The sequence below is a fragment of the Stenotrophomonas sp. FBCC-B152 genome, from assembly GCF_059134105.1.
The window spans coordinates 3,350,738-3,580,627 of sequence record NZ_CP101442.1; the positions used below are offsets into that span (position 1 = coordinate 3,350,738).

Below are 229,890 nucleotides of genomic sequence, written 5' to 3' on the forward strand. Positions count from 1 at the left end.
CATCGTCATGGTCACCCACGACCCGGAACTGGCCGCACGTGCCCAGCGCAACGTGCACATCGTCGATGGCCAGGCCACCGACCTGGTGCGCGAACCGGTGCTGGCCACCCCGCGCGTTGCCGTCGCCACGCTCAACGACTGAGGCCCGCCACCATGCTCGCCTACTATTTCCGACTGGCCCTGCGCAGCTTCCGGCGCAACAAGGTGCTGACCGCGCTGATGGTGATCGCCATCGCGCTGGGCATCGGCGCCTCCATGACCACCCTGACCGTGTTCCATGTACTGTCGGGCGACCCGATCCCGCAGAAGAGCGACCGCCTGTTCAACGTGCAGGTCGATCCGCGCCCGATGATCGGCTACCAGCCCAGCGAAGAGCCGGAAGAACAGGTCACCCGCTTCGATGGCGAAACCCTGCTGCGCGAAAAGAAGGCCAAGCACCAGGTGCTGATGACCGGCGGTGGGGTCACGATTGAGCCGGACAACAGCACGCTGCGCCCGTTCGACACCGACGCGCGCTACACCTCCACCGACTTCTTCACCATGTTCGATGCACCGTTCAAGTACGGCCAGGGCTGGAAAGCCGACCAGGACGAAGGCCGTGGCCGCGTGGCGGTGATCTCCAAGGCGCTGAACGAAAAACTGTTCAATGGCCAGAACAGCGTGGGCAAGCCACTGCGCATGGATGGGCACACCTTCAACATCGTGGGCGTGCTGGACGAATGGAATCCCAACCCGCACTTCTACGACCTGGAAACCGGCCGCTACGGCGACAGCGAAGACATCTTCGTGCCGGTGTTCACCGCCCTGGACCTGAAGTTCGGCCGCAACGGCAACATGAACTGCTGGGACAACGCCAACGGCGAGGAAACCGCGCTCAACGCACCGTGCGTGTGGATGCAGTACTGGGTGGAACTGGCCTCGCCGGCCGATGCCGCCGACTACCGCGCCTACCTGGAGAACTATTCGGCGCAGCAGAAGGCCGCCGGTCGCTTCCAGCGCCCGTCCAACGTGCGCCTGCGCAACGTGATGGAGTGGCTGGACTTCAAGCAGGTGGTGCCCAGCGATGTGCGCCTGCAGCTGTGGCTGGCCTTGGGCTTCCTGGCGGTGTGCCTGATCAACACGGTGGGCCTGCTGCTGGCCAAGTTCCTGCGCCGCAGCGGCGAAATCGGCGTGCGCCGTGCCCTGGGCGCCAGCCGCGGGCAGATCTTCCTGCAGTCGCTGGTTGAAGCGGGCACCGTCGGCCTGGCCGGTGGCGTTCTGGGCCTTGGCCTGGCCCTGCTGGGGCTGTATGCGGTGCGCCAGCAGCCGGTGGACTACGCCAAGCTGGCCACGCTGGACGGCAAGATGCTGCTGCTCACCTTCGGCCTGACCCTGGCCGCCAGCCTGTTGGCCGGTTTCCTGCCGGCGCTGCGCGCCATGCAGGTCACCCCCGCCATCCAACTCAAATCGCAGTAAGGATCCGGAGCACATCATGGATATCCGACCCATCCTGAGCACGCTGCGCCGGCACAAGACCGCCGCCGCCCTCATCGTGCTGGAGATCGCGCTCACCTGCGCCATCGTCTGCAACGCGCTGTTCCTGATCGGCCAGCGCCTGGAAAAGATCAACCAGCCCAGCGGCATTGCCGAACAGGAGCTGCTGGAAGTGCGCTTGGGCGGCATCGGCAAGCAGGTCAACGCCACCGCGCGTACCCGTGAGGACCTGGCCGCGCTGCGTTCCATTCCCGGGGTCAAGAACGCAGTGGCGATCAACCAGCTGCCGTTCCGGCGCAACTCCTGGAACACCAGCCTGTCGCTGATCCCCGACCAGGAACGCCCCAACTTCAACGCCGCGCAGTACTTCTCCATGGAAGGTACGCTGGATACCATGGGCCTGCAGCTGGTGGCCGGCCGCGACTTCGAGGGCGACGAGTTCGCCAACCTGGAAGACGTGGAGAAAGACGCCACCATCGAGCAACGCGGTTCGGCGGTGATCCTGAGCAGCAAGGCCGCCACCAAGTTGTTCCCGGATGGCCAGGCCATCGGCAAGACGATCTACAGCGGGCGCATGCCGCTGCGCATCGTGGGCGTGGTGAAGGAACTGGCGCGCCCGGTGACGGTGGAGTCCGACACCGGCTATTCGATGATCCTGCCGGTGCGGGTCAACTACGATATGGGCACGTACCTGATCCGGGTAACCGACGCGGCGCGCCGCCAGGAAGTGCTCACCGCCGCCGTGGCCGCGCTGGAGAAGGTGGACAGCAGCCGCATGGTGCGTGCCAAGCTCACCTACGAAGAACAGCGCACCAAGTACTTCCAGAACGACCGCGCCATGGTCGGCCTGCTGATCACGGTGTGCGTGGCGCTGCTGGTGGTCACCGCGCTGGGCATCGTGGGCCTGGCCAGCTTCTGGGTGCAGCAGCGTACCAAGCAGATCGGCATCCGCCGTGCGCTGGGCGCCACCCGCGGCCAGATCCTGCGCTACTTCCAGACCGAGAACTTCCTGCTGGCTACGGTGGGTATCGTGCTGGGCATGCTGCTGGCGTACTCGATCAACCTGTGGCTGATGGGTGCCTACGAGCTGCCGCGCATGCCGATCACCTACCTGCCGATCGGCGCGGTGCTGCTGTGGCTGCTGGGCCAGGTGGCGGTGTTCGGCCCGGCCCATCGCGCGGCCGCGGTGCCGCCGGCCGTTGCGACCCGGAGTGCATGACATGACGAGCCCTTCGATCCGCATCGCGCTCGCTGCACTGCTGCTGGTCAGCACCACGGCCTGCGCCGAAAGCACCCGCACCGAATCGTCCAGCATGGACTGGCGCCAGGATGGCGCGCGGCTGACCATCGAGTCCGGGCAGGGCACGGTCAGCATCACCGCCGCCACGCCGGTCGGCCGCTTCGGCGTGCAGGCCGGTGACGAGGTACTGCGCGTGGACGGCGTGCCCGTGCACAAGGTGGGCGAGCTGACCGACGCGCTGTCGGCCAGCGACAAGGCCAGCGTACCGGTCACGGTACGCCGCGCCGGGCGCGACCAGGTGGTCAGCGTGCCCACGGCGGCATGGCGCGCGGTGCAACCGCCGCCGCCGCCGCGGCCCCCGGCGCCACCGTCCCCGCCGGACCGCCCGTAAGCCGTTTCCGGGCCCACCCTGCCGGTGGGCCCGGCGCTCGGGTACTCTCTGCCTACTTTCCGGTCCTTCGTTGCCGCATGCCTTCGATCCTGATCATTGACGACAATGCCAGCGTGGCGACCGCGCTGGAGGTGCTGTTCTCGCTGCACGACATCGACGCCGTGCACGCGCTGTCGCCAGACGAAGGGTTGGCGCTGCTGGAGCAGCAGCCGGTGGACCTGATCATCCAGGACATGAATTTCACCGAGGACACCACCTCCGGTGAGGAAGGCGAGGCGCTGTTCCAGCAGATCCGCGCCCGCCACCCGGACCTGCCGGTGATCCTGCTCACCGCCTGGACCCACCTGAGCAGCGCGGTGGACCTGGTCAAGGCCGGCGCCGCCGATTACCTGGCCAAGCCGTGGGATGACCGCAAGCTGCTGACCACGGTCAACAACCTGCTGGAGCTGTCTGAAACCCGGCGTGAGCTCGACCGCCGCCGTGCACGAGAACAGCGTGACCGCAGCGCGCTGGAAGCGCGCTATGACCTGCGCGGCGCGGTGGTGGCCGACCCGGCCAGCGAACGCGTGGTGAACCTGGCCTGCCAGGTCGCACGCTCGGAGCTGCCGGTGCTGATCACCGGGCCCAATGGCGCAGGCAAAGAGAAGATCGCCGAGATCATCCAGGCCAACTCGCTGGTGGCCAAGGGCGCGTTCGTGGCGCTGAACTGCGGCGCCATTCCGTCCGAGCTGATCGAGGCCGAACTGTTCGGTACCGAGGCCGGCGCCTACACCGGCGCCAACAAGGCGCGCGAAGGCAAGTTCGAGGCCGCCGATGGCGGCACGCTGTTCCTCGACGAGATCGGCAACCTGTCGCTGGGCGGCCAGATGAAGCTGCTGCGCGTGCTGGAAACCGGGCGTTTCGAGCGCCTGGGCTCCAACCGTGAGCGCCAGGTGAAGGTGCGTGTGATCAGCGCGACCAACGCCGACCTGCCGGCGATGATCCGCGATGGCCAGTTCCGCGAAGATCTCTACTACCGCCTCAACACCGTTGAGCTGGCATTGCCGCCGTTGGCCGAGCGCCCGGGCGACATCCTGCCGTTGGCCGAACGTTTCCTGGGCGATGGCAAGCCCCTCTCCAATGCCGCGGCCAGCGCGTTGCAGCGGCATGCGTGGCCGGGCAACGTGCGCGAGCTGCGCAACGTGATCCAGCGCGCCGGCCTGCTTGCGCAGGGGCCGCGCATTGAAGTGGGCGACCTGAACCTGCCGCGCGCCGCCGCCGCGCCGCGTGCGGCCACGCCGACGGCCGATCCGGACCGCAGCCGGATCGAATCGGCGCTCTCACACAGCCACGGCATCATCGCCCAGGCTGCAGCCGAACTCGGCCTGAGCCGTCAGGCGCTTTACCGCCGCATGGACCGCTACGGTATTCCGCGCGAATGAAGCGCACGTCGTTCACCTTCCGCCTGTTCCTGCGCCTGCTGCCGGTGCTGGCGCTGGCTGCGGCCGGGCCGTGGCTGCTGGCGTACTGGATGGACCGCGGCTGGCTGGTGACGCTGGTGTCGACCGTGGCACTGCTGGTGCTGATGTGGTGGACGTTGCGCCGCGCCACCGCACCGGTGCGCTCGCTGCTGCGGGCGCTGTCGGGCACCACCAGCAGCTACCGCGATGGCGAATACAACTTCAGCGTGTATTGGCCGGGCAACGATGAGCTGGGCGACCTGGTGCAGGCGCACCGCGAGCTGGGCGATGTGCTGCGCGAACAGCGACAGGGGCTGGTGCAGCGCGAACTGCTGCTGGACACCATGGTGCAGAACACGCCGGTATCGATGCTGCTGCTGGCCAACGGCGGCGACGGCGTGCAGCGCGTGATGTTCTCCAACCTGGCCGCGCGCAAGCTTCTGCACAACGGCTGGAAGCTGGAAGGCCAGGCCATGCAGAACGTGCTGGAGACCATGCCGGTGGAGCTGCGCGATGCCATCGAGCGCGGCGGCGACAGCCTGTTCGCGGTGCGCGGCCCGGGGGACGTGGATGACGAGGCCGATGAGGATGACGAGCAGGTCTACCACCTATCGCGGCGCAGCTTCCATCTCAACGGCCGCCCGCACGATCTGCTGCTGATCCGCCTGCTCACCGCCGAGCTGCGGCGGCAGGAAGTGCAGACCTGGAAGAAGGTGATCCGGGTGATCAGCCACGAACTCAACAACTCGCTGGCGCCGATTGCATCGTTGGCCCACTCGGGCGGCGAGCTGGTCCGGCGCGGCAAGACCGAGCGCCTGGAAGAGGTGTTCGCCACCATCGAGGACCGTTCACGGCATCTGGAAGGCTTCATCCGCGGCTACGCGCGCTTTGCCAAGCTGCCGCAGCCGCAGCTGCAGAACGTGCAGTGGAAACAGTTCCTGGCCGGTTTGCAGCTGCAGATTCCGTTCCGCATGGACGAGATTCCCGACGACCTGCAGGGTCGGGTGGACATCGCCCAGCTCGGCCAAGCATTGCTGAACCTGCTCAAGAACGCGCATGAGGCGTGCAGCGAAGCCGAGCCGCCCAACGATGACGTGGAGCTGCGCCTGACCCGGCTGCCGCAGTGGCTGCGTATCGAGGTGCTGGATCGCGGCAAGGGCATGAACGAGGCGGTGCTGCAGAACGCGTTGATGCCGTTCTATTCCACCAAGCGCAATGGCACCGGGCTGGGCCTGGCGCTCACCCGCGAAATCGTCGAAGCCCACGGTGGCCGCGTGTCGCTGCAGAACCGCCGCGAGGGCGGGTTGTGCGTGTCCATCTTCCTGCCGGCGTAAAGCGTACCCACCAACGGTGGGTACCTACCGTTTGGTTGGGCGGTGCCAGCCTTCAATGGTCTGTTGGCGGGCGCGTGCGACGGTCAATTCACCTTCGGGTGCGTTGCGGGTGATCACCGAGCCGGCCGCGATGGTTGCGCCCTGCCCGATCGTCACCGGGGCCACCAGCGAGCTGTTGGAGCCGATGAAGGCGTTGTCGCCAATGGTGGTCTGCGACTTGTTCACGCCGTCGTAGTTGCAGGTGATGGTGCCGGCGCCGATGTTGACCTTGCTGCCGATCACCGCATCGCCCAGGTAGGTGAGGTGGTTGGCCTTGCTGCCCGCGCCCACGTGGACCTTCTTGGTTTCCACGAAGTTGCCCACGTGCGCGCCTTCGGCCAGCACGGTGCCCGGGCGCAGCCGCGCGAACGGGCCGATGTCGGCCGCGCCTTCGCTCACCACGCCGTCCAGGTCGCAATGCGGCTTGACCACGGTGCCGGCGGCCAGCTTGACGTCCTTGAGCCGGGTGAAGGGGCCGATGCTGACCCCGTCGCCCAGTTCAACGGTGCCTTCCAGGATCACGTTGACGTCGATCTGCACATCGCGGCCCACCGTGACCGTGCCCCGGATATCCAGGCGCGCCGGGTCGATCACGCGCGCGCCCTGCGTGCACAACGCGCGCACCTCGCGCAGCTGCCAGGCACGTTCCAGCTGCGAGAGCTGCCAGGGATCGTTGGCGCCCTCGGCTTCCTGGGCATCGGCAACGAAGGCCATGTCGGCCGGGGTGTAGTCCGCCGCTGCCGAGGCGAACACGTCGGTCAGGTAGTACTCGCCCTGCGCATTGCTGTTGGAGAGCTGCGACAGCCAAGTGCGCAGCGCGGTGGAGTCAGCGGTGATGATGCCGGTGTTGATGGTGCGGATCGCCAGCTGTTCGTCGTTGGCGTCCTTCTGTTCGACGATGGCGCCGACCTTGCCTTCGGCGTTGCGCACGATCCGGCCATAGCCGGTCGGGTTGAGCATGTCGGCCACCAGCACGGCCAGGCGGCCCGGCTGGGCCAGCAGGTGGCGCAGGGTATCGACCCGGATCAGCGGCACATCCCCATACAGCACCAGCACCGTGGCGGCATCGGGCACCTGCGGCATGGCCTGCTGCACGGCGTGGCCGGTGCCCAGCTGCTGGGTCTGTTCGGCCCACTGCAGGTCCGGCTGGTCGGCAAAGGCGGCACGCACCGCCTCACCGCCGTGGCCGTACACCACGTGGATGGCGTCGGGGCGCAGCTGGCGCGCGGTATCGATCACGTGCGCCAGCATCGGGCGGCCGGCAATCGGCTGCAGCACCTTGGGCAGGTCGGACTTCATGCGCTTGCCAGCGCCGGCGGCGAGGATGATGACGTGCAGGGCTTGGGTCATGGGGCGGGAACGTGATCGGAGGTGTTGGCTGCGATTCTAGAACGCCGGCCGTCAACGTGCCGCCTTTCCGGGGCCCGAAAACAACAACGCCGGCAGAAGCCGGCGTTGTCGCATGCAGCGGTAAGCGCTGGAACTCAGTGCTTGAGGGTCTTGCGCAGGCGCTCGAGCGCCTGCAGCTGGACCACGGCTTCGGCCAGCTTCTGCTGGGCTTCGGCCACTTCCATCGCTTCGCCGCGGTTGGCCAGGATGCGCTCGGCTTCTTCCTTGGCCTTGCGGACCGAGGATTCGTCGATGTCCTGTGCGCGGATCGCGGTGTCGGCCAGCACGGTCACGACCTGCGGCTGCACCTCGAGGATGCCGCCGGAGATGGCGAAGTCGAGCTGTTCGCCGGTGGTCAGGGTGACCACCACCTTGCCCGGCTTGAGCCGGGTGATCAGCGGGGCGTGCTTGGGCGCGATGCCCAGTTCGCCAAGCTCACCCGTAGCCACGACCAGAGTCGCTTCACCACGGAAGATTTCCTGCTCGGCGCTGACGATGTCGCAACGGATGGTGCTCATGATCAGGCCTTCTCAGCCATCTTCTTGGCCTTCTCGACCGCTTCTTCGATGCTGCCGACCATGTAGAACGCCTGCTCCGGCAGGTGGTCGTATTCGCCGTCGACGATGGCCTTGAAGCCGCGGATGGTGTCCTTCAGCGACACGTACTTGCCCGGGGAGCCGGTGAAGACTTCGGCCACGTGGAACGGCTGGCTGAAGAAGCGCTCGATCTTGCGGGCGCGCGACACGGCCTGCTTGTCTTCTTCGGACAGTTCGTCCATGCCCAGGATGGCGATGATGTCCTTCAGTTCCTTGTACTTCTGCAGGGTCTGCTGGACGCGCTGGGCGGTGTCGTAATGTTCGTGGCCGATGACCAGCGGGTCCATCTGGCGGCTGGTCGAATCCAGCGGATCCACCGCCGGGTAGATACCCAGCGAGGCGATCGAACGCGACAGGGTCACGGTCGAATCCAGGTGGGCGAAGGTGGTCGCCGGGGACGGGTCGGTCAAGTCATCGGCCGGCACGTAGACGGCCTGGATCGAGGTGATCGAGCCGTTCTTGGTCGAGGTGATGCGCTCCTGCAGGACGCCCATTTCCTCGGCCAGGGTCGGCTGGTAACCCACGGCCGACGGCATGCGGCCCAGCAGTGCCGACACTTCGGTACCGGCCAGGGTGTAGCGGTAGATGTTGTCGACGAACAGCAGCACGTCCTTGCCCTTGCCGTTTTCGTCCTTCTCGTCGCGGAAGTACTCGGCCATGGTCAGGCCGGTCAGCGCGACGCGCAGGCGGTTGCCCGGCGGCTCGTTCATCTGGCCGTACACCATCGCGACCTTGTCCAGGACGTTGGAGTCCTTCATCTCGTGGTAGAAGTCGTTGCCCTCACGGGTACGCTCACCCACGCCGGCGAACACGGACAGGCCGCTGTGCGCCTTGGCGATGTTGTTGATCAGTTCCATCATGTTGACGGTCTTGCCGACGCCGGCGCCGCCGAACAGGCCGACCTTGCCGCCCTTGGCGAACGGGCACATCAGGTCGATGACCTTGATGCCGGTTTCCAGCAGCTCGGTAGCTGGGGACTGGTCTTCGTACGACGGCGCTTCACGGTGGATTTCCCAGCTGTCGCTGGCGGTCACCGGACCGGCTTCGTCGATCGGACGGCCCAGCACGTCCATGATGCGGCCCAGGGTGCCTGCACCGACCGGCACCGAGATGGCGCGTTCGGTGTTGGTGGCCACCAGGTTGCGCTTCAGGCCGTCGGTGGAGCCCAGCGCGATGCAACGGACCACGCCGTCGCCGAGCTGCTGCTGCACTTCCAGCGTGATTTCGGTGTTGTCCACCTTCAGCGCGTGGTACACCTTCGGCACCGACTCGCGGGGGAATTCCACGTCGACGACGGCGCCGATGATCTGAACGATCTTGCCCTGACTCATTGCTGCATCCTCTAATTTAAATGCTTTGACTGCGCGCGTCAGACTGCTGCCGCGCCGCCGACGATTTCCGAAATTTCCTGGGTGATCGCTGCCTGGCGGGCCTTGTTGTAGACCAGCTGCAGGGTTCCGATCAGCTTGTTGGCGTTGTCACTGGCCGACTTCATCGCGACCATGCGGGCTGCATGCTCGGACGCGACGTTTTCCAGCACTGCCTGGTACACCAGCGATTCGACGTAACGCGTCATCACGTGCTCCAGCACGGTCGCGGCGTCGGGTTCGTACAGGTAATCCCAGTCGTGGTGTGCAACCTGCTTCTCGGCCGCCGGCAACGGCAGCAGCTGGTCGAAGCTGGCCTTCTGCGTCATCGTGTTGATGAAGCGGTTGTAGACCAGGTACACGCGGTCGACCTTGCCTTCGGTGAAGGCATCGAGCATGACCTTGATGACACCGATCAGCTGTTCCAGGTGCGGCACGTCGCCCATGTGGGTGACGCTGCCGACCATGTTGACCTTGACGCGGCGGAAGAAGGTGGACGCCTTCTGGCCGATGGTCACCAGGTCGATCTCGGCGCCCTTGTCCTGCCACTCGCGCACGTCGCCGAGCATCTTGCGGAACAGGTTGTTGTTCAGGCCGCCGGCCAGGCCGCGGTCGGAAGAGACCACGATGTAGCCCACGCGCTTCACTTCGTCGCGCTGGACCAGGAACGGATGCTGGTAATCGGTGCTGGCCTGGGCCAGGTGGCCGATCACCTGCTTCATCGCCTGCGCATACGGACGCGACGTCTTCATCCGCTCCTGCGCCTTGCGGATTTTGGAGGCCGAGACCATTTCAAGCGCGCGGGTCACCTTGCGGGTGTTCTGCACGCTCTTGATCTTGGTTTTGATTTCGCGTCCGCTTGCCATCTCTTATTCCCGTAGAGCGGGGCCATGCCCCGCTTTGTCGTTTGCGCAGCGGGGAAACACTCCCCGCCCCACGAAGCGGCTTACCAGCTGCCGGTGGTCTTGAACTCGGAGATGCCCTTCTTGAAGGCCGCTTCGATGTCGTTGTCCCAACCGCCGGTGGCGTTGACCTTGCCGACCAGTTCGCCCTGGGTGTTGGCGAAGTGGGCGTGCAGGCCTTCTTCGAAGGCCAGCAGCTTGTTGACCGGCACGTCGTCGAGGTAACCCTCGTTGACGGCGTAGATCGACAGCGCCTGGTTGGCGATCGACATCGGGGCGTACTGCTTCTGCTTCATCAGCTCGGTCACGCGCTGACCGCGCTCAAGCTGCTTGCGGGTGGCTTCGTCCAGGTCCGAGGCGAACTGCGCGAACGCAGCCAGCTCACGGTACTGGGCCAGCGAGATGCGGATGCCGCCCGACAGCTTCTTGATGATCTTGGTCTGGGCTGCACCACCGACGCGCGACACCGAGATACCGGCGTTCACGGCCGGGCGGATGCCCGAGTTGAACAGGTCGGTTTCCAGGAAGATCTGGCCGTCGGTGATCGAGATCACGTTGGTCGGCACGAACGCGGACACGTCGCCCGCCTGGGTTTCGATGATCGGCAGCGCGGTGAGCGAACCGGTCTGGCCCTTGACGGCACCGTTGGTGAACTTCTCCACGTACTCTTCCGAGACGCGGGCGGCGCGCTCAAGCAGGCGCGAGTGCAGGTAGAACACGTCACCCGGGTAGGCTTCACGGCCCGGCGGGCGCTTCAGCAGCAGCGAGATCTGGCGGTAGGCCACGGCCTGCTTGGACAGGTCGTCGTACACGATCAGGGCATCCTGGCCGCGGTCCATGAAGTACTCACCCATGGTGCAGCCCGAGTAGGCGCTGATGTACTGCATGGCAGCCGATTCGGACGCGGTGGCAGCCACGACCACGGTGTGGGCCAGGGCGCCGTTCTCTTCCAGCTTGCGCACGATGTTGGCCACGGTCGAGGCCTTCTGGCCGATCGCGACGTACACGCACTTGATGCCGGTGTCCTTCTGGTTGATCACCGCATCGATGGCCAGGGCGGTCTTGCCGGTCTGGCGGTCACCGATGACCAGCTCGCGCTGGCCGCGGCCGATCGGGATCATGGAGTCGACGGACTTGTAACCGGTCTGCACCGGCTGGTCGACCGACTTGCGCCAGATCACGCCCGGGGCAACGCGCTCCACCGGCGCGGTGGCCTGTGCAGCGATCGGACCCTTGCCGTCGATCGGCTCGCCGAGGGCGTTGACCACGCGGCCCAGCAGTTCCGGACCGACCGGCACTTCCAGGATGCGGCCGGTGGTCTTGGCCACGTCGCCTTCGCGCAGGTGCTCATAGCCACCCAGGACCACGGCGCCGACCGAGTCGCGCTCCAGGTTGAGGGCCAGGGCGAAGGTGTTGTTCGGCAGTTCGATCATTTCGCCCTGCATCACGTCGGCCAGGCCGAAGATGCGCACGATGCCGTCGGACACGCTGGTCACGGTGCCTTCGTTGCGCGATTCCGCGGCCAGCTTGACCTTCTCGATGCGGTTCTTGATCAGTTCGCTGATTTCGGAGGGGTTGAGCGTGGTTGCCATCGTCAAGTCCTAGTGCCGGCGATGTCGCCGGACGTTAAATGAATTCAGTTAGCGAGCGCGGTCTGCAGGCGCGACAGCTTGCCCTTGAGCGAGCCATCGATCACCACGTCGCCAGCGTCGATCACCGCACCGCCGATCAGCGACGCATCGATGGCGGTGGTGACGTCGACCTCTTGGCCGAAGCGCTTGCGCAGCGCGGCCTTGATGGCGTCCAGCTCAGCGGTGGACAGCTCGGCGGCCGAGGTCACCGTGGCTTTCACCACGTGTTCGGCTTCAGCGCGGAGCTGGTCGTACATGCCTGCGATTTCCGGCAGCAGCGGCAGACGGTGCGCATCGGCCAGGATGGCCAGGAAGCGACCGAACGACTCGCCTGCCGTTTCCGGGGCCAGCAACGCGACGGCATCGTCACGGCCCAGCTCCGGGTTCGACAGCAGGGCCGACACGCGCGGATCGGCGGCTACGTGGGCGGAGAACGCAAGCGCGTCCGACCACGGCGCGAACGTGCCTTCGTCGCGCGCGGTCGCGAACGCGGCGCGGGCATACGGGCGTGCAAGCGTGAGGGCCTGGCTCATCGATCAGATCTCCGAGGCCAGCTCGTCGAGCAGCGCCTTGTGGGCGTTGGCGTCGATTTCGCGCTTGAGCAGCTTTTCGGCACCGGTCACGGCCAGCACGGACACCTGCTTGCGCAGATCCTCGCGGGCACGGTTGGCGGCCAGTTCGATCTCGGCGTGGGCCAGTTCTTTCTGGCGGTTCGCTTCGACGATGGCTTCATTCTTGGCAGCATCAACGATCTGGTTGGCGCGGGCATGGGCCTGGTCGATGATCTCGTTGGCCTTGGTGCGCGCATCCTTTAGTGCTTCGTTGACCTTTTCCTGCGCCTGGGCCAGATCCTTCTGGCTGCGGTCGGCAGCAGCGAGCCCTTCAGCGATCTTCTGCTGGCGCTCTTCGATGGCGTTCATCAGCGGCGGCCAGATCTTGGTCGCGATGATCCAGATCAGACCGGCGAACGCCAGTGCCTGGGCAACGAGGGTAAAACCGATTTCCATGGGGTTCGCTCAATCTGGGGTGATGGGGTGGAGGCGCCGCAGGAGCGGCGCATCCGTTCCTTCATCCGCGATCAGGCGCTCAAGGCGCCTGATCGTTTCGCTTTCGCTGGATCAGCCGGCAACCGGCGGCAGGCGGGTCACGAACTCAGCGATGGTCGGGTTGGCGAAGGCCAGCAGCAGGCCGACGGCGACCGAGATGATGAACGCGGCGTCGATCAGGCCGGCGGTGATGAACATGCGGACCTGCAGCACCGGGATCAGTTCCGGCTGGCGGGCAGCCGATTCCAGGAACTTACCGGCCATGATGGCCAGACCGAGACCGGCACCCAGCGCGGCCAGGCCGATCATGATGCCGACGGCGAGGACGGTGGAGCTCTGGACTTGGGCGAGGTTGGTCAGGACGGCAAAGTACATGGGTTATCTCCGGAAACTTAAGTAGCTAAGGGTAATGAAACGGATGAAGGGTGAAGCGGAAACTCAGTGAGCGTCTTCCGACAGGCTCAGGTACACGATGGACAGCATCATGAAAATGAAGGCCTGCAGCGGAATCACCAGCAGGTGGAACAGCATCCAGCCAAGGCCGAAGGCACCGCCTGCGATGGCGCCCATGATGCCGGCACTGCCCAGCACCCAGATCAGCAGGAACACGATTTCGCCGCCGAACATGTTGCCGAACAGTCGCATCGCCAGCGAGATCGGCTTGCTCAGCCACTCGACGATGTTGAGGATCAGGTTGAACGGCATCATCCACTTGCCGAACGGCGCGGTCAGGAATTCCTTGGTGAAGCCACCCAGGCCCTTGGCACGCAGCGCGAAGAACAGCATCAGGAAGAACACGCTGATCGACATGCCCAGGGTGGCATTGACGTCGGCGGTCGGCACCGGCTTCCAGTACGGAATACCCAGCGCTTCCAGCGGCAGGGCGATGAAGTCGGCCGGGATCATCTTGATGAGGTTCATCAGGAGGATCCAGAAGAAGATCGTGATCGCGATCGGGGTCACCAGCTTGCTGGTGCCGTGGTAGGTGTCCTTGGCCTGGCGGTCAACGAACTCCAGGCAGATTTCCACGAACGCCTGCCACTTGCCCGGCACGCCGGCGGTGGCCTTGCGGGTGGCCATCCAGAAGCCAAACACCATCAACAAACCCATCAGGACCGAAGTCACAATGGTGTCGACGTGAATTGCCCAGAAACCACCTTCCTGCATGTGGAACGTCAGGTTGTGCAGGTGATGTTGGATGTAGGAGGTGGGTGTAAGCGCCTCGCCTGCCATGTGTCCGGAACCTTGAGTTAAATAAATTGGATCAGCGCCTGGCCAGAGCCAGGACCTGGAACATCAGTCCGACGGCGATTCCGGCCAGCAGCGCCAATGCAGGCAGCTTGAAGACCACGAAACCCACCGCCAGGACACCGAATACGAGCGCCCACTTTGCCACTACCGCCAGGATCAGCCGCGACATCGCTGAACCTGCCGCCTGCACCCCGCCCCCCAGCGCCATCCGCGCCGCGACCCAGCCACCTGCCGATACCGCGATGCCCGAGGCCAGCGCGCCAAGCGCGTACTTCGGGCCTGCCAGCAGCAGGAGCACCAGGGCCAGGACAGCCACTGCGGCCAGCGGATACACCGCTGCGCGCAGCATCAGTCGCCGACCCGCGTCAACGGAGTTCAGCACACGTATGTCCTGCATGGTTGTGGGAGGGGTGACCGGGGCTGGAACTGCCTATGCCCCGTCGAGCCGCCAAATTATAGCAACGGGACAATTTGCGAGACAACCTGCGCCTGTTCATCCCGGGCGTCGCAAGTTGCTGCATCGCCACAGATTTTGGCCCGGAAGGGGTCCCGATCCCACCAGTGGCGGCCCCAATTCATGTCGCGCCGCACCATATTGAACTTTGGTCGCGGGGCCCGGTCATAGGCGTGGGCCTGCCAATTCGATCCTCGTCGACGCCCCTGAAGCAGGCCGGTACCGGGCGGCCCCGAGCTCTCTCCGGGGCCGCCTTTTTCCGGCTCGCACCGCAGTGCCGCCGCAACGTGATCGGGCGCACTGTTCGGCCACCTGTCGTATGAACGGTACACACGACGTCCACCATACGTTCACGAATGGTGGACGCGACGGTGCGGCACAGTGATTCCACTTCATTGAATCACTGCAAGGACACCCACGATGCGTCTGCTTCCCCTGCTCGCCCTGCCGCTGGCCATGGCCGCGCTCACCCACGCCACGTCCGCAAGCGCCGCCGAGGGCGACGACCGCTTCGCGCTGCGCCTGGGTGCGATGAACATCGATTCGGACAACACCATTCGCGGCAACACCACGGTGCTCGGCCAGGACGTGGGCTTCTCGGAAGACTTCAAGCTGGGTGGCAAGGAGTGGGAGCCGCGCATCGACGGCCTGTTCCGCATCAGCGACCGCCAGCGCCTGATCTTCAACTACTTCAAGTACGACAAGGACCGCCGCGAGACGCTCGATGACGGCATCAGCTTCGGCGGTGAAACCGTGCCGGCCGGCAGCTTCGTCAAGGGCGAACTGAAGTACCAGGTGGCCAGCCTGGTGTATGACTACTCGGTGGTGGACACCGAGAAGTTCGACCTGGGCCTGCAGCTGGGTGCGGAGTACGCCAAGGTGAGCACCAAGGCCTATGCCGACCTGGGCACCGTGTACGAAGGCCAGTTCCTGGACGAGAAGGCCGACGGCGTGGCGCCGGTGGTGGGCGCCCGCTTCACCGTGACCCCGTCCGAGAAGTGGATGATCACCGCGCAGGGCCAGTACCTCAACACCAAGTGGGGCAACTTCGATGACTACGACGGCGACCTGACCCGCGCCAACGTGATCGTGGACTACAAGTTCACCGATAATTTCGGCATCTTCGCCGGCTACGACTGGTTCAAGCTGGACGTCGACCAGACCGGCAGCGATGGCACCATCGGCCTGAAGCAGGAGTTCAAGGGCCCGGTTGCAGGCATCAGCGTCATGTTCTGATCCAACCGTTGGTTGGTGTGTTACCGCACAAAAAACCCGGCGTTGGCCGGGTTTTTTGTTTGGATCATTTTTTCTTCGGAATGTACAGATCGGTGATGGTGCCGTCGTAGATTTCCGCGGCCATCGCCACCGATTCGCTCAGCGTCGGGTGGGCGTGGATGGTGTGGCCGATGTCTTCGGCTTCGGCGCCCATCTCGATCGCCAGGCCGATCTCGGCCAGCAGGTCACCGGCATGCACGCCGACGATCGCGCCGCCGATGATGCGGTGGGTTTCTTCATCGAAGATCAGCTTGGTGAAGCCTTCGGTGCGGCCGATGCCGATCGCGCGGCCGCTGGCGGCCCACGGGAACTTGGCCACGCCCACCTTCAGGCCCTGCGCCTTGGCTTCGGTTTCGGTCACGCCGACCCAGGCGATTTCCGGGTTGGTGTAGGCCACCGACGGAATCACCCGCGCCACCCACTCCTTCTTCTCGCCGGAGGCCACTTCGGCGGCCAGCTTGCCCTCGTGCGTGGCCTTGTGGGCCAGCATCGGGTTGCCGACGATATCGCCGATGGCGAAGATGTGCGGCACGTTGGTGCGCATCTGGCGGTCCACCGGAATGAAGCCACGCTCTGTGACGCCCACGCCGGCCTTGTCGGCACCGATCTTCTTTCCGTTCGGCGAGCGGCCCACGGCCACCAGCACGCGGTCGAAGGTGCCCTGCTCCAGGCCCGGCTTCTCGCCTTCGGCAGCGGCTTCGAAGGTCACGGTGATGCCCTTCTTGTCCGCGCTCACGCCGGAGGCCTTGGTCTTCAGGTGGACCTCGACGCCCTGCTTCTTCAGGCGGTCAGCCAGCGGCTTGACCAGGTCCTTGTCGGCACCGGGCATCAGCTGGTCCATGAACTCCACCACGGTCACCTTGCTGCCCAGCGCCGCGTACACGGTCGCCATTTCCAGGCCGATGATGCCGCCACCGACCACCAGCAGCGAGCCGGGAATGTCGGCCAGTTCCAGCGCGTCGGTCGAATCCATCACGCGCGGGTCGTCCCACGGGAAGTTCGGCAGCTTCACCGCCTGCGAACCGGCAGCGATGATGCACTGCTGGAAGCGCAGCAGCTGGGTCTTGCCGTCGTCGCCGACGATTTCCAGCTCATTGGCCGAGACGAAGGTGGCCACGCCCTGCACGGTGCGTACCTTGCGCTGCTTGGCCATGCCGGCCAGGCCCTTGGTCAGCTGGGTGACCACCTTTTCCTTGTAGCCGCGCAGCTTGTCCAGGGTGATCTTGGGCGCGCTGAATTCCACGCCGAAATCGCCCGCGTGGGCCACTTCATCGATCACTGCGGCCGCATGCAGCAGCGCCTTGGAGGGAATGCAGCCCACGTTGAGGCACACGCCGCCGAGGCTGGCGTAGCGCTCGATCAGTACGGTATCCACGCCCAGGTCGGCCGAGCGGAACGCGGCGGTGTAACCGCCCGGGCCCGCGCCCAGCACCACCATCTGGCATTCGATGTCAGCGGGCTTGCCCGACGACAGCGCCGGCTGCGGCGCGGCCGGCTCGGCCGGGGCGCGGTGCGACGGGGTCACCGGCGGCTTGCTGGCCGGTGCGGCGGCCTTGGGCGCTTCAGCCGCAGGCGCGGCCGGTGCGGCAGCGGCGCCTTCGGCGTCCAGCACCACCACCACGTCGTCCTCGGACAGCGTATCGCCGAGCTTGACCTTGATTTCCTTGACCACGCCGGCCGCCGAGGACGGCATCTCCAGGGTGGCCTTGTCCGATTCCAGCGTGACCAGGCCCTGGTCCTTCTTCACCGTGTCGCCCACGGCGACCAGCAGTTCGATCACCGGCACCGCGCTGTAATCGCCGATGTCGGGAACCTTGATTTCAATAGCGGCCATTGTTCTTCTCCTGGGTCTCAGCCGGCGTTGCCGGCGAGCAGTTGCTGCAGCTCGTCGAGCGACTCGTCCAGATCCTGCCAGCGACGGTCGAGCTTCTTTTCCTTGGTGTCGCTGGCTTCGATCAGCAGCGCCACCTGTTTCATCATCAGCTTGCCGGCGCCGCACTCCCAGCGCGGACCGCTGTAGCGTTCGCCAGCCACCTGGAAGGACAGCACCTCACCGTCGGTCACCGGCGCCTTGCGCCCGGCGGGCACGCCCGACACCAGCGCGGCCTGCCAGCTGCGCAGCAGGCGCTGGGCCAGCGCGGCGGGGATGGCGACCTGGTACTGGTCCGGCTCCTGGTCCACGCGCAGCTCCACGCCACCACCGCGTGCACTGTTGTTCCAGTTGTACACGCGCTTGTCGGCCTTGCTGTAACGCAGGGTCCACGCCTGGTCCTGGGTGCCGGGCAGCAGCGACACGCCGGTTTCCACCCCGCCCTTGGGCAGGATGGTCAGCGCCAGCGAGGGCTGCACCTTGCCATCGAACAGGGTTTCCACGGCCTGGCCGTAGTTGCCCACGGCCGGCGGCCAGCCGTGGCCCAGATCGGTCGTGCACGCGGCAGACGCGCCGGGTGCGACGACCAACGCGGCCAATGCCACCGCAATGCCCGCCAGGCGCTGCCTCACAGCAGCACGCGCCGCATGTCGGCCAGCACCTGCGACAGGTACGTGGTGAAGCGCGCGGCCAGCGCACCGTCGATGACGCGGTGGTCGTAGCTCAGCGACAGCGGCAGCATCAGCTTCGGGGCGAATTCCTTGCCGTTCCAGACCGGCTGGATCGAGGACTTGGACACGCCCAGGATGGCCACTTCCGGCGCATTGACGATCGGGGTGAACGCGGTGCCGCCGATGCCGCCCAGCGAGCTGATCGAGAAGCAGCCGCCGCTCATGTCGGCCGGGCCCAGCTTGCCGTCGCGCGCCTTCTTGGCCAGCTCGCCGGTTTCCTGCGCGATCTGCACCACGCCCTTCTTGTCGACGTCGCGGATCACCGGAACGACCAGGCCGTTCGGGGTGTCAGCGGCGAAGCCGATGTTGAAGTACTTCTTCAGGGTGAGGTTTTCACCGGCCGCATCCAGCGATGCGTTGAATTCCGGGAACTGCTTGAGCGCCGCGGCGCTGGCCTTGATCAGGAAGGCGAGCATGGTCAGCTTGATGCCGGCCTTCTCGTTTTCCTTGTTGAGCGCCACGCGCAGGCCTTCCAGGTCGGTGATGTCGGCCTGCTCGAACTGGGTGACGTGCGGGATCATGGCCCAGTTGCGCGCCAGGTTGGCACCGGAAATCTTCTTGATGCGCGACAGCGGCTGGGTTTCCACCTCGCCGAACTTGCTGAAGTCGACCTTCGGCCACGGCAGCAGGTTGAGCCCACCACCGGCGGCGACCGTGCCACCGGCAGCGGCGGTGCCACCGCCGGTCAGCGCCGACTTGACGAACTTCTGCACGTCGGCCTTGGTGATGCGGCCGCCCTTCTCGGTGCCGGTCAGCTGGTTGAGGTCCACGCCCAGCTCGCGGGCGAACACGCGCACCGCCGGGGTGGCGTACGGCACCTTGGACGGCAGCACGCTGTCGGCGTTGAACTGCACCGGCGGGCTGCTCGGGGCGCCGGCCGAGGGGGCGCTGGCGATCTCGCGCGCCGCCAGCTTGTCCGGCTGCGCCGGCACGGCGACCGGTTCCACTTTGGTGCCGGTTTCAGCAGCGGCCGGGGCCGCGGCAGCAGCGGCCTGGGTCGGGGCCGGTGCGGCAGCACCGTCGGCCTCGATGATGGCCACTACCTTGCCCTGCGACAGGGTGTCGCCGACCTTGACCTTGATTTCCTTGACCACGCCGGCGACCGAGGACGGCACTTCCATCGTGGCCTTGTCCGACTCGAGCGTGACCAGGCCCTGGTCCTTCTTGACCGTATCGCCGACGGCGACCAGCACTTCGATGACCGGGATGTCGGTGTAATCGCCGATGTCCGGCACCAGCGCTTCCACCGGGCCACCACCGGCAGCAGCCGGTGCAGCGGCGGGCGCGCTCTGGGTGGCCGGCGCCGGGGCGGCGGCCGCAGCCGCCTTGGCCGGGGCGGGTGCCGGCGCAGCGGCCGGGGCCGGCGCGGCGGCAGCGTCGGCCACTTCGATCAGCGCCACGACCTTGCCCTCGGACAGGTTGTCGCCGACCTTGACCTTGATTTCCTTGACCACGCCGGCGACCGAGGACGGCACTTCCATCGTGGCCTTGTCCGACTCGAGCGTGACCAGGCCCTGGTCCTTCTTGACGGTGTCACCAACGGCGACAAGCACCTCGATTACCGGGATATCGCTGTAGTCACCGATATCGGGGACAAGTGCTTCCTTGATTTCGGCCATGGGGATAACTCCGGCAATCTGGTGTAGGGAATCGCCTATTGTGGGGGCATGAGGCGTCAGCGCCAACCAGCTTGGGCAATTTTCAATGCCTCTGTCCCGGGACAGCCTGTTGCAGCAGGGATGGGCACTGCCGCGAGGGGTGTTCCAGTCGGTACCGTATTGTCCCGCCGAGATCCGGCTCAGCCGGCCAGGACATCGGCCACGGGCTGCCACGCCACCTGCAGGCGCGGCAGCGGCCATGCCGCATTCGCCGGGCTGGTCGAGGGCAGCGACCACACTGGCAGCGACCTCGCACGCTCGCCCAGCACGGGCACGATGTAACGCAGGAAGGCCGCATGTGCGGTGCCGCCATTGCATGCCACGGCCACCAGCGCCGGCAACCGCACGATCAGTTCGGCCACGGCATTGGGCACTTCGCTGCCGCGCACGATGGCCGTGTCCAGGCTGCCACGCCGCTCGCACTGCCCGATCACATCCCACAGCCCCACACCCGCCGATTGCAGCGCCTGCAGCCGATCAAGGTAGACAAGGCCTGCATCGATCCCGGTCAGCGCCGACATCAACGGCCAGAACCGATTGCGCGGATGCGCGTAGTACTGCGCCGCATGCAGCGATGCAACGCCCGGCATCGACCCCAGCACCAGGACGCGGCAATCCGCCGCAACCTGCGCAGGCAGGCCGATGCACAGCGTTGGAATCGTCACAGTGTCTCCAGATGCATGAATGTCGCGCATAGCATGATCGCGCGCCAGCGCAACGATTTCGCGCTGCTGGCTGAACAGAACAAACTAAATTTTAACGTGCGTCGGATTCGATTCATGTTGCGGGGACTACGTTTGCCTCGCCCCGATGCAACGAGGGCCCAGAACAAAAAAACACTGAGGAGATTCCCCCATGCGCTCCATCCGCACCCTGACCTTGGCTACCCTGACTGCCCTTGCCTTCGCACCTGCCGCCTTCGCGCAGGACAGCACCACCGACACCGCGTCGGGCAAGCATTTCGCCGTTGTCGGCGGCGTTGCATTGCTGCAGCCGAAGAACGATCCGCTGGAAGGCATCGACAAGGTCGATGGCGGCCCGGCGCCGACGCTGAGCTTCAGCTACTACATCAACGACAATTGGGCCGTGGAACTGTGGGGCGCAGCTGACAAGTTCGATCACCGCGTGCGCGGCGCCAACAATGCCAAGCTGGGCACGGTTGAGCAGCAGCCGATCGCGCTGAGCGGCCAGTACCACTTCGGCCAGGCCGACAACGTGTTCCGTCCGTTCGTGGGCGTGGGTTACTACGAGTCGAACTTCAGCAACGAGAAGCTGGCCAGCGACGCCGGTCATATCGGGCTGGAAACCGCCAAGGGCGCCATCGGCACCGTCGGCGTGGACATGAACATCAACAGCACCTGGTTCGCCCGCGCCGATGCCCGCTACATGCATTCGCGCCCGGACCTGACCGTCAACGGCCGCAGCACCGGCGACGAAGCCAAGCTGGATCCGTGGACCGTGGGCTTTGGTATCGGCGCGCGCTTCTAAGCGCTTCCGCTCCACGTAGCAATGCAACGGGCCCCTCGCGGGCCCGTTGTCGTTTCTGGATCCTTTTTTTTAATCGGTCGCCCTACCAACGGTAGGGCGCTACCGCCTTCATTCTTTCTTGCTCCGGTGACACCAATACTGTTCACCAGCGCGAGGGGGAAGCCTATGGATGACATGCTGGATGTCCTGGTCGTCGGCGGTGGGATCAACGGGGTGGCCATTGCCCGCGATGCGGCCGGGCGCGGCTGGTCGGTGTGCCTGTGCGAGCAGGACGACCTGGCCGCGCATACCTCCAGTGCCAGCACCAAACTGATCCATGGCGGGCTCCGCTACCTGCAGTACGGGCAGTTCGCGCTGGTGCGCAAGGCGCTGCGCGAACGCAGTGTGCTGCACCGGCTGGCGCCCCATCTGGTCACTCCCACCACGTTCGTAGTACCGCATGCACGCCACCTGCGCCCCGCGTGGATGCTGCGCGCCGGCCTCTGGCTGTACGACCACCTGATCGATGCGGGTACGGCGTTTCCTCGCTCCCGACGGCTGGACCTGCGCGGGGACCCGCTCGGCGCCGTGCTGCAGCCCCGCTACCGTGCGGCCTTCAGCTACAGCGATGCACGCGTGGATGATGCGCGGCTGGTGGTGATCACCGCGATGGATGCGCGCGAGCGGGGTGCCGACATCCGCACCCGCACCCGCTGCGAACAGCTGATCCGCCACCGCGACCACTGGCTGGCCGTATTGCGCCGGGCCGATGGCCAGGTGCAGCGCCTGCGGGTGCGCTCGGTGGTCAACGCCACCGGCCCTTGGGCAGGCAACCTGCTGGAACGTGCCGGACTGGATGCGCCGATCGGGCTGCGCCTGGTCCAGGGCAGCCATATCGTGGTGCCGCGCCTGCATGCGCAGGACAGCGCGCTGCTGTTGCAGCAGCCCGACCAGCGCGTGGTGTTCGTGATTCCTTTCGAACAGGATTACAGCCTGATCGGCACTACCGACCTGGACTACGACGGTGACCCGGCCCGCGTGCAGGCCGCACCCGCCGAGGTGACCTACCTGTGCGCGGCCGTCAACGCATGGCTGCGTACCGCTGTGCAGCCGGAGAACGTGGTGTGGCAGTACAGCGGCGTGCGCCCTCTGCTGGCCGACCACCACCACGATGCCGCCAAGGTCAGCCGCGACTACCGGCTCCATCTCGATACGCAGCAGGCCGTCATGCTGAGCGTGCTGGGCGGCAAGCTCACCACCTGCCGCACCCTGGCCGAAGAAGCCGTGGACCAGCTGGGTGCGGCGCTGGGCCGCAGCGAACCGGCATGGACCGCCAGCGGCCCTGCCCTGCCCGGTGGCGACGGCGGCAGCGTGGAAGCGCTGCTGGCCGCGCTGCAGGCAGCGTATCCGCAGCAGCCGGAAGCGCTGCTGCGGGATCTGGCGCGCCGCCACGGTTCGCGCGCCCGCGCGGTGCTGGGCGAGGCCCGCTCGCCGGCGGAGCTGGGCCGGCATTTCGGCGCGGGGCTGTATGAGCGTGAAGTGGACTACCTGATCGAGCAGGAATGGGCCGTCGAGCTGGACGACCTGCTATGGCGGCGGACGCATCTCGGGCTGCGCCTGGACGCCGCGCAGCGGGCCGCGCTTGCGGCGTTCCTGCAGCAGCGGCACGCGGCAATCGCGTAGCGTTACCATCGCCAGTGCATCGTGCCGGCCGCACCCCAGGATCCACCATGGACAAACGCTACGTACTCGCCATCGACCAGGGCACCACCAGCTCGCGCGCAATGCTGTTCGACCGCGCCGGGCACGTCGCCGGGGTGGCGCAGCGCGAGTTCGGGCAGATCTTCCCGCAACCCGGCTGGGTGGAACACGATCCGCGCGAGATCCTGACCAGCGTCTACACCACCCTGACCGAACTGCTCAACCGCGAGCAGGTCGACCCGCGCCAGATCGCGGCGATCGGCATCACCAACCAGCGCGAAACGACGGTGGTCTGGGACAAAGCCACCGGCCAGCCCATCCACAATGCAATCGTCTGGCAGTCCCGGCAGAGCAACGACATCTGCGAACGACTCAAGGCCGAGGGCCACGAGCCGCTGATCCGCGAGCGCACCGGCCTGCTGGTGGATGCCTACTTTTCGGCGACCAAGATCCGCTGGATCCTGGACCACGTGGAAGGCGCGCAGGCCCGCGCCGAGCGCGGCGATCTGCTGTTCGGCACCATCGACAGCTGGCTGGTGTGGAACCTCACCGGCGGCGCGGTGCACGTCACCGACTACAGCAATGCAGCCCGCACGCTGCTGTTCAACATCCACACCCTGGCCTGGGATGACGAACTGCTCGCCCTGCTGGACATCCCGCGCGCGATGCTGCCGGAGGTGCGCGGCTCCAGCGAGGTGTATGGCACCACCCGTTCGCAGTTCTTCTTCGACCAGCACATCCCCATCGCCGGGATCGCCGGGGACCAGCAGGCCGCGCTGTTCGGCCAGGCCTGCTTCGAACCGGGCATGGTCAAGAACACCTACGGCACCGGCTGTTTCATGCTGATGCACACCGGCACCCGCGCGGTGGCCTCCAGCAACGGGCTGCTCACCACGCTGGCCTGGGGCATCGACGGGCAGGTGGAATATGCCCTGGAAGGGTCGATCTTCGTGGCCGGCTCCGTCGTGCAGTGGCTGCGCGACGGGCTGCGCATGTTCGGCAAGTCCAGCGACTGCCAGGCCTATGCCGAACGCGCGGCCGACAACGGCGGGGTGTACATGGTGCCGGCGTTCGTGGGCCTGGGCGCGCCGTATTGGCGCAGCGATGTGCGCGGAGCGGTGTTCGGCCTGAGCCGGGGCACCACCAAGGAACACTTCATCCGTGCGGCGGTGGAATCGATGGCCTACCAGACCCGCGACGTGCTGGCCGCGATGCAGGCCGATGCGGGGATTGAGCTGAAGGAACTGCGCGCCGATGGGGGCGCGATCGCCAATGACTTCATGGCGCAGTTCCAGAGCGACCTGCTGTGCGTGCCCGTGCTGCGCCCGCAGGTGGCCGAAACCACTGCGCTGGGCGCGGCCTACCTGGCCGGCCTGGCCACAGGGTTCTGGAGCAGCCGCGCCGAGATTGCCGAGCAGTGGGCGGTGGATCGCCGGTTCGTGCCGCAGATGGCCGCGGCCGAACGCGAAGCGCTGTACGCCGGATGGGTACAGGCGGTGGAAGCCACGATGGGGTTCCGCGTCCCGCGGTAGGAGCCGACCGTTGGTCGGCTCGTGCCCGATCAGAACGCAGGCAGCACCGCGCCCTTGTATTTCTCGGCAATGAAGGCCTTCACTTCCGGGCTGGTCAGCGCCTTGGCCAGCTGCTGCACGCGCGGGTCATCCTTGTTGTCCGGGCGGGCCACCAGGAAGTTCACGTACGGTGAATCCTTGCTTTCAATGGCCAGTGCGTCCTGGGTCGGGTTGAGGCCCGCGTCCAGCGCGTAGTTGGTGTTGATCAGGGCCAGGTCCACCTGGTCGAGCACGCGCGGCAGCATCGCCGAATCCAGTTCGCGGAACTTGAGCTGCTTCGGGTTGGCGATGATGTCGCGCTGCGTAGCCAATGCGTTGCTCGGGTCCTTGAGCGTGATCACGCCGGCCTTGTGCAGCAGGATCAGCGCGCGGCTGTTGTTGCTCGGGTCGTTGGGAATCACCACGTCGGCACCCACCGGCAGGTCGGCAAGCGACTTGAAGCGGCGCGAGTAGGCGCCGAACGGCTCGATGTGCACGCCGATGACCTTGGTCAGGTCGGTCTTGCGGTCGCGGTTGTAGGCGTCCAGGTACGGCTCGGTCTGGAAGTAGTTCACGTCCACCTGTTTCTGCACCAGCTGGTCGTTGGGCTGCACGTAGTCGTTGAAGACCTTCACGTCCAGCTCCAGGCCTTCCTTCTGCAGGATCGGCTTGACCACCGCCAGGATCTCGGCGTGCGGCACCGCGGTGGCCGCGACCACCAGCTTGCTGGAATCGGCGGAGGGCTTGCCGCAGGCGGCCAGGGCCAGCGTGGCGGCCAGCAGCGGGAGCAACAGGGTCTTCTTCATGGGGGCGGAATCCGGGGGGCTGCGTAGCAGCCAACCATACCGCAGCTACGGCTGACGGGGTACCAGCCAGGTCATTCCAATATGGAATGCCGGTAGAGCCACGCCCTGCGTGGCTGGAACCGCACTCGCCACGCAGGGCGTGGCTCTACTCGTAGTTGCTCAGCGCCATCATCAGCAGCGCCTTGGCCTGCTCGCGCAGCACGGTCGGTTCGATGATTTCCGCATCCGAACCGTAGTGCAGCACGTCCATCAGCAGCTCGCGCGAGACGCTGTAGGGCACCTTCAGCTCGTAGCGGCCGTCGGGCAGGAACCGGCCCTGCTGCTTGGAATGCCAATGCTCGTCGGCCACCCAGCGCGCGGCCTTGGCGCTGAAGACGATGGTGGCCCAGCCCTTGGGCGGGCCGGAGAAGATGCCGTAGCTGGCGCCCAGCTGCTCGTCCAGCTCGGTGTCGTCCACGTCACGCGCGACCGTGTCGACCACGCGGGCCTTGTAGATGCGGTCCACGGCGAAGCTGCGCAGGCCCTCGCGGCCGTGGTCCCAGGCATCCAGGTACCAGTTGTCGCGATAGTGGGTCATGCGCTGCGGCGACACGGTGCGTTTGGTCGCCTCGTCGGTGGAACGGGCGCGGTATTCAAACGCCAGCTGCTTGCGCTCCAGCACCGCCGAGGCCACCGCACGGAAGCTCGCCTCATCGAACTTGCGGCCGCGGTGCGGGATCACCCGCACCCGGTCCACCGGCCAGGTCGACACGCCAGCCTGCGCGGCCAGCAGCCCTTCGATGCGCTGCTGCAGCGGTGCCAGCACCGACGACAACACGCCGCCGCCGGTACGCGCCAGCAGGTGCTGCGAGGCCAGCAGGGCGTGCAGTTCTTCCGAGCTGAGCCACAGCCCGGGCAGCTCGAACCGCTCGCTCTCGTTGTCTTGGTAGCGGAAGCCGGCCTCGCCATCGCCTTCGACCGGCGCCATCAGCGCATCGCGCAGGAAGGCCAGGTCGCGATATACGGTGGCGCGCGAACATGCCAGTTTTTCCTGCAGGGTCGCCACCGTGACCGGATAGCGGGCGGACTTCAGCAGACGATGCAGGGCGTTGATGCGTTCATATCGGTCCATGACCCGATTATGTCCGAGTCGCCGCCGTTGTGGCGGCCCGGATCCGAACTTCGGCTATCGTTGGGGCCCCCTGCCCGCCCGAACCCCGCCATGCGCCTGCTGCCTGCCGTTGCCGTGCTGACCCTGCTGCTGACTGCCTGCGGGCAGGCGCCTGCACCCGCCGCTCCTGCTGCCGCCGTGCCGCCACCGGTACCGGTGGCCAGCGATCCCGCGCAGGCGGTGCTGACCGCCAGCCAGCGATTCGGGCAACTGCGCAGCTTCCACGCCAGCCTACGCATGCAGGGGCCGCGCACGCTGGACGCCAGCATGGAATTCGTGGCGCCGGACCGCTACCGGCTGCAGACCGACGAGGGCGTGCAGACCATCATCGGCGACACGTTCTTCCTGCAGCGCGCCGGCGAAGTGCGCCAGGTACCGGTGCCGCCGGGCCTGCTGGCGCAATGGCGCAGCCCGCTGCCGGCCGACGCCACCGCTGCCGAACTGCAGGTCGAGGCGCTGGGCGAGGAACGCGTGGCCGGGCAGCCCGCCCGCCGCTACCGCGTGCGCCATGCCAGCGCCGCACCGGACGGAATGCTTTACTGGATCAACGCGGCGGGCCTTCCGGTGCGGATCGAACGCCAGGGCCAGACCCAGGGCAAGCCCTTCAAGGTCACGGTGGATTACAGCCGTTTCGACGACCCGACACTGCAGATCGCGGTGCCCTGAACAGGCGACAAGTCCAAACCTCTCCTAAAGCACGGGCGGGAAAAGGAAAAACCGCGTGAAGGCATCAAGTATCATCACGCGTTGCTCCTCCCCCCAGTTGATCCGGAGAACCGTTGATGTCCCTGCGCGTGACGTTGCTTGCTTCCCTGCTGCTCAGTGCCCCGGCCGCCTTTGCCCAGGACACCACCGACCTGGCCGCGATGACCTCACCCTGGAGCGGCAGCGGCGGTGAACTCGGCTTTGCCTCCGCACGGGGCAACAGCAACACCGAAAGCGCCAACGGCCGCCTGCGCCTGCGCTATACCGATGACGACTGGGTGCACAGCATGGACCTGTTCGGCCTGCGTTCGCGTTCGGAATACACCGAAACCGCCGACGACGGCACCATCACCAAGCGCAGCAACACCACCGCCAACCGCTACACCGGCAGCGCCGGCAGCGCGCTGCAGCTGGGCGAACACCGCCAGATCACCGCCACGGTGCGTTACGAGCGCGACGACTTCGCCACCTACGACCGCCAGAGCTCGTTCGGCCTGGGTTACGGCACCCGGCTGGTGGAAGGCGACCGCTTCTACATGGATGCGCAGATCGGCCCCGGTGTGCGCCGCACGCACAACACCGAAGACGACGAAACCCGTACCGGCCTGATCGGCCGTGGGCTGTTCGACGTGAAGTATTCGCTGACCCCCAATACCGACCTGATCAACACCCTGCTGGTGGAATCGGGCTCTTACAACACCTTCGGCCAGAACGATTTCGGCGTGTCGGTGAGCATGAACGAGCACCTGGCGCTGAAGGCCGCCTGGCAGGCGCGTTACAACAGCGACGTGGCCGAAGACAAGCGCAAGACCGACACCCTGACCACGATGAACGTCGTCTATAAATTCAAATGATGCCCGCGGTGCGTACCGACCAACGGTCGGTACCTACCGGCAACGCTCGTGGTAGGTGCCGACCGTTGGTCGGCACGCTTCAAACGGCCAGCAGTTCGCCTGCGCCGCCATCCAGCAGGCCCTGGGCCACCGCTTTCCCGAGCGCATCCGGGTCATTGCCCGGGCCGCGCGCTTCGGCGCGGATCAGGCGGCCGTCGGCCACGCCGCCGACCAGGCCCTGCAGGAACAGGCTGTCACCTTCCCACTGCGCGTAGCCGGCCACCGGCACGTGGCAGCTGCCGTGCAGCGCGCGGTTCATGGCGCGCTCGGCTTCCACGCAGGCGCGCGTGCGGGCATCGTCGAGCGGGGCGAACAACGCCATCACCCGCGCATCGTCGCCGTTGCATTCCACTGTGACCGCGCCCTGCGCCGGCGCCGGCAACCAGTCCGGTGCCGCCAACCGCGCGACAATGCGGCCGCCCAACCCCAGCCGTTCCAGGCCGGCCACGGCCAGCACGATGGCGTCGTAGCCGCCGTTGTCGAGCTTGGCCAGCCGCGTGTTGACGTTGCCGCGCAGGTCCAGCAGTTCCAGGTCCGGGCGCAGCGCGCGCAGCTGGGCCTGGCGGCGCAGCGAGGAGGTGCCCACGCGCGCGCCGATCGGCAGCGCGTCCACTGAGGCGTACAGGTTGGAAATGAACCCGTCGGCCGGGTCGTGCCGGGGCAGCATCGCCGGCAGCGCGAACGGCGCGTCCAGCTCCATCGGTACGTCCTTGAGCGAGTGCACCGCGCAGTCCGCATCGCCGCGCAGCATGGCCAGTTCCAGTTCCTTGAGGAACAGGCCCTTGCCGCCGATCGCGGCGAGCGAGCGGTCCAGCACTTCGTCGCCGCGGGTGCTCATCGGCACCAGCACCACGTCCAGCCCGGGGTGGGCCAGGCGCAGGCGGTCGGCAACGTGTTCGCTCTGCCACAGGGCAAGCGGGCTCTTTCGGGTGGCGATGCGCAGGGTGGTCATGGCCCCATTATCGCCGCCGGAAGGCGTATCGACCAACGGTCGATACCTACCGCGGTGTCGCACCCGTTCGCCGGTACATTGCCAACCGGTAGGTCACGACCGTTGGTCGTGACTGCATCACAGATGTTTCAGATCCTGTTTGAGGCTCGCCACGCAGCGCCGGCTGACCTCCAGGGGGGCCTTGCCATGGCGCAGCACGGCCTGGACCTGGCCTGCGCCATTTCGTCGCAGCTCCACCAGTTCGTGGCGGGCCACCAGGCAGTTGCGGTGGATGCGCACGAAGCGGCTGGCAAATTCCTCTTCCAGCGACTTCAGCGATTCTTCGATGAGGTCCTCGCCACGTGCGTGGTGCACCACCACGTACTTTTCCTCGGCCTGCAGGTAGTGGATGTCGTCGATCGGGATCAGCCGCAGGCTGCCGCGCAGGCGCGCGCACAACAGCGTGCGTGCCTGCTGGCTGGGCACGCTGGGCTGCCCGTTGCGGCCAGCCAGGAAGGTCCGCGCGCGTTCCAGCGCTGCGACCAGCCGTTCGCTGCGCACCGGCTTCATCAGGTAATCGATCGCCGCCGCCTCGAACGCCGACAGCGCGTGCGCATCGTAGGCCGTGCAGAACACCACCGCCGGGCGCGGGTCGAACGTGGCCAGGTGGCGCGCGGCCTCCAGGCCATCCAGCCCGGGCATGGCGATATCCAAGAGCACCAGGTCCGGCTGCAGCTCGGCGCAGGCATGCAGCGCCTGCTCGCCATTCTCTGCTTCGGCCACCACCTCGACCCCCGGCTGTTCGGCCAGCAGGCTGCGCAGGCGCTCGCGGGCGAGCGGCTCGTCGTCGGCGATGACAACTCTCAAGCAGGCTTCCTCACTGAACAGGCACGAAGATGTCGCAGGCATAGTAGCCGTCGTTCCATGCTCCCGTCATCCGTGCCCCTGGGCCGAACCGCCAGGCCAGGCGGTGCGCGATGTTGCGCTGCGCATGCCCGGCGCCCTGCATCAGCGGCAGCGCACGCGCGTCCGGATCGGGCGCGGGGTTCCGGATGCGGATGTGCAGCTGCGCGCCTTCGCGGGTCAACGCAATGACGATGGTGCCGCCGCCCGGCAGTCGGGAGACGCCATGCAGCACCGCGTTTTCCACCAACGGCTGCAGCACCAGGCGGGGCATCGGCAGGGTCCATGGCAGGCCGTCTTCGCGTTGCCATTCCACCTGCAGGCGTTCGCCCAGCCGCAGCGATTCGATCGACAGGTAGGCTTCGGCCAGTTCGCACTCGGCCTGCAGGGTGGAGTCGCCCTCGCCCGCGCCCAGTGCGGCACGGAACAGGTCGGACAGGTCCAGCACCGCGCGCTCGGCCACTTCCGGATCGCGCCGGACCAGGCTGGCGATGAGGTTCATGCTGTTGAACAGGAAATGCGGGCGGATCCGCGCCTGCAGCGCATCGGCCTGCGCGCGCGCGTTGGCCACGGTCTGCGCGCTCCAGCGATCACTCACGTAGAAGTAGCGCAGGGCCAGCGCCACGATCAGCGCGGTGACCGTGGCGCAGCCCAGGGTGAACCGCCAGAAGCCGACGTCCCCGGCGAAACCCCGCGCATCCAGCACCGCATAGAGCGCGTGCACGATGCCGGTGCAGGCAGCAGCGATCAGGGCGGCCATGGCCACTGCCACCGCCGAACCCAACGCTTCCGGGAGGCGCGACAGGGTCGCCCGCGCCGCGCACAGGCTCACCGTGACCGCCAACGCCAGCCACAACGCCAGGCCGCTGGCCGACAGGAAATCCGGCACGCTCCATTGCCGGCTGCCATCCGGCGCCAGCGCCACCACCACCACCACCAGCTCTGCCAGGCCAAGCATCGCGCCCAGCCGCGGCAGGCGGCACAGCTCGGGCAACCACAGCTGCTGGCGCGGGTCGTTCATGGCTCAGGCCGTGGCGAAGCGCGCGTCCAGCCAGTCACCCAGCGCCTGCAGCTCTTCGGCGCAGACCTGGTGGGCCATGGAATAGGAATGCCACTGCAGCGGGAAGCCGGCTGCCGTGAGCCGCTGGGCGGTGTCGGCGGCGATCACCTGCGGGATCACCGGATCCTGCGCGCCATGGGCCATGAACACCGGCGGGCGGGCGCCGTTCGGAATGGCGGCGTTGATGGCGGCTTCCGGATCCGGCAGGTAGGTGGAAAGCGCGATCAGACCGGCGATGGCACGGGTCGAGCGCAATGCAGCGCTGAGGATGATCGCCCCGCCCTGCGAGAAACCCGCGAGCAGGATGCGCTCGACCGGAATGCCGCGCGCGACCTCCGCATCGATCAGGGCATCCAGCGCCTGTACCGAGGCATCCACACCGGAAGCATCGGCGCGCGAACGGAAGTCCATGCTGACGATGTCATACCAGGCGCGCATGGGCACGCCGTTGTTGATGGTGATCGGCTGCACCGGGGCGTGCGGAAACACGAAGCGGATCGCCGGCCAGTGCGGACGCAGCAGCTCAGGCACGATCGGGGCGAAATCGTGGCCATCGGCGCCCAGGCCATGCAGCCAGAGCACGGCCCATTGCGGGTTGGCGGCGGTTTCGTTGACTACGGTTTCCAGCGTGCGCGACATCTGATGGCTCCAGTACGTTCTGGAACCATTATGGGGGTAGACGGTCTGCGGCAGCCACGCAGGGCGTGGCTCTACGCCGTGATGCGATTGCGGTGCCGGTCAGTGGCCGGTGCGCTGGGCGGCGGCGCGGCGCAGTTCGGCGGCGCGCTGCAGGATGGTGGGCGGGGTGGTTTCTTCGGGGATTTCCATCAGGCGCAGGCGGTGCAGCAGGTCGCCGGCCCGGCGCCCGGAGGTCAACGCGACCACCGGAATGGCCAGCACCATGCCCACCACCACCGGTGCCATCCAGGCCGCCAGCGCCGGCGATACCGCATAGGCCAGCACGCCCATGAACAACCCGAACACGCTGAGGCCACCGTAGCCCTTGATCAGTGCCGGCCAGGAAATGCCGCCGTCGTCGCGCTGCTGTGCATCCCAGCCCGAATCCTTGCCGGCCAGCACTTCGGCCACGCCGCGCGACTGCACGTACATCACCACCGGTGCCATCAGGGCCGCCAGCACGGTTTCCAGCAGCATCGACACGAACGCGCGGATGCCACCGCCGCAGCCGCGTCGCTCGGCAGGATCAATCAACATCGCGATGTAGCCCAGCACCTTGGGCAGCAGCAGCACCGCCATGGTGATGGCGAACATGCGGATCACCTGGGTTTCATCCTGCTGGCGCCAGTACAGGCCCGGCGACATGTGCAGCACTTCGCTGAAATCGATGCCGCCCTGGAACAGCGGGATGGCGATGCCGATCAGCATCAGCATTGCCCACATCGGCGCGGTGAAGTAATGGCCGATGCCGATCATCATGTGCATGCGGCTGACCCAGTGCAGGCCACGCGAACCCACTACCTTGGCGTGTTGCAGGTTGCCCTGGCACCAGCGGCGGTCGCGCACCAGCATGTCGGTCAGGGTCGGCGGACCTTCTTCATAGCTGCCCTTGAGGTAGGGCACCATGTGGGTGGCCCAGCCACCGCGACGCATCAGCGCCGCTTCGACGAAATCGTGGCTCAGCACGTGGCCACCAAACGGCTGCCGGCCCGGCAACGGCGGCAGGCCGGCATTGTCGGCGAAGGCTTCGGTGCGGATCACCGCGTTGTGGCCCCAGTAATTGCTTTCCGCGCCGTGCCACCACGCCACGCCGCGCCCGATCACCGGGCCGTACACGCGCCCGCCAAACTGCTGCATGCGCGCGAACAGGGTGCGCCCACCGATCACCGCCGGCAGGGTCTGGATCAGGCCCACGTCCGGGTTGTGTTCCATGCCGGCCACCAGGCGCACGATGGTGTCGCCGGTCATCAGGCTGTCGGCGTCCAGGATCAGCATCTGCGGGTAACCGCCGCCAAAGCGGCGCACCCAGTCGGCAATGTTGCCGGCCTTGCGCCCGCTGTTGTCGCCACGGCGCCGGTAGAACAGCCGCTCATGCCCGCCCACCGCATCGCACAGCTCGGCGAACGCCTGCTCCTCGGCTACGCCGATGTCTTCGCGCCGGGTGTCGCTGAGCACGAAGAAATCGAACTGCTCCAGTTGTCCGGTACTGGCCACCGACTCATAGATGGCCTGCAGGCCGGCCAGCAGGCGGCGCGGGTCTTCGTTGTAGGTGGGCATCAGCAGCGCGGTGCGCGTATGCACCTGCGGCAGCGGCTGGTCCGGGTCGATGCCCAGCTTGTAGCCGCGGTCGAACACGGCGGTCAGGAACCCGGCCAGGGCGCCGGCGAAGGACAGCGCGATCCAGGCAAACAGCGCCACGAACAGCACCAGCAGGCAGCCTTCCAGCACGGTGATGCCGTTGGTGGCCAACACCTTCCACATCATGTGGGTGGCCGCCACGGTCATGGCCGCGGTGCCGCCGAAGATATAGAAGCGGCGCAGCGCGATCATGCGCGGCGCGGTGCGCTGGCGCGGGGTGAGCAGGCGGCCCTCGGTGAAGGTCTGTTCGGGCATGCCCATCGGCGTTTCAACGGGCAGCACCGGGCGGCCGGCGTCGATCACGGCGTTGACGGTCTGCACACTCATGCGTGGCTACCCTGCGTGCGCTTCCATCCAGTGCTGCTGTGTCCTGCAGCGGCGTGGCCGTGGCCGGCGCCCTGCTGATGTCTGTGACTACCGGAACCCACGAACTCTCCAACGGCACTGAGGCGAAAAATGCGGCTCAGCATAGGGGGCCAAATGTAAGCCGGGCGCGAAGGGGCTTTCGGGGCATTTCCCCCCATTCAGCAAAGCCGGGCCGGCCTCGGGACGGGCAGATTGCGACAAATGGCCGCAGGCCTTGTGCCGTAAGGGTTTCCCTATTCAGGATGTAGGCAAACCCCCTACGCAGCGGCCGTTGGGACCTGCCCCGCAGCCGGACGCCGGACAGACGTGCCCGGCCCGGAACTGCGCAGGGCAATCACGCTCAAGGCGGATGACAGAGGCCGCGACGCGCCGGGGCGCCCGGCGGCGGCGGGCGGGTACGCCGATGCGACTCAGGCCGGCGTGGCTTCCACGGCCACATCGCTCTCCACCGGCAGCCGCGCCAGCGCACGCGAACCGACGTGGGAAAACTGCAGCTGTGCCAGCAGATGCTGCGCCTGGGTGGCAACCGGGCACGGCAGGATGCGCGGGCCGGCTTCAGGACGCTCAGGGGACATCACAACACTCGACATGGTCTGACTCTCGATCCATTCCAATACACCGCGCGGCTCCCATGCCGCGAGGAATGCGAACCCTATATGAAATTGTGGACGAATGTGTGACGTCGCCCACGCAGGGGTGCACAAGCACGTTCTTGCGTCAGAAAACTGGCGTTACTCGATAGTCAGCGACTATCATGTAACCGTTTTCAACATTACAAAGTGGATATGGATTCCAACATCGCGTCACCCTTCAGCCCCAAGTGGCAGTTCCGTTTTGACTTCTTCAACGCCCACGGCGCGCCGAACTCGCCCGCCTTCAAGGCCGCCTACAAGGCGCTGCCGTTCGGGCAGAAGATCAAGGTCAACTTCAACTTCTTTGCCCTGTTCTTCGGCTGCATCTACCTCTTCATCCTGGGCATGTGGCGCAAGGCCCTGACCATCCTCGGCCTGACCCTGGTGCTCGGCGTGGTGCTGGCGTTCCTGCCCGACCCGATCGGCCGTGGCATCGCCATTGCGTGGTCGCTGTTCATCGCGCTCACCACCAACTACAACTACTACCTGGAAAAGGTGAAGGGCGACACCAGCTGGAACCCCTTCAAGGGCATGCGCTGGTAAATCCCCCAGCTCGGATCAGCTGAAAAGCCCGGTCGATTGACCGGGCTTTTTTTTGCTCAGAAGGTTTCCCATTCGGTCTCGACGGCTGCCGCCGCTGCACGCACCGGGGTCCGTTTCGGGCCGACGGCCTTGCGCGGTGCCGCAGGCGCTACGACCGGCGCAGCAGCGCCCGTACGGAAGATCGCCACCGCCGTGCCCAGGTGCTGGGCCTGCTCTTCCATCGCCCGCGCCGCTGCGGTGGCTTCTTCCACCAGCGCCGCATTCTGCTGGGTGGTTTCATCCATCTGGGTGATGGTCTGGTTGACCTGTTCGATGCCGGCGGACTGTTCCTTCGAGGCGGCGGAAATCTCGGCCATGATGTCGTTGACCCGGCGCACGCCGGTAACGATCTCTTCCATGGTGCGCCCGGCGGTCTGCACCAGCGCCGAGCCTTCGGCGACCTGCTCCACCGAATCGTCGATCAGCTGCTTGATCTCCTTGGCCGCACCCGCCGAGCGCTGCGCCAGCGCGCGTACTTCCGAAGCCACCACCGCAAAGCCGCGGCCCTGCTCACCGGCGCGTGCCGCTTCCACCGCGGCATTGAGCGCCAGGATGTTGGTCTGGAAGGCGATGCCATCGATGACCGAGATGATCTCGGCGATGCGCTTGGACGCGGCTTCGATCCCGGCCATGGTGGTCACCACCTGGCCCACCACCTGCCCGCCCTGTTCGGCCACGGTGGCAGCACCGGCCGCCAGCTGGTTGGCCTGCACGGCATGGTCGGCGTTCTGGCGCACGGTGGAGGTCAGTTCCTCCATCGAAGCGGCGGTTTCCTCCAGGCTCGCGGCCTGCTGTTCGGTACGGCGCGACAGATCGCTGTTGCCCGACGCGATTTCGCCCGCCGCCAGGTTGATGCTGTCGGTCGCCTGCTGGATACGCCCGACGATGTCGGTCAGCTGGGTCACGGTGGTATCGGCATCGTCGCGCATCTGCGCGAACACGCCATGGAACTGGCCATGCATGCGGGCGGTGAGGTCGCCGGCGGCGATCGCGCGCAGCAGCGCGGAGATCTGCTGCAGGTTGTCGTCGCTCACCTGCATCATGGTGTTGAGGTTTTCGACCATGGCGCGGAAGTCGTGGTCGAAGCGCACGCCGTCGCCGCGCTGGCTGAAATCGCCGCGCGCGGCGGCACCGGCCAGGTCACGGATCTGGGTATTGATCGCGCGCAGGTTGGCCTTGGTGGTGTCCATCGCATCGGTGAACACGGCCTGGTCACCGGGCAGGCGGTCCATGTCCTGCGACAGGTCGCCCACGGCATAGCGCTGCATCACGTCGACAAGGCGACGGGTGACGGCAATGTTCGCCCCTACCAGCTGGTTGGTGTCTTCCACCATGCGCCCGTACTCGCCCGGGAATGCCTGCGCATCCATCCGGTAGCCGAGTTCGCCTGCTTCATGGCGCTGCGCCATCTCGCCCTGCGCGGCCATCACCGCACGCAGCTGGCCGCGCATGCGCTGCATGGACTCCAGCAGGCGCCCCACTTCGTCGTCGCGCGGCGGCGGCAGCGGGGTGTCCAGGCGGCCTTCGGCCACGTCCGCTGACAACCGCACGGCATCAGCAAGCGGGCGGATCGCCTGGCGGCGCAGCAGCACGTACACACTGCCGCTGAGCACCAGCGCCGCGCCCAGGCCAACGCCGAGGATGATCCACAGCAGCGAGCGCGCCTGTTCGGTGATCAGCGCATACGGCACGATCACGCCCAGCGCGAACCGCTCTTCGCTGCCACCGATGCGCAGCGGCACATACGCCTTCACGTTGCCTGCCGCATCCGGGGTGAACGCCTCGAAACGCTGGTCACGAGCCACGGCTGCAAGGACCTGCGCAGTGACGGCATCGTCGCGGCGCTGGCCGATCTGCTTGGCATCCTGCGCGGCCAGCACGATGCCGCCGGGCGAAATCAGTTCGACGTGGCCCTGCTCCATCGGGCGCAACGCCGCCAGACGCTCCTGCAGTGCAGCCAGGCCGACGTCCACGGTCACCGCGCCCAGGAACTGGCCGTTGTCGAGCACCGGGGTCGACAGCGTGGTCATCAGCACCTGCTTGCCGCCGATCTCATAACGGTACGGCTCGCTCACGGCCTGCCGCTTGAGCTCACGCGGGCGCAGGTACCAGTCGCCATCGCCGGGGACGTCATAGCCCTTGAGTACGTCCTGCACCGGCGCGCCGTCCTGCCAGGCCCAATAGCTCATGAAGCGACCGGTGGCGTCGTGGGCCTCGGCATCGACGAAGTCGGCGTCCCTGCCATCGAAGGCCTGCGGTTCCCACAGCGTGCCCATGCCCACCCATTCCGGGTGCGACTGCAGCTGCTGCTGCAGCACCTGTGCGGCGGTCGCGCGTGACAGGCCGCTGGCGCGGTGCTGCACCACCAGGCTGTCGGCCAGTGCCTGGCTGGTGGAAAACGCGGCCGCCAGGTCGGCACCGACCCGGCGCGATTCGGCCTCGGCCTGGCTTTCCATGGTCCGCCGCGAGGATTCGAGCAGCGCCTGGCTGGCTTCGCGGTAACTGAGGGCGGCGGTCACCCCGAAGCAGAGCATGGCAATCAGCGCGGTACCCAGCATCAGCCGGTTGGCGATGCTGCCGGGGCGCTTGGAAGCGGACGAGCGGGACGTGGACATGGGGGTGTTCCAGGCAGGAGTACAGAACAGCGCGCGCCCGTGGGCACCGCTACTACGTCACGCAGTCCATTGCGGCCCGTCCTGCACGGTGCAACGCACATGCAGGTCGGGTCATACGCTGGTAACGGCCCTGTGCTGGAGATGTTGAGCGCTGAATCCTGACCGGGTTCAGTGAGGCGGACGGCCACCCAGCCGCTCAACCAACGTCTGGCTGGCGGTGTTGAGTCCGATCACCTCGACCTGCGCCCCATGCCCGCGCAGTTTGCGGGTGACCCTGTCCAGTGCGCCAACCGCACTCAGGTCCCAGAAGTGGGCCTGGCTGAGGTCGATCAGCACCCGCGCCGGCACCTGCTGGAAATCAAAGCTCTCGCCGAACTGCCCCGCCGAAGCGAAGAACACCTGCCCGGTGGCCGTGTAGGTGCGCACCCCGTTGGCATCGGTGTGGTCGGTGACGACCAGCAGCCGACCCACCTTGCGTGCGAAGAACAGCGCCGACAGCAGCACCCCGGTCAGAACGCCCTTGGCCAGGTCGTGGGTAGCCACGGTCACCACCACGGTGGCCACCATCACCACCGAGGAGCTCATGGGGTGCACGCGGAACTCGGCAAAGGAACGCCAGTGGAAGGTCCCGATGCTGACCATGATCATCACCGCCACCAACGCGGCCATGGGGATCTGCCGCACCCACTCGTGCCCGTACACCACCAGCAGCAACAGCAGCACGCCTGCCACCAGGCAGGACAACCGGCCACGTCCGCCGGAAGACACATTGATGACCGACTGCCCGATCATCGCGCAGCCGCCCATGCCGCCGAACAGGCCGGCGGTGATGTTGGCCAGGCCCTGGCCGGCGCATTCGCGGTTGCGCTGGCTCGGGGTGTCGGTCATGTCCTCGACGATCTGCGCGGTCATCATCGACTCCAGCAGGCCCACCACCGCGAGGGTTGCCGAGACCGGCAGCAGCAGCGCCAGCGTGTCCCACGTCATCGGCACATCCGGGAACAGGAACGTGGGCAGGCTGTCGGGCAGTGCGCCCATGTCGCCCACGGTACGCACCTCCCAGTGCAGCCCGATCGACAGCGCGGTCAGCACCACGATGGCCACCAGCGGTGACGGCACCGCACGGGTCAACCGCGGCAACAGGTAGATGATGGCCAGCCCCGCCGCACACACCGCCCACACCTGCCACGAGCGCCCGATCAACTCGGGCATCTGCGCCAGGAAAATGAGGATGGCCAGTGCGTTGACGAAGCCGGTGATCACCGAACGCGACACGAACCGCATCAGCGCGCCCAGCTTCAGTGCGCCGGCGATGATCTGCAGCACGCCGGCCAGGATCGTCGCGGCGAGCAGGTACTGCAGGCCGTGGTCCTTCACCAGGTCCACCATCACCAGCGCCATCGCGCCGGTGGCCGCCGAGATCATGCCCGGCCGGCCGCCTGCGATGGCGGTGACCACGGCGATGCAGAACGACGCATACAGGCCCACCTTGGGGTCCACGCCGGCAATGATCGAGAAGGCAATGGCTTCAGGAATGAGCGCCAAGGCGACCACGGTGCCCGAAAGCAGGTCGCCACGGATATTGCCAAGCCACTGCTGGCGCGGGGAATAGGAGACAGGCATGGGGGGCCAGGCGGCAGAACGGCGCGCAGGATACCATCGACCCTCCATCGAGCAGCGGGAAGGCATCCATGTACGGTCTGATCGGAAAGATGAACATCGCTCCCGGCGAGCGCGACGCGGTCATCGCGATGCTGCTGGAGGGCACCCAGGCCATGCCGGGGTGCCGGAGCTACGTGGTGGCAAAGGATCCCGCCAATGCCGACGCAATCTGGATCACTGAAGTCTGGGACACCGCTGAACTCCACCACGCCTCGCTGGCGCTGCCGGGCGTACAGCAGGCCATTGCCCGGGCGCGCCCGCATATCACCGGCTTCGGCGAACGGTTTGAAACCGAACCGGTGGGTGGTTACTGACGAGGGCCGAACATCGCGCCAACGCTGTGCAGCAACTCGTGCACGCTGAACGGTTTGGGCAGCAGCGACATGCCCTCGCCCAGGAACTCGTTTCGCACGGCGGCACTTTCCGTATAGCCGGTGATGAACAGCACCGGCAAGGTCGGGCGCAACGCGCGCGCGGCATCGGCCAGGTCGCGACCGTTCATGCCGGGCAGGCCGACGTCGGACAACAACAGGTCCACGGCACGCGCTGAATGCAGCTCCAGCAGCGCCTGCTGCGCGTTGGTTGCTTCCACGACCTGGTAGCCGACCTCGACCAGCATTTCGCGCACCATCATCCGTACCGAATCGGTGTCGTCCACCAGCAGGATGCGTTCGGCATGGCCGCGCTGCACCTGCACCTGCGCCGTGGACGCTGACTCCAGTTCGACCTGTTGCTGGCCCTCGGGCAACAGCAGTTCGATCTCGGCACCTTCCCCCTGCTCACTGGCAATACGGGCGCTGCCGCCGGACTGGCGCGCGAAGCCGTAGGTCATCGACAGGCCCAGACCGGTGCCTTCGCCCTGCGGCTTGGTGGTGAAGAACGGTTCGAATACCTTGTTGATCAGGTCCAGCGGAATGCCGGCGCCGTTGTCGATCACTTTGACGCTGATGTAGTTGCCCGCCGACAGCTCATGGTCGCGCTCGATCTTCGCGCGGCCCGCGCGGATGCGGATCAGGCCCTGGCCGGCCAGCGCATCGCGCGCGTTGATGACCAGGTTGAGCATGACATTCTCGAACTGGTTGGGATCGGCCATGGCCACCAGCGGTTCGGCGCCCAGCTCCAGTTCCAGTTCAATGTTCTCGCCGATCGAGCGCCGCAGCATGTCTTCCAGCGAGCGCACGCGGGCGACCACATCGAAGGTCTGCGGATCCAGCGGCTGCTTGCGGGCAAAGGCCAGCATGCGCTGGGTCAGCGCCGCGGCGCGGTGCGCCGAGGCGGTGGCGATGTCGACGTAACGGCTGGCCTTGTCCCACTTGCCGCTGCTGGCGGCCATCTCGATCATGTCCAGGCCGGAGATGATGGTGGTCAGCAGGTTGTTGAAATCGTGCGCGATACCGCCGGTCAGCTGGCCCAGCGAATCCATCTTCTGGGCCTGCATCAGCTCCATTTCGGTGCGCTCGCGCTCGGCGATCTGGAACGCCAGCTCGCTGTTGGCGCTTTCCAGTTCCTGGCGCTGCTCCAGTTCGCGCACGTGGCGCTCGGTGATGTCTTCGACCAGCACCAGGCCAAGGCCAGGAGCGCTGTAAGGCGTCATCCGCCATTCGGTCATGCGCCGGCTGCCCTGCACCTGCAGGGCGAAGGTGCCCTGCCAGCGCTCGCCTTCGTCCAGCGCCACCTTCAACGCGCTCATCGGCCCGAACTGGTGGTCCAGCAATGCCTCGATCCGGCCCGGCCCCAGATCCTCTCCCAGCAGGCGCTTGAAGGCATCGTTGGCTTCGTGCACCTGCAGCTGTGCATCCAGCACGCTGATCGGTGCGTTGATCTGGCGGAAGATCTCGCCGAAGCGCGCTTCGGCATCGCGCAAGGCGTCTTCGGCCCGGCGCGCGCGCAACAGGCTGCGCAGCGTGGCCAGCAGCACGTCCGGATCCACCGGGTGCACCAGGTAGGCGTCGGCACCGGCGTTGAGGCCGGTGATGAGGTCGCCGGTGGCGATCGAGGCGGCCGAGACATGCACGACGGGCAGCAACTGCATGCGCGGGTCTTCGCGCAGCTGGCGGACGACATCGAAACCGCTCATGTCCGGCAGGTTGACGTCCAGCACCAGCGCACCGAAATCCTGTTCTTTGAGCTGGGCCAGGCCGTCGGTGCCGGTACCGGCTTCCTCCACGCGGAACCCGTGGTGTTCCAGCACCCGGCGCACCGAATAGCGGGTGGCCGCGTTGTCGTCGACGATCAGGATCCGGTCACGCGTCGGCATCAGCAGTCTCCGCGGCAGCCAGCTTCAGCGGCAGCCTCACATGGAACTCCGAACCAACGCCCAGTTCGCTGGTCACCCCCACCTCGCCGCCCAGCAGTTCGGCAAAGCGCTTGCACAGCGACAAGCCCAGGCCGGTGCCGCGCAGCCGCTTCTGCAGCGGCGTGTCGACCTGCACGAAATCCTCGAACAGGGTGGGCAGCAGGTCCTGCGGAATGCCGATGCCCGTATCGCGCACGCTGAAGCACACCGAATCCTCGTCGACCAGCTTGGCCGACACCACCACCTGGCCGTTCGGCGTGAACTTGAGCGCGTTGGAAATGAAGTTGCGCAGGATCTGCGCCAGCTTCTTGTCATCGGTGTAGAGCAGGGGCAACGCCGGCGGATCTTCGAACACCAGGTCGACGCGGTTCTCTTCGATGAGGGGCCGGAACATGCCGCGCAGCGCCGCGAACAGGTCCATCAGGTCGAACCAGGCCGGCGAAATGGTGATCCGGCCCGCTTCGATCTTGGCCAGGTCCAGCAGGTCGTCGACCATTTCGCGCAGCTCGGCCGCCGAGCCGCTGATGAAGCGCACCTGCCGGCGCTGCTCGTCGGTCAGCGGGCCGTCGATGCCGTCTTCAAGCAGCCGGGTCATGCTCAGGATCGAGCCCAGCGGCGTGCGGAACTCATGGCTCATGTAAGACAGGAACCGGCTCTTGAGCTCGGAGACCTCGCGCAGCTGCTCGGCCTGCTGGTCCAGTTCGGCGTACAGGGCCAGCACGCCCTGGTTGGTTTCCTCCAGCTCCGCGCGCAGGGCGTCTGCCTGCGTGCGCAGCTGGACGATTTCCTGTTCGGGGGATAGCGCGTTCAATGCAGGTCTCCGAGCCGCAGGGCGATGATGCCGGTGTCGTCGCGGCCACGATCGAAATCGCGCTGCAGCACCGCCACTATAAGCGCCGGGTGGCGATGGAACAGGCCGGGGTAGTCGCGCAGGCTCCAGCGCGCCTGCAATCCATCAGTGTGCATGAGCAGCAGCGTGCCTGCCGGCGCGTGAAAATGGAATGGTTGCGCCTTGCGGAACTGCACCCCGACGATGCCGGGGTGGGAGGCCATGCCGCGCGTCGTGGTCGCCTCATGCAGGCCCGCTGAAATGTTGCCGATGCCGGCGAACTGGACCGCGCCGCTGGCGACGTCCACGCTGGCAACCGCCGCGGCCCCGCCCCGGGTACCGGCCATGCCGGCGTGCATCGCCGCGATCAGGTCCGCCGGTGCAGCCGCGCCGCGCGCGGCCACGGCCGCCACGCCGGCCTGGGCGGCATCGGCCGCCGACAGCCCGTGCCCCAAGCCATCGATCAGCGTCACGGCCACCGACTGGGGGTCGGCACGCAGGTGCCAGGCGTCGCCGCAGGCCACTTCATGGCGCATGGCCAGGCGCAGCGCACCGTAGGGCACGTCCACGTTGCGGGCAACGCGGCTTGCGTAGATACGCGCGACCACCACGCAGCCCTTGCCGTCGGACCAGGCATCGAGCACGGTGGCCTGGCGCTGGATCGCGCCGAGGCCCAGGCCCTGGGTTCCGCCCGTCGAATAGCCGTCAGGCAGCGACTGCGCCAGCGAGAAGCCCGGCCCGGCATCGAGCGTGCACAGTTCGATGCCCTCACCGCCGCGACCACATACCACCGAGAGGTACATGCGCCCGCCGCGTCCGTGCTTGATCACGTTGGTGGCCAGCTCCGTGGCGGCCAACGCCACCCGGCCGGCATCCATTTCATCGAAGCCGATGCCATCGGCCATGGCCAGCGCTTCGCGACGCGCCTGCCCTACCTGCGAGACCTCTTCCACAACCACGACCCGGGTAACGCGGCCAGAGAAATTCAGATCCATTTGGTGATGGCAACCCGGGTGCCCTTGCCAGGCTCACTCTCCAGTTCGAACTGGTCCACCAGCCGGCGCGAGCCGGACAGGCCCAGCCCCATGCCGCTGCCCGAGGTCCAGCCATCGGTCAGGGCCTGGGCGATGTCGGGGATGCCGGGGCCGTTGTCGGAGAACACCAGGCGTAGCCCGCGGCGCAGGCCGCTGTCCACCACCTCCCATTCCATGCTGCCACCGCCGCCATAGATCACGGCGTTGCGGGCCAGCTCGCTGGCGGCGGTGACCAGCTTGGTCTGGTCGATGAGCCGCATCTTGCATGCCACGGCGGCCTGGCGGGCGGCCTGGCGGGCCAGCACCACGTCCTGCTCGACGCGGATCGGCAAGGATCCACTGACGGCAATCATGGCGTCTCGTCGTCCGGCTGCTGCTGCAGGTCCATGCGCAGCAGTTCCATGCCACGTTCGACATTCAGCGCGGTGCGCACGCCGGTCAGGGTCAGGCCCAGCTCCACCAGCGTGATCGCCACGGCCGGCTGCATGCCCACCACCACCGTGGTGGCATCCATGATCCGGGCCAGCGAAGAGATGGTGGAAATCATCCGGCCAATGAACGAATCGACGATATCCAGCGCGGAAATGTCGATCAGTACGCCGCGTGCAGAGGTCTTCTGGATGCGCTCGGTCAGGTCGTCCTGCAGGGTCAGCGCAAGCTGGTCATGCATGTCGACCTGGATGGTCACCAGCAGCAGATCGCCCATCTGCAGGATCGGGATGCGGTCCATTTCAGCGGGCTGCCTTGGTCACCGTCTGGCCAGTGCGCTTGAGCGCCAGCGCCAATGCGTCGGCCAGGTTGGCCTTGGTGACGATGCCCTGCAGGTCCAGGCCCAGGTGCACGATGGTCTGCGCGATCTGCGGCCGCACGCCACTGATGATCGCGTCGGCGCCCATCAGGCGGATGGCGGTGACGGTCTTGAGCAGGTGCTGGGCCACCAGGGTGTCCACGGTAGGCACGCCGGTGATGTCGATGATCGCGATTTCCGAACCGGTGTCGACGATCCGCTGCAGCAGCGATTCCATCACCACCTGGGTCCGCTGCGAATCGAGCGTACCGATCATCGGCAGGGCCAGCACGCCTTCCCACAGCTTCACCACCGGGGTGGACAGCTCCAGCATTTCTTCCTGCTGGCGCTGGATCACGTCCTCGCGGGTCTTCTGGTAAGCCTTGACGCTGTGCAGGCCGAGCCCGTCGATCAGCTCGGAAATCGCCCACAACTGATCACCGACCGCCTTGGGGTCGTCGGCGAAGTTCTGCTGGACCAGCTCGAACAGCGGCCGCTTGAGCGAGAACAGGAAGCTGGCGGTTTCCGAGGAGCTGAAGCCCTTGAGCACGCGGTCGCGCGACAGCTGTTCCAGGAACTGGCGGATGTCCTGCCATTCGCTGCCGGCCACGCCGGTGCCGGTGGTGGACAGGGCCGCCTGGAACAGGCGCCAGAATTCGCGTACCTGGGCGTCCACCTCACGCGCGCTCAAGCGGCCATCCTGGCCCTGGCCGGAGGCGGCCAACTGGTCGACCCACTGCGCCACCACGGTGTCCTGGTGGGTACGAAGAAGATCGATGGTGCGCTGTTGCATGGCCGCCATGGGGAAATTCCTAGGTAGGAAGGTGGGAAAGCCCCGACACGCGACGCGCCGGGGCTTGGAATGGGCCTGAGCTTAAATGAATTCAGCTTCTAAGGAACATACGACAACGGATGGCGCGTGAAGCCTGCGTGCACAAGCCTGAATAATTCAGAATTCAGGCATCAGCGATGCGCCGCCCATCACCTCGCACTCCAGTGCGAGAAGGAATCCACTGAAGCCGTGCGGTGCACGCGCTGAACGCCGCGCACTGGTCGCCACGGCCGGCTGGGCCAGCCACGCGATGTGGGCGCCGTTGCTGGCCAGCGCCTCGACAAGGGCAACATCCTCGCCCGTACGCAGGGCCGGAAATCCACCCGCCGCAAGATAAGCCGTGGCGCTCATGCCCAGGTTTGCGCCGTGGACATGCCGGTGCCCGTCCTGCGCTACTTCCCGCTCGGAGAACGCCTTGCGGACCCGTTCCGGGTAGTCGAGCCAATCCACCACCTCGACCACGCCGCAGAAGGCATCGGCGCCACACCGGCTCTGGCGCCACAGCCAATCCGATGGCACAGCCGTATCAGCGTCGGTACTGGCGATCCAGCGCGCGCCCTGCGCCAGCGCCTGGCGGGCCGCCGCGGCCCGCGCCATTCCCACGCAGTGCGCATCCACCGCCACGGTGCTGGCCCCATGCTCGGCGCAGACCGCGGCGGTGGCATCGCTGCAGGCATCCAGTGCCACCACCACCAGCACCGGCTCACGCTCCAGGCCGGGATGCGCGGCCGCCAGCGCGATGGAGGCCAGGCAGCGCCCAATGGACTGGGCTTCATCATGGGCAGGCACGATCACGCCGATCATCGCAGGCCTTCCCAGCGGGCGACGCTGGTGGGCTCGCGACTCCATGCCTGCATCAACAGGTCGGCGTCCTGGTAACAGAACGCCTCATCCAGGCCACGACCGAACGCGCGGTGCACCTGCTGGGCCGAGCTCAGCGCTTCATCGAACGGATGCACCCAGTGGCACGCCAGCAGCAGGCCGTCGTGGCTAAGGCTGCCACGCAGCTTTGCGGCCATCGCCACCACGTCCTGCGGTGCCAGGTAATAGCCGACCTCGCTGACCACGATCAGGTCGAAGCGCTCGTCGGGCCATTGTTCCGGATGGCGGGCCTGTTCCAGCCGCACGTTGGGAAGGTGCCGGGTCGAGGCAGCAGCGTCCTGCAGTGCGGCCTCACTGAGGTCGGTCGCCAGCAACCCGTCGCAGCGGGTGGCCAACTCTGCGCTCAGCACGCCATTGGAACACCCCAGCTCCCAGGCGCTGCGATAGCGCGCCCGGGGCAGGCACGCCAGCGTGAGCGCGCGCTTGCGCGCCTCATACCATCGGTTGCGGTACTGGAACGGATCGGGCTGCTGGTAGATCTGGTCGAAGTAGGCACGGGTATTCATCCGATCAGGACCTCAAAGCCGCGCCGGAAGCGGGCGAGCACGTGCTCGGGAAGTATTGGCTCGCGGCCCAGCGCTTCCGCTTCGCCGGTCTGGGTGGCGAAGGCCGCCATGGCCTGCTGCTTGCGCGCCTGGGCAGCCGGGCACAGGGCGATACGCTGCGCATTCGTCCACGGCCCGGCCGCTGCTGCTGCATCCAGCCAATGCCAGGCCCAGACGGGATACTGCAGGGATCGGACGCCGCAGCTGGCTGCTGCCGCCCGCGCAGCCCGCCCCGCCGCCTCGTGGTCCGGATGCGCATCGTGCAGCCACGGCGCCAGCACGATGTCACCGGGGGACAAGCGGGTGGACAGATACAGGGCCAGATCGGCTTCATACCGCGCCACTTTCCCGTCCGGGAGACCCAGCGAGGTGACGTGCGTGGCGTCCATGCCCAGTGCCTGCATGGCCAGGACCAGCTCGCGGCGTCGCGCATCGCGCAGGCGCGCCGGCGTCCAGTGGGGGTGATCGGGATAGCACGCCTCGCCGTCCGTCACCGACACCACCTGGACCGCGCAACCCTGTGCCGCTGCCGCCTGCATCAGGCCGCCACAGCCAAGCACCTCATCGTCGGGATGCGGTGACACCACGAGCAGCCGGCGGGCGCCCAGCAGCACGGTGTCCGCTTCCACCAATGGCAATGCGTCCAACCATGCACAGCGCTCCCACGCCGACTCCAGCGTGCCCTGCCCTTCGATCCGCACCGCTACAGCGTCCACGGCTGCTCCTGTCGCTGGATCGCCCGGCCCAGTTCGGCCCAGTCGCGGTCGGCGTGGCTCTGCCGGATGAACACGGTGAGATCGGCCCAGCGCCGCGCATGCTCCGGATCCAGGCACATCGGCGCCGGTCCCAGCGCGCGGCCTACGGCATCAAGCACCTGCACACAGCTGCGCTCGACCACGCTGCGTACCCGGATCACATCGGACTGATGGGGCTGCGCGGGCATCGCATCGATCCACGCGGCCAGCTCGCGCAGCAGTGCTGCCGAGGACTGCAGGGCCATGTCGACCTGGCCCAGCAGCGCCGCTGCCTGTGGGTCCCCTTCCACGCGAGGCGAGCGCTGCAGGGGTGACGCCAGTGCCACGGCTGCGCCATACCAGCACGCCGCGATGCCGGCACCGCCATGCCAGAAACCGGGCCGGGCTAGGTAGGCACCCTTGGGGCCCACGGCCTCGGCGTGCACGCGGTCGAACTGCACGGTGCCACTCGGAATGCCTGCCATGCCGGTGGCATGCCAGCTCTGCGGCTGCAGCAGGATGCCGGGTGCATCGGTGCGCAGGCAGACCAGGCGCGAGCCCTCCCCACAGCGCGCGCTGACCAGCGCGACATCCACCAGCCCTGCGCCGGAGCACCAGGGTTTGGCGCCACTGACCGTGCTGGTCTCTTCGTCATACCGCAGCGTGGCCTGCGGGCCCTCGGCTGCCCACACCGCTGCCAGGCGGCCTTCGGCCAGGGAAGGGGCATGCAGGTCGGCCAGGATCGCCTGCGCGTCATAGTGCGCTTCCATCACCTTGGCCACGCACAGGTCGCGCCCGGCAATCGCGGCCAGCGCGCGCCAACGCTCCAGGGTGTGGCCCCGGCCGGGCAGCGGCAATGAAGGTTGGCGGGCAAGCACCTCGCGCGCGGCCGCTTCAAGCGCCGGTGCGGCATGTTCGGAAATCTGGTCCATGCGCAAGGGATAACCCGCCCCCCGTGGCTGGGTGGTGAGCCCGGCGTGTGGATGCCGTGCACCCCGACGCGGACGCCGCGCTCACCTGCACGACTTCACGCTGTTGGCATCCCAGGGCGCACGAGCAACGCACATGTCTCGTCACGGGGATGAGGGGAGTGATATGCGAAGCTATGGGCGTTAGCACGCATCCCTTGGGGATTGAACGAATGTCGTCCTGGAACTCGAAACAAAACGCCTTGGATCTCAACAGCTGTGCCAGAGAGCCGATACGTACTCCAGGAGCCATCCAACCCTACGGCCTGATCCTCGTGCTCGACCCCCGGACGCTGACCGTCAAAGAACGCGCCGTGGCTCGCGCGGATCTGATCGAGACACTGGGCGACCCGTTGGGTCAAAGCATCGATACGCTGCTCGGCGGCGCCCTGGCGAGCTGCCGCCCGGCACTGGAAGCACTCGCACCCGGCGCCACGCAGTTCCTCGGCGCGCATCCGGTTGGCGGCCATGCGGGACATCACACCCTGGCCCACCGGCTGGGCGACGATCTGATCGTGGAGCTCGAAGAACCCGTGCCGGGCGAACCGGGTTCGCTGGAAGATCTGTACCCTGCCATTCGTGCCTTCATGGGTGTGATCGAGCGGGTACCCAGCACCCGCGAACTGTGCGAGCTGGCGGCCGTGCAGATCCGCCAGCTCACAGGCTTCGACCGCACCCTGGTCTACCAGTTCGACAAAGAGTGGAATGGCGCGGTGGTGGCCGAGGACGGCAATGGCGTGCTGCCGAGCTACCTGGACCTGCGCTTCCCCGAGTCGGACATCCCCGCCCAGGCCCGCGAGCTGTACCGCCAGAACCGGGTACGGCTGATCGCCGACAGCGACTACCAATCGGTGCCGCTGGTCCGCACGGCCGACACCGCCGCCGTGCCGCCGACCGACCTGAGCCCGGCCATGCTGCGCAGCGTCTCGCCGGTGCATCTGCAGTACATGCGCAACATGGGCACCGGCGCCTCGATGTCGGTCTCGCTGCTGCGCGAAGGCGAACTGTGGGGCCTCATTTCCTGCCACAACGAAGCGCCCAAGCGGGTGCCGTACCACGTGCGCACCGCCTGCGAGTTCATCGGGCAGATCCTGTCCCTGCAGATTTCGCTGAAGGAACGCGCGGCGATGGTCGAAGAGCGCATCGCGCGCCGCGCCATCCAGGTGCGCCTGCTCGGACGCATGGCCGGCGACCAGGATTTCATGGCCGCACTGGGTCGCGACCAGCAGAACCTGCTGGCCCTGACACAATCCGCTGGCGCGGCGATCGTGCACCGGGGCGAATGCATCCTGCATGGCGAGTGCCCCCGCCAGGAGCAGGTGATGCAACTGGTGCAGTGGCTGACCGCCCAGCAGGACGACGGCGACCTGATCTGCACCGATCGCCTGGCGCTGGACTGGGATGCCGCCGATGCATTCGCGGACGTGGCCAGCGGCGTGCTCGCCATTTCCATTTCGCAGATCCACGACAGCTACGTGTTGTGGTTCCGGCCGGAGGTGGTGCGCACGGTGCGATGGGGCGGCGATCCGCGCAAGGAGGACACCGGCCTGCCGCTGTCGCCGCGCACCTCGTTCGAAGGCTGGAAGGAAACGGTGCGCAGGCAGTCGCTGCCGTGGAACGACGTGGACCGCGATGCAGCGCTGGAACTGCGCACCGCCATCGTCGACATCGTGCTGCGCAAGGCCGAGGAAATGGCCGCCCTCAATGAGCAGCTGCTGCGAAGCAACAAGGAACTTGAAGCGTTCTCCTATTCGGTCAGCCACGACCTGCGCGCACCGTTCCGCCACATCGTGGGCTACTCGGAACTGCTGTGGGCGGCAGCGGGCGAAAGACTAAACGATTCAGAAAAGAGATACCTCGATACCATCGTCGAGTCCGCACAATCTGCCGGAACACTGGTGGACGACCTGCTCAGCTTCTCGCAGATGGGCAGGTCCACGATGGGTCAGATCTCGATGGACATGACGGCGCTGGTACAGGATGTACGACACAAACTGGACATGGAGTACGAAGGCCGATCCATCACCTGGATCGTGCCCAACCTGCCGCGCGTGCAGGCCGACCCCGGCATGCTGCGGCTGGTCTGGCAGAACCTGCTGTCCAACGCGATCAAGTTCACCCGCGACACCGCCCACCCTGCCATCGAAGTGGGCCACTACCGCACCGACACCGAGCACGTGTTCTTCGTCCAGGACAATGGCTGCGGTTTCGACATGCGCTACGTGGACAAGCTGTTCGGCGTGTTCCAGCGCCTGCATCATTCCGACGAGTACGAAGGCACCGGCATCGGCCTGGCCAACGTACACCGCATCATCACCCGCCACGGTGGCAGGACGTGGGCCGAAGGCCAGTTGGGAGTGGGCGCCAAATTCTTCTTCACCATTCCCTTTGCTACTGGAGACAAAGTATGAGAGACCTGCGGCCGATTCTGCTCGTGGAGGACAATCCGAAGGACGCTGAGCTGACGCTGGCTGCACTTGCGCGCTGCCAGCTTCTGAACGAAGTCACCCATGTGCGGGACGGTGTGGAAGCGCTGCAGTACCTGCGCAGCGAAGGCCGCTACGAGGGCGCAATGCACGGCGGCCCGGTGGTGGTCCTGCTTGACCTGAAACTGCCCAAGCTCAACGGACTGGAAGTACTGAAGGAAATCCGCACCGACGCGGCGCTCAGCAGCACCCCGGTGGTGATGCTGACCTCTTCGCGCGAAGAGCAGGACCTGATCCGCAGCTACGAGCTGGGTGTGAACGCATTCGTGGTCAAGCCGGTGGACTTCAAGGAGTTCCTCGAAGCGATCCAGGGCCTGGGCATGTTCTGGGGCATCACCAACCAGCCGCCGCCGCACGGCACGCTGTTTGGTGCCAAGAGCCGCAAAGATGGCTGACGATCTGCCCGCGACACCGATCCGCATCCTGATGGTGGAGGACAACGCGCTCGATGCGGAGCTGATCACGCTGCAGCTGCGCCGCGCCGGCCTGCCGTTCACGGTCGAGCGCACCTGGTCCGACCAGGGCATGCGTGATGCGCTGGCGTCGCACGACTTCGATGTGATCCTGGCCGACCATGTGCTGCCCGGCTTCAGCGGTGACCTGGCGCTGGAGTTGGCCGGTGCCCTGGCGCCAGAGGCGCCCTTCATCTTCGTCTCCGGCACGCTCAGCGAAGAGCTGGCCGTCGAGGCGTTGAAGCGCGGCGCCCGTGACTACGTGGTCAAGTCGCGGCTGCAACGCCTGCCCGATGCGATCCTGCGCGCGATCAATGAAGCCCAGGAGCGGCGCCGGTTGCTGCAGGTCGAAAGCGCGTTGCGCGAAAGCCACCAGCGCCTGCGCCTGATCACCGATTCATTGCCGGCGCTGATCGCCTACCTCGACCGCGACCATCATTACCGCTTCGCCAACCAGGCCTATATGGAATGGCATGGCCTGGACCCTGAGGCGATGGTTGGCAGGCATGCACGCGAGATGGTCGGCGACGAAGGGTTCGCCGGCCTGCAGGAACACCTGGACAAGGTGCTGCGGGGCGAGCGGGTCAGTTTTGAAACCCTTGCCCACCGCCGCGTCGGTCCCCCGCGCCATGCGCAGGTGGACTTCGTTCCCGAGCTGGACGCCGACGGCGGGGTGCTGGGCTACTACGCCATGGCCCGTGACATCAGCGAGCTCAAGCAGGTCCAGGCGCTGCTGACGGCCAGCAATGAATCGCTGGAGCGCCAGGTCAGCGAACGCACCTCTGCCCTGCACCGCAGTGAAAGCCGCCTGCAGGCGCTGTTCGAATCCAGCTTCCAGCACCAGAACCTGCTGACCCTGGATGGGCACATCATCGATACCAACTCCGCCTCGCTGGCCGCGATCCTGGCCACCAAGGAGGACGTTCGCGGTGCGCTGTACTGCGAGTCGGCCTGGTTTGCCGATACCGAGGGCGTGCCGGCTGTTGTCTGCCAGGCCGTGCTTGAGGCTGCCGCGGGCAATGCCTCGCGGCATGAGCTGGACCTGCTGCTGCCCACCGGCAAGCGCACGTTCGAGTTCTCGTTCCGCCCGCTGCTGGACCACCAGGGCACCATCACCGCCGTGGTTTCCGAGGCGGTGGAGACCACCGCGCGCCGCCAGGCCGAAGAGGCACTGCGGCAGAGCCAGAAGATCGAGGCGGTGGGCCAGCTCACCGGCGGCATCGCGCATGACTTCAACAACATCCTGACCGTGATCGCCGGCAACGTGGAGTACGCCAAGCTGCTCACCGAGCGCCTCGGTGATGTAGCGGATGGCTCCACGCGCGCATTGGACAACGCGTTGAAGGGCGTGATGCGCGCGGCCAACGTGACCCAGCGGCTGCTCGCCTTCTCGCGCCGGCAGCCCCTGCGCAGCATGCCGGTCGACCTCAACGCACAGGTGCGTGACATGGAAGACATGCTGCACCGTTCGCTGGGCGAGCTGGTGCAGCTGGAAATCGTGCACCACCCGGACATCTGGTGCGTGGAAGTGGACCCCAGCCAGCTTGAAGCCTCCGTACTCAACCTGGCGGTCAACGCCCGCGATGCCATGCCGGAGGGCGGGCGCCTGGTGATCGAGGTGGACAACGCCCATCTGGACGATGACTTCACCGCGCAGAATCCCGATGTGCCGCCGGGCCATTACGCGATGCTGCGGGTCAAGGACACCGGCCACGGCATGTCCGCCGAGACGCTGACCCGCGTGTTCGAACCGTTCTTCACCACCAAGGAAGTGGGGCGCGGCACCGGGCTGGGCCTGTCCATGGTGTACGGCTTCGTCAAACAGTCCGGCGGCCACGTGTTGGTGGATTCCGCGCCCGGTGCGGGTACGTCCATCACCCTGCTGTTCCCGCGTTCGGCAGCCGAGCTGCCGCAGGCTGGCCAGACCGAGCACCGGGGCCTGGGCGGTTACGAGATGCAGGAGGAAGCTACGGTGCTGGTGGCCGAGGACAACGACGACGTGCGCGCGTATACCGTGGACACCCTGCGGCAGCTGGGTTACCGCGTGCTTGAAGCGCACGACGGCGCCTCGGCCATGCGCCTGCTTGAACGCACCGACGTCGACGTGGACCTGCTGTTCTCGGACATCGTGATGCCCGGCATGTCCGGTTGGGAACTGGCCAAGCGCGCGCTGGCGCACAAGCCGGCGCTGCGGGTGCTGTTCACCTCCGGCTACCCGCGTGACATCGACGCCAGCGGCGCGGTGGGTCGCAGCATCGCCATCCTGGGCAAGCCGTTCACCCGCAGCGACCTGGCGCGCTCGATCCGCGGATCGCTGCAGGACGAATGACACGAGACCGTTCCCATGACGCCGCTCGACAAACCCCTGCGCCGCGAAGTCCAGATAGGCGATGAGTCCTACACCCTGACCCTCGACCCCGAGGGTCTGAAGCTGGTGCGTAAAGGCCACCGGAAGGGCCTGGATCTGCGCTGGGAAGACTTGGTCAGCGGCGATGCGGCCCTCGCGGCCGCCCTGCAGGCGTCGCTGGAAGTGCCCTGAATCCAGCGGGCTGAATCGCCACCTCCGGCCAGAATCGTGCCACTGGTCTCATTTCGTTTGAGATCACACTCACACTTTGCCCTGTTTTGCCTCCCTAACGAGGGGCGAAAGCGGGCGCCGCATGCCTCACGTGTCTTGAACGAATGAGGTCAAAACGAAAGATACGTTGCAGTACTGTTTACGTTCTGTTAATTATTTGTGCAGCGCACCAGCCCTCTGGCACGCAAGGAGAACCAACCGGATGAGCACGTAACGAGAACGACCCAACCACAACCAGACTGCAAGGTGCATGCATGAACGACCGCATTGGCAAGTGTGTTCACGCTCCGAAAGCAATTTCGCCATTGGCATCTTCAGTAAAGGCGGCATTGGCCGCCGCGCTGCTGCTCACCAGTTCCGTCGCGGTGGCACAGAACAGCGACAATGCTTCGACCAACCCGGAAACCGCCACCCTCGACACGGTTTCAGTACTGGGCAGCCGCACCAAGCCCCGCACCGTTTCCTCGTCCGCAGTACCCATCGACATCATCAGCGGCGAAGAATTCCGCAACCAGGGCGCCACCGATGCGCTCGACCAGCTCAAAGTGCTGGTCCCCTCGTTCAACGTCAGCACCATCCCCATCGATGACGCGGCCAGCCTGATCCGCCCGGCCAACCTGCGCGGCCTGCCGCCGGACAACACCCTGCTGCTGGTCAACGGCAAGCGCTTCCACCGCGCGGCAGTCATCACCTTCCTGGGCCACGGCCTGTCCGATGGCGCACAGGGTCCCGATCTTTCCGTCTTCCCCTCGCTGGCGCTGGAACAGGTGGACGTGCTGCGCGACGGCGCCGCCGCCCAGTACGGTTCGGATGCCATTGCCGGCGTGATCAACTTCGGCCTGAAGAAGCTGCGCGAAGGCGGCACCGCCGAGGTGTTCACCGGCCAGTACTACAAGGGCGACGGGCTGACCACGCAGTACTCCGCGCAGATCGGCCTGCCGCTCACCGAGCGCGGCTTTGCCACCCTCACCGCCGAATGGCGCAAGGCCGAGGACACCTCGCGCAGCGTGCAGCGCGACGACGCGGCCGCGGCCATCGCCGCCGGCTACCCCGGCGTGGGCGACCCGGCGCAGGTGTGGGGCTCGCCCAAGGTCGACGACGACCTGAAGCTGGTCGCCAACCTTGGCCTCACCACCGACGCGGTGGACTTCTACCTGTTCGGCAACTACGCCAAGCGCGACGTCGACGGCGGCTTCTACTTCCGCGACCCCACCGCACGTTCGGGCGTGTACTCCAACGACGGTGGCGAAACGCTGCTCGTGGGCAACCTCACCGGCGCGGGTGCCTGCCCCACCATCGCGCTGCGCGATGGCGCCGGCAACCTGCTGCCCTACAGCGGCGTGAGCGCTGCCGTGGCCGCGCTGCCGGCCAACTGCTACACCTTCCTGTCCAGCCTGCCCGGCGGCTTCACCCCGCGCTTTGGCGGCAAGCTGGAAGACAGCTCGATCTTCGCCGGTGCCAAGGGCAACCTGGGCGAGTGGTACTGGGACGTGAGCGGTTCCTGGGGCCGCAACGATATCGAGTTCATCATCTACAACACGGTCAACGCTTCACTCGGACCGGACCAGCCTGAGGGGCTGTACTTCCGCCCCGGCGGCAACACCCAGACCGAGAAGAGCTTCAACGTCGATGTGACGCGGGATATCGCCGCCAGCTTCACCACCCAGCCGCTGCGCCTGGCGGCCGGTGCCGAGTGGCGCGAAGAAAGCTTCAAGATCAGCCCCGGCGATGGCCCCTCCACCGCCATCGGGCCGCTCACCGAGCAGGGGTTCGCACTGGGCTCCAACGGCTTCAACGGCTTCAGCACGCGCACCGCCGGCACGTTCGACCGCCGCAACTGGGCCGCCTATGCCGATCTGGAAGCGCAGGTCACCGAACGCCTGCTGTTGGCCGGCGCACTGCGCTTTGAAGACTACGATTCCTTCGGCAGCACCACCAATGGCAAGGTCACCGCACGCTTCGACTTCAATGAGCACTTCGCACTGCGCGGCGCGTACAACACCGGTTTCCGTGCGCCCACGCCTGGCCAGGCCAACATCAGCCAGATCAGCACCGTGTTCGGCGGTACCGCGCTGGAAGATATCGCCACCCTGCCGCCGACCAATCCCATCGCGCAGCTCAAGGGCGCAAAGCCACTGACGCCCGAAGAATCCAAGAACCTTTCACTGGGTGCGGTGTGGACCGAGGGCGACTGGCTGCTCACCCTGGATGGCTACCAGATCAAGGTGGAAGACCGCATCGCGCTGAGTACCAGTTTCGCGGTGACCCCGGAAGAACGCGCGGCACTGGTGGCCGGTGGCAACCCGGAAGCGGCCTCGATCTCGCAGGTGACCTACTTCGGCAACGCGTTCGACACCACCACCACCGGCGTGGACCTGGTGACCAGCTACAAAAGCGATCACTTCGGTGGCACCACCACCTACTCGCTGGCGGCCAACTGGAACAAGACCGAGGTAGACCGCTTCAACCCGGACTTCATCGACGAAGCCCGCGTGTACAAGCTGGAGAAATCACTGCCCAAGACCAAGGGCTATTTCAGCGTCCACCACCAGCGGCAGATCTTCAACGCCAACCTGCGCTTCAACTACTACAGCTCCTGGTATGAAGACCACCTGGACAGCGGCGTGATCTCGGCTGCGGACGGCGGCCTACCGATCTACGGCGGCAGCGCCTTGATCGTGGACGCCGAAGTGGGCTGGAAGTTCGACTCGGGCCTGTACTTCAGCCTGGGCGCGCAGAACCTGTTCGACCGCACCCCGGCCAAGAACCCGTGGTCCGGCGTGGCCGGCGCGGAGTACCCGGTGCATTCGCCGTATGGCTTCAACGGCGGGTTCTATTACGCGCGGGTGGGTTGGAAGTTCTGATCCAAGGGCCACCCCGCCGTTGCCGGCGGGGTGGCGAAGGCGCAGTGGAACCGTACAGGAGGCAAGCATTTTTCAGGATTCGCTTACTTCTGAGGCTGCCTGAGCTTTCGCAGGAAGTAGCGCGCTGGCAGATGCCGCAGCCAGCGCGGCTGCAGCCAATACAGACGCGGTGCCCAGCGACGAAAGCGCTGCCAGCGCTTCTCGTCTGCCGGCGTCCATGGCAATGCGAACATCTGCCTCAGATGCGGCGGCAGCAACGCCCGCGTCACGAACGCCTGCAGCGGCAGCGCAGGACGCAGGTACCACGGGGCGCCGTTGCCCAGCACGGCATGCAGGTAGGTGCGCACTTCCCCGTCCACGCGCAAGGCTGATTGGCGGCTCTCCCACCAGGCATCGAAGGCATCGGCCGTGGGCGGCCACTGCTCGTCTGCCACCTGCAGGGTGCGCCCAAACGTCCACGCCTCGCGATACAGCGGTTCGCGGCTGCTTCCAGGCACCGGGCCAACGAACAGTTCGTACATCTCCAGCCCACCGCGGTAGAGCGTCGCCGCAACCCACAACTGCAGGTCGCGGTCGAATGCGCTGTAGCCCTCGCCCTGCACGGGCACGTGCGCGCGATTGACATGGCGGGCAATGGTGGCCCGGTCCTCTTCGGTCCCCAACGACACCGCGTAGATGTAGCTCATGGTGGCCCGCAGCCGTGAGAACGGCCGCCTCAATGTCTGACTGTGGCGGGCCACGCCGCGTCCTACGCCGGGGTCGGCAAGCTGCCACGCGACCGCCGCGCCTGCACCGAAGAAGATGTAGGACTCGATGTTGATATCGGCCAGGCGGACAGGTGTGGGATTGGGCATGGGCCCAGTCTAGACACACGCGTGTGGGCTCGCCGTCACCCGTAACGCCCCGCATTGCTGCCTGATCGGCAACAGCGTGAGCCCTTGCGCGGATCTACTGGCCGCGCGCGCCCTTCCCTAGGCTGATCCTGCACGGCGCCCCTGCCGTGGATCCCGCCAAGGAGATTTCCTCATGTTCAGCCTGGAAAACACCGTAGCCCCGCCCCCGCCCGCGCTCGACGAGCTGGTCCCCTCGCGTTACGCGCTCAAGGTGGGCGATATCGACGTGCTGGTGGTCAGCGATGGCGTGCTGCCGTTGCCCACCCAGATGCTCGGCCACAACGTCTCCGCCGCCGAGCGCGCGCCATGGTTCAAAGAAATGTACCTGCCGTCGGATGCGCTGGACTGGGCATTGAACGTGATGGTGGTACGCAGCGGGGACCGGAACATCCTGATCGACGCCGGGCTGGGCATGGACCCTGACCTGAACCTGCCGCGCGCCGGCCAGCTGATCCGCCGCCTGGGCGCTTCCGGCATCGACCTTGGCGAGATCACCGACGTGGTGATCACCCACCTGCACATGGACCACATCGGTGGCCTGCTGGTGGACGGCGTGAAGGAGCAATTGCACCCGGAGCTGCGCATCCATGTGGCCGCCGCCGAAGTGGACTTCTGGAAGGCGCCCGACTTCACCCGCACCAACATGCCGCCGGGATTTCCGGATGCGCTGCGCGCCACCGCTACCCACTTCCTGGCCGAGTACGGCAGCTACGTGCGCACCTTTGACGAGGTGCACGAGATTGCACCCGGCGTCACTGCGCACCGCACCGGCGGCCACACACCCGGCCACAGCGTGGTGCGCCTGAAATCGAATGGCGAGGCACTGACCTTTGCCGGTGACGCCATCTTCGCGGTCGGTTTCGAGCAGCCGAACTGGCACAACGGGTTCGAACACGATCCGGAAGGCGCCGCGCAGGTGCGCATCACCCTGCTCAACGAACTGGCCGGTACCGGCGAAATGCTGGTGGCCACCCACCTGCCCTTCCCTTCGGTGGGCCGCGTCTCGGCCGATGGCGACGTCTTCCGCTGGGTGCCGGTGTTCTGGGACTTCTGAGCCCGCCTGTCACATCCCCTTCCCTCTGCAGGAGATCACCCGATGAACACGCTTACCCGCACCCTGGCCACCACCGCATTGGCCATTGCCGTCCAGGCAGGTACCGCGGCGCACGCCGCTGGGCCGGTGAACCCGGCCGCTGTCACCGCCATTGCCCACACCCCCAGCACCATCACCACCGCCGATGGCGTTCAGCTGTATTACAAGGACTGGGGCCCGAAGGATGGCCCAGTGGTGACCTTCAGCCACGGCTGGCCACTGGATTCGGACAGCTGGGATGCACAGATGATGTTCCTGGCCAACCACGGCTACCGCGTGGTGGCGCATGACCGCCGCGGCCATGGCCGTTCCAGCCAGCCTTGGGACGGCAACGACATGGATCACTATGCCGACGACCTGGCCACGGTGATCAACACGCTGGACCTGAAAGACATCACGGTGGTCGGCTTCTCGACCGGTGGCGGTGAAGTGGCACGTTACATCGGCCGACATGGCACCGGCCGGGTCAAGAAAGCCGTGTTGATCAGCGCGGTGCCGCCCTTCATGCTCAAGACCGCCGACAACCCCGGCGGCGTCCCGGTCGAGGTCTTTGACGGCCTGCGCAAGGGCCAGCTTGAAAACCGCGCGCAGTTGTTCAGCGACGTGGCAAGCGGTCCGTTCTATGGCTACAACCGCCCCGGCGCCAAGCCCAACCAAGCGCTGATCGACTCCTGGCGTGCGCAGGGCATGCTGGGCGGCATCAAGAACACGTATGACTCGGTCGCCGCGTTCTCGGCCACCGACTTCCGCGAGGACCTGAAGCGGTTCAACGTCCCGACGCTGATCATCCACGGCGATGACGACCAGGTCGTGCCGATCGATGTCGGCGGCCGCATGTCGGCCAAGCAGATCAAAGGCGCCAAGCTGATCGTGTACCCGGGCGCGCCGCATGGGCTGACCGAGACGCACAAGGACCGGGTCAACCAGGATCTGCTGGCGTTCCTGCAGCAGAAGTGACTCCGCGCCGGACCGTTGGTCCGGCGTCAGCTACCGGGGCGGCGCTGCATCGCCGCCTCGTCCCTCATCAGCTCCTCGCGCTGTGCCTTGTGCCACGCCTCGCCAGCAGCGCGTGCCTTCGCATCCTCCTCGCGGTTGTGGCGATCGATTTCCTGGTACTCCGCCCACAGCGCCGGCGTTATCGTCTTGAGCTGGTTGTCGGGTCGAAGGGTTATCGATGCCTGCGGGGCCAAAGACACGGAAAAGTTGTCGAACAGCCACTGCTGCCGCGCTTGCGCCGATGCATTGAGCAGCTCGGGTTCGGCAAACTTCGCCATGGGCAACGCCTGCTCGGCAAGCGTCTGCCCAGAGGAGATCCCGGCGAGCTTGACGATCAGGCGCTCACGGTCCTTCTGCTCCTGATACAGCGCAACGACATCACCCTCGATCCACAGCGGATACCAGTACCCCGCCAGTGGATGAACCTGAAAGGGCTGTTCGCGGATCAGCAGCAGATTGCTGGATTCATCGAACAGCACCCGCCACCCGGGGGGCGCTGTTCGTGTTCCGCAGTCAATGCTGCCCTTGCTGATCGTCTCCAACGCGGCCACCGCGCCCTTTACGGCAAGCCGTGTTGACCAGCACTGCCGTCCGTCCCGGGTCATGGAGGCCAGCAAGACAGAGTTCGGGCCGAGGGCAATGGCCTCGGTATGCACGATTGTTTCGTTGGCGGCATCCGGGTCGCGCAACAGGGTGGCAAAGCCGGTGTCGGAGAGCTTTTCGCCGTCAAGGTAGAGAACGTAGGTAGTGTGGCGCCGATACGCGCTGATGTTGATGTCCAACGTACTTTCGGTCACCGCCACCACCTTCAGCCGCCCCGATGAAAACACCTGCTCCCGACTGGTTCTTCCACATCCGGTGAGAAGGAGCGAGGCAACCGCAAGCAGCGCAACCGAGCGTGAGGGAAAGGCGCGTCTGGTGCTCATGGCACTCCGGTGCTGGCTGCAAGGGTTGGCTCGTCACTGCCCAGATCGCGATCCAGCAGGCAGTCAATGAAGGCACGAAGCGCGGGAAGAAGATAGCGCCTGCTGGAGTAGTAAAGGAACAGGCCGGGCACGGTCGGCGACCAGTCGGCGAGTACGCGCTTCAGCCGCCCCTCCTGCAGGGCTTCTGCGATGCCGTCGTCGTTGTAGGCATACAGGATGCCCAGCCCCTGCAGCGCGGCGGGCACGATGATGTCCTGGTGGTTGGAGATCACCGTACCCTCGCCGAAGTACTCGACGGCCTTTCCCTTCTTCCGGAACTCCCAGCCGGCCAGCTTTCCACTGCCCGGGAAGCGCCAGTTGATGCAGGCGTGCTGGCTCAGGTCCGCAGGGGTTCCGGGTTCACCGAACCTTGCAAGATAGTCGGGCGATGCCACCGCCAGCAGTTCGATGTCCGGGGTGAGCCGCACCGCCACCATGTCCTTCTGCAGGCGGCCGCCCACGCGGATGCCCGCGTCGAATCCCTCACCGGCGATGTCGCTCAGACCGTCGTCGATCACGATGTCGAGCACCACCTCGGGATGCGCCTGCGCGAATCGGCCGAGGCGCGGTGCGATGACCTTCTTCGCCGCCATGCTCAGCGTGTTGATCCGCAGCGTGCCCGCCGCACGCGCATTGGCGCCTACCGCCTGCGCAACAGCGTCGTCCATGTCACGCAGCATGGGGGCGATGCGCTCATGCAGGCGGCGCCCGGGTTCGGTGGGCGACACGCTGCGGGTGGTGCGGTTCAACAACCGAACGCCCAAGCGCGCTTCGAGCTGGCGGATGACCTGGCTGAGCGCGGACGGCGACAGGCCCAAGTGATCGGCCGCGCGGGCGAAGCTGGACCTTTCCACCACGGCCACGAAGGCCTTGAGTTCCGCAAATTCAGAGCCGCGCATTATGCACCGTTCTCTTCATGGCCTGATTCGATCATAGGCGATTCTCTTCGCTATGAGGTCGGCGCAATCTTGCTCCACACCCACTGGAGCGCTGCCATGAAAGACCTGAACCTGCCCGAGCCGATAGCCGCCTACTTCCAAGCCGACAGCCAGGGCGCGGCGGCCGTGGCCCGCTGCTTTACCCGCGACGGAGTGGTCCTGGACGAGGGCCATGCCCATGCCGGCGCTGCCGCCATCGAGGCATGGAAGACTGATGCCTCCACCCGCTACAGCTACACCGCCACGCCGCATACGCTGGAACACCTTGGCCGCAGCTACCGGGTCACCAGCACCGTGTCAGGCAATTTCCCTGGTAGCCCGCTGGACCTGCGCTACGCCTTCACCCTGGAGCGCGGGAAGATCGCCCGGCTGGAGATCGGGGCATGACCTTCGATCTGGAACTGACCGGGAAGCGCGTGCTGGTGACCGGCGGCACGCGCGGGCTGGGCGCGGCGGTGGTCGAGCTGCTGGCGGGGCTGGGTGCACGTGTGGTGGCAACAGCGCGCACCTCGCCGCACGCCCCCATCGAAGGTGTGCACTACATGGAAGCAGATCTTGCCAGCCCCGAAGGCGCGCGCCGGGCCGGCGAGGCAACGCTGCATCACCTCGGCGGCATCGACGTGCTGATCAACGTGGTGGGCGGCTCATCAGCACCTGCCGGCGGGTTTGCCACGCTGGACGATGCCGAGTGGGCCCGAGCGCTCGACCTCAACCTGATGCCTGCCGTGCGGCTGGATCGCGCACTGCTGCCGGCGATGATCGCGCAGGGGTCCGGCGTGATCCTGCATGTCACCTCGATCCAGCGCAGCCTGCCGCTGCCCGAGGCGACCACCGCCTATGCCGCCGCGAAGGCCGCCTTGTCTACTTACAGCAAGGCACTCTCCAAGGAAGTCACGCCGAAGGGCGTGCGGGTGGTGCGGGTCGCGCCGGGCTGGATTGAAACCGAAGCCTCCGTCGCCTTCGTCGAACGTATCGCGGCCGAAGCACAGACCGATTACGAAGGCGGCAGGAAGCGGGTCATGGACGGCCTGGGCGGCATCCCGCTCGGACGACCGGCGCAGCCGGGCGAAGTGGCCGACCTCATCGCGTTCCTGGTCTCTCCACGGGCGGCCTCCATTTCGGGCACGGAGTACACCATCGACGGCGGGACGGTGCCGACGGTATGAGATACACAGGTCCGGCCGATTTGGACGCCTGATCAAGTTATCAGGACTTTATGCGACCGATCGTTCGGCATTGATGGGCAAAGTACCCCTGCCGGCCAACGCCGCCCCCGCAATCCCACCGTCCCGAGGAGTCGTCCATGTTCAAGCTCATCCCTGCAGTGTTCGCGGTCGCCCTGGCGGCCGCCCTCTCCCCCGCCCAGGCCAGCGATGCCGTTCGCGGCCAACCGGTGCACAACGTCGTGCTGGTGCATGGCGCCTTCGCCGACGGCAGCGGCTGGCGCGGGGTGTATGACGACCTCACCGCGCGTGGCTATCACGTGTCGATCGTGCAGAACCCGCTGACCTCGCTCGCGGACGACGTGAAGGCCACCCAGCGCGTGCTGGATCGCCAGGATGGGCCGGCCATCCTGGTCGGGCATTCGTGGGGCGGCACGGTGATCACCGAGGCGGGTGTACACGACAAGGTGGCCGGACTGGTCTACGTGTCGGCGCTGGCGCCGGATGCGGGCGAGACCACGGCGCAGCTCTATACCGGCTTTGCGCCCACGCCTGAGTTCGTGATCGAGACTGGAAGCGACGGTTTTGGTTTCATCAAGCCCGACAAGTTCAAGGCTGGGTTTGCGCATGACACCACCGACGCGGATGCGGCATTCCTGCGCGATTCGCAGGTGCCGATCAACATGTCGGCGTTTGGCACCACCCTGACACACGCAGCCTGGCGCACCAAGCCGAGCTGGGCGGTGATCGCCACTGAAGACAAAGCGTTTGATCAGGCGATGCTGATCCACATGGCCGAACGCATCAAGGCGCGCATCACCAAGGTGCCGGCCAGCCATGCGGTCTTCATGACCCGGCCGAAGGTGGTGGCCGATACGATTGATCGTGCAGCCAAGGAAGCCGGGAAGAAGAACAAGTAAGCCGGTCACGACCATCGGTTGTGAGGCACCGGTAGCGCCGGACCGTTGGTCCGGCGTTCGACGCCGATGCACTTCTCTACAATCTGCAGGTAACCGGTAGCGGTCACAGAACCGCCTGCATCAACGGTGATACGTTCCTCCGTCCACGCCACAGGCAGACCGGCCTTGGTGGCCTCATGCCTTCGATAGGCACTCAACGGATGAGCGGACACACACACCTGCCATGGGCGATATGACGCAGTTCCGGATTACCTACGACGGCCCCGCGCTGGCCACGCATGAGATGGATGCCAAGGAACTGGCACCTGCGCTCATGGCCATGGCCGACCTCCTCGAATCAAGCGTGCGCGCACTCCACGGGGATCGCGCCAAGGCGCAGATCTACGTAAAAGGCTCGTTCAAGACCGGCAGCTTCAATGTCGACTTCACGACAGCGCTCAACTTCCTGAAGGCCGCAAAGGACATCTTCTCCGGCGATGGCATGGGTGCCATCGCGAATGCGACAGCGGTGCTTACCGCGCTGGGCCTTACCGCCAGGGCCGGGTACAAAGGCCTTGCCCAGGTCCTCGCGTGGCTTAGAGGCCGCAGCGTGACGCATGTTCAGATGAAAGAGGATGGAAACGTCACGCTCTTCTCGGAGTCGGACACGCTGGACATCGAATCCGAGGTACTGGTGCTACTGAGCGACGTCTCCGTGCGCCAGGCGTTCGACCGGGTGCTTGCCCCGTTGGATCGAGAAGGTATCGACACGTTTTCTGCAGGCGATCAATCCTCCTTCGCGTTGATCATCCGGGGGGATGAACGCCACTTCTTTTCCACACCGGCTGATCAAGACATACCTCTTCTCGATGACACCAGGAAGATGGCGCTCTCGATTGTGTCGCTCGCCTTCAAAGACGAAAACAAGTGGCGGCTCTCGGATGGCAACGCCACGATCAACGCCAGAATCTCCGACGCTGAGTTCCTGCTGGGCGTGAACGCCAACACGATCTCCTTCAGCAAGGGAGATGTCCTGATCTGCGAGGTGCGAGTCACCCAGTGGCAAACCCGATCGGGGGCAAAGACTGACTACGACGTGGTCAAGGTGGTCGACCATCTACGTGCAGCCAGGCAGATCGCCTTCCCAGGCATGCGCCGGCCGCTCCCACCCGCCAACACGCCCCGGTAGAGCCGGACCGTTGGTCCGGCTGAAGCCAGCCGGCCTTCCGCTTGGCGGCGCGGGATTCTAGCTCGGCTTCTTCGGCGCATCCCGCCGGAACAGCTCCCACTCATCGATCCGGTCGCCGTTCGGCAAGTGGCAGATACCCCGCTCGTTGCCATCCCGGTCCTTCTCGATCATGACCTTGCCACCGCGCTTTACACAGTACTCGGACGCCGGGTTTGCCATGCCAACAGGAACGCCATTCTCGCGTGCCTCCTGATTCTGCTGGGAACACCCCGCCGCTCCGGCTACCGCGATGGCGGCAACGAACACGGCAACGTTGATGCGAAGCATGAGCCTTCTCCGGGACTGCCCTATTGGACCAGGGCAGTGTGGAACCGGACTTGTGAACGTCCTGTAGCAGCAACACCGGTAGCGCCGGACCGTTGGTCCGGCGACTCTCGACGCAGCCCGCAGCCGCTAGTGCACCACCGCAGCCGCCTTGGTGGCCTCCGTGACAGCCGCAGGCGTTAGAGACGCGTTAGAGACATCCACGACCGAGATCAACGCCAGCAGGTTCCTGATGGTCAGGTCTTCCACGGTTCCCGGGCAGTGCTCCAGGATGTCGATCAGTGCCAGCAGCTCCACGATGCGCAGATCATAGATGCGCAGCAGCTCGCGGATGACCCGGAACAGATCCCTCCTGGATACATCGTCTACGCCGATCAACCGGTTGACCAAGGTACCCGGTGCGTGAGGGTGTGCGCTGCGTGTGGCGTGAATGGCACCAATGACATCGCTGAGCGTGAGCGACTCGAACGGCGTGTCGTTGGCAGTCAGATGCTCTTCAAGCGTGAGCCAGATGGAGCTCCCCCACTCCAGGGTATCGGCGATCTGGCCGAAGTAGTGGGTGAAGTCGACGGCTGTGCGCGTAGGCGCGGTCAGGTTTTCGGATGACATGGCTGGGTTCCTTACTTGAGCCTTGGAATCCGCCACCTTGCTGCAAATCGAGGTGGCGGGCGGTACACGGTTTGCAGACCGGAGTAAGGCAACCGGCAGGCCTTGCGACCTCCGTGCACCGCCCGCCATAGAGCTAGCGAGAACACGCCCATCGTCGATGCAACGGGCCAAAAAAGAAAGCGCCGTGCATCGGACGATGGGCGCTGGTGCGCCTTACAACAGTTCGGGCTGCAAATCCCGGTCGCCGATTTTGCGGCGACGATGGGATGCTCCGCCTTGGGAAAGCGGCTCGTCAACGCACAAGACTTCAATCTGTGCGCGGAGTATCAAACGCGCTCAGGAACCGTGAACCGCGTATCGCCACCCCTGGCCTATCGCGACATGTCATGCGTAAGCAATAGAAAAGGCCGCCCATTGGGCGACCTTTCAGCTTGCGGCACTCAGTGCCAGTAACCGTTGGCGAATCATGTACAGGACGACGCAGGTCTTGCCGTAGCTACTTCCGGTGCAAACAATCCCTGTTATGGTCCCACTGGTGGGCCCGGAATAAACCATAGCCGCACCAAGTCCGGCCATATGGGTTGCCATGACAGAGAGATTCTCGCCGCCATAGTCTGTCCACTTCCCTTCTACCTGTTGAATGTCGCCGGGCGAGTTGACCCTGCTGATCGAGGAAGCCGCGCCCCTGTTCGCGGCCAGACCGCAGGAGGCAGATACGCAGTTCACCGCGCTGCCTGCTGGCCTGCCCGCGCGCCGCCGGCGTGGCAGCAGGCGCTAGCCTCGCAGGACGTGGGACTGGCTTCCGATGCCTGGCTGGCGTGCCCGCAAACTGGACCGTATTGGCGCTTGGCTCAGCGGCGACGCCGTGGCCCTGCAGACTGACCTTCGTGCCGCTGACGCCGCGACCCGGGGTGAACGCAAACAGCGCCAGTTCATTGCCCGCGAGGCGGTCGATCCGCTTTATGTTGCCCATCACGTCGTAGACGTAGCGGGCCGCCTCACCGGCATCGTTGCTTACGGCGATGACGCGGCCGTTGGCGTCGTAGACGTAGCTGGTGGCAAAGCGCGGGACGTCAGCAGCGTCAGTACACGAAAAGCCAGATCGCAACGCGTTGCAGAATGTAAGAACGCGTGTCATCGCCGACGCCTCCACCCTGGACAGCGCCAACTCCGCCCTCCACCTGTGCTTCCATAACAGCTCACTCCTATGCGTCGGGCCTCGCGACCGTTCCTTTGACCAGCAGACTCTGCATGCCGCGGCCGGACCATTGCGGACCTACGGCTCAACCTCCATTTGCCGCCTTACCTCACGAATGAGCTGCTGTGCAGCTGCATTGGCTTTACTTGCATCGGATCGCCTGGCCGCCTCCAAGGCATCAAGCAGCATTGCATGTCGCTTCGCTGCATCGCTCTCCCGCCTTGCCGCCAAGACAGTACTTGATGCGTAGAAGTACAGCTCGTTCGAATCACCGAGCTCGCGAGCGGTTGCCTTCCATTTCTCGGCAAGTTCGTCGCTCCCCGAGAGCGCCTCATAGTGCGCGATCAATCGCCTCACGGATTCGAGATCGCCCTTCTTCGCGGCCGCCTCCACCAATGTACGCTCCTTTTCCGGAATCATGTGCGCATCGCTTGGACTCATGATCTCACTATCGTCGGGGACGCCTCGCTCGCCTTCACAGCCAGCTAGGGCGAATGCAACAGCTATGAGCAACACCACGGGCATTACTAGTTTCATCTTGGCACCGGCGATTGCGGGTAGAAGGGAGAATAGTGACCAGGATTGGACCTGTCAGGATCTCGCCCGTTACCCCCCCACTCTAGGCATGGCCCCTGTAACGCCCTTCCGAGTGAACCAGACCTGTGCATTGGGTACGTACACCGTCACCCCAAGCTCATTTGCAAGCTTCTGCGCAAACCCATCTCGCTTCTTGCCCGTATTGCAGGATTTCAGCCAGATCGGTTGGCCGTTCCAATTTCCCCTTCTTATCATTTCTGCGGCAATGGCAGCATTAGTTGGCCGCAGCCGGCAGAATTACCATTCTCGGCCCATAAGTGATTGAATCCCTTGAGGGCGGCGAGCTTCTCGAGCCTGAAACCGGCCAACTTGTGCCTTAGGCTGCAGTACAAGTTGGCCAAAACGGCCAACTTATGCTTTCGCCCACACATGCGATGCGCCTGATCTGACTGGTGGGCCCAGAAGGATTCGAACCTTCAACCAAAGGATTATGAGTCCTCTGCTCTAACCGTTGAGCTATAGGCCCTTCGCGGTTGCACAGTGTAGTGGAGGGGAAGCGGGGCGTGCTACTGGCCCCCACGGGGAGATCGCCTCAACCGAAGCGCTGCGCCAGTGCCTTGACTCGCTGGGCGTTGTGAGCGGCCAGTTCGCGCAGGGCATTTGAGCGAATCGTCGGGGAGGCCGCAACGCTCTGCCAGTAATGCGCCGCGAGCGGGGCCGCCCATTGCAGGTGGGCTAACTGGCCCGCGCGCTCTGGCGCAATAGACCCTAATAGCGCGGCAGGGCGGAGAACACCGGTGCGGGATGGGGCCAGCGACATGGGCAGCATGTCGTAGATTGGCACTATTGATAGCGGGCCTTGATCCGCAAGATGAAATCCCAGGTTGCCTTGGTGCATGTCGCTGTTGCCGATCAGGCGCCCGAAGGCATGGAGCTGCGCCATTCGGATTGCGGTTTCTGGCGTTATCCAGCCCAATGCTTGGAGCTGCTCGCCGACGGTGCCCCAGTCTGCCGTTACGTCGCCCACGAAGGCGGAAGACAGCGACATCAGCGAAACGAAGCCTAGCCGGCCCAGCAGGTTTGGGGTGCGGTCGAAGCGCTGCACCTCCAGGAAGGTGTACTCGTTGGTCTGGATAAGCTCCGAAGCGGCAGCTTGAATGCCTGCTTCTCGGAGGGATTGCAGGGCCAGGTGTTCGCATACGAGCAGGTCCGCCCAGCGTTCGGCCCCCTTCCCGTCAGCGGCCCGGGCGAACTTGACCAGTACGGCGTGGCGTTGGCCGTCAGCCTCGACTGTGGCCGTGAACTTGGGCTGCTCGCCGCCGGGGCCGAGGCACGCCAAGGTACCTGCCATCACGGCAGACGCCCGCTCGGGATAGGCGCGCTGGCGCGCCGCAGCGTGCACGAGGTTGGGCGGAGCCTCTCGAGACATCAGCGCCGCCTGCAAGGCGGTTTCGCCGGGGACGATGTCGCCCTGCCCTGTGCCTCCGGTATGGGACAGCATTCTGAGTAGAGATCGTGGCTGGGAGCAGTCCGGGTCCAGTGGCAGCCCAAATTCGTGGCCCTGGTGCCTTGCGTAGGCCCTGCCCAGATAGCCCTGTGGGCGGAGGTCGTCCAAGTACCACGGGAGGCCGGGGAAGGCGCCCGGGTCGCCGCCATCGGGTGGGCAGGTGAGATTCGGGCGGTTTGCGTTGACGTGGACCTGGAAGGTATCGCCCGGTTGCGGGACGGCGTGTCCAAGTTGTTCCACGGTGCCGTCCGGGCGCAGTCGGAACAGTGGGTATTCGGCGTCGTCTGGGCGGAAGAGCGTCATTGCCGCAGCGTCGTGGACGCGGGGCCCGTACGGCCATTCAATTCGTTGCATCAGTGCGCCGCGACGGAGAGGTCAGTGGCGCAGGCAGCACGATTGGCGGTGCGGATGCGTGCGGTCTTCGGTTGGGGTCATGCGTTACCGTGCCGATGGGCGAGGTCGGCGGTCGTTTGGGAACCGACCCTACCCCCGCGTGCCCGCGTCCGGGGCGTCGCGCCGGCGCGATGCGGGAAGCCCGTTCTGTCCATCGGTAGCGGCAGCCCATGAAAAAACCCCGCCGAAGCGGGGTTTTTTCATTTACGCGACTGCCTGGAGATCAATCGATGTCCAGGAAGCTGCGCAGCTGCTCGGAGCGGCTCGGGTGGCGCAGCTTGCGCAGCGCCTTGGCTTCGATCTGGCGGATGCGCTCGCGGGTGACGTCGAACTGCTTGCCCACTTCCTCGAGGGTGTGGTCGGTGTTCATGTCGATGCCGAAGCGCATGCGCAGCACCTTGGCTTCCCTCGGGGTGAGGCCAGCCAGCACGTCACGCACGGTTTCCGACAGGTTGATGTTGGTGGTGTTCTCGATCGGGGACTCCACGTTGGTGTCCTCGATGAAGTCGCCCAGATGGGAATCCTCGTCGTCGCCGATCGGGGTTTCCATCGAGATCGGCTCCTTGGCGATCTTCATCACCTTGCGGATCTTGTCTTCCGGCATGTCCATTTCCTTGGCCAGCTCCTCCGGCGTGGCCTCGCGGCCGTACTGCTGGAGCATCTGGCGGGAAATGCGGTTCAACTTGTTGATCGTTTCGATCATGTGCACCGGAATACGGATGGTGCGCGCCTGGTCGGCGATCGAACGGGTGATGGCCTGGCGGATCCACCAGGTCGCATACGTGGAGAACTTGTAACCGCGGCGGTATTCGAACTTGTCCACGGCCTTCATCAGGCCGATGTTGCCTTCCTGGATCAGGTCGAGGAACTGCAGGCCGCGGTTGGTGTACTTCTTGGCGATGGAGATCACCAGGCGCAGGTTGGCTTCGACCATTTCCTTCTTGGCCTTGCGCGCCTTGGCTTCGCCGTAGGCCATGGCCCGGCTGATTTCCTTCAGCTCTTCCAGCTCCAGCGAGGTGTTCTTCTCGATGTCGATGGTGGACTGCTGTTCGGCAATGATCTGGTCCTTGACGTCACGCAGCGCCGACGACCACTTCTGCTTGCGCTTCAGTGCGTCTTCCACCCATTCCAGGTTGGTCTGGTTGCCTTCCCACGAACGGATGAAATCCTTGCGCGGCATGCGGGCGGTCACGGTGGCCAGGTTCAGCACGCGGCGCTCGTGGCCCTTGATGTCGGCCATCACGTCGCGCAGCTGCTTGACCAGCACGTCGGTCAGCGGCAACGGCAGCTTCAGGGTGACGAACACGGCAGCCATGTCGTCGCGCAGCTTGGTCAGCGGCTTGCGGTCGGCCTTGGTCGCGGCCTTCTTGAAGGCAGCGTAGGCGGCAGCCAGCTCGCCCATGCGGCGGGCAACTTCTTCCGGGTCCGGACCGGTCGGGCCGGCTTCTTCTTCAACGTCGTCGCCGTCGTCTTCGTCTTCGTCGGCATCGGCATCAGCGTCGTCGCTGGTGTCTTCAGCCACGACCGGGGCCGGCACTTCTTCCACCAGGTCGTTGAAGCCGACGATCACTTCGGCCAGGCGCTTCTTGCCTTCCTTGTGCGCTTCGTAATCGGCCAGCAGCGATTCCACCGACACCGGGAAGGTGCCGAGTGCCGCCTGGACCTGGCCCAGGCCTTCTTCGATGCGCTTGGCGATGGCGATTTCGCCTTCGCGGGTCAGCAGCTCCACGGTACCCATTTCGCGCATGTACATGCGCACCGGGTCGGTGGTGCGGCCACCTTCGGTGTCGAGTGCGCTCAGTGCGGCGGCAGCTTCTTCGGCCGCGGTGTCATCGACTTCGCGGTTACCGGTGTTGCCGTCGTTGAGCAGCAGGGTTTCGGCATCGGGCGCCACTTCATGGACATCAATGCCCATGCCGTTGATCATGCCGATGATGTCTTCGATCTGCTCCGGGTCGACAATGTCGTCGGGCAGGTGGTCATTGACTTCGGCGTAGGTCAGGTAGCCCTGTTCCAGGCCCTTGCTGATCAGAAGCTTGATGTCGTTTTGCTGGGCAGGACGTTCGTTGGCCATGTAGTGCTCGCGCCACCGGCAGGGATAGGGAATAGAACCTAGCATTATACCAGCCCAGCGCCCCTCGGGCCCGGGCGGTGGTCCCGGGGTCAGGGTCTGAGCAGGAAGGTCACCGGACCATCGTTGATCAGGCTGACAACCATATGGGCGCCAAACTGACCGGTTTCCACCCCTGAAACGTGTTTTTGACGACAGATCTCCACCAATCTGTTGAATCCACGTTCAGCCTCGTCAGGCGGCGCGGCGGTACTGAAGCCCGGCCGCATCCCGCTGGCCGTGTCTGCCGCGAGGGTGAACTGGCTCACCAGCAGCAGGCCGCCCCCTGTCTCCCCCAGGGATCGGTTCATTTTCCCGCTCTCATCTGCAAACACACGGTAACCAAGCAGGCGATCGGCCATCCTCCGGATCTGGGCCTCGGTATCGCCCGGCTCCATGCCCACCAAGGCCAGCAGGCCCGGGCCGATCTGGCCGACCACGGCCTGGTCCACGCTGACGCTGGCCTGGGTAACGCGCTGGATGAGGACGAGCATTGGAGGCATTCCGGAGTGAACAAGCGCCCTACCTTAGGGGTTGGGCGCGCGCACCGGCTAGACTTTGCCCCGATGAAACCGCAAACCACCGCCCGCCTGGCCTACCGCGCCGCTGCCTTGTTCACCCGCCTGCCCTGGTCCTGGCTGCGCGGCTTCGCCCATGGCCTGGCCTGGCTGTGGATGGCCCTGAACGCCCGCGAGAGCCGGGTGACCCGGCGCAACCTGGAGCTGGCCTACCCCGAGCTGTCGGCCGAGGACCGCGCCACCCTCCACAAGGCGGTGCTGCGCTCGACCGCGCTGCAGGCGGTGGAAACCCTGCGCATGTGGACCCGGCCGCGCGACCAGAACCTGGCCCTGCTCACCGAACGCCGTGGCGAGGCGCTGTACGACGCGGCCCTGGCCAGCGGCAAGGGCGTGATCGTGGCCGCCCCGCACTACGGCAACTGGGAGCTGCTCAACCAGTGGCTGGCCTCGCGCGGGCCGATCGCCATCGTCTACAAGGCACCCGAGGAAGCGGTGGGCGATGAATTCCTGCAGCTGGTCCGGGGCGGCAGCAACGTGCAGCAGGTCCGGGCCGAAGGGCCCGCGGTGCGCCAGCTGTTCAAGGTACTCAAGGATGGCGGCGCCACCGGCATCCTGCCGGACCAGCAGCCCAAGGCCGGCGATGGCGTGTTCGCCCCGTTCTTCGGGGTGGAAGCGCTGACCATGACCCTGGTCAACCGGCTGGCCGAGCGCACCGGGGCCACCGTGCTGTACGGGTGGTGCGAACGCACCGGGCCGGGCATGCAGTTCGCCCTGCACATCACGCCGGCTGACGCCGCGGTGGCCGATCCTGACCCGCGCACGGCCGCCAGTGCGCTCAATGCCGGGATCGAGGCGATTGCCCGCCGCGATCCGGCCCAGTACCAGTGGACCTACAAGCGTTACACGCTGCGCCCGCCGCACAGCGACGAAGTGGACCCGTACGCCACCGAGAAACATCCGCACTGAGCGCGACGCTGCGTCGCACCGGCCACGATTGAATCGGCGCCTTCCGACCCCACTGTGAAACCACGATGTCCCCCACGGCCCCTGCCATGTCCCCAGTTGCTTCTTCCCCGTTCGGCGATCCGGCCGCGATCCGCTGCGAGCGCGCGGTGGCCGAACTGCGTGCCGGCCGCCCGGTGGTGATCGATGACGGCCACGGCCAGCGCCTGGCCTTCATCGCCCTGGACAGCAGTACGCGCAGCAGCTACACCGCCTTTGCCGGGGTGGCCGCCGGGCAGCATTACCTGTTCCTGACCGCCACCCGCGCGCGGGTGCTGGGCGTGGCCGCCGAAGACGGCGCACGCGTCCCGCTGGCCGGGATCGATTTCGATGCCCTGCCTTCGCTGAGCTACCTGCGCGATGCCGAGCCGATGCCGGCTGGCTGGACCGCCGGGCAGGCACTGGATGAGGGCGCGGTGGAAATCGCGCGGCTGGGCCTGCTGCTGCCGGCCATGGTCGGGGTGCTGCTGGCCCCGGGCGATGCCCGCTTCGACAGCTGCGCGCAGGTGTCGCTGTGCGACCTGGCCCAGGGCGCCGAACAGGCCGCCCATGCCTATGAACTGGTGGCGCGCTCGCCGGTGCCGCTGCGCGAGGTGGGCATGACCGAATTTGCGGTGTTCCGCGGCGGCGTGGCCCAGCGCGACCAGGTGGCGATCATCGTGGGCAACCCCGACCTTGCCGGGGTGGTGCCGGTGCGCGTGCATTCCTCGTGCCTGACCGGCGACCTGTTCGGCTCGCTCAAGTGCGACTGCGGCGACCAGCTGCGGCGCGGGCTGCGCAAGCTGAAGGAACTGGGCGGCGGCGTGCTGCTGTACCTGGACCAGGAAGGGCGCGGCACCGGCATTGCCGCCAAGATGCGCGCCTACGGCTACCAGCACGATGGGCTGGACACGATCGATGCCGATGCGCAGCTGGGCTTCGGTGCCGACGAGCGCCGTTATGGCAGCGCGGTGGCGATGCTGCAGGGCCTGGGCGTACAGCGCGTGCAGCTGCTGAGCAACAACCCGACCAAGGCCCAGCGCCTGCGCCATGCGGGGATCGAGGTGGTGGACTGCGTGCCGGTGACCGGCGACATCACCGCCGAGAACGAGCACTACCTGCGCACGAAGGCCGAACGCGCCGGCCACCTGCTGGACGTGGACGCGCTGATCCAGGCCGCGCAATAGCGCGCGCCAACCTGCTACCGTCTGCGCGACGGGCGCAGCCGACCTGACGTGGACGCCCGGCATGTTTCCTCCTGCCGAGCGCCTGCCTTGTCCGATCCGTCCCCTGCCCCGTTGCCGACCCCGCCACCGCTGCCCGACCAGGGCACGTGGCAGCCGCTGCCGCTGCGCGCGGCCACCATCGCCGGCGTGGCCGGTGCCATCACCGGAGCGATTCTCATCGGCGGCGTGCTCGGCACGCTGTGGGTGGTGTTCGACATGCCGATGCGCTGGGTTGGCGCGGCGGCGATGCTGCTGCCCGGCGCGTTGATTGGCGGCTTCTTCGGCTTCCGCCGGCAACGCCGCACCTGGTGGCGGCTGGATGCGCAGGGGCTGGGCGTGCGCCGCGACCTGATGTGGCAGCTGGAAACCCGGGTACCGCTGTCGCGCGTGCAGCACCTGGACCTGCGCCGTGGCCCCATCGAGCGCACCGCGCAGCTGTCCACCCTGGTGGTGCATACCGCCGGCAGCCGCTTCAGTGCGGTGTCGCTGGGGGGGCTGGACCAGGCCGACGCCGAGCGCCTGCGCGATGCGCTGGGCCACCAGCTGGACCAGGACGACGACGCCCTGTGAGCACGCCCCTGGCTGACGACGACGCCCCCGACCAGCGCCTGCACCCGTGGTCGTGGCTGTTCGTGCTGCTGATGCAGCTGCGCCAGTTCCTGCTGCCGCTGGTGGCGCTGGTGGTGTTCAGCGGCCGTGGCGACAGCGACACCGAGGACATGTGGTCCAACCTGGCCGCGCTGGTGGTGATCGTGGTGCTGGTGGCGGTGTCCATCCTGCAGTACCTCACCTTCCATTACCGGATCGGGCGCGATGCGATCAGCGTGCGCAGCGGGGTGATTTCGCGCAACCGCCGCGAGATTCCCTTCGCACGCATCCACAACGTGGTGGTGCACCAGAACCCGCTGCACCGGCTGTTCGGGGTGGCCGAGCTGCGCCTGGAATCGGCCGGCGGCACGCGTCCGGAAGCGGAAATGCGCGTGCTGAAGCTGACCCAGGCGCTGGCGCTGGAGCAGCTGGTGCGCCAACGCGGGCAGCAGCAGGTGGCCAGCGGCGAAGCGTCGGCCGCGGAAACCACCGACGCGCCGGCCGAAGATGTACTGCTGCAGCTGGGTACGGCGGATGTGGTGCGCGTCGGGCTGCTGTCCAATCGCGGCTGGGTGGTGGTGCTGGCCGCGATCGGTGCGGCGTACCAGCTGTTCCCGCGCGGCGCGGTCGACGACGCCATTGAACACGGCGGCCGCCAGGCGTTCGGCTATGCCAGCACCCTGCACCCGGCGACCTGGGTCTGGGTGGTGGCGACGCTGGTGATGGTGGTCGGATTCTGGGTCCTGCTGCGGGTGTTCTCGGTGGCATTGGCGCTGCTGCGCTATCACGGCTTCCGGCTGACCGAACACGAGCGCCGCCTCACCGTGGCCAGCGGGCTGCTCACGCGCATGCGCACCAGCGTGGCGCGCCGGCGGATCCAGGCCTGGACCCTGCGCGAAACCGCGCTGCAGCGCTGGTTCAAGCGACGCCACCTGCGCATCGATATCGCCGCGGGTGTTTCAACCGATGGCGAACGCCGCGACCTGCGGGAGCTGGCGCCGCTGGCAACGCCCGAGGCGTGCAACGCGCTGGTGCAGCACCTGCTGCCGCAACTGCAGTGGCCACCGGCGCAGTGGCGGCACGTGCCGCAGCGTGGCTGGTGGCGGTTGTGCCTGCGGGCGCTGGTCGTCGTCCCGCTGCTTGCGGTGGGTGCGGTGTGGGAGGTGGGGCCGTGGGGCGCACTGGTGCTGGCCTGGCTGCCGTGGTCGGCGCTGCGCGCGTACCTCACGGTGGCGCGCATGGGGTACCACCTGGATGCGCGCTACGTGGCCGTGCGCGGCGGCTGGTGGCAGCGCTGGTGGCGGTTTGCCGAGCTGGACAAGCTGCAGGCGCTGCGCCTGGACCGGTCGCCGCTGGACCGGTGGCTGGGAACGTCCAGTGTGTGGCTGGATACCGCGGGGGCCAGCGGCAGCATCGCGCTGTGCCTGCGGTATCTGCCGGAGGCCGAGGCCCGGGCGGTGTTCGAGCAGCTCAATGCTGCGTTGGGAAAGCGTCGGCTTCGGTGGTGATACGGGGCGCCGTAGGGCGGGTTACGTGCGCAGGGTCATGGCTTTGACACGCATGGCGGGTTACGTGCGCAGGGTCATGGCTTTGACACGCATGGCGTGTCACTACGATCCTTGGTCGCTCGGGATGGGGGTCGAACGGTGATGTCAGGTCGCTAGCGTCGCGTAGCGACACGCCACGCGTGTCCCCCTTGGTGCCGGAAATCTCTACCGCCGTGACGGGCCCCAATAACCAAGGTCCTTGCGGATCTGCAGGCCGCGTGTCCACGCGCCGAAGGGCTTGCGCTTCAGGGTGCCCATCTCGCCGGCCAGGAAATCCTCGGTGGCGGCGATGACGCGCTCGCTGGAACGCCCATCACGCCACGGGTGGATGTCATCGGCATAACGGCGGATCTCCGTCATCAACGCCGGCTCCGGGTGCAGCGCGCGTGCCAGCATCGCCGGCAGCTGGGCCGGATCGTCGAAGTCGATCATGTGCGGCTGCGGCACGCGGTTGCGGAAGGTCACCACCGGTTTGTGCTGCACCACGAACTCGGACACGATCGACGACGTATCCGACACCAGCACGTCGGCGGCGCGCTGCGCGGCCACCACCTGCTCCGGTTCGATGAAGGCGGCGTTGGTACCGGCCAGCGCGCGGTAGCGGGCGAACAGCTCCGGCGGGCATTTGGGATGCAGGGTCAGCAGCCAGTAGTGCTCGCCCCGGGCGATGTCGGCGGCGATCTGCCCGTAAAGGTGCGGCGCCGCGCTCAGGCGCTCGGTGAAGGTCGAGCCGAACAGGATCACCGGCCGCCCCTGCGCCGGCGCGCGCAGCGCCGCGCTGGCGCCGCCGTCGTCCAGGAACAGCGGGTCCAGCTTGGGCCAGCCGGTTTCGGCCACGGCGAAGTGGCCCTCGCGCGCAGCCAGCTCGCGGAACGGGGTGGTGGTGGCCGGGCCCTGCGTGCAGTACAGGTCGAACAGCCCGCGCACGCGGAAGTGGCCACGGGCGCTGTCGCGCTTCTGCACGTTGAAGCCATGGAAGACCTGCACCTTGGCCCCGGCGATGAACGGCGGCACCCAGTTGGCCGCGCTGAACACCGCGCGCGGGCGCAGCGCCAGCGCCTGCTGCAGGCCGACGTTGGGCACGCCCGGCAGGCTGGCCCCGGCCGCCCCGTCGGCGAACCACGCCGACACCGATTGACCGGAAGCGTGCAACGCCCGGGCCAACGGGGCGAGAATAGGCAGCGCATAGCGCTCCGTCGCAAACAGCAGGTACTCGGCCATCATGTCCTCCACGACCGCTCCCGTTGAACGGCCTCGCATCTCGGCCTGCATTATCGCGTTCAATGAAGCCGACCGCATCGGCGATTGCCTGGCGTCGCTGGCCTTCTGCGATGAGGTGATCGTCGTGGACTCGTATTCCACCGATGCGACCGTCGCCATCGCCACCGCCGCCGGGGCAACGGCGCTGCAACGGCCGTTCGATGGCTTCCGCAGCCAGAAGGCGTTCTGCGTGGCGCAGGCCACCCACGACTGGGTGCTGTGCCTGGACGCCGACGAGCGCATCAGCGATGCCCTGCGCGCGGCCATCCAGGCCGCCCAGGCCGGTGGCTTTGCCGGCCACCACGGCTACCGGTTCGCCCGCCTGTCCGAGTATTTCGGCAGGTTCCTGCGCCACGGCAATGCGTACCCGGACCGGGTGCTGCGGCTGTTCGACCGCCGCCACGGCGGCTGGCGCGGCAACCGCGAGATCCACGAAGCCGCCAGTGTCGACGGCAGCGTGGGCACCCTGCGCGGCGATCTCATCCACTACCCCTATCGTTCGCTGGAGCAGCAGCTGGCCAAGACCCAGCGCTATGCGCGGATGATGGCCGAGCACGAGTTCGCCCGCGGCAAGCGGGCCACGCTGGCCAAGCTGGTGCTGGCCCCGGCGTGGCGGTTCTGGCGGGGGCTGCTGCTGCGCGGCGGGTTCCGCGATGGCTGGCATGGGCTGGTGTATGCCTACGTGCGCGCCAACTACGTGCGCCAGAAGACCATCATGCTGTGGATGCTGCAGCACGGGCAGCCGGTCAGCGACCCGCCCCGGCGCGGCGACGCCCCCTGACATTCACCCAAGGCCTCCATGAAGATCCTGTATACCAACTTCCACGCCGGTGACGGCGGTGGGCACACCACGTACCTGGCCTCGCTGGCCCGGGCGCTGTCGCCGCGCCACCAGCTGTTCATGGCCGCCCCGGCCGGCAGCCGCGTGCTGCGCGTGGTGCGCCAGGAGCGCATTGCCGAACCGGTGGAGATCGCCTTCAGCAGCGGCCTGGCCACGCTGGGGCGGCAATGGGCGGACCTGCGCACCCTGCGCGGGCTGATCCGCGAGCACGCCATCGATATCGTGCACGCCAACGGCGCGCGCGATCATCGCGTGGCGATGGAGGCAGTGGCGGGGTTGCCGAAGCGGCCCAAGCTGGTGTTCACCAAGCACAACAGCAAATCGAGCAACACCTTCGGCAATACCGTACGCGCGCGCTGGGGCACCGACCGGGTGATCGCCGTGTCCGAACACACCCGGCAGATGCTGCTGGACAGCCCTTACCGGCGCTGTCCGATCGATGTGGTGCGCAATGGCGTGGACCTGCAGCGGTTCTCGCCGGTCCCGCCTGCCGAGGGCGCCGCGCTGCGCGCGCGCTGGACGCGCGATCCCGACGCGCTGGTCCTGGTAAGCAATGCCGGCACCGATAACCACAAGGGCTGGATCGACCTGGCCCGCGCCATCGCCACCCTGCCCGGGCCGCTGCGCGGCAAGGTGCACATGGCCGTGGCCGGGCGTGAGCCGGACCCGCGCCTGGTCGCCGAGGTGGAACAGCTCGGCATGGTCGGGCAGGTGCATTTTGCCGGGCTGCTGGAAGACATCCGCCCGTTCGTGGCCAGCGGCGATGCGGGCTTCGTGTTGTCCTACGACGTGGAAACCATCTCGTTCGCCTGCCGCGAAATGATGGCGATGGGCAAGCCGGTGATGGTCAGCGATTACGCCGGTTTGCCTGAGAACATCACGCATGGGCACAACGGCTGGATCGTGCCGGTGCGGAACGTGGCGGCCATCGCCGCGCAGGTGGTGGCGCTCTACGAGCAGCGGGGCGAGCTGGCCCGGATCGGGCAGGCCGCGCGCGCGCATGCGGCCGAGGCGTTCGGGTTGGAGACCTTCAGTGGCTTGACTGAGGCTTCTTACGAAGCGGTGTTGCGCGGGGGTTGAGCGTCGCCGCGCAGGCGCAGGGGGTCGGACAGCGCCAGGAAGAAGGCGATCCAGGTGGCGTAGAACGAGGCAGTGCGCATGTCGCGGAACATCATTTCGGTGAGGCCGAACACCGCAAAGCCCACGCAGATCATCAGGCCCGCACCCGCGAACAGGCGGGTTGGCCGGTCAGTCACGCCCAGCCGCAGGCGCTTGGCGAACACCCAGCCCGGCGCGATGTACAGCAGCACCAGGCCCAATCCGCCCAGCACGCCATAGGTGGCCAGGAAGTACAGCAGGTCGTTGTGGGTTTCACCGAAGTCGCGCGCCACCGTGGGGGTGACCTGCTTGGCCTCGGCCAGCTGCGCCAGCTCTTCGCGGAAGCGGTCGCCGCCGCCGATGCCGAACACCGGCTCGCTGCGGATCATGTGCCCGGCCGCGCTCCACAGCTGCAGGCGGATGCACACCGACGTATCGGACAGGTGCGCCACCTGGCACTGGTCGAACTCGCTCACCCCAAGGTGGATGCGCTCACGCATGGAGGCGTCGCTGGCCACGATGATGCCGGCCACGCCCAGCAGCAGTGCGGCCGCCAGGACCTTGAAACGATTCATGCGCCGCCCCTGGACCAGCAGGGCGATGAACAGGAAGAACGGAATGGCCAGCAGCCCGCCACGGGTCTGGGTGGCCAGGAAGGCCCCGATGCCGGCGATGCCGGTGACCAGCTTCAGCGCGAACTCGGTGCGGCGGAAGCGGGTGATGCGCAGGCCCAGCAGCAGGAAGGAAATAACGGAGAACAGCAGGGTCAGGTCGCCGTAGGTGACCGCATTGAACTGCCGGGTCTGCGGTCGCGCCCCGGTGCTCAGCACCAGCCAGGCCACGTTGATCACCGCATACCAGATGCCGCCGAGCAGGCCGAACGTCGCATGCGCCAGGATGTGGCGCGGCATGCGCAGCAGCGCGGCCAGGATCAGGCCCACGGTCACCAGGCGCACGGCCTTCTCGACCTCCGACCCTTTCCAGATGCCATGCACGCCCAGGCTGACCAGCACACCCACCAGCATCACCGCCATGCCCAGCACCATCCACAGGTACTCGCGGCGGTTGTCGCACCAGGTACTGCCCACGGCAGGGCGGCGCACCCAGGCCAGGGTGATGAAGCTGAGCAGCACCAACCCGTAATAGCCCGCGCTGCCGCCATCCATCGTCGACATCAACAGCACCGGCGAAAGACCAAGCGCCACCGTGAATACCCATGCCAGGACAGGGTTGACGCCGGCAGGACGGGAAAGCGCGTGGGTCACGTTCAATGCGGTTCGGGCGGAGCGGTCGGCATTGTCGCTGATCGGTCGGGAATGATCCATGAGCGTGCGGCTAGTCTTCGCCGTCTTCCTTGCCCTGCTCCAGGCGGATCCGGGCCAGGTCCACGGCGCTGGGCTGGCAGGGCCCGACAAAGGCATGGGCCGGCACCAGCCACCAGCCACGCCGGTTGGCCACGCCTACCCGCTCGGCCTGTGACCGGTCCACGCAATCCAGCAGTGCCGCTTGCTGTACCAGCAGCCAGCGCTGCCCGGGCGCCTGCGCTTGCCACGCCCTGCCGTCCTGCAGCTGGTGGTACCAGCGTCGCTTGAAGCCAAAGGTGCGTACAGGGCGGTCGGACATGAGCAGGTTCTGCTCTTTCCAGCCGACCAGGCCCAGTTCCGCATCAGGGCCGATCCGTTCGCCCGCCTGGCGCATCAGACCGCGCGCGGAACTGGAATCATTGAACAGCGGGTAGCCCACCAGGCCGTAGGCCACCCAGGCCATGGCCAGGATCGAGATCACCGCCAGGTGGAATCGGCGCCGCCCACTGAAGACCAGGCTGACCACGCCCCAGCTGCCCAGGGCGATGCCGACCCAGCCCAGCGCGGCGGTCACCGAGGCATCGATGCCACGTTCGAGGATGAGCTTGCGTTCGAAGCCGGGCTCGCCACCCAGCATCGCCACGCCCACGCCCAGCAGCGCCACCGTCAGCAGCGCGGCGAACCCGCCCAGGACCCATTGCACGTCACGCCGGCGCAGCAGCCCCGGCAGCAACGGCGCCAGCGCCAGGCAGAACATCGGCAGCGCCGGCAGGATGTAGACATCGCGCTTGCCATGCGGAATGGAGAAGAACAGCACGATCAGCAGCCACCAGCCCAGCAGCAGCAGGTAGCGCGGGTCACGCCGGCGCAGGCGCCGCCACCAGGCCGGAATCGCCCACGGCACCAGCAGGAACGCCGGAATCCACATCGAGGGCATGGTGGCCAGGAAGTACCACCACGGCTGGTGGTGGTCCCAGGACTGCGCGTAGCGCTTGGCGGTCTGCCGGAACAGGATGTCGTCCATGTAGGCGCGGTACTCGGCCGCGCCGCTGGCGGTCGCGGCCAGCACCATCGGCACCAGCCACAGCGCAATGGCGGCCAGGAAGGCCAGCGGCCCCACCCAGAACCGCCCGTCGCGCAGGTCCAAGCGTACCCGCGGCCAGCCCATGGCCACGGCGGCCAGCGCCGGCACCAGCATCAGCAGCGCCAGCACGCCCACGCCCTTGGTGATCACCCCCAGCCCGGCGGCGAACCAGCCCAGCCACCACCAGCGCCAGGCCGGCCCGCACAGCAGGTGGCGCAGCAGGCCGTAGTTGGCCAGGGTGATGAAGAACACCACCAGCGGGTCGATCTGGGCCTTCTTGGCCTGGAAGGTGAAGTGCACGGCGAACAGCAGCGCCCAGGCGGCATACAGGCCGACCTTGCGGGTCCACAGCCGGCGGCCCAGGTCGTACACGAGGGCCAGCGTACCCAGCGCGGCCAACAGGGTGGGCAGCAGGAACGCGACCCGCCAGTCGCGCAGCACGGTGTACAGCGCGGCCTGCAGCCACATCAACATCGGCGGCTTGTCCGAGTACAGCTCGGTACCCCGGTGCGGGAACAGCCAGTCCCCGCTCAGCACCATCTGCTTGGCCACCAGCGCAAAGCGCGGCTCGTCCGAGGGCCACGGGTCGCGCATGCCCAGCCCCGCCCCCAGCACCAGCAGGGCCATCAGGGCAAGCAACCAGAACTCCCGGGATTCGCGTGTTTTCAGCATGGGCGCGATTCTAACGGTGCCGTATTACCCCTTCTTTAGCAGACGCGCGTAGAAGAAGCCGTCAGCACCGTGTTCGCCGGGCAGGCGCTGGCGCCCGGCCCAGGAATCGTGACCGTAAGCGTCACCCAGTGGCAGGAATCCCGCGCCGCGGGTGCGCTGCAGGAAGGCTTCGATCTGGAACTGGTTTTCGTCGCGCAGGATCGAGCATGTCGCGTACAGCAGGGTGCCGCCCGGGGCGAGCATGCCGAAGCAGGCATCCAGCAGGCGCGCCTGCAGCGCGACCAGCGCCGGGATGTCGGTGGCGCGGCGGTGCAGCAGCACGTCCGGCTGGCGGCGGATGATGCCGGTGGCCGAACACGGGGCATCCAGCAGGATCACGTCGAACGGCTGCCCGTCCCACCAGCTGGCCGGGTCGGTGGCATCGGCGGCGCGTACCTGGGCGTGTTCGCCCACGCCGGTGCGCGCGAAGGTTTCGCTGATGCGCTTGAGCCGGCGTGCATCGATGTCCAGCGCCAGCAGGCGCAGGCTGGGGTCGCGCTCGAGCAGGTGCGCCGACTTGCCGCCCGGGGCGGCGCAGGCATCGAGCACGCGCGCGCCCTTGGGCACGGCCAGCGCGTCGGCTACCTGCTGCGCCGACAGGTCCTGCACCGACAGCGCGCCATCGGCAAAGCCTGGCAATGCCGAAACGGCCACCGGAACCGGCAGGCGGATCGCATCGCTGCCCAGCTCACTGGCCTCGGCGGCGATGCCGGCCGCTTCCAGCTGCTCCAGCATCGCCTCGCGGCTGCCATGCTGGCGGTTGACCCGCAACCACAGCGGGGCCGGCTGCAGGCTGGCAGTGAAGATGTCGTCGGCCTGCTCGGGCCAGTCCTGTTCGATCTGCTCGGCCATCCACTGCGGGAAGGCCTCGCGCGCCGGCAGCGGCGGAATGCCATCGCGCTGGGCGCGGCGCAGCAGGGCATTGACCATCCCGGCCTGGCGCTCCTTGCCCAGCGCGCGGGCGGCGTCGACCGTGGCCGAGAGTGCGGCATGTGCGGGCAGCTCGAGCGCATCGAGCTGGGCGAAGCCAACCAGCAGCAGCGCGCGCAGTTCGTCCTCGCGCACGCCCAGCGGGCGTTGCATCCATGCCGCCAGCGCGGCGTCATAGGCGGTGCGCCGACGCAGCACGGCAAAGCACAGGGCTTCGAGCAGGGCGCGGTCGCGGCTGTCGTCCAGGCTGGGCAGCGCGGTGGCCAGTTCGGCCTTGAGCGAGCGGCCACGGCCGATCACCTGGGCCAGCACGCGGGCGGCGAGCACGCGGGTGGGTACGCCCGGGGCCAGGCCGGACAGCGCGGGGGACGGTGTGTTCTGGCGGGGCTGGGCCATCTCAGCTGCCCACGGCCAGGTCGCGGCGGGCATTGAGATAGTCGGCGGCAGTGATCGCCTTGCCCCCCTCCCGCTGCAGTACGCGCAGGCGCAGGGCGCCCTGGCCACAGGCGATGTCGATGCCGTCGCGGCCGGCCCCCAGCAGGGTGCCCGGGGCCTTGCCCTGGTTGTCGGCCAGCGCCACCGCGCCGTGGATGCGCACGCGCTCGCCGGCCAGCTGGGCTTCGGCAATCGGCCACGGGTTGAAGGCACGCACGGTGCGCTCCAGCACCTGCGCATCCTGCGACCAGTCCAGCCGCGCTTCGGCCTTGTCCAGCTTGTGCGCGTAGGTCACGCCTTGTTCCGGCTGCGGCTGGGCGATCGGCTTGAGGCCGGCGCGCAGCAGGCCCAGGCCGTCGGACAGCACCTGCGCGCCCAGTTCGGCCAGGCGGTCGTGCAGCGAACCGCCCAGTTCACCGGCCTGGATCGGGGTGTGCTGGCGCAGCAGCACCGGGCCGGTGTCCAGCCCGGCTTCCATCTGCATCAGGCACACGCCGGTTTCGGTATCGCCGGCCTGGATGGCGCGCTGGATCGGCGCGGCACCGCGCCAGCGCGGCAGCAGCGAGGCATGCACGTTCCAGCAGCCGTGGGTCGGTATGGCCAGCACCGCCTTGGGCAGGATCAACCCGTAGGCCACCACCACCAGCAGGTCCGGCTGCAGGTCGCGCAGCTGCTGCTGGGCCTCGGCGGTCTTGAGCGATTCGGGCTGGAACACCGGAATGCCGCGGGCGATCGCCTCCAGCTTCACCGGCGAGGGCATCAGCCCACGGCCACGGCCGGCCGGGCGGTCCGGCTGGGTGTACACGCCCACCACCTCTTGGTGGCGCGCGGCGGCACGCAGCGAGGCGACGGCGAACTCAGGCGTTCCGGCAAAGACAATCTTCATGGCGTTCCCACTTGCAGAAAGAAAAACGGCGCCGGGGCACGGCGCCGAACAACCGGTCGGGCGGCGTGGCCAGGTCAGGCAACGTGCTTGCGCGACTTGGCCAGCTTCTTGCGGACCATCTCGCGCTTGAGCGGAGACAGGTAATCAATGAACAGCTTGCCGTCCAGGTGGTCCATCTCGTGCTGCACGCACACGGCCAGCAGGCCGTCGGTGGTCAGCTCCTGGGCCACGCCCTGGCGGTCCAGGAAGCGCACGGTGATGGTGTCGGCGCGGGTCACGTCGGCAAAGATGCCGGGCACCGACAGGCAGCCTTCCTGGTAGACCTGGCCGCCTTCGCTGGCCACGATCTCCGGGTTGATGAACACCCGGGGGGTGTCCTTCTCTTCGCTGACGTCGATGACCATGAAGCGCTTGTGGACGTCCACCTGGGACGCGGCCAGGCCGATGCCGGGGGCCTCGTACATGGTCTGGAACATGTTGTCGATCAGTTCCTGGAAGGCCGGGGTGGTCACTTCGGCGGCGTCGATCAGCGCAGCCTTGGTGCGCAGGCGCGGGTCCGGGAACTCGAGAATGGGCAGGATAGCCATGGCAAATACCGTTTGGGGGCGCCCTGAAAGCGGCGTACGTCGCAATTCTATCGCCAACGCTTGCCTTGCGCCCCGGTTTCTGGACTATAGTGCTCGAACCTGTTGGGGAATCAGGCACCACACCTATGTTTGAAAGAACTCGTACGGTCGTCGCCGTCGCGATGCTGACCGTCGCTACCTATGCTACCGCCGTTGAAGTGAATGGCGGGCACCCGGAAACCTACGTCGTCCAGAAGGGCGATACCTTGTGGGACATTTCCGCGCGCTTCCTTAAAAAGCCGTGGTTGTGGCCGGAAATCTGGCAAGCCAACCCGCAGGTCAAGAACCCGCACCTCATCTATCCAGGTGACGTGCTGAGCCTGGCCTACCTGGACCGCGTCGTGGCCCAGCCCGGCCCGCGCCAGGAAGCGCCGATCAATGCGATCCCGCTCAGCCAGGTCGAACCCTTCCTGAAGCAGCTCAGCGTGGTGGACGAGATCGACTCGTTGCCCTACGTGGTTGCCCTGGAAGACAACCGCCTGCGCGCCACCACCGGCCAGACCGCCTATGTGCGGGGACTGGAAGGGGCACAGGTGGGCCAGCGCTGGGCCGTAGTCCGACCGACCGTGCGCTATTCGCTGCCCAAGCCGACCGAGGACCTGACCGCCAACGGGGATGTCACCCCGGGCAGCGGCAACCTCTGGAAGAACTTCGTGGCCGCGCCGAGCAAGCGCAACGAGATGCTGGGCTACGAGCTGGCCCAGCTGAACGTGGGCACGGTGGTGAAGCTGCCGGACGGCAAGTCGGAAGTGACCTCCATCACGCTGCAGGGCCGGACCGACGGGCGTGAAGTGCGCGCCGGCGACCGCCTGGTGCCGGTGGAAGCCACCCCGTACGACCTGCAGTTCTTCCCGCACGCCATCGCTACCCAGACCGAAGGCCTGGACATCCGCGTGCTGGCGGTCACCGACATGTACCTGGCCGGCGGCCCGCGCGATGTCATCGCGATCTCGGCCGGCAGCGCCGACGGCATCGACAACGGGACCGTGGTCTCGCTGTGGCGCCAGGGGCGGCATGTGGCGCATCGCATGAAGTACCCGGGCTCCTCGCGCATGGACGACTCGCTCACCACCGGTGCCGGGCGCGTCTCCCTGCCCGACGAGTACGCTGCCCACGCGATGGTGTTCCGCACCTTCGACAAGGTCAGCTATGCGCTGGTGATGCAGGGCGTGAAGCCGGTCCTGGTCGGCTATTCGGCCAAGCACCCCGACGCGCAATAACCGCGGGAAAACCTGACGCAACAACACGACGGCGCCCCAGGGCGCCGTCGTCGTGTGCGGGCTAGCCTGAGCGGATGCCCGATGACCTGCACTGCTCCACCGAGGCGCTGCTGCGCCTGGTCCTGGCCGGTGGCGCCCCGGCACCCCGCCGCGCCCTGCTGGCCCGCTTCGCCGACCCCGCCCAGGCCCTGCGCGCCGGCCCTGCCGCATGGCGTGCCGCCGGCTGCAGCCCGGAACAGCGGGCCCTGCTGGCGCTGCCCGACCGCGATGCGCTCGCCCGTGGCCTGCACTGGCTGTCGCTGCCCGGCCGGCACCTGCTGTCGATCGAAACCGAGGACTACCCCACCCTGCTGCGCCCGCTGGATCCGGCGCCGCTGGCCCTGTTCGTGCACGGCGACCCGGCCGCGCTCTGGCACCCCGGGGTGGCCGTGGTCGGCAGCCGCACCCCGTCGCCCACCGGGGCCGAGCTGGCCGCCGAGTTCGCCGGCGCGCTGGCCCGCAGCGGCCTGGGCGTGGTCAGCGGGCTGGCCGCCGGGGTCGATGCGCGGGCCCACCAGGCCGCGCTGGAGGTTCCCGGCGGGCGCACCGTGGCGGTGGTGGCCACCGGGCTGGACCTGACCTACCCGCCCCGGCACGAGGCACTGCAGGCGCGCATCGCCGAGCGCGGCGCGGTGGTCAGCGAGTATCCGCCGGGCACGGCGGCGCGCCCGGGCCAGTTCCCGGCCCGCAACCGGATCGTGGCCGGGCTGACCCTGGGCACGCTGGTGATCGAGGCGGCCGCCCGCTCCGGGGCCCTGATCACCGCGCGCCTGGCCGCGGAGATCGGGCGTGAGGTGTTCGCCCTGCCCGGCTCGGTGCGCAACCCGCGTGCCCGCGGTTGCCACCGGCTGATCCGCGATGGCGCCCAGCTGGTGGAGACCCCGGCCGAGGTTGTCGCCGGGCTGACCGGGGCGGCGGCCAGCCTGGGCCGGGCCTTGCGTTGGCGCCTGGACGCCCCCACTGAACAGGCACGGTCAGCGCCTGGCAGCGCTTCCCCCTTCCCCCTCCCCGACTACCAGCGCTTGTGGAACGTGCTGGATGAAAACCCAACGGGTATGGATTCATTGATCCAGCGCAGCGGATTGACGGCGGACCAGCTGTCGGCCATGCTGCTGATCATGGAACTGGATGGAAAGGTGGTCGCCAACCATGGCCGCTACTGTCGAAAACCCTAGTTTCTTCACCTCCACAGCGTCGTTGACGCAGGCCGAGGGGCAATGAAAGAGAGCATTCTGGATGTCCTGCTGTACCTGTTCGAACACTATTTCAGCGAAGACGCGGACCTCATCCGCGACCGCGACTCCCTCCAGAACGGCCTGATACAGGCCGGCTTCAGCCCCACGGAAATCAATAAGGCCTTCGATTGGCTGGACGCCCTGGCCGAGCAGCGCCCGGCCGTGACCCTGGCCCGCGTCGATGGCCCCGTGCGCATTTTCCATGGCCCGGAGCTGGACAAGCTCGATGTGGAAGGCCGCGGCTTCCTGATGTTCCTGGAACAGCACGGCATCCTGGACGCCAACCAGCGCGAGCTGGTGCTGGACCGTGCCATGGCCCTGGACCAGGACGAGCTGGACCTGGACGACCTCAAGTGGGTGGTGCTGATGGTGCTGTTCAACCAGCCCGGCGCCGAGGCGGCCTACGCCTGGATGGAAACCCAGATGTTCGTGGACGAGCCGGAACCCCTTCACTGACCGTACACTGGATGCTTCGCGCATTCAGGGGAATGGAAAGTGAGCCAGTGGTTCTATGCAGAAGGGAATCGTCAGCAGCGGGGTCCGCTGACATCTGAAGAGTTGATCGCGCTGTACCAGTCCAGCCGCATCGCGCTGGATACCCTGGTATGGCGCGACGGGCTGGCCCAATGGCAGCCCCTGCGCAGCGTTTCCGACGAGATCGGCCTGGTCATCGCACCGCCGCCGGCGGTGGAACCGGGCATCCCGCTGGACGGCCCGCAGCTGGAGCCGGTGGCACCCAGCCCGCCGCGGATTCCCGGGTTCGACACCCCGGCGCCCCGCCCTGCCGCGCCCGGATACGCCACGCCCGGACAGGCATCGGCGCCGAGCTACCCACGCGCCGCGCCGCCGCCGAAGAAGACCTCCGGTTGCCTGATCATCGGGCTGGTCGTCGGCCTTGTGTTCCTGGTGGTGATCGCCATCCTTGCCGCGATCGCGATTCCTGCCTACAACGATTACCAGCACCGTGCCCGGGTGGCCAATGCGGTGGGCATCGTGTCGCAGCTGAAGAACCAGGTGACCGAGTTCGCCATGAACACCGAGCGCTGCCCGGTCAACGGCGACGATGGCTTCCAGAGCCCGACCTCGTACGCGGGCGACTACGTGGGTGCGGTGCGTATCGGCCGCATCGGCGACGACAAGTGCGGCATCGAAATGGAGTTCGCCGTGCCGGGCAAGCGCGCACTCGATGGCAAAATGCTGTGGTTCGAATACGACATGCAGAGCCAGGCGTGGACCTGCAGCAGCGATCTGGACACCAAGTATCTCCCCGCGCAGTGCCGCGGTTGAGCAGCACTTCAATTATGGATGAGAGGGGAAGCACGCAATGACTGAGTGGTACTACGCAGACGGCCAGGACCGCCAGGGTCCGTTGCTGGTCGAAGACCTGCGCCAGCGTTTCCAGCGCGGTGAAATCAGCCTCACCACCCTGGTGTGGCGCGAAGGCTACCCGCAGTGGAAGCCGGTGTCCGAAGCCGTCGAGGAGCTGCAGCTGCAGAACCTGACCAGCGCCGCCAGCAACCTGGGCAGCGGCATCGACCTGCGCGGGGATTACACGGCGATCGACAACGGCACCGCGCCGCTGCCCGGCACCGGCGGCGGCACCTATTCGCCGTATACCGCGCCTGCGGCCACCGGCGGCTACGGCGCGGCCGTGGTGGGCGGTGGCGAGGTGGTCTACGCCGGGTTCTGGAAGCGCTACGCGGCGTACTTCCTGGACTCGTTCGTGGTGGGCATCATCAACCTCCCGGTCAGCGTGGTGTTCAACCTGATCGGCGCATCCAGCGGCAACGAAAGCCTGGCCCTGGCGATGAGCATGGTGGCCATGCTGGGCGGTTTCGTCATCGGCATCGGTTACTACGCCGGCTTCCACGCCTCGCGTGGCGGCGCCACCCTGGGCAAGATGGCCGTGGGCATCAAGGTGGTGCGCAGCGATGGCGAGCGGATCACCTTCATGCGCGGCGTGGGCCGCTACTTCGGCTTCATCCTGAGCAGCCTGACCCTGATGATCGGCTTCATCATGGCCGCCTTCACCCAACGCAAGCAGGCGCTGCACGACATGCTGTGCGACACGCTGGTGGTGGACAAGTGGGCCTTCACCGAGAACGCCGAGTTCCAGGAGCGCGGGCTGGGCACGGTCACCATCGTGATCCTGGTCATCAGCGGCATCATGGCGGTGGCGATGATCGGCCTGCTGATCCTCGGTTTCGGGGCCCTTGCCGCGTCCATGTCCTGAGCGGCCCTCACACCCGGCCGCTTGACACAGGCGGCTCCGGCGTGATTCCTCTAGCAGGCGCAAAACCTGAACGCCCGGCGCATACCCGGGCGTTCAGCATATGGAATTCGACGGCTGCCCTTCACTAATGCGGCCATTTGCTCCACCCTAGCGCCCTCTCCCGGGCTGCTGCCCACAGAAATCAACGACATGCCCAAGCACCTGCTCATCGTCGAATCGCCCGCCAAGGCCAAGACGATCAACAAATACCTCGGCAAGGACTTCACCGTCCTGGCCTCGTATGGGCATGTGCGCGACCTGGTCCCCAAGGAAGGTGCGGTCGACCCCGACAACAACTTCGCGATGCGCTACGACCTGATCGAGAAGAACGAGAAGCACGTCGATGCGATCGCCAAGGCCGCCAAGGGCGCCGACGACATCTTCCTGGCGACCGATCCGGATCGCGAGGGTGAGGCCATCAGCTGGCACATCGCCGAAATCCTGAAGGAACGCGGGCTGGTCAAGGACAAGCCGATGCAGCGGGTGGTCTTCACCGAGATCACCCCGCGCGCGATCAAGGAGGCCATGAGCCAGCCGCGCGCCATCGCCAGCGACCTGGTCGATGCCCAGCAGGCGCGCCGCGCGCTGGATTACCTGGTCGGCTTCAACCTGTCCCCGGTGCTGTGGCGCAAGGTCCAGCGCGGCCTGTCCGCCGGCCGCGTGCAGAGCCCGGCGCTGCGCATGATCGTCGAGCGCGAGGAAGAGATCGAAGCCTTCATCGCCCGCGAGTACTGGAGCATCGATGCCGCCTGCGCGCACCCCTCGCAGCCATTCAATGCCCGCCTGATCAAGCTGGACGGCCAGAAGTTCGAGCAGTTCACCGTGACCGACGGCGACACCGCCGAGGCTGCGCGCCTGCGCATCCAGCAGGCCGCGCAGGGCAACCTGCACGTCACCGACGTGGCCAGCAAGGAGCGCAAGCGCCGCCCGGCTGCCCCATTCACCACCTCCACGCTGCAGCAGGAGGCCTCGCGCAAGCTGGGCTTCACCACCCGCAAGACCATGCAGGTGGCGCAGAAGCTGTACGAAGGCGTGGCGATCGGCGACGAAGGCACCGTGGGCCTGATCTCGTACATGCGTACCGACTCGGTCAACCTGTCCCAGGACGCGCTGGCCGAAATCCGCGACGTGATCGCCCGTGATTACGGCATTGCCGCCCTGCCGGACAAGCCCAACACCTACCAGACCAAGTCCAAGAACGCCCAGGAAGCGCACGAAGCGGTGCGCCCCACTGCCGCGCTGCGCACCCCGGCATCGGTGGCGCGCTACCTCACCGACGACGAGCGCAAGCTGTACGAGCTGATCTGGAAGCGTGCGGTGGCCAGCCAGATGATTCCGGCCACGCTCAACACCGTCAGCGTGGACCTGTCGGCCGGTAGCGAACACGTGTTCCGCGCCAGCGGCACCACCGTGGTGGTGCCCGGCTTCCTGGCCGTGTACGAGGAAGGCAAGGACAACAAGAGCGCCGAGGATGACGACGAAGGCCGCAAGCTGCCGGCGATGAAGCCCGGCGACCGCGTGCCGCTGGAACGCATCCTGGCCGAACAGCACTTCACCCAGCCGCCGCCGCGCTTCACCGAAGCGGCGCTGGTCAAGGCGCTGGAAGAATATGGCATCGGCCGTCCGTCGACCTATTCGTCGATCATCCAGACCCTGCTGTTCCGCAAGTACGTGGAAATGGAAGGCCGCAGCTTCCGCCCCTCCGACGTGGGCCGTGCGGTCTCCAAGTTCCTGTCCAGCCACTTCACCCAGTACGTGGACTACGACTTCACCGCCAAGCTCGAAGACGAGCTCGATGCGGTGTCGCGTGGCGAGGAAGACTGGATTCCGTTGATGGCCCGCTTCTGGGAACCCTTCAACCAGCTGGTGGAAGAGAAGAAGGAATCGGTCGACCGCGCCGAGGCCAGTGGCGCGCGCGAGCTCGGCACCGACCCCAAGACCGGCAAGCCGGTCAGCGTGCGGCTGGGCCGTTTCGGGCCCTACGCGGCCATCGGCAGCACCGCCGAGGACGCCGAGGACAAGCCCAAGTTCGCCTCGCTGCGCCCGGGCCAGTCGATGCACACCATCAACCTGGAAGACGCGCTGGAGCTGTTCCTGATGCCGCGCGCGCTGGGTGAGGACAAGGGCGAGGACGTCAGCGTGGGCATCGGCCGCTTCGGCCCGTTCGCCAAGCGCGGCAGCACCTACGCCTCGCTGAAGAAGGAAGACGACCCCTACACCATCGATCTGGCCCGTGCGGTGTTCCTGATCGAAGAGAAGGAAGAGATCGCCCGCAACCGGATCATCAAGGAATTCGACGGCAGCGAGATCCAGGTACTGAACGGCCGTTTCGGCCCGTACCTGAGCGACGGCAAGATGAACGGCAAGATCCCGAAGGATCGCGAGCCGGCGTCGTTGACCCTGGCCGAAGTGCAGCAGCTGATGGAAGAAACCGGCAAGCCGGTGCGCAAGGGCTTCGGCAAGAAGGCCGCCAAGAAGGTCGTGGCCAAAAAAGCGCCGGCAAAGAAGGCGGCGGTGAAGAAGGAGCCGGCGGCGAAAAAGGCGGCCGTGAAAAAGGCAGCCGCGAAGAAAGCGCCTGCCAAGAAGGCCGCGGCCAAAAAAGCAGCGACCAAAAAGACCGCCGCAAAGAAAGCCGTCAAGAAGGCCTGAGGCTGGTAGCGCCCGACCGTGGGTCGGGCGACAACACGGCGCACTGGAACGTTCGTCACCATGAATGAACTCACCGTCGACTCTGCCTCTGCCGCGCTGCGCGCCGGCGGCGTCATTGCCTACCCCACCGAAGCGGTCTGGGGCCTGGGCTGCGACCCGGCCAACGAAGCAGCCGTCATGAAGCTGCTGAAGCTCAAGCAGCGCCCGGTCGAGAAGGGCATGATCCTGGTCGCGGCCGACCTGGCCCAGCTGGAAGGCTGGGTCCGTGTCGACGCACTGCCTGCCGAGAGCAGGGCCGAGGTACTGGCCAGCTGGCCCGGCGCCCACACCTGGATCCTGCCCGCCGGGCCTCGCGCGCCGCGCTGGATCACGGGGGAACACTCGGGCATCGCCGTTCGGATCAGCGCCCACCCGCTGGTGGCGGCGCTGTGCCGTGCGTGGGGCGGGCCGCTGGTGTCCACCAGCGCCAACCTGGCCGGCCAGCCACCAGCGCGCAGCCGCGCCGGACTGGACCCGGACCTGCTGCGCGACCTGGATGGCCTGGTTGACGGCGCCACCGGTGGCCTGGACCAGCCCACGCCGATCCGCGACGCCCTCACCGGCCAGGTGCTGCGTACCTGAGCCGCATGGCGTTCTTTGCGCCTGCACAGGCAAGGCCGCACACTGCGGCCATGCGCCCACACCCTGCCCTCCCGCTGTCCCTGTTGCTGCTGTGCAGCGCCCCGCTGGCGGCGCAGGACAGCAGCGTGCGTGTCTACCGCTGCGTAGGCAGCAACGGGGCGGTATCGCTGCAGGACGCCCCGTGCCGCGACGGCCGCCAGGAAGTGCGCGAGATGCAGCGCCCACGCGATCCGGCGCCGCGCGTGGTGCGCAGCGATCGTGCCCCCGCCACGCCGGCGCCGGCAGCGCCGGAACGCGAGGTGCGCTATGTGCAGGTGCAGCCGCCACAGCCGATGTACGAATGCATCCGCGACGATGGCAGCCGCTATACCAGCGAAACCAGCGAGGGCAATCCGCGCTGGGTACCGGTGTGGACCAGCGCCTGGATTCCCGGACGCCGGCCCGGCGGCATCCATCCCGGCCCTGGTCCCGGGCCGGGACCGGGCCCGGGACCCCGTCCGCTGCCCCCGATCGCGCCGATGGGCAGCGGCTCGGTCACCTCCAGTGGCGGCTCGCTGACGGTCTCCGGCGGCGGCTCACGGGTCGGCGGCAGTCTTTCGGTCGGCAGCGGCAGTACCCAGTGGCACAGCGAAGGGTCGGCCTATCCGGGTACGTACCAGGACGTGGTGGTTCCGGCCGGCAACGTGCTGGTGCGCGACCAGTGCCACCCGTTACCCGCCAGCGAAGTGTGTTCGATCCTGCGGGACCGGCGCTGGGAGCTGGTGCGGCGCTACAACAGTGCGCTGCAGGGCGAGCGCGACGCGATCAGCCGCGAGCAGCGCGGCGTGGATGCGCGCCTGGACCGGGACTGCCGGTAGGGCGCGGCAACCGGTGCGTTGTATCCTGCGCCGATGAAACCGTATTGGCTCCTGTTGCTGTGCGTGGCGTCGTCGGCGATGGCCGATGAGCCGATCGTGTTCCGCTGTACCGATGCCGACGACAACGTGACCGTGCAGGGCAAGCCCTGCCCGGCCGGCAGCCACCAGGTGATCCAGCGCATGAACGCCGCGCCGTCGCGCGCGGAGGTGTCCGTGTCGACCCAGCCTACGCCCGCGGCGCCTGCCGCGCCGGCGGTCGCGCCGTTGTCTCCGGCACCGATGCCGCCGCAGGTACCCGGCAAGGCGCAGCCGATGGAGCGCATGATTTCAGAGGCGTACGAAGTCCCCCGGGGCACCGCGATCCTGGACAGCGCCAACCTGCCCAAGCCCGGCGACGAGCTGCCCGGCGACGGCCCCGCGAAACCGCCGCTGCCGCCGATCTACCAGTGCCAGGGCCAGGACGGCGGGCGCTACCTGCACGAGCTTGAGCCGGCGCCACCGACCTGCGTGCTGCTGTCGGTCACCGCGCTGGGCGGCAACACACCGGTCAACGCCGCCAGCTGCGAAGTGATCCGCGACACCTGCGAACCGCTGCCGGAGGACCAGCGTTGCAACGCATGGCAGCAGCGTTTCCGCGATGCACGCGGGCGCGAGCGCTTCGCCTCACCAGGCACTGCCGCCGCAGCCGCGGACGAGCGCCAACGGCTCGAAAGCGTGCTGTCGGAAAGCAACTGCGCAGTTCCCCGGTAGGTACCGACCGTTGGTCGGTACGCCTCAGAACCCGTAACGCAGGAATCCGCCGTCCACGGCAATGCATTCGCCGGTGACGTAGCTGGCAGCGGGCAGGCACAGGAACCCGACGGCGGCGGCCACTTCCTCAGGCTCGCCGATGCGCCGCATCGGGGTGCGGTCGATCACCTGTTCGTAGTAATCCGGGTCCGCCAGCGGGCCGGAGGTGCGGCGGGTGCGGATGTACCACGGCGCCACCGCGTTGACGCGGATGCCGTCTTCGGCCCACTCCACCGCCAGGTTGCGGGTCATCTGGTGCATCGCCGCCTTGGTCATGCCGTACACCGCGCCGCTGCGCACGTGGGTGAGCCCGGAGACACTGCCGACATTGACGATGGCCGAGGCGGCATGCCGTGCCAGCAACGGGTGCGCATAACGCGACAATTCGAACGCCGAAAACAGGTTCGTCTCGAAGATGCCGCGCCACTCGTCTTCGGTGTATTCGGTGGCCGGCTTGGTGATGTTGCCGCCGGCATTGTTGATCAGCAGGTGCAGGCCGTCGCTGTGATCTTCCACCCAATCCAGGATCTCGCGCCGATCCTCATCGTCGGAAACATCGGCGGACAGGCCGTGGATCTCACGGTCGGGGTAGGCGTCGGCCAGCTCGTCGCGGGCCATTTCCAGCGCGTCGGCATCGCGGCCGACAATGAGCAGGTCCGCACCAAAGCCGAGCAGTTCGCGCGCGATCGCCAGGCCGATGCCGGCACTGGCACCGGTGATCAATGCGGTCTGTCCATCCAGTCGCCAACGATGCGCACTCACCTGCTTCTCCTGCCTTGGGCCACTGCCCCTCATGGTTTGAGGCAGGATAGCCCGCATGCCGGTGCGCTGCACCCCATCACACACGGGCTGGCACAGCGGTGCGACACTTCGCTTCCCTGGGTTCGCGCGCGAGGTTGCCATGTTGATCCGTATCGCCCTTCCGCTGGCCGGCCTGCTCGCCCTGAGCGGCTGCAACCGCCCGGTGCCACCCGACCCGGACAAGCGACCGGAGCCCCAGGCCACCGCACTGCGCGACGCCATGCAGCAGCCGCTGGACAAGGCCAAGGCCGCGCGCGAAACGCTGGAAAAAGCACCGGACACCAGCGCCGCCGACGAGGTCGAAGCGGGCCGGTAAAAATCAGGAAACCCGGCCAAGGCCGGGTTTCTTGTTGAAGCGCGTCACCACCAACGGTGGTGACCTACCGGGACAATTGCATCGGGTAGATCACGACCGTTGGTCGTGATCCGCTATCAGAAGCCGCAGAAGCAGTACGCCAGCGCCTTCACCGGGGCGCTGCCGCGCGGGTCGCGGGCGGCGTCTTCGACGAAGCGCAGCTGGGTGTCCACTTCCGGCATCGAACGGGCCAGCATCATCCGCGCCACGCCCGATTCGCCCAGCATCCAGGCACCGGCATGGCTGCCGGCGAAGCCACTGAGGAACTGCGCGAACGGGGTGGCCGGCTTTTCGATGTAGCGCACGCGCACCTTGTCCGGGCCGCCCAGCTTGGCGCGGTTGGAGGCATCTGCAATGGCCGCCTTCAGGCCACCGAAGGCATCAACCAGGCCGCGTTCCTTGGCCTGCGCACCGCTCCACACCCGGCCGCGGGCGACTTCGTCCACCGCTTCCACCGGCTTGCTGCGTGCATCGGCCACCTTGCCGGTGAAATCGGCGTAGCCCTTGTTGATCACCGACTGGATCACCTGGCCCACGGCCGGGTCCATCGGGCGGGTGATGTCGAAGGCACCGGCGAAGCGGGTGGTGCCCACGCCGTCGGTGTGCACGCCGATCTTGTCCAGCGAACGCGACAGGTTCGGGATCATGCCGAAGATGCCGATCGAACCGGTGATCGTCGACGGATCGGCATAGATGCGGTCGGCATTCATGCTGATCCAGTAGCCACCCGATGCAGCCAGGTCGCCCATCGACACCACCACCGGCTTGCCGGCCGCCTTCAGCGCCACCACTTCACGGCGGATCTGCTCGGAAGCGAACACTTCACCACCGGGCGAATCCACGCGCAGCACCACGGCCTTCACGTTGTCGTCGTCGCGCGCTTCGCGCAGCAGCGCCGAGGTCGACTCACCGCCCACGCGGCCGGCCGGCAGGTCGCCACCGGCGATCTCACCGGACGCTACCACCACCGCCACCTGCGGACGCGAATCCACCGGCGAACGGCGGGTGTCGAGCTGCGTGAGGTACTCATCGAGGTTGATGCTGCGGAAGCCGCCATCGGCATCTTCATCGGCCACGCCACGGTCGGCCAGCAGGTCTTCGACTTCCTCGCGGGTCTTCAGGCCATCCACCAGCTTCTGCTGCAGGGCGAACTTGGCCAGGTCGCCACCGGCGGCGGCAATGCCTTCGGGCATGGTGTCGATGCCGGCGGCCAGCTGCGCGGCGTCCAGCTTGCGCGCCGTGGCGATGTCGGCCAGGTAGCGCTGCCACACGTCGTTCATCCAGAACAGGTCGGCTTCCTTGGCCTGCGGCGACGCCGCGTCCAGCACGTAGGGTTCGGCGGCGGACTTGTATTCGCCCACCTTGAACAGGTGCACGTCCACGCCCAGCTTGTCCTGCAGGCCGGTGCGGAAGTACTGGCGGTAACGGCCGAGGCCTTCCAGCACCACCCCGCCCATCGGGTCGAGGTAGATCTCCTTGGCCTGCGCGGCCAGCAGGTACTGCCACTGGCTCATGTTGTCGCTGTACGCCACGATGTCCTTGCCCGACGCGCGCAGTTCCTGCAGCGAGGCGGCCACTTCACGCATCGAGGCGAAACCGCTCGGCTGCAGCTTGTCCAGCTGCAGCACCACGCGTTCGATCTTCTTGTCCTCACGCGCGGCATCCAGCGCACGCACCAGGTCGCGCAGCTGCACTTCCTCGGCGCTGTTGTCGCCAATGGCCTTGGCGAGCGCACGGCTGACCGGATCGGCACTGAACTGTTCGACCAGGCGGCCTTCCGGCGCGATCACCAGCGTGGTGCGGTCCTGCAGGGTGCGGCCACTGCTGGCGCCCTTGCCCATCGCGAAGACGAACAGGACCAGGATCAGCAGCAACAGGCCGAAGAACAGCAGGTTGAGGATCAGCCTGCGGGTAAAGTTCATCACATCCCACAGCCCGATGAAGAAGCTGGCGACGGGATTGCGACGCACGGGTTGGTTCATGGGGAAAACTCCAGTTGGCTTCTTGCCGTGGTACCAGCATAGCCCGTGCCGGACAGCCCGGCATCGGACACAAGTAAGGGGGCCGTCAGGCCGGCAGGTTCAGGTCATTGCCGACACGGCGGCTGCTCACGCGCAGCCGCCACGCCATCAGGATCGCCGCCGCGGTCAGGCCCAGGATCAGGCCCAGCCACATGCCCTGCGGGCCCATGCCCAGGCCCAGGCCAAGCCCGGCGCCGAGCGGCATGCCCAGCCCCCAGTACGAGAACATGGCGATGAACATCGGCACGCGGGTGTCCTTCAGGCCGCGCAGCGCACCCGCCGACAGCACCTGGATGCCATCCGGGAACTGGAACGCGGCCGCATACAGCAGCAGGGTGGAGGCCAGCGCGGCCACGCCCATGTCGGCGGTGTACACCCCGACGATGGCGTCGTGCCCGAACAGCAGCACCAACGCCGACATCGTCTGGGTACCCAGGATGATGAGCAGGCCGGCGATGGCCGCGCGGCGCACGCCCAGCCCATTGCCGCTGCCCACCGCATGGCCCACGCGCACGGTGGTGGCTTCGGCCACGCCCATCGGGATCATGAAGCACAGCTGGGCCACGTTGATGGCGATCTGGTGCGAGGCCGCCTCGGTGGCGCCCAGGCGGCCGATCAGCAGGGCGGTGACGATGAACAGCCCGCCTTCCATCAGCACCGTGATGCCGATCGGCAGGCCGGTGCGCAGCAGGTCCCAGATCGCCGCCCAGCGCGGCAGCTCCAGGTGCGAGAACAGTTCCAGGTGGGCGAACCGCCTGGTCTTCCAGAGGTAGCCGGCAAAGCACAGCGCCTGGATCCACATCATGGTGGCCGAGGCGATGCCCAGCCCTTCGGCGCCCATTTCCGGGAAGCCCAGCTTGCCGTAACACAGCACGTAGCCCAGCGGCGCCAGCACCAGCAGGCCGCCGAAACCGAGCAGCATGGTCGGCAGCGTCCAGTGCATGCCTTCGCTGAGGTAGCGCATGCAGAAGTACAGGGTCAGCGCCGGGCCACCCCAGCGCACCGCGTGCAGGAACGCGGTCGCGCCCGGCACGATGTCCGGGGCGATGCCGAAGGCGGGCAGCAGCGGCGGCACCACCGTGAGGAAGGTGAACATGATCAGGCCCAGGCCCAACGCCAGCCACAGCGCCTGGCGGAACAGCGGGCCGATCTCGCGCTCGCGGCCAGCGCCGTGCAGCTGCGACACCGAGGCGGTGAGCGAGATCAACGTGCCGATCGGGATCAGCATCGGCAGCCACAGCAGGGCGGTGCCGATGGTGACCGCCGCCAGCGTCTGGGTACCGTGGTGCCCGGCGATGACGTTGTCGACGAAGGAAATCAGGCCAGTGGAGATGTGGCCAAGGACCAGCGGCAGCGCAAGCAGGCCGGTGGCGCGCACTTCCCGGGAGAGGCGCGGCGTGGAGGTAGCGATGGACATGGGATCACAGACGGCAACTACGGCAGCGCGCGGAGGGCACAGGCACCGGGTTGCGGCCGGTCATCTTACGCTCAACGCACCAGGTTTTCCTTCAACCAGGCATCGCGCGCGGCCGGCGCCAGCCCCAGGAACTGGTCGCGCACCTGGTCGCGCTCCTGCGGCGGGGTGCGCTGGGCAATCAGGGTGAGCTGGGCCAGCTGGCCTTCGTTGAGCTGGCGCAGCGCGGCCAGCGCCGGCTCGCGCTGGTCGGCGGGCAGGTAGCCGAACAGGCCCTGCAGCTTGGGGAAATGCTGGCCCAGCTGCGGGCCCAGCAGCCAGCCATCGCGGAAGCGCTGGTCCTGTTCGTCGAAGCGGGCCCGCAGCGCCTGCTGCTGGGCGGCGGGCATCGCGGCGATGCGGCCGGCCGCCTCGCGGATGCGGGCGCGTTCGGATGCGGGCAGTGCCTGCCATTGCGCATAGCGGCTGCGCAGTTCGCGCAGCTGGGCTGGATCCAGCGCGGCCGGGGTGGCGGGAATGGCGGGTGTCGTGACCGGCACAGGCGTGGCGGCCGGCAGGGGCAGCGGCTGTGGCGCGGCATGCGCACCGGCGGCCAGGCCCACGGCGAGCAGCAGGATGGACTTATTCATCAGCGGCAGCCGTCTCCAGGCCGGCGGTGGCAGGTTCGGGGCGGCTGGGCTGCGGCTGCGATTCGTCCACCGGGACCGGCCCACCCGCGGCGGCCCACGCATACAGGTCGGCGTCGCGGGCCAGCATCAGGTCCGGGTCGGCCAGCATGGCCGCGTCGCTGGCGGCGTGGGCCGGATCGGCCGGTGCCGTCACCGGCAGGTCTTCGGCCGCCAGCGGCTCGACCCGCACCGGGTCGCTGATGGACACCGCGCCGTCGGGCACGCTGGCCTCCGGGGCGAGTGCCGGGCTGCGGTGCTTCCACCACGCCGCACCGCCCAGCAGCACGGCGGTGGTGACCAGCAGGATCAACAGGCCACGCCACAGCGGCCGGCGATTGTGACGGCGGGCCGCTGTGCGCCGGGGCGCCGCATCGGCCGGTGCGGGCGCGCGCCAGGAGGCTGGCCCCTTGCCCGGCGCGGGTGCCGGTGCGGGCTGGTGCAGCTGCTGCAGCCGGCTGGCCGGCAACTCGCGCAGGCGCTGCTGCACCTGTTCGGCCAGGGCACGCCAGCCTGCCGCGTCGGGGTGGCCCTGCGCATCGCGCGGGCAGGCCTGTGCCAGCGCCTGCTGGTAGTCGGCCACCGGCATGTCCAGGATCTGCGCGGCGGCCGCCTCGTCCAGCCCGCCGCCTACCCGCAGCAGCAGCGCCAGGCGTGCCGGCGGCGCCAGGCTGGGCAGGTGCGCCAGGCCGGGGGCCCACTGGCCGCCGGGCGCCGGCATGCGGATCGGGGTGCGGTGGGCGAGCAGGATCCAGAACCGGTCCGGCCACTGCGCCATCGGCACATCGCTGGCGATGCCGGCGAAGGCGCGCATCACCGCCACCAGGGCCTGCTCGGCGACGGTCGAGTCGCCGCACTGCAGTTCGGCAACCACCAGGGCGCGGCGTTCGACGCCTCGCAGGAATGCGGACAGCGCACCCGCTGCAGTAGAGGAAACAGGGGCGTTCACAGCCGTCATAGCAACTCCATCAAGTGCCGAAATGATAGCGAGTGCGCCCGCGCAGGGGGATGCCGATACAGGCCATGTGCGACGACCGCAGTGCTGCAGAACGCTTGACAGCGGCGCAGGTTGTGCACAGCACCAACAAAATCGGCAGAAAACCGGCAGGTGAAGCCGGCGTCACCCATGTGTCAGCTGTGTTTCACAGCCATCTTATTGATTTATATGAATTTTGTTGTGTGGCTATTTTTTGACCAACCCAAGCTTCACTGCGGAACTCCCTGACAAACAGCTCGGAGTTCGACACTCGCACACAGACTTATCCACAGAAGATGTGGATAAGACCGAATCTCCAATAGCCACGGATATTTAGCTCCTATTTAGGTTCCACGACGCCAGCCGGCGCTCGGTTTCGAGCGCTGAACAGGGCCGGTCCCGGCCGCTACACTGGCGCGATGCTGCCCCCCTATCCAGCCCCCCTGCTGACCCTGGAAAGCGCTCCGGCGCCCCTGCCGGATGCTCCCTCCCTCCAGGTCGCCCTGCCGCTGCCGTTGCCGCAGTGGTTCGACTACGCCCCGCCGCCGGGCGCGCCACCTGGGCCCGGCATGGTCGGGCGACGCCTGCGGGTGCCGTTCGGCTCGCGCGAGCTGGTGGGTGTGGTGGCCGGGATCGGCACGGTGGCCGACGGCAACGCGCTGCGTGCTGCCGTGGAATGGCTGGACCCGGCGCCGCTGCTGGGCGGCGAGCTGTGGACCTCGCTGCAGTGGCTGGCACGCTATACCCATGCGCCGCTGGGCGAGGTGGTCAGCACCGCCCTGCCCGCGCCGCTGCGCCGTGGCGAGCCGGTGCCCGACACCCATCGCTGGGGCTGGCAGCTCACGGCGGAAGGGATCGAACAACGCACCAAGCTGCGCGCCGGCACCCGTCCGCACCGCCTGGCCGAACAGCTGGCCGGCGGCAGCGTGGACGAGGACCTGCTGGACGAGGCGATGGACGACTGGCGCAGCGCGGCGCGCTCGCTGGCCAAGCGTGGCCTGGTAGAGCGCATCGCGCTGGAACACACCCCGGCGCCGCCGGCCCTCCGGCCGGGCCCGACCCCGAATGCGGAGCAGGCCAATGCCATCGCCGCGATCACCGCCCACGCACGGTTCGGCGCGTTCCTGCTCGACGGGGTGACTGGCAGCGGCAAGACCGAGGTGTACCTGCAGGCCATCGTGGACTGCCTGGCCCGCGGCCGCCAGGCGCTGGTGCTGGTGCCCGAGATCGGGCTGACCCCGCAGACGCTGGCGCGCTTCCGCAGCCGCCTGGGCATCGCGGTGCATGTGCTGCATTCGGGCTTGAACGACAACGAGCGCGCGCGGGTATGGGCCGCCGCCGCGCGCGGCGAGGCACAGGTGATCGTGGGCACGCGCTCGGCGGTGTTCACCCCGTTGCCCAACGCCGGGCTGATCGTGGTCGATGAAGAGCACGACGGCAGCTACAAGCAGCAGGACGGGATCCGATACCACGCCCGCGATTTCGCGCTGGTGCGGGCCAAGGCACTGGACGTGCCGGTGGTGCTGGGCAGCGCCACGCCGTCGCTGGAATCGCTGCATAACGCCCACGCCGGCCGCTACACCCACCTGCGCCTGAAACAGCGCGCGGGCGAGGCGCGCCCGCCGCGGGTGCGGGTGCTGGATGTGCGCAAGCGCCCGCTGAAAGACGGCTTGTCGGCCGAAGTGATGGAAGGCATCGGCCAGCACCTGGCGGCCGGCCACCAGGTGCTGGTGTTCAAGAACCGCCGCGGTTACGCGCCGGTGCTGCTGTGCCACGACTGCGGCTGGACCGCGCCCTGCAAACGCTGCGATGCGCCGATGACGGTGCACGCCGGCGGCCGCCGCCTGCAGTGCCACCACTGCGGCGCGCGCCAACCGGCCCCGCTGGCCTGCCCCGACTGCGCCAGCCTGGCGCTGCAGCCACAGGGCATCGGCACCGAGCGCCTTGAAGAACACCTGGTGGAAGCCTTCGCCGATTTCCCGGTGATCCGCATTGATCGCGGTACGACCAGTCGCCGCGACGCACTGGAAACCCAGCTGGCCACGCTGGGTGACCGTGCCGGCATCCTCGTCGGCACGCAGATCCTGGCCAAGGGCCACGACCTGCCGAAGCTGACCCTGGTGGTGGTGGTGGGCATCGACGAGGGCCTGTTCTCCGCCGATTTCCGCGCCAGCGAGAAACTGGCCCAGCAGCTGATCCAGGTGGCCGGCCGCGCGGGGCGCGCCACTGATGCCGGCGAAGTCTGGCTGCAGACCCATCACCCCGGGCACCCGTTGCTGGAAACGCTGGTCAACGGCGGCTACCACGCCTTCGCCGACGCCGAGCTGCAGCAGCGTGAAGCGGCCGGCTTCCCGCCGTTCGCGCACCTGGCGCTGATGCGCGCCGAGGCGCAGCAGGTGGAGCACGCCAACGCCATGCTGATGGCGGTCCGCGAGCTGATCGCGCACGAGTGCCCGGTGGAACGCTTCGGCCCGATGCCGGCACCGATGCCGCGCCGCGCTGGTTACCAGCGCACGCAGCTGCTGCTTTCAGCACCCTCGCGGCGGCCGCTGCATGCGCTGCTGGATCAGATCATGACCCAGGTGTATGGCTTGCCGCAGGCTCGCAAGGTGCGCTGGTCGTTGGACGTCGATCCCACCGACCTGTATTGAAAGTGTGCGGACCCACGGTCCGCACCTACCGTCCGTTACCTCAGGTCAACGGCGTCATGACCGCTTTGACGTACGCCGGGCGCTGCTGCAGGCGCTGGTACCACGCTTCCAGGTGCGGCAACGACGGCCGCTGGATCGGCAGCTCGAACCACGCATAGACCAGCGCGCCCAGCGGAATGTCGCCCATCGCGAACTGATCGCCCGACAGCCACGGTTGCTGCGCCAGAGTGGCATCCGCCATGCCCAGCAACTCGCCGGCACGGGTGATCGCGGCATTGATGCGGGCCTCGTCGCGGTCGGCCGGGGCGGTGCGCATGATCCCCCAGATCAGATCGGTGTACAGCGGCGCCATGCGCGAGGTGCTCCAGTCCATCCACTTCTCGGCCTGGGCGCGCGCCATCGCATCTTCGGGGTACAGCGTACCGAGCGCGTAGCGCGCGCTCAGGTAGCGCACGATGGTGTTGGATTCCCACAGCGGCAGGCCATGGTCTTCGATCACCGGCACCAGGCCGTTGGGGTTCATGCCCACGTATTCCGGCGACTGGGTGCCACCGAAGGGGCCGCCCACTTCGATGGACTCGTACGGCAGGCCGATTTCCTCCGCGCACCACAGCACCTTGCGCACGTTGCTGGAATTGCGGCGGCCCCAGATCTTCAGCATGTTGGTATTCCCGGTTGTCGATATGCGCCGATACGATACGCCGATCAACGCACCGGTGTTACCGCGCCTTCTTCGGAAGTGCGCGCACGTAGGTGGATTTTCCGTCCTTCTTCATTTCAAAAGGCCGGTGGCCGCGAGCAGTTCACTGAGCTTGTTGTAGCCGTAATTGCGCGAATCGAAAGAGGCCTGGTTGCCGATCTGGCTGCCCACCGGGCCCAGGTGCGACCAGCCGTCTTCGGCTTCGGCAGACGTCACTGCACGGCGCAGCATCTGTACCAGCCGGGTATCGCTGCGCAGCTCGGGGCCGGTCTTGCGCGGACGGGTTTCCTCGGCGCCCTGCTCCACTTCCGCGTCCACCGCGTGGCTCTGGCCCAGCGCTTCCAGGTAGGTGAATTTGGAACAGGCGTTGACGAACGGCTCCGGCGTTTTCTTCTCGCCGAACCCATACACCTTGACCCCGTCGGTCAGCAGGCGCATCACCAGCGGGGTGAAGTCGGCGTCGCTGGACACGATCGCAAACCCGTCGAGGTTGCGCGCGTACAGCATGTCCATCGCATCGATCACCATCGCCATGTCCGAGGCGTTCTTGCCGCGGCTGTAGGCGAACTGCTGGATGGGGCGGATCGCGTACTCGTGCAGCACGCCCTCCCAGCCCTTCAGGCGTGGACTCTTCCAGTTGCCATAGGCGCGGCGCACGTTGGCCACGCCGTAGCGCGCCACTTCGGCCAGCACCACATCGATCTTCGAAGACGGCGCGTTGTCGGCATCGATCAGCAGGGCGATGCGCTTTTCCGGTTCGGTCATCTCAACCTCCAGGCAAGGAACGGATCGGCCGCCGGCAGGCGCGACGGCTGCTGAACCCAGTATCTGCCATCCACGTGAATATCGCGCGTCACGTGCGAACATGCAGTGCTTCGCTTCGACCCCCGCCAAGGAGTCATTGCATGACCCGCGATTCCCTGCCCCATCTGGTCATCATCGGTGGCGGCTTCGCCGGCCTCTGGGCCACCCGCGCGCTCGCCAGCGCGCGCATCCGCATCACCCTGGTAGACCGTCGCAACCACCACCTGTTCCAGCCGCTGCTGTACCAGGTCGCCACCGCCGGCCTGTCCGCGCCCGACATCGCCGCGCCGCTGCGCCACATCCTGGGCGACCAGCGCAATGTTGAAGTGCGGCTGGGCGAGGTGACCTCCATCGACAAGGCCAGCCGCCAGATCACCCTCGCCGATGGCAGCCAGCTCGGCTACGACACCCTGATGCTGTGCACCGGCGCTACCCACGCGTATTTCGGGCACGACGAGTGGGCGGCCGACGCGCCTGGCCTGAAGACCCTGGACGATGCCATCGCCCTGCGCCGCAAGCTGCTGCTGGCCTTCGAACGCGCCGAGGCCGAGCCGGATCCGGCACGCAAGGCAGCCTGGCTCAGCTTCGCGGTGGTCGGCGGCGGCCCCACCGGGGTGGAACTGGCCGGCACGTTGGCCGAGATCGCGCGGCACACGCTGCGCAACGAGTTCCGCCATATCGATCCGGCCAGCGCCAAAGTGCGGCTGGTCGAAGCCGGGCCGCGGGTGCTGTCCAGCTTCCCCGAGGTGCTGTCGCTGAAAGCGCGGCGCCAGTTGGAGAAGCTCGGGGTGGAAGTGCTGACCGGTACGGCGGTGAGCAACATCAACGGCGAGGGCTTCCAGCTCGGCGAGCAGTTCGTTGCCGCGCGCACGGTGGTGTGGGCCGCGGGCGTGGCCGCATCGCCGCTGGCGCGGACGCTGGAGGTGCCGTTGGACCGCGCCGGACGCGTGCCGGTGCAGCCCGACCTGACCCTGGCCGGGCACCCGGAGATCTTCGTCGCCGGCGACCTGGCCGCGCTGCAGCAGGCCGATGGCCGGCCGGTGCCGGGCGTTGCCCCGGCCGCCAAGCAGATGGGCAAGCATGTGGCCGCGACCGTCCGTGCGCGGCTGGATGGCAAGCCGGCACCCGGGCCGTTCAAGTACCAGGACTTCGGCAACCTGGCCACGATCGGGCGCATGGCCGCCATCGTGCACCTGGGCCGGCTGCAGTTGTCAGGTGTGCTCGCCTGGTGGTTCTGGCTCGCCGCGCACGTGTTCTTCCTGATCGGGTTCCGCAACCGGATCGTGGTGCTGCTCAACTGGGCGGTGGCATATTGGAGCTACCAGCGCAGCGCGCGGATCATCTTCGGTGATGACCGCGAGGACCGGCGGCCGAAGCCGTCCGATCAGGGATCGTTGCCGGGCGCGAGGTGAACGTCCCAGGTGCACAGGAAATCCGGATCGCTGATGGTCAGTGCCATCGAGCGCAGGGTGTAGTCGCCAGGAGCGGCCGGCGTGTAGTGGTCCAGCGTGGGCGGCAGGAACAGCTCCTCGCCGTCCACTGCGCTGGCCAGTACCACTCCCTCGTCGTCATTGATGCGCAGCACGTGCCCGGCCATCTGGCGGTGCTCCAGGGCGTTGCCTTGGGCGTCAAGGTAGGTCATGCCGGCGAGCACGGTCTTGCCGATCATTGCACGCGCCTTGGCGGGGTCGATTCCGGTCATGTTTCGGCACTCCGTTGCTGCAGCCAGGCCAGCTTGCGTGCGCGCGGCTGGCGCTTGAGCTCGCATTCTGCCTTGGAAGCTGCCGAGCGGTCGGGATACGCGCGCATCGCCAGCAGCTTCACCGGCGGGTTGGCGCGGGTGTAGCGCGCCCCCTTGCCGCACAGGTGGGCCTGGAAGCGCGCGTCCACGTCGTTGCTGATGCCGGCGTAATAGCTGCCGTTGCGGCATTCCAGCAGGTAGACGTACCAGGGGGTGGGTTCAGCGGGCATACCGGGATTATCCACCGGCAGGGGTGCGCTGGCTGCTAGAATCCGCCGCGGACGCAGGGGAGAGGCGCGTTTCCGTCCCCGCCCGCCCCTCCGGAGCCGCTGCATGTTGCTGTCCATCATCTATCTCATCGCCATTTCCGCTGAAGCCATGACCGGCGCGCTGTCTGCCGGCCGGCGGCGGATGGACCTGTTCGGCGTGGTCATCATCGCCTGCGTCACCGCGCTGGGCGGCGGTTCGCTGCGCGATATCGTGCTTGGCCACTACCCGCTGGGCTGGGTCAAGCACCCCGAGTACCTGGGCTTCACCGTCTGTGCGGCGCTGATCGCCACCTGGGTGGCGCGCTGGATGCACCACTTCCGCCGCACCTTCCTGGTGCTCGATGGCCTGGGCCTGATCTGCTTCACCCTGATCGGCTGCGCGGTGGCGCGCGACGGCGGCCACGCGGTGCCGATCGTGCTGATCGCCGGCATGCTTACCGGCGCCTTCGGCGGCGTACTGCGCGACGTGCTGTGCAACGAGGTGCCGCTGATCTTCCAGAAGGAGCTGTACGCGGTGATCACCCTGCTCACCGGCGCGGCATGGCTGGGCCTGCTCGAACTGGGCGTGTCACTCAACGCCGCCACGCTGTGGTGCCTGGGCGGCGGCTTCGCGTTCCGCCTGCTGGCCATCCACTTCAAGTGGGAAATGCCGAAGTTCGTGTACCGCGACGAGGTGCATTAGCACGTGAGAGGCAGCATCAACGTGAGCGGGTGAATCGGTGAAACGATGAAACCGTGCTTGAGATAGAACGCCTTGGCCGGCTCATCGATAGCATGGCAGAGCAACGCGCGTGCTCCGACCTGACCGCACGCCTGCAGCGAACGTAGCACCGCATCCTTCAACAAGCCTTGGCCAATGCCCTGCCCCGCCCTGTCGGCGTGTACCGCCAACCGCCCCAGCACGATGACCGGAATGGGATCGGGCATGTTGCGGCGGATTCGTCCGGGCACGGCTTCATGCGCTATCGAACCGGCTGAGAGCGCGTAGTAACCGACAACGCGACGCTGCTCGTCGCAGGCCACGAAGCATCTGGATGCGCCGGATGCCTGGTTTTGGCGTGCGCGTTCAAGCAGCCATTTCGCCAGGGCTGGGGCGCTGCAGCGGAAGTCATCCAACAGATGCTCCGCGTGCAGCGGGGTTGGAGCGGAGAGCCACAAGGGCTCAGCGTTCCCAAGGCGCCGGCGTGCTCAACAAGCGGCGCAGCGCCGGGTTGTCCTCCAGCGGCGCGTCCAGCAGCGCATTGAAGCGCTGCAGCTGCCCAGCATTCAAGGTGAACTGCGTCTGGTCGGCCAGCACCTCGCGCGCCCTGTCGCACGCGGCATCCAGGATGAACTCGGTGCGATTCACGCCACTGATTGCTACGGCTCGATCGATCAGATCCTGCTTATCGGCAGGGGCCCGGAAATTGATGACTTTGCTTGCGGTTCCCATGGGAAGCACCCGCACGTTGCTGGACTGTGCATACATTGTACATACACCCTGTAGGACCCTCAAGTGAGGCCTGCAGTCTGCGGCCCCAGGCGCGCAGTATCCAATTGATTATGTTTAACAAAACCAGACTTCCGGTAGAGCGGATCTTTCGTGGAGCCGGCCGGCGGCCGGCTCCCTGCGGGTCAAGCCGCCTCGGCCAGACGCCGCGCGCGCCGCGCACGCACGGCCTCGGCCAGCGCTTCCAGCACCTGCAGCGAACTCTCCCAGCCGATGCAGCCATCGGTGATGCTCTGGCCGTAGACCAGCGGCTGGCCTTCCACCAGTTCCTGGCGGCCGGCCACCAGGTGGCTTTCCACCATCACGCCCACGATGCGTTCTTCGCCTGCCGCCAGCTGTGCGTTGATGTCGGCGATCACCTTCGGCTGGTTCTCCGGATTCTTGCTGCTGTTGGCGTGGCTGGCATCAATCATCAACCGCGCCGGCAGCTGCGCCTTGGCCAGGGTCTGGCTGGCGGCATCCACGCTGGCGGCATCGAAGTTGGGCACCTTGCCGCCGCGCAGGATCACGTGGCAATCCGGGTTGCCGGCGGTGGCGACGATGGCCGTATCACCCTGCTTGGTCACTGACAGGAAGTGGTGCGGATTGGACGCGGCACCCACCGCGTCGGCAGCGATCTTGATGTTGCCGTCGGTACCGTTCTTGAAGCCGACCGGGCACGACAGCCCCGAGGCCAGCTCGCGGTGCACCTGGCTTTCGGTGGTGCGCGCGCCAATGGCGCCCCAGGCAACCAGGTCGGCGATGTACTGCGGCGAGATCACATCCAGGAACTCCACGCCGGCCGGCAGGCCCAGCTTGTTGATGTCGCGCAGCAGGCCGCGCGCAACGCGCAGGCCCTTGTTGATCTGGAAGCTGCCATCCAGGTCCGGGTCGTTGATCAGGCCCTTCCAGCCCACCGTGGTGCGCGGCTTCTCGAAGTAGACGCGCATGACGATTTCCAGTTCGCCCGCGTAGGCATCGCGCAGCGGCTTGAGGCGTTGTGCGTATTCGATCGCGGCGACCGGGTCATGGATCGAGCACGGGCCGATCACCACCGCCAGGCGGTCGTCGCGGCCGTGCAGGATCTCGTGCAGTGCAGCGCGCGAGGCGCTCACCGTGGAGGACGCTTCCTCATCGCAGGGCAGCATCGCCAGCAGCTGGGCGGGCGGGGTCAACGGTTCGATCTTGCGGATGCGCAGGTCGTCGGTATGGGGGGGCATGGGGGTGTCCTCTGGAAGGTGGGGGTCCCCAGCGCGGCGGCAACAAAAAAGCCGCCAGGTGCGCTGGCGGCTTTCGGGAATGCGTCTGAAGGTTTCTTCAGGGTGAACGCATGCCTTCCTCCGCCGGTGGCTTCGGAAAGTAATACCAAAAGTAGGAATTGGCGTGGCGTGCGTTCATTGGGGACTATAGATAGCACAGCTCTTGTGCGACGCAAAATGTTTCATTCGCAACTGCGACCGCCGCCGCCCAACAAAAAACCCCGCCTTTCGGCGGGGTTCTTTTTTTACGGCACGACAGGATGTCGCGTGTGCGGGGACCTTAGAAGTCCATGCCGCCCATGCCACCCATGCCGCCCATGCCGCCGCCTGCTGCACCGGCGCCGTCATCCTTCTTCGGCGCTTCCGCCACCATGGCTTCGGTGGTGATCATCAGGCCGGCGATCGAGGCGGCGTTCTGCAGGGCAGAACGGGTCACCTTGGTCGGATCCAGGATGCCGAAGGCCAGCATGTCGCCGAACTCGCCGGTGGCGGCGTTGTAGCCGTAGCTGCCGGTGCCTTCCTTGACCTTGTTGACGATCACGGACGGCTCTTCGCCGGCGTTGGCGACGATTTCACGCAGCGGGGCTTCCATCGCGCGCAGGGCGATCTGGATGCCGTGGTTCTGGTCTTCGTTGGCACCCTTCAGGCCGGACAGCGCGGTGACCGCACGGACCAGGGCAACACCGCCACCCGGCACCACGCCTTCTTCGACCGCTGCACGGGTAGCGTGCAGGGCGTCGTCGACGCGGTCCTTCTTTTCCTTCATTTCGATTTCGGTCGACGCGCCGACCTTGATCACGGCAACGCCGCCGGCCAGCTTGGCCACGCGTTCCTGCAGCTTCTCGCGGTCGTAATCGGACGAGGTGTCTTCGATCTGGGTCTTGATGCGGGCCACGCGCGCTTCCACGGCAGCCTTGTCGCCCTGGCCGTCGACGATGGTGGTGTTCTCCTTGGAAACCTGCACCTTCTTGGCGCGGCCGAGGTCGGCGATGGTCGCCTTCTCCAGCGACAGGCCGATCTCTTCGGAGATCACGGTGCCGCCGGTCAGGGTGGCCATGTCTTCCAGCATCGCCTTGCGACGGTCGCCGAAGCCCGGGGCCTTGACGGCCACGACCTTGACGATGCCACGGATGGTGTTGACCACCAGGGTGGCCAGCGCTTCGCCTTCGACTTCTTCGGCAACGATCAGCAGCGGCTTGCCGGCCTTGGCGACGCCTTCCAGCACCGGCAGCAGGTCACGGACGTTGGAGATCTTCTTGTCGTGCAGCAGGATGTACGGGTCGTCCAGGTCGGCGGTCTGCGCCTGCTGGTTGTTGATGAAGTACGGGGACAGGTAGCCGCGGTCGAACTGCATGCCCTTGACCACGTCCAGCTCGTTTTCCAGGCCCGAGCCTTCCTCAACGGTGATCACGCCTTCCTTGCCGACTTCACGCATCGCTTCGGCGATGATGTTGCCGATCGACTCGTCCGAGTTGGCCGAGATCGTACCGACCTGGGCAATGGCCTTGTCATCAGCGGTGGGCTTGGAGATGTTCTTCAGCTCGGCGACGGCGGCCACCACGGCCTTGTCGATACCGCGCTTGAGGTCCATCGGGTTCATGCCGGCAGCCACGGCCTTGGCGCCTTCGCGGATCAGGGCCTGGGCGAGCACGGTGGCGGTGGTGGTGCCGTCGCCGGCGTCGTCGTTGGTACGCGACGCGACTTCCTTCACCATCTGCGCGCCCATGTTCTCGAACTTGTCAGCCAGTTCGATTTCCTTGGCGACGGACACGCCGTCCTTGGTGATGGTCGGTGCGCCGAAGCTCTTTTCGAGCACGACGTTGCGGCCCTTCGGGCCCAGGGTGGCCTTGACGGCATTGGCGAGAACGTTGACGCCGCGCACCATGCGGGCGCGGGCGTCTTCACCGAAACGAATTTCCTTGGCAGCCATTGCGATTACCTTTTATGTGGCGCCGGGCGTTGCCCGGCTGCATTGATTGGGGACACGTAAGACCAGGCAAAGCCCGGCGGCGCAAACTCAGCCGATGACGGCGAGGATGTCGTCTTCGCGCAGGACCTTGTATTCCACGCCTTCGCTCTTGTAGGTGCTGCCGGCGTACTGGCCGTAGATCACCTTGTCGCCGACCTTCAGCGACGGCGCGCGCACGCTGCCGTTGTCCAGCGGCTTGCCCGGGCCCACGGCCACGACTTCACCCTTGGTCGACTTTTCCTTGGCCGAGTCCGGGATCACGATGCCGCCGGCGGAAACTTCGTCGGCTTCGATCGGCTTGACCACGACGCGGTCGTGAAGCGGCTTGATGTTCATGCGTGCCTCTTAAGTTGTTGATTGGTTTGAAAAAGTCTGGCGATGTTAGCACTCGCCCCAGGCGACTGCCAGCACCGCTCGCGAAAAAACCCGCCAGTGCGGGACAGGGCAGAGATGGTGCTGCCCCGGGCCCTTTCAAGGGGGCACCGCTGAATTTCCCCATGCCGCCATTTTCTTGACGCACGTCCCAATGCGGAGTGCCGAAGACGACAAATCGATAGATGTGTCATATGGATTAGCTAGATTCGGCCGGCAAAACCCAATCACAAGGAGCCGTAGATGAGGTTGCTCACACCGCTGTCCCTGGGGTGCCTGTTGGCGCTGGCCGCTGGTTCCGCCCAGGCGGACGTATTCATCAATGAACTGCACTACGACGACAGCACCCCGGCCGGGGATGTCGGCGAAGCCATCGAGGTCGTCGCCACCGGCGGCGAGGACCTCAGTACCTACCGGCTGTACCTGTACAACGGCAGCACCCCGTCGGCCGCCACGGTCTATGCCAACAATGCCGTGCCGGCCGGTACCGCCGCCGGCTGCGGCAAGGCCAGCATCGCCACCGTCACCTACCCCACCAATGGCCTGCAGAACGGCTCCAACGACGGCATCGCGCTGGTCGATGCCAGCGGCAAGGTGGTCCAGTTCATCAGTTACGAAGGCACCATCACCGCGTCCGGCGGCCCGGCCGCCGGGCTGACCAGCCAGAACATCCCGGTCAGCGAGAGCAACAGCACCGCCCCGGGCACCTCCCTGCAGCTCACCGGCAGCGGCAGCCAGTACACCCACTTCACCTGGGCCGGATCGGCCGCGCAGACCTTCGGTGCCTGCAACACCGGCCAGACCTTCAGCGGCGGTGGCAGCACCGGCCCCAACACGCCCCCGTCGGTGAGCACCACCACCCCGGAACAGGGCGCGACCAGCTTCCCGGCCGCCGCCGACCTGGCCGTGACCTTCAGTGAAAGCGTCACCGTCAGCGCCGGCGCCTTCACCCTCAGCTGCGGCCAGTCCGGCGCGGTACCGCTGACCCACGCCAGCAGCGGCACCCGCTTCACGCTGTCCACCAACACCGCGCTGGTGGCCGGCGAAGCCTGCCGCTTCGACATCCGCGCCGCCCGCATCAAGGACGCGCAGGGCGCACGCCCGGCCGCCGATACCCGCATCGCCTTCACCGTGGCCAGCGGCGGTACCGACCCCGGCCCCGATCCGGACCCGGGCAGCTACTACTCCAAGGTCAACACCTCCAGCCCCAGCCAGCTGCGCTGCTCGCTGCACGCCACCATCAAGGGCCACACCTCCTACCCGTACAGCGGCTCGGGCACCAGCACCTGGACCATCCTGGAAATCGCCGACGAGGATCCGAACAACAGCGGCCGGATCCTGGACGCGTACCGCAACCGCAGCTACGCCAAGGTCAGCGACCGGGCCGGCACCGGCAGCGGGCTGACCTACAACCGCGAGCACACCTGGCCCAATTCGCTGGGCTTTGCCAGCACCACCGGCGACAAGGGCCTGCCGTACGCGCCCTACACCGATACCCACATGCTGTACCTGACCGATGCGCAGTGGAACGCGGACCGCGGCAACAAGCCGTTTGCCAAGTGCGACAGCAACTGCGGCGAGCGCGCCACCGAGGCCAACAATGGCACCGGCGGCGGCAGTGGCGGCTACCCGGGCAATTCCAACTGGGTGCGCACCCCCGACGGCAATGGCGGCACCTTCGAGGTCTGGGGCCACCGCAAGGGCGACATGGCGCGTGCGGTGATGTACATGGCGATCCGTTATGAGGGCGGCAAGGATGCGGCCACCGGCCAGTCCGAACCGGACCTGGAGCTGACCGACGACCGCAGCAAAATCGTGAAGACCTCGGCGTCACCGGCTTACATGGGCCTGCTCTCGACCCTGATCGACTGGCACCTGTCCGACCCGCCGGATGCGGCCGAACGCGCCCGCAATGAAGTGATCTACAGCTTCCAGGGCAACCGCAATCCGTTCATCGACCACCCGGAATGGGGCACGCCCGCCCTGTTCACGTCGGCCAAGCCGGCGACCTGCGACCTGGCGAACTGATCACTACCCGGCCGGTTCCTTTTTGGGACCGGCCGGCATCGTCAGGCCGCGATCTCTATACTCGGCGGTCATGTCGACCCCCGATCCCGTATTCATTCTTCTGACCACCTGCCCTGATGCGGCTACCGCCGCGCGGATCGCGCACGCACTGGTGGAAGAACGCCTGGCCGCCTGCGTCACCCGGCTGGACGGGGCGCATTCGACCTACCGCTGGCACGGTGAGGTCACCGAGGACCACGAGGTCCAACTGCTGATCAAGACCACCGGCAACCGCCTGGATGCGGCCATCGCGCGCGTGCAGGTACTGCACCCGTATGAACTCCCCGAGTGCATCGCGGTCGAAACCCGCGCCGGCCTGCCGGCGTACCTGGATTGGATTCGGGCCCAGACCCGAGAGGAAACTGATTGATGACGCTGTTTCGTCGTGTTGCCGCGCTGTGCGCGCTGTTCGTGGTGTCCCTGCCGGCGCTGGCCGTCAGCGAGAAAGACCTGCTGCCGGTGGACGAAGCCTTCGGGCTGAGCGCGCAGGCGCGCGACCGCGACCGCATCGAGGTGAGCTGGAAGATCGCACCGGGCTACTACCTCTACCGCCACCGCACCACGGTCAAGAGCGACGCCGGCTTCAGTGCCGAGGCGCTGCAGATGCCGGCCGGCAAGAAGCACCACGACGACTTCTTCGGCGAGGTGGAAACCTACCGCGAGCGGCTGACCGCGGTACTGCCGGGCAAGGCCGCCGACGGTACCGATACGGTGACGCTGGAAGTGCGCTACCAGGGCTGCGCCGATGCCGGCGTGTGCTACCCGCCGCAGAAGCGCAGCGTGCAGGTCAAGCTGCCGGGTGGCAGCGCCCGCGCCGACAGCGCCGTGACCCCGGCCTTGGGCGGCGCCGCGTCGCCGTTCAACACCCCGCTGGCCGGTGGCAGCGCCGCCGGTGGCCTGCGCCTGCCCGGTGCGGCCAGCACCCAGTCGCTGCCGCTGCCGTCCGAGCGCGCCTTCGGCTTCGAAGCCATCGTCGGCGATGGCAACACCGTGCTGCTGCGCTTCAGCCCGGCGCCGGGCTACTACCTCTACCGCGACCGCACCTCGCTGAAGCTGGAAGGTGCCCCGGGCATCCGCGCGGACAAGCCGCTGTGGCCGGCCGCCAAGTCGCACCGCGACGAACACTTCGGCGATGTGTCGGTGTACTTCGACCAGGTCGACGTGAAGCTGCCGCTGCGCCGCAGCGTGGCCGATGCCGCCGATGCCACGCTGGTGATCACCTTCCAGGGCTGCCAGACCGATGGCATCTGCTACCCGCCGATGACCCGGCGGGTGAAGCTGGCGCTGCCGGCCGGCAAGGTCAACGCCAGCGCGGATGAAGAAGCACGCCGCAGCGAAGTGATCGCGCCGCTGGTGTCGCGCGAGAAGCGCGCGCAGGCGCGCGAGGCTACCGGCATGGCGACCCAGCCGATGCTGATCCGCCCGAACGAACCGGCCCTGGAGCTGCCCGCCGACGGCACGCCGGACGCCAGCGCCGACAACGACCAGCGCACGCGTCCTCCGGGTGCCAGCGGCAGTGCCGCGCCGGTCACCCTGGTCACCGCATTGCTGCTGGCACTGGTCGGCGGCCTGATCCTCAACCTGATGCCGTGCGTGCTGCCGATCCTGTCGCTGAAGGTGCTGGGCGTGGCGCAGAGCGGTGAAAGCCGCCAGCGCGCGCGCAGCCATGCGCTTTGGTACACCGCCGGCGTGCTGGTGGCGTTCGCCGCGATCGGCGCGCTGGTGCTGGCGCTACGCGCCGCCGGGCAGGCCGCAGGCTGGGGCTTCCAGCTGCAGCACCCGTGGTTCATCGCCGCGTTGGTGTACCTGATGTTCACCGTGGGCCTGAGCCTGTCCGGGGTGTTCACCCTGGGCGGCAGCCTGGGCGGCGTGGGCCAGTCGCTGGCCTCGCGCAGCGGGCCGATGGGCGATTTCTTCACCGGCGTGCTCGCCTGCGTGGTGGCCAGCCCGTGCGTGGCACCGTTCATGGGGGCGCCGCTGGCCTATGCCTTCACCGCACCGGCGGTGCCGGCGATGCTGGTGTTCCTGATGCTGGGCCTGGGCCTGGCGCTGCCGTTCCTGCTGATCGGCTTCGTGCCCTCGCTGGCCAAGCGCCTGCCGCGCCCGGGTGCGTGGATGGAAACCCTGAAGCAGGTGCTGGCCTTCCCGATGTATGCCACCGCGCTGTGGCTGCTGTGGGTGCTGGGCAAGCAGCGTGGCGTGGATGCGATGGCGCTGGTGCTGGCCGGGCTGGTGGTGCTGGGCCTTGCGCTGTGGTGGTTCGAACGCAGCCGCTGGCGCAGCCAGCGCGTCGGCGCCGCCTTGGCGCTGGTGCTCCTGCTGGGCGCGCTGGTGCCGGTGTGGGGCGTGACCCGCATCGCTGCACCGGCCAAGGCCGCGCTGGCGGCCGCCGACAACGTGGTGGCCTATTCGCCGCAGATGCTCGACCGGCTGCGCCAGGACAACCGCGTGGTGTTCGTCAACATGACCGCCGATTGGTGCGTGACCTGCAAGGCCAACGAACGCGCGGTGCTGGGCACCCATGGTTTCGAGGAAACCCTGCGCCGTACCAACGCGGTGTACATGCGCGGTGATTACACCAACGTGGACCCGGAGATCACCGCGTTCCTGGAAGAGCACAAGGCCGTGGGCGTGCCGCTGTACGTGGTGTACGGCCCCGGCGCACCACCGACCGTGCTGCCCACCGTGCTGACCCAGGCACTGGTGGAAGAAGCGCTGCTGCGCACCGCGCGATGAGCACCCCGCCGCCCCGCACATCGTTGATGGTGGTGGCGGCGCTGGCGGCGGCGCTGGGATTGGGTACCGGCGTGTACTACGTCGGGCGTGCGCCACAGGAACCCAGGTTTGCCGCCGTGGATCGGCCGGCCGCCGTGCCGGCCCGGCCCGGCGATCCGATGCCGGCCATCACCCTGCCGGACGTGGAGGGCACGCCGGTGGACTTCGACCGCTTCGGTGGCCGCCCCCTGTTGATCAACGTGTGGGCGAGCTGGTGTGGCCCGTGCGTGGAAGAGATGCCGATGCTGGCCGCATTCGCCGCCGCACAGCCGGCCGATGGCGTGCAGGTGGTGGGGTTGGCCATCGATACGCCGGACGGCGTACGCGATTTTCTTGACCGCGTGCCGGTGAAGTACCCGATCGTGATCGAGCAGCCTGCACCGGATGACGCCAGCGTGCGCCTGGGCAATGCGCAGGGGTTGCTGCCCTACACAGTGCTGGTGGGCGCCGACGGGAAGATCGTCAGGCAGAAGCTGGGGCCGTTCGCCGAGGGAGAAGTTGAACGGTGGGTGGGCAGTACCGACCAACGGTCGGTACCTACCGCCGGGGCGCCTGCGCGGTAGGTGCCTACCGTTGGTAGGCACGGATGCCCGGTCAGGCGAAGAATCGCCGCAGGTACGTCGCCGTCTTACCGTCTTTCGAACGGCTCACCTGCTCCGGCGTGCCCGTGGCCACGATCTGCCCGCCCTGCTCGCCCGCCCCGGGCCCCACATCGATCACCCAGTCGGCATCGGCCACCACGCGCAGGTCGTGCTCGACCACCACCACGGTGTTGCCCGCATCCACCAGCCCATGCAGCTGCGCCATCAGCTTGTCCACGTCGGCCGGGTGCAGGCCGGTGGTGGGCTCGTCGAGCACGTACAGGCTGTTGCCGTGCTGGCTGCGCTGCAGCTCGGTGGCCAGTTTGATGCGCTGCGCCTCGCCACCAGACAGTTCCGTGGCCGGCTGGCCCAGCCGCAGGTAGCCCAGCCCGATGTCGCGCAGCAGCTGCAGCGGGCGCTGCACCACCGCTTCGTCGGCAAAGAATGCCAGCGCCTCTTCCACCGTCATCGCCAATACCTGCGCGATGCTGCGGCCGTTCCATTCCACTTCCAGTGTCTTGGCGTTGTAGCGCTGGCCATGGCAGGTCGGGCATGGCGCGTACACGCTGGGCATGAACAACAGCTCCACGTGCACGAAGCCTTCGCCTTCGCAGGTTTCGCAGCGGCCCTGCGCCACGTTGAAGGAGAAACGGCTGGCGCTGTAGCGCCGTGCCTTGGCCATGCGGGTGCCGGCGAACAGCTTGCGCACGTGGTCGAACAGGCCGGTATAGGTGGCCAGGTTGGAACGTGGCGTGCGCCCGATCGGCTTCTGGTCCACGTTCACCAGGCGCTTGATTGCCGTGTGACCGGCATGCAGGCGGCCACGGGTGCGCTCGATCCGGTTGGGCTGTGGCAGCTCATCGTCCGCCTCGGGTGCAACCGGCTCATGGCCCAGGTACTCACCCACCAGCTCCACCAGCGCCTGGCTGACCAGGCTGGACTTGCCCGAGCCGGAGACACCGGTAACCGCGCAGAACGTGCCCAGTGGGAAGCGCGCATCCAGCCCATGCAGGTTGTTGCGGTGGATGCCGCGCAGCTCCAGCCAGCCGGCAGGCGTGCGTGGGCTGCGGGTGGCGCGGTCGTGATTGCCGAACAGGTAGGGTGCAGTGGCCGAGGCGGCGACGCCGCGCAGCCCCTCGGGCTCACCGCTGTACAGCACCTGCCCACCGTGCTGGCCGGCACCGGGACCGACATCCACCAGCCAGTCGGCGCGGCGCAGCATCTCCAGATCGTGCTCCACCACGAACAGCGTGTTGCCGCCCGCCTTGAGCTGGTCCAAGGCGTCGTACAGGGCCTCGCCATCGGCCGGATGCAGACCGGCAGTGGGCTCATCCAGCACGTACACCACGCCGAACAGGCTGGAGCGGATCTGGGTGGCCAGGCGCAGCCGCTGCAGCTCACCCGGCGACAGCGTCGGGGTGGCGCGGTCCATCGACAGGTAGCCCAACCCCAGCGCTTCGAGGGTGCCGATGCGTTCCACCAGATCGTGGGCGATGCGCTGGGCGGCGATGCGCTTCTCCTCTGACAGGTCCGGGGTGCGGCGCACGTCACTGCTGCCACCGTGCAGCAGCCCGCCCTTCGCCACGCGCTGCTGTTCGGCCTTGCGGCCGGCGGCGCGGCTGCGCGTTGCACCTTTCGCAGGTGCATCGAAGCGGCCCTCCGCCGCCGGCCGCAGCGCCTCGGCCATGGCCGCCAGCGACAGCCGGGACAGCGCGCCGATGTCCATGCCGGCGAAGGTCACCGACAACGCGGCGCGCTTGAGCCGCTTGCCGTCGCAGACCGGACAGACCGTACCCACCATGTAGCGCGCCACGCGCTTCTTCATCATGGCGCTCTGGGTGGTGGCGAAGGTATGCAGCACATAACGGCGCGCCCCGCTGAAGGTGCCCATGTAGCTGGGCTCTTCCTTGCGGCGCAGCGCGGCACGGGTCTCGGCCGGGGTGAAGCCGGCATACACTGGCGCCACCGGCTGTTCCTCGGTGAACAGGATCCAGTCGCGCTGCTTCTTCGGCAGGTCGCGCCAGGGAATGTCCACGTCGTAGCCCAGCGTCACCAGGATGTCGCGCTGGTTCTGGCCGTGCCACGCCGGCGGCCACGCGGCGATGGCGCGCTCGCGGATGCTCAGCGAGGGGTCGGGCACCATCGACTGTTCGGTCACTTCATACACGTGGCCCAGGCCATGGCAGTTCGGGCAGGCGCCCTGCGGTGTGTTCGGCGAGAAGTCTTCGGCGTACAGCATCGGCTGTTTGGCTGGATACGTACCTGCGCGCGAATACAGCATGCGCAGCAGGCTGGACAGCGTGGTCACGCTGCCCACGCTGGATCGCACGCTCGCGGTGCCGCGCTGCTGCTGCAGCGCCACCGCCGGCGGCAGGCCTTCGATGGCATCCACGTCGGGCACGCCCACCTGGTCGATCAGGCGGCGCGCGTACGGCGACAACGACTCCAGGTAACGGCGCTGCGCTTCGGCGTACAGCGTACCGAACGCCAGCGAGGACTTGCCGGAACCGGAGATGCCGGAGAACACCACCAGCGCGTCGCGCGGGATGTCCACGTCGACGTTCTTCAGGTTGTGTTCGCGCGCGCCGCGAACGCGGACAAATGCGTTACCCGTGTGGGCGGGGGACGGTGCTTTTCGACGTGTGCTCATGGGGAGAAGCATACCGTCGGTGGCGCTGCCCGTTGGGCGGCCCACGTAGACACCGCAATCACGAACCTATCACGCGACAACCGGACGAGTCCCGCGCACAGCAGCAGGCCGCGCCAGCACGAACGCCGCCACCGCTTGGGACAACAGCGCCGCCTGCCGCTGCATCGCCTGCGCGGACGCCGAGGCCTCTTCCACCATCGCCGCGTTCTGCTGCGTGCTGCCATCCATCTGCAGCAGTGTCCTGCCTACCTGCTCGATCCCCATGTTCTGCTGCTGCGAGGCCGCCGAGATGCTCGCGGTGATCGCGGTGACCTGCTCCACGCTGCCGACGATACGGCGCATGGTGGCGCCCGCCTCACCTACCTGGCGGGTACCGGCGTTGACCGTCTCCACCGAGGTCTCGATCAGCTGCTTGATCTGGCGCGCTGCATCGGCGCTGCGCTGGGCCAGCAGGCGTACTTCGCCCGCTACCACCGCGAAGCTCCGGCCCTGCTCGCCGGCCCGTGCGGCTTCCACCGCAGCGTTGAGGGCAAGGATGTTGGTCTGGAAGGCGATGCCGTCGATCACCCCGGTGATGTCGCCGATGTGCCGCGAGGAGCCTGCGATGTCGTGCATCGTGGACACCACCTGTGCCACCGCGTTGCCGCCCTGCGCGGCAATGGCGGCGGCATCCATCGCCAGCAGGTTGGCCTGCTGCGCCGACTCCGCGTTCTCGCGCACGGTGGCAGTGAGTTCCTCCATGGAGGACGCGGTTTCTTCAAGATGCGCCGCCTGGCGTTCCGTGCGTTCGGCAAGGTCACGGTTACCGGCCACGATCTCGCCAGCTGCGCCGTTGATCGCCGACGTGGCGTGCTGGATGCGCGCCACGATGTCGGCCAGCTGCGCCACGCTGGCGTTGGCATCGTCGCGCATCTGCGCGAACACGCCCTGGTACTCGCCCTGCATGCGCACGCCCAGGTCGCCATGCGCCAGCCCGGACAGCAGCGCCTGCAGCCCGGCCAGGTTGCCCTGGAAGGTATCCAGCAGGCGGTTGATGCTGACCGCCAGGGTCAGCACGAAGCCCTGCTTGTCGTTCACCGCGATGCGCGCCTGCAGCTGGCCCTGCGCGGCGGCGTCCACCAGCGCGGCCACTTCGGTTTCGACCGTGGTTTCCAGCGCGCGGCTGCGCCATTCCACCGCAGCTCCCAGCAGCTGGCCGTGGTCAAGGATGGGGTTGATGACCAGCTGGTAGCGGATTCCGCCCTGCTCGATTTCGTGCGTGCTGGCATCGCCGCGCTGCAGCTGCCCGGCGACGACCGCAAACACCGGATGCAGCCCTTGCGCCGGTTGGCCCTGCCACTGCCCGGGCGCGCAGCCCAGCGCACTGCACAGCGCATGGTTGAGGAAGCCGATGCGGCCATCCGGCTCCAGCACCATCAAGCCGGTCTGGGCACTGTCCAGTGCCTGGCGCGCACGGGTGTTATCGCGCGCGGCGGCCCGCTCTGCCTCGATCCGGCCGCGCAGTCGTTCCTGCATATGTCGCAGGCGTTGCGCCAGCTGGCCGAATTCATCGTGCGGGTTATGCACGACCAGCACCGTATCCAGCCGGTCCTCGGCGATGTCCTCGGCGAAGCGCAACGTGTTGGCGATCGGCCGCTGCACCGCCTGCAGGGTCAGCAGCAGCGTGGCGATGAGCAACGCGGCCACCAGCAGCAGCGTGACCGCGAACACCACCGTCATCGCCCTTGCCTGTGCCTGCAGCCGCCCACGCGCGGCCTCCAGCGCCGTTGCCTGCGCACGCTGCACCTGCTCAAGCGACGGCGCGATCTGTGCAGCGGTATCGGCCAGCGACTGCGCTTCCACATCCAGCCCCACCCGCGCGGCAGTGTAGCCAAGCAGTGCGCCCTGGTAGCTGTCCATCGCGGCGCGAAGCGTGTCCTGTGCGGCCACCGGCACGCCCGGCGCCGCCAGCGCCAGTTCGAACGGCAGCTTGGCTTCGCTGGCGCGGTCGGCATGGGTCGAGTCGCCGGTGAGCAGCAGCAGCGCTTCCTGCCGGCGGATGGCCTGCCACTGGGCCTCCAGTGCGGGCCGTTGCAGGGCGGCCAGCTCGGCCTCCATCGCAGTGGCGACGGCCTCCAGCTGCGCGCGCAACCCGGCCTCGCCCCGTCCCATTTCATCCACACGTGCGTTCAGCGCGTTGATGCCCTCGGCAAACTCGCCGATGCGGGAGGCGAGCGCCTTCAGTGAAGCCGCATTGCCGTTGGCGGCCGCGGCGCGCTGCAGTGCCTCCAGCGACACCTGCAGGCGCTGGCGCGCCTGCTGCAGTGCCTCGCGGTCGGCGTCGTCGAAGCTCGCCGCGTAGCGGGTCTGCAGGCGACGGGCATCGGCCACCTGGGTGCCCAGCAGCGCCATCAGGCTGGTCGCCTGCTGATGGGTGGCGAAGGTGTCGGCGGCGCGTTCGCTGTTGTACCTTGTCCAGGCGTAGACGGCGGCCACCAGCAGCAGGCCCGCTGCGCAGGCCGCCAGGCTGATTTTCAACTTGCGCGCCACGCTGAGCCGGCGCAGGGGTTCAGCCCGGCGGGCAAGGGACGACAGCACACGGCGGGGGATGGCCGACATGACGCACTCCAGGCAGAAGGACGCATCGGTATCGGCCGCATTCGCCTGGACTTTAGGGCGGGATCCATCTGCATCCCGCCCTGTCCGCGCAGTGCCTACGTTGTAGCGGGCGTTGAAGACCGCACGATGACGGTCGGCTACATCACGATGGGGCTGGCCGGGGCCTGCGGCGCCGGAATGTCGCGCTCATCCAGCAGCAGGCGCAGGTCCAGCTCGATGGAGGTGCACAGCTGCGAGATCGGAATGTCGTTGGCCCCGCCCTCGAACGGATTGGCGCTGCTTTCGCCGACCTGGTCCAGCGCGGCATACATCCACGACACCAGCACGCTCAGCGGAATCGCCAGCCACACCATGTGCCCGGCCATCGCCCCGCCCACCGTATCGTTCATGGGGGCCAGCAGGTCGATCATGCCCAGCGGCAGCAGCAGGCACAGGATGCGCACGAAGATCACGTTGATCACCGCGTACTGGCGCGGATAGGGGTAGTTCTTCAGCCGTTCGCTGCGCGCCTGCTGGTCGTGCAGGTCGCGCAGCACGCGCTGCAGCTCGGCGAAGCTGGCCTGCGGTATATCGCCGGCATCCAGCAGCTGGCGCAGCGATGCGCCCTGCAGCGACAGTACTTCGGTGGCCTTGCCGCCAGCGCCCAGGATGCGCGAGCGCTCTTCGGGGGTGACGTACTTGATCAGCTCGGCATCCAGCGTGCGCACCTTTTCCGGCACGTCATAGCGCTTGCGGTACTCAACGTTGGGCGCCAGCTGCACGGTCTCCCAGGGCTTGGTTTCGCGCATCTGGTAGCGCAGCGCGGTCAGCCACGCCAGGTGCCGGTACACCAGCCGCCGGGTGTGTTCGGGATGGGCCACGTAGTCACGGCTCATCGTGCCCCACAGGCGGCTCGCCGCCGTAATGGAGGCCCATACCTGCTGCGCTTCCCACAACCGGTTGTAGGTCTGGGTGTTCTTGAAGCCGGCAATCAGCGCCACGCTGGTGCCCAGCATGAAGATCACGTTCCAAGGCACCGCCAGCCAGTGCAGCCCGCCAAGCTGGTACAGCGCCACCAGCGCCACATCCAGCAGGATCAACAGGTACAGCGGGCGGCGGGTCCACAGCAGGAATTCGGTGAAGGTGTAGGAGCGGCCAGCGTGCATGAGGGTGTTCTCCAGCAGGGGGAAACGCCGCTCAGGGCGCGGCGGTAGGCACCACGCTCACCACGTGGGTGATGCCGTTGCGGAACATCTTTGCGTAGGGGCAGACACGTTCGGTGTTGCGCACCAGCTCGGCGGCCACGCCCGCCTCCAACCCGGGCAGGTATGCTTCCACCTCGGCCGACAGCAGGTACAGGCCGTCGATGGGATCGCGCGAGAAGGTCACCGCCACCTCGATGCAGGCATCCACCAGCACCAGCCCGGCACGGCTGGCCAGCAGGTTCATCGCGCCGTGGAAGCAGGCCGCATAGCCTGCGGCCAACAGCTGCTCGGGGTTGCTGCCGCCCCCTGGTCCGCCCAGCGAGGGAGGCAGGCGCAGCTCGAGCGCCAACGCGCCATCGTCGGAGACGACCACGCCCGAAGCGCGTCCGTGACCCGTCTCCCCGCCGCTCACCCGCACGCGGCCGGTGTAGAGCGGGCGCACCTCGTCGCCACGGTACTTGTCGAGAACGGCGGGCGACGGCGGCTTCAGGTCGGACATGACGTTTCCACGAGGTGCGGGCGGACGGGCAATCAGTTGCTGCGGACCAACCCGGATGACTGCAGCCAGCCATCGAAGCCCTGCCGGCCCAACCACGCCTGTCCCACCGGCACCAGCGTGTCGTCCTGCAGCTGCGCGCCGAAGTACGGTGCCTGTGCATCGCCCACCACCCGGCGCGGGTCCTGGGTGCGGTCCAGGAAGCGCTGCGCCAGCTCGTCCATCGGTGCGCGCTCGGGGCCGGCGATTTCCACCACGCCGTTGGCCGGCGGCTGCAGTGCCACGGCCGCTACGGCCTCGGCCACATCCTCGGCCGAGATCGGCTGCACCAGCGCGGTGGGCAGGCGCAGCGCGTCGCCGGCGGACTGGATGATGCCCGGCAGGAATTCGAAGAACTGGGTGGAATGGATGATCGTGTAGGCGATGCCCGCCTCACGGATCAGCGTCTCCTGCGCGATCTTGCCGCGGAAGTAGCCACTGGCCGCCAGCTTGTCGGTGCCCACGACCGAGAGGGCAACATGATGGCGTACGCCAGCGTTCGCTTCAGCGGCCAGGATGTTGCGCCCGGCGGTCTGGAAGAAGGCCAGCACCGCGGCATCTTCGAACGACGGCGAGTTGGCCAGGTCGATGACCACGTCGGTACCGGCCATGGCCGCGTCCAGGCCGTCGCCGCTGATGATGTCGATGCCGGTGGACGGCGCGGCAACGACGATGTCGTGGCCGGCCGCGCGCAGGCGGTCGACGACCTTGCTGCCGATGCGGCCGGTGCCGCCGATGACCAGGATCTTCATGTTGTTGCTCCAGGAGGGGAAGGAGGACCCCGGGGGGCCGGGGCATGTGACGATGCTAGGCAGGCCGCTGCGGCGGCAGTAGGTCCGCGCGCGGACGCGCACTGTTGCCTGTCAGGCACCAATGGCGTTCATTGCCACGCGCCGGCGTCGATGTCGCGCGCCGGCGCACTGGCCTGCTGCACGCTTTCCCAATGGGTCACCACGTCCAGATCGAGCGCACGCACCTCGCTGGTGATGAAGTCGATGAACGCGCGGATGCGCTTGGGCAGCTGGCGGCGGCTGAGGTAGCACAGGTAGTGCCCGCGGTCGTCGGCGGCGTACTGGTCCAGGCAGCTGACGGCCAGACCGGCATCCAGCGCGGCGCGCACCTGGTAGTTCGGCAGCTGGGCCAGGCCCTGCCCCTGCAGGACCGCCTGCAGCGCTAGGTCTGCGTCGTTGAACACCAGCGCCGACGCAGGTGCCAGGCTCAGCGGTCGTCCTTCCACGCGGAACTCCCACGGCTGCAGCCGGCCGTTGGCCTGGCGCTGGCTGATGCAGGCATGCGCGGGCAGTTCGCCCACCGTGGTCGGCAGGCCGTGCCGCACCGCGTAGTCCGGTGCGGCGCAGACCAGCAGCTGCATGGGAATCAGGTGCTTGGCGATGACCTCGCTGTCTTCCAGCACGCCATCACGGAAGGCCACATCGATCCGGTCGGCGGCCAAGTCCAGGGGGCGCTCCTCCAGCTGCAGTTCGAGCGTGACGTCCGGGAAATGGGCCCGGAATGCCGACAGCAACGGCGCGATCACCTTGCGCCCGAAGCCATGCGTGGCACTGACCCGCAGGTGCCCACGGGGCGGCCCGTCGCGCAGGTCGCGCATCTCCTCCAGGGCCTGCAGGATGCGGTCCACGCCCGGCCGGCAGCCATCATGGAACAGCTCGCCTTCGCGGGTGAGCGAGGTCGAGCGGGTGGTGCGCAGGAACAGCCGCACGCCCAGCTGTCCCTCCAGTTTCTGCACGCTGCGGCTGACCGCCGAGCGGCCGATGCCGAGCCGGTCGGCCGCGCGCGAGAAGCTGCCTTCGTGGGCCACGGCAATGAACGCCATCACCCCGGCGTAGCTGGCCGAAAAGCCGGTGGTGAGCGGGTCGACACCGTCGTCTACGGTGGCCGGATCAGTCAAGGACATGCGGGCGGCGCTCCAAGGTGGCGCGCATGCGCGCGCAGGCAGGCGTGGGCCGCTTCCAGCCGTTGCCTGCATTCAGCAGCAGGCAACCCCAGCAACGGCATGAGCTCCTCGATCGACGCACCCGCCACGTCATGCAGCAACAGCAGCAGGCGGGCATCGGCAGGCAACGCCTCCAGCGCAGACAGGAACGTCGTCCACACCTGGTCGGCGGGACGTGGCAGGCCTGCGGCATCGGCAGTGGATGAGGTGCTCATGCAAGGCAGACGGACCAGCGCAGCGCGCTGTGACAGGTCCCTGCCAACCCGCGTGCGGTGCAGTGTCCTGCTCACGGCACTGTCCCTGCGGCGCGTGCTCGTGTTGAATGCCGCCATGGATACCTCCCTCGACCGCTTCACCCAGCTGCGCCCGCGCGTGCTCGGCGTGGCCTACCGCATGCTGGGCTCCATGGCGGAGGCCGAAGATGTCGCGCAGGAGGTGTGGCTGCGCTGGAACGGCACCGACCGCGACGCCATCGAGAACCTTGAAGCCTGGCTGGTCGCCACCACCACCCGTATCGCCATCGACGAGCTGCGCATGGCCCGCCGCAGCCGCGAGCACTACGTGGGCATCTGGCTGCCCGAACCGGTGTTGACCGACGATGCCAGCACGCCCGAGCACCTGCACGAAGCGGCCAGCGATCTCTCCGTGGCGTTCCTTGCCGTACTGGAACGGCTGGCGCCCGAAGCACGCGCCGCGTTCCTGCTGCACGATGTGTTCGACCGCGACTATCCGGAAATTTCCAGCATCCTGGGCAAGAGCGAAGCCGCCTGCCGGCAGATCGTGCACCGCGCCCGCACCCGCCTGCGCGAAGAACGCCCGTTGCATGCGGTGCCGCACCGCACCCACCAGCAACTGCTGCAGGCCTTTACCGATGCGCTGGACAAGGGCGACCTGAAGTCGATGATCGCGCTGATGGATACCTCCGCGCAGCTGATCGGCGACGGGGGCGGCTTCGTCAGCAGCTTCCCCAAGCCGATGCTTGGTGGCGCGCGTATTGCCCAGCTGTTGTTCGCACCCACCCTGCGGCGTCGCGCCGAGCTGCGCATGGTGCCCGCGTTCATCAACGGACGTATGGGGGTGCTGCGTTACTTTGGCGGGCACCTGGATTCGGCGATGTCGTTCGATACCGATGGTGAGCGCATCACCCAGATCCTGGTGCAGCGCAATCCGAACAAGCTGGCGCGGATCGTGGCCGCACAACAGCCGGCGCTGCGCTGATGACCCTGCCGCCGTCGCGCTGGCGCACGCTGCCGCGCAGCTTCTACCGCCGCCATCCGACCGAGGTCGCGCCGGAGCTGCTCAACAAGCTGCTGGTGCGCGACGACGGCCGCGCCGGCCGCATCGTGGAAGTCGAGGCCTATGCCGGTGACCAGGACCCGGCCGCGCATTCGTTCCGGGGCATGACCCCGCGTACGGCCACCATGTTTGGCGAATGCGGCCATCTCTATGTCTACTTCACCTACGGCATGCACTGGGGCAGCAACGCGGTCTGCGGTGAGGTCGGCCAGGGCTGGGGCGTGCTGTTGCGGGCATTGGAACCTGTGCAGGGATTGGAATTGATCCGTGAGGCGCGGCCCGCCATCTGCCGCGACCGTGAGCTGGCCAGCGGCCCCGGGCGGCTGTCGCAGGCGATGGGTATCACCAAGGCGCTGGATGGTGCGGACCTGGTCAGCAATGATCGCGGCATCCGCATCGTGTCGGACGGTACGCCGCCACCGGATGATCCGGTGGCCGGGCCCCGGATCGGCATCAGCCGCGCCGTGGAGTTCCCGTGGCGCTGGCATGTGCGCGGGCATGCGCACGTGTCCGGTCCACGTTCAAAGGCGTAACGACCAACGGTCGTTACCTACCGGGGTAGCGCACGACCGTTGGTCGTGCCGTGCGCCTTCAGCAGCGGCAACGGATCATATGCCCCGTCGGCGCCGTAGATCCCCCAATGCAGGTGCGGCGGCGTACCGGCGGCATTGCCACTGTCACCGACGTAACCCAGCACGGTGCCTTCGCTGACCACCTCGCCTTCGGCCAGCCCCTCGCGCCACTCCTCAAGATGCGCGTAGTAGTAGCGCTCGCGCGCCGGCCCCACCACCCAGACCTGGCGACCGCCCAGCCCGCTGTCGCGCACCGCCACCACCACGCCTGGTGCTGCGCTGCGCACCGGGGTGCCGCGCTTGGCGAAGATATCCACCCCGGCATGGGTACGATCGCGCCCGCGCGGCGCGCCGAACGTGTCGGCGATGCGCCGTGCCGCCACGCCTTCCACCGGCACCGGCAAGGTGGTGGGCGCCGGCATGCGCGCCAGTTCCCACAGGGCGCGCGGTGCCTTCAGCCATTCGCTGTTCCACACTGCCAGCAGCGCTATGCCCAGCAGCACCGGCACTGCCAACCAGATGAGCCAGCGGCGGAGGGCGAACGCTCGCGAACGCGGGCTGTCGGGCGCCGTAGCGGCGGTGTCGAAGTCGGGGCCTGATGGTGAATTCATGATCCCAGCATCGCAGACGGCATGTACACGGCACCTGTACGCACAGGCATGACGGCACTGGACACCTACGGGCCCGCCGCACGCAACGGGATCCGCAGCACGCTGTCAGGGTGCCAGTCGATCCGCAGCGGCTCGCCGGCATCGGCCGCCGATTCATCGCTGACATCGCCCCCGGTGCCGTGGTTGACCTGGTGCTGGGCATCCTTGAGCACATCGACGATCACCAGCAGCCTGCTGCCGGCTGCCATCCGCCGCGCGGTCATGCGCGTGCGCTGCAGCGGCAGGCGGGTCCAGGTGCCGGGCTGGAGCAGGTGGCGGGTGGTCTGGTCGGCGGCATAGCTGGCCCGGCCCACGTAGTAGGACAGCTGCATCACCTTTCCGTTCAGCATCAGTTCGTACAGGCTCACGGTCAGGTCGACATCGCGCTTGTTGATACGCACCTTCAGCTCGCCCGTGAAGCTGCCCACCACGTCCATCGGGTGGGCAAAGGGCGTGCTGACGAATGACAGCCCGCCATCGTCCGGCAGACCGTCGCGCACGATCGGATAGGGATAGTAGGAGTGCCGCTGGCTGCTGCGGTCGGCGAAATCGACGGTCTGGCTCAGCACGGCGTCCGTTTTCGGCGCCGTCCCGCTGAGCCGGTGCTGGCCGCCATCGCGCTCGCTGGACAGATGAAAGGTGCGATAGCTACCCGCAGCGGCGTCCAGTGAATTGGCATGCTCCCAGCGGTTGGCGCCCATCAGCTCGTAGTTGACCCGCCCCGCCAGCAGCGGCGGCAGCGGCGCGCCGCGCAGGACGTGGTCGAACCACTGGAAGGTGATGGCCTCGGTATCGAACTGCGCAGCCGGGTCCACGGTGTACCCGCGCAGCTCCATTGCCTTGACCAGGGCCTGCGTGCCGAAGTGGTCGTACGGTCCGATCAGCAGCCGATGGTCGGCGCCGGGAAGATGCCGGTAGTGCTGCTTGAAGTACTCCAGCGCGGAGATCTGGCCATCATCGTAGTAGCCGGTGATCGACAATACCGGGAAGGTAATGCGTGTGTAGTCTTCTTCCCACGGCACCATGGCCTGCCAGTAGTGGTCGTAAGCCGGGTGCGCCAGCCAGCGCTGCAGCCACGGGTTGGGGGTGCCATCGACCTGGTCAATCTGCCGGTATGGGCGACCGGAGCGATACCAGTCCTCGGTCAACGCATCCCAGCGCGCGCGTTGGTTATAGGTGTCGTTGTCCAGCAGCCGGGTGTTGGCCACGTAGAACGGCCAGGCATAGTTAGCCGACAGGAATACGTTGTTCTCCATGGGCAGGCCCAACCCGGGAATGGCCGCCACATAGGGCGCAATCGCCTTCAGCGCCGGGTGCGCGTGTCCGGCAGCCGCCCATGCCGCGAAGCCACTGTAACTGCCGCCGTACATCACCACTCGACCATCGTTCCACGGCTGCCGGCTGATCCAGTCGATGGCCGCGTTGCCATCTTCGCCCTCGCGCTCATACGGGGCCACTTCGCCGGTGCCCAGGCGCTTGCCGCGCGCATCCACCACCACGCCCACATAGCCACGCGCGGCCGCCATCGCGGCCTGGCTTTGATTACGCGGCGGGTCGGTGTAGATGGTGAACAGCATCGCGGCGGGCAGCGGGGCGCGTGCGCCGCGCGGACGGGCGACGTGTGCCGAAAGCACCACCCCATCCTTGGCCGGGATCAACACGTCATCACTGATCTCGAAACGTTTTTCCTGGTCTTCGCGGATAAGTGCGGGTGCCAGTGCCACGGCGGGAATGAAGGCCTGCACGAAGGCCGCCTGGCGGACCAGATCGAGCGCCACATCGCGTGGCAGCGCGGATGTCCCTGCGTTTGCCGCCACCGCTTCGTTCAGCCCGGACTGCGCCGAAGGCAGGTTGGTGACGAACCAGTAGTGCGTGCGTACGGCGGCAAGATCATCGAGCGCGGCGAAGTGCTCGCGGAAGGCGCGGGCATATGCGGTGTCGGCGGGACCCTCCACGTTCGCTCGCGACCGCGCCAACAACAGGTACGGGGTCCAGCGTTGAGCGCGCCCCTCTTCCCCTCCTTCGGTCAACGACTGGCGCAGGCGTTCGATGGCGGTGGCGGCCTCTGCGTCGCGGCCCGCGACCAGCAGCAACTGGCTGCGCTGCGGCTCGTCGAATCCGGCTGCGGTCGGCTGGTCCAGCAGGTCGGACGCCAGCGCCTTCAGCGCTCCATCGCGCTGCGCAGGTGTGGCATCGGCAGCCAGCGACCATGGCACGGCCAGCTCATCGGCAACCGCTGCCAAAGGCAACAATGCGATCAACAGGAGCAGGAGCAGCCGGACCCTGGCCGGGCGACGGCGAACGACAACGTGCGGATCACGTGCAAGCACGGAGCAGTCCTTGCAAAGCGGCAGGTGGGGCGCAGCATACCCTTCCCTCCCGCCATGACATACTCCACGGGCAACCGGCGCGTTGTCGCCGCTCCCTGCCAAGGCCGCGCATGTCCGCAACCGCTACCTGTCCCCGCTGCACCACGCAGTTCGACGGCCGCAAGGCCCTGCTGGGCGGCGGCATTCCTGCCTTCTACTCACCCTTTGCCAAGCGCGATGTCGCCCTGCGGGTACGCTGCCCCCACTGTCGCCACGAATTCGCCACCCCGGACGTGCGGCTGCTCGGCGGCCGGCTGTCGCTCAACGGCTACCGGGTGGTAGCCGTTGGCCTGCTGGTGGTCTGCGTGCTGCTGGTGATCTACCTGCCGCCGCGCTGAGCGGCCGGGTTACTGCACCGGCACCGCTTCCGGGAAGGACCAGCGCCCGTCGAGAATCTCGGCGCGTGGCCGGTACAACCGGACCATGTAGTTCCAGCCGGGTGTAGTGGGCAAGCAGTTGGGCACCTGGCCATCGCAGCCACCGAACTGGATGTCCACGGCGCCGTCTGCATTTTTCTTTGCCGTCAGATTGTTGAGCGAATAGGCGTTCTGCGCGTTCTTGTCGTAGTAGCCCTTGGCGTTGTAAAGGCTCACCGACCAGAACCCGTCCACCGGGACATCGGCGACATGCAGTCGGTACACCGTCTTTCCATCGTTGTTGGTCGGCGTCACGTTGAGGTAGATCGCTTCGCTGTCCGGGTTGCCACCCCACGCCGTCGCTGCGCCGATTAACCGGCGTACCGGATCAGCCGTTTCGCGCGTGCCGAACATGCGGCGCGCATCCGGCAACGTTGAGCCCAAGGTCACCAGTGCGTCGCGCACCTTGTCCTGGCTCACCGTGTCCCACTTGGGAATCTCGAAGCTGCCCGGCGCCGCCTGCTGGACCTTGATCGCATCCTGCAGGGCATGAACCTTGGCTACGTCCTCCGGATTGTTGGGATCCACCAGCGTGCGGAAGCCAACGACCACATAGCGGGTACCGTCCTTGCCGCGGCTCAGCGTGTAGGCGCCGGGCTTGTAGTTCACCTGGGTGGTGTACTGGTCCTCGTCGATCACCTGCATGGACATGAAGCGATCACCGGCATCCGGGAGGGTGATGGTGACCGGTCCGGCATCCAGGTCGAACACCGCGCTGGAGTACAGGGTGTCCCGGTTCAACCTCACCACGGTCTGGTTGTCGATCGATGCCGGTTCGCGATGGTGGAATATCTTGCCGAGCCCACCTTCCTTCACCAGGGAGGCAAAGTACCGGTCCGATTCGGCGCGCACGAAGTTGTCGGCGGTGACGGGCACGCTTCCTGGCTCGGGCGCGGTCGCCACGCGCGCCGGGGTTTGCGCCGGCGCGGTCGGGGCAGGCGCAGGAGCAGGCGTTTCCGCAACGGTGGGGGAAGCCGCTTCGGGCTCACGTCGGCAGGCGGATAAAGCCACGGTCACCGCCAGGGCCACGGCGGCCAGGGCAAGGCGGTTATGTCGCAGGATGGCGTTGCTCACGGCAGGATCTCCAACCACGGGTGTTGGAGCGTAGCAATGGCCGTCCTGACCCAAAACCGTACTTCTACTGCGTCCCGAGACCGGAGTTGATGAAGATGGCGGCTACGAGGCTTTCCGCAGTGTTGACACGATGAAGCAGACCATCAGGGCATCCCCCGTCTGCACACACCCATGAGCCCTCCCGTTTCATCATCCACAAGCAAGGTCATCCTGGTGGTCGAGGATGAAATCGAACTCTCACGATTGTTCATCGAAGTATTGAGCGGCGCCGGCTACACCGTGGTGCCTGCCTACTCGGTCACCGATGCCCTGTTCGCCTTGGCTGACCAGCCCTTCGATGCCGCCATTCTGGATGTTGAACTGCGCGACGGTGCGGTGTTCCCGGTAGCTGATCGGCTTGCGCGACTCGGTACGCCGTACCTGTTCGCATCGGCCGTGTACCTGCAGGCCATTCCGAGCGCGCACAAGGGCATCCCCTTTGTGTCCAAGCCTTTCGAGATTGATCAGCTTCTTTCCCACGTGGACCGGGCCATCAGGACAGGCAAGGCCGCATAAAACCCGCGTCGCGCAAGGCACTAGACGACCGGTCTAATCGGGTATAGAGTGCGTTCCATGAGCCCGCCCCCAGCCACTGACACCCTCGATGTCCGCGACAAGATCCTGGCCACCGGCCAGCGGATCATGGGCGGCAAGGGCTTCTCAGCGGTAGGCCTCAATGAGGTGCTCTCCGCTGCCGGCGTGCCGAAAGGTTCGTTCTATCACTACTTTGGTTCCAAGGAAGCCTTCGGCGAGGCGTTGCTGGAAGACTATTTCTCGGCCTACCTGGCCGATATGGATCGCATCTTCAGCCAACCCCGCAAGAGCCGCGCACAGCAGCTGGACGCCTATTTCAAGGCATGGATGGACAACCAGTCCTTCGAGGATTGCCAGGGCAAATGCCTGGCGGTGAAGCTTGGCGCTGAAGTGGCCGATCTTTCCCAGAGCATGCGGGCGACGCTGCAGCGCGGTACCGCCGGCATCATCGGCCGCTTGGCGCAGGTGCTGGACGCAGGCGTCCAGGAAGGCTCGCTCGCGTTCTCCGGCACCCCGCAGGCCGTGGCGCAGAGTCTCTACGAGCTGTGGCTGGGCGCCAGCCTGATGGTGAAGATCGTCCGCAAGCGCCAGCCGTTCGACAACGCATTGCGCACCACCCACTCCCTGATCCGCCCCGCCGCCTGACCCGTAGCGGGGAATGCCTCACGCCCCCTTGGGGTTTTTTTCACGCCGGCCTTCTAGACGACCGGTCTACTGTACCCCACCACTTACCCAGGAGCACCCCAATGAATGTACTGATCGTCCTGACATCACACGATGAACTCGGCTCGACCGGCCGCAAGACCGGCTTCTGGCTGGAAGAGCTGGCCGCGCCCTATTACGCCTTCCAGGATGCCGGCGCGAAGATCACCCTGGCCTCGCCGAAGGGCGGGCAGCCGCCGCTGGATCCGAAAAGCAACGAACCGGATTTCCAGACCGATCTCACCCGCCGCTTCGAGGCCGATGCCGCCGCCACCGCGCAGCTGGCCACTACCGTGCGGCTCGACACCGTCTCACAGGCCGACTTCGATACCGTGTTCTACCCCGGTGGCCACGGCCCGCTGTGGGACCTGGCCGAAGACCGCCACTCCATCGCGTTGATCGAGTCCTTCATTGCCGCCAACAAGCCGGTCGCGCTGGTCTGCCACGCACCGGGCGTGCTGCGCCACGTCAAGGCCGCTGACGGCAAGCCGCTGGTGGAAGGCAGGAAAGTGACCGGCTTCACCAACAGCGAAGAAGCCGGGGTCGGTCTCACCGACGTGGTGCCGTTCCTGGTCGAAGACACCCTCAAGGCGCTGGGCGGCGATTACTCGAAAGGCCCGGACTGGGGCTCGTACGTGGTCAGTGATGGCCTGCTGATCACCGGACAGAATCCGGCTTCGTCCGGCGAAACCGCGACAACCCTTCTGCAGCAACTGCCCCGGTAGGATCGGCTCCCAAACGACCGCCGATAGCCTCTCAACGCCCGGTGACGCATGAAACGCGGCGAAGCAGCGCTTCGCCGCATCCGGCGTCCAGCAGTCAGCCCGTTGCACCCACGATTTCGCCATCTTCCTTGGTAAACGGCGTCGCGATCGGCGGCAGGATCACCAGGACCACTTCCGACGGCCGGCACATGCGGGTACCAAGATCGGTCTGCACCAACGGCCGCTGGATCAGGATGGGGTGCGCCAGCATCGCATCCAGCAGCGCATCGTCGCTGAGCGAGGCATCATCCAGGCCCAGTTCCAGATACGGCTTCTCCTTGGAACGGATGGCGCCGCGCACGCTCAAACCGGCCGCGGCGATGAGCTCGACCAGGCGTTCGCGGGTCGGCGGCGTGAGTAGATACTCGATCACCTCCGGCTCGATCCCGGCATGCCGGATCAACGCCAGCGTGTTGCGCGAGGTCCCGCACCTGGGGTTGTGATAGATGACAGCGTTCATGCACTTTCCTCATTCAAAACGGATTCAACGACGCCGGCCGCGGCCGCCAGCGCGGCCGCCTCGACGGCGCCCTTGCGCTCGCTGTAGCGATCCACCAGGTAGTCACTGCGGCCGCGTACCAGCAGGGTGAATTTGACCAGCTCTTCCATCACATCCACAACGCGGTCGTAATAGGCCGACGGCTTCATTCGTCCGTCCTCGTCGAACTCCTGCCACGCCTTGGCCACTGAAGACTGGTTGGGAATGGTCACCATGCGCATCCAACGGCCCAGAACGCGCAGCGCATTGACCACGTTGAATGACTGCGAACCACCGCAGACCTGCATCACGGCGAGCGTTCGCCCCTGGGTGGGGCGCACGCTGCCCTCTTCCAGCGGCAGCCAGTCGATCTGGTTCTTGAACACCGCCGTCAGCGTTCCGTGCCGTTCCGGACTGATCCATACATGGCCCTCCGACCACAGCGAGGCCTGGCGCAGTTCCTGCACTTTGGGATGGGTGGCCGGAACGGCATCAAGCATCGGCAGTTCGTGCGGATCAAACAGCCGTGTGTCTGCACCGAGATGTTCCAGCAACCGCTGCGCCTCCAGCGCCAGCTTGCGGCTGAACGATTGCGGCCGCAGCGACCCATACAGGATGAGGATGCGCGGGCGGTGCGGCGGTGCGGTTCCCGCTTCAAGCGCGGCGACCGAAGGAATGTCCAACGCGCCCGGGACCAGATTGGGGAAGTTTTCCACGGCTTGTCCTGCCTCACTATTTCCATTATTCTAGAATTATGGAACATAAGCGCGCAACCACTGCCTTGGCGGCCCTGAGCCATGCCACCCGCCTCTCCATTTTCCGCCTGCTGGTGCAGGCCGGCAGCAACGGCAAGCTGGCCGGCGATATCGCACAGGCGTTGAACCTGCCTGGCGCCACCCTGTCCTTCCATTTGAAGGCACTGTCGGCAGCCAAACTGGTCACCGCCGAGCAACGCGGCCGGGCCATCTGCTACCGGGCCAACTTCCAGGCGATGGGCGCGCTGGTCGCCTACCTCACCGAAAACTGCTGCGCCGACGATCAGCCCGTTGATCGGCCCGGCTGCTGCTGAACGGCCTGGCGTCGAACATGGCCAACGAACCGGTCCGCCTGTCTTTCCTAGATCGTTATCTCACGCTGTGGATATTCGCCGCGATGGCGATCGGCGTGTGCCTGGGGGCGCTGTTCGATGGCATCCCTTCTGCGCTCAACAGCCTTTCGGCAGGCACGACCAACGTTCCGATTGCCATCGGCCTGATCCTGATGATGTACCCGCCGCTGGCCAAGGTGAAGTACGAAGCGCTGCCAGATGTGTTTGCCGACAAACGCGTGCTGGCACTGTCGCTGGTGCAGAACTGGATCGTGGGGCCGTTCCTGATGTTCGGCCTGGCCGTACTGTTCCTGCGCGACTCCCCCGAGTACATGACCGGCCTGATCCTGATCGGGTTGGCGCGCTGCATCGCCATGGTGCTGGTCTGGAACCAGTTGGCCCGGGGCGACAGCCAGTACGTGGCCGGGCTGGTGGCCTTCAACTCGATCTTCCAGATCGCGCTGTTCAGCGTGTACGCCTGGTTCTTCCTGTCATGGCTGCCACCCGTGTTCGGCCTGCAGGGCAGCGTCATCGACGTCAGCATGTGGACCATTGCCGAGGCGGTACTGATCTACCTGGGCATTCCGTTCCTGGCTGGCTATCTCACGCGGCGCTGGTTGAAAGCGGCCAAGGGCACACAGTGGTATGAGCAGCGCTTCCTGCCCGCGATCAGTCCGATCACCCTGGTTGCGCTGCTGCTGACCATCGTAGCGATGTTCAGTCTGAAAGGCGGCGAGCTGCTGCGCCTTCCGCTGGATGCGGTACGCATCGCCATCCCGCTCACGCTGTACTTCATCATCCAGTTCGTCGTCAGCTTCTTCATGGGCAGGCTTATTGCCAGGGACTATCCCAGAACCACGGCGATTGCCTTCACCGCCGCCGGCAACAATTTCGAGCTGGCCATTGCAGTGGCCATCGCCGCGTTCGGGCTGGCCTCGCCAGTGGCGTTCGCTGCCGTGATTGGCCCGCTGGTGGAAGTACCCGTGCTGGTGCTGCTGGTGCAGGTGGCGCTGCGGCTTGGCCGTCGTTACTTCGCCACGGACGGGCTCACCGGCGTAGCCGCGTCCAGCAAGTGAAAGCAATCTACGTCGGCGCTTGGTCAAAGCACTCGATCAACAACTCGGTCAGCGCCCGCACCTTCAATGACGGATGCGGGCCCGGCGGCCGGATGACGTAGATCCCGGCCGGTGGCGGTCGATGGCGCGGCATCACGTGCACCAGCGCGCCCGAATCCAGATGCTCCCGGGTCAGCCCGTCGGGTAGCCACGCGATGCCCAGCCCTGACAGCGCCGCTGCCAGCAGCGCTGTTCCGTTGTCGGCCTTGAAGCGCCCCCGCGGGTGCACGGTCACCACTGCATCGCCATCCAGGAACTGCCACGGCTCGGTGCCTTGCATCAGCGCCTCGTGCGCCCCGAGCTCGTCAGGCGTCCCGGGTGACCCGTGCGCGTTGACGTAGTCAGGGCTGGCCACCAGCCGCCCGTACAGCGGTCCCACGCAGCGCGCGACCAGGTTGGAATCCGGCAGGTAACCCACGCGCACGGCGCAATCGAAGCCCTCTGCCACCATATCCACGAAGCGGTCGCTGTAAGCCGCATGCACATGCAGCTGCGGATGACGCCGCGCCAGTTCGGCAAACACCGACGCGAAATGGGTAGGCCCGAACGTCAGCGGCGCGGCAATGCGCAGGCGGCCACGCAACTCGCCCGTGGGCAGGATCGCTTCCCGGGCCGCATCCATCTCCGCACACGCGCGCGCGGCGTGCTCGCGGAACATGGCGCCGGCTTCGGTGAGCGCCGCCCCACGCGTGGTGCGGGCGAGCAGCTGCACCCCCAGCTCCGCCTCCAGCCGCGCCAGCCGGCGGCTGACGATCGACTTGGCCACGCCCAGCCGACGCGCCGCCGGTGACACACCACCCGCGTCGGCCACGTCCACGAACGTCCGCAGATCTTCTATGTCCACCCTGCCCTCCCTGAGTCGCCCCACAGCCTGACACAGCGGGCGCCCATTCAGCGTTCCGGTTTCTGCGACACAGCTGGGCGCCGCATGCTGCTACCGCCGTGCAACCGGCGATGACAAGGTTTGGGTTCGCCCTACCCCAACCCACCCAGGATGATTCCATGACACTCCGTAACGGCCTTGACTCACTGCTTCGCCCCGAAGATTCCGTGCTCGTGCTCATCGACCACCAGCCTTACCAGCTGGCCAACCTCAACAGCCACGACCCGCAGGCGGTGGTGAACAACGCCACCGCGCTGGCCAAGACTGCCAAGGCGTTTGGTGTGCCCACCATTCTCACCAGCGTCATCGCCGAACGCGGCGGCCTGATCTTCCCGCACATTACCGATGTGTTCCCCGGCCAGGAGGTGATCGACCGCACCTTCATCAACACCTGGGAAGACCGCAAGGTGGTGGACCTGGTCAAGGCCACCGGCCGCAGGCAGCTGGTCATCGCCGGCCTGTGGACCGAAATCTGCGTGGCCATGCCGGTCATCCAGGCCCTGGGCGAAGGCTGGGACGTCACCGTCATCACCGATGCCTGCGGTGCGGTGTCGGTGGAAGCGCATCAGGTCGCCATCCAGCGCATGATCGCCGCCGGCGCCAACGTGATGACCTGGATCGCGCTGGCCGGCGAATGGCAGCGCGACTGGGCGCGCCTGGAGCACGTGGCCGAAGTAACCGACGTCTTCAAGCAGCACGCCGCCGGCAGCGGCATCGCTTACCTGTGGGAGCAGCAGCTGCTCAACACCCCGGTACCTGCCGCCACCGCCTGATCAGCAAAGCGGGAAGCGGGATGGCCTCATACCAGTGTATGAGGCCATCGAACCGGTGGACGGTCGGGCGCATACCCGGAGATAGCTGTGGTCCGGTACGCCCGCGTGGATAGTGGAGCTGCACCCGTTGCAGCCCCTTCCCACAGGAACGCCACCATGTCCGACATCATCATCACCGACCGCCAGCTTTCCTCCTCCGCCTACAGCGCCGTCATCAACGCGCCCATCGAACAGGTGGACATCGCCGACTGGCTGTTCAACCTCCCCGAAGCCGAGTACCAGCGGTGCTGCCCGCCCGACCATATCTCCGCCGGAAGCACCACCACCGACGATGGCCGGCGCATGTCGATCAACGTCGAGATGATCGGCAAGACCCTGATGGTGCAGCACTACGTGGCCGAGATCGCCACGCCCAGCCTGTGTCGCATGGTGTCCACCTCCGATGCGTTCACGCCCAACGGCCGCACCCGCGTGCAGGTGATCTGGACGCTGAGCGTGAAGAAGATCGACGAGAACACCTGCGAATACACCAACAGCGTGGTCGCGCACCCCACCCAGGCGTTCCTGGATTTCATCGCCGAGCACGGCACGCCGTTCGAGCAAGCGGCCGAAGCACGCCAGCGCGATGGCGGCGACCACAACGGCCGCGAAACGCCGCTGTTTGCCGCCAGCATCGAGCGGCGGGCGCTGGGCCTGGCCACCGCCAGGGCGGCCTGAGCGGGCCTGGCCAGCGCATGGGTGCCATTGCAGCAGCACGGATGCCAGAATGGCCTCCGCGCTGCCGAGTGATTCGATGGATCGACCATGCTGAGCCAGCACCTGTTGTTCTTCTTTGCCATGCTCGGTGCCTTCAATGGCATCGGGCTGGCATCGTTCCTGTGGTGGCGGGCGCGGGGCGAGGCGCCGATGCGCTGGCTCTCGCTGCTGATCCTGGCGGTGGGCGTGCGCACCGGCAAATCGGTGGCATTCTATTTCTGGCCGGATATTCCGCGCATCGTGCTGCAGTTCGGCCTGGCCGCCTGCTTCTTCATCGGCCCGTGCCTGTTCTTCCTGGTCCGCGCGTGCCAGCGCGATGCACCGGGGCTGAGTCGTCTTGACCGCTGGCATGTCACCGCACTGCTGGTGCTCGCAGTCGGGGTGAACCTGTTCCTGCCCTACACCGGCCATCCGGCGCTGTGGCGGCACGTGCTCACCCCCGGCATCAACTACGCCTGGCTGGGCTACCTGCTGTTGACCACGGCCCTGCTGTACCGCCATCGCACCCGGCTGGCGGGCGCCCCCACCGGCCGGCTGCTGCTCGGTGCGCTGGTCGGGGTATGGATCATCTGGACCGCTTACTACACCGCCGGCTACACCTCCTACATCGTGGGTGCGCTGTCCTTCACCTTCGTGCTTGCGCTCAGCGTGGTGGTGTACCTGCGCCAGCGCACCGGCCAGGCCCCGGTGGAGCCCTACCAGGACCGCCGCATCGCCGCGCCGGAGGCGGCGACCCAGCTGCAGGCCCTGGCCGCGCTGATGGAGAAGGAGAGGCTGCACCTGGACCCCAGCCTGACCCTGCCCCGGCTGGCCCGCCGGCTGGGCATGCCCCAGACCCGGCTGTCGCAGCTGCTCAACGACAACAACCAGACCTCGTTCAAGCAGTACCTGGCACAGCTGCGGGTGCTTGAAGCCAAGGCACTGCTGCGCCAGCTGCCGGCCAAGCCGCTGGAGCTGGTGGCCGAACAGGCCGGCTTCCAGTCGATGTCCACCTTCCACAGCGCCTTCAAGAAGCACGAGGGGATCACGCCGGCGGCGTTCCGCGCGGCCGCAACCGTCTCCTGAAATGGATTCCAGTACTCCGGGAAATGGTTTCAAGATATTGATCTGAAAGCGATTGGCTAGCGTAGCGGCTCCTCCCTGCGAGCCACCGCTCATGCCCACGTCCCGCTACCTCCTCTCCCTGCTGCTCCTGCTGTTCTGCAACCTCACCGGCGGGGTCTGCCTGGCCGACGCGTCCTCCGAACCGCGCGGCGCCGATCAACAGCGCGTCCTGTTCATCGTGTCCAGCAGCAAGGTCCACGGGACCTCCACCCTGCCCGCCAGCGTCAGCTTCGGCGAGGTCGTGCACGCCTGGGATACGTTCCATGCCGCCGGCTATGCCGTGGACTTCGTCTCGCCCGACGGCGGCGAAGTGCCGATCCTGGACGCCTACGTCGGCGACGAGGTGGAAGCACGCCTGGAGGACGCACGCATCATGACCGGCCTGCGCAACACCGCCACCCCGGCCCAGATCGATCCCGCCCGCTACCGTGCCGTGTACTACGTCGGTGGCAGCAATGCCATGTACGGCGTGCCGGAGAACACCGCCCTGCAGCGCATCGCCCTGCACGTGTATGAGCGCAACGGGGGGGTGGTGTCGGCGGTCTGCCACGGCACGGCCGGCATCGTGAACCTCACCCTGGCCGGCGGCCAGAACCTGCTGGCCGGCAAGCGCGTCACCGGGTTCCCCGAGCAGCATGAGCAGCAGGACGCCGCCTACTTCCAGCAGTTCCCGTTCCTGATGGGCCAGACCGTCAAAGCGCGCGGCGGCCTGTTCAGTGCCATCGACAGCGAGGCGCCCTACATCCAGACCGACGGCCGCGTGGTCACGGGCCAGAACTACGCCTCCGCGAAGCCCGTGGCCGAAGCCGTGGTCGAGGTCCTGCGGATGCAGGGGAAAACGACCATGGCGCAGACCACAGACCGTGAGGCGGTCGACCAGGTCATGCAGACCATGATGCGCGGCTTCGAAGCCGGCGACCCGACGTTGATCCTGCAGGTGCTGAACAAGGATGGCGTGGTGGTGGGCTATTCGCCCGTCACCAAGGCCCTGTCCCAGATAAGCGCCGAAGAGTGGGCCAAGGGCTTCCCCGGCAAACCCGCAGACGACGAGGACAAGCGCCACCGCCGTTACGAGATCCTGGACGTAACCGAAACCGGCGCGCAGGTGAAGGTGATGCTCGACTATCCGCGCTGGGATGGCGTGGACTACCTCGCGCTGGCGAAGATCGACGGCAAGTGGATGATCATCAGCAAATCGTGGAGCGGCAAGAGCAAGCCGGCGGCTCAATAACGCAATTCTCCACGTCAGCGCCTGTCTCCCGTTGTGCGCCGCCAGACGGCGCCCAACGGGAGGCAGGGCCTATTTCCGCACTTACCCGGACCGCATTCGGAATTCGGGCTCATCAACAACGTACCTCGTCCACACATCTACTCCGATCACGCCTGTCAGCTGGGAAATGATCTGCCGGGTACGCTCGCGTAGCGCTCTCACCTGCTGAACGAGTTCGTCGCGCGGGACCGAGATGCACACGTGCGTCTCATCGCTGTCAGGATCGCACTGGCGGAGGAACAATGCGTCGTCTTGGACAGAAGTGTCTGACTGCCAGCCCTGATCCATATCGCTGTCCACGAGCCCTGACTCGGTGTCCACCAACGCCGCCAGGTAGCAATCGATCTCCTGGAAACTGTCGTACCAGGGAAACTCGACGCGCACGCCGCGCTCCTCGTTCCAAAGCCAGAGGCGCAACCAGAAGTGGTGCCGTATGGAATTGAACGCCAGGCCATGGCGCTGTGCTGCACCAATCACCTGCGCGTAGTAGGCGGCAAGCTCCTGCTCATTGCCGATTGCCTCAGTGGTACGTACCAGCTGGGTTACCACACGCGGAATTTCTGGAAGAGTCAGCGGTTCTGACAGCCTCTCGAAATCGGCAATGTCGGTAACGCGATCAGGACCGTAGTAAAGGCTCTCTTTGAGCAGAAAGCAGATTTCCGCCCTGAGCGAGGGAATGCGTGTTGCTGTCGAGAACCAGGATTCCATTTTTTCCCCCATGCAGGCACCACAACTACTCATTCACACTAGAACGATCCGCAATCCAGCAGCATGCCGCACTAGCGTACGAGAACTGCATGCCCATCGCCACGCGCATAGCGCGCGGGTGACACGCCAGTATGCCTGGCAAATGCCACACCGAACGTCACCGCGCTCGCGTAGCCCACGCGCTCCGCTACCTGTTGAAGGCCCAACTCACGATCACGCAACAGCCGCTTCGCCAGCGCCATGCGCCAGGTCAGCAGGTATTCCATGGGGGCCATGCCCACCACCTTGGTGAAGCGGGCCGAGAACGCCGAGCGCGACAGCACTGCTTCGGCAGCCAGCGTCACTACGCTCCACGCGTGCGCGGGTCGCGCATGCACCGCACGCAGTGCAGCAGCAAGGCGCTCGTCGGCCAGTCCGCGCACCAGGCCTGCGCCTTCTGCCGGGCCTGAGCGGCTGCGCAGCGCTTCGATCAGCAGCACCTCCAGCAGGCGCTCCAGCACTACCTCGCGCGCCGGCCGGCGCGCGCGTGCCTCCTCGCCCACCATCTGCACCAACGTGGCCAGCCGCTCCTCGCCGCGCACATGGACCAGGTCGGGCAGCAGCGAGACCAGCAGCGCGGCGTCGGGCGAGGCGAAGCTGCAGTGGCCGAGCTGCACCCGCAGGTTTACCGGGCCGTCCAGGTTGCCGATCCGGAAATGATCTTCGCCAATGCGGGTGGGAATGCTGGGCTCGATGTCCTGCGGTGCACCGGCGCTGGCGTTCTCCAGCATCTGCACGGCGGGTACCAGTACGAAATCCCCCGCCAGCAGGGTGAGCGGTGGCCGCCCATCAATCGAGAACTCGCACGTGCCTTCCAGCACCGCTGCGTAGAACGGATCGCCCTGCCCTTCGCGGCGGATGCGCCAATGGCCGGAGCCTTCCACCCGCTTGGAGAAGCGCGCGGTGGGCTGCAGCAGGGTGACGACCTCGGACAGGGGATCGGTCACGACAGGACGCTCGGTGAGGAAATATGGACGTTGGAGTGTAGCGCGTCCTGCGCCGTCGTCCGACCATGGTCCCTCGTTCTTCGATGAAGGTTCAACGATGTCGACTGTGATGATCACCGGCTGTTCCTCCGGCTTTGGCCTGGAGACGGCCCAGCTGTTCCTGGCCCGGGGCTGGAATGTAGTGGCGACCATGCGCACGCCGCAGGCCGACCTGCTGCCCGCCTCGGACCGCCTGCGCGTGCTGGCACTGGATGTCACCGATCCGGACAGCATCGCCGCTGCGGTTGCGCAAGCCGGGCCCATTGATGCGCTGGTCAACAACGCCGGCTTCGGCGCCCCGGTTCCAGTCGAGCTGACCCCCATGGAAACCGCGCGGGCGTTGTTCGACACCAACACGCTGGGCACGCTGGCCGTCACCCAGGCGGTGCTGCCGCAACTGCGCGAACGCGGCGCGGGCGTGATCGTCAACGTGACCTCCACGGTGACCATCAAGGCGCTGCCGCTCGTAGGCGTGTACACCGCCAGCAAGGCCGCAGTGAATGCCTTCACCGAATCGCTTGCCCTCGAGGTGGAGCCGTTCGGCGTGCGGGTGCGGTTGGTGCTGCCCGGTCGCTCGCCCACCACCCGGTTCGGCGCGAATGCAGGCATCCATCTGGGCGGCGTGGACCACCCAGCGTATGGCCCGTTGGTGGCCGGCGTGATTGCCAGCTTCCGCGACAGCAGCGGGCCGATTACCCACGCATCGGACGTCGCCGACGCCGTATGGCGCGCAGTAACCGACCCTGCCGCACCGATGCGCATTGCCGCAGGCGCGGACGCGGAAGCGTGGATGGCGGCGCTGGATCCGGCCGCGCGACCTGTCGCCAGCTGAACCTGCCGCAGTCGAAACGACCGTCAGTAGACGGTCGTATTGTGCAGCGTCACCTTCTCGCCCTCGCGCTCCAATGCATCCTGCGCGAACTGCTCCGCATCCAGGGCGACGATACGGCAGCCCTCCAGGTCCGGTTTGAGGTTGACCACGTCCCCGCTCAGCTGGAGAAACGTCGGCAGGCGAACGGGGCGGGCGTTCTTGGCATAGAAATCGGCCTGATGGCCGCGCAGTACCACGGCATGCCCGCCGAGCTCGCCGGCTTCCTTCTGCAGCTTTGCGAACGCCTTCCTGTAGCTCACCGGCGAGGGGTTCATGCCGGTGCGCTGGTTGGGCTCCTTGCTGCCCAGCTCTACAGTGACCCGGCCGAACCGCTCCGCCACGCAGGTGGGCGGCACCGACTTGAGCAGCTCCACCGGCTCCGGCGGGCGGGCGTGGGCTGCACCGGCAGCCATCAGGCACAACACCAGCACTGCACTCCGTTGCATGGGTGGCTCTCCTCGGGTTTCAGCCGACCATAGCGCACGGTTCAGCGGCGGTCGAGATGCGACATCCCCTGCGCGCCAAGCGGTGTGCCGCAAATTCAAACACACGATTGAAACGCGCGTAACTTCGCCGAACTGGACACGATCCACCGGTTCCGCCAGACTCCGCCCTTTCCTATTCCTCGGCACCCATGGCGAAACTGCTGGTCCTGCATGGCCCCAACCTCAACCTGCTCGGTACGCGCGAGCCGGGCGTGTATGGGCACACCACGCTGGCGCAGATCGACCAGGCCCTGCTGGCCCAGGCGCAGGGCGCCGGGCACGTGGTGGAAAGCCTGCAGTCCAACGCCGAGCACGTGCTGGTGGACCGGGTACAGGCTGCCCGTACCGACGGTACCACCTTCATCCTGATCAATCCGGCCGCGTTCACCCACACCTCGGTCGCCCTGCGCGATGCGCTGGCGGCGGTGGATGTGCCGTTCATCGAGATCCACCTGTCCAACCCGCACGCCCGCGAACCGTTCCGCCAGCACAGCTACTTCAGCGACAAGGCGGTCGGCGTGATCTGCGGCTTTGGCGCCGACAGCTACCGCTACGCGATGGACGCGGCGCTGGTGCGGCTGGCCGCCGCCTGACACCCCATTGACCCGAGCGCTCCGCGCTTCCCACCACACTGACATCAAACACCAGAGGCCCCTATGGATCTCCGCAAAATCAAGAAGCTGATCGACCTGTTGGAAGAGTCGAACCTCGCCGAAATCGAAATCAAGGAAGGCGAAGAATCCGTCCGCCTGTCGCGCGCCCCGGTGTCGGGTTACGGCATGGTGCAGGCCCAGCCGCAGATGATGATGGCCCCGGCCCCGGCCCAGCCGGCCGCCCAGGCGATGCCGATGCAGTCGCCGACCGAAGCCTCCACCGGCGGTACCGCCAAGCCGGGCCCGGCGCTGCCGGACGGCCACGTGCTGCGCTCGCCGATGGTCGGCACGTTCTACACCTCGTCCGCACCGGACAAGCCGGCCTTCGTCACCATCGGCCAGCAGGTCAAGGCTGGCGAAACGCTGGCGATCATCGAAGCGATGAAGATGTTCAACCCGATCGAAGCCGATGCTTCCGGCACCATCGTGGCCATCCTGGCTGAAAACGGCCTTCCGGTCGAATTTGACCAGCCGCTGTTCGTGATCGGCTAAGGATCCGTCCATGCTCGACAAAGTCGTTATTGCCAACCGAGGGGAGATCGCGCTGCGCATCCTGCGCGCGTGCCATACCCTGGGCATCCGCACGGTGGCCGTGCATTCCACGGTCGACCGCAACCTCAAGCACGTGGCCATGGCCGACGAGTCGGTCTGCATTGGTCCGGCGCCGTCGCCGCAGAGCTACCTCAACATTCCGGCACTGATCGCCGCGGCGGAAGTCACCGATGCCCAGGCCATCCACCCGGGTTACGGCTTCCTGTCGGAGAACGCTGACTTCGCCGAGCGCGTGGAAGAATCCGGCTTCATCTTCATCGGCCCCAAGGCCGACACTATCCGCATGATGGGTGACAAGGTCGAAGCGATCCGCGCGATGAAGGCCGCCGGCGTGCCGTGCGTGCCCGGTTCGGGCGGCCCGCTGGGCGAAGACATCGTGGCCAACACCAAGATCGCCCGTGAGATCGGCTACCCGGTCATCATCAAGGCGGCCGGTGGCGGCGGCGGGCGCGGCATGCGCGTGGTGCATGCCGAGGCCTCGCTGAAGACCTCCATTGAAACCACCAAGAGCGAGGCCAAGGCCGCGTTCGGCAATGGCGAGGTCTACATGGAGAAGTTCCTGGAGAATCCGCGCCACGTGGAAATCCAGGTGCTGGCCGATGGCCAGGGCAACGCCATCCACCTGGGTGAACGCGACTGTTCCATGCAGCGCCGCCACCAGAAGGTGGTGGAAGAAGCGCCGGCACCGGGCATCAGCGCCGAACAGCGCGAAGAGATCGGCAAGGTCTGCACCGAAGCGTGCGTGCGCATCGGTTACCGCGGCGCGGGCACCTTCGAGTTCCTCTACGAAGACGGCCGCTTCTACTTCATCGAAATGAACACCCGCATCCAGGTAGAGCACCCGGTAACCGAAATGGTGACCGGTATCGACCTGGTGGTGGAGCAGCTGAAGATCGCCGCCGGCCACAAGCTCAGCATCAAGCAGAGCGATGTGGTGCTCACCGGCCATGCGATCGAATGCCGCATCAACGCCGAAGATGCCGAAACCTTCGTGCCGAGCCCGGGCCAGATCACCGCGTTCCACCCCCCGGGTGGTCCGGGTGTACGCGTGGATACGCACATCTACGCCGGCTACCGCGTGCCGTCGAACTACGACTCGATGATCGGCAAGCTGATCGTGCACGGGCCGGATCGTGAAACCGCCATCGCGCGCATGCGCGTGGCGCTGAGCGAGATGGTGGTGGACGGAATCAAGACCAACGTGGCGCTGCAGCAGCGCATCATGCGTGACAAGGGCTTCCAGGCCGGTGGGCAGAACATCCACTACCTGGAGAAGCGCCTGGCCGAGCGCAAGAACAAGTCGATTGCATTGACCTGATCCTGCTGGTGGTGGGTTGAACGGAAAGGCGGGCATTGCCCGCCTTTCTGCTTTCCGCGTTTTTCAATCCCGCAAGGGGATGGCCAGCAGGGGTTGGGCGCCGAGGGTCCCCATGGCCTGCCGTCCCGCGCCCAGTTCTTCCAGGTGCAGCTCACCGGGTGCCTTGGCGACGACCTTGAAAAGAACGTTGTTGCCGATCATCACCTGCGCTTCGTCCTGCAGCGAGAGCAGCCCGGTGGGATGGGCATGCTGGCGCATGGCGAGGGTCACCAGGATGGTGGCCCCCTGCACGCTGTTGCTGCTGGCTGCAGCGGCGGCATGCACGGCACGCCCGCGGTCGCCGCTGGCCACCAGGAACGTGCGGCTGTACAGCGTCTGCCCTTCCTGCAGGCCGGCAAACTGCGCGGCATCCAGCGCCAACGCGGTGTACACCCGGCCGGCATGCGGCGGAATGCGCGCCAGGGCGCGGTTGATGCGCGCCACCGCCTGCTCCGAATCGCGGAACACCGGCTGCAGGCTGCCGTACTGCAGGAAATCGTCCATGGAGCGGCGCCGCCAGGTGAGGTAGCTGCGGAGGGCGGCGCGCTGCAGCTGGCTCAACCGCAGCCGCGCGTTCTGCGCCACCGCACTTTCATACACCTGCGCCGCTTCCAGGCTGGGCATGCCGCGATATTCCACGTTGAACTCGGCCTGGGTCATGAAGCGGTGCTCCTGTGCCGGAATGGCCTGGCGCATGTCGACGATGTGCTGGGCCGGGTGACCACGGCGGTGCAGGCGGCCGGCTCCGGCGCCGCGCGGCAGGTACACCGAAATGCGCTGGGTGTGTTCGTCCACCTGGCGCAGGCGTACCCGGAAGTAGCGCTCGTTGAACTGCAGGTAGTGGCGCAGGCGGTTGCCCTGGCGGCTCATGTACCAGCCCGGCCGGCTCACATCGGCGACGATCCCGCGCCGCCGCGCCTGATGAGCGTTGAGCGCCTGCCCGTGGTGCGTCTGGAGCGTGGCCGATAGTTCCGCCGAGAATTCGGGTGCCAGCGTGGCACAGGCCTCGCCCGGTGCCCGCCGGCAGCGCAGCGTGCGCACCGGTCGTGGTGCGGCCTCGCGCAGCTGATAGATGCCGTCGCGCTTGACCAGTTCCAGGTGGCCGATACGCAGGCCCAGCGAATCATCCAGCGTTGCGGGATAGTAACGGCCATCAACGCACACGGCATTGCCCGCGCGATCGCCGGCGAGGTTCTGGTAATAGAGGATGCCGTCCGGCCCCATCAGATCCAGGCGCAGGCGTACGTGGTCCAGGGGCGCCTGCCCGGCGACCTGCAATGCCACGTCGTCGAACAGCGGGATGGAACTGTCTGCGCGTGTGACCCGGGGTACCACCGCCTGCACGGCCGGGGCACGTACCCAGCCCCACGTTGCCGTATCGAACCGCACGGGAACGTTGCCGGTGTCGGTCCGCACCTGCAGCCCGCCCTCGCTGATGGACAGCGCGCGATCGGCGCCCTCGAAACGTACCTGGATGTGTCCGTCGTGGAGTTCGGCGGTACTTTGACTGATCGCCATGCCCCGGCGCAGCGGTTCAACGTGCGACGTTTCGCCCTCGCCGGAGCCCTGTGCCGCGCCCACCCGCCCTTCATCCGCCTCGCGCACCACCGCCGCGCCGGACTCGATCCCCCGCACGCCATCCAGCGCCATCACCACGTTGGCCAGCTCGGCGCGGTCCAGCGGGCGGCGTTCCAGCGCGTCAGCGCCGAGGTCGAGTACGGCAGCCACCTCCTGCATGCCGAACACGCCACGAGCGCCCAGCAGCGCGGTCTCGGCGATGGTGCTCACTGCATCGCCTACCTGCAGCAGGGCACGCACGCCGGTGCTCAAGGGCGGCGCGCAGCGCACGCCCCGGTGGCGCTCCCAGGTGGTGCGCGCATCGGTGAACACCTCCGTCACCGGGCTGCGCAGCAACCCGGCCACACCATGCAGAACGCCGGGCAGGCTGGGCGAGATGGGCACCGGAATACAATCTGGCGTCAATGGCGCACCTTCGCGCACCACAGAGGGTCGCGACGTCGCGATCGGCATGGCCGCTGCGTTCGTCACCATCAGCAGTGCCGCCAGGCCTTGCACGGGCGTCTCCACCCGGCGGATAACGGTGGTGTCCAGCGGGCGGGGCGAAACGGCGCTGACGGGGGCGCGGGCATGGAAGCGACCGGCGGCATGCCGATGGTCGGCTGCGGTGGTTGGCATGGGGGACCCAGTGAGAATGGCGAGCCCGATGAGATCGAAGCCGCGCCGTCCTGTCCAAGCGAAGTTCCCTACCGGGATCGCGTCTGCGATAGACGCAATTGATCGATGAAGCGCGACTCAGGCCAGCGTCTTCAGGAACCGGCTGACTTCATCGGCAGCAGCCTGCGGACGCGCCTGCAGCAACAGGTGCGGACCCTCCATCCAGCGCACGACCGGGGCTGCCAGGACGCGGGAAAGGTGCCGCTGGCAGTAGCCCGGCAGCAGCCGGTCGTTGCGCGCGTGCAGGCACATGGTCGGCACGCCGAGCCGCGCGGCATGGATGCTGCGATCCACCCCGATGGCGGCCACCGCGCGCGTGCGCAGCACGGTGTCGTCCACCTTCGCCAAGGCCGACGCCAGCGCATTGCGCAGCGCGGGCGTGCTCCAGCGCCCCAACAGCCACCAGGACAGCAACGGCATCGGCAGCAGCCGCACCGGTGCGCGGTACAGCAGCGACTGCACCGCGCGCAGTGAGCGCCACGGCGAACGCGCGAAGGTGGTTGAAAGGATCAATCCGCGCAGCAGCGGCGGGGGTTGCGCGGCAATGGCCAGCGCCAGCGGGCCGGAGAACGACTCACCCAGCAGCACATAAGGGAGGGTGGTTGGCAGCGCCTGCCGCACGAACGCGTCGAGCGCGGCGTAATCGAGCGCGCGGTCGACCGGATAGGCAATGACGGTGGTGGCGATGCCCTGTGCGTGCAGGGCGGCGCAGAACGCCGCGTGCTGCGTACCGGTGGCATCCAGCCCCGGCAGGATCACCAGATGCGGCAGGCCCGGCGCCAGGGTGCCAGGCGCCTGCATCAACGGCGGGTGTCGGCTGCCGTGATCTGGGTGTCCTTGACCGGCGCCACGCCCAGCGACGAGGTCGGGTCGACGATCACCATGGTTTCGGTCGAGCCGTCCGGCCAGACCACCTGGAAGGTGCTGCCCGCCGGCAACGAGGCGAACGGCATGCCGCTCTGCGCGCGGTACACCGCGGCCACCTGGCTGGCACCGGCGCGGCGCACGTCTTCCTGCGCCTTCACCGAGGTCAGGGTCACCTTCGACAACTTCCGATAGCGGTCATCGTAGGTGTCGATCATCACCAGGCCAACGGCACCGGCCGAATACGCCACGAACAACGCCACCCAGAACCAGAATTTGGCGCCATGCACGAATCGACGATAATTCATGACCGTTTGCTCCGCTTGATCAACTGCTCAACCAACGTTTTCATTTTCCCCGCACCTTGCCGCGAAACCGCAGCGTCATACACGAAAGTGGCGAAGTCCTGCCCACCGTCCTGCGAACAGATCCCTCCGTTCGCGCAGAAATTGTTCATCAACACACTGTCTGGCCCGCACGCCATGCCCAGTTCGCACGCGGCCAGCCGCCAGGCCAGTTCGCTGAACTGGTCGCCCGCCACCAGGCCCTGCAGCGCGCCATCCCCGCTGGCGCGCTGGCCCATGGCGGTGGAAATGGCCATGTACGCCTCGGGATCGCGCGAGTCCATCACCCGCTCCACCAGGTCGCGGCGATATTCGGGGCTGTCCTTGAGCGGCTGGCCGTCGGCGAACAGCGCCGCTTCGGCGGCCAGGTTGCCGGCGCGTGCGGCCAGCACCCGCTGGGAAACAATCAACGAACGGCCCAGGCCGTCGCTGGAAACGAAACCGGCGCAGCGCCGCGCCACGCGCTCGCGCGCCTGCACCATCGGCGAAGATGCGTTCATGCCCAGCCCGGTGAGCACGTTGTTGTCGAGCTGGTAACCACCCGGGTCCATCGCATAGATGGCGCAGTAGTCGTACACCCGGCTGACCATCCAGCCCGCTTCGGCATTGCCATTGGCGGCCTGCAGGCGCAGGCGCTGGGCATAGGCGAACAGGTCGGTGTCGCCTTCGATATCGGCGCGGATGTCCAGCGGCAGACCCGACGGCACTGCGGTGCTGCGCTCATTGGCCAGCAACTGGCGGGCCAGCTGCTGTGCCTGCAGCGGCGCGGCCGAACCCGCCCCGACCTGCAGTTCACTCACTGCCGCCGGTGCATGGTCGGCCTGCAGCGCACGACCGCCCGCGCGGTAGCCCACCACCCCCAGCAATGCCAGGGCCGGTACCACCAGCAGCCAGGTTTTGAGCGTGGGCGCGAGGGCCATTCAGCGGAACCGGTTCGATAGAGTCAGGCAGCAGGATGCGGAGTTTAGCAATGGCGTAACCTGTTGTCTTAACGCGCCATCGCGTCGCTTCTCACCGACTTATGAGACGGGCGCCGCCGTGACCGCCCGCAATCGTCTAGCATTCACCGTTTTCCGCAGGTCCTTACCGCCCATGCCGTTCCTGGAACTCACCCTCCACTGCACCGAAGCCACCCAGCCGCGCTATGAAAATGCGCTGGACGACGTGGGCGCGCTGGCGGTGACCCTGCTCGACGCCGATGCCGATACGAGCAACGAGCGCGCCATCCTGGAACCGGGCGTGGGCGAAACCCCGTTGTGGAACGACCTGGTGCTGAGCGCCCTGTTCCCCGCCGATACCAATGCGCTGGCGCTGCTGGCCGCACTGGAGGCCTTCGACCCGGGCCTGGAATGGAGCACTACGAGCTTCCGCGCGGTGCAGGACGAGGATTGGGAACGCGCCTGGCTGGACCAGTTCCAGCCGATGGCGTTCGGCGACCGCACCTGGATAGTGCCGTGGAACCACGAATTGCCCGAAGCCGCCCAGGCCGCCGATGCCGCCGTGGTGCGGCTGGACCCGGGCCTGGCGTTTGGTTCGGGTACCCACCCGACCACCGCGCTGTGCCTGCGCTGGCTGGATGGGCTGGCCACCGAAGGCGCGCTGGCCGGGCAGACCGTGCTGGATTTCGGCTGTGGCTCGGGCATCCTGGCGCTGGCCGCGCTCAAGCTTGGCGCGGCCAGGGCGGTGGGCGTGGACAACGACCCGCAGGCGGTACTCGCCACGGGCGACAACGCCGAGCGCAACGCGCTGCAGGACCGCATGCAGGTGTACCTGCCGGCCGACGAACCGCAGGCCACCTACCCGGTGGTGGTGGCCAACATCCTGGCCTCGGCGCTCGATGCGCTGGCCGAAGTGCTGGCCACGCGCGTGGCGCCGGGCGGCCGCATTGCGCTGTCGGGCATCCTGCACGGCCAGGAAGACGAACTGGTGGTGCGTTACGCGGCCTGGTTCGAACAGCTTGAAGTCGCACGCGACGACGACTGGATGCGCATCACCGGCGTGCGCCGTGCTTGAATGACGCGATGACCGAACCGACCCCGCCACCGCGACGTCCCCTGGCCACGTTCCTGCGTGCGTCCACCGAGCCCACGCCCGAGGCGGTCGACGAGGTCGCCCCGGACAGCGAGGTGGACAACAACGAGGACAATCCCGGTGTTGCCGAGGCGTACGTGGAGGACATCGAGCAGACCGAAGCGGACACCGACCCCGCTCCGGTCGCAGTGGTCGAGGCCATCGAGCCCAACGTTGCTGCCTCGCCCGCGCCCAGTTTCATGCGCGCACCCGAACGCGCGCCGCCCACGCCGCGTTGGCAGTGGGCGCTGGTGGGCGGCCTGGTCGTGCTGCTGTCGCTGCAGATCGCCGTTGCCGACCGCGCGCGCCTGGCCGCCGATGCCGGCAGCCGGCCGTGGATAGCGGGGCTGTGCAGCGTGCTGCGCTGCAGCCTGCCGGCCTGGCAGGAACCGGCCGCCTTCAGCATGATCAGCCGCGATGTGCGGCCGGTGCCGGGTCAGCCGGGCGCGCTGCAGGTGCAGGCCAGCTTCCGCAACGATGCCCGCTGGGCACAGGCGTGGCCATCGCTGCGGCTGTCGCTGTCCGACGCCGATGGCCGCGTGATCGGTACCCGCGTGTTCGCGCCGCGCGACTACCTGGACCCTACGGCCGATGCCGCGTCCGTACTGGAACCGGGCCAGAGCGCGCAGATTGCGTTCCGGGTCCGCGAACCCGCGGCGTCCACCGTCGCATTCACCTTCGAGTTCCTGTAACCCGGCGTCCTGCCAACGAGCGTGGCGGCCTGGCCACGCACGCGCTAGACTGACCCCCTCCAAATTTTCCGCCAGGGTTGTGGTCCGCCCTGGCTTCGCACCGGGATCCTTCTTGAACGCTGTCCTTTCTCGTCCTGACAATAGTCGTGGCGCGCCGAAGCCGCCGCTGCGCGAACACGTCGCCCAGTCGGTCCGGCGTTACCTGCGCGACCTGGACGGCTGCGATGCGGATGACGTGTACGAGATCGTCCTGCGTGAAATGGAAATCCCGCTGTTCGTGGAAGTCCTCAACCACTGCGAAGGCAACCAGAGCCGTGCGGCGTCGATGCTGGGCATCCACCGCGCCACCCTGCGCAAGAAGCTGAAAGAGTACGGCATCGCCACCTGATGCCCCGGTGGGGGTGCGGGACGGCCTACAATATGGGCCCGCTCCGCTTCGATCTCCTGCCCCCATGAGTTCCGATCTGCTGCCCGTGCGCCGGGCCCTGCTTTCCGTTTCCGACAAGACCGGTCTGATCGACCTGGCCCGCGCCCTCGCTGCGCGCAACGTCGAGCTGCTCTCCACTGGTGGAACCGCCAAGGCAATCCGCGACGCCGGCCTGCCGGTCAAGGACGTGGCCGATGTCACCGGCTTCCCGGAAATGATGGATGGCCGGGTCAAGACCCTGCACCCGCTGGTGCACGGTGGCCTGCTGGGCCGCGCCGGCCAGGATGAGGCGGTGATGGCCGAACATGGCATCGCCGCGATCGACCTGCTGGTGCTGAACCTGTATCCGTTCGAGCGCGTCACCGCCGATGCGGACTGCACGCTGGCCGATGCAGTGGAAAACATCGATATCGGCGGCCCGGCCATGCTGCGTTCGGCGGCCAAGAACTTCGCCCGTGTTGCGGTGGCCACCGATCCGTCGCAGTACGCCGAGCTGCTGGCCGAACTGGATGCCAATGATGGCAAGCTGTCGGCCGCCAAGCGCTTCGCACTGTCGGTGGCCGCGTTCAACCGCGTCGCGCAGTACGACGCGGCGATCAGCAACTACCTGTCGGCGGTGACCGCCACCGATGCGGCCGTGCCGCTGCGCACCGAGTTCCCGGCGCAGATGAATTCCAGCTTCGTGAAGGTCATGGACCTGCGCTACGGCGAGAACCCGCACCAGGCCGGCGCGTTCTACCGCGACCTGTCGCCGGTGGCCGGCACGCTGGCCACGTTCCAGCAGTTGCAGGGCAAGGAACTGAGCTACAACAACCTGGCCGATGCCGATGCCGCATGGGAGTGCGTGCGCCAGTTCGACGCGCCGGCCTGCGTGATCGTCAAGCACGCCAACCCGTGCGGCGTGGCCGTGGGCGCCGGCAACGGCGATGCCTACGAACTGGCCTACGCCACCGACCCGACCAGCGCCTTCGGCGGCATCATCGCCTTCAACAAGCCGTTGGACGCCGCCACCGCCAAGGTGATCCTGGACCGCCAGTTCGTGGAAGTGCTGATCGCCCCGGATTACGAGCCGGCCGCGCTGGAGTACGCCACGAAGAAGGCGAACGTGCGCGTGCTGCGCATTCCGCACGGCGAAGGCCGCAATAACTACGACACCAAGCGCATTGGTTCGGGCCTGCTGGTGCAGAGCGCGGACAACCGTGGCATGCGCCGTGACGAGCTGACCGTGGTCAGCAAACTGGCACCCACCGAGAAGCAGTTCACCGACCTGCTGTTCGCCTGGAGCGTGGCCAAGTTCGTGAAGTCCAACGCGATCGTCTACGCCAAGGACAACCGCACCATCGGTGTCGGCGCCGGCCAGATGAGCCGCGTGTACTCGGCCCGCATCGCCGGCATCAAGGCGGCCGACGCGAACCTGGTGGTCGAAGGTTCGGTGATGGCGTCCGACGCGTTCTTCCCGTTCCGCGACGGCATCGACGCTGCCGCGGCCGCCGGGATCAAGGCGGTGATCCAGCCGGGTGGTTCGATGCGCGACGCGGAAGTGATTGCCGCGGCCGACGAGCACGGCGTGGCGATGGTGTTTACCGGCGTGCGTCACTTCCGCCACTGATTGTTCAGCGTAAGGTGGGGCCGACCACGCGTCGGCGCCCGCCGGCAGGTTTGGACCGAAGCTGGAGGTGATCGCATGACCGACAACCATGGCGAGCTGATTCTGTACCGCACCGATGACGGTCGGACGGAAGTTCATCTGCGCGCCGCGGACGGGACGGTTTGGCTGACACAGGCTGAAATGGCCCAGTTGTTTCAGACCACCCCTCAGAACATCACCCAGCACATCCAATCAGTCTACGATGACGGTGAGATTGAGGAGTCGGCAACGTGTAAGGATTACTTACAAGTTCGCCGGGAAGGGAGCCGCGAGGTGCGCCGCACGGTAAAGACCTACCAGCTTGAGCTGATCATGGCCGTTGGTTTCCGCGTGCGGTCACCACGGGGGGCGCAGTTTCGTCGCTGGGCAGCAGAAGCCCTGTCTCAGTACCTCGTCAAAGGCTTCCTGCTCAACGACGAGCGGCTCAAGGACGCCGAGCGCGCGGACTACTTCAAAGAGCTGCTGCGCCGCATCCGCGACATCCGCAGTTCGGAGAAGAGGTTCTACCAGACGCTGCGTGATCTGTTCAAAGCCAGCAGCAGCGATTACGACGGCACGGCAGCAACCGCCAGGACGTTCTTCGCGACCATCCAGAACAAACTTGTCTACGCCGTTACCGGCAGCACCGCTGCGCAGCTTATTGTCGAGCGTGCCAATCCCGACGTGGCGCATATGGGCCTGACGAACTGGTCGGGCGACAAGCCCCGCAAGTCCGATGCGGTCGTGTCTAAGAACTACCTGGTGCAGGCGGAACTCGATCAGCTGAACCGGCTGGTCACCATGTTCCTCGACTTCGCAGAAGACCGTGCCGAGCGTCGCATCGAAATGCGGATGGACGACTGGATCACGCAGACCGACCGTTTCCTCAACTTCAATGAACGCGCTGTACTCAACGGTTCGGGCCGCATCTCAAATCAGCAGATGGAATTGATCATCGCGGAGCGCTACGCGGCATTCGACGCGGAGCGCCGCGCAGCGGACAGGATCACATCAGAGCGCGAGGCCGAGGTCGACGTGCAGCAGTTGCACGCCGAAGCCAAGCGCCTCGGCTCAGCCGTCAATTCGGACTGACCGCTTAAACCCCTACATTCTTACTGTTACCTCCAGGAACACCTCAATGAAGATCCTCGTCATCGGCTCCGGCGGCCGTGAACATGCCCTGGCCTGGAAGCTGGCCCAGTCGTCCCGTGTCACCGAGGTGCTGGTTGCGCCAGGCAATGCCGGCACCGCCACCGAGGCCGGCTGCCGCAACGTGCCGGTCAAGGTCACCGACCTGGACGGGCTGCTGGCGCTGGTGCAGGCCGAAGGCGTCGAGCTGACCGTGGTCGGCCCGGAAGTGCCGCTGGTGGCTGGCGTGGTGGACCGGTTCCGCGCTGCTGGCCACCGCATCTTCGGGCCCACCGCTGCGGCCGCCCAGCTGGAGGGCAGCAAGGCCTACGCCAAGGATTTCCTGGCCCGGCACAACATCCCCACCGCGTTCTATGCCGTGCACACCGAGGTGGATGCGGCGCTGGCCTACATCCGCGAGAAGGGCGCACCGATCGTGGTCAAGGCCGATGGCCTGGCTGCGGGCAAGGGCGTCATCGTGGCGATGACGCAGGCCGAAGCCGAAGACGCGGTGCGCGACATGCTGTCGGGCAATGCGTTCGGCGATGCCGGCGCGCGCGTGGTGATCGAGGAGTTCCTCGATGGCGAGGAAGCCAGTTTCATCTCGATGGTCGATGGCACCACGGCACTGCCGATGGCCACCTCGCAGGACCACAAGCGCGTGGGCGATGGCGATACCGGCCCGAACACCGGCGGCATGGGCGCCTACTCGCCCGCGCCAGTGGTCACCGATGAAGTGCATGCACGGGTGATGCGCGAGGTGGTGAATCCCACCGTGCAGGGCATGATTGCCGACGGCATCCCGTTCACCGGCTTCCTCTATGCCGGGCTGATGATCGATGCCAGCGGCGCGCCGAAGGTGATCGAGTTCAACGTGCGCTTCGGCGATCCGGAAACCCAGCCGGTGATGCTGCGCCTGCAGTCGGACCTGGTGGAGCTGGTGGAAGCGGCGATCGATGCACGCCTGGATGCGGTGCAGGCACAGTGGGATCCGCGTCCTTCCCTGGGCGTGGTGATGGCGGCCTCGCCGTACCCGGAGGCGCCGATCACCGGTGACGTCATCCACGGACTCGACCAGGTGCCGTCTACGGCCAAGGTGTTCCACGCCGGCACCACGCTGGATGCACAGGGCCACGTGCTCAGCGCCGGCGGCCGCGTGCTGTGCGTGGCCGCATTGGGCGACAGCGTGGGCGATGCGCAGGCAAATGCGTATGCCGGCGTGGCGAAGGTGTCGTGGGACCACGAGTTCCACCGCAACGACATCGGCTGGCGCGCGATCGCGCGCGAGAACGCGTAATCCACCCAACAAAAAACCCGGCGCTGCCGGGTTTTCTGTGTACTGCGTTGGACGCCGCGTTATGCGGTGAACAGCGCCTTCATCTTCTTCAGCGCGTTCGCCTCGACCTGGCGGATGCGTTCGGCGGACACGCCGTACTCATCAGCCAGTTCCTGCAGCGTGACCTTGCTGTCGGCGTCCAGCCAGCGGCGACGGATGATGTCGCGCGAGCGGGCGTCGAGCTCGGCCAGGCCTTCGCGCAGCAGCTGCAGCTGGTTGTCTTCGCTGTCGGCACGCTCATAGGCCATCGACGGATCTTCGTCGTTGGCGACCAGGAACGCAGCCGGCGACGGCGGCGCATGCTCGTTGTCGTCATCGCTGGGCGCATCGAAACCAATGTCGCGACCGGACAGGCGCGATTCCATTTCCAGCACTTCGCGTTCGGACACGTTGAGATCCTTGGCGACGGCGGTGACTTCTGCCGCATTCAACCAGCCCAGGCGGGTCTTGGACTTGCGCAGGTTGAAGAACAGCTTGCGCTGCGCCTTGGTGGTGGCGACCTTGACGATGCGCCAGTTCTTCAGGATGAACTCGTGCATTTCGGCACGGATCCAGTGCACCGCGAACGACACCAGGCGAACGCCCATGTCCGGGTCGAAGCGCTTCACCGCCTTCATCAGGCCGATGTTGCCTTCCTGGATCAGGTCGCCCAGCTGCAGGCCGTAGCCATTGTAGCCACGGGCCACGTGCACCACGAAACGCAGGTGGGAATGGACCAGCTCGCGCGCGGCGTCCAGGTCCTGCTCGTCGCGGAAGCGGCGGGCCAGGTCCTGCTCGTCATCGACCGTCAGCACCGGGATCTGGTGCACGGCGCCGATGTAGGCGTCCAGCGAACCGAGCGCACTGGGAATCGGAAGATTGTTTGCCACAAGGGCAGTAGACATGTTCTGGCTCATAGGGGTCATCTTATCAGTCCCGTATTTGGACTGCTGACGGTTCAAAAAGTTCCAGCGTTCCGTGGGTGAAACGCTGACGAAGTTCAGGCCCCTAACGTACCGCGAAATGGTGACAGTGGCGAGTGGGTGGCTGTTGAGCCTATCCACTTGATAATCAAGGACATACGCTCAAAAACGTCATCACCACGTCGTTTTGGGCGGGACAATCCCACCAAAAGACACCCATTCAGGATGAAAACGTTGCCATGCATTCAGCGCTGCCGTCCCCGAACGCCTGAACGGCCGCCCAAAAGCGGTGCTCCGGGGCTCAATAATAGCCAGACAAATTCAAGAAGAACCCCTTCGCCTCATACCGCAGCTCGGTCAGGTCATCACTGAACTCGGTGAAGTTGTACCCCGCCCCGATCTTGAAGTTCTGGCCCACCTGGCGGTCCACGCCCACCAGCCAGCCTTTCTTGTCGCCGCCCTCGCGCACATCCAGCCAGCGGTACTCGCCCATGGCTTCCCACTGCGCGAACAACCGGTAGCGCAGCTGCAGGGCCGAGAAGTTGACCCGGCTGTCCAGCCACTCGCCCTCGCCGCGCCCGGTGCGGTAATCGCCCCAGCGCCCGGCCAGCTTGCCGGCCACCTCCCAGCGGTCGCTGACCTGCATCACGCCCTCGAACGAGACGATCTGCGACTTCTGGTCGTACACGTTGCCCCCCACCTGGCCCAGCGACGCCACGTCATAGAGATAGGTGTACTTGCCGAACGCCGCCCAGCGTGTGTTGTCGTGCGGGCGCCAGGCGAAGCCCAGGTTGGATTCCACCAGCTTGGCGTCGGCCAGCGGGTTGCGCCTGTCGTCGGTGTCGGCGTAGTTGGCGCGCAACGCGATGCGCCAGTCTTCGTTGATCTTGTACAGCAGCCGGTTGGTGGTCACCCACTGGCGGCGGTCTTCGGCGCCTTCATCGCGGCGGTATTCCAGCTTGCTGGTCCACTGCGTGTTGGCATCGGTACGGCCGCCGTTGACGCTGTACGCGCGGCGGTCGACCCGCCCGGTGGTGGCGTCCAGCTCGCCATCCATCACGCTGAAGCCCAGCGTCCAGCCTTGTGCCGGGTAGAAGTCCATGCCGAAGGTGTGCACCAGCCCGGCGCTGTCGTCGCGGCGGTCCTTCAGGTACTGGCTTTCGTTGAACACGTTGACCTGGTTGCTCAGGCGCCAGCGCTGGCCCAGCGTCCAGCCCGACTGCAGCCCGGTGTCGTACAGCGGGTCGGTGGTGGTGCGGTCGGTGCTGTAGCTGTAGTTGCCGTAGAAGCTGTGCTCGGGCGTCATCCAGTATTCGCCCTCGAGCTTGGCCCCATCGCCGCGGCTGCCACTGCTCACCTCCGCGCCGAGGCTGGAGCGGTTGCCGAACAGGTAGCGTGCACCCAGCGTGGCCAGGTCGTTCTTCTCGTAAGCGCCGCCGTCGTCATCCACGGTCAGCTGCCCTACCCCGTACAGCTCCCACTTGGCACCGAAGCGCTGCCGGTAGCTCAGCGCCGCCAGCGTGCCGTCCACATCGGTACCGGCGTTTTCCTCGCGTACCCGGCGCAGTTCGGCACCGAGCTGGCCATCGTTGCCCAGCCGCCAGTCCATCGTGAGCTGCGACTGCTCCACGGCGACTTCACCGCGTTCGGCGCGGCTGTGCCGGCCGTACAGGCTCAGGTTGTCGGTGAAGTAGCCCAGGAACTCCGCGCCGTACTCTTCCAGTGCCAGCCCGCTGTCCATGCGCGAGACCGAGAAACCGGCATCCACGTCGCGCCACCAGGCCCCCATGCTCCAGTCCTGCCTGGTCCAGCCCAGCTCGCGCAGGTTGGCGCGCGCTTCCACCGCGCGGGCATCGCCCTTGCGGTCGGCGCTGACCGGATTGCGCTGGATGAAGCTCAGGCCGCCGTTATCCGAATAGAAGATCGGCGCAGCGGTGGCTTCGGTACGGGTCTGCTCCAGCTTGAGGTACGTGCCACGCCCGGCCTGCAGGGTGAGGTCGGCGCCCATCAGGCTGTAGTCGTCGCCACTGCGGTTTTCATCGACGTAGGTACCGCCGATCGCCACATGGTCGCCCAGCCACTGCTTGCCGCGCAGGCCGGCACTGACATCGTCGGTGCTGAAGCCCACTGGGATGTACTCGTAGTCCACCAGCAGCAGCTGGTCGTAGCCGTCCAGCGGGGTGTCGCGGGTCAGCGTGCGCACGTTCTCGCGGGTGATCTGCGACAGCGCGCGGGTCAGGAACAGGCGGCCCTGGATTTCGTTGATCTCGTAATCCACGCCGCGCTGCAGGTTGGTGCGCACCTCGGTGCGGCCGGTGGTGCGGTCGCGCACTTCCAGCACCACCTGCTCCGAGCCGGGCAGCAGGTCGGTGTGGCGCAGGTAGTACAGGCTGCCGCCGGTGCCGAGGAATTCGCTGTGCCCCAGCGCGGACTGCGCTTCGGAACCGAACGCCTTCAACAGCGAACGCGGATCGCCCAGCGGCGTGGTCGCGCGCGAGCGCCAGCTCACCGCCGCGCCGTACAACGACCGCACGTATTGGCCGTACTCGGTACCGGTGAAGCCGGTGGCGAAGTTGCCCCACAGCGCCTGGTTCTGGTCCCAGTCCACGCGTACGTACAACTTGCCCTGCGTATCGACGTCGCGATAGGTGGTGGAGTCGTCGCCATACACCGGGTAGTACTGGTCCGGGTCCAGGCGGCGGAACACATCGCGTGCATCGGCATCCAGGAAGCCGTCGAACAGCCGCTTCAGTTCGCGGTCGTAGGTGTCGGCCTGCGCGGTGACCAGGTATTTGCCGCGCAGCTTGCTCTTCAGGTAGAACGCCAGCCGGCCTTCGCTGAGGAAGCTGTCGTCCTGGTCGCGGTCGGCGGCAAGGGGGTCGAGGTTGCCGCTGGCGGTGTTGCGCGACAACGTCACGTCAGCCAGTGCCACCAGGAACCGGTAGCTGCCGGTGACCTCCACGTCCAGCGTGCGGGTCAGGGTTGGCGCATCCATGGCCTCCACCTGCACGGTGTAGCGGTGCTGGCCGATTGGTTCCAGGAACTCGGCGGCGAACTTCTGCTCCAGGTCCACCGGGAAGCTCTGGCCGTTGATCAGCACCCGTGCGTTGGGGCTCAGTCCACGCCCGTAGATGCGCACCCGCGAGCCGTAGATCGGGATGTTCTGCTGGCGCAGCGCGTTCTGGCCATAGATGGCATTGCTGAGCTGCTGGGCCTGCGCATCGTCGCCATCCAGTACCCGGCCCAGGGTGCGCTGCACGTTGTCGCGGACCAGCTGGGTGCCACGCTCGTAATCGGTGGGCAGTACCAGCTGGAAGCGCTGGGCATTGGTTTCATCGAACGAACCGTCGCGGCCATAGGCGCGGGCGATGTACTGCAGGTCATCGCCGACGCGCAGGTTCAGGTTTTCCGGCAACTGGCCGTCCCATTCGGTGTTGCCCACGTAGTCGACCGGCATCTCGATGCGCGCCAGCGGCGTGACCAGGTCGGTGTCGCTGCCGCGATAGATCACCACTTCCAGCCGTTCGATGAACGAGGCGTAGTTGTTGTAGCCATGGAAGCGCAGCGGCTTGGTCAGGCGTCCGTTCTCGAACGGGGCCATCGAACCGGTCTGCACGTTGAGCACCGGCGCCGACAGTGCCGGGTCTTCGGTGGCCCACACCACCGCGCCGTCAGGCAGCTCGGTGGCCGAGGCGCCATTGGGCGCCGGCACGAACGCGCCGGGCGCCGTCGGATCGGACGGCGCATCCGCCGCCGGGTGCACCTGCAGCAGCAGGTCGTTGCCCTGGCGGCAGCCATCCACGCCGCACAGCGTGGTGGGCACCTCCGGCACGGGTTGCGGGGCCTGCGCGTGGCTGGTCGGCAGCCACAGCACCAGCAGGAGCACCAGGGGGCTGAGTGAGGTCTTGTTGATCATGGGCATCTCCTCAGCGATCCGCACGGGTGGCGGGGCGGGCCGGCGCAGTGGGCTGCACCTGGACCTGCACACGGGCGGCAACGTCGGCCGGAAGGCGTGGCAGCAATGCCTGCCGCAACGCATCGGCACGCTGTGCGGCCAGTTCGGGCGTGGCCTGCCCCACGGCCACGTTGAGCTGCCCACCGCCCTGCGCCTGCAGCGTGCGGGCGGCGTGCGCCAGCACCGCTTCAGCCGCCGGGCCGAGCGTGGCCTGGCCGGGTACGAACAGCCCCTCGCCCACCTCCAGTACCGATCGCGGTGGTCCCGCCTCCATGCGCCCCTGTGGCAAGGCGACACCGAAGTCGAAGCGCACCGGCAGCCCCGGGGTGATCCGCCGCACGAGCGGGTTGCGGGTGGTGAAGCGTGCCTCGGCCGGCAGGGTGCTCGGGTCGACCTTGAGGATGAAGTTGCGCCCGCGCGCCTGGCCGCCGTTGATGCCAACCAGGTGGTAGCGGCCGTAGGCGTCGGTTTCGATCACCAGGCCTTCCACCGACACCACGCGCACGCCGGGGATGCCGCGCTCGCCGGCATCCTGCACGCCGTTGCCGTTGTGGTCGTCAAACACACTGCCGATCACCAGGCTCTCATCCAGCAGCGGATCGCCGATCACCTCCACGTCGGCCGAGGCCACGTTGCTGATGGTGGTGCCCAGCACGTCTGCTGCGGTGATGCGGTTGGTGTGCACACCCAGCCCGACACCCGCCCCCACCCGCAGGTAGTACACGAGCGTCGCCGAGCCACCTGCCGGGATATCCAGGCCATCGATCTGCAGCGGTGCCACGCCGCTGGCACGTGCGGCGTTGTCGGCATCGTGGGCCTCGAAGCCACCCGGGATGAAGGTGAAGCCACTCGGCAGGGTATCGAGCAGGGTCACGCCCAGCGCGTCGAAGTCGCCCATGTTCTCCACGGTGACCACGTAGCGCACCACGTCGCCCACCTGCACGCTGCGCTGGGTGGCCTGCTTGGTCAGGCGCAGCACCACCGGATCGGCGGTGACCACCACGTTGACCCGACCTTCCACGCACACCGGGGTGGGCACGGAGTTGTCGCAGATGGTGTAGCTGAAGTTGTCCAGGCCGCTGTAGCCGACGAAGGCGGTGTAGATGCAATCGCCGTTGGCACAGGTTGCGCGGCCGTTGACTGCGGCACGTGCCAGGCGCATGGAGGCTGCATTGATGCGCGCGCCGCTGGTGGTGAGGTTGTCCAGCAGCGGCACCGTGGTGGTGGTGCCGCTGAGCACGGTGATGTTCTCGTCCACCACGTCCACGTCGTTGAGCTCTACCTGCACGGTGACGGTGGCGCTGCTGCAGTCCGGCGGCGAAGCCTGGTTGCACACGGTGTAGGTGAAGGTGTCCGGGCCGCTGTAGTTGGGGGCCGGGGTGTAGCGCACGATGCCTCCGGCCAGGACCACGGCGGTGCCCGACGCAGGTGCAGTGGTGATGGTCACGGCCACTGTCTGCGGATCCAGCGGCGCACCGTTGACCAGGTCGTTGGCCAGCACCGGCACGTCGATCTGCCCGTCCTGCGGCGTCGTGGCCTGGTCGGGGTTGGCCACCGGTACAGCCAGCGGCGCCGCCGCCAGCGTGACCGACACCGTGCCGGTCGCGCAGACGGTGGGCTGCGCCACCAGGCAGATCTGGTAGGTGGTGGTGTAGGTGGTACCGGGCGTGCCGGCCGCCACGTTCACGCTGCCGTTGGGCTGGATGGTCAGCGCGGCGGTATTGACCGGGGTCAGCACGACGGTCGCCGGATCCAGCGGCGCGCCGTTCAAGCTGTCGTTTGTCAGCACATTGATCACGGCGCTGGCACCGGCCGCCGGCACATCGACCACGCTGTCGTCGGCCGCCACCAGCACGGCGGGGTTGGCGAGTGTGACCGAGACCGTGCCGATATCGCACACCGCCGGTTGTGCCACCAGGCAGATCTGGTAGGTGGTGGTGTAGGTGCTGCCCGGGGTACCGGCCGCCACATTGACACTGCCATTGGGCTGGATGGTCAGCACTGCGGTGTTGACCGGGGTCAGCACCACCGTGGCCGGATCGAGCGCGGCGCTGTTGTAGGTGTCGTTGGCCAGCACGTTGGCCACACCGGTGGCACCGGAGGCCGGTACGTTGGCCACCGTGTCATCCACTGCGTCCAGCAGGCCGGGCGTGGCGGCCAGGGTGACCGACACCGTGCCGATGTCGCACACCGTCGGCTGTGCCACCAGGCAGATGCGGTAAGTGGTGGTGTAGGTGACGCCGGGCGTACCTGCTGCCACGTCCAGGCTGCCGTTGGGCTGGATGGTCAGCGCCGTGGTGTTGTTCGGGGTCAGCACCACCGTGGCCGGATCGAGCGCGGTGCCATTGAAGGTGTCGTTGGCGAACACGTTGAGCAGGCCCAGCGCGCCGGTGGCCGGCACGTTGGTGGCGGTGTCGTCCACGGCATCCAGCAGCGCCGCCGTGACCGTCACGCTGACTGTGGCGGTATCGCACACGTTGAGGTTCGGCGCGGGCAGGCACACCTGGTAGGTGAAGCTGTCGGTACCGGTGAAGCCGGCAGTGGGCGTGTAGCTGATGGTGTTGTCGCCGTTGACCACGGCGGTGCCATTGGTGGGCGGCACCGACACGGTGAACACCGGACCCAGCGGCAAGGTGTCGTTGGCCGCCACGTTGAGCACGGTGGTGCCGCTGCCGGCGGGCAGGGTGTCATCGGCCGCGTTGGGACGCACCGCGACCAGCGCCGTGGCCTGCGCGCAGTTGGCCGGCTGTGCGTTCTCGCACACCTGGTAGGTGAGCGTGGTGGCGGCGGGCGTGGTGCCCGGCGCAACCGTGACCACCCCGTTGGCGGCCATGCTGTAGCCCGGCACCGCGCTGACCAGCGACGCGGTCACCGGCGTGGTGCCCGGCACGATCGGCGCACCGTTGAAGGTGTCGTTGAGCAGCACGCTGGCGGTGCTGCCCCCGGTCGGCGCGACCGGCACCCCGCTGAAGTCATCGCCCACCGCAACCAGCGCGCTTGCGGTCACTGTCAGGCTGACGGTGGCGGTGTCGCACACCCCCGCGCCGGGGGCCGGCAGGCACACCTGGTAGGTGAAGCTGTCCGCGCCGGTGAAGGGTCCGGTCGGGGTGTAGCTGATGGTGCCATCGCCATTGACCACGACGGTGCCGTTGGCCGGTGCCACCGACACGGTGATGGTGGGGTTGGTCGGCAGCGTGTCATTGGCGGTGACGTTGAGCACGGTGGTGGTGCCCGCCGTGGCCGACAGGGTGTCATCGGCCGCGACCGGGCTGACCGCAACCACGGCGGTGCCCTGCGCGCAGTTGGTGGGCACCGCGTTTTCGCACGCCTGGTAGCTGAGCGTCACCGCCGCCGGGGTGGTGCCTGCGGCGACGCTGACCACGCCGTTGGTTGCCATGCTGTAGCCGGTGGCGGGGTTGACCAGCGACGCCGTCACCGACGTGGTGCCGGGCACGATCGGCGCGCCATTGAACGTGTCGTTGAGCAGCACGCTGGCGGTGCTGCCACCGGTGGCCGGCGCGATCGGGGTGCCGGTGAAGTCATCATTCACCACCGTCACCGAGGTGGCGGCCACGGTGAGCGCGACAGTGGCGGTGTCGCAGACCCCGGCAGCGGGCGCCGGCAGGCAGGCCTGGTAGGTGAAGGTGTCCGGACCGGTGAAACCGGCGTTGGGCGTGTAGCTGATGGTGCCATCGCCGTTCACCGTCGCGGTGCCATTGGCCGGTGCAACCGACACGGTGATGGTGGGGTTGGTGGGCAGCGTGTCGTTGACGGTGACGTTGAGCACCGTGGTGGTGCCGGCAGCGGCGTTGAGGGTGTCATCCACCACCACCGGGCTGACCGCCACTACGGCGGTGGATTGCGCGCAGTTGGTGGGCACGGCGATTTCGCACACCTGGTAGCTGAGCGTGACGGCGGCCGGCGTGGTGCCGGGCGCAACCGTGACCACGCCGTTGGGCGCCATGCTGTAGCCGGTCACCGGGGTGACCAGCGAGGCGGTGACCTGGGTGGTGCCGGGCACGATCGGCGCACCGTTGAAGGTGTCGTTGAGCAGCACGCTGGCAGTGCTGCCACCGGCGGCCGGTGCGATGGGCGTGGCGGTGAAGTCATCGGCCACGGCGCTGAGCGTGGTGGCACTCACCGTGATGCTGACGGTAGCGGTATCGCAGACCGTTGCACCCGGCGCGGGCAGGCACAGCTGGTAGGTGAAGCTGTCGGAGCCGGTGAAACCAGCGGTGGGCGTGTAGCTGATGGTGCCGTCGCCGTTGACCACGGCGGTGCCGCTGGTTGGCGGGCTCGGGATCGTGACCACCGGGTTGAGCGGTGCGGCGTCATTGGCCAGCACGTTGAGCACGGTGGTGGTACCAGCGGTGGCGGGCAGCGCATCGGCCACGGCATCCGGGCTCACGGCCACCACCACGGACGCGCCGGCGCAGTTGGTCGGCACCGCGTTCTCGCACACCTGGTAATTCAGCGTGACTGCCGCAGGGGTCGTGCCCGGGGCTACGCTGACCACGCCATTGGCAGCCATGGTGTAACCGGCCACGCTGGTGAGCAGCGAGGCAGTCACCGGGGTGGTGCCCGGCACGATCGGCGCGCCGTTGAAGGTGTCGTTCAGCAGCACGCTGGCGGTGCTGCCACCGGCCGCCGGTGCGATGGGCGTGGCGGTGAAGTCATCGGCCACGGCGGTAAGCGTGGTGGCACTCACCGTGATGCTGACGGTAGCGGTGTCGCAGACCGTTGCGCCCGGCGCGGGCAGGCACAGCTGGTAGGTGAACGTGTCGGTACCGGTGAACGGCCCGGTGGGCGTGTAGCTGATGCTGCCGTCGCCGTTGACCACGGCGGTGCCGCTGGTCGGCGGGGTCGGGATCGTGACGACCGGGTTCAGCGGTGCGGCATCGTTGGCCAGCACGTTGAGCACGGTGGTGGTGCCGGCGGCGGCGGGCAGCGTATCGGCCACCGCGTCCGGGCTCACGGCCACCACGACGGCGGCGCTGGCGCAGTTGCTGGGTACCGCGTTCTCGCATACCTGGTAGTTCAGCGTGACCGCTGCCGGCGTGGTGCCCGGGGCCACGGTGACAACACCGTTGGCGGCCATGGTGTAGCCGGTGGCAGTGGTGAGCAGCGAGGCGGTCACCGGGGTGGTGCCCGGCACGATCGGCGCGCCGTTGAACGTGTCATTGAGCAGTACGCTGGCGGTGCTGCCACCGGCCGCCGGAGCGATGGGCGTACCAGTAAAGTCGTCGTTCACTGCCACCAGGCCGGTGACGCTGACGGTGACCGCAACCGAAGCGGTATCGCACACGGCGGCGCCCGGCGCCGGGAGGCACACCTGGTAGGTGAAGCTGTCCGCGCCGGTGAAACCGGCAGTCGGCGTGTACGTGATGGTGCCGTCGCCATTGACCACGGCGGTGCCGTTGGTCGGTGCAACCGATACGGTGATGGTCGGATTGGCCGGCAACGTGTCGTTGGCGGTGACGTTGAGCACCGTGGCGACGCCCGCAGCCGCCGGCAGGGCGTCGTCCACCGCGACCGGACTCACTGCGACCACGGCGGCAGCGGCCGCGCAATTGGCCGGGACGGCGGTTTCGCAGACCTGGTAGTTCAGCGTGACCGCAGCGGGCGTGGTGCCCGGTGCCACGCTGATCACCCCGTTGGCGGCCATGCTGTAGCCGGGTTCCACGGTCAGCAGCGTGGCGGTCACCGGCGTGGTGCCGGGCACGATCGCCACCCCATTGAAGGTGTCGTTGAGCAGCACGCTGGCGGTGCTGCCGCCAGCGGCAGGTGCGATCGGCGTGGTGGTGAAATCATCGGGCGCGGCGGTGAGGGTGGTCACACCGACGGTGACGGCCACGGTCGCGGTATCGCAGACAGCCGCGGCCGGTGCCGGCAGGCATACCTGGTAGGTGAAGCTGTCGGCGCCGGTGAAGCCGGCGTTGGGCGTGTAGCTGATGGTGCCGTCGCCGTTGACCAGCGCCGCACCGTTGGCCGGCGCGGCCGGAACGGTGACGGTCGGGGCCAGCGGCGCGGTGTCGTTGGCCAGCACGTTGAGCACGGTGGTGGTGCCGGCGGTGGCCGGCAGGGCGTCATCCACCGCCTCCGGGCTGACTGCTACCAGGGCAGTGGCGCCAGCACAGTTGGTGGGTACGGTGTTTTCACACACCTGGTAGTTCAGCGTGACCGCAGCCGGCGTCGTACCCGGCGCCACGGTGATCACGCCATTGGCGGCCATGCTGTAGCCGGTGACCGGGGAAGACAGCGAGGCAGTGACGGCGGTGGTACCCGGAATGATCGGCGCGCCACTGAAAGTGTCGTTGAGCAGCACGCTGGTGGTGCTGCCGCCGGTGGCCGGCGCGATCGGCGTTGCCGTGAAGTCATCGGCCACGGCGGTGAGCGTGGTCGCACTGACGGTGACGCTGACGGTGGCGGTATCGCAGACAGTGCCGCCTGGTGCGGGCAGGCACACCTGGTAGGTGAAGCTGTCCGTACCGACGAAGGCGCCCGTCGGCGTGTAGCTGATGCTGCCGTCGCCATTGGCCACGGCGGTGCCATTGGTCGGGGCACCCGGAATTGTCACCAGCGGGTTGAGCGGCGCGGCGTCATTGGCCAGCACGTTGAGCAGGGTGGTGGTGCCGGCGGTGGCCGGCAGGTTGTCGTCGGCCGCATCCGGGCTGACCGCCACCACCGCAGTGGCGGCAGCGCAGTTGGTCGGCAATGCGGTCTCGCACACCTGGTAGCTCAACGTGACCGCGGCAGGCGTGGTGCCCGGCGCCACGCTGACCACGCCGTCGGCGGCCATCGTGTACCCGGTCACGGGGCTGAGCAGCGTGGCGACCACGGGGGTGGTGCCGGGCACGATCAGGCTGCCGTTGAAGGTGTCATTGAGCAGCACGCTGGCGGTGCTGCCACCGGCCGCCGGTGCGATGGGCGTGCCGGTGAAGTTGTCGTTGACTGCGGCGAGCGTGGTGGCGGTCACGTTGAGCGCTACCGTGGCGGTATCGCACACGGCGCCGTGTGGCGCCGGCAGGCACAGCTGGTAGGTGAGCGTATCCGGGCCGACGAACGGACCGGTGGGCGTGTAGCTCAGGGAGCCATCGCCATTGACCACGGCGGTGCCGCCGAGCGGTTGTACGGTCACGCTGACCACCGGCGCAAGCGGGGCCACGTCATTGGCCAGCACGTTGAGCACGGTGGTGGCGCCAGCAGTGGCCGGCAGCGTGTCATTGACGGCATCCGGGCTCATCACCACCACGGCGGTCGCCGTGGCGCAGTTACTGGGCAGCGCGGTTTCGCAGACCTGGTAGTTCAGGGCCACGGACCCCGGCAGCGTACCGGCGGCAACCGAGATCACGCCGTTGGCGGCCATGCTGTAGCCCGATACCAGGGTGGCCAGCGATGCAGTCACCGGGGTGGTGCCAGGCACGATGGTCGCGCCGTTGAACGTGTCGTTGAGCAGCACGCTGGGCGTGCTGCCGCCACTGGGCGGAATCGGGCTGGCGCTGTAGTCGTCGTTCACTGCCACCAGTGCGGCGGCGGCGATGTTGATCGCCACCTGCGCGGTATCGCAGGTGGTGCCATCCGGCGCGGGCAGGCACACCTGGTAGGTGAGCGTGTCGGCCCCGCTCTGGCCCGCCGTGGCGGTGTACTGCAGGGTGCCGTCCGCCGCCAGCACGGCGGTGCCCTTGGTCGGGGCAACGGTGACGGTGAAGGTCGCACCGGCCGGCACGTTGTCGTTGGCGGCCAGGTTGAAGCTGCCCGGCTGGGTGCCGGTGACCGTTGCGGTGTCGTCCTGCGCATCCGGTGCGATCAGCACCTGTGCTGCGGCGGTGTCGCAGTTGCTGGTCGAGCCCAGTTCGCACAGCTCGTAGGTGAGCGTGGTGGCGCCGGCCGGGGCGAACCCGGACACGGTGATGATGCCGGTCGCATCCATGCTGAAACCGGCCGGTGCGCCCACGAGGTTCACGGTGACCTGCAGCGGGTTCGCTGCGGCGCCGTTGAAGGTGTCGTTGCCGAGCACGCTTGGCGTGGTGCCGCCGGCACCCGGGGCAAACACCGGCGCGCGGAAGTTGTCGTCCACCGCATCCAGCGTGTTGGCGATGACGGTGATGTTCACCGTGCCGGTAGCGCAGGTGCCGGCATCCGGTGCCGGCAGGCAGACCTGGTACTGCAGGGTCTGCGGCCCAGCGCCGGCGGGCGTGTAGCTGAAGCTGCCGTTTGCCTGCAGGGTGAAGGTGCCCGCGGCCGGCGGCGTGAGCACGCTGTAGGTGGCGCCGGCCGGCGCGTTGTCGTTGATGCTGACATCGCCCACCAGCGGCTGGCCAGCCGACGTGGTGTAGGTGTCGTCGGCGGCAGCGGGGGCGATCAGCAGCGCGACCGCAGCGGTGTCGCAGTTGCTGGTGGTGCCGGCTTCGCACAGCTCGTAGGTGATGCTCACCGCACCGGCGGCGGCACCGGCCGGGACGTTGATCACCCCGGCGCTGGTGATGGTGTAGCCCGGCGGTGCCGTGCCGGTCAGGCTCAGGGTGACCTGCGCAGCGGCCGCGGGCGCGCCGTTGTACAGGTCATTGCCCAGTACCGACGGCGTGCTGCCGCCGGTCACCGGCGAGATCGCGGGCGAGGTGAACGGATCATCCACTGCATCCACGGTGTTGGCGGCGATGACGAAGGCCGCCGTGGTGGTCGCACACACGCCGCTGTTCGGCGCCGGCAGGCACACCTGGTAGGTGATCGTGTCGCTGCCGGTGCTGCCCGGTGCCGAGGTGTAGGTGAAGCTGCCGTCGGCGTTGAAGACCAGCGTGCCCAGCGTCGGCTGGCTCAGCGCGGCGAACACCGCGCCGACCGGCGGCGCATCATTGGTGCCTACGTTGCCGGTAGCCGCCTGGCCCGACTGCACGGGGTAACTGTCGGGCTGCGCGGCCGGGCTGACCAGCACCTGCACGTTGGCGGTGCTGCAATTGGCCGGCACCGCGTTCTCGCACAGCTGGTAGCTCAGCGCGGTGGCGCCGGCCGGAACACCGGCCGTTACGGTGATCACACCGGAGACCGCATCCAGGCTGAAACCGGTCACGGCGCCCTGCAGGGTGGCGGTGACGGTACCCGGGGTAACCACGACGCCATTGAGGGTATCGTTGCCGAGCACGCTCGGCGTGCTGCCACCGGTAAGGGCCGACACCGGGGTCGGGAACAGATCGTCGTTGGCCAGCAGCGCGTTGGCACCCAGCGTGACGGTGACGACCGCGGTATCGCAGACCGCGCCATTCGGCGCCGGCAGGCAGACCTGGTAGCCGAACGTATCGGTGCCACTGGCGCCGGCATTGGGCGTGTAGGTGAACGCGCCATCGCCGTTGAGGATGACCGTGCCCTGGGTGGCGGCCGCACCGGCCGGGGTGAAGGCGGAGCCGGCCGGTGTGTTGTCATTGCCGGCCACACTGCCCGACACCGGCTGCCCGGCGCCGGGCGTGGTGATGGCATCGTCCAGCGCGTTCGGGCCCACCACCACCTGCACCGCGGCGGTATCGCACAACGTGGGCGCGGCGGTGACGCAGATGCGGTACGCCAGGCTGACCGGACCGGCCACGGCATTGGCCGGCACGCTGATCGCGCCGGCGGCGTTGATCGTGTAACCGGCGGGCGCAGTGATCAGGGTGGTGGTCAGGTTGGCCGGCACAACCGCCGCGCCATTGAACGTGTCATTGGTGAGCACGCTTGCCGTAGTGCCGCCCGCCGCAGCCGGAATGGACGCCGCGCTGAAGTCGTCGTTGACCGCGTCGATCACGTTCGCGGTGAGGTTGACGGTGACCGTCGCGGTATCGCACACGGCGCCATTGGGCGCCGGCAGGCACAGCTGGTAACTGAAGGTATCGGTACCGGTGGCACCGGCGTTGGCGGTGTAGGTGAAGGCACCGGTCGATTGCAGCGTCAGCGTGCCCTGGGTCGGGGCCGTTCCGGTCTGGGTGAAGGTGGAACCGGCAACCGCATTGTCATTGGCGCCCACGTTGCCGTTCACCGCCTGCCCGGCCTGCACCGCCACGCTGTCGTCCACCGCGTTGGGGCTGACGATCAAGGCCACGTTGGCGCTGGCACAGTTGCTGGGGGACGCCGCTTCGCAGATCTGGTACGTCAGCGTGACCGGACCCGCCGCAGCGGTGGCCGGCACGCTGATGGTGCCGTTGGCGTTGATGGCATAGCCGGCCGGCGCGGTGGTGAGCGTGGCCACCACGGCGGCGTCGGCGAAGGCCGCGCCGTTGAGGGTGTCGTTGGCGAACACACGCGGCGTGGTGCCACCGGCGCCCGGCGCAATCGGCGTGGCGGTGTAGTTGTCGTTGTTGGCAATGATCGCCGCCGCCTGCACGGTGATCGTGGGCGTGGTGGAGGTGTTGTCGCCCGGCGTGGGATCAGTGGTGCCCGGCGGCGGCGTGATGGTGGCGCTGTTGGCCGAGATCGTGGCCGGGGTGACGGTGGGCGCGGTACCACTGACCAGCACCACCAGCACTTCGCCCACGCCGACATTGACCCCGACATTGACGCTGTCGGTGCCCGACGCGGCGGAACAGGAGGTTGCGGCCGATACCGGCGCGCAGGTCCAGGTAACGCCGGTGAGCTGGGTCGGCACCGAATCAGTCAACGTTGCACCCACGGCCTGCGACGGTCCCGCGTTGCGCACTTCGATGCGGTACTGCACCGCGCCGCCGACTGGGACCGGCACGGCCGAGGTGATGGTCTTGACCACGCTCAACTGCGCCGTAGCCGCCAGGGTGTTGCTGTCGCTGCTGCTGTTGTTGCCGGGGGTGGGATCGGAGATGTCGGCCGGGGCGGCGACCGTGGCGGTGTTGACCAGCGGGTTGCGGTACGCCTGCGCGTGCACGCCGGCGGTGGCCAGGGCCATCAGCAGTACACCGGCCAAGGGCAGCGCGCGGGCGCGCAGGCGGCTGGCGGTGGGCTGGGAAAGGAAGCGGCGGGCGCTGGCGGTCGGCATGCAGTGATCCTCGAAAGCATCGCGCAGGGACCTCCCCGCGCGCTGCGTGTTGCGTCGTTGCTGCCGAAGCGCCACCGCCACGGTGGCGCTCCGGGTGGGTACGACTAGTACGCGGCGGGGTCGGCGCTGAAGCGGACCGGCACGGTGATCGTGGCCTGCCCGCCATTGATCAGATCGACCCCAAGGCTGACGCTGTTACCGCCGGCCGCACCGCCACTGGCGGCACTGCAGACGCTGCCTGCCGACGCAGCACAGCTCCACGGCGCGCTCAGCGTGGCGCCCGCCGGCAGCGTGTCGGTCACCTGCGCAGCGGTGACCGGATCCGGCCCGGCATTGCTGACGGTGATGACGTAGCTGGCCGTGCCGCCCGGCGTGTAGGTACCGCTGCCATCGGACTTGGTGATCGATAGATCCGCCTGGCGTGTTCGATTGGTGATGCGGCAGACCACGTTCAGTGGCTGCGCGGACAACGCAGGCGAGGTGAAATTGAAGTTCTGCCCGGTGCCGCTGGTCAGCGTGGTGCCGGCTTGGTCCTTGCACTCCCAGGTGCTGGCATAGCGCGCCAGCACGGTGGCGGTGCCGGCGGTTTCGGCCAGCGTGTAGACCGTGCCCGGTGTGGTCACCACCGCCGTAGTGGCGCCGTTGTTGCCCACGTTGGCCGCGCTGGCCAGGACCGTGGCGCCCTGCGCGACACTGAGGTTGAACACCCCGGTATCGGTGGTGGGCGCCAGCGTCTTGACCAGCTGTACGGTCGCCGCGCAGCTCTGCGAAATGCTTTCCACCGTGAACACCGCTTGGCCGATGCGGATGCCGAGCAGGCCCAGCAGGTTGTCCACTACCCCGCCCAGCACTGCAGCCAGGACCGGCGCGACCACCGCATTGACCACGACCCTGAGCGGCTGCAGCAGCGTGCTGACCAGCGCATTGACGATGGTGTTCACCGGCAGCGGCAGCACGATGAGGCTGTTGACCAGGCGCACCACCGGCGTGCCGCTGGTGATCTGCAGTTCCAGCGAGTTGACCAGCGAGGTGACCAGTGAGGTGGCCGTGACCGTGCCGCTGGTCAGCGTGCGGGTCTGTGGATAGGGCCCGTTGAAGACGACAGACTGTGTCGACGGCGTTCCGGTGGCAACGGCACGCACCGATACCGTCAGTGGCACATCGACATCGGCCACCTTCAGGCCAGCGAGCAGGTTGACCCCCACCGTGACGGCCAGCGAGGTGGCATTGATCGGGGTAACACTGGCCGGGGTCAGCACGGCGGTGCGGTTGAAGAACACGGCATCGCTGATCGTGCCGATGTACAGGTTGACCAGGCCGGGCCGTGCCTGCAGGGTCACCGCGTTGCTGGCCAGGTTGACCGCGTTGATGGTGCCTTCGGCACGGGCGATGTCGGCATACACCGACAGGTGCAGCAGCGAGGCGGTGATGTTGGTGCCGGCCAGCGAGACCAGGCCGCCGACGTTGAGCCCGTTCAACGCCGACACCAGGGGCGCGATGTTGAGCCCCTGGACGACGTCGAAATCGAACTTGAGGCGGATCGCGGCGCTGTGGAAGCCGGTGCCCACCGGGCCGCAGTTGTACACCGGCGGCTCGATCACCTGCGCCCAGATGCGCACGTTGGCCAGGCCGCCCAGGCCGAGCGGGGCCAGCTGTGCGGTGGTGAGCGTGACCGGCGTGGGCGTGGTCACCACGTTGCGGAAGTTGTACAGCTGCACGCCACCGGTGATCAGGTCCAGTACGTCCAGGTTGACGTTGGCCAGCGAACCGGGCGGCAGGCTGACCTGCAGCAGGTCGGCCAGGCGGATGTTGCCGCTCAGGCCGCTCAGCGAGGATGTCAGCAGGTTGAGGGCGTTGGCGGCCAGCGTGTTGCCGTCGGCCTGCAGCACGGACACCAGTGCGGCCTGCAGCTGGCCCAGGGTGATGTTGGCGTTGAGCACCTGGCTGGGGTCGCTGACCGCGACGCCGCCGTTGAGGCGGGTCAGCAGTGCGTTGAGATTCACATCGGCACCGGCGATGTTGTTCCAGTCCACCGCGGTGATATTGATATTTGTTCCGGGCAAAAGCGTCGTGAAAAGCAGATTCAGCACGGGGCTTTGTGTGCTATCGACCTGCGCAAGTCGCGGACCAGCGGATACACACGCGCCATTTGCCGTGCACGCATCCTGGGCATTTGCGACAGTAAATACGCTTGATAGCGCGATACCCATCACAAATAATGCGGACAATCTGACAATCCTGAACCACACTAACGCCCTATTCACACCTGACACATTATCCATCGGCCATCCCCCGGTTTCGTGGCCGCAGCGCTCCATCACGTGTAGGGAAATACCTACCGTGTGTGAAAGGATGCTGGCCTGTTCCGATGTTCAGTTTTTCCGGCGGATTATTTGGCCGGCATGGAGGATTAACTACGTGCACGGGTGACAATCGTCAAACCGGCCAGTAGATTTACTGAGGGAAGTTGGGCTGTCGCTGCGGGGTTTACGGATGGGTAACCCTGCGGTGCCAACGACAGACAGCAATTCTGTACATTATGTTGAAAGAATTGCTGTCTCGTTAGTATCGATAACCCTCCACCACTCAAGGAATGGGAAGGGGATTGCCATGCTCACGATGTCAGACCGGATCCGTGGGGCGCGGACCAGTGCAGGGCTGTCGCAATCGCAACTCGCGAATGAGACGGGCGTGAAAAGAAGTGCGGTAGCGCAGTGGGAACGAAAAGAAGGCACGCATCCAAGCGTGGAGCACCTGGCGCGCATTGCCGTGGTGACGCAGGTGCGCTTCGAGTGGCTGGCCACCGGACGCGGCTGCGGCAAGGCCGATGGCGGCGAGTTGAGCGCCGCGGCGCCCACCGCCGATTACGCGCGCAACGACCTGGAGGGCAACATCCTGTCGCTGTTCCGGCGCCTGCCGCCGCGCAAGCGGCAGGTGGCGCAATCCATCATCGAAATGCTGGGTGTGTAAGTAACGACTGTTAGTCGTCACGCATCAGCTGGAGCGCGGAGCGCTCAGGCAACGACCAATCGATGCCGCCCAGGCCGCGTCGCTCCAGGTACTGGTTGGCCGACGAGAAGTGTCGGCAGCCCAGGAAACCGCGATGCGCCGACAGCGGCGACGGATGCGGTGCCTTGAGCACGCGGTGGCGGCCGGTATCGATCACCTTGCCCTTCTGCTGCGCATAGCTGCCCCACAGCAGGAACACCAGGCCCTCGCGCTCGCGGTTGAGGGTGTCCACCACGTGGTCGGTGAACCCTTCCCAGCCGCGCTTCTGGTGCGAACCGGCCTGCCCTTCTTCCACGGTCAGCACCGCGTTGAGCAGCAGCACGCCCCGGCGCGCCCACGGCAGCAGGCAACCGTGGTCCGGGCGCGGCAGGCCGAGGTCGGCTTCCAGTTCCTTGTACATGTTCAACAGCGACGGCGGCACCGGCACGCCCGGCATCACCGAGAAGCTCAGGCCATGGGCCTGGCCCGCGCCGTGGTACGGATCCTGGCCAAGGATGACCACCTTGACCTGGTCGAACGGGGTGGCGTCGAACGCGGAGAAGATCTGCGGGCCCGGCGGGAACACATGCGCACCGGCCGCCTTGCGCTGGCGCAGGAACGCGGCCAGGTCACGCATCTCGGGGCGCAGCAGGTAATCGCCAATACGCGCCTTCCAGCTCGCTTCAAGCTGGATGGTCGGTTGTACGTCGTCGTTCATCGCACCAGGGGTTTGTCGTTGAGGCGTGACAGGCGCAGCTGGAACAGCACCTTGGTGACCAGCAGCCGCTCTTCGATCGGCTTCTGCACCAGGTCGTTGGCGCCGGCCTGCAGCAGCCCGGACTGGTTGAGCGGGTTGCCGTCGCCGGTCATCACCAGCACCGGCAGGCGCCGCTTGCCGTAGCCGAAGTCCACGCGCACGCGCTCAACCACATCCAGCCCGCTCAGCTCGCCCTTCAGGGTGACGTCGGTGAGCACTAGGTCGATGCGGTGGTTGCTGCGCCCGAGCGATTCGGCGGTGAGCAGTGCGAACGCCTCTTCGGCGGTCATCACATGCAGCACGTTCAAGCTCTGCCGCTCGAGCATGCGCTTGGTCGCTTCGGCGACCACGCGGCTGTCTTCCACGTACAGGATGGTGGCGCCGGGTATGGTTTCCGGCTGCACGTAGCCCCGGATGAACGTCGCCAGTGCTTCATGCCCCAGCGCCTTGTCGAAATAGTCGGTGACGTAATCGGTGAAACGGCGCTGCTCGAGATGCTGCTGGGCATCACCGGAGACCACGATCACCGGCACGTAGGCCTGGCCGGCGGTTTCGCGCACCAGCCGGGCCAGGTCCAGGCCGTCGCCATCGCTGAGCGTCAGCGAGGTGGTGACCAGGTTGACCGGGCCGGCCGCCAACGCCATGCGCGCGTCTTCGATGCTGGCGCAGCCCACCACCTCGACCGCCGGCAGCTCGCGCTGCAGCACATCGGCAATGAGCTTGCGGACCAGCTTGGAACCATCGACCACCATGACGCGCGGCGCGTCATCGACCAGGTGCTTCAGTACTTGCGGACGCATGCAGGGCAGGCCTCAGGTTTCGGTCGGACGGGTCTGGCGCAGGAAATGCCCCGTCACCAGCCACGCGCCCAGCCAGCCCAGCACGACAGTGCCGACCAGCACGAGCGAAGAATGCAACAGGTCCAGCCCATGCAGCACGAACGGGCTGGCATAGCTTTGCGACAGCGCGGCCAGCGGCGGGCGCAGCGCGAGCCCCGCGCCACCCACCAGCGCCAGGGCCAGCGCACCGGCGCCCAGCCCGTACCACGCGCCCAGGTACAGGAACGGGCGGCGGATGAAGCCGTCGCTGGCGCCCAGCAACTGCAGCACGCCGATTTCATCGCGGCGCGCCTGGATGTCCAGCCGCACCGTGTTGCCCACCACCAGCGCCGCGCCCAGGCCCAGCAGCACGGAAAGCACCTGCACCAGGCGCGTGCCGAAGCCCAGCCAGGCATCCAGGCGCTTGCGCCACAGCGCATCGTGCTGGACCAGGTCGGCCTGCGGCAGGCCCTCCAGCGACTGCGCCAGGCGCGCGTCGTCGGTACCGTTGGCCGGGGTGATGATCAACAGCGAAGGGAGCGGGTTGTTGTGCAGCGCATCGATGGCTTCGCCCAGTCCGGCGCTGTCGCGCAGCTCGGCCAGGCCTTCATCGGGCGAGCGCAGGGTTACCCCGGCCACATCCGCGCGACCGCGCAGCGTGTCGGCGACCTGTTTGGCGGCGGCGGCCTCGACATCGGTCTTCAGGAACAGGTTGATGTCGCGCGACTGCTGCACGCTGCCGGCGAAATGCTTGAGGTTGTCCAACGCGATCGACAGGCCCAGCGGCAGGGCCAGGGCGAGCGCCATCACCATCACGGTCAGCAGGGTGGCCCACGGCTTGCGCCAGGCGCGGCCCAGGCTGAACACCACGCTGTGGCCGTGGTGGTGCAGCCACACGCCCAGGCGCGACGGTGCTGCGGCTTCCTTGTTGGTGGCGGTACTCATTCGGCCAGGTCCTGCGGCGAGATGTCGTCGATCAGCTTGCCGTGGTCGAGGATCAGCACGCGCTTGCGCATGGCGCGAAGCAGCGCCAGGTCGTGGCTGACCACCAGCACGCTGGTGCCGCGCTCGGGCAGTTCGGCGAACAGCGCCATGATTTCAGCGGCCAGGGTCGGATCGAGGTTGCCGGTGGGCTCATCGGCCACCAGCAGTTTGGGCTCGCCGACGATCGCACGGGCGATGCCCACGCGCTGCTGCTCACCGGCGGACAGCTGCGAGGGCAGCGCCTTTTCACGGTGGCCCAGGCCCATGCGCTCGAGCACCGACCGCACGCGCTTGCCGATGTCACCGCGGCGGGTACCGCGCAGGATCAGCGGCAGGGCTACGTTCTCGGCAATGCTGCGGTCCATCAGCAGGCGGTGGTCCTGGTAGACCGCACCGACCGCACGGCGGTGGTGCGGGATATCGCCACCGCGCACCTTGAGCAGGTTGCGCTCGTCGAACACCACCGCGCCACGGCTGGGCCGTTCGTCGAGGTGGATCAACTTGAGCAGGGTGCTCTTGCCGGCGCCGGAGTGCCCGGTGACGAACAGCATTTCGCCGGGTGCGACATCGAAGCTGACGTCCACCAGAGCCTGGTGGCCGCCCGCATAGTGTTTGCTGACATTGTCAAAACGCAGGACGCTCATTCCTCCGATTATGCAGGAGGAGGATGGCGGCGTGGGAACGGCGTGTCGCCCGGCCACCGGCCGGGCGCTACCGTTGATCGGAGATCAACCGCCCGACAGCATCCGGCGGATCTTGCGGCCGATGCGGGTCAGGAAGCCTGCGCCCGGATCGGCGGCCGGTGCGGTGTTGCGCATCGGCTTGGCGGTGACCTGCACCGGCGTGACCGACTGCGCGGCACCCTCGGCACCTTCCACCGGACGACCGTGGCGACGACGACGGCGCTTGCGCGGTGCGCGCTCGCCCTCGGCCGCACCTTCCGGCGCACCTTCGGCGCGCGGCGGACGCGGCGCCTGGGCGGGCTTTGCAGCCTCGACCGGTGCGGCGCCTTCCACGGCCACGGCAGGCTGCTCGCCTTCCACGCGCGGCTTGCGCGGGCCACGCGGGCGGCGTTCGCCGCTGCGCTCACCACTGCGCTCGCCACGGCCACCGCCGGAGCGGCTGCCGCTGGACGAACGACCGCCGCCGCGACGCTCTTCCTCGGCGGCGCGCGCTTCGCGCGCTTCGCGGAAGATCTGGCCAACGCTCTCGTTCTCGTCGCCTTCCTCGCCCGGCGCGGCCGGGGCGCGTTCCGGACGCGGCAACGCGGTCAGGATTTCGCTGGTGACCGCTTCCACCGGGATCTTCTGTTCGATGTAGGCCTCGATATCCGGCAGGCCCATCGCGTAGCGCTCACAGGCGAAGCTGATCGCATCGCCTTCCTCGCCCAGGCGGGCGGTACGGCCGATGCGGTGCACGTAATCTTCGGCGTCGAACGGCAGGTCGTAGTTGTAGACGTACTTGATGCCGTCGATGTGCAGGCCGCGCGCGGCCACGTCGGTGGCCACCAGGATTTCCAGCTGGCCCTTCTGGAAGCGGTTGAGCAGGCTCTCGCGCTTCTTCTGCGGCACGTCGCCGGACAGCACGCCAACGCGGTAGCCGGCCTTCTCCAGCGAGCGCGCCACGCGCTCCACGAACACCTTGGTGTTGACGAACACCATGGTGCGCGCGCCTTCGCTGCGCGACAGCAGGCCCAGCAGCAGCGGGATCTTCTCTTCGTCGGCCGGGAAGTAGATGCGCTGGCGCACGCGCGCGGCGGTGATCGACTCGCTTTCCACCACCAGCTTCTGCGGCTCGTTCATGTGCTCATAGGCCAGCTCCAGCACGCGGTGGCTGAGCGTGGCACTGAACAGCAGGGTCTGCCGCGTGGTGCGCTCGGGCATGCGGCGCAGCAGGAAGCGGATGTCCTTGATGAAGCCCAGGTCGAACATGCGGTCGGCTTCGTCGAGCACGCAGATTTCGCAGGCGTGCAGCGACACCACCTTGTGCTGCTTGACGTAATCGATCAGGCGGCCCGGGGTGGCGATGATCACGTCCACGCCCTGCTGCAGCAGTTCGCGCTGCTTGTCGTAATCCACGCCGCCGTAGACCAGCGCGAAGCGCAGGCCCAGGTCCGAACCGAACTTCACCGCATCCTTGTGGATCTGGATGGCCAGTTCGCGGGTGGGCGCCAGGATCAGCGCGCGCGGGTCTTCCGGCTTGCGGTCGGCCAGCGCCGGGCGGGTCAGCAGGCGGTTCACCACCGCGACCAGGAACGCCAGCGTCTTGCCGGTACCGGTCTGGGCCTGGCCGGCGACATCGCCGCCGGGCAGTGCCACCGGCAGGGTCAGCGCCTGGATCGGGGTGCAGCGGGTGAAACCAGCGCCTTCAAGGCCAGCCTGCAGGGCCGGATGCAGCTCGAAGGAGGAGAAGGTCAAATCGGTCAGCGGTTTGTCGCTCATGAGTCCGTCTTGGTAAGGCCAGCCGACAGAGATGCGGGTGGCTTGCAATCTTGGGGGGCACCGTCGCCATTGGGCCCTGCGCCTGGAAAGGCGGAGGCCGGACCGAACCGGTCCCGGGGCGCCGCACAGTGGGCCAGTTTAACGCAAAGCGGCCGCCAAACCGGGGGAAGCAGTCGCACACCCCCCTGCGACGGCCCGCCCGGAAGTAGAGCCACGCCCTGCGTGGCTGCCTTTCACCGCCCCAACCCCCAGTTGAACGCGTTCGCGGGAAGGGCTGGAACCGCCAAAGCCCCACCCGCATATCGTTCCCGCCAACCCCGGCAAAGCGCGATGACGGTCACAGGACGATTCTTTCCAACCGGTGTCTGTCGCCTCGCGACGATAGGGGTACACTGCCGGCCGTGAGCGTCCAGGCATCCATCGGACGCACCGCTGGCCGCACCCGCGGCCACGAGGCAGCAGACGCGGACCAGGCCCCCAGCCCTGTCCAGGTTCAACCCCTCCGGCCCTGCCGGGTGCACTCCAAAACGAGAGACCAAGATGAGCGACAAGGTTGTACATGTCGGCGATGCCGACTTCGATAGCACCGTGCTGAATTCCAAGGAACCGGTCCTGGTCGATTTCTGGGCCGAATGGTGTGGTCCCTGCAAGATGATCGCCCCGGCCCTGGACGAACTGGCCGACGCCTACACCGGCCGCGCCAAGATCGTGAAGGTCAACGTGGACCAGAGCCGCGACCTGGCCATCAAGTACCACGTGCGTTCGATTCCGTACCTGGTGGTGTTCAAGGACGGCCAGAAGGTCGCCGAACAGGTTGGCGCGGTGGGCAAGGCCCAGCTGGCCGGCCTGCTCGACAAGGCCCTGGCCTGAGCCACCCGGCAGCCGGCCACCCCGGCTGCCCCGCGGGCCCCACGCCCGCATGAATGACCCTGCCCCACCCGGCTTGCGCAGCGCCGCGAGCCGGTGTTAGTGTCGGCATATCCGGCCGCATTCGCGCGCCGCATCTTCTGGACGACGTTTCTTTCCAGAATCCCTTCCCAACGTTCGCCGCCCCTGCCGGGCGCTCGCACCTTCCAGCGAGGAATTCAGCACTTGTCCGATATCACTACTTCCGAACCCGGGAGCGCCGACGCGCCCGCCGAGAAGCGCGTGCGCAAGCCGCGCGTCGCCAAGGCCGCTGCCAGCAGCGCCGACACCGGGTCTTCCCCCGAACAGAACGCCCTGCCCCTGGCTGCCGCGCCCGCCGCGCCGGCGCCGGCTGCACCCGCAGCGCCGCAGCAGGCGCCCCAGGCACCGGCTGCTTCCGGCGGCGATGCCCCGGCCCCGCAGGGCGGTGGCCAGGACGCCGGCGACGGCGGCCAGCGCAATAACAACAACCCGCAGGGCGGCCAGAACCCGTACCAGCAGGGTCAGAACCAGGGCCAGGGTCAGGGCCAGAACCAGAACCAAGGCCAGGGCAACCGCCGTGACCGTTTCCGCAACCGCCGTGACCGCGACCGCAATCGCGGCGGTGGTGGCGGTGGTGGCTTCCGCGACGACGGCATGCCGCAGGACAATGGCGAACAGCAGCCGTTCGTGCGCAGCCAGCAGGCCAACGTGCCCGAGGGCTTCCCGGTCTACTCGCTGAGCGACCTCAAGCGCATGCCGGCGCAGAAGCTGCTGGAAATCGCCGAGCAGCTGCAGATCTCCGAAGGCGTGGCCCGCGCCCGCAAGCAGGACGTGATCTTCGCCCTGCTCAAGGTGCTCACCCGCCATGGCGACGGCGTGGCCGCCGACGGCGTGCTGGAAATCCTGCCGGACGGCTTCGGCTTCCTGCGCGCGGCTGAAGCCAGCTACCTGGCCGGCCCGGACGATACCTACATTTCGCCCAGCCAGATCCGCCGCTTCAACCTGCGCACCGGCGACCACCTGTCCGGCCGCATCCGCTTCCCGAAGGACGGCGAGCGTTACTTCGCGCTGTCGATCGTGGACACCATCAACGGTGAGCCGCTGGAAGCGTCCAAGAACAAGGTGCTGTTCGAGAACCTCACCCCGCTGTTCCCGCGCAAGCGCTTCACCCTGGAACGTGGCAACGGTTCGTCCGAAGACATCACCGGCCGCATCATGGATCTCATGGCACCGCAGGGTAAGGGTCAGCGTGCGCTGATCGTTTCCCCGCCGAAGGCCGGTAAGACCATGCTGATGCAGCAGGTGGCTACGGCGATCACCACCAACCATCCGGACGTGCACATGATCGTGCTGCTCATCGACGAGCGTCCGGAAGAAGTGACCGAAATGCAGCGCACCGTGCGCGGCGAAGTCATCAGCTCCACCTTCGACGAACCGGCCGCGCGCCACGTGCAGGTTGCCGAAATGGTGATCGAGCGCGCCAAGCGCCTGGTGGAACACAAGAAGGACGTGGTGATCCTGCTCGACTCGATCACCCGCCTGGCGCGTGCCTACAACAACGTGGTGCCCAGCTCCGGCAAGGTGCTCACCGGTGGTGTGGACGCCAACGCCCTGCACCGCCCGAAGCGCTTCTTCGGTGCCGCGCGCAACGTTGAAGAAGGCGGCAGCCTGACCATCATCGCCACTGCGCTGGTCGACACCGGCAGCAAGATGGACGAAGTGATCTACGAAGAGTTCAAGGGCACCGGCAACAGCGAAGTGCACCTGAACCGTCGCATCGCCGAAAAGCGTGTGTACCCGGCCATCGACATCAACCGTTCGGGCACCCGCCGCGAAGACCTGTTGATCGAACCGGAGCTGCTGCAGAAGATCTGGATCCTGCGCAAGCTGCTGCACCCGATGGACGAAATCGCCGCGATGGAGTTCCTGCTCGACAAGATGAAGAACACCAAGTCCAACGACGAGTTCTTCGGTTCGATGAAGCGCTGATTTTCGCCAGCATCGAAACAGAAAAAGGCCCCGCACTGCGGGGCCTTTTTTCATGCAAATCTGGTAGGTGCCGACCGTTGGTCGGTACACCTCACGGCCGCATCCGATCCAACAACGGCCCGAAGTGTGGCGTAACCAGCATAGCCACCGGCTCCTCCACAGTCTCCACCGCGTCCGCAGCGGTTTCTTCCACAGCGTCCGGTGCCGCCGTTTCCGCGCCTCCCCAATCCAACCCGATCCCGGCTCTGATCACCGTGGACACCGCCACCAGGATCAGCAGCGATGCCCCACCCAGGACGTGAACAAACGTCATAGCCGACCCCCCGCGTGCGTATGACCCGCACACTACCCACCACGCGGCAGCCTTCCTTTGAATTTGTTCCTATAACGTCAAGCTGGTGGCGCCGACGACTCGCCGGCGCCGCACATCACCTGCACTCCACCACACCCTCGGCCTTGTCCGCCTTCGTCGCCACCCGCACCTGGGTGAACGCCGCGGCGAACGGCTTGTCCGCGCTGACCACGAACGGTGCTTCCACCGCGCCCAGGTCCACGCCCTTGCCGGCGAAGCAGGCCAGCGGGATGGTCACGGTGCGCTTCTGGCCGGGGGTGAGCGTTGCCAGCGCCGGGGCGATATCCACCCCGCCCTCGCAGCCGGTGCCGCACTGCATGGTCACCGTGACCGGCGAAGCGGGCTGGTGCTGCACCATCACGTCGAACTGCAACGCGCCGTTGCTGCGCGCCAGCGCGCCCAGGTTGCGCCGTGAGGTGCTGCGCGCGATCAGCTGCGCCGGGGCCAACCAGGTCACTTCGCGGGCGTCCTGCTGGGTATTGATCTGCACCGTGCGCACCTCGGCGACCGGCGTGGCGGTGGGCCAGCGCAGGCTGGCGTTGAGATCGTTGCCGAGCGGCTGGGTGGCGCCACCGGCGGCGATATGCAGCGAGAACGGCGCAGTGTCCACGCGGTTGAAGATCGGCAACGTGGTCACTTCGCCGCAATGGTCCGGGTTGGTTTCGGGCAGGCGCGCGACCTGCGCCGGCTTGGCGTAGCTCAGGCCATAGCCGAATTTGAACAGGTCCGGGCGCTTCGGGTCCGGGCGGTCGATCGGTGCCGGGCACGGCACGCCCGGCCACGGGAAGCTGAGCCGGCCGTGGAAGTCATGCGCGGGCTTGCCGTCCTTGCCAGCCACCAGCACGTCGGTGATGCCCTTGCCTTCGGTACCCGGCAGCCACGCGGCAACGAACGCCTGCGACAGGTTGAGCAGGTCGTTGGTGTACATCGGGCGGCCGGAGAAATACACCGTGACCAGCGGCTTGCCGGTGGCGGCAGCGGCCTTGAGCACGGCCAGGTCCTGCGGCTGCGCACGGCTGTGGCTGACCGTGTCCGAAGCGAGGATGTCGCCGTTGGTTTCGGCGTACGGCGTTTCGCCGATCACCGCGACCACCACGTCGAACGCCGAGGCATCGATGCCCTTGGCGTCCGCGCTGTAGGTCACCTGCTGCGTGCCCAGTTCGGCGCGCAGCGCACCCAGCACCGAATCGGCATTGGGGAAATCGGCGTTGGTATTCTCTGTGCCCTGCCAGGTCAGCGACCAGCCCCCGGCCTGGTCGGACAGGCTGTCGGCACTCTTGCCCACCACCAGCACGCGCGCATCGCGCTTGAGCGGCAGCACCTTGTCCTGGTTCTTCAGCAGCACCAGCGATTCGCGCACGGCTTCGCGCGCCAGTTCGCGGTGCTGCACGGCGTTGGCGTCACCTGCGTAACGGCTGTCGGACGGCTTGTGCTCGAACAGGCCCGCACGCAGCTTCACGCGCAGGATGCGGGTCACCGCATCGTCGATGCGCGCCATCGGAATCTCGCCGCTCTCCACCTGGGCCATGGTGTTGGCGATGAAGGCCTTCCAGTCATCGGGCACCATCACCATGTCGATGCCGGCGTTGATCGCCTGGGCGCAGCTGTCGTTGCGGCAGCCGGGCACCTGGGCGATTCCGTTCCAGTCGGAGACGACGAAGCCGTCGAAACCCATCTTCTCCTTCAGCGCGCCGGTGAGCAGCGCCTGGCTGCCGTGCATCTTGCCGTAGTCCACGCCGCCGGCGCGGTCGTTCCAGCTGTTGAACGAGGCCATCACCGTCTGCACGCCCTCGCCCAGGGCACCGAAGTAGCCCTGGCCGTGCACGTTGATCATGGTGGCCTTGTCCACCGTGGCCTCGCCCTGGTCGCGACCGTTGTCGGTGGCCCCATCGCCGATGTAGTGCTTGGCCGTGGCCACCACGTTGCCGTCGCTGCTGAAGCGGCCCTGCGCGCCCTTGACGTAGGCGGTGGCGTATTCGCGCACGATGGACGGGTCGGACGAAAAGCTTTCGTAGGTGCGGCCCCAGCGCGGGTCATGCGCCACGGCCAGCGTCGGCGCGAACACCCAGCCGATGCCGGTGGCACGGGTGGCGCTGCCGGTGGCGGCACCGATGCGCTCGATCAACGCGGAATCGCGGGTGGCGCCCAGGCCGATGTTGTGCGGGAACAGCGTGGCGCCAAACACATTGCTGTGGCCGTGCACCGCATCGGTGCCCCAGATCACCGGCACCGGGGTGCGCGCGTCGGTGGCCAGCGAGGCGGCGTGATACGCATCGGCCAGCGTGACCCAGTCGGCCACGCTGGCGTGCTTGTCCATGCCCGGCCACGAGCCACCGCCGTTGAGCACCGAACCGATGTAATAGGTGCGCACCTGTTCCGGGGTGATCTGCTTGATCTCCGGCTGGGTCATCTGCCCGACCTTCTGCGCCAGGGTCATCTGCGCAAGGATGCTGCGCACGCGGCTTTCGATGGCCGGGTCGGAGGCGATCGCACTGGTCACCTGCGGCCAGTCCTGCAGGCGCTCGGCGGCGGGTGCGGCATGCGCCTGGGCGGCCAATGCCGTCAAGACACAGACGGTAAGAAGAGTCTTCCGGGCGCTGCTCACGTGCATCTACCTCCAATGGAATGTGCGGATGATGGACCGGGCGCGGGCTGCTTCGGCGCTTCCGGTGACAGCGCTGTCATATAAGCCGGGCGTGGCCCTGTCAACTGTTTGGCGAGCGCGTTGTCCTGGTATCCCCGTGATTGCTGGGCCTGCTGTTTTCGAATGGGAAGAGAATGCGCAGTTGCTGTTGCAGCGCCGCATGGAAATCCCGACCGTGCACGAATACCCCGCAACGTGGCACCATCCGCCTGCTTCGGTAATCCCGAAACGACACAGGCGCATTACCATCGGCAGCGGCCGGCCGGGCTCTCCAGGAGGATCCATCGCACCATGCGTAGTCGTATCGAGGATGTCGCCGCCATTGCGGGCGTTTCGATCAAGACCGTGTCGCGCGTGCTCAACAACGAGCCGAACGTGCGGGTGGAAACGCGCGACCGCGTGCTGGCTGCGGTCACCCGGCTCGGGTACAAACCGAACCTGTCGGCGCGCAGCCTGGCCGGGCAACGCTCGTATGCGCTGGCGCTGGTCTACAACAACCCCTCGCGCAATTACCTGATGGAAATCCAGAACGGCATGCTGGAGGCCTGTCATGCCAACCACTACAACCTGATCCTGGGGCCGGTCGGCATCGGCCGGCGCACCCTGCCCGACCTGGCCGCGCTGTTCGAGAACTCGCGGCCCGATGGCGTGGTGCTGATCCCGCCACTCACCGATGATGCGGTGGTGCTGGCGTACCTGGAAGACAACGAGATTCCGTTCTCCAGCATCGCGCCGCGCCATCCCGAGGGCCGCATCGGCGTGCGCATGGACGAAACCACCGCAGTGGTGGAACTGATCGGCCACCTGGTCGCACAGGGCCACCGTCGCATCGCACACATCAAGGGCCCGCGTGCGCATGGCGCCTGCCAGTGGCGCCTGGCCGGGTACCGCCAGGCACTTCGCGACGCCGGCATCGAGTACGACCCGGCGCTGGTGGCCAGTGGCCAGTTCTCGTTCGAATCGGGCATCGAAGCGGCCAACACGCTGCTGGACCTGCCGGAGCCGCCGACCGCGATCTTCGCGGCCAACGACGACATGGCCGCCGCGGTGTTCCGGGTGGCCGGCCAGCGTGGCCTGCGCGTGCCGCGCGACCTTTCCGTGTGCGGCTTCGATGACACGCCCATTGCCGGGCACATCTACCCCGCACTGACCACCGTGCGCCAACCCACCGACACGATGGGCCGGTTGGCCACCGAACAGCTGATCGAACGCATCCGCTCGCCGAAGGCCGGCCGCATGGTCACCGTGGACCATGCGGTGCTGGTGCGTGAATCCACCCACGCACCACGGCGACGTTGACGACTCAGGCGTAACGGCGCGACCCGCGCCATGCGTAGAACACGATGAACAGGTAGCACAGCATCGGCAGCAGGAACGATGCCTGTAGCCCGTAGTGGTCGGCCAGCCAACCCACGGCCAGCGGAACCACCGCGCCGCCGACGATCGCCATCACCAGCAGGCTGGAGCCCTGTCCCGTAAGCGGGCCCAGGCCGCCGATTGCCAGCGCGAAGATGGTCGGGAACATGATCGAGTTGAACAGGCCCACGCTGACCACGCTCCACTTGGCCAGCTCGCCGGTGCCGAACATGGTCACCGCCAGCAGGCCCATCACCACCAGCGCGAACAGCCCAAGCAGGCGGCGCGGATCGAAGCGCGCCAGCAGGAACGTGCCGACCAGCCGGCCGACCAGCGCGCCGCCCCAGTACAGCGACACGTAGCGCGTGGCCTCCTGCTCGGTCAGTCCTTCGCCGATGCCGGGCATGGACAGGAAGTTGACCAGCACGCTGCCGATGGACACTTCCGCGCCCACGTAAAAGAAGATCGCCAGCACGCCGAAGGCCAGGTGCTTGTGGCGCAGCGCAGCGCCCAGCGTGCCCTGCTCCTTGATGTCTTCCACCCCGGCAATGCTGGGCAGGCGGAACATCCAGATCGCCGCGGCCAGCACGAACAACGCGATGGCCAGGCCGAAGTACGGCACCTGCACCGATTGTGCTTCAGCGGCGCGGTAGGCCAGCGCTTCGGCCTGCGGCAGCAGCGCCAGCTGTTCGGCGCTGCGCGGTTCGGCCGCCAGGATCAGCAGGCCACCGAACAACGGGGCGATGGTGGTGCCCAGCGCGTTCATCGACTGGGCCAGGGTCAGTCGGCTGGAGCTGGTCTGCTCCGGCCCCAGCAGCGCCACATACGGATTGGCGGCGACCTGCAGCACGGTGATGCCGGTGGCCAGCACGAACAACGCGCCCAGGAACAGGCCGTACACATGCAGCGCGGCGGCCGGCCAGAACAACAGCGCACCGAAACCAGCGATGGCCAGCCCGGCCACGATGCCGCGCTTGTAGCCCACGGCCGCCACCAGCCGCCCTGCCGGCAGCGACATCAGGAAGTAGGCGCCGAAGAAGGTGAACTGGATGAGCATGGCCTGCACCCAGGTCAGCGAGAACGCGGCCTTGAGGTGCGGAATCAGGATGTCGTTGAGGCAGGTGATGAAGCCCCACATGAAGAAGATCGCCGTCACCACGGCCAGCGCCATGCGTGTGCTCTGTACGTGCTGCCCGCGAACCGCGGTGGAAGTGTCCATTGCCTGTCCTTCTGATGGGAATTGCCAGCCATGCGGCGGCCAGACATGGAACCCGCTGGACGTCCACTTGTCCAGCGCTGTCAGACAATCGGTCAGGAGACATGACAGCGCTGGGCAATGTCCCTAAAACAGATTTCGCGCAGTTTCGTTCTGCACTGCACAACGGCCAGGCCACACTGAATCGGGCGCATCACGTCCCTGCAAAACCGGGCTGAAAGGCCCGCATTGCAACGTTTAACGGCTGTACAGCGACCTGCCAGGGGACACACAGGGACACCCATGGGTGACACCGCAAACCACGGCCTTCATGGCACTTTGTTGACAACGCTGTCAGGCGTCGGCCCAATCCGCCCACATCGTTGTTGAATCGTGCCAGACGCCGTAGGACTGCCATTACCGATTTCCCTGGGGAGGGAGCTGCAATGAAGACGTACAAGGCCGTACCCCGCAAGGCAATGCTCACTTCCGCGCTGCTCGCCGTGTTGGCCGGGCCGGCGTGGGCCCAGGACACCACCCGCGACGGCGCCGCGTCGTCGTCGGAAGGGCTGGATCCGGCCACGCTCGATACGGTGCAGGTCACCGGTATCCGTGGCAGCCTCACCTCGTCCATGAACCTCAAGCGCGACAGCCAGGGTGTCGTGGACGGCATCGTGGCCGAAGACATCGGCAAGTTCCCGGACACCAACCTGGCCGAATCGCTGCAGCGCATCAGCGGCGTGTCGATCGACCGCACCTCCAGCGGCGAAGGCTCCAAGGTGACCGTGCGCGGCATCGGCCCGGACTTCAACCTGGTGCTGCTCAACGGCCGCCAGATGCCGGCCTCCAACCTCGGCAACGGCGGTGGCGGCCTGTCCGGTTCGCGCTCGTTCGACTTCGCCAACATCGCCTCCGAGTCGATCTCGGCCGTGGAGGTGTTCAAGACCACGCGCGCCGACAACCCGACCGGAGGCATTGGCGCCACGATCAACGTCAAGACCCTGCGCCCGCTCGAATCGGCGCCGGTGGTCAGCGTGGGCCTGAAGGCGGTCAGCGATACGTCCAACGACAACCTGCCGCGCACGCTGCAGGGGTCCAAGTACACCGGCGAGCTCTCCGGCATCTTCAGCGACACCTACGCCGATGGCCGCGTGGGCGTGATGCTGAGCGGCAGCTACCAGGAGCGCGACTCCGGCTTCAACCAGGCCACGGTGGCCGAAGGCTGGGCCACGTTCGAAGGCGACAACACCACCGACTGGCGCGTGCTGCCGCAGCCCGGCCAGGGCTACGCGGACCGCATCCAGAATCGTCCCGGCCCCAATGATGTGTACGGGCGCCCGCAGAACACCGCCTACAACGTCAACGGCGTGCAGCGCCAGCGCACCAACGGCCAGGCCACCCTGCAGTGGAAGCCGGTCGACAACGTGACCACCACGCTGGACTACACCTATGTGGAAAACAAGGTGCAGCAGCAGCGCAGCGAGCTGTCGGTGTGGTTCAACTACGGCCCGGGCGACAGCATCTGGACCAACGGCCCGGTTGCCGCGCCGATCATCTACAGCGAAGACATGGTCAATTCGGACGTGTCGATGGGTGGCGCGCAGCTGGCGACCAAGAACACCCTGGACTCGCTGGGCTTCAACGTGGAGTGGGAGGTCAACGATGCGTTGACCCTGAACTTCGATGCCCACAACTCCACCGGCGAGTCGCAGCCGGACAGCCCGTACGGTTCGGCCGGCGTGCTCGGCGTGGCCGCGTTCGTGCGCGGCAAGACCACCGTGGACTACAGCGGCGACCTGCCGATCATCAACATCGCGCTGCCGCCGGGCGGGGTGCAGGCGGCCGATGCGCTGGTGACAGGCTCCGTGTTCCAGAACAGCTACAACAAGTCCGAGGTGGAACAGTACCAGGGCCGCGGTACCTTCAAGTTCGCCGACTACTCCGCGCTCGACTTCGGCGTGGGCTACACCGACGTCAAGAACCGCTCGGCCTCGGCGATCATGCAGCGCAATACGTGGGGCGGCCTGGGCACCCCGGCCGACTATGACGACAGCATCTGGTACGCCGATGACATGGCCAAGTACTTCGATGCGTTCTCGGGGCACAACGATCCGCGCCTGACCGGCCAGTTCCTGGTGTTCGACTTCGACAGGCTGATCAACCGCGCCGCCCAGGTCGGCACCGCGTCCGACCCGGCCTGCCCCACCTGCTACGTGGCACCCACCGAGTACTCGCAGGACATCCGCACCAACGAGAAGTCCAAGAGCGCGTTCCTGCAGTACCGCACCACCTTCGACTGGTCGATGCCGTTGAACGTGGCGGTGGGCGTGCGCTACGAACAGACCGACGTGGACTCCACCGCGATGGTGCGCGTGCCCAACGGGATCAGCTGGAGTTCGGCCAACGAACTCAACATCGACTATGCCAGCGAGAGCGGCTTCATCAGCGACAGCGGCAAGTACGACTACGTGCTGCCCAACCTGGACCTGAAGCTGGACATCAGCGATACGCTGGCGCTGCGCGGCAGCTACAGCCGCAGCCTGGGTCGCGCGGGGTGGGACCAGATCCAGAGCGGGCAGTCGCTGGCCGACATCGTGCGTACCCAGGGCGGCAGCGGGTCGCGCGGCAATCCGGCGCTGGAGCCGCTGCTGTCGGACAACTTCGACCTGTCTCTGGAGTGGTACTACGGCGAATCCAGTTACGCCTCGGTTGGCTTCTTCCGCAAGAACATCAAGAACTTCATCAGCAATACGATCGTCCGCGAGAACACCGGCGACCTGCACACGCCGGTCGGTGGCGCGTACTGGAATGCGGCGCTGGCGGCCGGCTGCGGGGTGAGCGACATGCCCTGCATCCGCGATTACATCTTCACCAACTTCAACGGCCAGCCCGGCGTGACCGCCACCGGCACCAATTCGGCAGGCCAGCTCACCGGCACCATCGTCGGCCAGCCGGGCGACCCGATCGCCGGGTTCGACATCACCCTGCCGGCCAACCAGCGTTCGGACCATCTCGATGGCTGGGAAGTGGCGGTACAGCACCTGTTCGGCCAGTCCGGGTTCGGCGTGGCCGCCAACTACACCAAGGTGCAGTCCGGGCTGACCTTCGACAACCTGAGCCTGGGCGACCAGTACCCGATGGTGGGCCTGAGCGACTCAGCCAACCTGGTGGCGTTCTACGACAAGCACAACTGGCAGATCCGTGCGGCCTACAACTGGCGCGACAAGTTCCTCAACGGCATCGGCGGCCAGGGCCCGAACCCGAACTACACCGATGATTACGGCCAGCTCGACCTCAACATCAGCTACGCGGTCAGCGAACAGCTGTCGCTGAGCCTGGAGGCGATCAACCTCACCGACGAGACCATGCGTACCTACGCACGGCATACCAACATGCTGCGCTACGCCACCCAGACCGGCCCGCGCTACATGTTCGGCGTCCGCTACAAGTTCTGAGCAGCAGCGGTGTGGCGGGTCTACACTCGCCACACCGCCACCGCCCGCAAGCGACCCTGCCATGCCTGCAATGCCCGGCCCGATCGACGAAGTGCGCGACCTCGACCGCCACCGGCTGGCCGAGGTACTTCCAGGCTGGACCACGCCCAAGGTGATCCGCGGGCTGGTCGCGGACTGGCCGATGGTCAGCGCCGCACGCGACTCGGCCGACGCCGCGGTCGCCCACCTCAAGCAGTTCGACCACGGCACCCTGCCGGTTTCCGCCACCACCGCGCCGCCCGAAGCGAAGGGCCGCATCTTCTACAACGCGGACATGAGCGGCTTCAACTTCCGCCGCGAGCAGATCGCGCTGAAGGTGGTGCTCGATACCCTGCTCAAATACCGGGGCACCCCCGAACCGCCCACCATCTACGTGGCCTCGACCACGCTGGACAGCTTCCTGCCCGGCTTCCGCCAGCACAACCCGCTGGCGCTGGGGGTGGACGAACCGCTGGCCAGCATCTGGATCGGCAACCGCTCGCGCATCGCCGCCCACCACGACGTGCCGGACAACCTGGCCTGCGTGGCGGCCGGCCGCCGCAGGGTCACCCTGTTTCCGCCGGACCAGATCGGCAACCTGTATGTTGGCCCGCTGGATTTCACCCCGGCCGGCCAGGCAGTGAGCCTGGTCGACTTCGCCGAACCGGACCTGGACCGCTTCCCGCGCTTTGCCCGGGCCATGGCCAGCGCGCAGGTGGCCGAACTGGGCCCTGGCGATGCGGTGTTCATTCCTTCCCTGTGGTGGCACCACATGGAAGGGCTGGATGACTTCAATGTGCTGGTGAACTACTGGTGGCGCCCGGTGCCGGCCTGGATGGACCCGCCGATGAACGCCCTGATGCTGTCATTGCTGGCGCTGCGCGGGCTGCCACCGGCCCAGCGCCGGAACTGGCAGGCATTGTTCGACCACTACGTATTCGCCGCCGGCGGCGATACCACCGCGCATATCCCCGAAGCCGCACGCGGGGTGCTGGGCCCGCTGGATGGGGCAATGGCCGCCAATGTGCGCAGCGTACTTCGCAAGCGGCTGGAACGCTGAGTTCGGCGTTCCCCTTTCGGGCCCGGAATCCGTGATAATCCGCGCCGTGATCCGTAGTCCGCCCGGGGGTAGGGTGGCCGCATCCAGGGCGCCGCCAGGCGAACCGGCCCGGCACCATGCAGTTCACCTCTGACCGCTCCAACGTTGCAGCCTCATCGGTAGGACCGGTTGGCGCAGCACCTTGCCGGTTGTTTCGTCCATGCCCCTGCTGTCATCCCGCCTCAACCTGGGCAAGCTGATCCTGGCGCTTGCGCTGCTCAGCGCGCTCGTCGCCCTGGCCAACACCCTGCACGCCAGCTACCGCGTGCAGCGCGAACAGCTGATCGGCACTACGCTCGAATCCAACCGGGTGTACGCCAGCAAGCTGGCCGAGAGCACCCAGAATTTCGTGCTGTCGGCCCAGCAGCAGCTGGCCTACGCCGCCACTGGCCTGGGGCAGCGGGCGCACACCCGCGCCGAGCTGGAAGCGGAAGCGGCCCGCCTGCAGCTGCAGACCAACAGCTTCAACTCGGTGCTGATCGTGGACCCGGCCGGCACGGTGCTGGCCACCTCGCCGTTGAGCCTGGCCCTGCAGGGGGTGGTGCTCAACAGCCAGGGCAACAGCGAGGCGCTCAAGCGCCGTGAACCGTACATCAGCGATCCCTACCAGTCGGCCACCGGCCGCCTGCTCATCGCCATCTCGCACCCGATCTTCGACCCGCAGGGCCAGTACAAGGGCTATGTGAGCGGCACCATCTACCTGCGCCAGCGCAGCATCCTGCAGAGCCTGCTGGGCAAGCACTACTACCGCGACGGCTCGTACCTGTACGTGGTCGACCGCAATGGCCGCATCCTGTACCACATCGAACCCACCCGGGTGGGCCAGTTCGCGCTGGAGAACCCGGCGGTGAAGGCGGTCAGCCAGGGCCACTCGGGCGCGCAGGAAGTCCGCAACAGCCACGGCGTGTTGATGCTGGCCGGTTACGCGCCGGTGCCCAGCGTGGGCTGGGGCGTGGTGGCACAGCGCCCGACCGAGGCCACGCTGGCGCCGCTGTCGCGCTTGATGAAGGCGGTGATCTGGAATGCCATCCCGCTGGGCGTGCTGTCGCTGCTGGTCACCTGGTGGTTCGCCCGGCGCATTTCGCTGCCGCTGTGGCAGATGGCGCGCAACGTGCAGAACCGCGATACCGGCATCGCCATCCGCCACGTCACCGGCATCAAGGCGTGGTACTACGAGGCCGCGCACCTCAAGCAGGCGCTGCTGTACAGCTTCAACCTGCTGCAGGACCGCATCGGCAAGCTCAACCGCGCCAGCATGACCGACCCGCTCACCGGCCTGCAGAACCGCCGTGGGCTGCAGGAAGGATTGGAGGACTGGCAGGCACGCGGGCAGCCGTTCGGGATCATCGCGCTGGACATCGACCGCTTCAAGACCATCAACGACCGCTTCGGCCACGCGGTGGGCGATGCGGTGATCCTGCGCATCGCCCAGCTGATGCGCGACGATTCGCGCGATACCGACCTGCTGTGCCGCAATGGCGGCGAGGAATTCCTGATCCTGCTGCCGGGCATCGACGTGGCCGCCAGCGCCGGCATCGCCGAACGCCTGCGGCTGCAGGTGGAAGCGGAAGTGTTCGAACAGGTCGGCACGGTAACGGTATCGCTGGGCGTGGCCCACTACCCGTCCTACCACGAGGATCCGCAGCAGGCGCTGCGGCTGGCCGACAAGGCGCTGTACATGGCCAAGGAACAGGGCCGCAACCGGACTGTCGTGTACCCGGCGCCGGACGGCCCGGCCGGAACCTGATTCTGAAACCGGATCGACGCGCGGCGCCGATCCGGTCGTTCACCTGCTCACCCGCCCAGCGGGGTCAGCAGGCGCGGGCCATTGCTGACGTCGGTCATGTACACGCCGCCGACCGCCAGCAGGCCAGCCACATCCTGTTCGCCGGGTCCCACCTGCCGCCAGGGCGCCTGCGCGCGCGGGCCCGGAATGTAGACGTTCCACTGGCCGTAGCCACGCGTGACTTCGCCGAAGTCGAAGCTGACCGGCACGCGCACGGACCAGAACGGCTTGTCCTTCTCGTCTCCCGTGCTGGGGGCACGGAAGCTCCAGCGATGAGCGGCGTCCACGCTCTGCTTCGCGAACGCCTCGCGCAGCCGCTCCATGCGGCGCGCGTCGCCGAGCACGCGCAGGTTGACCTGTTCGGCGATCACATCCATGACCTTGCCGTCACGGCCGACCTTCACGATCAACATCACATCGCCACTGCCGCCCATGTTCAATGCTGCCGAGGGAAAGCGAGGCGGCTGCAGCTTGATCGAGGTGACCTGGTCGGTGCTCGTGGCGTCGTACCCGCCGAAGGTCGCGGCGTCGAGCGTGACCATGTCCTTGCCGTCGGGCCCGATGTTGGCGACCAGGCGGATGGATACCTGGGTGCGCGCACGCACGGGCTTGCCATCGCGCACGATCGGCTCGAAACGCCAGGTCTGCACGGAGCGGTCCACGAAGCTGGCCAGTTCCGCCGGCACTTTCTCGCGCTGGTCCAGCACGAAGCCTTCCACCTGCCCTTCGGTACCGATGTTGACCTGCCCGGTCAGCACCATGCTGCCTTCGGCGGTCTTGCGCATCTCACTACGCGTCTGTGCGGCGGCCTCCGGCGCGGCGGCGACGATGCTGCCGCCGAGTGCCAACGCCAGTGCCAGGTAAAGGGAACTACGCATTGCACGACTCCTTGTGATCAGCTGCCCAACGGGGTGAGCAGGCGCGGACCGTCATCCAGGTCTGCCATGTAGATGCCACCTGCAGCCAGCAGGTCGGGTGCGGCTTCCGCGCCGGCCTGCGAGGTGCGCCACGGCGCGCGCTCGCGCGGACCGGGAATGTAGGCTTCCCACGTGCCGTAAGGCGTGCGTTCGCCCATCATGTAACGGACCGGGATCCGCACCGTCCACGACTCGGCGTCCTTGAACTTGCCGGTGGTCGGCGGGCGGAAGGTCCAGCTGCGCGCGGTGGACACCGATGCACGGGCAAACTCGTTGCGCACCTGGCGCATCTGGCTTTCCTTGCCCACCACGCGCAGGTTTACCTGCTCGGCGACCACATCGTCCACGGTCCCGTCGCGGCCGACCTTCAGCAGCAGCAGCACCTCACCCTTGGCGCGCATGGCGGCGAGAGTCTTCGGGTAGGCCGGCGAGCGGATCTCGCTGGAGGTCACCCGGCTGGTGTCGTCCGGGTCGTACTTGCTGAAGCTCGCGCCCGCCACGCGCACGGTGTCGCCGGCGCCGTCCGGGCTGGACTGGGAGAGCAGGCGAAGGGTCACCGGCGTCTGCGTCGCCACCGCCGTACCGTTCTCCACGGCCGGCCGGAACTGCCATGCCTGCACCTGGCGCTGCACGAATGCCGCCAGGGCGGCAGGCAGTTTGTCGGCATGGTCCAGCTGGAAGCCGGTGACGTGCCCGTCGCTGCCGATATCGATCTTGCCGGTCAGCGTCATGCTGGCTTCGGCGGTCTCACGCACCGCACGCGCGGTCTGCGCAGCGGTGTCGCTTGTTGCGACCAGCCCGGTGCCGCCCAATGCGAGGGCCAACGCCAGAAAATGGGGATAACGCATCTCACCTGCTCCTTGTGGATGAAGCCCGAGGATAGCCCAGTGATGTGTCTGGGGGAAATCAGGCCAGGCGATGATGGGCTGCGTAGGGCGGCGTATCGGGATAATCGCCGGCCGCGAAACGCGCCTGCAGCCCCTGCCACCAATGGGGATCGAACAGATGCGCATGGTGTTCACGCACGGCGGCAAGCTCGTCGGCGGGCAATCCCATGAAGGGTGCGAAGCGCTCCGGGAACACATCACGCGGGCCTACGTGGAACCACGGTTCGTCCGCCATGGCTTCGTCGGCATTGCGCGGCGTGGGCCATGCGCGGAACACGCAGTCACTCACCAGGCACAGCTCGTCGTAGTCGTAGAACACCGCACGGCCATGCCGCGACACACCGAAGTTCTTGGGCAGCATGTCGCCCGGGAAGATGTTGTTGCGCGCCATGTCGGTGATCGCCTGCGCATAATCCAGCGCGGCGGCGCGACGGGCGTCGGCGGTCTGTTCGCGCAGGTAAAGATTGAGCGGCCGGAAGCGGCGCTGCACGTAGCACAACGCGATCACCAGCGAATCGCCGTCTTCACGTACGCTGGCCGCGCACTGGGTGAGCAGTTCTTCGCGCAGCGCCGGCGAGAAGCGGGCCTTGGGAAAGCGGAGATGGCGGTAGGGTTGCGCATCCAGCAGGCGCCCGACGCGATCCAGGTTGAACACCAGCGCGTACTTCTCCTCCACCTGGTGGCGGGTCATGGTCTTGGGCCAGGCGAAGCGGTCGCGGATCAGCTTGAATACCAGCGGGTAACTGGGCAGCGTGAACACCGCCATCACCATGCCGGGGGTGCCATCGGCATGCACCAGCTGCTCGTCGGGATGCTCCTGGAAGTGGCGGAAGAAGGTGCGGTAGCGCTCGGTCTTGCCCTGCTTGGCACGCCCCAGCACGGTGTAGATCTCATCGATGGGCTTGGCCGGCAGCAGGCTGCGCAGGAACACCACCGCGTCACCCACGGTGGCCAGGTCGGCCTGGAAGTAGCTGCGCGACACGCCGAACAGGTGCGCCACATCACGGCGCCGGGTCAGCACGGCTTCGGCACGCAGGCCGTTGTCGTCGTTGACCAGCGCGATTACGCAGGGCGAGAAGCGATGTTCGCCGAACACCCTGCCCACCAGGTAGGCGCGTCGCTCGCGGTAGAACACGGTATCCAGCAGCTCGATGCTGCGTACGGGCTGTGTCCCCCAATGCTGCAGGTCGTCCTGCAGGCGCACGGCAATGGCGGCCGCACAGCGCAACTGGTGCGCGTAGGGAACGTCGAAGCGATAATCACCCAGCACCCGCATGAAGGCCTCGGCCGGCCGCGTCGCCGACAGTGCGTAGGTATGCCGTGCGACCGGGTGGGTGATGGCATCGGAGGGCTCCACGTCCATCGCCATGAACTCCACCGCCGCATCCACGCCTTCGGTGGCGAACAGTCGCCGTGCCAGGGTGTTGTAGAAGGTCTTGTACAACTCGGCGTCGATCAACCCGGTAACCAGACCCGCGTAGGCGCAGCGGATCCGCAGCCAGAGGTTGCGCTCACCCACGGCCTCACGCGCTGCCCGCCGCAGCACATCCACCGTTTCAGCAATGCAGCGGTCATACAGCCCGATGCGTTCCACCGCATCCTGGCGCGCCCCGTTCCAGTCGCGGGTCTCGAAGCGCACCCGCGCGCGCCGGGTCACCCCGGCAAAGCGCGCGTGGTAATCCTCGAAACCATCGCGGATCAGCGCCGCCAGCCGCGCGGCCAGCGCTTCATCGTCAGGGGATTGGGCAACAGGCATGCGGGGCAACCGGAAGAACCACCCCCACCATAGTAGTGCCGGCCCATGGCCGGCAAGCCGCCCGTTCCCGGACAGCCACCGACCACCCGGGGTGGTCGGTAGCAGGGTCGGGTCTTACAGCGCCAGCGACGCCTCCACGTCCTGCACCCGGCGCCGTGCCAGGGCAAGGTTGGACTTGTTGCGGTCGAGCACCAGGTACAGGAACAATCCCTTCTGCGCCGCGACCGGGCGCATGATGTGGTACGCCTTGCCCAGCGAAATCAGGATGTCCTCGATGGTGTCGTTGAGGTTCAACGACGCGGCGGTTTTCATCTTCGCGCGGATCACTTCGGTGTTGCCCGCAGCCGCCACTTCCATGTCCATGCCCGAGCCGGCTTCGCCCAGCAGCATGCCGCTCTCATAGTCCACCAGTGCCACCGCCTGCGCGCCGTCGATGGTCATCAGCGCGGCCAAGGTATCGCTCACTCCTGCCATGTTGCACCCCTTTGGTTGTCGAGCCCCAGGTTCCCCTACGGATCGGCTCGTGATCCGCTGAGTTCGGCCATGATGTTGCGGCCACATTCCTTTGCACTCCAAAGCACCTTGCCGGTGACGCTGCGCGTGTCGCAGGCGGTCATTAGCAGCAGCGGGGCGGGGGTGCTCGGCAGCGCCAACATCAGCACCTTGCCCTCGCCCGCCTCCAGCATCAGCACTTCCAGCTCGCCCAGCGACAGCTCGCGGCCCACGGCAGCGGCCAGTGCCAGCATCGCGCTGGTCATCGCGGCCAGACGTTCACCGTTGCCGTGACTGCCCGCTGCAGGTACGAGCGCGAAGCCATCAACGCTGGCCAGCACCGCACTGCGCACCCCATTGAGGCTGTCGGCGAACGCTTGAAGGTGCTGGGCAACCCTTTCACGCACGGCCGGTTCCAGCCGGCGCACATCCTGCCCGTCAGCCATGGGCCAGCACCAGGTCGCGGGTTTCCATCTCGCTCATCAGCACGTCCATCAGGAAGAGTCCTTGTTCGCGTTCGCGCGCGTCGATGGGCATCACCGGCAGCAGGCGGTCATCCCAGCCCGCGACCGTGGCGCAGGAATCGAGGTCGAACTCCGGCGCCAGGTCCAGCCGCGAAACGCCGATCACCGCCGGCACCTGCGCGGCATGTTCACGCAGCACGCCCAGGTAGCCTTGAAGTTCTTCCACGGCTGCACGGCGGGTGGCATCAATCAACAAAACCACGCCGCTGGCGCCCTGCAGCAGGATCGGCCAGATGAAGTCGAAGCGCTGCTGGCCCGGGGTGCCGTACAGGCGCAGGCGGTCGCCGTTGGGCAGGTCGATGTCGGCGTAGTCCATGGCCACCGTGGTGGAGGCCTTGTCGGCGCCTTCGCGGTCGGTGTTGTGCACATCGGTATCCACCACCGCGCCGGCGGCGATGGCGCGCACCAAGGTTGATTTTCCACACCCCATCCCGCCCAGCACCACGATCTTGTGTTCGCGCACGCTCAGCCCCCGCCACGCTGGCGTACGCTGCGCCACATGCGGGCCAGCAGGGTGCCGCCACCCTCGACCGCACGCAGGGGCGCGGCGCGGGGCGGCGAATCTTCCAGCGCGGCGTAGCCGCACAGGTAGGCCGGGTGGACGAAGCTGCGCACCGCTTCTGCCGAGACTTCCAGCAGGGTGGCGCACTCCTCCACGCTGCACGCGCGTTTGAGCAGCAACGAGCACAGCCGGAAGTTGTCGTGCTGGTGGCCCAGCACGCGGAAATCAGGCCAGCGCAGCAGCTTTACCCGTGCGCCGCGCTGCAGGCGCGCATCCAGCTCATGCCAGTGCGCGGGGCGTTGGCCCCATTGCCACAGCAGCGGCCGCAGCGGCTGGCGTGGCAACGTGCCGGAAAGCTCCTGATACCGCCGCTCGGAGAGGCCATGCAACGAGAGTGACTCGAACTGGTCGGAGAGATGCTGGGCGAGGCTCGCAGCGTCGATACCCGCCGGCACCACCATCTGGTCCAGGCAGAAATCGAGCAGAAGTGTCGGCACCTCGTTGAGCACCAGCACCGCGTGCCCCTGGCGCGCGGGCAGGCGTTCGCGCAGCGCGCGGGTGATCGCCTTGGCGCCCTGCGCCGTGCAGGGTTCGTCGATGCGCATCGGCGCATCGGGCATCTGCCGCAGGGCATCTTCGATGGCGTGGTCGTCGAGTACGCCACGATCTTCGCCCTGCCCCTGGTGCAGCTGCCCGTCCTGGTCCTCCACCCAGAGCTGGATGCGCGGTCGCTCGCGCACCATGCGCAACGCGGCGTTGCGCAACGCCGGGGTGTCCTTGATCACCAGCAGGTCGCACTCATCAAGATCGCGGCAACTGCGCACGCGGTCGCCGGGCAACGAGGCTGCGACACGCAGGCGTTGCAGCAACGCGCGTTCTCCCTGGACATCCGATCCGACCACCAGCACCCTGGCCATCGCCTTCCCCTGGGTTGAGTGAGTAGCCTATGCCAAGGCCCGCGCATTCAACGGTGATGGACTGCTCACTTCGCACTGGCGAAACAGCCGGATCCATCCGCTGGGTGCTGCCTTGTTGCGGGAGCGTGCCAGAACTGCCCGGACGTACGTCACGTATTTGCGGCCAAAACAAAAAAACCCGCGCCGAAGCGCGGGTTTCCTGTCGACCACCACCCGAGTGGAATCGAACCTTACAGCGCCGCCAGTGCGGTGTTGAAGGTGCTGCTCGGGCGCATGGCCTTGCTGGCCTTGGCCACGTCCGGGCGGTAGTAGCCACCGATGTCGACCGGCTTGCCCTGCGCGGCAATCAGCTCGCCCACGATGGCCTGCTCGCTGTCGGCCAGGGCCTTGGCCAGCGGGGCGAAGCGGGCCTTCAGCGCGGCATCGTCATCCTGCGCGGCCAGGGCCTGGGCCCAGTACAGCGCGATGTAGAAGTGGCTGCCGCGGTTGTCGATGCCACCGAGCTTGCGCGAGGGCGACTTGTCGTTGTCCAGGAACTGGCCGTTGGCCTGGTCCAGGGTCTTGGCCAGCACCGTCGCACCGGCATTGTCGTAACGGTTGCCCAGGTGCTCCAGCGAGGCGGCCAGGGCCAGGAATTCACCCAGTGAATCCCAGCGCAGGTAGTCCTCTTCCACGAACTGCTGCACGTGCTTCGGGGCCGAACCACCGGCGCCGGTCTCGAACAGGCCACCACCGGCCATCAGCGGCACGATGGAGAGCATCTTGGCGCTGGTGCCCAGTTCCATGATCGGGAACAGGTCGGTGAGGTAATCGCGCAGCACGTTGCCGGTCACCGAAATGGTGTCCTCACCCTTGCGGATGCGGTCCAGCGAGAACGCGGTCGCCTCCACCGGGGCCAGGATGCGGATGTCCAGGCCGTTGGTGTCGTGGTCCTTGAGGTAGGTCTCGACCTTGGCGATCACCTGCGCATCGTGCGCGCGCGAGGCATCCAGCCAGAACACGGCCGGGGTGCTGCTCAGGCGGGCGCGGTTCACGGCCAGCTTGACCCAGTCCTGGATCGGGGCGTCCTTGGTCTGGCACATGCGCCAGATGTCGCCGGTCTGCACGGCGTGTTCGAACACCACGTTGCCGGCATCATCGGTGACGCGCACGGTGCCGTCGGCCGGAATCTGGAAGGTCTTGTCGTGCGAGCCGTATTCTTCCGCCTTCTGCGCCATCAGGCCGACGTTCGGCACCGAGCCCATGGTGGCCGGGTCGAACGCGCCGTGGGCAATGCAGTCGTCGATGACGGCCTGGTACACGCCGGCGTAGCAGCGGTCCGGAATGACAGCCTTGGTGTCCTGCAGCTTGCCGTCGGCATTCCACATGCCACCGGAGTCGCGGATCATCGCCGGCATCGAGGCATCGACGATGACGTCGCTGGGCACATGCAGGTTGGTGATGCCCTTGTCGGAATTGACCATGGCCAGGCCCGGGCGCTTGCCGTACTCGGCAGCCAGGTCGGCCTTGATGGTTTCCTGGGTGGCTTCGGGCAGCTGCGGCAGGCGCGCGTACAGGTCGCCGATGCCGTTGTTGGGGTCGAAGCCGGCCTGCTTGAGCACGTCGGCGTGCTTGGCCAGCACGTCCTTGTAGAACTCTTCGACGACCACGCCGAACATGATCGGGTCGGAGACCTTCATCATGGTGGCCTTCAGGTGCAGCGAGAACAGCACGCCCTTGGCCTTGGCATCGGCGATCTGCGCCTGCACGAAGGCGGCCAGCGCGTTGCGGCTCATCACGGCGGCATCGACGATCTCACCGGCCTTGACGGCGGTCTTTTCCTTCAGCACGACGGTGCTGCCATCGGCCTGCTGCAGTTCGATCTTCAGGGTGCCGGCGGACGCCAGGGTGGCCGACTTTTCGCTGCCGTAGAAATCGCCGCCGTCCATGTGCGAGACGTGCGACCTGGATTCGTTGGACCACTTGCCCATGCGGTGCGGGTGCTTGCGGGCGTAGTTCTTGACCGACAGCGGCGCGCGGCGGTCGGAGTTGCCTTCGCGCAGCACCGGGTTCACGGCGCTGCCCTTGACCTTGTCATAGCGCGCCTTGATGTCGCGCGAGACGTCGTCGGTGGGCACGTCCGGGTAGTTCGGCAGGGCGTAACCCTGGTCCTGCAGTTCCTTGATGGCGGCCTTGAGCTGCGGCACCGAGGCGCTGATGTTGGGCAGCTTGATGATGTTGGCGTCCGGGGTGGTCGCCAGCTGGCCCAGTTCGGCCAGGTGGTCGGCTTCCTTCTGGTCGTCCTTCAGGAAATCCGGGAACAGCGCCAGGATGCGGCCGGACAGCGAGATGTCACGGGTTTCGACTGCAATGCCGGCAGTGGCGGTGTAGGCCTCGACGATCGGCAGCAGCGACTGGGTGGCCAGGAACGGGGCTTCATCGGTAAGCGTGTACAGAATCTTGGGCGTGTTCGACATGGGGGACAGTGCTCTCCGGGTAACCCCCGCATTGTCGCGGTTTCAGCCCCGGGGAGCAAAGCCGGGCCATACGCGGCGGTATTGGAACGCTGTGTGGCACAGACAAAAAAGACGCAGCCTCGCGGCTGCGTCCATCGTGAGTCCGTGCCGGGAGAGAGTCGGCGGGACTTACTTGACCTCGAACTCCTGCGGCGTTCCTGCCGCCTGACCATCTACGGTGACTTCTGCGCGGTACTTGCCGACCGGCCAGCCGTTCGCATTCTCGAACGTGACGTTGGTGGTATCAGGACCAGAGGTGTTCAACGCCTGGGTCTTTTCGCCGGCCACCTGGCCGTCCTGATAGGTCAGCTTGACGCCGGTATTGACGTTGTTGGCGGTGCCGTCGGTGCGGAAGGAGACGATGATGATGTCCTTCGGCGCGAACAGCGCCACCGGGGCCACCGACTTGTCGGCGGCGGCGGTCTTGCCCACCGTCACGGCGGACACGCTCACCGGGGCGGCAGCGGTCATCGGCTGCGGCGCGGCCGGCTCGGCCGGGGTCGTCGCGACCGGGGTGGCCGGCTGGGCGTTGTTGTCGGCGGTGTCTTCCTTCTTCTTGCAGCCAACCAAGGCCACGGTGGCCAGCGCGGCGGCAAGTACGGTAGTGCTGATGGACGTCTTCTTCATGGAATTCCTCCCTGGGAATCGAAAGTGGACTGCAGGCGGAGCGGGCTTATTCTTTCGGCGGCAATTTCAGCGTCTGGCCCGGGAAAATCTTGTCGGGGTCATCCAGTACGTCCCGGTTGGCCTCGAAGATCTTCTTCCAGGCATTACCGTCGCCCAGCTCGTTCTTGGCGATCTTCGACAGCGAATCGCCTGCCTTTACGGTGTAGGTGCTACCCCCCACCAGTTCGGCGGTGGAATCCACCGAGGCGGTGACGCCGGAAAAATCGGCCTTCTCCACCTTCTGCGCGGTGGTATCCACGCTGGCGGTGACACCGGAGAAATCGGCTTTCTTGTCGGTACTCATCCACACGCTCCCTTGAATGGAACAACCCTGGATCGCACGGTGTCACAGGCGTTGTTAATGGGGCATGGCGCAGGCGTGAAGGCTTCGGGAGGTTTTCTGAACAGGGCGGCCGGCGGGCCTTGGCCACGCTAAAATGGCGGCATGAATACCCCCCAGGACTCCAGCCTCGGCCGCGAGGTTGCTTACCCCTCCCAGTACGACCCCGCCCTGCTCTTCCCGATCCCGCGCCGCGCCGCGCGCGAGGAGATCGGCGTGGACGAAGCCAACCTGCCCTTCGTCGGCCATGACCGCTGGCAGGCCTACGAGCTGAGCTGGCTGGACCGGCGCGGCAAGCCGCGGGTGGCCGTGGCCACCATCAGCGTGCCGTGCACCTCGCCGAACCTGATCGAATCCAAGTCGTTCAAGCTTTACCTCAACTCCCTCAACAGCACCCGTTTCGACGATGACGAGCAGGCCCGCCAGCGTATTGCCGGTGACCTGTCGGCCTGCGCCGGGGCGGTGGTGAACGTGGTGTTCGGGGTACCGCTGCTGGTGGAAGCGGCCGAAGGCGAATCACTGGATGGGCTGGACGTGGCGATCGAGCGCTACGGTCCACCGGCGCCGGAGTACCTGTCGGCCAATGCCGGCCAGGTGGTGACCGAGACGCTCAGCTCGGCGCTGCTCAAGTCCAACTGCCCGGTCACCGGCCAGCCGGACTGGGCCAGCGTGAGCGTGCGCTACCGCGGCCCGCGCATCGACCGCGAAGGCCTGCTGCGCTACCTGGTGAGCTACCGCGAGCATGCCGAATTCCACGAGCAGTGCGTGGAGCGCATCTTCAACGAGCTTACCCTGCGCTGCCAGCCGGAATGGCTGGAAGTGGAGGCGCGCTACACCCGCCGTGGCGGGCTGGACATCAACCCGTGGCGGGCCAGCGCCGGCATCGAGCAGCCGGCGCGGATCGTGCGGGACCTGAGGCAGTAAATTGCCTCAACCCGCCTTCGGCGCGTTGAGGAAATCGAGGCTGACCTGCAGCAATGCGCGCAGGCCCACATCCAGCGCCTTCTCATCCAGCAGGAACTTCGGCGAATGGTTGGCCGGGGCGGTGGCCGGGTCGATGCCTTCGCTGGTGGAGCCGACGAAGAAGAACATGCCCGGCACCTGCTGGGCATACTGCGAGAAGTCTTCGGCGCCCATCTGCAGCGGCGGCTCGTACACGTTGGCTTCGCCGACCACGGCCTGCAGGCTGGGCAGCATGCGTGCGGTCAGCGCCGGGTCGTTGACCGTGGCCGGGTTGCCTTCGGCCTCGAAGATCTCGGTCTGCGCCTTGGCGCCATGCGCGGCGGCGGTGTGTTCGGCCACGTTGCGCAGATCGGCGAAGATCTGCTGGCGCATGCCTTCGTCGAAGGTGCGGATGGTGCCCACCATCTCGACCTCGTCGGGAATGATGTTGTAGCGGATACCGCCCTTGATCGCGCCGAAGGACACCACCGCCGGCTGCTTGGAGATGTTGGAGCGGCGGCTGACGATGGTCTGCGCGGTCCCCACCAGGTCGGCGGTGGCCACGATCGGGTCAACCCCGTTCCACGGGGCCGAGCCATGGGTCTGGCGGCCGATCACCTTGATCCCGAAGCGGTCCGAGGCGGCCATCAGCGGGCCACCGCGCACGGCGATCTGCCCGGCCTGGACACTGGAGAACACGTGCAGGCCGAACACCGCGTCCGGCTTGAAGTCCGCAAACAGGCCTTCCTTGAGCATCAGCGCGGCACCGCCCTCTTCCGGCGACGGCGCGCCTTCTTCGGCGGGCTGGAAGATCAGCATCACTTCGCCGGGCAGGTTCTCGCGCATCTTCACCAGCGCGTCGGCCACGCCGAGCAGGGTGGCGGTGTGGGCGTCATGGCCGCAGGCATGCATCACGCCCACCGGTTCGCCGCGATAGGTACTGGTGGCCTTGGAGGCAAACGGCAGGCCGGTCTGTTCGGTCACCGGCAACGCGTCCATGTCCGCGCGCAGGGCGATGCGCGGGCCGGGCTTACCGCCCTTGATGATGGCCACCACGCCGTGGTGGGCGATGCCGGTCTTCGGCTTCAGGCCCATGGCGCGCAGCTGTTCGGCCACCTTGGCCGAGGTGCGCTCCTCGCGGTTGGACAGCTCCGGGTGCTGGTGGAAGTCGCGGCGCCACTGCACCACCTGGGCCTGCAGGCGGGCGGCAGCGGCGGTGACTTCCGGGCGTTCTGCCGGGGCGGTGGCGGCCAGCGCGGGCGAGGCGAGCAGCAGGGCGGACAGCAGCAGCGACAGACGGGGCATTGGGGTCTCCACGGGGTTTTCGGGCTTTGAAGCTGAATGTAGGGCATCAAGCTGGTTTTCGCTGTAACTTTTGGCCGCCGCGAACGTTGTCGGGATAAGCAGCCGACTAACAGTCGGCGCTACCGGGTCGCGCGGGGTGGTCGCGTCGGGCCGTCCGGGGGAGTTGAACCTTGTCGGCGCTTGCGGGTCTGACCGCCCGTCCCATTTGTCATGCATGAAAGGTCACGGGTGGCGGGTATGCTTTGCGACTGCCAACCGGGCCCCGCCCTTCGCCAGCCTCAGGAGTTTTGAATGTCGCGTTTCTGGAAGATCGTGCTGCTGGTGATCGCAGTGCTGGTAGTGGGGCTGGTGGGCATGCGCATGCTGGGCGGCGGCAAGGGTAAGGATGCCAAGGCCGACGCGCAGGCCGAGGCCGGCAAGGACGGCGAGCGCAACACGGACCCGGTGCCGGTGACGGTGATCGACGCGGCCCGCCAGGACGTGCCGGTCTACGCCAGCGCGCTGGGCACGGTGAGTGCGATGAACACCGTGACGGTGAGCCCGCAGGTGGGCGGCCAGCTGATCAGCCTGAACTTCAAGGAAGGCCAGGAAGTGAAGCAGGGCGACCTGCTGGCGCAGATCGATCCGCGCACGCTGCAGGCCAGCTTTGATGAAGCCGCGGCCGCCAAGAAGCAGAACCAGGCCCAGCTGGCCACGGCGCGCTCGAACTACCAGCGCTCCAATTCGCCCCAATACCGCCAGTACGTGGCCAAGACCGACCTGGACACCCAGCGCAACCAGGTGGCCCAGTACGAAAGCGCGGTGGCGGCCAATGAAGCCAGCATGCGCGCGGCCCAGGTGCAGCTGCAGTACACCCGCGTGACCGCCCCCATTTCCGGCATCGCCGGCATCCGTGCGGTGGACGCCGGAAACGTGGTCAGCGCCGGTACCGCACTGGTCACGCTGACCCAGATCCATCCCATCCACGTGGTGTTCAACCTGCCCGAACGCCAGCTGCCGGACGTGCGCCAGGCCCAGCAGGCCGGGCCGGTGACGATTGCCGCACTGGACCGCAACGACTCGCACGTGCTCACCGATGGCGGCAAGCTCGACGTGGTGGACAACCAGATCAGCAGCGACAGCGGCACGTTCCGCGCGCGTGCGCTGTTCGACAACGCCGACAACACCCTGTGGCCGGGCCAGTTCGTCAACGTGCGCATGCAGCTGCGCACGATCGCCGGCGGCGTGGTCATTCCCACTCAAGCCGTCATGCGCGGCCCCGACGGCGAGTACGTGTACATCGTCAAGCCGGACAACACGGTGGCCATGCAGACCGTGAAGAGCGGCGTGGAAGTGGGCGACAGCAACGTGCAGATCACCGAAGGCCTGAAGGGCGGCGAGCGCGTGGTCAGCGAAGGCCAGTTCCGGCTCAAGCCGGGCAGCAAGGTCACCGCACTGAAGCCGGGCGAGACCCCGGCCGCGCCGACCGAGGCCGAACTCAAGGCCGCCGCGCAGAAACAGGGCCCCGGCAGTCGCCGTGGCGGCGGTCCGCGCTGACCGCGCAGGCCGCAACCGTAACGCCGGCCCGGTGGCCGGCGTACGCCTCCCGCATCGCCGTCTGATGTAACAGCAAGGATCCGCCCGTGGGCTTTTCGACGATCTTCATCCGCCGCCCCATCGCCACCTCGCTGTTGATGGCGGGCCTGCTGCTGCTCGGCATCCTGGGCTACCGCCAGCTGCCGGTGTCGGCGTTGCCGGAAATCGATGCGCCCAGCCTGGTGGTCACCACCCAGTACCCGGGTGCCAACGCCACCAGCATGGCCTCGCTGGTGACCACGCCGCTGGAACGCCAGTTCGGGCAGATCTCCGGGCTGGAGCTGATGACCTCCGATTCGTCGGCGGGCCTGTCCACGATCATCCTGCAGTTCGCGATGGACCGGGACATCGACATCGCCGCACAGGACGTGCAGGCCGCGATCCGCCAGGCCACCCTGCCCTCGTCGCTGCCCTACCAGCCGGTCTACAACCGGGTGAACCCGGCCGACGCGGCGATCATCACCCTCAAGCTCACCTCCGACACGCGCCCGCTGCGCGATGTGAACAACTACGCCGACTCGATCCTGGCCCAGCGCCTGTCGCAGGTGCAGGGCGTGGGCCTGGTGTCGATCGCCGGCAACGTGCGGCCGGCCGTGCGCATCCAGGTCAATCCGGCGCAGCTGTCCAACATGGGCCTGACCCTGGAAGACCTGCGCAGCGCGCTGACCCAGGCCAACGTCAACGCACCCAAGGGCTCGCTCAACGGCAAGACCCAGTCCTACAGCATCGGCACCAATGACCAGCTGACCAGCGCGGCCGAATACCGCGAGACCATCATCAGCTACAAGAACGGCGCGCCGGTACGGCTGGCGGACGTGGCCGAGGTGATCGACGGCGTGGAGAACGACCAGCTCGCCGCCTGGGCCGATGGCAAGCCGGCGGTGCTGCTGGAGATCCGCCGCCAGCCCGGTGCCAACATCGTGCAGACGGTGGAGCGCATCCGTGCATTGATGCCGCAGCTGCAGAACGTGCTGCCGGCCGACGTGCACCTGGAGGTGTTCTCCGACCGCACCGAAACCATCCGCGCCTCCGTGCATGAGGTGCAGTTCACCCTGATCCTCACCATCGGCCTGGTGGTGGCGGTGATCTTCGTGTTCCTGCGCCGCCTGTGGGCCACGATCATTCCCTCGGTGGCGGTGCCGCTGTCGCTGGCGGGCACGTTCGGGGTGATGGCCTTTGCCGGCATGTCGCTGGACAACCTCTCCCTGATGGCGCTGGTGGTGGCCACCGGCTTCGTGGTCGACGATGCGATCGTGATGATCGAGAACATCGTGCGCTACATCGAGCAGGGCAAGAGCGGCCCGGAAGCGGCCGAGATCGGCGCGCGCCAGATCGGCTTCACCGTACTGTCGCTGACCGTCTCGCTGGTGGCGGTGTTCCTGCCGCTGCTGCTGATGCCCGGCGTCACCGGCCGCCTGTTCCATGAGTTCGCGTGGGTGCTGAGCATCGCGGTGGTGCTGTCGATGCTGATCTCGCTGACGCTCACCCCGATGATGTGCGCCTACCTGCTCAAGCCCGACGCGCTGCCCGAAGGCGAGGACGCGCATGAGCGCGCACACGCGGCCGGCAAGCAGACCGTGTGGAGCCGCACCGTGGGCCTGTACGAACGCAGCCTGGACTGGGTGCTGGACCACCAGCGCATGACCCTGGCGGTGGCCGCCGGCGCGCTGGTGCTGACCGTGGTGCTGTACATCGTCATTCCCAAGGGCCTGCTGCCCGAGCAGGACACCGGGCTGATCACCGGCGTGGTCCAGGCCGACCAGAACATCGCCTTCCCGCAGATGGAACAGCGCACCAAGGCGGTGGCCGAAGCGCTGCGCAAGGACCCGGCGGTGACCGGCGTGGCCGCCTTCATCGGCGCCGGCAGCATGAACCCCACGCTCAACCAGGGCCAGCTGTCGATCGTGCTGAAAGAGCGCGGCGACCGCGATGGGCTGGAGGAGATCCTGCCGCGCCTGCAGCAGGCCGTGGCCGGCATTCCCGGCGTGGCGCTGTACCTCAAGCCGGTGCAGGACGTGACCCTGGATACCCGCGTGGCGGCCACCGAGTACCAGTACTCGCTGTCGGACGTGGACAGCGCGCAGGTCGCGCTGCAGGCCACCCGGCTGACCGAGGCGCTGCGCCAGCGCCCGGAACTGGCGGACGTGGACAACAACCTGTCCAACCAGGGCCGCGCGCTGGAGCTGACCATCGACCGCGACAAGGCCAGCGTGCTGGGCGTTCCGATGCAGACCATCGACGACACCCTGTACGACGCGTTCGGCCAGCGCCAGATCTCCACCATCTTCACCGAGCTCAACCAGTACCGCGTGGTGCTGGAAGTGGCGCCGGAGTTCCGCACCAGCACCGCCCTGATGAACCAGCTGGCGGTGGCCTCCAACGGCGCCGGCGCGCTGACCGGCAGCAACGCCACCAACTTCGGCCAGGTCACCTCGTCCAACTCCTCCACTGCCACCGGCATCGGCGCGCAGAACACCGGCATCCCGGTGGGTGCGGGCAACATCATCCCGCTGGCCGCGCTGGCCGAAGGCAAGGTCACCAGCACCCCGCTGGTGGTCAGCCACCAGCAGCAGCTGCCGGCGGTGACGGTGTCGTTCAACATCGCACCGGGTTATTCGCTGTCCGATGCGGTCAAGGCGATCGAAGAGACCCGTGCCAGCCTGGACATGCCGGCGCAGGTGCATGCGCAGTTCATCGGCAAGGCCGCCGAGTTCACCGGCAGCCAGACCGACGTGGTGTGGCTGCTGCTGGCCTCGCTGGTGGTGATCTACATCGTGCTGGGCGTGCTGTACGAGAGCTACATCCACCCCATCACGATCATCTCCACCCTGCCGCCGGCCGGTGTGGGCGCGCTGCTGGCGCTGATGGTGTGCGGGCTGAGCCTGTCGGTGGACGGCATCGTCGGCATCGTGCTGCTGATCGGCATCGTCAAGAAGAACGGCATCATGATGGTGGACTTCGCCATCGAGGCGCGCCGCGCCGGGGCCAACGCGCACGAAGCGATCCGCCGCGCCTGCCTGCTGCGCTTCCGCCCGATCATGATGACCACCGCCGCGGCCATGCTGGGCGCGTTGCCGCTGGCACTGGGCACCGGCATCGGTTCGGAGCTGCGCCGGCCGCTGGGCATCGCCATCGTCGGCGGCCTGCTGATTTCGCAGCTGGTCACGCTGTACACCACGCCGGTGATCTACCTGTACATGGAGCGCTACTCCGAATGGCTGCGCCAGCGCCGTGAACAGCGCGCGCTTCGCGACGGCACCGCACAGGACCACGCGTGAACATCTCCGGCCCGTTCATCCGCCGCCCGATCGGCACAGCGCTGCTGGCCATCGGCCTGTTCGTGGTCGGGTTGATGTGCTACCTGAAGCTGGGCGTGTCGGCGCTGCCGAACATCCAGATTCCGGTGATCTTCGCGCACGCCAGCCAGTCCGGTGCGGACGCCACCACCATGGCCTCCACGGTCACCGCGCCGCTGGAGCGCCACCTGGGCCAGCTGCCCGGCGTGGACCAGATGCGCTCGTCCAGCTCCGAAGGCAGCTCGCTGGTCTTCATGATCTTCCAGAGCGGGGTGGACATCGATTCGGCCGCGCTGGACGTACAGACCGCGATCAACTCGGCCCAGGCCGACCTGCCCTCCGGGCTGGGTTCGCCGATGTTCCAGAAGGCCAACCCGAACGACGATCCGGTGATCGCCATCGCGCTGACCTCGCAGACGCAGTCGGCCGATGAGCTGTACAACGTGGCCGATTCGCTGCTGGCCCAGCGCATCCGCCAGATCAGCGGGGTGTCGTCGGTGGATATCGCCGGCGCCTCCACCCCGGCGGTGCGGGTGGACGTCAACCTGCGCCTGCTCAACGCGCTGAACCTCACCCCGGATGACCTGCGCAATGCGGTACGCGCGGCCAACGTGACCTCGCCCACCGGCTTCCTGACCGATGGCAACACCACCACGGCGATCATCGCCAACGATTCGGTGGCGCGTGCGGCCGACTTCGCCAACCTGGTGATCAAGACCCAGGACGATGGCCGGGTGATCCGCCTGAAGGACGTGGCCAACGTCTACGACGGCCAGCAGGATGCCTACCAGGCTGCGTGGTTCGACCACAAGCCGGCGGTGGTGATGTACGTGTTCACCCGCGCCGGCGCCAACATCGTGGAGACGGTGGACCGGGTCAAGGCACAGATCCCGATGCTGCGCGACTACCTGCAGCCGGGCACCACGCTCACCCCGTACTTCGACCGCACCCCGACCATCCGCTCGTCGCTGCATGAAGTGCAGATCACCCTGCTGATCAGCCTGGCGATGGTGATCCTGACCATGGCGCTGTTCCTGCGCCGGCTGGCGCCGACGCTGATCGCGGCGATCACCGTGCCGCTGTCGCTGGCCGGTGCAGCACTGGTGATGTACGTGTTCGGCTTCACCCTGAACAACCTGAGCCTGCTGGCGCTGGTGATCGCGATCGGCTTCGTGGTCGATGACGCGATCGTGGTGATCGAGAACATCATGCGCCACCTCGACGAAGGCATGCCGCGCATGCAGGCGGCGTTGGCCGGTGCGCGCGAGATCGGCTTCACCATCGTCTCCATCACCGCCTCGCTGGTGGCGGTGTTCATTCCGCTGCTGTTCGCCAGCGGCATGGTCGGCGCGTTCTTCCGCGAGTTCACCGTCACCCTGGTGGCGGCCATCGTGGTCTCGATGATCGTCTCGCTCACGCTCACTCCGGCGCTGTGCAGCCGCTTCCTGAGCGCGCATACCGAGCCGGACAAGCCCTCGCGGATCGGCCGCTTCCTGGATGCCACCCACGACCGCATGCTGCGTGTGTACACCGTGTGCCTGGATTTCTCGCTGCGCCACGCGCTGCTGCTGTCGCTGACCCCGATCCTGCTGATCGTCGCCACGGTGATGCTGGCCGGCGCGGTCAAGAAGGGCTCGTTCCCACCGCAGGACACCGGCCTGATCTGGGGCCGCGCCAACTCCAGCGCGACGGTGTCCTTCGAGGACATGGTCAACCGCCAGCGCCGCATCACCGACATGCTGATGGCCGACCCGGCGGTGAAAACCGTGGGCGTGCGCCTGGGCAGCGGCCGCCAGGGCTCCAGCGCGCAGTTCAACATCGAGCTGAAGACCCGCAAGGAAGGCCGCCGCGAAACCACCGCGCAGGCACTGGCACGGCTGAGCGCCAAGGCCGACCGCTACCCCGACCTGGAACTGCGCCTGCGCGCGATCCAGGATCTTCCCAGTGATGGCGGCGGCGGCAACAGCCAGGGCGCGCAGTACCGCGTGTCGCTGCAGGGCAACGACCTGGCCCAGCTGCAGGAATGGCTGCCCAAGGTGCAGGCCGCACTGAAGAAGAACCCCATGCTGCGCGACGTCGGCACCGACGTGGATACCGCCGGCCTGCGCCAGAACATCGAGATCGACCGGGCCAAGGCCGCGCGCCTGGGCGTGTCGGTCGGTGCGATCGATGGCGCGCTGTACGGCGCGTTCGGCCAGCGCCAGATTTCGACGATCTATTCGGACATCAACCAGTACAGCGTGGTGGTCAACGCGCTGCCGGAGCAGACCGCCACCCCGCGGGCACTGGATGAGATCCACGTGCGCGCCGGCAACGGCGAGATGATCCCGATCACCGCCGTGGCGCGCCAGGTCCCCGGGCTGGCCCCGCCGCAGATCACCCACCAGAACCAGTACACCACGATGGACCTGAGCTACAACCTGGCCCCGGGCGTCAGCACCGGCGAAGGCGAGGCGATCATCAAGGCCACCGTGGACGGGCTGCGCCTGCCCGGCGACATCCGCATCAGCGATGGCGGCGGCTTCAACGTGCAGCTCAACCCCAATTCGATGCTGATCCTGGTGTTGGCCGCCATCATCACCGTGTACCTGGTGCTGGGCATGCTGTACGAAAGCCTGGTGCACCCGGTCACGATCCTGTCCACGCTGCCGGCGGCGGGCGTGGGCGCGCTGCTGGCGTTGTTCGTGACCAATACCGAGCTGTCGGTGATCTCCATGATCGCGCTGGTGCTGTTGATCGGCATCGTCAAGAAGAACGCGATCATGATGATCGACTTCGCCGTGGTGGCCCAGCGCGAGCACGGCAAGAGCCCGCTGGAAGCCGTGCGCGAAGCCAGCATCGTGCGCTTCCGCCCGATCATGATGACCACCATGGTGGCGATCCTGGCGGCGGTGCCGCTGGCCATCGGCCTGGGCGAGGGCTCGGAGCTGCGCCGCCCGCTGGGCATCGCGATGATCGGCGGCCTGCTGTTCTCGCAGAGCCTGACCCTGCTGAGCACCCCGGCGCTGTATGTGATCTTCTCGTGCCTGCAGCAGCATTGGCGCGGCTGGCGCGCGCGTCGGCGCGAGAAGGCCCTGATCCGGCGTGCCGCCCGCGCCTGACCGAACCGTGCGTCAGATGACAATCATTTGACGCACGGCGCCTGAAAGAGAACAATTCGCACCAGCCACGGTCCTGCCGCGCCTCGCGCACCGCGCTGCTTCCGCCCCCTGCGGGCAGTGCCCCGACTCAGCCACGCCCTCTTCTTCCGCCATCAACCGATCGCGGACGGTGTGCTGCTGTCCGCAGAGGACCCCCACAACATGCATGTTTCCGCTCTTCCGCGCCGCGCCCTGCGCCCGGCCCTGCTTGCGCTGTCGCTGTCGCTGGCCTGCGCGGCCCACGCCCAGTCGCGCTCGGCCACCGAGCTGGACGCGGTCAAGGTCACCGCCGAACGCACCCACACCGATACCGGCGCCCTGGGCGACCGCCCGGTCCGCGATACCCCGTTTGCGATCTCCGTGATCGGCCGCGAGGACATCGAGAAGCGCCAGGTGGTCTCGCTCGGCGAAGCGTTCCTGACCGACCCCTCGGTGGTCACCCAGGTCAGCGCCTACGCCAGTGGCTGGAGCTCGCCGATCCGCAACCGCGGCATCGACCTGAGCTACGACAGCTACCGGGTGAACGGCCTGCAGGTGTCCTCCTGGGGCACCGAGTGGCCGCTGGAAGTGATGGAGCAGGTGGAACTGCTGAAGGGCCCGGGAGGCTTCATGTACGGCTTCGGCCAGCCCGGCGGCATCATCAACTACGTGACCAAGAAGCCGACCGACACCACCACGTTCTCGGCGCAGCTCGGTTGGCGCGAACAGGGCATCGTCAGCGGCCAGGTCGACGTCGGCGGCCGCTTCGGCAACGAAGACATGTTCGGCTACCGCTTCAACGCTTACCAGGAGAAGGGCGAAACCTTCAACGGTGGCGAAGTGAACCGCAAGGTCGGCGCGCTGTCGCTGGATGCGCGCCTGGGCGACGCGCTCACCTGGACCTTCGATGGCGTGTTCCAGGAGCGCGACCTGGGCGAGGAATCGCCGCAGTACTACTTCATCGGCCTGACCGAACTGCCGCGCCCGATCGCCGGCGATGTCAACAATGCCATTCCGGGCACGTTCTACGACACCCGTTCCAGCCTGCTCTCCACCGCGCTGAACTGGCAGATCAGCGAGGACTGGAAGGCCAGCCTGAGCTATGGCTACACCTCGTCGTGGAACGACGTGAACAAGATCTTCGCCTACATCGACGACGTCAACGGCGATTACGACGTCAACGCCTACGAGCTCGGCGGAAAGAGCGAGTGGAAGCTGGCCCAGGCCATCGTGCAGGGCCGCTTCCAGACCGGCCCGCTGTCGCACCAGGTCGTCGCCGGCGTCTCGCACCAGACCGGGCTGGGCTGGGACCGCCCGTACGAATGGAACACCATCGGCCGTGGCAACCTCTACCAGCGCCCGACCCTTCGCCATGACGCTGTCGGTTCGCATGAGCTCACCCGCGGCAGCGAAACCGTGCAGCAGGCGGTGTTCGTCAGCGACACGGTGGATTTCGGCCACGGCTGGTCGGTGCTGGCCGGTGCGCGTTACAACGATTTCGAGAACAAGGGCGCCTACCACACCTACCCGGTCACCCCGACCTACGCGGTGATGTTCAAGCCGGCCGACGAAGTCACGCTCTACACCAGCTACGTCGAATCGCTGGAAGCGGGCAGCCGCGTGGGCAGCGACTACATCAACGCCGGCGACGTGCTCGACCCGACGATCAGCAAGCAGTTCGAGATCGGCGCCAAGATCGAGTACCCGCGCTGGAACGCCAATGCTGCCGCCTTCCGCCTGGAGCGCGGCGCCAACATCGACCGCCTGACCAGCGGCGGCAAGCTGCTGGTGCAGGACGGCATCACCCTGTACGAAGGCGTGGAAGTCAGCGGCGACGTGCGCCTGACCGACGCCTTCACCCTCGGCGGCGGCGTCACCTGGCTGGACCCGACCTACGACAAGCTCTCGCCCGACAGCAGCACCCAGGAAGGCAACCGCACCGCCGGCGCAGCGCGCTGGAACGGCGTGGTGCACGCCGACTACAGCGTGCCGCAGGTGGAAGGCCTGAGCCTGTACGCCCTGGCCCGCTACTACGGCGATGTGTACTACGACGCCGACAACACCCTCAAGCTGCCCGACTACACCCTGGTCAACGCCGGCGTCGGCTACCGCATGCAGGCCAATGGCCACCCGGTCACCTGGCGCGCCAGCGTCGAAAACCTCACCAACAGGAAGTACTGGTCCAACGCCGGCATCGGCCTGCCGCGCACGTTCGCGGTCAGCGTTAGGTTTGATCTGTAAGCAAAGCAGCGTTTCCGTTACCGCGCGCTGAGGCGGGCGGGTACCCCCATCCGGGACCCGCCGTGAACCCATCCATGGGGGCTTGTCAAAAACATCCATGTTTTAGACAGTCCCGGATGGGGGCACCCGCCCACCTCCAGACGGTTTCAGTGGCACGGTTGGGAAAAGCAGCCATGCAGGGCCTGGCTCTACGCGGTACCGACCCACGGTCGGTACCTACCAACCGGCTATGTCGGCTTCACTGCGATGACGCAATAATGAGGCGCCACCGCCCGACGAGTCCGCATGTCCGCCCGAGAATCCCGCCTGAGTCGCCTGTGGGCGCATGAGAAGGCCAGCTACGGGCTGCGGGTGTTCATTGCGTTGTCCGTGGCCATGGGCGTGTGCTGGCACCTGGACCAGCTGCCTGCCCTGCCCGGCGTGTTCCTCGGCATCATCGCCAGCGCCATTGCCGAAACCGACGACAACTGGTGGGGCCGCACCAAATCCGTCGCGCTCTCCCTGCTGTGCTTCGTCGTGGCCGCCGCTGCCGTGGTCGAACTGTTCGCCTGGCCGTGGCTGTTCATTGCCGCCCTGGCCCTGTCCACCTTCGGCCTGACCCTGCTCGGCGCACTGGGCGAGCGCTACGCCTCCATCGCCCAGGCCACCGTCACCCTCGCCATCTACACCATGATCGGCCTCGAACAGCACGGCGCCGATGACCGCGCCCAGGCCATCACCGCCGTCAGCCACCTGCTGGCCGGCGCCCTCTGGTACGGCCTGCTGTCCATCCTGTGGACCGCCCTGTTCGCCAACCGCCCCGTGCGCGAACGCCTCGCCCGCCTTTACCTTGAACTCGGCCGCTACCTCCAGCTCAAGGCCGACCTGTTCGAACCCGTGCGCGATGCCGACGTGCAGAAGCGCCAGCTCGCGCTGGCCGAACAGAACCGCCGCGTCGTCGAAGCGCTCAACATCGCCAAGACCGCCATCCTGGCCCGGTTCGGCCGCTCCGGCCGGCCCGGCGTGCAGTCCGGCCTGTACCTGCGCCTGTATTACATGGCCCAGGACTTCCACGAACGCGCCAGCTCCTCGCACTACCCCTATGGCGCGCTCACCGACGCGTTCTTCCACAGCGACGTGCTCTACCGCTGCCAGCGCCTGCTCGCCCTGCAGGGCGAAGCGTGCGCCAACCTGGGTACCGCCATCCGCATGCGCCGGCCGTTCCAGTACGGCGACCGCACCCGCCAGGCCACCGCCGACCTCACCGACTCCCTCGCCTGGCTGCGCGCCCAGCACAACCCGCAGTGGCAGCGCCTGCTCTCCTCGCTCGAACTGCTCGGCCACAACCTGCAGAGCATCGAACGCCGCCTGTCCGAAGCGGCCCAGTCCGAATCCACCCTGGACAACGTCGATACCCGCCTGCGCGACACCAACCCGCATACCCTGCGCGAAATGGGCGTGCGCATACGCCAGCAGCTCACCCCCGGCTCGCTGCTGTTCCGCCACGGCCTGCGCATGGCGCTGGCGCTGATCGTCGGCTTTGCCGCCATCCGCCTGTTCAACGCCCAGAACGGCTCCTGGGTGCTGCTCACCATCGTGTTCGTGTGCCGCCCCAACTTCGGCGCCACCCGCCAACGGCTGGCCCAGCGCATTGCCGGCACCCTGATCGGGCTGGTGCTCACCTGGGCCCTGATGCAGCTGTTCCAGGACCTGCGCATCGAATTGTTGATCGCCCTGCTCTCGGCGCTGCTGTTCTTCTTCACCCGCAGCGACCGCTACCTGGTCGCCTCGGCCGCCATCACCGTGATGGCACTGACCTGCTTCAACCTCATCGGCGATGGCTTCCTGCTGATCTGGCCACGGCTGGTAGACACCCTTCTGGGCTGCGCGATCGCCGCCGCTGCCGCGTTCCTGATCCTGCCCGACTGGCAGGGCCGCCGCCTCGACCTGGTGATGGCGCGCGTGCTTGAACGCTGCGCCGGCTACCTGCAGGCGGTGCTGGGCCAGTACGGCAGCGGCATGCAGGACGACCTGGCCTACCGCATCGCCCGCCGCGACATGCACAACGCCGATGTGGCCCTGTCCACCGCGCTGTCCAACATGCTGCGCGAGCCCGGCCACGTGCGCGGCAACCTGGATGCCGGCTTCCGCTTCCTGGCGCTGTCCAACACCCTGCTGGGCCACCTGTCCGCCCTCGGCGCCCACCGCGCGCAGCTGGACAGCTACGCGCAGGACCCGCTGGCCCGTTCCAGTGGCGAACGCGTGCAGCAGGCCATGCAGCAGATCGCCGGCGCGCTGGAACGGCGCGAACCGGTGGACGAGGCCGCCAACGAGGGCGACCGCGCCCTGGCCGAACAGCTGGAGCAGCTCAATGATGAGATGCCGCCCAAGCTGCAGCTGATCCGCACCCAGATCGGCCTGATGCTGCGCCTGCTGCCCAAGCTGCGCGCCGCCGCGAACGAAATAGGTACCGGGACCGCGTGATAGGCTGCGCCGGTTCGCAAGGAGATTCCATGTCCGGCCACAGTCAGTTCGCCCTGCTCCGCCAGCGCCGCTTCCTGCCCTTCTTCATCGTGCAGTCGCTGGGGGCGTTCAACGACAACGTGTACCGCCAGGCCATCATCGGCCTGCTGTTCTACCTTGGCGTGAGCCAGGCCGAGCAGTCGCTGTACACCACGCTGGCACCGGCGATCTTCATCCTGCCCTACTTCCTGTTCTCCGCCCTGGCCGGGCAGATCGCCGAGAAGCTGGAGAAATCGCGCCTGATCGTGATCACCACCACCATGGAGATCGGGATCATGACGCTGGCCGCGGTCGGCTTCCTCACCCAGAGCATGCCGATCCTGCTGGTCGCCCTGTTCTGCACCGGCCTGCAGTCCACGCTGTTCGGCCCGGTGAAGTATTCGGTGCTGCCCTCGGTGCTCAAGCCCGAAGAGCTCACCGGCGGCAACGGCCTGGTCGAGATGGGTACCTCGATGTCGATCCTGACCGGCATGATCAGCGGCGGCATCATCTTCACCCTGGCCGGCAGTTTCGGCCCGATCGTGGCGGCAACAGCGGTGATCGCGCTGGCCATTGCCGGCAACATCACCGCGCGCATGATCCCCAAGGTCGATGCCGGCGCGCCGGACCTGAAGATCAACTGGAACCCCATTCCCGAATCGCTGGCGGTGCTGCGCCTGGCCAAGAAGCAGAAGGCCGTGGCCAACGCCATCCTCGGCGTGTCGTGGTTCTGGTTCGTCGGCACCATGCTCACCTCGCAGCTGCCCACCTACGCGGTGGTCAACCTGGGCGGCGAACCAACCCTCTACATCTTCGCGCTGGCGCTGTTCTCGGTCGGTACCGGCGTGGGCTCGCTGCTGTGCGAGAAGCTGTCCGGGCGTACCGTGGAAATCGGCCTGGTGCCGTTGGGCGCCTTCGGCATGACCGCCTTCATGCTGGACCTGTACTTCGCGCGCGCCGGCACCGCCACCACGGCGGGCCTGGGCGTGGCCGCGTTCGTGGCCGCACCGGGCAGCGTGCGCATCATCATCGACCTGGTGGGCATCGGCCTGTTCACCGGCTTCTTCGTGGTGCCGTTGTTCGCACTGATCCAGAGCCGCACGCCGAAATCGGAAATGTCGCGCGTGTTCGCCGCGCTCAACATCCAGAATTCCGGCTTCATCGTGGCCGCGGCGATGATCGCGCTGGCCACGCAGAAGTTCCTGCACTGGACGATCCCGCAGCTGTTCCTGGCGCTGGCGATCGCCAATGCGGTGGTGGCGATCTACATCTTCACCATCGTGCCCGAATTCCTGATGCGGTTCCTCAGCTGGGTGATGGTGCGCTTCCTGTACCGGCTGCGCCCGCATGGCATCGAAGCCAACGTGCCCGATGAGGGCGCCGCGCTGATCGTCTGCAACCATGTCAGCTACATGGACGCGCTGATCCTCTCAGCGACGATCCCGCGCCCGGTGCGCTTCGTCATGTACTACAAGATCTTCAACATCCCGGTGATGCGCTGGATCTTCCGCACCGCCAAGGCGATTCCGATTGCCGGCGCGCGCGAGAACCCGGCGCTGATGCAGGCCGCGTTCGATGAAGTGGACCGGGCGCTGGCCGAGGGCGAGCTGGTGTGCATCTTCCCCGAAGGTGCGCTGACCCGCGACGGCGAAATGGCAGCGTTCAAATCGGGCGTGGAGAAGATCCTCGAGCGCCGGCCGGTGCCGGTGGTGCCGATGGCACTGCGCGGCATGTGGGCCAGCATGTGGAGCCGGCGCGACACGCGGCTGGGGCGCATGCGCGTGCCACGCCGCCTGCGCGCGCACGTGGAGGTGATCGCCGGCCCGCCGGTCGACGGCGCCACGGCGACCGCCGAGGGGCTGGAAGCGCAGGTGCGAGCGCTGCGCGGCGATCAAGGCTGAAAGCGCCAAAACCGGCGCATTCCGCAAAATTTTCCCCTGCGGCGTTCATGTAAACGCATACATCGCCGGGAACATCGGGTAGATTACCGCCCATAGGGGGTGTCGCTTGGCGTTGGGAGACGCCGGGAGACAGCCAATGGAATGGAGTCGTACGTGAATCATCTGCCGCCACCCACCCCACCGGGCGTTGTCGTTCCCAACCATCTGGTCTGGGCCATCCTGACAACGCTGTTCTGCTGCCTGCCGTTGGGCGTGGTGTCGATCGTGTATGCGGCCCAGGTCGATGGCCGCCGCGCGGCCGGCGACCTGGCCGGTGCGTATGACGCATCGCGCAAGGCCGGCGGATGGGCACTGGCATCGGCGCTTGCCATGCCGGTACTGCTGCTGTTGTGGTTTGGCCTGTTTGGCGGCATGGCCGCGCTGGGCGCTCTTTCCGACCTGTGAAACACCCTTCGTTCAACCCACCCAAAAAAATGGAGCTTCACCGATGAACGCCACTGCCCCGCAAGTCCCCAACAACCTGGTCTGGGCCATCCTGACCACCCTGTTCTGCTGCCTGCCGGCCGGCATCGTGTCGATCGTGTATGCCGCGCAGGTCAACGGCAAGCTGGCCGTCGGTGACATCGCCGGTGCGCGCGAGTCGTCGGACAAGGCCAAGAAGTGGGCCATGTGGTCGGCCATCATCGGCGTCGTGGCCATCGTGCTCTACATCATCCTGGTCGTGGTGATGGGCATCGGCGGCGCGATGGGCGGCGGCAACTACTGATCGCCCCCTGGACGGCCCGGTCCGGCGCCCGCGAAGGGTGCCCGGCTCGGGCCGTTCTGCCGTCATGACGATGCCTTCCCGTTCCACCCTGTCGCGTTGGGCGCCGCTGGCCGTCACGGCCGGGCTGGCCGTGGGCGCGACCGTGGTGCTGCGCCACGTCAGCCCGTATGCCGGCAACAGCCCGCTGCCGGGTTGCCCGCTGTATGCATTGACCGGGTTGTACTGCCCCGGTTGCGGCAGCACCCGCTGCCTGTATTCGCTGGTGCACTTCGACTGGTCCGGCGCGATGGCGATGAATCCGCTGCTGGTGATCTCGCTGCCGTTCCTGCTGTTGATGCTGCTCAACAACGCAGGCGTGCGCATGCGCGCACTGGACCCGCTGATGCGGGTGCTGGCCAATCCCACCTTCTGGCTGGTGCTGCTGGTCGGCTATGCGGTGCTGCGCAACCTGCCGTGGATGCCGTTCGCGCTGCTGGCGCCTTAGGTCACCCAGCCGGCGATGACCAGCAACGCAAGCGCGGCCATCCACAACAACAGCATGCGCCAGACCAGGCTCATCGCATCGCGCAGCTCCGGCAGGCGGCGCCACACCGGCACCATGCCCGCATCGCTGTAATCGTGCGCGTCTTCGCGCAGTTCGGCACTGACACTGGCGCGCGCCACGGCGCCCAGGAAATCCGTGGAGGCCGCCCAACGGTTGCCGTGCGCTTCGCGCCAGGCCTTGAAGGCCGTATCGAAGTTGCCCACCAGCGCCATCGACAGCGACATCAGCTGCGCCACCGGCCACTCCAGCCACGACAGCAGCTGGCGTGCGCCCACCACGGTTTCCACGTCGGCCAGTGAGCGCATCGGCCCCACCGCCAGCAGCGCGAGCAGGCGGTACGCCAGCGCGCCCACCGGGCCCAGCAGCAGGAACCAGAACAGCACCGCGAACCAGCGGCGCAGGGCGTTGAGCACGGTGACTTCCACCAGCGATGGCACGTCTTCGTGCAGGCTGCCGCCGGCCGACTGCAGCTGGCCGATGGCCGCATGCCGGGCATGCGCATCATCGGCGTCGATCACCGCTTCCACGTCGCGGTCGAGGTCGCGCGGCCCCCAGCACATCACCAGCGTGGCGATGCCCAGCAGCAGCGACGGCAACCCGAACAGGCGCTCATGCAGCGCCCATTGCAGCAGGGCCAGCACCAGCACGAACGGAACCACCGCCACCAGCCAGCCGTGGCGGCCGCGCCAGAAGCCGGTTTCGGCCGCATGCGCGTCCAACCACTGCAGCCAGCGCCGGTACCAGCCGAAGCGACGCAGCGCCACGGCCGCGGCAGGCGCGACATGGCCCAGGGCCAAGGCAACCAGTACTGCGACCAGGGTGGTGAACATGGCGGCCTCCGTTCGGTTTCTGGGCGCTACTATGCCTTGGGACCCGGCAATTCCCCGGGTCACAGGTAATGTATGCCGCCCCGTGTTCAGGCAGCGGCAACGTGGTGCCTGGCTCAGCTCACCTGGTTGCGGTACCAGTGCTCGATCAGGCTGCGTGAAATCGAGATCGGCGGCGACAGGCGGATGCCCACCCCGTCGTCTTCGATGTCACGGGCCAGCGCCGCGCCCACTTCCTCGGCAGTGAACCAGCGCGCGTCTTCCAGCTCGCCATCCACGGTGGGCACGTCGTCTTCGGCCGTTGCACTGAAGCCCAGCATCAGCGCGCCGGGGAACGGCCATGGCTGGGTGCCGAGGTAGCGGCAGCTGCGCACGCGCACCCGGCTTTCCTCGAAGACCTCACGGACCACGGTCTGTTCCAGCGATTCGCCCGGTTCCACGAACCCGGCCAGCACCGAATAGCGGCGCGGGGCCCAGTTGGCCTGGCGGCCGAGCAGCAGGCGCCCGTTGTTTTCCACCGCCACGATCACCGCCGGGTCCACGCGCGGGTAGTGTTCGGTGTTGCACTTGGCGCAGCGGCCGATGAAACCGCCACGGGTGAAGGCCACGGCGCCGCCGCACACGCCGCAGAAGCGGGTGCGCGATTGCCAGTAGGACATGCCGCGGGCATAACAGAAGGCGCTGGCATCGGCGGCCGACCAGGTGGTGGCCGATTCGCGCAGGTCCACGCGCTGGGGCGCCGGGGCATCGACGGCGGCGGATTCGACCGAGAACCACGCCTGCTCGCCGCGCAGGCCGAGGAAGATGGCCGTGCCGGGGCCGCCCCCGACCTGGGCGCCGGTCAGCGCCAGCGGCTGGCCGTCGTCGCCGGCCAGCGCGCGGCCATCGGGATCCAGCACAAGCACGTGCGCCTGCGGCCACAGCCGCAACAACGCATCGGCGTCGTCGCGCAGGGTATCGGCGCGTTCAAGGGGTTCGGTGGTGAAAGCAAAACCGGCAAGCGGCAAAGAGACATTGGACATCCCTGAAGCCTGCCGCTATTCAACCGGAACAGCAAGCGGTGCCGTGCAGCACCGCCGTGGCCATCACATGCTGAAACTGCTGCCGCAGCCGCACGTGGTTTTCGCGTTCGGATTGCGGATCACGAACTGCGCGCCGGTGAGGCTTTCGGTGTAATCCACTTCGGCGCCCATCAGGTACTGCAGGCTGAGCGGATCGACCAGCAGGGTCACGCCGTTGGTGTCCACGGCCAGGTCGTCCTCGGCGCGGTTCTCGTCGAACTCGAAGCCGTACTGGAAACCGGAACAGCCACCGCCCTGGATGTAGACGCGCAGGGCCAATGCATCGCTGGCCTCGTCCTGGATCAGTTCCTTGACCTTGGCCGCAGCGGCTTCGGTGAAGTTCAGGGGACGGTCCAGCGACTGGTAATGCGGCGCAGCGGCGGGGGTGGGGGCGCCGGGCAGGGAAACTAGCGTGCTCATGCACCCAGCATGGGGGTGCATGGGCACGCTTTCAAGCACCGGCCGTTCAGGCCATCGCTTCGGCCAGCTTCTTGCGGGCATTGCCGTCCTTGCGGTCGGCGCTGTCGTCGGCCGGCGGCGGCAGCGCCATCTGGGCACCGCCATGGATCAGGCGGCCGGTCAGCTGGGCGCCGGCGTTCATTTCCACCACCTGGTAGTGGACATTGCCGGTGACCCGGGCGCTGGGGGTCAGCTCGACCCGCTCGCTGGCGTGCACGTCGCCATCCAGGCGGCCACTGACCACCACCACGTGGGCGCGGATCTCGCCTTCGATGCTGCCCTGCTCGGCCAGCGTGAGGGTGGCCGTGGTGGCGCCTTCCTGGGCGATCACCTTGCCCAGGATGGTGCCTTCCACATACAGGCCACCGCTGAATTCCACGTCTCCCCGGATCACGACCTGCGCGCCGATCAGCGCGTCCACGACCAGATGCCCGTCGCGGTTGGATTTGTTGCTGCCAAACATGGGCTTACTCCCCTTCTTTTGCCGTTGCTGCAGCCGGTGCTCCGGCCTGCTTCCAGTCGAATACCTGGGTGGCGCCCCCTGCGCCGGTTCCCAGCGTGACCCGCACACGTTGCGGGGTGAAGTCCTTGGGCAACATGATGCTGCCGGTGAGCTGCTGGAAGTACCGGAAGGAATACTCCTGGCCCGGCACCTTGGTGCGCTGGTGCAGCTCGTCCCAGCTGACCGAGGTCAACTTGCCGTCCTTGACGCCTTCAACCGTAAACCGCATCTGGCCCTGGCTGATCGCGCCACGGTTGAGGTTCTGGGTCAGCACCACGGCGTACTGCCAGGTGCCCCCCGCTTCCGGCGAGAACTCGATGGAATGGGTGTTCAGGCCCTTGCGCTGGCTGGTGGACCCGACCAGGCGTTCGTAGAAGGCAACGTCGGCACGCAGGCCGGCGATTTCCTCATCGCGCTCGCCCAGCGAGGTCTGCACCTCGTTGTTGGCCGCGCGGCTGATCCGGTCCGAGGCCTGCAGGGTGGCCTGGGTCTGCTGCAGCTCCACCACCTGCTTCTGCAGCGTTTCGGCGCGCGCTTCGGCGGCGTCGAGCTGGCGGCCGGGGTCACCGCCGGGGCCGGCGGTCCAGCGCCCCAGCAGCACGGCCAGGACCAGGCTGGCCAGCCAGATGCCGGCCAGGATCAGCAGGCGGCGGCGATCGGGCGCCACCGGGGTTCCGGGGCGGCGGATCTGGATGCGGGAAGGTGTCGGGTTGTTCATGGCGAATACGGCGGCACCGCGGCTTGGGCGATACCGACACGGCCCCTGTCGGGAAGAGCGACTGGTTAGTGTAAGTCAGGGTTGGCACATTTTTCGCCCCTGCCCCCCTGCAGGACAGTAGCGTTCAGGGACGTCATCCCCGATAGTGTGGGCCTGTGCACACTTTCGCCGGAGCGCCTGCCATGACCGAGGCCCACCTGTTCGTGATCGGCATCCTGCTGGCCTGGCTGGCCGGCATCCGCGTGTACCTCACGGTGTTCGGGGTGGGCCTGGCCGGCATGCTGGGCTGGGTCGATCTGCCGCCGGCGCTGCACGCCACCGAGTCGTGGTGGGTGCTGGGCACCTCGGCCGCGCTGGCCATCACCGAATTCGTCGCCGACAAGATCCCCGGGGTTGACTCGGCCTGGGACCTGGTCCAGACCCTGGCCCGGGTACCCGCGGGCGCCTTCCTGGCCGCGGCCACGCTCTCGCCCACCGGCGAACTCAGCACCACGGCGCTGGCCGCCGGTGCCGGGGTGGCCCTGGCCAGCCATGGCCTGAAATCGGGCACGCGTGCCCTGCTCAATACCTCGCCGGAGCCGGCCAGCAACTGGGTGGCCTCGGCAGCGGAAGACACGGTGGTGGTGGGCGGCCTGGCGTTGGCGCTGGCGCACCCGTGGCTGGCATTGATCGTCGTGGTGGCGTGCAGCCTGGTCGGCGCGCTGGTGGTCTGGCTGGTCTGGCGCACCCTGTGGAAGGGCATGCGCT

The 229,890-nt window shown here is 67.1% G+C and carries 200 protein-coding genes, 1 tRNA gene and 1 pseudogene (2 of these 202 only partly in view); 89 read left to right on the forward strand and 113 right to left on the reverse strand.

The features are described 5' to 3' along the window. The 6 genes from NMB40_RS15355 to NMB40_RS15380 form a co-directional block, all read left to right on the forward strand. Positions 1–142: the 3' portion of an ABC transporter ATP-binding protein gene (locus NMB40_RS15355; protein WP_068854090.1), read on the forward strand. Its footprint begins 578 nt before the window's first position; only the last 142 of its 720 coding nucleotides appear in the window; its start codon lies off the left edge, out of view; the stop codon is at positions 140–142. An 11-nt stretch (positions 143–153) separates the two neighbouring features. Next, a complete protein-coding gene (locus tag NMB40_RS15360; RefSeq protein WP_282247241.1) occupies positions 154–1,455 on the forward strand; it encodes an ABC transporter permease in 1,302 nt (433 codons plus the stop codon). A 16-nt stretch (positions 1,456–1,471) separates the two neighbouring features. Continuing rightward, complete coding sequence (locus tag NMB40_RS15365) at positions 1,472–2,692, forward strand: ABC transporter permease (protein ID WP_095362999.1); 1,221 nt, start codon at positions 1,472–1,474, stop codon at positions 2,690–2,692. 1 nt (position 2,693) lies between these two features. Beyond that, positions 2,694–3,104 carry a PDZ domain-containing protein gene (locus tag NMB40_RS15370; protein ID WP_494358975.1) on the forward strand — a complete coding sequence of 137 codons (411 nt, stop codon included), beginning with the start codon at positions 2,694–2,696 and terminating at the stop codon, positions 3,102–3,104. 77 nt (positions 3,105–3,181) lie between these two features. Beyond that, a complete protein-coding gene (locus tag NMB40_RS15375; RefSeq protein ID WP_494358976.1) occupies positions 3,182–4,525 on the forward strand; it encodes a sigma-54-dependent transcriptional regulator in 1,344 nt (447 codons plus the stop codon). Then, positions 4,522–5,877: a sensor histidine kinase gene (locus NMB40_RS15380; protein WP_448143609.1), complete on the forward strand. Its 1,356-nt coding sequence runs from the start codon at positions 4,522–4,524 to the stop codon at positions 5,875–5,877. The genes NMB40_RS15375 and NMB40_RS15380 overlap by 4 nt, the downstream gene beginning before the upstream one ends. 24 nt (positions 5,878–5,901) lie before the next feature. Here NMB40_RS15380 and glmU read toward each other — a convergent pair whose 3' ends face one another. The 10 genes from glmU to NMB40_RS15430 all read right to left on the reverse strand — a co-directional run bounded on the left by glmU (position 5,902) and on the right by NMB40_RS15430 (position 14,480). Beyond that, positions 5,902–7,266, reverse strand: coding sequence for a bifunctional UDP-N-acetylglucosamine diphosphorylase/glucosamine-1-phosphate N-acetyltransferase GlmU (gene glmU / locus NMB40_RS15385; RefSeq protein WP_494358977.1), 1,365 nt, complete (start codon positions 7,264–7,266; stop codon positions 5,902–5,904). A gap of 134 nt (positions 7,267–7,400) precedes the next feature. Next, complete coding sequence (locus tag NMB40_RS15390) at positions 7,401–7,823, reverse strand: F0F1 ATP synthase subunit epsilon (protein WP_282247247.1); 423 nt, start codon at positions 7,821–7,823, stop codon at positions 7,401–7,403. A gap of 2 nt (positions 7,824–7,825) precedes the next feature. Continuing rightward, on the reverse strand, positions 7,826–9,232 hold the full coding sequence (gene atpD, locus NMB40_RS15395) for a F0F1 ATP synthase subunit beta (protein WP_068854097.1): 1,407 nt from the start codon (positions 9,230–9,232) through the stop codon (positions 7,826–7,828). A gap of 38 nt (positions 9,233–9,270) precedes the next feature. Beyond that, complete coding sequence (gene atpG / locus NMB40_RS15400) at positions 9,271–10,134, reverse strand: F0F1 ATP synthase subunit gamma (RefSeq protein ID WP_068854098.1); 864 nt, start codon at positions 10,132–10,134, stop codon at positions 9,271–9,273. A gap of 80 nt (positions 10,135–10,214) precedes the next feature. After that, positions 10,215–11,762, reverse strand: coding sequence for a F0F1 ATP synthase subunit alpha (atpA, locus tag NMB40_RS15405; RefSeq protein ID WP_068854099.1), 1,548 nt, complete (start codon positions 11,760–11,762; stop codon positions 10,215–10,217). Between the two features lie 44 nt (positions 11,763–11,806). Next, positions 11,807–12,334: a F0F1 ATP synthase subunit delta gene (locus NMB40_RS15410; RefSeq protein WP_448143610.1), complete on the reverse strand. Its 528-nt coding sequence runs from the start codon at positions 12,332–12,334 to the stop codon at positions 11,807–11,809. Positions 12,335–12,337: 3 nt separating this feature from the next. After that, a complete protein-coding gene (locus NMB40_RS15415) occupies positions 12,338–12,808 on the reverse strand; it encodes a F0F1 ATP synthase subunit B (RefSeq protein WP_068854101.1) in 471 nt (156 codons plus the stop codon). Between the two features lie 111 nt (positions 12,809–12,919). After that, complete coding sequence (atpE, locus tag NMB40_RS15420) at positions 12,920–13,222, reverse strand: F0F1 ATP synthase subunit C (RefSeq protein ID WP_068854102.1); 303 nt, start codon at positions 13,220–13,222, stop codon at positions 12,920–12,922. A 63-nt stretch (positions 13,223–13,285) separates the two neighbouring features. After that, positions 13,286–14,080: a F0F1 ATP synthase subunit A gene (gene atpB, locus NMB40_RS15425; RefSeq protein WP_068854103.1), complete on the reverse strand. Its 795-nt coding sequence runs from the start codon at positions 14,078–14,080 to the stop codon at positions 13,286–13,288. A gap of 31 nt (positions 14,081–14,111) precedes the next feature. Then, positions 14,112–14,480 (reverse strand): hypothetical protein, encoded by a 369-nt coding sequence (locus tag NMB40_RS15430; protein ID WP_176472592.1) that lies wholly within the window; start codon positions 14,478–14,480, stop codon positions 14,112–14,114. 492 nt (positions 14,481–14,972) lie between these two features. Between NMB40_RS15430 and NMB40_RS15435 the strand changes: the two genes are divergently transcribed. Beyond that, positions 14,973–15,788 (forward strand): hypothetical protein, encoded by an 816-nt coding sequence (locus tag NMB40_RS15435; protein WP_494358978.1) that lies wholly within the window; start codon positions 14,973–14,975, stop codon positions 15,786–15,788. A 64-nt stretch (positions 15,789–15,852) separates the two neighbouring features. Here NMB40_RS15435 and lpdA read toward each other — a convergent pair whose 3' ends face one another. The 4 genes from lpdA to NMB40_RS15455 form a co-directional block, all read right to left on the reverse strand. Next, on the reverse strand, positions 15,853–17,661 hold the full coding sequence (gene lpdA, locus NMB40_RS15440) for a dihydrolipoyl dehydrogenase (protein WP_494358979.1): 1,809 nt from the start codon (positions 17,659–17,661) through the stop codon (positions 15,853–15,855). A gap of 17 nt (positions 17,662–17,678) precedes the next feature. Beyond that, positions 17,679–18,329, reverse strand: coding sequence for a hypothetical protein (locus tag NMB40_RS15445; RefSeq protein WP_448143612.1), 651 nt, complete (start codon positions 18,327–18,329; stop codon positions 17,679–17,681). Beyond that, on the reverse strand, positions 18,326–20,047 hold the full coding sequence (gene aceF / locus NMB40_RS15450) for a dihydrolipoyllysine-residue acetyltransferase (RefSeq protein WP_494358980.1): 1,722 nt from the start codon (positions 20,045–20,047) through the stop codon (positions 18,326–18,328). Before aceF ends, NMB40_RS15445 begins: the two co-directional genes overlap by 4 nt. Positions 20,048–20,226: 179 nt before the next feature. Beyond that, positions 20,227–20,781: a DNA-deoxyinosine glycosylase gene (locus NMB40_RS15455; RefSeq protein ID WP_494358981.1), complete on the reverse strand. Its 555-nt coding sequence runs from the start codon at positions 20,779–20,781 to the stop codon at positions 20,227–20,229. A 160-nt stretch (positions 20,782–20,941) separates the two neighbouring features. Here NMB40_RS15455 and NMB40_RS15460 point away from each other — a divergent pair, with 160 nt between their 5' ends. From NMB40_RS15460 to glpK, 3 genes are all read left to right on the forward strand, one after another. Further along, complete coding sequence (locus tag NMB40_RS15460; RefSeq protein ID WP_093534654.1) at positions 20,942–21,574, forward strand: OmpW/AlkL family protein; 633 nt, start codon at positions 20,942–20,944, stop codon at positions 21,572–21,574. Positions 21,575–21,739: 165 nt separating this feature from the next. Further along, the gene (glpD, locus tag NMB40_RS15465) at positions 21,740–23,236 is read left to right on the forward strand and encodes a glycerol-3-phosphate dehydrogenase (RefSeq protein WP_494358982.1); all 1,497 of its coding nucleotides are present in this window, start codon (positions 21,740–21,742) and stop codon (positions 23,234–23,236) included. 47 nt (positions 23,237–23,283) lie between these two features. After that, on the forward strand, positions 23,284–24,786 hold the full coding sequence (gene glpK, locus NMB40_RS15470) for a glycerol kinase GlpK (protein ID WP_494358983.1): 1,503 nt from the start codon (positions 23,284–23,286) through the stop codon (positions 24,784–24,786). Between the two features lie 29 nt (positions 24,787–24,815). Here glpK and NMB40_RS15475 read toward each other — a convergent pair whose 3' ends face one another. Both NMB40_RS15475 and NMB40_RS15480 read right to left on the reverse strand, forming a co-directional pair. Then, a complete protein-coding gene (locus NMB40_RS15475; RefSeq protein WP_494358984.1) occupies positions 24,816–25,610 on the reverse strand; it encodes a MetQ/NlpA family ABC transporter substrate-binding protein in 795 nt (264 codons plus the stop codon). A gap of 145 nt (positions 25,611–25,755) precedes the next feature. Beyond that, on the reverse strand, positions 25,756–26,721 hold the full coding sequence (locus tag NMB40_RS15480) for a helix-turn-helix transcriptional regulator (protein ID WP_282248423.1): 966 nt from the start codon (positions 26,719–26,721) through the stop codon (positions 25,756–25,758). A 90-nt stretch (positions 26,722–26,811) separates the two neighbouring features. On the opposite strand from NMB40_RS15480, the gene NMB40_RS15485 reads away from it, so the two are divergent. Both NMB40_RS15485 and NMB40_RS15490 read left to right on the forward strand, forming a co-directional pair. Next, the gene (locus NMB40_RS15485) at positions 26,812–27,426 is read left to right on the forward strand and encodes a hypothetical protein (RefSeq protein ID WP_494358985.1); all 615 of its coding nucleotides are present in this window, start codon (positions 26,812–26,814) and stop codon (positions 27,424–27,426) included. Positions 27,427–27,542: 116 nt separating this feature from the next. Next, the gene (locus tag NMB40_RS15490) at positions 27,543–28,319 is read left to right on the forward strand and encodes a DUF481 domain-containing protein (protein WP_282248425.1); all 777 of its coding nucleotides are present in this window, start codon (positions 27,543–27,545) and stop codon (positions 28,317–28,319) included. Between the two features lie 79 nt (positions 28,320–28,398). On the opposite strand, the gene hemC is transcribed toward NMB40_RS15490, so the two are convergent. The 6 genes from hemC to NMB40_RS15520 form a co-directional block, all read right to left on the reverse strand. Then, a complete protein-coding gene (hemC, locus tag NMB40_RS15495; RefSeq protein ID WP_494358986.1) occupies positions 28,399–29,310 on the reverse strand; it encodes a hydroxymethylbilane synthase in 912 nt (303 codons plus the stop codon). A 117-nt stretch (positions 29,311–29,427) separates the two neighbouring features. Further along, on the reverse strand, positions 29,428–30,156 hold the full coding sequence (locus NMB40_RS15500; RefSeq protein WP_448143618.1) for a LytR/AlgR family response regulator transcription factor: 729 nt from the start codon (positions 30,154–30,156) through the stop codon (positions 29,428–29,430). 10 nt (positions 30,157–30,166) lie between these two features. Continuing rightward, positions 30,167–31,213, reverse strand: a complete 1,047-nt coding sequence (locus NMB40_RS15505) for a sensor histidine kinase (protein WP_494358987.1) — start codon at positions 31,211–31,213, stop codon at positions 30,167–30,169. Between the two features lie 3 nt (positions 31,214–31,216). Next, positions 31,217–31,891, reverse strand: a complete 675-nt coding sequence (locus NMB40_RS15510; protein WP_494358988.1) for an alpha/beta hydrolase — start codon at positions 31,889–31,891, stop codon at positions 31,217–31,219. 99 nt (positions 31,892–31,990) lie between these two features. Continuing rightward, a complete protein-coding gene (mdoH, locus tag NMB40_RS15515; RefSeq protein ID WP_494358989.1) occupies positions 31,991–33,895 on the reverse strand; it encodes a glucans biosynthesis glucosyltransferase MdoH in 1,905 nt (634 codons plus the stop codon). 449 nt (positions 33,896–34,344) lie between these two features. After that, complete coding sequence (locus tag NMB40_RS15520) at positions 34,345–34,509, reverse strand: hypothetical protein (protein ID WP_448143622.1); 165 nt, start codon at positions 34,507–34,509, stop codon at positions 34,345–34,347. A gap of 210 nt (positions 34,510–34,719) precedes the next feature. On the opposite strand from NMB40_RS15520, the gene NMB40_RS15525 reads away from it, so the two are divergent. After that, positions 34,720–35,109, forward strand: coding sequence for a DUF2628 domain-containing protein (locus tag NMB40_RS15525; RefSeq protein ID WP_494358990.1), 390 nt, complete (start codon positions 34,720–34,722; stop codon positions 35,107–35,109). 56 nt (positions 35,110–35,165) lie between these two features. On the opposite strand, the gene NMB40_RS15530 is transcribed toward NMB40_RS15525, so the two are convergent. Both NMB40_RS15530 and NMB40_RS15535 read right to left on the reverse strand, forming a co-directional pair. Next, the gene (locus NMB40_RS15530) at positions 35,166–37,763 is read right to left on the reverse strand and encodes a methyl-accepting chemotaxis protein (RefSeq protein ID WP_494358991.1); all 2,598 of its coding nucleotides are present in this window, start codon (positions 37,761–37,763) and stop codon (positions 35,166–35,168) included. 168 nt (positions 37,764–37,931) lie between these two features. Next, entirely contained in the window at positions 37,932–39,386 is a 1,455-nt protein-coding gene (locus NMB40_RS15535; protein WP_494358992.1) for a SulP family inorganic anion transporter, read from the reverse strand. Between the two features lie 68 nt (positions 39,387–39,454). Here NMB40_RS15535 and NMB40_RS15540 point away from each other — a divergent pair, with 68 nt between their 5' ends. Then, on the forward strand, positions 39,455–39,739 hold the full coding sequence (locus NMB40_RS15540; protein ID WP_494358993.1) for a putative quinol monooxygenase: 285 nt from the start codon (positions 39,455–39,457) through the stop codon (positions 39,737–39,739). Here the strand turns inward: NMB40_RS15540 and NMB40_RS15545 are convergent. The 10 genes from NMB40_RS15545 to NMB40_RS15590 all read right to left on the reverse strand — a co-directional run bounded on the left by NMB40_RS15545 (position 39,733) and on the right by NMB40_RS15590 (position 48,296). Next, positions 39,733–41,682, reverse strand: coding sequence for a response regulator (locus tag NMB40_RS15545; protein ID WP_494358994.1), 1,950 nt, complete (start codon positions 41,680–41,682; stop codon positions 39,733–39,735). The genes NMB40_RS15540 and NMB40_RS15545 overlap by 7 nt on opposite strands. After that, complete coding sequence (locus tag NMB40_RS15550; protein WP_494358995.1) at positions 41,669–42,532, reverse strand: sensor histidine kinase; 864 nt, start codon at positions 42,530–42,532, stop codon at positions 41,669–41,671. The genes NMB40_RS15545 and NMB40_RS15550 overlap by 14 nt, the downstream gene beginning before the upstream one ends. Beyond that, positions 42,529–43,545, reverse strand: coding sequence for an ATP-binding protein (locus tag NMB40_RS15555; protein WP_494358996.1), 1,017 nt, complete (start codon positions 43,543–43,545; stop codon positions 42,529–42,531). The genes NMB40_RS15550 and NMB40_RS15555 overlap by 4 nt, the downstream gene beginning before the upstream one ends. Next, on the reverse strand, positions 43,536–43,937 hold the full coding sequence (locus NMB40_RS15560; protein WP_494358997.1) for an ATP-binding protein: 402 nt from the start codon (positions 43,935–43,937) through the stop codon (positions 43,536–43,538). The genes NMB40_RS15555 and NMB40_RS15560 overlap by 10 nt, the downstream gene beginning before the upstream one ends. After that, complete coding sequence (locus tag NMB40_RS15565) at positions 43,934–44,314, reverse strand: STAS domain-containing protein (protein WP_494358998.1); 381 nt, start codon at positions 44,312–44,314, stop codon at positions 43,934–43,936. Before NMB40_RS15565 ends, NMB40_RS15560 begins: the two co-directional genes overlap by 4 nt. Before the next feature lies 1 nt (position 44,315). After that, positions 44,316–45,173, reverse strand: a complete 858-nt coding sequence (locus NMB40_RS15570; RefSeq protein WP_494358999.1) for an STAS domain-containing protein — start codon at positions 45,171–45,173, stop codon at positions 44,316–44,318. 147 nt (positions 45,174–45,320) lie between these two features. After that, a complete protein-coding gene (locus NMB40_RS15575) occupies positions 45,321–46,007 on the reverse strand; it encodes a glycosyltransferase family 2 protein (RefSeq protein WP_494361088.1) in 687 nt (228 codons plus the stop codon). Further along, positions 46,004–46,591, reverse strand: a complete 588-nt coding sequence (locus NMB40_RS15580) for a class I SAM-dependent DNA methyltransferase (protein WP_494359000.1) — start codon at positions 46,589–46,591, stop codon at positions 46,004–46,006. The genes NMB40_RS15575 and NMB40_RS15580 overlap by 4 nt, the downstream gene beginning before the upstream one ends. After that, entirely contained in the window at positions 46,588–47,346 is a 759-nt protein-coding gene (locus NMB40_RS15585) for a PIG-L deacetylase family protein (RefSeq protein ID WP_494359001.1), read from the reverse strand. The genes NMB40_RS15580 and NMB40_RS15585 overlap by 4 nt, the downstream gene beginning before the upstream one ends. Then, positions 47,334–48,296 (reverse strand): acyl-CoA dehydrogenase family protein, encoded by a 963-nt coding sequence (locus NMB40_RS15590; RefSeq protein WP_494359002.1) that lies wholly within the window; start codon positions 48,294–48,296, stop codon positions 47,334–47,336. The genes NMB40_RS15585 and NMB40_RS15590 overlap by 13 nt, the downstream gene beginning before the upstream one ends. 209 nt (positions 48,297–48,505) lie before the next feature. Here NMB40_RS15590 and NMB40_RS15595 point away from each other — a divergent pair, with 209 nt between their 5' ends. The 5 genes from NMB40_RS15595 (at position 48,506) to NMB40_RS15615 (ending at position 56,712) form a co-directional block, all read left to right on the forward strand. Continuing rightward, a complete protein-coding gene (locus tag NMB40_RS15595; RefSeq protein ID WP_494359003.1) occupies positions 48,506–50,743 on the forward strand; it encodes an ATP-binding protein in 2,238 nt (745 codons plus the stop codon). Continuing rightward, on the forward strand, positions 50,740–51,213 hold the full coding sequence (locus NMB40_RS15600) for a response regulator (RefSeq protein ID WP_494359004.1): 474 nt from the start codon (positions 50,740–50,742) through the stop codon (positions 51,211–51,213). Before NMB40_RS15595 ends, NMB40_RS15600 begins: the two co-directional genes overlap by 4 nt. Further along, positions 51,206–53,599: a hybrid sensor histidine kinase/response regulator gene (locus NMB40_RS15605; RefSeq protein ID WP_494359005.1), complete on the forward strand. Its 2,394-nt coding sequence runs from the start codon at positions 51,206–51,208 to the stop codon at positions 53,597–53,599. Before NMB40_RS15600 ends, NMB40_RS15605 begins: the two co-directional genes overlap by 8 nt. 15 nt (positions 53,600–53,614) lie before the next feature. Further along, positions 53,615–53,809: a hypothetical protein gene (locus NMB40_RS15610; RefSeq protein ID WP_494359006.1), complete on the forward strand. Its 195-nt coding sequence runs from the start codon at positions 53,615–53,617 to the stop codon at positions 53,807–53,809. Between the two features lie 344 nt (positions 53,810–54,153). Continuing rightward, positions 54,154–56,712 carry a TonB-dependent receptor plug domain-containing protein gene (locus NMB40_RS15615; RefSeq protein WP_494359007.1) on the forward strand — a complete coding sequence of 853 codons (2,559 nt, stop codon included), beginning with the start codon at positions 54,154–54,156 and terminating at the stop codon, positions 56,710–56,712. A gap of 83 nt (positions 56,713–56,795) precedes the next feature. On the opposite strand, the gene NMB40_RS15620 is transcribed toward NMB40_RS15615, so the two are convergent. Then, positions 56,796–57,566 (reverse strand): oxygenase MpaB family protein, encoded by a 771-nt coding sequence (locus NMB40_RS15620; RefSeq protein ID WP_494359008.1) that lies wholly within the window; start codon positions 57,564–57,566, stop codon positions 56,796–56,798. Between the two features lie 172 nt (positions 57,567–57,738). Here NMB40_RS15620 and NMB40_RS15625 point away from each other — a divergent pair, with 172 nt between their 5' ends. Next, complete coding sequence (locus tag NMB40_RS15625; RefSeq protein ID WP_494359009.1) at positions 57,739–58,659, forward strand: MBL fold metallo-hydrolase; 921 nt, start codon at positions 57,739–57,741, stop codon at positions 58,657–58,659. Between the two features lie 42 nt (positions 58,660–58,701). After that, positions 58,702–59,655: an alpha/beta fold hydrolase gene (locus NMB40_RS15630; RefSeq protein ID WP_494359010.1), complete on the forward strand. Its 954-nt coding sequence runs from the start codon at positions 58,702–58,704 to the stop codon at positions 59,653–59,655. Positions 59,656–59,681: 26 nt separating this feature from the next. Here NMB40_RS15630 and NMB40_RS15635 read toward each other — a convergent pair whose 3' ends face one another. Both NMB40_RS15635 and NMB40_RS15640 read right to left on the reverse strand, forming a co-directional pair. Next, positions 59,682–60,620, reverse strand: a complete 939-nt coding sequence (locus tag NMB40_RS15635; protein ID WP_494359011.1) for a hypothetical protein — start codon at positions 60,618–60,620, stop codon at positions 59,682–59,684. After that, on the reverse strand, positions 60,617–61,558 hold the full coding sequence (locus NMB40_RS15640) for a LysR family transcriptional regulator (RefSeq protein ID WP_494359012.1): 942 nt from the start codon (positions 61,556–61,558) through the stop codon (positions 60,617–60,619). Before NMB40_RS15640 ends, NMB40_RS15635 begins: the two co-directional genes overlap by 4 nt. Positions 61,559–61,654: 96 nt before the next feature. On the opposite strand from NMB40_RS15640, the gene NMB40_RS15645 reads away from it, so the two are divergent. From NMB40_RS15645 to NMB40_RS15660, 4 genes are all read left to right on the forward strand, one after another. Beyond that, positions 61,655–61,984 carry a nuclear transport factor 2 family protein gene (locus NMB40_RS15645; protein ID WP_494359013.1) on the forward strand — a complete coding sequence of 110 codons (330 nt, stop codon included), beginning with the start codon at positions 61,655–61,657 and terminating at the stop codon, positions 61,982–61,984. After that, positions 61,981–62,763 (forward strand): SDR family oxidoreductase, encoded by a 783-nt coding sequence (locus NMB40_RS15650; protein ID WP_494359014.1) that lies wholly within the window; start codon positions 61,981–61,983, stop codon positions 62,761–62,763. The genes NMB40_RS15645 and NMB40_RS15650 overlap by 4 nt, the downstream gene beginning before the upstream one ends. Before the next feature lie 137 nt (positions 62,764–62,900). Further along, a complete protein-coding gene (locus NMB40_RS15655) occupies positions 62,901–63,680 on the forward strand; it encodes an alpha/beta fold hydrolase (protein ID WP_494359015.1) in 780 nt (259 codons plus the stop codon). A 223-nt stretch (positions 63,681–63,903) separates the two neighbouring features. Further along, complete coding sequence (locus tag NMB40_RS15660) at positions 63,904–64,848, forward strand: LAPAL motif-containing putative phage structural protein (protein WP_494359016.1); 945 nt, start codon at positions 63,904–63,906, stop codon at positions 64,846–64,848. A gap of 57 nt (positions 64,849–64,905) precedes the next feature. Here the strand turns inward: NMB40_RS15660 and NMB40_RS15665 are convergent, their stop codons facing one another. The 8 genes from NMB40_RS15665 to dtd form a co-directional block, all read right to left on the reverse strand. Continuing rightward, a complete protein-coding gene (locus tag NMB40_RS15665) occupies positions 64,906–65,175 on the reverse strand; it encodes a putative hemolysin (protein WP_448143653.1) in 270 nt (89 codons plus the stop codon). 126 nt (positions 65,176–65,301) lie between these two features. After that, complete coding sequence (locus tag NMB40_RS15670) at positions 65,302–65,781, reverse strand: hypothetical protein (protein ID WP_494359017.1); 480 nt, start codon at positions 65,779–65,781, stop codon at positions 65,302–65,304. A 1,276-nt stretch (positions 65,782–67,057) separates the two neighbouring features. After that, positions 67,058–67,516 (reverse strand): hypothetical protein, encoded by a 459-nt coding sequence (locus NMB40_RS15675; RefSeq protein ID WP_494359018.1) that lies wholly within the window; start codon positions 67,514–67,516, stop codon positions 67,058–67,060. A gap of 69 nt (positions 67,517–67,585) precedes the next feature. Continuing rightward, positions 67,586–67,771 (reverse strand): DUF8616 domain-containing protein, encoded by a 186-nt coding sequence (locus tag NMB40_RS15680; RefSeq protein WP_494359019.1) that lies wholly within the window; start codon positions 67,769–67,771, stop codon positions 67,586–67,588. A gap of 195 nt (positions 67,772–67,966) precedes the next feature. Continuing rightward, positions 67,967–68,042, reverse strand: a tRNA-Ile gene (locus tag NMB40_RS15685). 66 nt (positions 68,043–68,108) lie between these two features. Next, positions 68,109–69,377 (reverse strand): HipA domain-containing protein, encoded by a 1,269-nt coding sequence (locus NMB40_RS15690; protein WP_494359020.1) that lies wholly within the window; start codon positions 69,375–69,377, stop codon positions 68,109–68,111. Between the two features lie 262 nt (positions 69,378–69,639). After that, positions 69,640–71,490, reverse strand: coding sequence for an RNA polymerase sigma factor RpoD (gene rpoD / locus NMB40_RS15695; RefSeq protein WP_282246841.1), 1,851 nt, complete (start codon positions 71,488–71,490; stop codon positions 69,640–69,642). Positions 71,491–71,579: 89 nt separating this feature from the next. Then, positions 71,580–72,020, reverse strand: a complete 441-nt coding sequence (gene dtd, locus NMB40_RS15700; RefSeq protein WP_282246840.1) for a D-aminoacyl-tRNA deacylase — start codon at positions 72,018–72,020, stop codon at positions 71,580–71,582. 72 nt (positions 72,021–72,092) lie between these two features. On the opposite strand from dtd, the gene NMB40_RS15705 reads away from it, so the two are divergent. The 4 genes from NMB40_RS15705 to NMB40_RS15720 all read left to right on the forward strand — a co-directional run bounded on the left by NMB40_RS15705 (position 72,093) and on the right by NMB40_RS15720 (position 76,347). Beyond that, positions 72,093–73,010 carry a lauroyl acyltransferase gene (locus tag NMB40_RS15705; protein WP_494359021.1) on the forward strand — a complete coding sequence of 306 codons (918 nt, stop codon included), beginning with the start codon at positions 72,093–72,095 and terminating at the stop codon, positions 73,008–73,010. 65 nt (positions 73,011–73,075) lie between these two features. Then, positions 73,076–74,212, forward strand: a complete 1,137-nt coding sequence (gene ribA, locus NMB40_RS15710; protein WP_494359022.1) for a GTP cyclohydrolase II RibA — start codon at positions 73,076–73,078, stop codon at positions 74,210–74,212. An 87-nt stretch (positions 74,213–74,299) separates the two neighbouring features. Further along, the gene (locus tag NMB40_RS15715; protein WP_494359023.1) at positions 74,300–74,821 is read left to right on the forward strand and encodes a PH domain-containing protein; all 522 of its coding nucleotides are present in this window, start codon (positions 74,300–74,302) and stop codon (positions 74,819–74,821) included. Then, positions 74,818–76,347 (forward strand): PH domain-containing protein, encoded by a 1,530-nt coding sequence (locus NMB40_RS15720; protein ID WP_494359024.1) that lies wholly within the window; start codon positions 74,818–74,820, stop codon positions 76,345–76,347. The genes NMB40_RS15715 and NMB40_RS15720 overlap by 4 nt, the downstream gene beginning before the upstream one ends. Before the next feature lie 204 nt (positions 76,348–76,551). Here NMB40_RS15720 and NMB40_RS15725 read toward each other — a convergent pair whose 3' ends face one another. Beyond that, positions 76,552–77,610, reverse strand: a complete 1,059-nt coding sequence (locus tag NMB40_RS15725) for a CDP-glycerol glycerophosphotransferase family protein (RefSeq protein WP_494361089.1) — start codon at positions 77,608–77,610, stop codon at positions 76,552–76,554. Here NMB40_RS15725 and NMB40_RS15730 point away from each other — a divergent pair. Both NMB40_RS15730 and NMB40_RS15735 read left to right on the forward strand, forming a co-directional pair. Beyond that, a complete protein-coding gene (locus NMB40_RS15730) occupies positions 77,609–78,427 on the forward strand; it encodes a glycosyltransferase family 2 protein (RefSeq protein WP_494359025.1) in 819 nt (272 codons plus the stop codon). The genes NMB40_RS15725 and NMB40_RS15730 overlap by 2 nt on opposite strands. Before the next feature lie 18 nt (positions 78,428–78,445). After that, positions 78,446–79,567 carry a glycosyltransferase gene (locus NMB40_RS15735; protein WP_494359026.1) on the forward strand — a complete coding sequence of 374 codons (1,122 nt, stop codon included), beginning with the start codon at positions 78,446–78,448 and terminating at the stop codon, positions 79,565–79,567. On the opposite strand, the gene NMB40_RS15740 is transcribed toward NMB40_RS15735, so the two are convergent. From NMB40_RS15740 to def, 5 genes are all read right to left on the reverse strand, one after another. Further along, entirely contained in the window at positions 79,540–80,910 is a 1,371-nt protein-coding gene (locus tag NMB40_RS15740; protein ID WP_494359027.1) for an O-antigen ligase family protein, read from the reverse strand. The genes NMB40_RS15735 and NMB40_RS15740 overlap by 28 nt on opposite strands. A gap of 10 nt (positions 80,911–80,920) precedes the next feature. Continuing rightward, positions 80,921–82,645: an ArnT family glycosyltransferase gene (locus NMB40_RS15745; RefSeq protein WP_494359028.1), complete on the reverse strand. Its 1,725-nt coding sequence runs from the start codon at positions 82,643–82,645 to the stop codon at positions 80,921–80,923. Between the two features lie 24 nt (positions 82,646–82,669). Further along, on the reverse strand, positions 82,670–84,010 hold the full coding sequence (rsmB, locus tag NMB40_RS15750) for a 16S rRNA (cytosine(967)-C(5))-methyltransferase RsmB (RefSeq protein WP_494359029.1): 1,341 nt from the start codon (positions 84,008–84,010) through the stop codon (positions 82,670–82,672). Position 84,011: 1 nt separating this feature from the next. Further along, a complete protein-coding gene (fmt, locus tag NMB40_RS15755; protein ID WP_494359030.1) occupies positions 84,012–84,935 on the reverse strand; it encodes a methionyl-tRNA formyltransferase in 924 nt (307 codons plus the stop codon). A 74-nt stretch (positions 84,936–85,009) separates the two neighbouring features. Further along, entirely contained in the window at positions 85,010–85,522 is a 513-nt protein-coding gene (gene def / locus NMB40_RS15760) for a peptide deformylase (protein ID WP_494359031.1), read from the reverse strand. A 125-nt stretch (positions 85,523–85,647) separates the two neighbouring features. Here def and NMB40_RS15765 point away from each other — a divergent pair, with 125 nt between their 5' ends. From NMB40_RS15765 to NMB40_RS15805, 9 genes are all read left to right on the forward strand, one after another. Continuing rightward, a complete protein-coding gene (locus tag NMB40_RS15765) occupies positions 85,648–86,781 on the forward strand; it encodes a LysM peptidoglycan-binding domain-containing protein (RefSeq protein WP_494359032.1) in 1,134 nt (377 codons plus the stop codon). 74 nt (positions 86,782–86,855) lie between these two features. Further along, positions 86,856–87,995: a DNA-processing protein DprA gene (gene dprA, locus NMB40_RS15770; protein ID WP_494359033.1), complete on the forward strand. Its 1,140-nt coding sequence runs from the start codon at positions 86,856–86,858 to the stop codon at positions 87,993–87,995. A 42-nt stretch (positions 87,996–88,037) separates the two neighbouring features. Then, complete coding sequence (locus tag NMB40_RS15775) at positions 88,038–88,511, forward strand: DUF494 family protein (RefSeq protein ID WP_068854172.1); 474 nt, start codon at positions 88,038–88,040, stop codon at positions 88,509–88,511. Between the two features lie 39 nt (positions 88,512–88,550). Beyond that, positions 88,551–89,342, forward strand: a complete 792-nt coding sequence (locus NMB40_RS15780) for a pilin (RefSeq protein ID WP_494359034.1) — start codon at positions 88,551–88,553, stop codon at positions 89,340–89,342. Positions 89,343–89,379: 37 nt separating this feature from the next. Next, positions 89,380–90,288 (forward strand): RDD family protein, encoded by a 909-nt coding sequence (locus tag NMB40_RS15785; RefSeq protein ID WP_282246825.1) that lies wholly within the window; start codon positions 89,380–89,382, stop codon positions 90,286–90,288. Positions 90,289–90,477: 189 nt separating this feature from the next. After that, positions 90,478–92,976 carry a DNA topoisomerase I gene (locus NMB40_RS15790; protein WP_494359035.1) on the forward strand — a complete coding sequence of 833 codons (2,499 nt, stop codon included), beginning with the start codon at positions 90,478–90,480 and terminating at the stop codon, positions 92,974–92,976. Positions 92,977–93,036: 60 nt separating this feature from the next. Then, a complete protein-coding gene (gene tsaC, locus NMB40_RS15795; RefSeq protein WP_494359036.1) occupies positions 93,037–93,597 on the forward strand; it encodes an L-threonylcarbamoyladenylate synthase type 1 TsaC in 561 nt (186 codons plus the stop codon). A 50-nt stretch (positions 93,598–93,647) separates the two neighbouring features. Then, positions 93,648–94,454 (forward strand): DUF4124 domain-containing protein, encoded by an 807-nt coding sequence (locus NMB40_RS15800; protein WP_494359037.1) that lies wholly within the window; start codon positions 93,648–93,650, stop codon positions 94,452–94,454. A gap of 33 nt (positions 94,455–94,487) precedes the next feature. Further along, positions 94,488–95,204: a DUF4124 domain-containing protein gene (locus tag NMB40_RS15805; protein WP_448143668.1), complete on the forward strand. Its 717-nt coding sequence runs from the start codon at positions 94,488–94,490 to the stop codon at positions 95,202–95,204. A 24-nt stretch (positions 95,205–95,228) separates the two neighbouring features. On the opposite strand, the gene NMB40_RS15810 is transcribed toward NMB40_RS15805, so the two are convergent. Next, the gene (locus NMB40_RS15810; protein WP_068854179.1) at positions 95,229–96,005 is read right to left on the reverse strand and encodes an SDR family oxidoreductase; all 777 of its coding nucleotides are present in this window, start codon (positions 96,003–96,005) and stop codon (positions 95,229–95,231) included. Positions 96,006–96,144: 139 nt separating this feature from the next. On the opposite strand from NMB40_RS15810, the gene NMB40_RS15815 reads away from it, so the two are divergent. Then, entirely contained in the window at positions 96,145–96,360 is a 216-nt protein-coding gene (locus NMB40_RS15815; protein WP_494359038.1) for a hypothetical protein, read from the forward strand. Between the two features lie 116 nt (positions 96,361–96,476). On the opposite strand, the gene sppA is transcribed toward NMB40_RS15815, so the two are convergent. From sppA to NMB40_RS15835, 4 genes are all read right to left on the reverse strand, one after another. Beyond that, entirely contained in the window at positions 96,477–98,381 is a 1,905-nt protein-coding gene (gene sppA / locus NMB40_RS15820) for a signal peptide peptidase SppA (protein ID WP_282247704.1), read from the reverse strand. 85 nt (positions 98,382–98,466) lie between these two features. Next, a complete protein-coding gene (locus NMB40_RS15825) occupies positions 98,467–99,837 on the reverse strand; it encodes an MATE family efflux transporter (RefSeq protein ID WP_448143670.1) in 1,371 nt (456 codons plus the stop codon). A 71-nt stretch (positions 99,838–99,908) separates the two neighbouring features. Further along, the gene (locus tag NMB40_RS15830) at positions 99,909–100,463 is read right to left on the reverse strand and encodes a DUF3106 domain-containing protein (protein WP_448143671.1); all 555 of its coding nucleotides are present in this window, start codon (positions 100,461–100,463) and stop codon (positions 99,909–99,911) included. Beyond that, positions 100,456–101,457, reverse strand: a complete 1,002-nt coding sequence (locus NMB40_RS15835; RefSeq protein WP_282247701.1) for a hypothetical protein — start codon at positions 101,455–101,457, stop codon at positions 100,456–100,458. The genes NMB40_RS15830 and NMB40_RS15835 overlap by 8 nt, the downstream gene beginning before the upstream one ends. A 65-nt stretch (positions 101,458–101,522) precedes the next feature. Between NMB40_RS15835 and NMB40_RS15840 the strand changes: the two genes are divergently transcribed. Continuing rightward, positions 101,523–101,693: a hypothetical protein gene (locus NMB40_RS15840; protein ID WP_494359039.1), complete on the forward strand. Its 171-nt coding sequence runs from the start codon at positions 101,523–101,525 to the stop codon at positions 101,691–101,693. Between the two features lie 201 nt (positions 101,694–101,894). Next, on the forward strand, positions 101,895–104,126 hold the full coding sequence (locus tag NMB40_RS15845) for a primosomal protein N' (protein WP_494359040.1): 2,232 nt from the start codon (positions 101,895–101,897) through the stop codon (positions 104,124–104,126). A gap of 40 nt (positions 104,127–104,166) precedes the next feature. On the opposite strand, the gene NMB40_RS15850 is transcribed toward NMB40_RS15845, so the two are convergent. Together NMB40_RS15850 and NMB40_RS15855 are read right to left on the reverse strand one after the other, a co-directional pair. After that, positions 104,167–104,787: a glutathione S-transferase family protein gene (locus tag NMB40_RS15850; RefSeq protein ID WP_282247698.1), complete on the reverse strand. Its 621-nt coding sequence runs from the start codon at positions 104,785–104,787 to the stop codon at positions 104,167–104,169. Between the two features lie 58 nt (positions 104,788–104,845). Beyond that, positions 104,846–105,591, reverse strand: a pseudogene (locus NMB40_RS15855) (NYN domain-containing protein). Between the two features lie 140 nt (positions 105,592–105,731). Between NMB40_RS15855 and NMB40_RS15860 the strand changes: the two are divergent. Then, positions 105,732–107,042 carry an NAD(P)/FAD-dependent oxidoreductase gene (locus NMB40_RS15860; RefSeq protein ID WP_494359041.1) on the forward strand — a complete coding sequence of 437 codons (1,311 nt, stop codon included), beginning with the start codon at positions 105,732–105,734 and terminating at the stop codon, positions 107,040–107,042. Here NMB40_RS15860 and NMB40_RS15865 read toward each other — a convergent pair. Then, positions 107,015–107,332, reverse strand: coding sequence for a hypothetical protein (locus NMB40_RS15865; RefSeq protein WP_448143675.1), 318 nt, complete (start codon positions 107,330–107,332; stop codon positions 107,015–107,017). The two genes, NMB40_RS15860 and NMB40_RS15865, sit on opposite strands and share 28 nt — an antisense overlap. Continuing rightward, on the reverse strand, positions 107,329–107,601 hold the full coding sequence (locus NMB40_RS15870; protein WP_282247801.1) for a GIY-YIG nuclease family protein: 273 nt from the start codon (positions 107,599–107,601) through the stop codon (positions 107,329–107,331). Before NMB40_RS15870 ends, NMB40_RS15865 begins: the two co-directional genes overlap by 4 nt. A gap of 103 nt (positions 107,602–107,704) precedes the next feature. On the opposite strand from NMB40_RS15870, the gene NMB40_RS15875 reads away from it, so the two are divergent. Then, positions 107,705–108,322 carry a trimeric intracellular cation channel family protein gene (locus NMB40_RS15875; protein ID WP_282247802.1) on the forward strand — a complete coding sequence of 206 codons (618 nt, stop codon included), beginning with the start codon at positions 107,705–107,707 and terminating at the stop codon, positions 108,320–108,322. On the opposite strand, the gene NMB40_RS15880 is transcribed toward NMB40_RS15875, so the two are convergent. From NMB40_RS15880 to NMB40_RS15900, 5 genes are all read right to left on the reverse strand, one after another. Then, positions 108,319–108,756: a GNAT family N-acetyltransferase gene (locus NMB40_RS15880; protein ID WP_282247803.1), complete on the reverse strand. Its 438-nt coding sequence runs from the start codon at positions 108,754–108,756 to the stop codon at positions 108,319–108,321. The genes NMB40_RS15875 and NMB40_RS15880 overlap by 4 nt on opposite strands. Positions 108,757–108,802: 46 nt before the next feature. Continuing rightward, on the reverse strand, positions 108,803–109,108 hold the full coding sequence (locus tag NMB40_RS15885) for a type II toxin-antitoxin system TacA family antitoxin (RefSeq protein WP_494359042.1): 306 nt from the start codon (positions 109,106–109,108) through the stop codon (positions 108,803–108,805). 146 nt (positions 109,109–109,254) lie between these two features. Next, the gene (locus NMB40_RS15890; RefSeq protein WP_494359043.1) at positions 109,255–110,328 is read right to left on the reverse strand and encodes a 3-deoxy-7-phosphoheptulonate synthase; all 1,074 of its coding nucleotides are present in this window, start codon (positions 110,326–110,328) and stop codon (positions 109,255–109,257) included. 319 nt (positions 110,329–110,647) lie between these two features. Beyond that, complete coding sequence (gene groL / locus NMB40_RS15895) at positions 110,648–112,297, reverse strand: chaperonin GroEL (RefSeq protein WP_494359044.1); 1,650 nt, start codon at positions 112,295–112,297, stop codon at positions 110,648–110,650. A gap of 87 nt (positions 112,298–112,384) precedes the next feature. Then, positions 112,385–112,672, reverse strand: coding sequence for a co-chaperone GroES (locus tag NMB40_RS15900; RefSeq protein ID WP_068854195.1), 288 nt, complete (start codon positions 112,670–112,672; stop codon positions 112,385–112,387). Positions 112,673–112,951: 279 nt separating this feature from the next. Between NMB40_RS15900 and NMB40_RS15905 the strand changes: the two genes are divergently transcribed. The 4 genes from NMB40_RS15905 to NMB40_RS15920 all read left to right on the forward strand — a co-directional run bounded on the left by NMB40_RS15905 (position 112,952) and on the right by NMB40_RS15920 (position 118,113). After that, positions 112,952–114,736 carry an endonuclease gene (locus tag NMB40_RS15905; RefSeq protein ID WP_494359045.1) on the forward strand — a complete coding sequence of 595 codons (1,785 nt, stop codon included), beginning with the start codon at positions 112,952–112,954 and terminating at the stop codon, positions 114,734–114,736. A gap of 70 nt (positions 114,737–114,806) precedes the next feature. After that, on the forward strand, positions 114,807–115,145 hold the full coding sequence (gene cutA, locus NMB40_RS15910; RefSeq protein WP_494359046.1) for a divalent-cation tolerance protein CutA: 339 nt from the start codon (positions 114,807–114,809) through the stop codon (positions 115,143–115,145). Then, entirely contained in the window at positions 115,145–117,511 is a 2,367-nt protein-coding gene (locus tag NMB40_RS15915; RefSeq protein ID WP_494359047.1) for a protein-disulfide reductase DsbD family protein, read from the forward strand. The genes cutA and NMB40_RS15915 overlap by 1 nt, the downstream gene beginning before the upstream one ends. Next, positions 117,508–118,113 carry a TlpA family protein disulfide reductase gene (locus NMB40_RS15920; RefSeq protein WP_494359048.1) on the forward strand — a complete coding sequence of 202 codons (606 nt, stop codon included), beginning with the start codon at positions 117,508–117,510 and terminating at the stop codon, positions 118,111–118,113. Before NMB40_RS15915 ends, NMB40_RS15920 begins: the two co-directional genes overlap by 4 nt. A gap of 31 nt (positions 118,114–118,144) precedes the next feature. On the opposite strand, the gene NMB40_RS15925 is transcribed toward NMB40_RS15920, so the two are convergent. The 7 genes from NMB40_RS15925 to NMB40_RS15955 all read right to left on the reverse strand — a co-directional run bounded on the left by NMB40_RS15925 (position 118,145) and on the right by NMB40_RS15955 (position 127,267). After that, entirely contained in the window at positions 118,145–120,781 is a 2,637-nt protein-coding gene (locus tag NMB40_RS15925; RefSeq protein ID WP_494359049.1) for an excinuclease ABC subunit UvrA, read from the reverse strand. Positions 120,782–120,850: 69 nt separating this feature from the next. Continuing rightward, on the reverse strand, positions 120,851–123,379 hold the full coding sequence (locus tag NMB40_RS15930; protein ID WP_494359050.1) for a methyl-accepting chemotaxis protein: 2,529 nt from the start codon (positions 123,377–123,379) through the stop codon (positions 120,851–120,853). Between the two features lie 137 nt (positions 123,380–123,516). Next, positions 123,517–124,524, reverse strand: coding sequence for a bestrophin family protein (locus NMB40_RS15935; RefSeq protein ID WP_494359051.1), 1,008 nt, complete (start codon positions 124,522–124,524; stop codon positions 123,517–123,519). A 31-nt stretch (positions 124,525–124,555) separates the two neighbouring features. Then, positions 124,556–125,062 carry an Ohr family peroxiredoxin gene (locus NMB40_RS15940; protein ID WP_448143688.1) on the reverse strand — a complete coding sequence of 169 codons (507 nt, stop codon included), beginning with the start codon at positions 125,060–125,062 and terminating at the stop codon, positions 124,556–124,558. Positions 125,063–125,094: 32 nt separating this feature from the next. Continuing rightward, positions 125,095–125,850: an SDR family oxidoreductase gene (locus NMB40_RS15945; protein ID WP_494359052.1), complete on the reverse strand. Its 756-nt coding sequence runs from the start codon at positions 125,848–125,850 to the stop codon at positions 125,095–125,097. Positions 125,851–125,978: 128 nt separating this feature from the next. Continuing rightward, positions 125,979–127,013 carry a LysR family transcriptional regulator gene (locus tag NMB40_RS15950; RefSeq protein ID WP_494359053.1) on the reverse strand — a complete coding sequence of 345 codons (1,035 nt, stop codon included), beginning with the start codon at positions 127,011–127,013 and terminating at the stop codon, positions 125,979–125,981. Beyond that, positions 127,004–127,267, reverse strand: coding sequence for an RNA polymerase sigma factor (locus NMB40_RS15955; protein ID WP_093534796.1), 264 nt, complete (start codon positions 127,265–127,267; stop codon positions 127,004–127,006). Before NMB40_RS15955 ends, NMB40_RS15950 begins: the two co-directional genes overlap by 10 nt. Positions 127,268–127,382: 115 nt before the next feature. Here NMB40_RS15955 and NMB40_RS15960 point away from each other — a divergent pair, with 115 nt between their 5' ends. Both NMB40_RS15960 and NMB40_RS15965 read left to right on the forward strand, forming a co-directional pair. Continuing rightward, entirely contained in the window at positions 127,383–128,270 is an 888-nt protein-coding gene (locus NMB40_RS15960; RefSeq protein ID WP_494359054.1) for an RNA polymerase sigma-70 factor, read from the forward strand. Further along, positions 128,270–128,881: a DNA-3-methyladenine glycosylase gene (locus tag NMB40_RS15965; RefSeq protein ID WP_494359055.1), complete on the forward strand. Its 612-nt coding sequence runs from the start codon at positions 128,270–128,272 to the stop codon at positions 128,879–128,881. Before NMB40_RS15960 ends, NMB40_RS15965 begins: the two co-directional genes overlap by 1 nt. 17 nt (positions 128,882–128,898) lie before the next feature. Here the strand turns inward: NMB40_RS15965 and NMB40_RS15970 are convergent, their stop codons facing one another. After that, a complete protein-coding gene (locus tag NMB40_RS15970) occupies positions 128,899–129,531 on the reverse strand; it encodes a M23 family metallopeptidase (RefSeq protein WP_494359056.1) in 633 nt (210 codons plus the stop codon). Positions 129,532–129,596: 65 nt separating this feature from the next. Further along, the gene (locus NMB40_RS15975; RefSeq protein ID WP_494359057.1) at positions 129,597–131,900 is read right to left on the reverse strand and encodes a CocE/NonD family hydrolase; all 2,304 of its coding nucleotides are present in this window, start codon (positions 131,898–131,900) and stop codon (positions 129,597–129,599) included. Positions 131,901–132,010: 110 nt separating this feature from the next. On the opposite strand from NMB40_RS15975, the gene NMB40_RS15980 reads away from it, so the two are divergent. Beyond that, positions 132,011–132,277, forward strand: coding sequence for a hypothetical protein (locus NMB40_RS15980; protein WP_494359058.1), 267 nt, complete (start codon positions 132,011–132,013; stop codon positions 132,275–132,277). A gap of 9 nt (positions 132,278–132,286) precedes the next feature. Here the strand turns inward: NMB40_RS15980 and NMB40_RS15985 are convergent, their stop codons facing one another. Further along, positions 132,287–133,429: a DUF1254 domain-containing protein gene (locus tag NMB40_RS15985; protein WP_494359059.1), complete on the reverse strand. Its 1,143-nt coding sequence runs from the start codon at positions 133,427–133,429 to the stop codon at positions 132,287–132,289. A gap of 171 nt (positions 133,430–133,600) precedes the next feature. On the opposite strand from NMB40_RS15985, the gene NMB40_RS15990 reads away from it, so the two are divergent. The 3 genes from NMB40_RS15990 to NMB40_RS16000 all read left to right on the forward strand — a co-directional run bounded on the left by NMB40_RS15990 (position 133,601) and on the right by NMB40_RS16000 (position 135,429). After that, on the forward strand, positions 133,601–133,984 hold the full coding sequence (locus NMB40_RS15990; RefSeq protein ID WP_494359060.1) for a response regulator: 384 nt from the start codon (positions 133,601–133,603) through the stop codon (positions 133,982–133,984). A gap of 57 nt (positions 133,985–134,041) precedes the next feature. Further along, entirely contained in the window at positions 134,042–134,647 is a 606-nt protein-coding gene (locus NMB40_RS15995) for a TetR/AcrR family transcriptional regulator (protein ID WP_494359061.1), read from the forward strand. Positions 134,648–134,748: 101 nt separating this feature from the next. Further along, entirely contained in the window at positions 134,749–135,429 is a 681-nt protein-coding gene (locus tag NMB40_RS16000; RefSeq protein WP_494359062.1) for a type 1 glutamine amidotransferase domain-containing protein, read from the forward strand. Positions 135,430–135,523: 94 nt separating this feature from the next. Here NMB40_RS16000 and arsC read toward each other — a convergent pair whose 3' ends face one another. Together arsC and arsH are read right to left on the reverse strand one after the other, a co-directional pair. Next, on the reverse strand, positions 135,524–135,928 hold the full coding sequence (gene arsC / locus NMB40_RS16005; RefSeq protein WP_494359063.1) for an arsenate reductase (glutaredoxin): 405 nt from the start codon (positions 135,926–135,928) through the stop codon (positions 135,524–135,526). Beyond that, a complete protein-coding gene (gene arsH / locus NMB40_RS16010) occupies positions 135,925–136,662 on the reverse strand; it encodes an arsenical resistance protein ArsH (RefSeq protein WP_494359064.1) in 738 nt (245 codons plus the stop codon). The genes arsC and arsH overlap by 4 nt, the downstream gene beginning before the upstream one ends. Before the next feature lie 38 nt (positions 136,663–136,700). Between arsH and NMB40_RS16015 the strand changes: the two genes are divergently transcribed. Together NMB40_RS16015 and arsB are read left to right on the forward strand one after the other, a co-directional pair. After that, positions 136,701–137,015 (forward strand): ArsR/SmtB family transcription factor, encoded by a 315-nt coding sequence (locus NMB40_RS16015; RefSeq protein ID WP_282246355.1) that lies wholly within the window; start codon positions 136,701–136,703, stop codon positions 137,013–137,015. 17 nt (positions 137,016–137,032) lie between these two features. Then, positions 137,033–138,109, forward strand: coding sequence for an ACR3 family arsenite efflux transporter (arsB, locus tag NMB40_RS16020; protein ID WP_494359065.1), 1,077 nt, complete (start codon positions 137,033–137,035; stop codon positions 138,107–138,109). Between the two features lie 7 nt (positions 138,110–138,116). Here arsB and NMB40_RS16025 read toward each other — a convergent pair whose 3' ends face one another. Next, on the reverse strand, positions 138,117–138,992 hold the full coding sequence (locus NMB40_RS16025; protein ID WP_494359066.1) for a LysR family transcriptional regulator: 876 nt from the start codon (positions 138,990–138,992) through the stop codon (positions 138,117–138,119). 158 nt (positions 138,993–139,150) lie between these two features. Here NMB40_RS16025 and NMB40_RS16030 point away from each other — a divergent pair, with 158 nt between their 5' ends. The 4 genes from NMB40_RS16030 to NMB40_RS16045 all read left to right on the forward strand — a co-directional run bounded on the left by NMB40_RS16030 (position 139,151) and on the right by NMB40_RS16045 (position 142,895). Continuing rightward, complete coding sequence (locus tag NMB40_RS16030) at positions 139,151–139,804, forward strand: hydrolase (RefSeq protein WP_494359067.1); 654 nt, start codon at positions 139,151–139,153, stop codon at positions 139,802–139,804. A gap of 156 nt (positions 139,805–139,960) precedes the next feature. After that, positions 139,961–140,521 (forward strand): hypothetical protein, encoded by a 561-nt coding sequence (locus tag NMB40_RS16035; RefSeq protein WP_448143704.1) that lies wholly within the window; start codon positions 139,961–139,963, stop codon positions 140,519–140,521. An 87-nt stretch (positions 140,522–140,608) separates the two neighbouring features. After that, entirely contained in the window at positions 140,609–141,625 is a 1,017-nt protein-coding gene (locus NMB40_RS16040) for an AraC family transcriptional regulator (protein WP_494359068.1), read from the forward strand. A gap of 91 nt (positions 141,626–141,716) precedes the next feature. Then, positions 141,717–142,895 (forward strand): nuclear transport factor 2 family protein, encoded by a 1,179-nt coding sequence (locus tag NMB40_RS16045; RefSeq protein WP_494359069.1) that lies wholly within the window; start codon positions 141,717–141,719, stop codon positions 142,893–142,895. Between the two features lie 81 nt (positions 142,896–142,976). Here the strand turns inward: NMB40_RS16045 and NMB40_RS16050 are convergent, their stop codons facing one another. After that, positions 142,977–143,642, reverse strand: coding sequence for a hypothetical protein (locus tag NMB40_RS16050; protein WP_494359070.1), 666 nt, complete (start codon positions 143,640–143,642; stop codon positions 142,977–142,979). A gap of 71 nt (positions 143,643–143,713) precedes the next feature. Further along, a complete protein-coding gene (locus NMB40_RS16055) occupies positions 143,714–144,628 on the reverse strand; it encodes an AraC family transcriptional regulator (protein WP_494359071.1) in 915 nt (304 codons plus the stop codon). A 97-nt stretch (positions 144,629–144,725) separates the two neighbouring features. Between NMB40_RS16055 and NMB40_RS16060 the strand changes: the two genes are divergently transcribed. Then, entirely contained in the window at positions 144,726–145,499 is a 774-nt protein-coding gene (locus NMB40_RS16060; RefSeq protein WP_494359072.1) for an SDR family oxidoreductase, read from the forward strand. 23 nt (positions 145,500–145,522) lie between these two features. Here NMB40_RS16060 and NMB40_RS16065 read toward each other — a convergent pair whose 3' ends face one another. Beyond that, positions 145,523–145,984 (reverse strand): hypothetical protein, encoded by a 462-nt coding sequence (locus tag NMB40_RS16065; protein WP_494359073.1) that lies wholly within the window; start codon positions 145,982–145,984, stop codon positions 145,523–145,525. Between the two features lie 188 nt (positions 145,985–146,172). Here NMB40_RS16065 and aroQ point away from each other — a divergent pair, with 188 nt between their 5' ends. The 3 genes from aroQ to accC all read left to right on the forward strand — a co-directional run bounded on the left by aroQ (position 146,173) and on the right by accC (position 148,546). Continuing rightward, positions 146,173–146,616: a type II 3-dehydroquinate dehydratase gene (gene aroQ, locus NMB40_RS16070; RefSeq protein WP_282246345.1), complete on the forward strand. Its 444-nt coding sequence runs from the start codon at positions 146,173–146,175 to the stop codon at positions 146,614–146,616. 63 nt (positions 146,617–146,679) lie between these two features. Then, complete coding sequence (gene accB / locus NMB40_RS16075; RefSeq protein WP_093534832.1) at positions 146,680–147,168, forward strand: acetyl-CoA carboxylase biotin carboxyl carrier protein; 489 nt, start codon at positions 146,680–146,682, stop codon at positions 147,166–147,168. Between the two features lie 10 nt (positions 147,169–147,178). Continuing rightward, positions 147,179–148,546, forward strand: coding sequence for an acetyl-CoA carboxylase biotin carboxylase subunit (gene accC, locus NMB40_RS16080; protein WP_282246342.1), 1,368 nt, complete (start codon positions 147,179–147,181; stop codon positions 148,544–148,546). A gap of 63 nt (positions 148,547–148,609) precedes the next feature. Here the strand turns inward: accC and NMB40_RS16085 are convergent, their stop codons facing one another. The 4 genes from NMB40_RS16085 to NMB40_RS16100 all read right to left on the reverse strand — a co-directional run bounded on the left by NMB40_RS16085 (position 148,610) and on the right by NMB40_RS16100 (position 152,948). Then, positions 148,610–150,781 carry a hypothetical protein gene (locus tag NMB40_RS16085; protein ID WP_494359074.1) on the reverse strand — a complete coding sequence of 724 codons (2,172 nt, stop codon included), beginning with the start codon at positions 150,779–150,781 and terminating at the stop codon, positions 148,610–148,612. A gap of 117 nt (positions 150,782–150,898) precedes the next feature. After that, positions 150,899–151,621, reverse strand: coding sequence for an alpha/beta fold hydrolase (locus NMB40_RS16090; RefSeq protein ID WP_494359075.1), 723 nt, complete (start codon positions 151,619–151,621; stop codon positions 150,899–150,901). After that, a complete protein-coding gene (locus NMB40_RS16095) occupies positions 151,621–151,992 on the reverse strand; it encodes a hypothetical protein (RefSeq protein ID WP_282246336.1) in 372 nt (123 codons plus the stop codon). The genes NMB40_RS16090 and NMB40_RS16095 overlap by 1 nt, the downstream gene beginning before the upstream one ends. After that, complete coding sequence (locus tag NMB40_RS16100) at positions 151,989–152,948, reverse strand: hypothetical protein (protein WP_494359076.1); 960 nt, start codon at positions 152,946–152,948, stop codon at positions 151,989–151,991. The genes NMB40_RS16095 and NMB40_RS16100 overlap by 4 nt, the downstream gene beginning before the upstream one ends. 172 nt (positions 152,949–153,120) lie before the next feature. On the opposite strand from NMB40_RS16100, the gene prmA reads away from it, so the two are divergent. The 6 genes from prmA to purD all read left to right on the forward strand — a co-directional run bounded on the left by prmA (position 153,121) and on the right by purD (position 159,269). Further along, a complete protein-coding gene (prmA, locus tag NMB40_RS16105) occupies positions 153,121–154,041 on the forward strand; it encodes a 50S ribosomal protein L11 methyltransferase (protein WP_494359077.1) in 921 nt (306 codons plus the stop codon). A gap of 8 nt (positions 154,042–154,049) precedes the next feature. Further along, entirely contained in the window at positions 154,050–154,790 is a 741-nt protein-coding gene (locus tag NMB40_RS16110; RefSeq protein ID WP_494359078.1) for a DUF3426 domain-containing protein, read from the forward strand. A gap of 112 nt (positions 154,791–154,902) precedes the next feature. Then, positions 154,903–155,178, forward strand: a complete 276-nt coding sequence (gene fis, locus NMB40_RS16115) for a DNA-binding transcriptional regulator Fis (RefSeq protein ID WP_068854228.1) — start codon at positions 154,903–154,905, stop codon at positions 155,176–155,178. Positions 155,179–155,242: 64 nt separating this feature from the next. Then, the gene (gene purH / locus NMB40_RS16120) at positions 155,243–156,826 is read left to right on the forward strand and encodes a bifunctional phosphoribosylaminoimidazolecarboxamide formyltransferase/IMP cyclohydrolase (RefSeq protein WP_494359079.1); all 1,584 of its coding nucleotides are present in this window, start codon (positions 155,243–155,245) and stop codon (positions 156,824–156,826) included. A 75-nt stretch (positions 156,827–156,901) separates the two neighbouring features. After that, positions 156,902–157,936, forward strand: coding sequence for a virulence RhuM family protein (locus NMB40_RS16125; protein WP_494359080.1), 1,035 nt, complete (start codon positions 156,902–156,904; stop codon positions 157,934–157,936). A 46-nt stretch (positions 157,937–157,982) separates the two neighbouring features. Further along, entirely contained in the window at positions 157,983–159,269 is a 1,287-nt protein-coding gene (gene purD / locus NMB40_RS16130; RefSeq protein WP_494359081.1) for a phosphoribosylamine--glycine ligase, read from the forward strand. Positions 159,270–159,328: 59 nt separating this feature from the next. Here purD and rpoH read toward each other — a convergent pair whose 3' ends face one another. The 4 genes from rpoH to NMB40_RS16150 all read right to left on the reverse strand — a co-directional run bounded on the left by rpoH (position 159,329) and on the right by NMB40_RS16150 (position 177,458). Further along, positions 159,329–160,204, reverse strand: a complete 876-nt coding sequence (gene rpoH / locus NMB40_RS16135) for an RNA polymerase sigma factor RpoH (RefSeq protein ID WP_068854233.1) — start codon at positions 160,202–160,204, stop codon at positions 159,329–159,331. A gap of 307 nt (positions 160,205–160,511) precedes the next feature. Beyond that, positions 160,512–164,126 carry a hypothetical protein gene (locus NMB40_RS16140; protein WP_494359082.1) on the reverse strand — a complete coding sequence of 1,205 codons (3,615 nt, stop codon included), beginning with the start codon at positions 164,124–164,126 and terminating at the stop codon, positions 160,512–160,514. A gap of 10 nt (positions 164,127–164,136) precedes the next feature. Next, positions 164,137–175,140, reverse strand: a complete 11,004-nt coding sequence (locus tag NMB40_RS16145) for an Ig-like domain-containing protein (RefSeq protein ID WP_494359083.1) — start codon at positions 175,138–175,140, stop codon at positions 164,137–164,139. Positions 175,141–175,244: 104 nt separating this feature from the next. After that, the gene (locus NMB40_RS16150) at positions 175,245–177,458 is read right to left on the reverse strand and encodes a hypothetical protein (RefSeq protein ID WP_494361090.1); all 2,214 of its coding nucleotides are present in this window, start codon (positions 177,456–177,458) and stop codon (positions 175,245–175,247) included. Between the two features lie 301 nt (positions 177,459–177,759). Between NMB40_RS16150 and NMB40_RS16155 the strand changes: the two genes are divergently transcribed. Then, on the forward strand, positions 177,760–178,110 hold the full coding sequence (locus NMB40_RS16155; RefSeq protein WP_237334372.1) for a helix-turn-helix domain-containing protein: 351 nt from the start codon (positions 177,760–177,762) through the stop codon (positions 178,108–178,110). Between the two features lie 10 nt (positions 178,111–178,120). Here the strand turns inward: NMB40_RS16155 and ung are convergent, their stop codons facing one another. The 5 genes from ung to rhlB all read right to left on the reverse strand — a co-directional run bounded on the left by ung (position 178,121) and on the right by rhlB (position 183,128). Continuing rightward, positions 178,121–178,846 (reverse strand): uracil-DNA glycosylase, encoded by a 726-nt coding sequence (gene ung, locus NMB40_RS16160; protein ID WP_494359084.1) that lies wholly within the window; start codon positions 178,844–178,846, stop codon positions 178,121–178,123. Continuing rightward, entirely contained in the window at positions 178,843–179,685 is an 843-nt protein-coding gene (locus tag NMB40_RS16165; protein WP_494359085.1) for a response regulator, read from the reverse strand. The genes ung and NMB40_RS16165 overlap by 4 nt, the downstream gene beginning before the upstream one ends. Before the next feature lie 12 nt (positions 179,686–179,697). Beyond that, positions 179,698–180,648 (reverse strand): permease-like cell division protein FtsX, encoded by a 951-nt coding sequence (ftsX, locus tag NMB40_RS16170; protein WP_494359086.1) that lies wholly within the window; start codon positions 180,646–180,648, stop codon positions 179,698–179,700. Beyond that, positions 180,645–181,331: a cell division ATP-binding protein FtsE gene (gene ftsE, locus NMB40_RS16175; RefSeq protein ID WP_068854240.1), complete on the reverse strand. Its 687-nt coding sequence runs from the start codon at positions 181,329–181,331 to the stop codon at positions 180,645–180,647. The genes ftsX and ftsE overlap by 4 nt, the downstream gene beginning before the upstream one ends. Before the next feature lie 84 nt (positions 181,332–181,415). Then, positions 181,416–183,128 carry an ATP-dependent RNA helicase RhlB gene (rhlB, locus tag NMB40_RS16180; RefSeq protein WP_068854241.1) on the reverse strand — a complete coding sequence of 571 codons (1,713 nt, stop codon included), beginning with the start codon at positions 183,126–183,128 and terminating at the stop codon, positions 181,416–181,418. Between the two features lie 540 nt (positions 183,129–183,668). Here rhlB and trxA point away from each other — a divergent pair. Beyond that, complete coding sequence (trxA, locus tag NMB40_RS16185) at positions 183,669–183,998, forward strand: thioredoxin (protein ID WP_282246700.1); 330 nt, start codon at positions 183,669–183,671, stop codon at positions 183,996–183,998. A gap of 222 nt (positions 183,999–184,220) precedes the next feature. After that, the gene (gene rho / locus NMB40_RS16190; protein WP_494359087.1) at positions 184,221–186,005 is read left to right on the forward strand and encodes a transcription termination factor Rho; all 1,785 of its coding nucleotides are present in this window, start codon (positions 184,221–184,223) and stop codon (positions 186,003–186,005) included. Between the two features lie 91 nt (positions 186,006–186,096). Here the strand turns inward: rho and NMB40_RS16195 are convergent, their stop codons facing one another. Together NMB40_RS16195 and NMB40_RS16200 are read right to left on the reverse strand one after the other, a co-directional pair. Beyond that, the gene (locus NMB40_RS16195; RefSeq protein WP_494359088.1) at positions 186,097–186,318 is read right to left on the reverse strand and encodes a hypothetical protein; all 222 of its coding nucleotides are present in this window, start codon (positions 186,316–186,318) and stop codon (positions 186,097–186,099) included. 115 nt (positions 186,319–186,433) lie between these two features. Continuing rightward, positions 186,434–188,923: a glycoside hydrolase family 3 N-terminal domain-containing protein gene (locus NMB40_RS16200; protein ID WP_494359089.1), complete on the reverse strand. Its 2,490-nt coding sequence runs from the start codon at positions 188,921–188,923 to the stop codon at positions 186,434–186,436. Between the two features lie 369 nt (positions 188,924–189,292). On the opposite strand from NMB40_RS16200, the gene NMB40_RS16205 reads away from it, so the two are divergent. Next, positions 189,293–190,300: a LacI family DNA-binding transcriptional regulator gene (locus NMB40_RS16205; RefSeq protein ID WP_448143729.1), complete on the forward strand. Its 1,008-nt coding sequence runs from the start codon at positions 189,293–189,295 to the stop codon at positions 190,298–190,300. 4 nt (positions 190,301–190,304) lie between these two features. On the opposite strand, the gene NMB40_RS16210 is transcribed toward NMB40_RS16205, so the two are convergent. Next, positions 190,305–191,576, reverse strand: a complete 1,272-nt coding sequence (locus tag NMB40_RS16210; RefSeq protein WP_494359090.1) for a sugar MFS transporter — start codon at positions 191,574–191,576, stop codon at positions 190,305–190,307. A 422-nt stretch (positions 191,577–191,998) separates the two neighbouring features. Here NMB40_RS16210 and NMB40_RS16215 point away from each other — a divergent pair, with 422 nt between their 5' ends. From NMB40_RS16215 to NMB40_RS16225, 3 genes are all read left to right on the forward strand, one after another. Beyond that, positions 191,999–195,007, forward strand: a complete 3,009-nt coding sequence (locus NMB40_RS16215; protein WP_494359091.1) for a TonB-dependent receptor — start codon at positions 191,999–192,001, stop codon at positions 195,005–195,007. A 61-nt stretch (positions 195,008–195,068) separates the two neighbouring features. Beyond that, positions 195,069–196,085 (forward strand): cupin-like domain-containing protein, encoded by a 1,017-nt coding sequence (locus tag NMB40_RS16220; protein ID WP_494359092.1) that lies wholly within the window; start codon positions 195,069–195,071, stop codon positions 196,083–196,085. Positions 196,086–196,284: 199 nt separating this feature from the next. Next, a complete protein-coding gene (locus NMB40_RS16225) occupies positions 196,285–197,871 on the forward strand; it encodes a GGDEF domain-containing protein (protein WP_494359093.1) in 1,587 nt (528 codons plus the stop codon). A 47-nt stretch (positions 197,872–197,918) separates the two neighbouring features. Here the strand turns inward: NMB40_RS16225 and NMB40_RS16230 are convergent, their stop codons facing one another. From NMB40_RS16230 to NMB40_RS16275, 10 genes are all read right to left on the reverse strand, one after another. Beyond that, complete coding sequence (locus NMB40_RS16230) at positions 197,919–198,788, reverse strand: energy transducer TonB (protein ID WP_494359094.1); 870 nt, start codon at positions 198,786–198,788, stop codon at positions 197,919–197,921. A 17-nt stretch (positions 198,789–198,805) separates the two neighbouring features. Further along, on the reverse strand, positions 198,806–199,675 hold the full coding sequence (locus NMB40_RS16235) for a TonB family protein (protein WP_494359095.1): 870 nt from the start codon (positions 199,673–199,675) through the stop codon (positions 198,806–198,808). A gap of 58 nt (positions 199,676–199,733) precedes the next feature. After that, positions 199,734–201,470 carry a bifunctional isocitrate dehydrogenase kinase/phosphatase gene (aceK, locus tag NMB40_RS16240; protein ID WP_494359096.1) on the reverse strand — a complete coding sequence of 579 codons (1,737 nt, stop codon included), beginning with the start codon at positions 201,468–201,470 and terminating at the stop codon, positions 199,734–199,736. Between the two features lie 114 nt (positions 201,471–201,584). Then, on the reverse strand, positions 201,585–201,944 hold the full coding sequence (locus NMB40_RS16245; RefSeq protein WP_282247019.1) for a hypothetical protein: 360 nt from the start codon (positions 201,942–201,944) through the stop codon (positions 201,585–201,587). A gap of 35 nt (positions 201,945–201,979) precedes the next feature. Continuing rightward, the gene (locus NMB40_RS16250) at positions 201,980–202,408 is read right to left on the reverse strand and encodes a roadblock/LC7 domain-containing protein (RefSeq protein ID WP_494359097.1); all 429 of its coding nucleotides are present in this window, start codon (positions 202,406–202,408) and stop codon (positions 201,980–201,982) included. Then, the gene (locus NMB40_RS16255; RefSeq protein WP_494359098.1) at positions 202,401–202,949 is read right to left on the reverse strand and encodes a GTP-binding protein; all 549 of its coding nucleotides are present in this window, start codon (positions 202,947–202,949) and stop codon (positions 202,401–202,403) included. Before NMB40_RS16255 ends, NMB40_RS16250 begins: the two co-directional genes overlap by 8 nt. A gap of 2 nt (positions 202,950–202,951) precedes the next feature. Continuing rightward, complete coding sequence (locus tag NMB40_RS16260) at positions 202,952–203,905, reverse strand: hypothetical protein (protein WP_494359099.1); 954 nt, start codon at positions 203,903–203,905, stop codon at positions 202,952–202,954. Between the two features lie 230 nt (positions 203,906–204,135). Continuing rightward, on the reverse strand, positions 204,136–206,361 hold the full coding sequence (locus tag NMB40_RS16265; protein WP_494359100.1) for an NADP-dependent isocitrate dehydrogenase: 2,226 nt from the start codon (positions 206,359–206,361) through the stop codon (positions 204,136–204,138). 168 nt (positions 206,362–206,529) lie between these two features. Next, positions 206,530–207,027, reverse strand: a complete 498-nt coding sequence (locus tag NMB40_RS16270; protein WP_448143739.1) for a hypothetical protein — start codon at positions 207,025–207,027, stop codon at positions 206,530–206,532. 46 nt (positions 207,028–207,073) lie between these two features. Beyond that, positions 207,074–207,370 (reverse strand): LysM peptidoglycan-binding domain-containing protein, encoded by a 297-nt coding sequence (locus tag NMB40_RS16275; RefSeq protein ID WP_494359101.1) that lies wholly within the window; start codon positions 207,368–207,370, stop codon positions 207,074–207,076. A 141-nt stretch (positions 207,371–207,511) separates the two neighbouring features. Between NMB40_RS16275 and queF the strand changes: the two genes are divergently transcribed. Further along, on the forward strand, positions 207,512–208,330 hold the full coding sequence (queF, locus tag NMB40_RS16280) for an NADPH-dependent 7-cyano-7-deazaguanine reductase QueF (RefSeq protein ID WP_494359102.1): 819 nt from the start codon (positions 207,512–207,514) through the stop codon (positions 208,328–208,330). Between the two features lie 6 nt (positions 208,331–208,336). On the opposite strand, the gene NMB40_RS16285 is transcribed toward queF, so the two are convergent. Beyond that, entirely contained in the window at positions 208,337–209,653 is a 1,317-nt protein-coding gene (locus NMB40_RS16285; RefSeq protein ID WP_494359103.1) for a M20 family metallopeptidase, read from the reverse strand. A gap of 291 nt (positions 209,654–209,944) precedes the next feature. Here NMB40_RS16285 and NMB40_RS16290 point away from each other — a divergent pair, with 291 nt between their 5' ends. The 9 genes from NMB40_RS16290 to NMB40_RS16330 all read left to right on the forward strand — a co-directional run bounded on the left by NMB40_RS16290 (position 209,945) and on the right by NMB40_RS16330 (position 225,516). After that, on the forward strand, positions 209,945–211,189 hold the full coding sequence (locus tag NMB40_RS16290) for an efflux RND transporter periplasmic adaptor subunit (RefSeq protein WP_494359104.1): 1,245 nt from the start codon (positions 209,945–209,947) through the stop codon (positions 211,187–211,189). An 86-nt stretch (positions 211,190–211,275) separates the two neighbouring features. Next, complete coding sequence (locus tag NMB40_RS16295) at positions 211,276–214,506, forward strand: efflux RND transporter permease subunit (RefSeq protein ID WP_494359105.1); 3,231 nt, start codon at positions 211,276–211,278, stop codon at positions 214,504–214,506. After that, positions 214,503–217,625, forward strand: coding sequence for an efflux RND transporter permease subunit (locus NMB40_RS16300; protein ID WP_494359106.1), 3,123 nt, complete (start codon positions 214,503–214,505; stop codon positions 217,623–217,625). The genes NMB40_RS16295 and NMB40_RS16300 overlap by 4 nt, the downstream gene beginning before the upstream one ends. Positions 217,626–217,826: 201 nt before the next feature. Further along, a complete protein-coding gene (locus tag NMB40_RS16305; RefSeq protein WP_494359107.1) occupies positions 217,827–219,884 on the forward strand; it encodes a TonB-dependent siderophore receptor in 2,058 nt (685 codons plus the stop codon). Between the two features lie 285 nt (positions 219,885–220,169). Then, a complete protein-coding gene (gene yccS, locus NMB40_RS16310) occupies positions 220,170–222,347 on the forward strand; it encodes a YccS family putative transporter (protein WP_282243334.1) in 2,178 nt (725 codons plus the stop codon). Between the two features lie 29 nt (positions 222,348–222,376). After that, a complete protein-coding gene (locus NMB40_RS16315) occupies positions 222,377–224,266 on the forward strand; it encodes an MFS transporter (RefSeq protein ID WP_448143746.1) in 1,890 nt (629 codons plus the stop codon). 153 nt (positions 224,267–224,419) lie between these two features. Beyond that, positions 224,420–224,710, forward strand: a complete 291-nt coding sequence (locus NMB40_RS16320) for a CD225/dispanin family protein (RefSeq protein ID WP_339446464.1) — start codon at positions 224,420–224,422, stop codon at positions 224,708–224,710. Between the two features lie 43 nt (positions 224,711–224,753). After that, positions 224,754–225,032 (forward strand): CD225/dispanin family protein, encoded by a 279-nt coding sequence (locus NMB40_RS16325; protein ID WP_282243330.1) that lies wholly within the window; start codon positions 224,754–224,756, stop codon positions 225,030–225,032. A 64-nt stretch (positions 225,033–225,096) separates the two neighbouring features. Further along, positions 225,097–225,516, forward strand: coding sequence for a DUF2752 domain-containing protein (locus NMB40_RS16330; RefSeq protein WP_448143747.1), 420 nt, complete (start codon positions 225,097–225,099; stop codon positions 225,514–225,516). Here NMB40_RS16330 and ampE read toward each other — a convergent pair. The 5 genes from ampE to NMB40_RS16355 form a co-directional block, all read right to left on the reverse strand. Continuing rightward, the gene (ampE, locus tag NMB40_RS16335) at positions 225,513–226,406 is read right to left on the reverse strand and encodes a regulatory signaling modulator protein AmpE (RefSeq protein ID WP_494359108.1); all 894 of its coding nucleotides are present in this window, start codon (positions 226,404–226,406) and stop codon (positions 225,513–225,515) included. The two genes, NMB40_RS16330 and ampE, sit on opposite strands and share 4 nt — an antisense overlap. 113 nt (positions 226,407–226,519) lie before the next feature. Further along, positions 226,520–227,425: an NAD(+) diphosphatase gene (nudC, locus tag NMB40_RS16340; protein WP_494359109.1), complete on the reverse strand. Its 906-nt coding sequence runs from the start codon at positions 227,423–227,425 to the stop codon at positions 226,520–226,522. 63 nt (positions 227,426–227,488) lie between these two features. After that, the gene (erpA, locus tag NMB40_RS16345) at positions 227,489–227,884 is read right to left on the reverse strand and encodes an iron-sulfur cluster insertion protein ErpA (protein ID WP_282243322.1); all 396 of its coding nucleotides are present in this window, start codon (positions 227,882–227,884) and stop codon (positions 227,489–227,491) included. 46 nt (positions 227,885–227,930) lie between these two features. After that, complete coding sequence (locus NMB40_RS16350) at positions 227,931–228,386, reverse strand: bactofilin family protein (RefSeq protein ID WP_282243320.1); 456 nt, start codon at positions 228,384–228,386, stop codon at positions 227,931–227,933. Positions 228,387–228,390: 4 nt separating this feature from the next. Next, entirely contained in the window at positions 228,391–229,143 is a 753-nt protein-coding gene (locus NMB40_RS16355) for a DUF6776 family protein (RefSeq protein ID WP_494359110.1), read from the reverse strand. A 182-nt stretch (positions 229,144–229,325) separates the two neighbouring features. Here NMB40_RS16355 and NMB40_RS16360 point away from each other — a divergent pair, with 182 nt between their 5' ends. Beyond that, positions 229,326–229,890, forward strand: partial view of a DUF4126 domain-containing protein gene (locus NMB40_RS16360; protein WP_494359111.1) — the 5' portion only. Its footprint extends 59 nt past the window's final position; only the first 565 of its 624 coding nucleotides appear in the window; it begins with the start codon at positions 229,326–229,328; its stop codon lies beyond the right edge, outside the window.

Coding starts and splice junctions, on each gene's coding strand:
- NMB40_RS15980 (WP_494359058.1), top strand. CDS start 132,011: ATGTCCGCAACCGCTACCTGTCCCCGCTGCACCACGCAGTTCGACGGC.
- NMB40_RS15945 (WP_494359052.1), bottom strand. CDS start 125,850: ATGAAGATCCTGGTCATCGGCGGCACCGGCCGCATCGGCAGCAAGGTC.
- NMB40_RS15460 (WP_093534654.1), top strand. CDS start 20,942: ATGCGCTCCATCCGCACCCTGACCTTGGCTACCCTGACTGCCCTTGCC.
- NMB40_RS15455 (WP_494358981.1), bottom strand. CDS start 20,781: ATGCGCGACATTCATGCATCTGGAGACACTGTGACGATTCCAACGCTG.
- NMB40_RS16270 (WP_448143739.1), bottom strand. CDS start 207,027: ATGAAGAAGACGTCCATCAGCACTACCGTACTTGCCGCCGCGCTGGCC.
- ung (WP_494359084.1), bottom strand. CDS start 178,846: ATGAACGACGACGTACAACCGACCATCCAGCTTGAAGCGAGCTGGAAG.
- NMB40_RS15645 (WP_494359013.1), top strand. CDS start 61,655: ATGAAAGACCTGAACCTGCCCGAGCCGATAGCCGCCTACTTCCAAGCC.
- NMB40_RS15905 (WP_494359045.1), top strand. CDS start 112,952: ATGAGGTTGCTCACACCGCTGTCCCTGGGGTGCCTGTTGGCGCTGGCC.
- NMB40_RS15380 (WP_448143609.1), top strand. CDS start 4,522: ATGAAGCGCACGTCGTTCACCTTCCGCCTGTTCCTGCGCCTGCTGCCG.
- NMB40_RS15935 (WP_494359051.1), bottom strand. CDS start 124,524: ATGCACGCTGGCCGCTCCTACACCTTCACCGAATTCCTGCTGTGGACC.
- rpoH (WP_068854233.1), bottom strand. CDS start 160,204: ATGAGCCAGAACATGTCTACTGCCCTTGTGGCAAACAATCTTCCGATT.
- def (WP_494359031.1), bottom strand. CDS start 85,522: ATGGCTATCCTGCCCATTCTCGAGTTCCCGGACCCGCGCCTGCGCACC.
- NMB40_RS16030 (WP_494359067.1), top strand. CDS start 139,151: ATGACACTCCGTAACGGCCTTGACTCACTGCTTCGCCCCGAAGATTCC.
- ampE (WP_494359108.1), bottom strand. CDS start 226,406: ATGTTCACCACCCTGGTCGCAGTACTGGTTGCCTTGGCCCTGGGCCAT.
- NMB40_RS15690 (WP_494359020.1), bottom strand. CDS start 69,377: ATGCAACGAATTGAATGGCCGTACGGGCCCCGCGTCCACGACGCTGCG.
- NMB40_RS16100 (WP_494359076.1), bottom strand. CDS start 152,948: ATGGCCCTCGCGCCCACGCTCAAAACCTGGCTGCTGGTGGTACCGGCC.
- NMB40_RS16110 (WP_494359078.1), top strand. CDS start 154,050: ATGACCGAACCGACCCCGCCACCGCGACGTCCCCTGGCCACGTTCCTG.
- NMB40_RS16325 (WP_282243330.1), top strand. CDS start 224,754: ATGAACGCCACTGCCCCGCAAGTCCCCAACAACCTGGTCTGGGCCATC.
- NMB40_RS15805 (WP_448143668.1), top strand. CDS start 94,488: ATGAAACCGTATTGGCTCCTGTTGCTGTGCGTGGCGTCGTCGGCGATG.
- NMB40_RS16050 (WP_494359070.1), bottom strand. CDS start 143,642: ATGGAATCCTGGTTCTCGACAGCAACACGCATTCCCTCGCTCAGGGCG.
- tsaC (WP_494359036.1), top strand. CDS start 93,037: ATGAATGAACTCACCGTCGACTCTGCCTCTGCCGCGCTGCGCGCCGGC.
- NMB40_RS15410 (WP_448143610.1), bottom strand. CDS start 12,334: ATGAGCCAGGCCCTCACGCTTGCACGCCCGTATGCCCGCGCCGCGTTC.
- arsC (WP_494359063.1), bottom strand. CDS start 135,928: ATGAACGCTGTCATCTATCACAACCCCAGGTGCGGGACCTCGCGCAAC.
- NMB40_RS15950 (WP_494359053.1), bottom strand. CDS start 127,013: ATGTCCTTGACTGATCCGGCCACCGTAGACGACGGTGTCGACCCGCTC.
- NMB40_RS15960 (WP_494359054.1), top strand. CDS start 127,383: ATGGATACCTCCCTCGACCGCTTCACCCAGCTGCGCCCGCGCGTGCTC.
- NMB40_RS16285 (WP_494359103.1), bottom strand. CDS start 209,653: ATGCCCCGTCTGTCGCTGCTGCTGTCCGCCCTGCTGCTCGCCTCGCCC.
- NMB40_RS15840 (WP_494359039.1), top strand. CDS start 101,523: ATGTGCGACGACCGCAGTGCTGCAGAACGCTTGACAGCGGCGCAGGTT.
- NMB40_RS15535 (WP_494358992.1), bottom strand. CDS start 39,386: ATGCCTGTCTCCTATTCCCCGCGCCAGCAGTGGCTTGGCAATATCCGT.
- NMB40_RS16205 (WP_448143729.1), top strand. CDS start 189,293: ATGCGTAGTCGTATCGAGGATGTCGCCGCCATTGCGGGCGTTTCGATC.
- purH (WP_494359079.1), top strand. CDS start 155,243: ATGAGTTCCGATCTGCTGCCCGTGCGCCGGGCCCTGCTTTCCGTTTCC.
- aceK (WP_494359096.1), bottom strand. CDS start 201,470: ATGCCTGTTGCCCAATCCCCTGACGATGAAGCGCTGGCCGCGCGGCTG.
- NMB40_RS15480 (WP_282248423.1), bottom strand. CDS start 26,721: ATGGACCGATATGAACGCATCAACGCCCTGCATCGTCTGCTGAAGTCC.
- NMB40_RS16215 (WP_494359091.1), top strand. CDS start 191,999: ATGAAGACGTACAAGGCCGTACCCCGCAAGGCAATGCTCACTTCCGCG.
- NMB40_RS16290 (WP_494359104.1), top strand. CDS start 209,945: ATGTCGCGTTTCTGGAAGATCGTGCTGCTGGTGATCGCAGTGCTGGTA.
- sppA (WP_282247704.1), bottom strand. CDS start 98,381: ATGAACCAACCCGTGCGTCGCAATCCCGTCGCCAGCTTCTTCATCGGG.
- NMB40_RS15740 (WP_494359027.1), bottom strand. CDS start 80,910: ATGGATCATTCCCGACCGATCAGCGACAATGCCGACCGCTCCGCCCGA.
- atpA (WP_068854099.1), bottom strand. CDS start 11,762: ATGGCAACCACGCTCAACCCCTCCGAAATCAGCGAACTGATCAAGAAC.
- aceF (WP_494358980.1), bottom strand. CDS start 20,047: ATGGCCGAAATCAAGGAAGCACTTGTCCCCGATATCGGTGACTACAGC.
- erpA (WP_282243322.1), bottom strand. CDS start 227,884: ATGAGCACGCTAGTTTCCCTGCCCGGCGCCCCCACCCCCGCCGCTGCG.
- NMB40_RS16230 (WP_494359094.1), bottom strand. CDS start 198,788: ATGCGTAGTTCCCTTTACCTGGCACTGGCGTTGGCACTCGGCGGCAGC.
- NMB40_RS16085 (WP_494359074.1), bottom strand. CDS start 150,781: ATGCCAACCACCGCAGCCGACCATCGGCATGCCGCCGGTCGCTTCCAT.
- NMB40_RS15875 (WP_282247802.1), top strand. CDS start 107,705: ATGTTGCTGTCCATCATCTATCTCATCGCCATTTCCGCTGAAGCCATG.
- hemC (WP_494358986.1), bottom strand. CDS start 29,310: ATGACCACCCTGCGCATCGCCACCCGAAAGAGCCCGCTTGCCCTGTGG.
- NMB40_RS16245 (WP_282247019.1), bottom strand. CDS start 201,944: ATGGCAGGAGTGAGCGATACCTTGGCCGCGCTGATGACCATCGACGGC.
- glpD (WP_494358982.1), top strand. CDS start 21,740: ATGGATGACATGCTGGATGTCCTGGTCGTCGGCGGTGGGATCAACGGG.
- NMB40_RS15565 (WP_494358998.1), bottom strand. CDS start 44,314: ATGGACCGCATCCCGATCCTGCAGATGGGCGATCTGCTGCTGGTGACC.
- NMB40_RS16000 (WP_494359062.1), top strand. CDS start 134,749: ATGAATGTACTGATCGTCCTGACATCACACGATGAACTCGGCTCGACC.
- NMB40_RS15545 (WP_494358994.1), bottom strand. CDS start 41,682: ATGCCGACGCGTGACCGGATCCTGATCGTCGACGACAACGCGGCCACC.
- NMB40_RS16265 (WP_494359100.1), bottom strand. CDS start 206,361: ATGTCGAACACGCCCAAGATTCTGTACACGCTTACCGATGAAGCCCCG.
- NMB40_RS16060 (WP_494359072.1), top strand. CDS start 144,726: ATGTCGACTGTGATGATCACCGGCTGTTCCTCCGGCTTTGGCCTGGAG.
- NMB40_RS15815 (WP_494359038.1), top strand. CDS start 96,145: ATGTTGATCCGTATCGCCCTTCCGCTGGCCGGCCTGCTCGCCCTGAGC.
- queF (WP_494359102.1), top strand. CDS start 207,512: ATGAATACCCCCCAGGACTCCAGCCTCGGCCGCGAGGTTGCTTACCCC.
- trxA (WP_282246700.1), top strand. CDS start 183,669: ATGAGCGACAAGGTTGTACATGTCGGCGATGCCGACTTCGATAGCACC.
- NMB40_RS15990 (WP_494359060.1), top strand. CDS start 133,601: ATGAGCCCTCCCGTTTCATCATCCACAAGCAAGGTCATCCTGGTGGTC.
- NMB40_RS16225 (WP_494359093.1), top strand. CDS start 196,285: ATGCCCCTGCTGTCATCCCGCCTCAACCTGGGCAAGCTGATCCTGGCG.
- NMB40_RS16275 (WP_494359101.1), bottom strand. CDS start 207,370: ATGAGTACCGACAAGAAAGCCGATTTCTCCGGTGTCACCGCCAGCGTG.
- NMB40_RS15940 (WP_448143688.1), bottom strand. CDS start 125,062: ATGTCCGACCTGAAGCCGCCGTCGCCCGCCGTTCTCGACAAGTACCGT.
- NMB40_RS15360 (WP_282247241.1), top strand. CDS start 154: ATGCTCGCCTACTATTTCCGACTGGCCCTGCGCAGCTTCCGGCGCAAC.
- NMB40_RS15595 (WP_494359003.1), top strand. CDS start 48,506: ATGTCGTCCTGGAACTCGAAACAAAACGCCTTGGATCTCAACAGCTGT.
- NMB40_RS15860 (WP_494359041.1), top strand. CDS start 105,732: ATGACCCGCGATTCCCTGCCCCATCTGGTCATCATCGGTGGCGGCTTC.
- NMB40_RS16220 (WP_494359092.1), top strand. CDS start 195,069: ATGCCTGCAATGCCCGGCCCGATCGACGAAGTGCGCGACCTCGACCGC.
- nudC (WP_494359109.1), bottom strand. CDS start 227,425: ATGTCCAATGTCTCTTTGCCGCTTGCCGGTTTTGCTTTCACCACCGAA.
- NMB40_RS16235 (WP_494359095.1), bottom strand. CDS start 199,675: ATGCGTTATCCCCATTTTCTGGCGTTGGCCCTCGCATTGGGCGGCACC.
- NMB40_RS15670 (WP_494359017.1), bottom strand. CDS start 65,781: ATGTCATCCGAAAACCTGACCGCGCCTACGCGCACAGCCGTCGACTTC.
- NMB40_RS15390 (WP_282247247.1), bottom strand. CDS start 7,823: ATGAGCACCATCCGTTGCGACATCGTCAGCGCCGAGCAGGAAATCTTC.
- NMB40_RS15510 (WP_494358988.1), bottom strand. CDS start 31,891: ATGTCGCGCACGCTGGAAACCGTAGTCAACGAAACCGCCGCCAACCCG.
- NMB40_RS15790 (WP_494359035.1), top strand. CDS start 90,478: ATGCCCAAGCACCTGCTCATCGTCGAATCGCCCGCCAAGGCCAAGACG.
- NMB40_RS16315 (WP_448143746.1), top strand. CDS start 222,377: ATGTCCGGCCACAGTCAGTTCGCCCTGCTCCGCCAGCGCCGCTTCCTG.
- NMB40_RS15520 (WP_448143622.1), bottom strand. CDS start 34,509: ATGTCCCCTGAGCGTCCTGAAGCCGGCCCGCGCATCCTGCCGTGCCCG.
- NMB40_RS15580 (WP_494359000.1), bottom strand. CDS start 46,591: ATGAATACCCGTGCCTACTTCGACCAGATCTACCAGCAGCCCGATCCG.
- NMB40_RS16155 (WP_237334372.1), top strand. CDS start 177,760: ATGTCAGACCGGATCCGTGGGGCGCGGACCAGTGCAGGGCTGTCGCAA.
- NMB40_RS16090 (WP_494359075.1), bottom strand. CDS start 151,621: ATGCAGGCGCCTGGCACCCTGGCGCCGGGCCTGCCGCATCTGGTGATC.
- NMB40_RS15635 (WP_494359011.1), bottom strand. CDS start 60,620: ATGAGCACCAGACGCGCCTTTCCCTCACGCTCGGTTGCGCTGCTTGCG.
- ftsE (WP_068854240.1), bottom strand. CDS start 181,331: ATGAGCGTCCTGCGTTTTGACAATGTCAGCAAACACTATGCGGGCGGC.
- NMB40_RS15590 (WP_494359002.1), bottom strand. CDS start 48,296: ATGGACCAGATTTCCGAACATGCCGCACCGGCGCTTGAAGCGGCCGCG.
- NMB40_RS15435 (WP_494358978.1), top strand. CDS start 14,973: ATGCGTCTGCTTCCCCTGCTCGCCCTGCCGCTGGCCATGGCCGCGCTC.
- fmt (WP_494359030.1), bottom strand. CDS start 84,935: ATGAAGATTGTCTTTGCCGGAACGCCTGAGTTCGCCGTCGCCTCGCTG.
- lpdA (WP_494358979.1), bottom strand. CDS start 17,661: ATGGCCGCTATTGAAATCAAGGTTCCCGACATCGGCGATTACAGCGCG.
- NMB40_RS16045 (WP_494359069.1), top strand. CDS start 141,717: ATGCCCACGTCCCGCTACCTCCTCTCCCTGCTGCTCCTGCTGTTCTGC.
- arsB (WP_494359065.1), top strand. CDS start 137,033: ATGGCCAACGAACCGGTCCGCCTGTCTTTCCTAGATCGTTATCTCACG.
- NMB40_RS16210 (WP_494359090.1), bottom strand. CDS start 191,576: ATGGACACTTCCACCGCGGTTCGCGGGCAGCACGTACAGAGCACACGC.
- prmA (WP_494359077.1), top strand. CDS start 153,121: ATGCCGTTCCTGGAACTCACCCTCCACTGCACCGAAGCCACCCAGCCG.
- NMB40_RS16330 (WP_448143747.1), top strand. CDS start 225,097: ATGACGATGCCTTCCCGTTCCACCCTGTCGCGTTGGGCGCCGCTGGCC.
- NMB40_RS15575 (WP_494361088.1), bottom strand. CDS start 46,007: ATGATCGGCGTGATCGTGCCTGCCCATGATGAAGCCCAGTCCATTGGG.
- NMB40_RS16095 (WP_282246336.1), bottom strand. CDS start 151,992: ATGAATTATCGTCGATTCGTGCATGGCGCCAAATTCTGGTTCTGGGTG.
- NMB40_RS15725 (WP_494361089.1), bottom strand. CDS start 77,610: ATGATGGCCGAGTACCTGCTGTTTGCGACGGAGCGCTATGCGCTGCCT.
- NMB40_RS16350 (WP_282243320.1), bottom strand. CDS start 228,386: ATGTTTGGCAGCAACAAATCCAACCGCGACGGGCATCTGGTCGTGGAC.
- dprA (WP_494359033.1), top strand. CDS start 86,856: ATGCCCGATGACCTGCACTGCTCCACCGAGGCGCTGCTGCGCCTGGTC.
- glpK (WP_494358983.1), top strand. CDS start 23,284: ATGGACAAACGCTACGTACTCGCCATCGACCAGGGCACCACCAGCTCG.
- NMB40_RS15705 (WP_494359021.1), top strand. CDS start 72,093: ATGAAACCGCAAACCACCGCCCGCCTGGCCTACCGCGCCGCTGCCTTG.
- NMB40_RS15735 (WP_494359026.1), top strand. CDS start 78,446: ATGAAGATCCTGTATACCAACTTCCACGCCGGTGACGGCGGTGGGCAC.
- NMB40_RS16015 (WP_282246355.1), top strand. CDS start 136,701: ATGGAACATAAGCGCGCAACCACTGCCTTGGCGGCCCTGAGCCATGCC.
- NMB40_RS15625 (WP_494359009.1), top strand. CDS start 57,739: ATGTTCAGCCTGGAAAACACCGTAGCCCCGCCCCCGCCCGCGCTCGAC.
- NMB40_RS16145 (WP_494359083.1), bottom strand. CDS start 175,140: ATGCCGACCGCCAGCGCCCGCCGCTTCCTTTCCCAGCCCACCGCCAGC.
- accC (WP_282246342.1), top strand. CDS start 147,179: ATGCTCGACAAAGTCGTTATTGCCAACCGAGGGGAGATCGCGCTGCGC.
- NMB40_RS15540 (WP_494358993.1), top strand. CDS start 39,455: ATGTACGGTCTGATCGGAAAGATGAACATCGCTCCCGGCGAGCGCGAC.
- ribA (WP_494359022.1), top strand. CDS start 73,076: ATGTCCCCCACGGCCCCTGCCATGTCCCCAGTTGCTTCTTCCCCGTTC.
- dtd (WP_282246840.1), bottom strand. CDS start 72,020: ATGCTCGTCCTCATCCAGCGCGTTACCCAGGCCAGCGTCAGCGTGGAC.
- glmU (WP_494358977.1), bottom strand. CDS start 7,266: ATGACCCAAGCCCTGCACGTCATCATCCTCGCCGCCGGCGCTGGCAAG.
- NMB40_RS16040 (WP_494359068.1), top strand. CDS start 140,609: ATGCTGAGCCAGCACCTGTTGTTCTTCTTTGCCATGCTCGGTGCCTTC.
- NMB40_RS15915 (WP_494359047.1), top strand. CDS start 115,145: ATGACGCTGTTTCGTCGTGTTGCCGCGCTGTGCGCGCTGTTCGTGGTG.
- NMB40_RS16250 (WP_494359097.1), bottom strand. CDS start 202,408: ATGGCTGACGGGCAGGATGTGCGCCGGCTGGAACCGGCCGTGCGTGAA.
- NMB40_RS16035 (WP_448143704.1), top strand. CDS start 139,961: ATGTCCGACATCATCATCACCGACCGCCAGCTTTCCTCCTCCGCCTAC.
- yccS (WP_282243334.1), top strand. CDS start 220,170: ATGTCCGCCCGAGAATCCCGCCTGAGTCGCCTGTGGGCGCATGAGAAG.
- NMB40_RS15900 (WP_068854195.1), bottom strand. CDS start 112,672: ATGAACATCAAGCCGCTTCACGACCGCGTCGTGGTCAAGCCGATCGAA.
- atpD (WP_068854097.1), bottom strand. CDS start 9,232: ATGAGTCAGGGCAAGATCGTTCAGATCATCGGCGCCGTCGTCGACGTG.
- NMB40_RS15530 (WP_494358991.1), bottom strand. CDS start 37,763: ATGTCCACGTCCCGCTCGTCCGCTTCCAAGCGCCCCGGCAGCATCGCC.
- mdoH (WP_494358989.1), bottom strand. CDS start 33,895: ATGAGTGTGCAGACCGTCAACGCCGTGATCGACGCCGGCCGCCCGGTG.
- groL (WP_494359044.1), bottom strand. CDS start 112,297: ATGGCTGCCAAGGAAATTCGTTTCGGTGAAGACGCCCGCGCCCGCATG.
- NMB40_RS15885 (WP_494359042.1), bottom strand. CDS start 109,108: ATGTATGCACAGTCCAGCAACGTGCGGGTGCTTCCCATGGGAACCGCA.
- NMB40_RS16150 (WP_494361090.1), bottom strand. CDS start 177,458: ATGGAGCGCTGCGGCCACGAAACCGGGGGATGGCCGATGGATAATGTG.
- NMB40_RS15730 (WP_494359025.1), top strand. CDS start 77,609: ATGTCCTCCACGACCGCTCCCGTTGAACGGCCTCGCATCTCGGCCTGC.
- NMB40_RS15605 (WP_494359005.1), top strand. CDS start 51,206: ATGGCTGACGATCTGCCCGCGACACCGATCCGCATCCTGATGGTGGAG.
- NMB40_RS15775 (WP_068854172.1), top strand. CDS start 88,038: ATGAAAGAGAGCATTCTGGATGTCCTGCTGTACCTGTTCGAACACTAT.
- NMB40_RS15485 (WP_494358985.1), top strand. CDS start 26,812: ATGCGCCTGCTGCCTGCCGTTGCCGTGCTGACCCTGCTGCTGACTGCC.
- NMB40_RS15610 (WP_494359006.1), top strand. CDS start 53,615: ATGACGCCGCTCGACAAACCCCTGCGCCGCGAAGTCCAGATAGGCGAT.
- NMB40_RS15765 (WP_494359032.1), top strand. CDS start 85,648: ATGTTTGAAAGAACTCGTACGGTCGTCGCCGTCGCGATGCTGACCGTC.
- cutA (WP_494359046.1), top strand. CDS start 114,807: ATGTCGACCCCCGATCCCGTATTCATTCTTCTGACCACCTGCCCTGAT.
- NMB40_RS15825 (WP_448143670.1), bottom strand. CDS start 99,837: ATGTCCATCGCTACCTCCACGCCGCGCCTCTCCCGGGAAGTGCGCGCC.
- NMB40_RS15955 (WP_093534796.1), bottom strand. CDS start 127,267: ATGAGCACCTCATCCACTGCCGATGCCGCAGGCCTGCCACGTCCCGCC.
- NMB40_RS16355 (WP_494359110.1), bottom strand. CDS start 229,143: ATGAACAACCCGACACCTTCCCGCATCCAGATCCGCCGCCCCGGAACC.
- NMB40_RS15490 (WP_282248425.1), top strand. CDS start 27,543: ATGTCCCTGCGCGTGACGTTGCTTGCTTCCCTGCTGCTCAGTGCCCCG.
- NMB40_RS15830 (WP_448143671.1), bottom strand. CDS start 100,463: ATGAATAAGTCCATCCTGCTGCTCGCCGTGGGCCTGGCCGCCGGTGCG.
- NMB40_RS15970 (WP_494359056.1), bottom strand. CDS start 129,531: ATGAATTCACCATCAGGCCCCGACTTCGACACCGCCGCTACGGCGCCC.
- NMB40_RS15375 (WP_494358976.1), top strand. CDS start 3,182: ATGCCTTCGATCCTGATCATTGACGACAATGCCAGCGTGGCGACCGCG.
- NMB40_RS16305 (WP_494359107.1), top strand. CDS start 217,827: ATGCATGTTTCCGCTCTTCCGCGCCGCGCCCTGCGCCCGGCCCTGCTT.
- NMB40_RS15630 (WP_494359010.1), top strand. CDS start 58,702: ATGAACACGCTTACCCGCACCCTGGCCACCACCGCATTGGCCATTGCC.
- rpoD (WP_282246841.1), bottom strand. CDS start 71,490: ATGGCCAACGAACGTCCTGCCCAGCAAAACGACATCAAGCTTCTGATC.
- atpB (WP_068854103.1), bottom strand. CDS start 14,080: ATGGCAGGCGAGGCGCTTACACCCACCTCCTACATCCAACATCACCTG.
- NMB40_RS15920 (WP_494359048.1), top strand. CDS start 117,508: ATGAGCACCCCGCCGCCCCGCACATCGTTGATGGTGGTGGCGGCGCTG.
- NMB40_RS15650 (WP_494359014.1), top strand. CDS start 61,981: ATGACCTTCGATCTGGAACTGACCGGGAAGCGCGTGCTGGTGACCGGC.
- NMB40_RS15660 (WP_494359016.1), top strand. CDS start 63,904: ATGGGCGATATGACGCAGTTCCGGATTACCTACGACGGCCCCGCGCTG.
- rsmB (WP_494359029.1), bottom strand. CDS start 84,010: ATGGCCCAGCCCCGCCAGAACACACCGTCCCCCGCGCTGTCCGGCCTG.
- NMB40_RS15680 (WP_494359019.1), bottom strand. CDS start 67,771: ATGATAAGAAGGGGAAATTGGAACGGCCAACCGATCTGGCTGAAATCC.
- rhlB (WP_068854241.1), bottom strand. CDS start 183,128: ATGAGCGACAAACCGCTGACCGATTTGACCTTCTCCTCCTTCGAGCTG.
- NMB40_RS15890 (WP_494359043.1), bottom strand. CDS start 110,328: ATGCCCCCCCATACCGACGACCTGCGCATCCGCAAGATCGAACCGTTG.
- NMB40_RS15640 (WP_494359012.1), bottom strand. CDS start 61,558: ATGCGCGGCTCTGAATTTGCGGAACTCAAGGCCTTCGTGGCCGTGGTG.
- NMB40_RS15930 (WP_494359050.1), bottom strand. CDS start 123,379: ATGTCGGCCATCCCCCGCCGTGTGCTGTCGTCCCTTGCCCGCCGGGCT.
- NMB40_RS15675 (WP_494359018.1), bottom strand. CDS start 67,516: ATGAAACTAGTAATGCCCGTGGTGTTGCTCATAGCTGTTGCATTCGCC.
- NMB40_RS15850 (WP_282247698.1), bottom strand. CDS start 104,787: ATGCTGAAGATCTGGGGCCGCCGCAATTCCAGCAACGTGCGCAAGGTG.
- NMB40_RS15570 (WP_494358999.1), bottom strand. CDS start 45,173: ATGGCGGCCATGCAACAGCGCACCATCGATCTTCTTCGTACCCACCAG.
- NMB40_RS15995 (WP_494359061.1), top strand. CDS start 134,042: ATGAGCCCGCCCCCAGCCACTGACACCCTCGATGTCCGCGACAAGATC.
- ftsX (WP_494359086.1), bottom strand. CDS start 180,648: ATGAGTACCGCCACCAACAAGGAAGCCGCAGCACCGTCGCGCCTGGGC.
- NMB40_RS15555 (WP_494358996.1), bottom strand. CDS start 43,545: ATGGATCTGAATTTCTCTGGCCGCGTTACCCGGGTCGTGGTTGTGGAA.
- NMB40_RS15415 (WP_068854101.1), bottom strand. CDS start 12,808: ATGGAAATCGGTTTTACCCTCGTTGCCCAGGCACTGGCGTTCGCCGGT.
- NMB40_RS15560 (WP_494358997.1), bottom strand. CDS start 43,937: ATGATTGCCGTCAGTGGATCCTTGCCGATCCGCGTCGAGCAGGACGTG.
- NMB40_RS16140 (WP_494359082.1), bottom strand. CDS start 164,126: ATGATCAACAAGACCTCACTCAGCCCCCTGGTGCTCCTGCTGGTGCTG.
- NMB40_RS15365 (WP_095362999.1), top strand. CDS start 1,472: ATGGATATCCGACCCATCCTGAGCACGCTGCGCCGGCACAAGACCGCC.
- NMB40_RS15745 (WP_494359028.1), bottom strand. CDS start 82,645: ATGCTGAAAACACGCGAATCCCGGGAGTTCTGGTTGCTTGCCCTGATG.
- NMB40_RS15835 (WP_282247701.1), bottom strand. CDS start 101,457: ATGACGGCTGTGAACGCCCCTGTTTCCTCTACTGCAGCGGGTGCGCTG.
- NMB40_RS16165 (WP_494359085.1), bottom strand. CDS start 179,685: ATGCGTCCGCAAGTACTGAAGCACCTGGTCGATGACGCGCCGCGCGTC.
- NMB40_RS15600 (WP_494359004.1), top strand. CDS start 50,740: ATGAGAGACCTGCGGCCGATTCTGCTCGTGGAGGACAATCCGAAGGAC.
- atpG (WP_068854098.1), bottom strand. CDS start 10,134: ATGGCAAGCGGACGCGAAATCAAAACCAAGATCAAGAGCGTGCAGAAC.
- NMB40_RS15925 (WP_494359049.1), bottom strand. CDS start 120,781: ATGAGCACACGTCGAAAAGCACCGTCCCCCGCCCACACGGGTAACGCA.
- NMB40_RS15620 (WP_494359008.1), bottom strand. CDS start 57,566: ATGCCCAATCCCACACCTGTCCGCCTGGCCGATATCAACATCGAGTCC.
- NMB40_RS15655 (WP_494359015.1), top strand. CDS start 62,901: ATGTTCAAGCTCATCCCTGCAGTGTTCGCGGTCGCCCTGGCGGCCGCC.
- NMB40_RS15370 (WP_494358975.1), top strand. CDS start 2,694: ATGACGAGCCCTTCGATCCGCATCGCGCTCGCTGCACTGCTGCTGGTC.
- NMB40_RS15505 (WP_494358987.1), bottom strand. CDS start 31,213: ATGAACGACCCGCGCCAGCAGCTGTGGTTGCCCGAGCTGTGCCGCCTG.
- NMB40_RS15870 (WP_282247801.1), bottom strand. CDS start 107,601: ATGCCCGCTGAACCCACCCCCTGGTACGTCTACCTGCTGGAATGCCGC.
- NMB40_RS16065 (WP_494359073.1), bottom strand. CDS start 145,984: ATGCAACGGAGTGCAGTGCTGGTGTTGTGCCTGATGGCTGCCGGTGCA.
- NMB40_RS15800 (WP_494359037.1), top strand. CDS start 93,648: ATGCGCCCACACCCTGCCCTCCCGCTGTCCCTGTTGCTGCTGTGCAGC.
- NMB40_RS16195 (WP_494359088.1), bottom strand. CDS start 186,318: ATGACGTTTGTTCACGTCCTGGGTGGGGCATCGCTGCTGATCCTGGTG.
- NMB40_RS15865 (WP_448143675.1), bottom strand. CDS start 107,332: ATGACCGGAATCGACCCCGCCAAGGCGCGTGCAATGATCGGCAAGACC.
- NMB40_RS16260 (WP_494359099.1), bottom strand. CDS start 203,905: ATGGCCAGGGTGCTGGTGGTCGGATCGGATGTCCAGGGAGAACGCGCG.
- NMB40_RS15475 (WP_494358984.1), bottom strand. CDS start 25,610: ATGAAGAAGACCCTGTTGCTCCCGCTGCTGGCCGCCACGCTGGCCCTG.
- NMB40_RS15525 (WP_494358990.1), top strand. CDS start 34,720: ATGGATTCCAACATCGCGTCACCCTTCAGCCCCAAGTGGCAGTTCCGT.
- accB (WP_093534832.1), top strand. CDS start 146,680: ATGGATCTCCGCAAAATCAAGAAGCTGATCGACCTGTTGGAAGAGTCG.
- NMB40_RS15965 (WP_494359055.1), top strand. CDS start 128,270: ATGACCCTGCCGCCGTCGCGCTGGCGCACGCTGCCGCGCAGCTTCTAC.
- aroQ (WP_282246345.1), top strand. CDS start 146,173: ATGGCGAAACTGCTGGTCCTGCATGGCCCCAACCTCAACCTGCTCGGT.
- NMB40_RS15665 (WP_448143653.1), bottom strand. CDS start 65,175: ATGCTTCGCATCAACGTTGCCGTGTTCGTTGCCGCCATCGCGGTAGCC.
- atpE (WP_068854102.1), bottom strand. CDS start 13,222: ATGTACTTTGCCGTCCTGACCAACCTCGCCCAAGTCCAGAGCTCCACC.
- purD (WP_494359081.1), top strand. CDS start 157,983: ATGAAGATCCTCGTCATCGGCTCCGGCGGCCGTGAACATGCCCTGGCC.
- NMB40_RS15845 (WP_494359040.1), top strand. CDS start 101,895: ATGCTGCCCCCCTATCCAGCCCCCCTGCTGACCCTGGAAAGCGCTCCG.
- NMB40_RS16125 (WP_494359080.1), top strand. CDS start 156,902: ATGACCGACAACCATGGCGAGCTGATTCTGTACCGCACCGATGACGGT.
- NMB40_RS15785 (WP_282246825.1), top strand. CDS start 89,380: ATGACTGAGTGGTACTACGCAGACGGCCAGGACCGCCAGGGTCCGTTG.